Genomic DNA, 230,686 nt, shown 5'->3' with positions numbered 1-230,686 from the left:
TATGGCAAAGCACAAGATGGAGCCAATGGTTATGCCGATCAAAGAGTAAAGAGAACCTAAAACAGCACCATAAAGGTATCCACCGGCTACCTGCACCACTTCACCTGGTATTATAAATATTACAACCTGTAATACCTGTATAAGTATAAACACCAACACGCCTTTTGCACCAAAGCTTAAAATCCACTTTTCGAACTTGGCAGGGTCTTTTAAAAGGTATGTAAGGTAATCGCCATACCGAAACAATACCCAAAAAAACAAGAACACAAAAGCCCCTATTAACAAACCATTTACGAAAAGCTTATTTTTATTTCTCCTCATCTATTTTCCTCCTAAACGACTCTAAATCTGCTTTCATCGTAAGGCATCGAAGATGTCACATCATAGATCTCCATTTCGGGATACCTTAAAGCAGAAAGCCTACCTCCAAATACGCACCCTGTATCGATATTAACCGTATTATTTAAAAATCTCGGTTCTTTCACAGGCGTATGTCCGTATACGACAATCGGTTTGCCTTTATAATCTTTTGCCCAGTCAAGCCTTACTGGCGTGCCATCTGGATTTTTTTCACCTGTTATATCTCCATATAAGACAAATTGCCTTACGCATTTCCCGTAAAAGCCTATGTATTTTTCTTTAATTCCTGCATGTGCCACAACAAGCTTTCCATCATCTAAAACAAGGTACATTGGAGCCGTTTCGTAAAGTTCTTTAAAATGTGAAATGACTATTCTTTTTTGCTTCTCGCTTAAGTCATTTAACTCGGCTACTGTTGTCTCTAATCCATGTATGATTTTCACATTGTGACCTATAAGATAGCGGTAAAGCTTGTTGCAATGGTTGCCAGGCGTGTAAAGGGCTTTTTTAGCCTTAACATTTCTATACACAAGTTCAATGACACCTACAGAATTAGGCCCTCTATCCGTAATATCACCTAAAAACACAAGCTTTCTATCATCTTTATGGAAGTATACACCATCTTTTAATGTGTAGCCCAATGAATCTATTAATTCTGTAAGCTCTTTATAGCAGCCGTGAACATCTCCGATAACGTCATAAGCTGTCAATATAAAACCTCCATTTATTCATATCATACATATATTATTTCATTGAAAGTGATATTCTATTTCTTTCTACATCCACGTCAATTACTCTTACCTTCACTACATCACCTACAGATACCACATCCAAAGGATGATTTACGTACTTTTGAGACATCTCTGATATGTGCACAAGTCCATCTGTATGCACACCTATATCTACAAAGCACCCAAAATCAACGACATTTCTTACAGTCCCCATCAATTCCATTCCCACTTTAAGCTCATCTATCGTCATCACATCAGATCTCAAGATTGGCTTTGGAAGGTCTTCTCTGGGATCTCTGCCAGGTTTTTTTAATTCATTTACAATGTCATTAAGCGTAGGAACTCCTATGTCATATTCTTGCGATAACTTCAAAAGTCCATACTCCTCAAGTTTATAAGCAAAATCCCTCAAGCTTTTCGTGTCTAACTTATCCTTAACATATCCAAACTTCAAAAGAAGCTTCTCCAATACCTCATAACGCTCTGGATGCACGCCTGTAGAATCGAATATGTCGTCTCCGTTTAATATCCTTAAAAAGCCTGCACACTGAGTAAAAGTACCATCACCTAATCTTTTGACTTTTTTTAGCTCGTTTCTGTTTCTAAACTTGCCAACCGTATTTCGATACTCAACGATGTTTTTCGCTATGGTTCCATTGATACCTGCTACGTACTTTAAAAGCGATGCAGATGCAGTATTTAAGTCGACTCCTACGCTATTTACGCAGTCTTCAACAACGCCATTTAAAGCTTCCCCCAGCATCTTTTGATTTACATCGTGCTGGTACTGCCCTACTCCAATAGACTTAGGATCGATCTTTACAAGCTCAGCAAGTGGGTCTTGAAGCCTCCGCGCCATCGATATGGCACCTCTTAGACTTACATTTACGTCAGGAAATTCCTCTGTCCCTATCTCTGACGCCGAGTACACCGATGCGCCAGCCTCATTTACTATGACGTACTTCAAATCTCTGTCCATCTCTTTGATTAGATCTGCTATAAAAAGTTCGCTTTCTCTTGATGCAGTCCCATTTCCTAAAGAAATAAGCCCGACATTGTACTTCTCGATCAAGTCTTTCAAAACCGCCTTTGCTCCATCTACATCGTTTTGAGGCGGCGTAGGATAAACAGTGGCGGTATCTAAAAGTTTCCCTGTTTCATCTACAACGGCAATCTTGCACCCTGTCCTGTACGCCGGGTCAAACCCCATCACAACATATCCTTTGACAGGCGGCTCTAAAAGGAGGCTCTTTAAGTTCATCTTAAACACTTTTATAGCCTTATCTTCAGCAATTTCAGTAAGTTTATTTCTTATTTCCCTCTCTATAGATGGCCTAATTAGCCTTTTGTATGAATCAACAACGGCATTTTCATGGTATTTTCTAAAAATTGATTCAGGATTTACATTTTCTTCAATCAATCTATTTACTATCTTTTCATCGTCTACGTCTATTTTAACGGAAATATACCCTTCTCTCTCAGCTCTGTTTATTGCCAAAATCCTATGAGGAGGTATCTTTTTAATTGACTCTCTGTAGCTGTAGTACATCTCATAAGGAGATTTTTCATCTTTAAGCTTCTCTGTGACGATGCTTCCATTCTCCCAAATGGTATCTCTTATGTACTTCCTCGTATCTGCATCATCTGATATGTCCTCTGCCACTATATCCATAGCACCTTGATAAGCTTCTTCTAAAGTTGCCACCTTGTCATTTAAAAATTTAAAAGCATAATCATCCGGATTTCCTTCTTTGACATTGCCTTCTGATATCAATTTTGACAGCTCTTCAAGCCCTTTTTCTTTCGCTACAGTCGCCCTCGTCCTTCTTTTTGGTCTAAAAGGCCTGTAGATATCATCTATTTCCTGCAGTGTCTTGCTATTTTCTATTTTTTCTCTTATCTCATCCGTAAGCTTCCCCTGCTCATCAATCAAGCGAATCGTATCGGCTTTTTTTTCCTCTAAATTTCTTAGGTACAAAAGCCTGTCGTAAAAATTTCTTAAAACTTCATCTGACAAGCTTCCTGTCGCTTCTTTCCTGTACCTTGCGATAAAAGGTATGGTGTTTCCTTCATCAATGAGTTTGATTGTATTCAATACCTGAAAATCTTTAAGGCCAAACTCTTGCTTAAGCGTTAATGAAATCTTATCCATAAAACCTTCCCTTCATTTTTAAAGTTTAAAATAAGGGATATCCTGCCGATATCCCTTATGAAACCTTCTGCTTTAAATATGCGTTGATAAAGTCGTCTATTTCCCCATCCATCACAGCATTTACATTGCCAACCTCAAAATTCGTCCTGTGGTCTTTTACCAGCGTATAAGGTTGAAATACGTACGACCTTATCTGATTTCCCCAACCTGCTTCTTTATGCTCGCCTTTTAAATCTTCTATCTTTTCCTTCTGCTCTTTTATCATCATATCCATCAATTTTGCCTTAAGCATCTTCATCGCAGTCTCCCTGTTTTGCATCTGCGATCTTTCCGTCTGACACTGTACGATAATACCAGTAGGTAGATGAGTTATCCTAATGGCTGATTCTGTCTTGTTGACATGCTGGCCGCCTGCACCAGATGACCTGTAGGTGTCTATCTTCAAATCCTCAGGCCTTATATCCACCTTAATGTCATCGTCTATCTCCGGCAAAACTTCAACAAGCGCAAATGAAGTGTGTCGCCTTCCAGCCGCGTCAAACGGGGAAATCCTCACTAACCTATGAACACCTGCTTCGCTTTTAAGATATCCATACGCGAAAGGACCTTTTACCATAATCGTCACACTTTTTACACCGGCGTCATCGCCAGGCAAATAGTCTACCGTCTCAACATCGTAATTTTTCGATGACGCCCACCTCATATACATACGCAAAAGCATCTCAGTCCAATCCTGCGCTTCTGTGCCACCTGCACCTGCATGTATAGAAAGGATGGCATTGTTTTTATCGTAAGGACCGCTTAGCAGCGTCTTTATCTTCATGTCGTTTACCTTTTTGGAGAGGGCTTTGTACTCATCATGGACTTCCTGTGAAAGGGATTCATCCCCTTCCTCCAACCCTAATTCGATAAGGGTATGAAGATCTTCCCACTGCTTTTCTAACGCCTCGTATTCTGAAATAATCTCTTTTAAATCTTTCTGCTTTTTTGAAAGCTCTTGAGATTTTTCTAAATCACTCCAAAAATCAGGCTCCGACATCTTTTTATCAATCTCTGCTACTTCTCTTTTCAATCCTTCGATGTCAAAGAGAAGCCCCCATTTCTTTTATGGTATCTATCATATTTAAAACTTCTGTCTTGTAATCTGCTAACACCCAATCATCTCCTTCTAAAAATTTTTTAAAGATTTGCTCCACAACATTTTTTGTATTTCTTTCCACTGCCACATGGACATGGATCATTTCTTCCGACTTTTTTCTTCTTGACTACAGGCTTCTTTGGTTCATCTCCACCTTGATTAGTAGCAATAGGCTTTGCCACCTGCTCTCTGTGAGGCATATTGTCATTTCTTATCTCTATGTGGTACAGGAATTTCACCGTATCCTCCTGTATAGAATTCACAAGATCCTCAAACATATCATATCCTATTTTCTTGTACTCTATTACAGGATCTACCTGTCCATAAGCTCTCAATCCTATGCCTTGACGAAGCTGGTCCATCTCATCGATGTGATCCATCCACCTTGTATCTACAACCTTTAAGAGAACTATTCTCTCTATCTCTCTCATCTGTGGACCTATCTGCTGCTCTTTTTTCTCATACTGTCTTACAGCTTCTTCATATATTATGTCTGTAAGCATTTCCTTATCGAGCCTACCAAAATCCACATCTATTACTACGCTATCTTTTTCCAAAAATAGATCGTAAAGATGATTCAATAACCCCTCTATGTCCCATTCTTCAGGGTATTTGCTGCCAGCAGTGTAGATTTCCACGTTTCTTCTTATGATGTCTTTCACCATGTCAAGAATGTACTGCCTTAAGTCTTCTCCTTCTAATACCTTTCTTCTCTCTTTGTATATTATTTCCCTTTGTTTATTCATTACATCATCATACTCAAGGACATTTTTCCTGACATCGAAGTTTATGCCTTCTACTTTCTTCTGTGCCTGTTCTATCTGCTTTGTCAATATTTTATGCTCAATAGGCTGATCGTCTTCTATGCCCAAAGTATTCATCATATTTTTTATTCTCTCAGAGCCAAAAAGCCTCATAAGGTCATCTTCGAGAGAAATGTAGAATCGAGATTCACCTGGATCACCTTGACGTCCAGAACGTCCTCTCAACTGATTGTCTATTCTTCTGGACTCGTGCCTTTCTGTGCCGATTATATATAATCCACCCAGCTTAACAACTTCTTCATGCTCTTTTTCTGTTTCCTTCTTTATCTCATTTAAAAGCTCTTGGTATCTCTCTCTGGCTTTTATAAGCTCTTCGCTGTGCAATGGTCCATACCCAGATGCCTCATTTATGACATCTGGAGAATATCCTTCTTCAATCATCTTTTTCTTCGCCAAAAATTCAGGATTGCCGCCTAAAATGATATCAGTACCACGTCCAGCCATGTTTGTGGCTATTGTGACAGCTCCTTTTCGTCCTGCCTGTGCTATTATCTCTGCCTCTTTTTCATGATACTTGGCATTTAAAACTTGATGCTTTATGCCAAGTTTCTTAAGCATACTGCTTAATTTCTCTGACTTTTCAATAGTAATAGTGCCCACAAGCACAGGCTGCCCTTTTTTATGATGTTCAACTATATCCTCAACGACAGCCTTAAATTTTGCCTCCTCCGTCTTGTATATGACGTCAGGATGATCTATCCTTATCATCTCTTTATTGGTAGGTATCACCACAACGTCAAGACCATATATAGCCCTAAACTCTTGCTCTTCTGTAAGGGCAGTACCAGTCATGCCTGCCAATTTGTCGTACATTCTGAAGTAATTCTGAAAAGTGATTGTGGCAAGAGTCTTGCTTTCTCTCTCGACTTTTACGCCTTCTTTGGCTTCTATTGCCTGATGGAGACCTTCGCTGTACCTTCTGCCAAACATAAGCCTTCCAGTAAACTCATCTACTATTATGACTTCTCCGTCTTTTACGACGTAGTCTTTATCCCTCTTCATTATGGCATGTGCTTTTAGAGCCTGGTTTATATTGTGAGAAATCTCTATATTTTCAAGATCAGCCAGATTATCCAAATTAAAAAATTTCTCGGCTTTTTCCACGCCTTTTTCAGTCAAACTTACTGCTCTTGCCTTTTCATCTATGGTATAATCTTCTTCATTTTTCAATGTTCTTACAAAAGCATCGGCTCTTTTATATAGATCCGTAGATTTTTCACCAACTCCAGAAATAATAAGTGGTGTTCTGGCTTCATCTATCAATATGCTGTCGACTTCGTCCACGATTGCATAATTTAGATGCCTTTGAACCATTTCCTCTTTATATATGACCATGTTGTCTCTTAAATAGTCAAAGCCAAACTCATTGTTTGTACCGTAAGTTATATCAGCAGCGTAAGCTTTCTTTCTCTCCTCTGAATCCATATCATGAAGGATAACACCAACACTTAAACCCAGAAACTCGTATATTTTACCCATCCAGTCACGATCCCTCTTAGCAAGGTAGTCATTGACTGTAACGATGTGAACTCCCTTTCCTTCCAAAGCATTTAAATAAGCAGGCAGTGTCGCAACAAGCGTCTTTCCTTCACCAGTCTTCATCTCAGCTATTCTGCCTTGATGAAGGACAATGCCACCTATTATCTGCACTCTGAAATGCTTCATTTTAAGCGTACGCCATGCAGCCTCTCTAACGACTGCAAAAGCTTCCGGCAATATATCATCAAGGGTTTCACCATTTTTAAGCCTATCCTTAAATTCCTGAGTCTTGCCTCTTAGCTCATCATCTGAAAGCTTTGACATCTCTTCCTCGTATGACAAAACCTCATCTGCTATAGGTTCAATTCTCTTTACTTCCCTCTCACTGTAACTGCCAAATATCTTTTCTAAAACTCCTAACATTAACTCACCTTCTCAAGGTTATTATCATTCAAGTATATATTATATCATTATATCGTGACCATATCAAGGAAATGGAATCTTCATCTATTTTAAGCAGTTCTTTAATTCTTCTACATTCTTAGGAATTATATTGCAATTTACAATACTTCTTTCTCTTAAAATCTCAAATACATCCATAATCATTGGTCTTCTTAGATTTACCTTTTTAATTTTATTTTCATCGCTAAAAATATCAATGGGTTTTCCTTCATCTATCACTTTTCCGTCTTTCATTAGATATACATAGTCTGCCCATGAATAAGCAAAATCTACATCATGTGTTGATAAAACAATTGTTTTTCCCTGACTTATTAAATCATCTAATGTTTTTATTATTTTGCTAACATGCTCATAATCCAAATAAACCGTTGGTTCATCAAGTATAATAACCTCCGGTTCCATAACAATTATATCAGCAATTGATACACTCTTTTTTTGACCATAACTTAAGAAATGTGTAGGTTTGTCTTTAATGTCAGTGATGTCCATTTGCATCAACACTTTTTCTATCTTTTCCCTGACCAAATCCTCTGGCATGCCCAAATTCATCAATCCGAATGAAATCTCCTGATACACTCTATTAGCAAATATCTGTATGTCAGGATTTTGAAAAACAATACCCACATTTTTTCTGAGTTTTTCGATTTCTTTTCGGCTGTATTTAACTTCTTTATTATTGAACATTATTTTTCCGGACTTTGGTTTTAATATTCCATTAAACAGCAAAAATAATGTCGTTTTACCTGCACCGTTAGGTCCTAAAATAACAGTCTTCTGCCCTTTACATATTTTCATATTGATATTGTCTAAAGCTTTTGTTCCATCTGTATATTCAAACGAAACATCTACTGCTTCTAATATGTAATTATTTTCCATAATTCACCTTCTTAAAAATAAAGATAAATTTATTAATATCAATTCAATTAAAAAAATGATGACACAATTTCTTATATTAATTTTTTGTTTCTTGCTGATTACTTTTAAATCACCTTTATATCCTCTTGCTTCCAAAGCTAAATACAAATTTTGAGAATCTCTATAAGATTTAACAAATAGCGATGATATCAAAAATCCTAAAGACCTATATCCATTTTTAACTTTGGAGTAACCTAATCTAGAATCTTGGGATATATAAATTTCTTTAGCAGCATTTAATAAAACAAATATCAATCTGTATGTAATCTGTATTAACTCTAAAAACAACATAGGTATTTTTATTTTTTCTAAAACATCAACTATATCAGTTATAGGTGTAGTAAGTGTAAGAAAATATAGACATGATACCAAAGCTAAAGTTCTACTCGTCAGATTAAAAGCTGTGTTAATGCCATCCGATGTTATGCCTATAAATGCTCCAAATACCTTAATACTGATAATTGCCACACTTTTATCGTCTAAAACATTTATAACAATTGTTAAAACACTGATAATTAGAAAAGAAAATGGAATTAATATGAGTTTTATATAAACTTTATATGGAATTTTCGCTATATAAACTATTATTATAAACATCATAAATACCACTAAAAGATTTGTATACCTGTCAAACCAAAAGCACAAAAGCATCGTCATTATCGCAAATAATAATTTTTCAACAGGATGTATTTTGGACATCCTGTTGATGTACGAATAGCTATCTATTTCCATTTTTCTTCCCCTTAACGTATCCTAAATAAAATCCTATAAAGCCAGCGCCTATTGCAGCTTGACATGCAAACAAAAGGCTCTCAATTTCTCCGCTTGGTGGTTCCCAAATCGGTTTTATCCATGGCTTATAATTTTTATCTATCTGCGTTATGGCCTTCGTCGCATTATCATCAGAACCAACAAATTTGCCATTTTTTATTGTAACAAGCGGTAATACTATCAAAGAAATAACCATTAGCATTAATATTATATTAACAAATAAAATCTTTCTACGAGCCATACGTATACCTTCTTTCTATAGAACATCAAGCTCAATTAGTTCTTCTTTGCTGTATTCCATAAGCAAATTTATCACCAATACAGTCAAAAGACCTTCACTTATTGCTAATGGCACTTGTGTAATTGCGAATATTCCCATGAATTTTAAAAACGAAACTGCAAATCCTCCTCTTTCAGCAGGAAATGCAATAGCAAGTTGAAAAGAAGTTGTCACATAAGTTAGTAAATCTCCTAAAAAAGCAGATAAAAATACAGCCAACCAATTCGGACCTCCAACTTTTTTTATTCCTTTGAATATAGCGTATGATGCTATAGGCCCTACAATTGCCATAGAAAATGTATTAGCTCCTAAAGTTGTTATACCTCCATGAGCTAATAACAATGCCTGAAACAGTAAAATGATAAGTCCTAAAATACTCATTGTAAACGGACCAAACAATATGGCACCAAGTCCTACCCCAGTAGGATGAGAACAGCTTCCAGTAACAGACGGTATTTTAAGAGCTGAAAGCACAAATGCAAAAGCTCCAGCAAAACCCAAAAGCATTTTAAGTTTAGGATTTTCTTTTAATTTTTTACCTATGGTCATTGCTCCCACAATTATAAATGGCAATGCAGCCAAATCCCATATCACACACCACTTAAGCGGAAGAAAACCTTCCATTATATGCATAGAATATGATATCTCAGGTGTAAATAAAAACAACATAAATATGATCATCAATTCAATCTTTCTCACAAAAATCACTCCCATTTCAACAAAAATAATAAACCCTCCTAACTTACTTAAGTCATTAAGAGGGTATAAATGTACTTATATTACCACCTCCTCTATCGACCGTAGAGCAAGTTCATAACAATACAGGCAGGTCTCCTGACTTAGATTCATCATCCTTTACGCCTTCCCATCTATAATTACATAAGACAGTGGCATAATGTAAAGAACTCATCATTACAGTGGCGGGACCGTGCAGGATTTACACCTGCTTCCCTTTTAACTCAATTAATTAAATTGAGCACCTGTATTTCTCTTATTAAATTTCCAAAAAAATTGTAACATTTTAAGAATATATTGTCAATAGTCTTAATTTTTAAAAATCTGTATAAAACCATAATTTTAAGTATTATCAATTATCTCTTTCATCAGGCTGTCAAAATCATTTACTATCGTTGGATAATTGATAATTGGTCTTTTTATTAATATTGTGCAAATTCCTAATCTTGAAGCAGCTTCAAGCTTTTCTGCAACACCACCCGTTGTTCCACTTTCCTTTGTCACAATAACTTCCGCCTTTCTTTCTTTAAACATAATATAATTCAGTTCAGTGCTAAAAGGACCTTCCATAGCTATTATATCTTTTGGAGTAAGCCCTAAACCCTCGCATTTTATCAATACATCGCTTGATGGCAATACTCTTGCAGTAACTTTTTTCCCATCTTCCCAAAGAGGTCTAAATTTTTCTAAGTTCTTGCTTCCTATTGTTAAAAATATATTATCAAATTCTTTGCACTTTTCAACCGCTTCATCAAAATCTGCTGCTAATATAGCATTTCTAAAATCAGCACTTTGCCTCTCATATCTTATATATTTTATGCTCGCCCTTAAACTCGCATTTATTGCATTGATACTTACTTCCTTTGCAAAGGGATGTGTTGCATCAACTACGATATTTATTTTATTTTTGTTGATAAAATCAATCATACCAACTTCGTCAAGGACACCACTGAACACTTTAATTCCTTTGTCAAATAAACTTGCTCCATAATCAGTAACAGTACTTGCTATAACCTCAAAGCCACTAAGTTTTAATCTTTCAGCTATTTCTTTCCCATCTTTAGTACCTGATAATACCAATATCATAATATATATCCCCTCGGAGATATCATTTTGCCATCTCTAATATAAGTGCTTTCATTGCCAACAATAACAATTGTCTGCATATCAATCTCTTGATTACTCATTTCATCCAGTGTAGTAATTATTATTTTCTGGTTTTCTCGAGATGCATTTTTAATTATTCCTACAGGAACATTTCCTCTTTTATATTTCATTATGATTTTTTGTGCATTATAAAAATTTTCTGTTCTTTCTTTACTTTTAGGATTAAATATAACGATTAAAAAATCAGCCTTAGAAGCTAATTCTAACCTTTTTTCTATGACTTGCCAAGGTACCAAATGGTCAGATAAACTAATTACAGCAAAATCTTGCATCAAAGGTGCACCAAGCAATGATGAAGCGGCATTTAAAGAACTGACACCAGGTATAACCTCAATTTGTAAATCCACTTTTTCTTTCAATGCAACTTCATAAACAGGACCTGCCATACCATATATACCTGCATCGCCACTTGATATGACGCAAACATTATTCCCATCCAAAGCCAGCTGAATAGCTATCTTTGCTCTTTCAATCTCTTTCCTCATACCCATAGAAACAATTTTTTTGTCCTTAATTAATTCTTTAATAAGTCTTATATAAGTAACATATCCTACAACAACATCACAATCTCTCAATGCATTATAAGCTTTAAATGTCATATCATCAATACTACCTGGTCCTATGCCAACTATTTTTACCCATCCCATACAATCCCTTCTTTCCGGTATATAGCAAGCGTCATGCCATTCTTTTTAAGATACGCAATCTCTTTTCCTTTGTTGCTGGCCAAATACGCAGATGGTCTTGCAACGCTTCCGACTCCTACAGTATGAAATACAAAATCAGATATAGGAAATTTATCCTCAACTGTTCGCAAATCATCTTTTGTGTACAGCAAGAGAGGTACATCCAAAAACTTTGCTAATTGTTGTATCCCATCTTCATCCTTTTTTATATCGATAGTAGCCATCAAACATATACTTCTTAAACTATAAGACGTATTTTCAAAAGTCTCATTTATAAAAGCAAACAAATCATCAAAAGAAACACCTTTTTTGCAACCTATTCCTATTACAATATTTTTTGGTCTCAAAATGACATATGGCTTCTCATCAATATTTTTAACTATTCTATTAGTCACATAAACAATAGCATCAACTTTATCATCAAAATCTTTTTTTATATATTCATCAAATAATGTTGCAATGCCTAAATCATCATCTATTATAAAACGCACATTTTCTCTGTTTACTAACGCTGCACTAACTTTTTTCAAATCACCAACATTTTCGAGGTATAATCCATAATCTTTTGCAATAACATCTAAAGATATTATACCTTCCAAATCTGTAGCTGTTGTTATAATTGGCTGAGCACCTATTATGGAAGATATATTGATCGCAAGTCTATTTGCACCACCTATATGCCCAGATAAAAGACTTATAGCGTATTTTCCCTTTTCATCAACCACAACAACTGCAGGATCTGTAAATTTATCATTAATAACTCCTGCGATAGATCTAACTACAATTCCTGTAGCCATTATAAATACAATACCACTATATTTATGAAAAATATTATGTACAAAATTTATAAAATCACCTTCAATAGCATAACTGCCGTCAAATCTATATTTTTCTTTTACAAACACATCTCCTTCCAATACTTCATATAACTTTTTTGCAATAATGGCAGCATTCTTTGTGATAGCAACTATTGCTATTTTCATAAGCCATCTTTCTTCCTATAGCTATGTGAAAATTCTTTATCATAAAGCCTTGAGAAAGTTTCTATATTACTGTTTAAAAATTCTCCGACAAGTATTATAGCAGTACTATTTATGCCTTTTGATTTAACCTTATGAGAAATGTCATTAATAGTGCCAGTAACAATCATCTGATCCTCCCAAGTGGCTTTGTATACAACAGCAACAGGTGTATCTTCATTATAACCTTTCTTCAATTCTGTAATAACTTTATCAATTTCCTGAACACTTAAAAATATTGCCATGGTAGCCCCATGACATGACAAAGCCTCTATTTCCTCATCTTTTGGGACTACTGTCCTTCCACCTATACGCGTTATAATCACTGTCTGAGTTATCTCAGGAATTGTCAATTCTTTTTTTAAAACTGACGCTGCCGCCAAAAATGAACTTACTCCAGGAATTACTTCGTAGTTTATGTTTTCCCTCTCAAGCCTCATAATTTGTTCATGTATAGCTCCGTAAATTGCAGGGTCTCCTGTATGCAATCGTGCTACATCTTTTTTATCTTTATTTGCCTTAATCATTAGATCAATTATTTCATCAAGGTTTAATGTAGAGCTATCATAAACTTCCACACCTGACTTTGCGTATTTCAGCAGATCTTTGTTTACAAGTGATCCAGCATAGATCACAACATCACATTTTTGCAATACCTTAATTCCTTTCAATGTAATAAGTTCAGGATCTCCTGGTCCCGCACCAATAAAATAAACCACCATTATCTCTCCTTTTTTGCAATAATCAGAGACATATAATCTATCTTTTTCCCTATGTACTCGTCAAGATTCAAGGATATTTGTTCATCATCATGACCACATTTAATAACAAGATATCCTTTAAAATTTTTTTCTTTTAAGATTTTCACTATTTCATCAAATCGTCTTGAAATTTTCATCAATACCACATTATCAAACATATCAAGCGCTTTTGAGATTTCTAAAATATCTCCTGATGGAATAACCGCAAAAGCTTCATCACCCGTCGCAATTGGAATATTTAATCTAGAAGCAGCCGCACTAAATGAACTAATTCCAGGGATAGTTTCCGCTTCATATCCTTCAATCCCGTTTAGTATATATACGTATGTACTGTAGATCATAGGATCTCCTATGGTTATAAAAGCCACATTTTTCCCTTCATCAAGAAATCTCTTGATTTTCTTTATATTTTCATCCCATTTTGCCTTAAGGTTTTCTTTTGTATATATCATCGGAAATTCCAAAAACACCACATCACTTTTTATATAAGGTTTCGCAATTTCATAAGCAATACTTCCTTCTCCTTTACTTGTCGGCGCCACAACCACATCAACTTGTCCAAGTGTTTCCACAGCTTTTAAGGAAATCAAATTTTTATCACCTATTCCAACACCTATTCCGTATAATTTAGCCATTCTATCACTCTCTTTTCGCTGATATTATGTACACAGGATTTTGCGAAACCATCATCGTTTTTTGTCCAGCCTCTCTTGACACAGAAACATTTACGCATATTGTTTGAACATCATAATTTTTTTGTTTGAAATAATGATTGGCATAATAAGCGGTATCAAGCGTGATCCCGTTTATCACTACTATCCCTTTCTCTTTTAATTTGCTTGTAACAATGTCAAATATATGGTGCATTTTATCACCTGTACCTCCAATGAATACCCTGTCAGGTGATGGTAAATCCATAAGAACATCAGGAGCTATGCCATTCACCACAACAATGTTATTTACATTAAATTTTTTAATGTTTTCGCTTATAAGTTTTATTCCTTCTTTTTCTTTTTCAATAGAATAAACAACACCTTTTTTCGCTGCCAATGCAGCTTCAACAGACACAGAACCTGTACCAGCTCCTATATCCCATATTGTACTGTCTTCTTTTAGCCTAAGCTTTGATATTGATAAAACTCTTATTTCTTCCTTTGTCATAGGAATATTTCCTCTTACAAAATATTCATCAGGAATGCCTGATGTCATGTATTGCCACATGTTATCACCACTACATTTAAATCAAATTTTATATTACAGTTTGAAAGTTCTTCTACAGTAAAAGAATAAATTTTTTCCATATCATAAGAAAGATTTTCACCAACATATATCTTAATATCTTTAAAATCTTGCTCTTTTAATGATGATGCAATAAATTGTGGTGTATGCTTATCATCAGTAAAAACAGCAACTTTCTTCTTTGATTTTAATTCTTTTACTAAGTCATCATCACGCCCATGTAGACTAACAATCGTCAAATCATTCATGGTTATTTTGAGTTTTGCACACATATACTGTACCGAACTTATACCAGGTATAATCTCCACTTTATCTTTATCAACATATTTTAAAATCACTTCAGCAATTCCATATAATAAAGGATCACCAGATGCTAAGATGACAATATTACCTTCTTTTTTAAGAATACTGCTATAATCAGTTGAAGCATTTATAATGATCTTTTCACATTCGATATCTTCAAATTCTTCAATATGTCTTTTTCCTCCTACCAGCACATTCGCTTTTCTTATTTTTTCCAGTGCATAATTGGTAATAAACCTTTTACTCCCAGGACCCATTCCCACAATTGTTACCATTCTATCTTATCACCCGCTTTTGCAATAATACCTCTTTTTAATGAAATAAGATGAACTTCTATATCTAATTTGCCATAAACATATTGTTTACATTTAGAATATATTCTTTCTGCAATAAAGTTGCTAAAATGATGCACATTAATACCAGAATTTTCGACTATATCTAATGCTTCTTCAGTCGTGTTTGAATTTAAAACTTTATCAACAGTATTTCGATCTGCTTCAAAATGTGCAGCATACGCCGCCATTATTTCCGCTCTAGCATCTGCAACATGACTGTGGGTATTAAATATTCCTGCTGCTACTTTTATAAGCTTTCCTATATGACCAGCCAAAATTACTCCTGTAAAACCGAATTCTACAGCCTTTTCCAGCATAAAACCTAAAAAGTTCCCATATGAAACTACGATTTTCTCATCAATACCTTCCTTAACAACATATTCTTTACCATAATTCCCTGGAGAAAAAACAACTTTCTTGTGCCCTTCGGCAGAAAGAACCGACAACTCTAATTCCAAAGACGATTTATAAGCATCTTCCGACATTGGCTCCACAATCCCTGTTGTACCAAGTATCGATATACCACCTACGATTCCCAACCTCGGATTGAAGGTTTTTAATGCAACAGTTTCGCCTCCTGGTACACTTATGGTAATTTTCACACCGTTTCCTTTTGGCAGTACCTTTCTAACTTCATTCAATATCATAGACATTGGAACAGGATTAATAGCAGGTTTGCCAGGGCTTACAGGTAGACCTGGTTTTGTGACCACTCCAACTCCTTCGCCCCCATATACTTCTATGCCTTCACTTTCTTTTACCTCTGCCTTTGAATAAATTATAAGTCCATGAGTAACATCTGGATCATCTCCACCATCTTTCATTATGCCACATCTTACCCAACCATCACCAGATGTTATATCCAAAACCTCAAGTTTAAGCCTCCATCCTTTGGGAGTATCTATCTCTATAGCATCTATTTTTTCTTTTTTAAAAAGCATGTAAGTAGAAGCTTTAGATGCAGCGGCTGCACAAGAACCTGTTGTATATCCATATTTTAATTTTTTACCCCTCTTATATGTAAAATTCTCCATACACAACAACCTTATCTATCAATCATATAAAGGAGGCTATTTACAATAGCTGCTGCGACAGTTGTTCCTCCTTTTGCTCCTTCTGTAACAATATAAGGTACATTCAATTTTTTTAATTCTTCTTTTGCTTCCTTAGCTCCTACAAATCCCACTGGAACACCAATAATGACAGATGGATAAACCATCCCATCTTTCACTAACTCTATAAGTCTAAACAAAGCAGTAGGAGCATTGCCAATTGCAAAGATCTTATTTTTTTCATCTTTTATAGCTATTTCAATAGCCGCCATAGACCTCGTAATATTACATTTGCGTGAAATTTCCATGGTTTCTGGAAGATCTATATAACTTTTTACCTCTGAACCCACTTTTTTTAATGCACTTTTGTTTATTCCTGCTTCTAACATCTTTGTATCACTAACTATATGTGATCCACATTTTAAAGCATATAAAGTAGACTCTATAGCTTTATCAGAAAATTTTATTATATTTGAGTAATCATAATCTGCTGTAGCATGAATTACACGCTTAATTATTAAAAGTTCCTTTTCGTTGAATTTAGACTCATCTATATTTTTACCAATTATTTCAAAACTTTTTTCTTCGATTCGATATGGGTCCTTAATGTAGTTCATAATTTCCCTCTCCTAAGCAATTATATTATTTCTTCAATTCTGCTCAAAAGAATATCAATAATTCTATCATCATAACCAATTGGTCTTGCAAACTTAATTGAAATACCAGGGTATTTTTCTGCCTCTTTTTTTAAGATTGAAGGTATATCTACTTTTATATGCATTCCCTCAAATAAAAAAAGTGGAGCTACTATAATATCAAAAATACCTTCTTCTACAAACTGCTTAATAGAAAGAGGTATATCCGGAAAATCAAATTCCATAAATCCAGCCTTTACGCTTTTATATTTATTTAAACTCTGAATTTTATTTACAATCTCAATTACTACATTTTTTGCTTCATTTGCTCGACTTCCATGAGCTACTATTAACAAACCTCTGTCCATTATTTAACTTCCTCTCGTATAAAATTTTTAAAAATAAAATTCTATATTATTTTATCATATTGGAAAAAAATTCGCATTATTTTTAAGTAATCACTTTTAAATAAGTATAAGTTTTCAAATTTCTATTTCTCATCAGATGTCTTTAAGTTAATATAAATCACATATACACAATTATAAAAAGATCCAAGTATGCACATTATACATGGATCTTTTAGATAAATTTATTATTTACTCAATAGGATGTGCTTTTATGTATTCACCGTATTTTTTGTCCACTTTGCTTATATGGTTTATAAGCCAGTCCACTAACTTGCGGTTTAAAGTGGTTATTATTGATACGCTGACGCCATTCTTTTTAACGTCGTTTTCTATTTCTTGTATGTCACTTACAAATTTCTCATGAAGCTTTTTGTGTTGAGGCAATTCCGGGTATTTGTACTTTTCTAAAAGTTTTTCCTCATCGCCAAAATGCTTCACTGTGTATTCTCTTAAAAATTCCAGTATCTCATAGACTTTGTCTTGTCCTTGCTGTTTCATACATGCGTCAAAAACATCGTTGACCCTATTGAAAAGCTCTTTGTGTTCTTCATCTATCATGTCTATGCCGACAGACAATGACTGCTGCCACTTTATCACTCCAACTCCTCCTCTCGAAAATTCTTGTTACATAATAATTATAATATATATTTATTCGACAAAAAATCCTTTTTCTTTAAGTTTTTTCTCGATTCTATCTAAAACTTCTTTTGAATTAGCTTCTACAGTATGCAGATGCACACCTTCTGTCAATGATGATAAAAGGGTCGCTTTCGCATTTTTCACATTTTCCATAAATCTTTCAACATCATATCTGGATGAAATCATCAATAGTCCCTTTATTTCACCATAAAGAGGATGTTCAACAATAACGTCTAAGACTTTCCCACCGTTATCTACAATAGTATTTAGTTCTTCCTCAGTTCTATCAAAATAATGTTTGCTTGCAATTACTTTTGTATATTTGCCTTTATCGCTTAAGCTTAAAATATATCCTTGCGGAGTAGACAATATTTTTATGCCCTCTGCTCTTAATATGGCTATGTCTTGCACAATTACCTGCCTCGTAACACCCAAAACATCCGCCAATCTATTGCCTTTTACAGGTTCTTTCTCTGTTTTTAAAATCTCTAATATCTTATCTCTTCTTTCTGCCGAATTCATCCATCAACACCTCTTAAAGATACAAAATGCATATTTATATTTTAACTCTCTTAGAGGCGTTTATCATAGCATTTGAAACCATCAGAAAAATCCCTGTGGCTATAAATAAGTCACCTACGCTGAAAGTCTTTGGAAGAGGATACGGTTTTGGCAGGTAAAGAACATCACACAAAAATTTAAGCTTCGTAGATGATGTCATAGCCTGATGAGTTGGAATGATGTTTTTTGTAAGCTCCGGCACTAAATAGCCAATACCCGCCGCTTTAAGGGAATCTATAGATACAGGCATCCTGCCACCATTTGCGAAAATAACTATGAAATTTAAAATGATGCCTATGGCTATTATTCTCATGTATTTGTTATGTCGATTGTACCACAATCCTATAAAAAGCATCAAATAATCCAAAAAATGTATGTACGCTCTATACGTCATTATGATTGGGTATTTATCTGTTAAGTTAAGCACTCCAAACTCAAGTCCAAAGCCAAGTATAAAAAAAATAGGCATTTTTATATCTATGTCGGCAATGCCGCTTATTTTCCCTCTCCTCAATAGAAAGCCGTATATAAATGAAGCGCCAAGAGAATCAAAAATCATGTTTGAAATCCTCCTTGTTCTTTTCGTATGCCCTTTTAAAGAGCTTTATTATTCTTGGGCTAAACTGCGTGCCTTCACTATCAACTATTATCTTATACGCTTCTTCTCTCGTGTAAGCATTTCGGTAAGGCCTGTCAGAAACAAGTGCATCAAACACATCTGCAATAGCCAGTATCTCTGCTTCCAGCGGTATCTGCCTTCCGCTTATCCCATCAGGATAACCATTTCCATTGTACCATTCATGGTGATATCTAACCCAATACCTTACGTTTTTTAAAAAAGGCACATCTTTCAATATCTCATAACCGCTTACAGGGTGCTGTTTGATATGATCGTATTCTTCTTTCGATAGTTTCCCAGGTTTGTTTAAAATATTTTCAACAATGCCTATCTTGCCTACATCATGTAGAAGTGCAGCTATGCGAACCATTTCAGTGTGTGCCTCGCTGAATCCAGCTTCTCTGCAAAGATAAACGGCTAATTTTTCTACGCTTTTAGAATGTCCCAAAGTGTACCTGTCTTTTGCCTCTAAGGCCTTTGTAAGAGCATTTATGGTGTCATAGTAAGACTGTTTTAACTCCATATTTAACTTGAACATATACCTTACCATGATAAGTGGCACGAAAAAGATTAAAAGCGCTATATAGCCAAATTTAACAAACACTGATGTCATTAATATGCCTATAAAAGCAAGAAATAAGAAGTTAATCGTTCCCCATTTAAAGTCCATTATCCAAATTGACATAAATGATTTATTAGTCAACAATTTTATAAGTACGGCAACTATACCTGAATTAAATAGATAATACACACATGATGCAATTATCGCTTCGACAAGATATTTGGGATATATATACCCACTTTGCCCACCTAAATATTTATAGGTTATGCCAGCCATAAAAACACTTATTGCAATTTGCGATATATTAAATAAAGTTTTGTAATATGGAGTATTTAAAGCACATTTTATTTTCCCATTAATATCTCTAATTAAAAGCAAATTTCCAATTGAAGCAATCACAGCGCCTTCATAAGGGCCAAGTAAAAGTAATGCCATTAAATCTACTGCATAAGCAACTGAAACAGAAACATTTGTATTTATGTATATAGGCAATGATTCACAAACAGCAGCAAAAATAATTAGAATCACAATATCAGAAATATGATGTGGATTTATCTTAAATACAGAATAAGTTATTAATGATAAACCACACGCTACAACAAACGATATATATAAAATCAATTTTTTACTCACATTATCATCCTCCATAAAAATATACCCAAACCCATATTACCCCCATGTATAGTTTGCTCCTCCAGCAAGTGCTAATGCCAATAAAGCAAGAAGTACTTTTATGATTGTTGCTTTTTTCATCCTGAAACCCTCCTTTACCAAAGATGCTCTCAAGCTTCTCAAGCTTCAGGCGAAACGCTACGCTTAATAAAGGTTTGGGTAAAAATAAGCTATTTAATTATCGACTGTCGAAATGACACGCCTGTTTAAAGCGTCTAATGTCGCTTTTACAAGTGCTTCACCTTCATCTTTTTTTACAATGCTGGAGCCTACAAGAAGCTCCTCTCCTTGAGGTGTTGCATGTGTCACTGCGACTATGGCTATACGCTTTTTGGCAAAAGAATATATATCAACATCTTCTAAAATGAGATTGTGATCATCTGGAAGTATTTTGGATACACACTCAAGTGTGGCATTCACGATTATCCTGTTTTTGTTCCTCTCTGTATTTACACCTTTATATACACCTTCATACATTTCAGAGCCTTTTGTAAGGGCAACGGTTGCTTCTAAATTCACCCCATTGTTAGCAAACGTTAAATTTGTGAAGGCAATTCTCTCATCGTTATAGTATCTGCCACTTGTCTCCACCTGTGCGACGCTAATTATTTTGTAGTTTACATCTACTTTAAACTCAGCCATTAAAACCGATTGTACATCTCTTGCAATCTGCTTTGCATTTCTTGATGTATCAGCCAAAACGTGAATCTCAGCAATCTGACCATTTTCAGTTATAACCCTACTTGATATTACACTTTGTACCCTATTTATCAATTCTTCCATAGAATTGATAACTTCTTTTGTTAATTCAGCCAACGTGCTCACACTCCATTTTTTCAATCAACTTTTACACATACAGGAATAATATTCTACAAAAAATTCTATTTTCCTTCTTTGTTGCATAAAAAAATTGAGGGTTTTTTTAACCCTCAATTTTATCTTCACATTGTCGGCTCTATCAAACCATATTTACCGTCTTTTCTCTTATACACTACTGTGAAATCGTCTGTCTCGGAATTCGTAAATACGAAAAAATTATGTCCTAAAAGATTCATTTGAAGTATGGCTTCCTGCACAGACATAGGCTTCACAGCAAATCTCTTAGTCTTTACAACTTCAAACTCCGATTCATCCTGCACATCATTTTTTATGTAATCCTGTTGAACATCAAATCTTATAGAATCTGGTGTAAAATTGTTTTTCAGTTTTGTCTTGTACTTTAATATTTGCTTTTCAAGCTTATCAACAACATTATCTATTGAAGCGTACATATCGTCGCTTACCTCTTCAGCTCTAAATATCATCCCTCTAAAAGGTATCGTAACCTCTGCAATCTGGTTATTTTTCTGAACACTCATGACGACACGTGCTTCTGTGTCATCCGCAAAAAACTTCTCTATCTTGCTTAAACTTTTTATGGCTGCATTTCTAAGTCCCTCTGTTATCGCCATGCCATTTCTACCGCTTACTGTAATCCTCATACAATACAACTCCTTTCTTTATGTCTATATTATTATAATTCTACATGAAATCTAATATTCCTGCATGAATTCCCACTAATATTTTGCGAATTTTGCAAAATATAATGATAGATGAATAAAAAGGGTGCTTCTGCACCCCGTTAAACTTACAGTATTTTGCTGAAAAATTCTTTTGTCCTTGGGCTTTTAGGATTGCCAAAAAGCTCTTCAGGAGAACCTTCCTCTACAATCACTCCATCATCTACAAAAATGACTCTGTCTGCCACCTCTTTTGCAAAGCCCATCTCATGAGTCACAACTACCATCGTCATGCCTTCATTCGCCAGCTCTTTCATGACATTCAATACTTCCTTGACCATCTCCGGGTCCAGCGCAGATGTAGGCTCATCGAAAAGCATCACATCCGGCTGCATAGCCAGCGCTCTGGCAATAGCAAGCCTTTGCTTCTGACCACCAGATAGCTTTACAGGATATGCATCTTTTTTGTCTTCAAGCCCAACTTTTTTTAATAGCCTGATGGCGATATCCTCTGCAGTTTTTCTATCCATCTTCTTTACTTTAATAGGAGCCAGCGTTATATTGCCGATAGCAGTCATATTCGGAAATAAATTAAAGTGTTGAAAAACCATGCCGACTTTTTGACGTATCTTATTTATATCAGCCTTTTTGTCGTTGATTTTTTCCCCTTCAATGTATATGTCACCTTTTGTCGGCTCCTCAAGTAGGTTTATGCACCTTAATATGGTACTTTTTCCAGAACCACTTGGACCGATTATTACCAAAACTTCACCTTTTTTTACCTCTAAGCTTACACCTTTTAAAACTTCTAAACTGCCAAACTTTTTATGGAGGTTATCAACGCGTATCACCAGTCCTTAACCTCCTTTCAAACTTGCTTAAAAGCCTTGAGAATACCAGTGTCATCACAAAGTAAATTGCTGCTATTATTATAAGAGGCTCAAATGCCCTATATGTCACACTGGATACTATCTCTGCTTGCCTTGTAAGATCTGCAAAGCCTATGACCGATACTATAGACGACTCTTTCAACATTACGACAAATTCATTGCCTAAAGCCGGCAAAATATTCTTTATTGCCTGGGGAATTATGACGTACCTCATGGCCATGCTGTGGGACATGCCTAAAGAGCGAGAGGCTTCCATCTGTCCCGGATCCACCGCCTGGATGCCCGAGCGTATTATCTCCGCCACATAGCCTGCACTGTTCATAGAGAGTGCTATTATGCCTACTACAAATCCAGGAAACTTTATGCCAAATTGAGGCAAGCCGTTGTATATGATGAGTATCTGAACCAAAAGCGGTGTACCTCTTATTATCTCCACATAAGCTGAGCCAATAAAGCTCAATATTTTCACGCTGGACATTTTCATCAAGGCAACAATCAAACCCAATACAGCGCCTATTGCCACAGATATGATAGTAAGCTCTATTGTCATTATGAGTCCATTTATAAAAAGCTGTGTGTATTGTGGCATGCTTGAAAAATCAAGATTCATTAACCTTTTTTTCTCCTTTCAAGAGGCTTTATTTCCCCATCCATTTGTTTAACATTTTTTCGTATTCACCGCTGTCTTTGAGCTCTTTTATCACACTGTTTATCTGGTTTACCAGATCTTGATTTCCTTTTGCGACAGCGACTGAATATCCTGGCACTGCTTCATTTATCTCTTTAATGTGAAGCATCTTCATGTCTTTATACTCTTTTAAGTATGCATCTGCAATTGTGCTTTCCATCAATATAGCGTCTACCCTGCCATTTTCTAATGATAAAAATGCATCGCCTAATCTATTTAGCTCTTTTATGTCTATTCCTTTTATCTTCTTAGCAGCATCATCAGATGTAGTGCCAAGCTGCACAGCTACCGTCTTTCCTTTCAAGTCATTTAAGTTATTTATATTGCTGGAGCTTTTCACGACTAAAACTTGCTCAGAATTATAATACTCATCAGAAAAATCGACGTTTTTCTTTCTCTCTGGTGTAGCATTCATCCCTGCAATAGCCATGTCAATCTGCCCGCTTTGAAGAGCTGGAATAAGCCCTGTAAAATCCATATCTTTTATCTGAAGTTTTACACCTAATTTTTTAGCAATTGCATTAGCCAGATCTACATCAAAACCCATTATAGTGTCATTACCGTTGACAACTTTGTGAAATTCAAACGGTGGGAAATCGGCGCTGGTACCCATGACGATAACCCCTGATTTCTTAACTCTGCTTAACGTAGATTGTTTCGAACAACCGCTTAGTGCAACAGACATAATAGTGATAAGAATTAAAGATATTATCAACCTTTTTTTCAATTTTTTCTCCTCCCGACAATAGATAATTTACTAAATAATTATACTATCACATGCATAATATTGCAATATATTTTTTAACACATCAAAAAATTTTCTGGTGGAGAAATGATTAAAGGGCATCCCTTTCGGAATGCCCTCAATAATCCTCTTTACTTCTTACAAAAGTGAAGGGGATTACTTATTTGCTCCAGCAACTCTTCCTCTCCTGGAGTTAAACTGATTGTTTCTCTGCTTTTTAGCATCTCTGCATGATTTGCACCTTACTGGCGCATTTTGAAAGCCTTTCTGAGCATAAAATTCTTGTTCACCGGCAGTCCACACGAATTCTGCTCCACAGTCTTTGCAGACTAATGTCTTGTCTTGATACATAATAAATAATCCCCTCACTTTGACATTTATTTACTGTATAGCCAATTAGACTATACAGTAATATTATACCACCGGTTAAAAGTTTTATCAATAAATTTTAAAATTTTAAAAATTGCATAATTATTACCGCATAAACATTTAGCGCTTTTTATCCACAAAATAGCTGCCAGGTGTGTAATACTTAAGATACTCTATATATCCTTTTTTACCCTTTGATAAGTCATCTATTTTTTCTTCCAGATTTTTAAAAGCACAATTTATATCCTCTAAATTTTTGTCCTCGACTTCTTTTATTTTTTCCAATGTGCCCTTTATATCTATCAGTATTCCCTTTAATACGCTTTTTTCTGCACTATTATTAGGCGTATTAAAAATGCTGTCTATCCTATTTACCTTTTTGTACAGATTGTACATAGGCAGAAATTCACTGTCTATCTCATCAATGCTTGCTATGATGTTTTGTTTTTTCTCCAATATGGTTTTTATGTCATCAAGCTTTTGTGAATTTATAGCTATGTTTAACTGATTATTTAATTGAAGCATCTCATTTAAATAATTTAATTTTTTTTCAGCCAACTCTATCAATTTTTTAACATCGCTTACCATACTATATCAACCTTTAGAATATACTTTTGCTCGAACTTTCCCCATAGCTTCTCCCCATGTATCTCTAAGCTCTGTTATCAAAGATATTACTTCGTCTAACGGCTTTTTATCTTTTTTTAAATTAGCGTCTATCAGCCTTCTTGAAATAAAATCATAGATGCTGTAAAGATTTTTTGATATATCATACTGCATGTCAAGAGTCGCCATAAGCTCCAATACTATGTCCTGCGCTCTTGTTATGCTGTTATGAGCTTTTTCGATATTTTTATCATCTATCGCTTGTTTCGCTTCATTTGCAAAGCGAATAATTCCATTGTAGAGCATCAAGACCAATTCTTCCGGACTTGCCGTCATGACAGAATTTCGCCTGTACTCCATATAAGGATCGATCATTTATCAATTCCCCTTCCTACATAATCACCTTAACCTGACGAGCTACTTGTCTGTTGGCTTAACCATTGGCTTTGAGAATTCATTTGAGAAATATACGTCTCCATCTGTGAAAACTCATTGTAGTACTGTTGTTCTAAAGTATTCAACTGATCTTGCATATCTGATATTCTTTGATTCAAATCATTTATCTGCTGACCCAAAAAGCTATTATCATATAACTGATATTGCCCGCCACCAGCTTCTTGTATAATAGAATTTATACCATTATTTACTATATAATAGAGTCTGGCAGCAATTCCATCATTTGAGCTTGAACCTGGTGTAGCATTTACATTTGTCACAGGCTCTGTTATTTTTGTAAAAAGATCCATCACTTCTTGAGGATTATTTTGTATTGCATTTTTTAGCGTAGTATCATCAATATAGAGTTTACCACCTTCATACCACTGCCCTGTAGTTATACCTATAGAGCTTAATGTCATAGTTGTACCATCAGATGCTGTGACAATTCCAGATATTGCCTCTCTCATACTGTAATAGATAGAGGTTAGCGTATCATTACCATTCAAATCACCACTTCTGGCTTTCTGCTCCCATGCTGTTATATCATCTTGGCTCATCTGCTGTTTTTGAGAATCTGTCAGTGGTTGATAGTCATAATATCTTTCTTCTGTTAACTTCGAATTTATCTGAGTAATCACATTGTTATATGCATCAACAAAGTTTTTGATACTGTTATATATTGTATCTGTATCTGTTTGTACCGATAGAGTCGTCTGACCAATTCCTGTAAGGTTAATATTTATACCTGCAACAGATGCATTATTTGAAGAAGTAGTTATGTTCACTCCATTAAACGAAAATGAAGCATCTGTACCTGTAACTGTAGAAGTATTTAACTTTAAGGTATTTGTCAAAAAATTAAGCGCATTTGGATCTGTTGTCCCTGTAAAATCAATTGTCGCATTTGAACCCGTAGTGCTTGTTATTAAAAAGAGTCTATCAGTAGTCGTATCATAAGTCGCATTGACGCCTGCATTAGCTGAATTTATTGCAGTAACTATGTCATTTATAGTCCACGCCTTCGTTCCTGTCGGATCTCCTAATGTAATTTGTTTCCCATTAATAGTTATCGTATAAGTAGTTCCAGCAGGAATTAAAGTATTGTACGTATTGGTACTGCTATTATAAGCACCAATAGCAGCGGTGCTGGCAGAAGTTGCTCCTGTCGCCAATTGACTGACACTTAATGTATACGTCCCATTTACAGCATTCACACCTGCCGTAGCTGTGGCTATTGATGTATTTGACGAAACCGTCTTTGCTAAAAATGTCCCTTGCAGTGTCATTTGAAACAAAGTATCATCTCTAAGGGACAATAATTGTGTGTTAATGCTTTGCATATCTTCCTGTTGCCATTGAAGCCATTGCTTTTGCTGCTCCAATTGATCAAGCGGCATACTTGCAGCAGCCATTAATTGGCTCACTATTTGGTCTGTATTTATACCTGATGCGAGACCGCTTATTCTAAGCAAATTACTTGTAGTAGAGTTTTGCATTGTAATAGGATCCATCACACATTCCCCCTATACTTCCTATACTTTTTTATCAACAATTAAGCCAACCATTTTCCACAATCCCGCCACTAAATCCAATATTTTTTCTGGCGGAATCTCGTCGATGACTTCATTTGTCCTGCTATCTACAATTTTCACTACGATCGTATTTGTAGGTTTGTGAACAGAAAATTCAAAATATGTACCGTCATTTTTCTTGATTTTATTGTTGACGTCGTTTATTTCGTCCTTTACAGATTTCTCATCTACTGGATTTTTGAAAATCTCTTTTACGTCATCAATCTTGTCAGTCAATAAGCTATTTAGCTTTCCACTTCCTCCTTCTAACGATATATTTTGAATCATCTATATACCTCCCTAAAAATAACTCACATGTTAACCTATATATCGGCAAAATATTTTAAAAAATTAGTTAATTTATTTGGCGTTTTTTTCGCAAGACATGTATTCTACAATAAGCTTATCTAATTCCTGACTTATCTCCAGCGCCTTTGTCATATCTACTATGTTTTTATTGAGCTCCTTCTTCAATAGCTTTATCTTCTCCTCCACTGAATCATTTTTATAGTAATGTTCTTTTATGATCTTTGCCATTTTCTCCTCCATATAAGCTATTGTAACTTACTTCATTTTTATATATCGGCTTTAAGAAATTTTTATTAAATTTTTTTCAACATGATTTAATTGCTTTTATCTGAACGTATGTTTGTGTTATAATATCATTGAGGTGTTTTTAAAATGGATCTTCTCAAAAAGATAAGAATACTGGCTGATGCAGCAAAATACGATGTGTCATGCTCATCCAGCGGAAGCGATAGAGAAAACAAAAATAGCGGAATAGGAAATGCATCCTTCTATGGCATATGCCACAGTTGGTCTGAAGACGGCAGGTGCATATCCCTTCTAAAAATACTTTTTACAAACATCTGCATTTACAACTGCTCATATTGTGTAAATAGATGTTCAAATGACGTAGAGAGAGCATTATTCACACCTGAGGAACTTGCTGACATTACGATAAATTTTTACCGCAGAAATTACATAGAAGGATTATTCTTAAGCTCGGCTGTATACAAAAGCCCTGACTACACGATGGAGCTTCTCATTAAGACTGTCAAAAAACTGAGGGAGGAATACAATTTTAACGGATACATACATTTAAAGGCTATTCCAGGTGCAGACGTAAATCTCATTAGGCTGGCCGGCCTTTACGCAGATCGCATGAGCGTAAATATCGAGCTTCCATCAGAAAAGTCTTTAAAATTATTGGCACCTCAAAAGACAAAAGAATCAATAATAAAGCCAATGAGCTTCATACACAATCAATTGATGGAAAAGAGTGAGTCAAAAAAGCTGATGCGCCGCACAGATAAATTTGTGCCTGCAGGACAGACGACACAGCTTATTATAGGTGCGACACCAGAAAGCGATAGGACCATATTAAAGCTGTCAGAAAATCTGTACAAATATTATGACCTTAAAAGAGTGTATTACTCCGCGTACATCCCTGTTTTTAATGACAACAATATTTTGGGAATGACATCACCTCCTCTTTTAAGGGAGCACCGCTTGTATCAAGCTGATTGGCTTTTAAGGTACTACAATTTCAAGGCTGATGAATTGCTCACCGAAGAAGAACCGAATTTTGATGTATCACTTGATCCAAAAATCAATTGGGCCATGAAAAATCTCAATCTATTTCCTGTTGAAGTCAACACTGCAGACTACAATATGCTTCTTAGAGTACCAGGCATTGGCTTAAGGACAGCAAACCGGATTGTAAAAGCGCGAAAAGCTGCTTACCTTAACTATGATTCACTTAAAAAGCTGGGCGTCGTATTGAAAAGGGCAAAATACTTTATAACATGCAACGGAAAATATTACGGTGAATGCGAAATAGAAACAGATAAGATAAAAAATAAACTTTTGCCAAAAAGAAATGTCATAGAAGGACAGCTTAGCATATTTGACATCGATAATACTTTGAACAATTTGCCAATAATCGTATAGCTTAGTTAGGAGAGTAGACATATGGTAAACTACATATTCGACGGGACATTTGATGGCCTCATGACCGTTATATACGAAGCATATTACAGTCATCAACATCCTAATGACATTTTTTCTGAAATCAATCATCAAATAAACTTTCTTGGCCATGACGTGTTCGTGTCAACGGATATAGATAAATCCAACAAAGTACAACATGCCATTGAAACAAAAATATCAAATAAAGCGCTTAGAAATATCTACTACGCTTATCTGTCAGAGTTGGAGTCGTCTTATATGTTGATATATAGATACATCAGATTAGGCTTTAAAATAGGCAAAAAAATAGACTACTTCATTCAAAATGACATAGTCCATGAAGTGACAAAATTAAGTCAAAAAGTGAGGCATGAAGCGTACAAGATGATAGAATTAATTAGATTTAAAGAGGTCAAAAAAGGATTGTTTATTGCAAAGATACATCCAGACTACAACGTACTGCCTATCATAATGCCTCACTTTGCTGAAAGGTTTCAAGATCAATATTTCATCATACACGACGAAAAGAGGAACTTGTCGGCTGTATATGATAAAAAAGCATGGATAATAACTGACATCCCACTTCAAGACATATCTAATATGAAAGATACAGAAGACTATGAAATCCTATGGAAGATGTACCACAAAAGCATCTCCATAGAAGAAAGAAAAAATCTAAGGCTTCAAAGGCAGCACATGCCAAAAAAATACTGGGATATGCTTACAGAAAAACAATAATTACTTTTCAAACTGAATGGCAGAAGTAATTCTCTCTATGAATGGTATACCATTCGATGTAGGTAAAAGTGATGATGTGACCATAACTTCATTGACTGGTATGAACTCATATTCTTCTCCATTTTTCGCTCCATATCCCGCAAAATCATGTACGATGTACGGCACTTCATCATCCATTCCAACGTACATCATGGCATGGCCCGGCATGTATAAAGCTGCGCCAGGTTTTATGCCTTTAAAAGCTTCAATTCTGCCGATTAATGACATGCCATCAAAAAACCGATGCACTCTCCCGGGACATCTCTCTTGTTCATCAGCATTTCTCGGCAGCTTAAATCCAAATGTCTTGTATACGTACATGATAAAACTGGAGCAATCCCTTCCGTCAAAGCTATCACCCCATCCATATCTATCTCCTATTAGCTTAAAAGCTTGATTTAATACATTTGCCCTTGTATATGGAACATAGCCCCAATGGACATCTTCTTTTATCGATATAAGCCCGTCTTTAAAAACTAAATTGCCATTATCATCCCTTGAAGGCAGTTTGACAACATAATTGCCATAAGTAGATTGATTTGCAACAAAATTAGGTATATCTTTTTCCAGTGGTATTTTCGTCCCCATATCAAACTGAATTTCAGATACATCTCTATCATAGGGATTATACTGCGTTTTGACATGATTTCCAGTTACCACTATGAAATCATCTGTATCAACATAACCAAATACTTCCTCTTTATCTTTGGCAATCGCTATATCAGCAGCTTTGGCCCACCCCCTGTAATTGTACATCTGGATAAAATACCATCTTCCATCCTTGCTTTCATGAAGCACCAAAACAGGCTCTATCGCTTGGCACGACGTCTCTTGAAATCTGTCAAATTCAATATCGCCTTTTCTGCTGTACACCGCTATATCTGTAGGAAAACTTCTAAGATATGTTTTCCTTATAGTGATACCGTACCGTACTGGATTGACTTCTTTTATTTCAGTTATATTTAAATTGTCAGTTATATGATGATAAAAATCTCTTTTTACTTCTTCCCCATTTTTAAAATACATCTCTTTTTCTGGCAATTTATATTCTTTTATCATAGACAACAATTCATCGTAAGTAAGACTATCCCTATAGCTTCTTAAATCATAGACGCTATCGCATTTCTCTACAATTTCTCGATTAAACTTCATAATGTCATCTTGCGTCATTATAAGGCAATCAGCATCGGATATCTTTTCTATCCAGTAGTCGGCCTCAAGCATCTCTAATCTTGTATCGGGTATAATATAGAACACCCCCATTAGATATTTAATGATTATAAAAATTTCAATATATGTCTATTTCTGTATTTGAAAATTATTCATCAAAAATTCAGCAAATTTTAAATCCAGTTCTGTATCAATGTCTATAGATCTTTCATTAGGCATAATATACGCGTATGTTTTTTCGCCAAAGAAACCTTTATTTTGTATTAAATAATTCCAATCCGATATATATATTGCTCCATTTATTCTATAATATTTACTTATTTCTTGCCTATTTTTATTTAAAACATCTTTTTTTAAAAAATCTTTCATACACAAATCCTCATTTAAAACGTTCATCCATAAAGGAGAATGTTCAGCCTCACAAACCGAAACTACCGCACTTGCTTTTTTATCATATAAAATGTCAATCGCATTTTTTATGTCATACGCTTTTCTTAATGGTGATGTAGGTTGTAAAAGCATAACTAAATCATATACAGTATGATTTTTTTCCAGCCAATTCATCGCATGAAAAATAACATCTATCCCTTTTGCATCATCAGACGCTAATTCGATGGGCCTCATAAAAGGAATTTCTGCTCCAAATTCCTTTGATATACTTGCTATTTCTGGATCTTCTGTTGAAACAATTATTTTATCTAAAAAATTTGCTTGTAACGCAGCCTCAATAGTATATGCTATTAGAGGCTTGTTCAATAAAGGTCTCACATTTTTTCTTTTAACACCTTTTGAACCACCTCTTGCAGGTATTATCGCTAATATTGATTTTCCTCTATACATTTTATACACTATCCACCTTTTTAAAATATTCCAATGTATTACGATATTCTTCCCATTGTCCAACATCAAACCATCTTGAGCTTACAGGATATACACCAACTTTATATCCACACTCTTTTGACTTTAATAACAAATCCGGCATGTTAAAAGATTGTCCATCTGGAATCAGACTAATCAATTCGGGTTCTAAAACATATACACCTGAATTTATTACAAAATTATACTCTGGTTTTTCTATCATATTTATCAATTCACCATTGTTAACATTCATAACACCATACGGAATCTGCATATTTTTAACTACACCTACTATTGTAGCATCATTGCCACTTTTCTCATGGTATTTTAAAAGTTCATCGAAATCAATATCTATGATTACATCACAATTCGATACTATAAATGTATCATTTAACTTATCAACTGCAAGCCTTAATGAGCCTGCTGTTCCAAGAAATTCTTTTTCATGAACAAAATTTATATTATATCCGTCTGGATTTTCTGCAAAATATAATTTTATAATTTCGGCTTTATAATTAAGTGAAATTATGAAATCATTAAAGCCGTAATTCTTAAAATTTTTCATTATAATCTCTATTATTGGCTTATCACCTATAGGTATCAACGGTTTCGGAAGTATTTTTGTAAACGGATCTAACCTGGTACCCTTACCGCCAGCCATAATAAAAACACTGTTATTTTTCTTTGAATATTCACATTTTACTCCAATAAATTCTTCCATCAATATTAAATCGATAACTCTTTTTTCATTATCTATTACAGGAATAGTTTTTATCTTATACTTTATCATCAACTCTTTAGCAACTTCTTCTTGTCCTCTATAAACATATTTTGGTTTCTTATTCATAATGATAGAGACAGGCTGTTCTAATGATACATTATCCAATATCGCCCTTCTTATATCTCCATCTGTAACAGTTCCAACAAACCTATCATCGTCATCAACAACTAAAAGAATTTGTAATCTATTTTCATTTAACTGCTTTATGGCATTTTTAATAATACATTTATCGCTGATAATAACGGATTTAACCTTATTCTCCATTATTGATTTCTCCCCATATCATACCTATATTTTTTTACTGTCCCTGGAACACCTACAACAACCGCATTATCAGGTACATCATCTAAGACCACAGTACCAGCTCCAACTAAAGAATTTTTACCTATCTTTATTCCCTCAATAATAACAGACCCAATTCCAATATGGCTTGCTTCGCCTATTTTAACTCCTCCTGCAATTTTAACACCTGGAGCAATATGAACATGATCGCTTATTATGCAATCATGTTCAATAATTGATCCTGTATTTACTATCACGTTATTTCCAACTTGTGTATCAGGACCTATAAAAGTACCGGCCATTACAACATTTCCTCGCCCGAATTTTACATACTCTGAAATAATAGCTGATGGATGAAATGCATTAATAAAGTTAAAGCCAATCCCTTTTACTTTTTCATACAAATTTTTTCGCAAATAATTATCTCCAACACTTCCAACAACTATTAGTGCATAATTTATCTCACGTTTTAATAAATCATTTAGTTGCTCATCAGTTGCAATAACCGGCACGCCTAAAACTTTTTTGCCAATCTCATCAGCTTTGCCTATTAGTCCTTCAATATGTATTTCATTATTTTTTTTCAGTATATCTATCACCGCCTTTGCATGACCACCTGCACCAATTAAAACCAATTTATCCAAAAGAATTCCTCCTTGGAAAAAGCATATAATTATTATTCAAGCATAGAAAAGTCAATAATTGTATCTTTCAAAATATGAATTCTGGTTTTTTTACCAATTAAATAATAAAAAAACTTAGGAGGCAAACCAGTTGCCGGCCTTTTTGTAGTTAACATCTCTTCTGTTATGACACTGCCGCTGGGTATATCTTTAGCTGCAATAATTGACTTTCTTGCTACATCTCTGACATTTTTTTCATTCTCTCTACATCTTTTTATCCCATTTCCTAATGCCGCCTCTATGTTTCTAATGCTTTTAATCATAAGCTTAAGTTCACTTGGTTCAAGTGAAGCCTTGTGATCAGGGCCTATCATTCTTTTATCAAGAGTAAAATGTTTTTCAATAATCAATGCTCCCATCGAAACTGCTGCTATTGCAACTTCAATGCCAAGAGTATGATCTGAATAACCAACAGGCAACTTGAAAGCATTTTTCATAGTGATCATTGCATTTAAATTAACATCTTTGTATTCGGTTGGATAATTTGATGTACAATGCAATAAGATTATACTATTGTTACCAGTATTTTTAATCGCCTCTATCGCTTCTTCGATTTCACCTAAATTAGACATTCCTGTAGAAAGTATTATTGGTTTCTTTTTTTTTGCAATGTATTTTAAGAATGGGATATTTGTAACATCGCCAGAACCAATTTTAAATGCAGGTACATCAGCTTGTTCCAACATATCGGCACTTTCATAATCAAAAGGAGTTGCTAAATAGATTAAATTTCGCCTTTTACAATATTCCATTATTCTAATATGATCGTTATAGGATAACTCTAATTTTTTTAACATATCATACTGTGTTTCATCTGAAGATGTAGTGAATTTTTGGTATTCAGCTTTTTCAGCCTCTTTAATTACTAAATTTTCTGTTTTAAATATTTGGAATTTTATTGCATCTGCACCCGCTTCAGACGCCACATCAACTAATTTCATAGCTGTTTCTAAATCACCATTATGATTCACTCCCGCTTCAGCTATAACAAATACAGGAGAATTCTCTGATATTGTTCTATTTGCTATTTTGAACATTGTAACATCACGCTCTTTTTATTTTTTTAATATGTAAGTTTCTTTTTCAAAAGTTTATCATCTTTTAAATCTACTCTTTTTATGATTTCAACAATGTTTTTGCTTGTATTTCCATCTCCGTAAATACTTTTTGTTTCCTTTACTTTAACTTTGTAATCTTCATCTTTTAAAGCCTTGTTTATACCACATAAAATCTCATCTTTTGTATATCCAACATCAATAATATTAAAAGCTTTTAATCTTCCTTTTTGTCTATCCCCTATATTGATTACTGGAAGTTTAAAATAAGGTGCTTCTATTATTCCACTGGATGAATTTCCAACCATCGCATCTACATATTTTAACAAGCTCAAATACTTTAACTGTCCCAAATTAACAAATACTTTTGCATTAGCATAAGTTTTTGCAAATTCCTTTATTCTTTCAATAATATACCTTCCCCCACTATCTGAATTTGGATACGTAAATATAAGCTGATAACCAGTTTCCATTAGAGCATCCAAAATATTATCCATTTGCATCTTTAGCGACTGAAGCTCCAACGTTGTAGGATGATATGTAACTAATAAAGTTACTTTGTCTAAGTTTATATCTAATAATTTTTCAAGCTGATTTTTATCAAGAAGCTGTAATCGCCTTATATTCTCCAATCCTGGAGCACCAACATTGAATACTCTCCATTCTTCTTCACCCATTTTTTTTATTCTATTTGCATAATAATCGCAACTTGCAAAATGGATATGAGCAATTTTAGTAATTGCATGTCTTATCTGCTCATCTATAGCACCCTCAGTAGATTCTCCTCCAGATATATGGCCAATTGGTATATTAAGAGCCATAGCAGCGGTTGCTGCAGCAAATATTTCAAATCTATCTCCTAAAATTAAAAGCATATCTGGATTTAATCTTGAAAAAGTTTGTGCAAATCCTATAATACCAAGTCCAATAGACTTTGCAATTCCTTGTCCAGTATCAGATGAAAGTAAAATCTCTACTTTTTCATCTATTTTAAATCCGTCATTTTCTATATCTTTTACAGTTAGCCCAAATTCCGGCGATAAATGCATCCCTGTCACAATTAGTTGCAATTTTAAATCAGGATCATTCATTATTTCTTTCATTGTCCAATAAAGTAATCCATACTCTGCTCTTGTACCTGTAACAACAGCAATTTTTTTCATAATTTTACCTCTTTTTTATACTTAAAATATCCAATAAAGTCTTTGCAACATATTTTACATCTTCATATGTATTTAACGTTGAACTCGGTAAATTTAAGCCATTTTCATATATTTCATAAGAATTACTATAGCTTCCTTTCTTGTATTTTTTATAAGGAGGAAGATCTACTATAGGATTAAATATTCTTCTTGTCGGAATACCCCTTCTTTTTAATTCATCTTGAATTTGATGTATAGTCATACCTACTTTTTTGCAATCAATTTTCACTGAAGATAACCAATCAGAACTTTTTGCACCTTCATATTCTGTCTGCAAAGAAATTTCTTCAATTCCATTAAAAATTTTCTTGTAAATCTCGAAATACATTCGTTTTTTTTCTAAAAATCCTGCCAATCGTTCAAGTTGGGCAATGCCTAAAGATGCTTCTAAATTTGTCATTCTATAATTAAAACCTATTTCTGTATGAAAATAGCCTTGAGTCATATCTCTTGCCTGATTTACCAAAAATCTTATATGCGAAACCCAATCTTCATTATTCGAAGCTACCATACCCCCTCCTCCTGTGGTTATTACTTTATTACCATTAAAGCTAAAACATCCTATGTGACCAATTGTGCCAGTCATTCTACCTTTATATAAAGCTCCCAAGCTTTCAGTTGCATCTTCTATAACATAAATATTATTCTCTTTTGCTATCTCCATTATTTTGTCCATATCACATGGATTGCCATATAAATGTACAGGAATAATTGCTTTTGTTTTAGGTGTAATTGCTTTTTCTATTTCTTTTGGATCTATATTCCATGTGTCTTTATCAACATCAACAAATACAGGAGTTGCTCCACAGTAAACTATTGGATTAACAGTCGCAACAAATGTAATAGCAGGAACTATAACCTCATCACCATCTTTAATGCCTAATTCATAAAGTGCCATGTACAGTGCTGCTGTTCCACTTTGAACCGAAACACAATGATTTACATTTAAAAATTCAGCAAATCTTCTTTCGAATTCAGGAACAAAAGGACCAACAGTAGATACATAACCACTTTCAATGCATTTCACTAAATAGTCTTTTTCTTTATCACCTAAATTAGGCGAATCAAGTTGTATATTATACATTATATACCTCCGATTTATATAAGCTGATATTATCCTTAATCCATCTAACCGTCTCTTTTAGCCCATCTTCAAGTTGATATTCGGGTCTCCAATCAGTATATTTCTTTATTTTAGAGTTATCACACACTAATCTTTCAACTTCACTTTTGTCTGGTCTAAATCTTTGTTCATCTTGTACTATTTCGATATCAGCATCCATTAACTTTGAAATCAGTTCTACTAAAGAGCCTATAGAAATTTCATGTCCAGACCCAACATTTGTAATATTCCCCATTAACTCATCACATTCAGCAATTTTTATAAATCCATTAACTGTATCAAAAACAAAATTTAAATCTCTTGTAGGTTTTAAATTGCCAATTTTTATATACTTTTCTCCATTTAATATCTGAGTTATTATAGTAGGAATAACAGCTCTTGCTGATTGGCGTGGCCCATATGTATTAAAAGGTCTCACAATTGTTACAGGTAAATCAAATGAATTATAAAAACTTAAAGCCAAATTATCAGCACTTATTTTAGTCGCTGAATATGGTGACTGAGGTTGCAGTGGATGTAATTCATCAATGGGTATATATCTTGCCGTTCCATAAACTTCACTTGTTGAAGTATGTATAACTCTTTCTATGTTAAGCTCTCTTGCAGATTGCAATATATTATATGTGCCTTCTATATTAGTTTTTATATAGGCAAGAGGTGATAGGTATGAATATGGAATTCCAATTAGCGCTGCCAGATGAAATACAACATCCACTCCTTTCATAGCCTCTCTAACACTATCATAATCTCTTATATCACCCCTATAAATTTCGATCTCATCTTTATACTTAGATTTTTCTAACCAACCCCAATTATTATTAGAATTATACCTGACAAACGCTTTTACTTTTGCACCTATTTCCACTAATCTTTCTGCTAAATGGGAACCAATAAATCCTCCTGCCCCTGTAACTAAAACTTTTTTATTTTTTAAGTTCATCTCACATATCCTCCTAAAAAGTCTTCAGCTTAATCATCGTTTGATTTCGTCAACTGTCTTTAATGCTTTCTTTAAACCTTCCAATGACTTTTCTATCGCTTCATATATTCCTTGATAAAGTGTATATGACATCATTGCAATTCTTAATTTTTTTTGCTTTTCAGTCTCATCTTTTTCAGGTTTAAAACCTTTTAGAACTTTTGTAGTAACTATGTTTAATATAGAAGAGATATACAAAAAACTATCTTTTGAGTTTTTTAATCTTTTGTCTATTTTATCTAATATTGATACTATATGAGATACGTCTGCATTAACGTCCTTCTGATATTCATTATACATTTTTTTCGATAACTTTGCTCCACGAATACAGTCATTTTTTATTTTTTCTAAGTTTTTTATAGAATTTTCAAATTCATATTTTAAGCTATTAATTTTGCTTTCTTTTGGTTTAATCTTTTGATTGGTTAAAATATCATTGATAATATCAGTTAAATTTAAATCATTTTTCATATAATGTTTAATCACATCTTCAAGTTTCTCTACTTTTGTGCCTTTTATATAAGCTCCACCTTCTGTAGAGTTTATATATGTTCTGTCTAAATGGCTATAAATATAGTTTTCAAACCATGTTTTAAAAGAAAGAAATACACGATCTGTTATAATATTATCTTCGTAGTTACCCTTAACATAAATATATTCTTTTTCAATGGAATCTTTTTTTATTCTGTCATTTTCATATGTAGTCCCAGAAGCATGTGTTCTATCATTTAAATACGCCAAATCCTGACCAATAAATATTATAGGGTCACATCCCAATTTATAAGCAAAATCCAACGACACATTAGCAACAGAAGGGCCAGCCACTATATCTCCAAATTTTGTCGATAATCTTTCTTCAAGCAAATCTGAAAATCCTGATGCAATATTTCCTATTATTAAATGTCCTTTATGTTTTCTCAGTATTTCTGGATATATCGTAAGATCATACAATAAAGGTACATCGGTTACATAACCTTCAAAATGTTTAAAATTTTTTTCACTACCATCAATTGAAACAATAAAGTCTGGCACAATATTTTCCTTAATAAGTGCTTTTAAAGCTGTTCCTACACAAATAATTATACACTTGTTTTTTATTTCTTTCAAAAGTTTTATATTTTTGTCAAGCGAAGGACCAGCAGATACAATTATCGCAGGAATATTTTTAAATGTATCAAAAAAAGACTTAACAGGTACACTTTTAAAAACAAACTCCAAATTTTCCATAAAATTTGATTGCCATTGTTCAGCAAAATAAAGCGCTGTGTTTCTGTTAATCCTCATTGAATTGACTGTCTCCAGCAAGCATTCATTAAATCTGTTATAATGCTCTTTAAAAACAATCGAATATTGTTTAAATTCTTTATATACAACATTTTCAAAATTATCCCACGGTATATATGACGATAACAAAGTTTTCAAGTTTTCTTCTGTCTCATCTAATATAAAATAAACATTTTCCATATCTTTAAATTCATCATAAAACCCGTTATCAAATGCAAAATTAAATATTTCTCTTGACGGCTCAACCAAAATTAATCTATTACTAAATGATATTCTTTCTAAAAGATAATTTATATGATATCCAAGCCCTACACCATAAATAATTAAAATAGCTTCATCATCAAAGTCAATATTATTTGCCCATTCTTTCGCTTCTTTATCTGGAAAATATGAGCTATGTAAAAAAACTTTTTTGTCTCCAACTTTATAAACTAAAGTGCTAAATTCATCTTTCGCTTTCAAAATTTCAAATGAGTTCATCAATTAAGCTCTCCTTTTCTGCAATAATTAATATATCCAGAAAGGATATCTTTAATCTCATAATTTAGCGAATCGGAAATTAATTGATAATCTAAATTTTCAATTCCTGACATTAAAGTTTTTAAACTCTCATTAACCTTTTCCATATCTAATTTATAACCATGTAACGGCATAGTCAATGTAATAGCTTGAACTGACCAATTAAGACCATCAATGACACTTACAAGCAAATTATTAGCTTCTACATACATTCCGTCATCAATATAGTTTATTACCTTATCTATTCCCACAATTAGTTTAGGTATGTATTTTAAACTCTCTTCCACAGTTTCTTTCATTAAATCATCAATCATCATAGCACCTCATCACATCTAATATTCTTAAAAGTTTTATCGGCATTTTTTAATAGATTTTTAGAAGCTATTAGAATAAAATAATAACTTATAAGAGTATGAATCCAATAACATTATAAGCATGAAAAAAGGAGGCTTTATTTGCCTCCTTTTTATTCTCTCTATTATTTCAGCAATTGCAACACTGTTTGTGGCTGTTGATTTGCCTGAGCTAACATCGCTGTAGCTGATTGTGTAAGTATGTTGTCTTTTGTGAATTCCATCATTTCTTTAGCCATGTCAACATCAGTAATACGAGATTCTGCTGCAGTCAAGTTTTGTTCTGCTGTGCCAAGATTATTTATTGTATGTTCAAGCCTATTCTCAACAGCACCAAAATTAGCTCTTTGTGCAGAAACTTTATTTATCGCAGCATCTATGGAATTGATCTGTGCGCTTATAATAGAAGCATTGTTTGTCGCAACATTAATTGACGCCATTGAAATATTACCAGCAGCAGTACCTTTTAACGCCGATGCTGTCATCGTTCCAATATTAACCTTAAGAACTTGTTGGCTATTTGCGCCAATTTGGAATGTAAGAGTAGCTTTACCAGCCGCCAACGAACCATTTAAAAGATTTTTTGTATTGAACTGTGTAGTCGACGCTATCCTGTTTATTTCTTGCTTCAGCTGGTCAATCTCTTTCTGGATGTTCTGTCTATCTGTCAAAGTATTAGTACTATTTGATGCCTGTACTGTAAGTTCCCTCATTCTTTGAAGTATTGACGTTGTTTCATTCAGTGCACCTTCTGCCGTCTGTATTAGTGAAATACCGTCTTGTGCATTTCTTTGAGCCATGTCCAGTCCTGATATCTGGCCCTTCATCTTTTCAGATATTGCAAGACCTGCCGCATCATCTGCAGCACTGTTGATTCTTAAACCTGTTGAAAGCTGCTGTAATGCTTTCTGCGTATTTGTGTTATTTACTTCCAATGCTCTCCAAGCATTCAGAGCACTTAAGTTTGTGTTGATTATCATATTTTTTCCTCCTTGAATTTTTATTAGGCATCCATGCCATATCGACCATAAGATTTTTCACAGTTGGCCAACTGCTTGTCTTTTGTTTTACACTATATATTATCGATTTTATTTTTTTTTACTTTAGTCTTTTTTTATAAGTTTTTCTAATTTTTTAAGCGATGATTTATCTATATTAATTGCTTTTTTGTTTTCGTCTTTTACTTCTAAAAGCTCTTTTCTCATGACAGTTACATTCTTTGGAGCAGATATGCCTATTTTTACATTGTCGCCATCGATGCTTACAATCTTTATTTCTACATCATCCCCTATAATCAAAGACTGTCCTATTTTACGCGTCAATATCAGCATTTTTTAGCTCCTTCAGTATAGGATGCTTTATCATGTACTCATCATTGTCGAGAAGTATCTGCATCCCTTTATTGTTTTCTGCATTTATGATTATAGGGGCTTTTAGGTTGGCAGTCATTTTTTCGATTTCTTTTGGTATTACAACGATGGCAAAAACGAGAATGTGGTTTAAGTCCTTTATATCCAACAATTTTACCGTCTCTCTGTCTAATTCGACCTTATAATCTTTAACTATAGCTTTTGGATCGATTATAACAAATGCTATATCCGTATCATCGAGGGACTGAAGCCACTTAAAGGGGGTATATTCATCAACGCTTAGAAGAATGAAGCTTTTAAGTCCCTCGAAGCCTGGTATGCCTTCCTCAAAGTGAAGTACATCTTCTTCGTTATAGCTGACAACACCAAAATTTCTTGTCATTATATCCATCGCTCATGCCTCTCTTTCAAATTCAAACTATTGCATCCACATTCTGACCTATGTAGTCGATTTTTATAGATGGGTACTGCAGCATGTATATATTTACATTTGCCCTTGTTGCATCTATCTCCGGTTTTTTAGGTGTGACATCTATATATGCCTTACCATCCTGCCAATTTATATTGAGATAACCATCAAACCATATCTTAGGCCTTGACTTAGGCATAAGGTCTACATTAAAGTCTATATTCTCAACACCTGCCTGAGACGCCAACTCTGGTATGACATTCTGATGGTTCTCTATTGATGCTAACGCATCTCCATCTTCAGCAATTTTCCCTATCGCTTCAAGACCTATCTGGTAACTTCTTTCTGCCTCATCATGTATAAGATCAAATACGCTCTTAAGCCCAGACTCGTAAAAGCACTGATATTGATCTATGTGAACCTGTGGTAACTTTTTGTATATCTCTATACTAGGCAACAAATTGTTTACATTAAGATCTGCATTCTGATTGTGTATATTAATCGCGGCAGGAGTAGTGTCAATGCCTATCCTGCCGAACGTTTGTTGAATGGCGATATCCATGTTACCATCCTCTTACTTCAGAAAATCTACTAATGATGGCTGTATGATCATGGCACCTGCAGCTAATGATGCCCTGTACACATTATCATCCATCTTTAGATTAGTGATAACCTGTGCTATGTCTGCATCTTGATTTTTGGAAAGTAGCGACGTAAAGTTGTAATTATCACTGCTTAATCTATTTGCGGTGAGATCTACCCTATTTGCCTTTGCGCCTGCATCAGCCCTTATTGATAAGATATTTTGAATTTGATTGTCTATATCTCCTATTATATTGCTGACAGCTTGGTTATTTCCTGATTTCAATGCATTTGATAAGTTGTCCATCACAGTAAGAAGCTGCGATGTACCAGAGGATACATCAAACACCTTATCGCCTGTCACATTTACCTGAATTGTATTGCCACCTGCACCTATCTCAAACTTTATAGCGCCATCATCGCCAGCATATCCATTGCTTGTATCGCTAAAAGGCTTTGTATCAGTCTTGTATCCAGCAAATATGTACCTGCCATTGTACTGGGTATTGCCTACTTGTATAATCTGCTGTTTTAACTGATCTACCTGTGCTGCTAAGTTTTGCATATCGCTTTGAGTTAGAGTACCATTAGAACCCTGCACTGCTAAATCTCTGGCATTTTGCAGCATATCTCCTATTTGCCCTAATGCCGTATCGGTAAGGCTAAGCCATGACTTTGCATCGTCTGTATTCTTCGTATATGCATTATTTCTCGCAATTTCTGTCTTTATCCTTAAAATACTGGCTACCGCAACAGGATCGTCTGATGGCTTGCTTACTTTTTCGCCAGTTGACAGCATATTTTGATCTTTCTGAAGCCTTTCAAGATTTTTGTTGTAATCATTCATAAAATCCATCACAAGCATGTTATTCGTTACTCGCATTGTCTACACCTGCCTTTTACGTTACTCCCATTTTATTTATAAGCGTATCTAAAAGCTCATCCATGACGGTTATCATCCTTGCCGATGCTTCATAAGACTTTTGATATTTAAGCATATTCGTCATCTCTTCATCCAGAGATACGCCAGATACAGATTGCCTGTTGTAATCAACTTGTTTCACCATAGTACTTTGATTTGTCTGCATCTGATTTGCCTCTTGTGCATCAACACCAAGGTTGGAAATCAACGAGCTTATAAAATCATCAAATGTTCCATTATTTAAACCGCTGATCTTCGTATCTCTAAGCGCTATGAGATTTAAGACATTTGTATTGTCTCCAGGCAGCGAACTTGCTGATGCCGCTGCGGCGATCTTTTGAAGCCCATCATCTGCAAGTATGTCTGATGAAACTTGTATATTTTTAGCATATTCAACAGTCGGATTATACGTCGCATCTGTTATGTTGAAGAAATTGATGCCGGTGCTTCCATCGAGTCCATATCCTGCAGCATGCTGCGCATTAAAAACCGTAGCAAGGTTGTACGCAAACTGATTCAATTGCTGTTTATAGTAAGGTATCCCTTTTACACCATTTGTACCATCGCCATCTCTCATGTCGAGAAGTCCTTTTAATATGCCACCCGTCGGATTCACAGGCGTTCCAGCAAGATCCCATTTTATTGTCCCTGTATTGTCTACACTCATTGTGTAAGCATTGTTTCCATCTACTAATGCTTGTCCGCTTATATCTACTCTGAAATTCCCATTTGAATCTTCATAAGTATTTATATTGACTATCTCCGAAAGCTGGTCAACAAGTAAATTCCTCTGATCTCTCAAATCATTGGCTGTCTGACCTGTAAGCTCAAATCTGTAGATCTCATTATTTAGTTTTGATATTTGATCTGCATATGAATTGATTTGCTGCACTCGACTTTGAATGGTGCTATTTATCTGATTTTCTTGGTCGTCAAGGTGTTGATAAATAGTATTAATGGTATCTGCCAACGATACACCATTTTCTCTAACTTCTGCTCTCACTTCAAGGCTTTCCGGGTTTTTCGACAAATCTTGAAGCGAATTAAAAAAATTGTCTAATACGGTTGTGATTCCTGTATTAGAAGGCTCGTTTAAGATGCCCTCTATAGCAGACAATGTATCTGATTTAGTTTCCCATTCACCAAGTGTTGTATTTTCTCTCCTGTACTGCTGATCTAAAAATTGGTCCCTTATCTGACGATAGCCGTCAACATTGACACCACCTCCTATGGCTTTGCCCCATTGGTCAGCCATGCCGTAAGTCGTAGGAGGCGCTATCGCAGACAGATCTATTACTTGCCTCGTGTACCCAGGCGTATTTGCATTTGAGATGTTGTGTCCCGTCAAATTTAGCGCCTGTTGGCTTGCAAAGAGACCTGTTTTTGCTATCTCCAATCCTTGAAACGTAGACACTGTCTTTCATTCCTTTCATAGCTATAATTATTTATTACGCCTTTTTATCGATGATTCTATTTATACTTTTTGATACGCCGCTTTCACCATATATGCCATTGTCCTCTAACAAATTGTTTGATATGACGCCAATCGAATAGTTTACGAATTCGATGGACTGTTTGAGAAGCGATTTATTCAAGTCATTTCTATTGCTAAGTGCTTTTAAAAGATTATTAAATTCTTCTTGAACCATTTTTAGTTTTTCTGCATCACTTTCAGGCAGTATGCTGCAAAGCTGACTTATTGTCACTTGACTGTCAAAATTGTCGTTTAAAAATTTTTCTCTTTCATCTTCCAAGGCCATAAGCTTACCTATTATACTGCCCTCCACTTTTGTCATGCTGTCCAGTTCCTGTATTTCTCCCCGTACTATCACATCGGTCTTTTTATTAGCTATGTCGTATAAATCTTTGTACAAAAGCATTTCCCCATTCAATATAGAAATAAGCTCATCTATATTCGGATTTGGCATAATTATACCACCTTTAAACTTTTTTATCGAAAATAGCTCCTTTGATTATGGACTCAGCGATATCATCACATTTTATGTTATAATTGCCACTATCAACTTTAGCCTTTATATCCTGCACCTTTTCTTCCCTTAATTTATCATATTCTGCAAAACTTTTGCTGATCTTGGAAGCATTATCTGATATTTCCACTTTGTCGATTTTATTTGCCTTGCTTTTTAAAGCATTAGCATTTGCAGACTTATACATGTCATAAATATTGTTAACATTAATATTATTGTATATTTTCATTCTATTCCCACCTTCCCAATATTATATCGGTTAAATTCAATTTCACTTAATATTTTCTTTTAATGTCTTTTTTATCATCTCTCAAATAAAGTTTTTCAAAGTTTTCATCTCTTTTATCAATATCCAACGCACTTCTTAAAGAGCTTTCAAGTTCTCTTGAGCACGATTCGCAGTATCTGCCTGACAATATCTTTTTACCGCATCTTTCACAAGTCAATGAAATATTAGTGTTTTTAGAACCCAATATGAGTCTGCCTTCTTTTAAAAAGTCTAATATTCTTTTTACTTCAACATCTGTAGCTTTGGACACCTCTAAAACTGTTGCCTGCGGATTTCTGTCAATGTAATCTCTGATTTTTATGAAGTCTTCTTCATCCTTATTAAAACACTCTGGGCACAAGTCAAACCCAGTATAGTTATAAAGCTTTCCACACCTTTTACAATTTCTTATATTCATAGAACCTCACACATTCCTTCCTGTTGCTATTGTAGCTGCAAAAACATCTTTCGCACCGCTTTCTCTTAAAGCTTTTGCACATTCATCAAGAGTCGAACCTGTTGTTAAAACATCATCCACCAAAAGTACGGTCTTATCTTTGACAAGATCAGCATAGACTACTTTAAATGCACCTTTTAAGTTTTTCATCCGATCTTCTCTTTTAAGTCCAGTTTGAGATTTAGTGTTTTTTATACGCCTTAAAGGTTTTGACATGATTACATCGAATCTATAAGAGAGCTCCCGCGCCAAAAGCTCCGATTGATTGTAGCCTCGCTCATCCAGCTTTGTCCTGTGAAGCGGAACAGGCACTATCGTATCAAATTCTACACCATCTTCTTTAATATACTTATACATGTATTCTGCAAAAAATTCAGATAAACTTCTTTCTTTGTAGTATTTGAATCTGGCAATCAGCGATTTTATCGTATCGTCATATTCAAAAGGACTTATGCTGCGAGTAAAAACATGGTTTGTCTCCATGCAGTCAGGACATTTGTCGCCATCTATGATAGGCTTTCCACAGATAACACATTTATTGCCCACAATAAATGGCAAATTGCTTTCACAGTCAAGGCATATCTTTCCTTCTCTTATCACCTTTCCGCACAGTATGCAATTTGTCTTTGGTGGAAATAGCAGATCGAGAAATATCATAGTACATCCTTCCGTCCATCTATTTAATCTTTATATCGGCATATCTTAAAATTTATTTAACATTCGTGAAATTAATCAACTTTCTTCCACCATGAATTTAAGGACTTTCCTAAGTTTAGGCAAGAGCCCTGAATACCTCTTTGATATAAGATTATTATCTATCATGTTTTTTAAGTATTTTTCTTGGCCCACTATTACCACAAGTTTTTTAGCCCTCGTTACAGCAGTGTACAAAAGGTTTCTGGTGAGAAGCATAGGCGGTCCAAAGCTCATAGGCATTATGACAGCCGGAAATTCACTTCCTTGGCTTTTGTGAACAGTCACACAATACGAAAGGCTTAACTCATCTACATCTGCAAAATCGTAAACAACCCTTTTGTCATCATCAAATAATACGGTAAGCTCCTGTGAATCATTATCGATAGACTCTATGATACCCATATCGCCATTAAAGACGCCTTCACCTTTTTCATCACCTTTTGTCCACTTCATCTTGTAGTTGTTTTTTATTTGCATCACTTTATCTCCCACTCTGAAAGTAAAATCTTTCATCTGTCTTTCATCCAACCCATTTTTTGATGGATTTAAGCACTTTTGCAGTTCATTGTTTAAATTTATCATGCCTATCAAACCTTTTCTCATAGGGCTTAAAACCTGGATATCCGTAAAAGGGTTGAATCCATACGCTTCAGGCAACCGCCTTTTGCATAAGTCTAATATAGTATTTAAAATTTCATCTTGCGACGAAGCATTGATGAAGAAAAAATCATTTTCTTTATCATTTAAAACAGGATACTCTCCATTGTTTATCTTATGGGCATTTACCACTATTAAGCTTTCTTTTCCCTGCCTGTATATCTTATTAAGCCTTATTACTTTTACTAAGCCGCTATCTATTATATCTCTAAGCACGTTGCCAGCTCCAACGGATGGAAGTTGATCAACATCACCTACAAGTATAAGCCTTGAGCTTAATGGGATAGCTTTAAGGAGAGCATTCATAAGCAATATGTCTATCATCGAAGCCTCGTCCACTATTATGACATCTTCAGTCAATGGATTCTTGTCATCCTTGCCAAAACCTCGTCCTTCTTCTTCTGTGTATGAATACTCCAAAAGGCGGTGTATCGTCTTTGCTTCAAATCCTGTAGCTTCAGTCATCCTCTTTGCAGCTCGCCCCGTTGGTGCAGCTAATGCTACTGATTTCTTGAATTTTTTAAAAAGCCTTATTATGAAGTTTATTATCGTAGTCTTTCCTGTTCCAGGACCACCTGTTATGACGAGAATTGAGTTTTTAACAGATTCTAAAACTGCGACGCGCTGATTATCTGCAAGATGAATTCCCATATCTGACTCTATCTTCCATATTTCATTTTCAATGTCGATATCCTCAGGCTTTACATCTGTCAGCGTCATGTTTAAAATCTTATCTGCAGTGTTGTTTTCAGCCACAAAATACGGTATGTAATATACACCATGTGAGCCATCCTCAAATGTCTCAAATTTCACTTTTTCGCTTTGTACCAAAAGAACCAGCGAATCATAAACTTCTTCTTCTGATACATCAAGAAGTCTCGCGGTTTCTTTAAGCAAAAGTTCCAGCGGCACATACGTATGGCCATTTGATGCGTACTGCATCAACACGTACTTTGTGCCAGATGAAATCCTGTATCCAGAATGCGTATCAACACCCATTGCTCGAGCTATCTTATCAGCCGTTCTAAAGCCAATTCCGAAAATTTCATCCGATAGTCTGTACGGATTTTGCTTTATAAGATCTATAGAATCATCACCGTACTGCCTGTATATTTTTATCGCATTGGTAGTAGAAATGCCATAGCCTTGTAAAAAAACCATCACATCTCTCAATGTCTTCTGCTGCTCATAAGATTCTGATATCATCTTTACCCTTTCTTCGCCTATCCCAGGTATATCCAATAACTTTTCCGGATGAGATTCTATGACATTTATAGAATCCACGCCGAATTTTGAGACGATTTTTTTTGCCATGACAGGTCCTATACCTCTTATGAGCCCAGACGACAAAAATCTTTCCATGCCATACAATGTTGACGGCGCTATTGTCTCGTACTTTGAAACCTTCACCTGTTCCCCGTAGTCAGGATGCACCATCCACTCGCCTTCAACTTTAAGCGTTTCACCTATTCCAACATAAGGCATATATCCTACTACTGTAATAGTATCCTTCTTTGAATTAAGTTCTAATACAGCATACCCACTTTGTTCGTTTTTAAAAATTATTTCCTCAACAGTACCTATTATTTCAACCATTCTTATCCCTACTTTTTTATTTTCTATTTACAATTGTATATTATTTTTATGGATATTTGAAGTGCGTATCATCTTTCTGTTCGATTTTATACTTTATCTTTACGATTTCTTCATACAAAAGAGCTATATCCGCTTTCGTCGCTGGAAGGTTGTACACAGACCTGTCGCTTTCAAAATTTAATGGACTTAAATTAGCAAAAAAAGTCTTCATCATGGCAGCATCCCTCAAATGCTTTTCGATTGTAATCTTCTTTTGATAAACTTTTATCTTGCTGTCATCAATGTTTACAACGCAATACGCAGAATATTCGTCGATCTTATTTATCTTCTCATAGCACACATATCCGTAAGATACATCCTTTGCTACCTTTGGAATTCTAACTTTTAATTGAACAAGCGTAAAGTTAGAAGCTAAAGGAATTGGAAAAGTATTCTTTATGCCAAGGCTTTTTGCGTACTTTTCTTTTATGGCGCTTAAATCTACAGCATACTTTTTCAAAGTCTTTTTCAGGCAACTTTTGACACTGCATTTTATTCGCGATACATTGCCATTTAAGTCTATCAATTCCGTCCCATCTCCGTACTCATCAATATAAGAAGGCAAGATGGCAAGGTACACATCAGGTATATCAAAGTCCTTCATCTCCATTACTCCTTTACGAACTAATGTTTGTACTTATTATATAAAATAACAACTTCAAAGTCAATATATGGATATGAAGTTAATCAATTTTCCGAATTTTTTTTTTTTTTTTTTTTTTTTTTTTTTTTTTTTTTTTTGAATTTTATTACATCAGATGAAATTATTGACTGTTATAAAAATTTATAATATAATATTAATTGTCGAAAAAAGGGGAAAAATGAAGATGAATTATAACGAAGAAAAATTGATGTCGCATCTTTTGATATCGCTAAGAAACTACCATTACGAAACGTACAAGCACAGCATCAGAGTCGCAAAATTGTCATACAATGTAGCAAACATGATGCGACTCAATATGAAGGAAAAAATAACGATATATAAGGGCGCATTGCTGCACGACATAGGCAAAGTGATGATTCCAATTAATATTCTTGCAAAACCAGACAAACTTACAGAATTGGAATACGACACCATGAAATTGCATCCCAAATACGGCGCAGATATGTTAGAGGCTTTAACACCGCTTGCATATTTAACGCCTATTGTGCTATATCATCACGAAAGATTAGATGGAACTGGCTATCCTTATGGACTAAAAATCATTCCATTTGGCTCTCAGATCGTGGCAGTATGCGATTCCTTTGATGCGATGACAAACGATAGGCAATACAGAAAAGCTAAAAGCACCATTGAGGCAATACGTGATTTAAGAGAGTGTGATGCAAAGTACAACCAAATGCTTGTTTCCGCATTAGAAAATGTGGTTAAAACAAACAGCCAAATTTTTGAAAAAGAAACTAAAAACAATGGAATCGCCATTTAATTTATGCTATAATAAAAGTAGCGGAGCGTACAATTTTTATAAAAACCGCGGCTATAAATATAAATATACAAGCCGCAAAGCCCGGAGGATACTCCGGGCTTTAAAATTATTGTTTATTGAAAGCAAGTTTTTTCAGTATTTCAGCTCTATCAGTTCTCTCCCATGTAAGATCGAGGTCTGTGCGGCCAAAATGTCCATATGCTGCAACTTGTCTATAAATAGGCCTTCTTAGATCAAGATCTCTTATGATAGCAGCAGGTCTTAAATCAAATACTTTTTTAACTATTTCAGATATTTCTTCGTCAGGTATTTTTCCAGTGCCAAATGTATCTACATTGACTTCTAACGGTGTAGCTACGCCTATTGCATATGCCAATTGAACTTCACACTTTTCAGCAAGTCCAGCAGCCACGATGTTTTTAGCTACATACCTTGCAGCGTACGCAGCAGACCTGTCTACTTTAGATGGATCTTTGCCAGAAAAAGCGCCACCGCCGTGCCTTGCATATCCACCATAAGTGTCTACTATTATCTTTCTTCCCGTAAGGCCGCTATCTCCTTGTGGTCCACCGACTACAAATCGCCCTGTCGGATTTACATATATCTTCGTGTCATCATCAATAAGCTCTGGTGGAACAATGGGTTTTATTACATACTCTTTTACGTCATTTTCAATCTTATCATGATCCACATCTGGTGAATGCTGTGTCGACACAACGATTGAGTCAACTCTCTTTGGCACATCGTCAACGTACTCAATCGTCACTTGTGTCTTGCCATCAGGCCTTAGATAATCTAAAGTGCCATTTTTCCTTACTTCCGCTAATCTGCGGGCAAGCCTGTGTGCTAATGATATTGGAAGAGGCATAAGCTCAGGCGTCTCTGTGCATGCGTATCCAAACATCATCCCTTGGTCTCCAGCGCCTTGTTCTTCAAGCTCATCGTGGGAAATGCCTTTTTTTACTTCCAGTGCCTTATCAACTCCCAATGCTATATCTGGAGACTGTTCATCTATTGAAGTAAGCACAGAACATGTATCAGCATCAAAACCGTACTTTGCTCGAGTATACCCTATCTCCTCTATGACCTTTCTTGCGATTTTTGGTATGTCGACGTAGCATTTTGTAGATATTTCCCCCATCACCAATACCATACCTGTTGTAACGGCAGTCTCGCAGGCTATCCTCGCATAAGGATCATTTTTTAAGATCTCATCTACAATAGCATCAGATATCTGATCGCAAATTTTATCTGGATGTCCTTCAGTAACTGATTCTGAAGTAAAATACTTTTTCATCTGTATCCTCCTTTTTTAAATCACATAAAAGACCTAAAACAAAATAAAACCTCTCCAAAAGAAGAGGCACATCCACCCTCATCTTTCAGAAGTAAACTTCTGCGAGAATTAGCACCTTGTCGTAAGACAGGTTGCCGGGCTTCATAGGGCTCTTCCCTCCACCTCTCTTGATAAGAGTTTCGCTTATTTAACTTTAAATATAATATCACAGTGCAACTAATAAGTCAATTGAAAATTAAAAAAGTGCTTGATGGCAATCAAGCACTTTAAAGTTGATATATGATAATGAAGGGGTTTTATGCCTTTTAGAAAACAACAAACTTATCTCTTGGAGCACCACAAACCGGGCATTTTTCTGGAGCCGTATCAATTGCCGTATATCCGCAAACAGGGCAAATGTACACTTTAGAAATAGCTATGTCTTCATTTTTAAGTGCAGCAGCTTTTGCATCTGTATACATCTTTGCATGTAGTTTTTCAGCTTCAAGAGCATAATTGAAGCTTTTATCTGCAGATTTTTCTTCCTGCAAATCTGCTACGGCTTTATACGCAGGATACATTTCTTCTACTTCAAATGTCTCACCTGCTATAGCCTTGTCAAGGTTTGATACTGTGTCTTTTACCTCTCCCAGTGTCTTGTAGTGATTTGTGGCATGGACTAATTCGGCATAAGATATGGCTCTAAAAAGCTTTGCTATGTTTGGCTTACCCTCCTTTTCAGCCACATCAGCAAAAATTTGATACCTCATGTGAGCCTGGCTTTCACCTGCGTAAGCATCGCTTAGATTTTTTGTCGTCATTTCTCTCATTTCAAAATCTCCTCCTTTTTTAATCTAATACTTTGTCCCCTGGTTTCCAACCAACAGGGCAAGCATGACCTGTTTGAAGTGCATTAAGCACTCTCAATATTTCATCGACATTTCTGCCGATTACTGGCTCATGTACAACTTCATAATCAACAATTCCTTCGGGGTTAATGATAAATGCGGCTCTTAATGCTATGCCGGCATCTTCGATGAGAATGCCATACTGCTTTGTGACTTCCTTGTTGTAATCAGATAAAAGCGGAAAATCAACGCCACCAAGGCTATCTATCCACGCCTTATGTGAATAAACACTATCTGTGTTGATGCCTAATAGTTCAGCATTAAGTTTGTCAAACTCCGGCTTCATCCTATTAAACTCCGGTATCTCAGTTGAACATACTGATGAAAAATCCAGTGGATAAAAGAAAAGCACTACCCATTTTCCTTTATAATCACTTAAAGATATTTGACCTTTTGTGCTATCTAACTTAAAGTCAGGAGCTTTTTTACCTACCAACGACATATGTACCCACCTCTCATCTATTCTTAGTCAATTATCACATCGGATAAGCTATTAATATTTTATTTCTATTAATAACTATTTTCCCTTCACAAGTATTATTATACATCATTTATTTTTTAAGTCAATAGGATTTGGAAATTTTTTTATCGATGTTTTTGAAAATTATCGTGGATAGAAAATTTTGAAGAGAAAATAAAAAAAAGGCCACTTAGCCTTCTATTCATGGTGGAGGGAGATGGATTCGAACCATCGAAGGCACCAGCCAACAGATTTACAGTCTGCCCCCTTTAGCCACTTGGGTATCCCTCCATGATTATTTTATTTTAATGCGTAAAAAATATTCACAAATAGAAATGGTGGTCGCAATAGGGCTCGAACCTATGACCCCCTGCTTGTAAGGCAGGTGCTCTCCCAGCTGAGCTATACGACCAATCATGGTCGGGGTGGAGGGACTCGAACCCCCGACCCCATGCTCCCAAAGCACGTGCGCTACCAACTGCGCTACACCCCGGCGTCTCGCGACATATTTGATTATAGTTTAAATCTATTAATTTCACAAGATTTATTATTCCTCATTTTAGCCGGTTTATATCAGTTAATTTGGCATTTTTTCGATGTTTTTCGCTTATACTCCATTTATCTTTTATAATCATTATACGCAATTTAGGCAATAATAATATTAGTTTTTATTTTTATTTTATGAAATTGTAACACGACTGTAATATACAAAAGGTACAATATGGTTATATGCTGCTGATGATAAATTTTCATAAAAACATTTGAAAATACATAGGAGGGATTTTTTTGAAATACCGAAAAGTTATAAGCATGTGTCTATCTTCAATAATTATTTTTTCATCGATTTTTATGAATGGTATTGCTGCAGATGCCTACACCGTAATAACTTCAAATGAAAGCCAGCAAATATTAAGTAGAGGAGTTACAGAAAAAAACATTACATATTTCACAACAGATGGTTTCATCAATATCAATGTGTTAGATGTGGACTTAAGCGACAATAATACATCAATATCCACTATCTTTAATCCATCGGGTTTTAAAGACAGAATGGATGTGGAAGACATGGCAAATGGCAACGGTGCTATAGCCGCAGTAAACGGTGATTTTTTTGACACGAAGCAAGGGTTTATCGTAGGAGCATCAGTCAAAGATGGAAATCTTTTAACCGTTCCATACTATCAGGGAAATTATGCTACATTTGCCATAGATAAAAACAACGTGCCATCAATAGGCTATTGGAAAAGCACTTCTCTTAGCATAACACTCCCTGACGGCAGTCAAATTCCTGTAAGTGCCTTAAACAACGTAGGCTCCATAGGTAGCGGAACGTCTTGCGTCATATTTACAAAGGACTGGAATGATGAGACGCCCGGCCTAAGCGACAGCTATAAAGATCTTGTTGAAGTATTAGTTGACAAAAACAACAGCGTCTTAGAAGTAAGGCAAGGTGAGGGTCCTGTAGCAATTCCTGACGGAGGCTATTCCATAGATGCAACAGGAGATATCGCAAAGGTTTTATCAAATTTAAAGCAAGGAGATAAAGTCATCAAAAACATCTCTACAGATCCTCCATTTGACAACTTTAAGATGGCTGTTAGCGGAGGAACCATTTTGGTGCAAAACGGTTCAATACCATCGCAATTTACCGACAATGTGGATGGCATATACGCAAGGACAGCTATAGGATATACCGAAGACAAGAAGCACGTAATAATAGCAACAGTTGACAACGCCAACACGAGAGGGATGACAGAAAGTGAATTAGCGCAGCTTATGTTAAGCTTAGGAGCTTATAATGCTATGAACTTAGACGGCGGCGGCTCAACACAAATGGCTATAAGACCTTTAGGAGATAGTCAAGCAAAGCTCCAAAATGAAGTTCCTGGTTTCGAAAGAAATGTAGCCAACGGAGTTGGAGTATTTAACACAGCACCAACAGGAAATCTATACGCCATAAAAGTTGAAGCAGATAGCCCAAATATCTTTGTAGGCACCCACAGAGCGATCACTGTAAAAGGATATGATGCAAATTATCAACCAGTAAAAATCGATCAAAACTCCGTATCATTCTCTATAAGCGGCATAGCAGGAAGATTTGATGGAAATGAATTTATTCCTCAAAGTTCAGGTGACGGCGTGATAATAGCAAGAGTAGGCAATGTGACTGGTACGCTGAAAATAAAGGCTTTAGATGCTATAGCAGACATAAGATTTACACCTTATTCTGTGAACATAGATAAAGGTACAACTACATCAATATCAGTCATAGGAAAAGATATAAATGGCTATAGAGCACCTATAGAAGACAGAGACATAAGCTGGACTGTTTACAACAATGTAGGCACTATTTCAGATGGCATCTTCAAAGCAGCAAACAACGATCTATCTGGTGCTTTGTCGGCAAATATAAATGGAAAAGTAGGAAATTTAATGGTGAAAGTCGGGCAAGGATCAGATTTTGATGCGTCACAGCTTCCAAAACCATTGAACTTTGAATCTATTGACAGCAAAAACAAGGAAGTAAGCGTCAGCAACACCAACGATTCGTTTAAATTCATGGTATTTGGAGACACAGATTACAATACGCTTTTGAAGCTTCAAATTTCCTTAAAAGCCGCCAGCATAGCCAATAAAGACTATCCTTTAGTAGTTTTTACAGGAGATGTAAATGACAAAGTCTTAAAATCACTTACGATTCCGTACATAAAAGCAGGTAATTCTTATGGGGTATATGACTTTAGAAATTCAACATTTATCATGTTGGATGATACTAATGGAGGTTTGCTATCATCCAATAAAGATCAGTGGAGCTGGTTTTTAAACACATTAAACAGTGTAAAAGGAGATAACCTATTTGTAGTTTTGCCAAAGCCTGTATGGGGCTCCGATGGATTCAAAGACACTAAAGAAGCGCAACTGTTCGAGGACACGCTGCAAAAATTCAGAGAAGATACAGGTAAAAACGTCTGGATAATATATAACGGCGACACACCTTTTTATACGACATTGAATGACAACATAAGGTATATATCTAATTACGGAACAAATAATGGCGGTGGAAGTATGGACATATACAATGACGCCAGATACATTTCAATAATGGTAAATGGAAAAGACATTTACTATCAAGATAAAAATCTGTTTACAAAATAAAGATGCGCTAAAAGCACATCTTTATTTTGATGTATTTTTCTCATCAAAATACTTTTCTACAATGCTCTTTAAAAAATCTATATCCCCTTCTGACAAATGCTTTTTAAGTATATCCATCATTTCATAGCTTTCTTTTTCTGTCACACCATCTTGAGACATTTTCATGATCTCACCTATGCCTGACGGACCTAATTTCATCAATATGCCTATAGCCTTAGATTTTGTTGCAAAGTCCATCTCTCTTTGAACGCTTAATATTTTTTCAGGCGTCACAACTATTCTATTCAAGTTTAAATTTTCGCTGCTTTCTTTCGAATTGTTGTTGCCGTTTATCTTTGTAAACTCTCTATTTCTCTCTTGGATTAATTTGTCCAGTGATTTCTCATCGAATTTTCTTATGTCATTTTCCTCACTGTTCTTTTTTTCCGAATTTTCTTTATCGCTTTTCTCATTCTCTACCGCAGATTTATTTTCATTTTCCTTTAAATTTGGAGTGGTATTGAAAACAGGCACCTGCATCTCATTTTTACTGATTTTATCCGTAGATGAATAGTATGTACTTCTAATCGCTGGTTTCAAGACTTCATTTGGTGGTGGCTGTTCTTTTATAAAAACATCAAGCATAAATATAATACTGACAGCCGTAATAGCAACGACGAACCCAATGCTATAGATTGATTTCTTCACCAAAAAACACTCCCTTCGAATACTTTTATTATTTCATCCTTAACTGTATTTAATACAAATTTTGGAGGAAGATTTTATGGATGAATTGCGGGTTAGGTATGACGACAAAAGCGCCATCAAACTCATGTCAGCGTATTTAGCAGAGGAAATAAACTTTGATTCTGTTATACTTTGCATAGGTACCGATAAATGCATCGGAGATTCGTTAGGCCCTATTGTAGGAGACATGATATCAAAAATGACCAGCGGCATAAACGTATATGGGACATTAAAAAACCCGATACATGCAATGAACCTTGAGGAAAACATCGCCCACATAAAAAGAAAGCATCCCTACAGCAACATCATTGCTGTTGACGCTTGTCTTGGAGATAAAGATAACATAGGTAAAATATCCATAAAAAAATCGCCAATATATCCAGGCAAAGGAGTGGGAAAAGTATTGCCTGCTGTCGGCGACATATCTATAATAGGAGTGATTGACGCCTTTGATATAATACCTGTACATAACACAAGGCTTGGATTTGTATTTGAGATGGCAGAAGTCATCGCCATGAGCATACATAGAGCGTTTTATTTAAAAGCAGCCATAAAAAATAACTCTGACATAAGTCAGAGCTAATTTTTTACTTTAGGTACAGTGGTATTGATACAAGATCTTGCACAGAACCATCTTTTGGACTTAATGAAAATACCTGCAATGTACCATCTTGTGGTGTTGATAATGGATTATACTGTATGTCTGCTTGAAAATCTCCCCAAGATGGAGCACCTGCACTTGCCTGAACAGACGTCTGTGACAATATATTGCCATTGGAATCCAACAGCCTTATATTAACAACAGCTTCAAACACCCTGGCCTTTCCCACCACTTTTATAGGGCTTGTAACGCTGTTGTTTCTCATAGGCGACAACACTATTATATTTGCCTCCTGACTGCTGTAAGATGTGATTGTGTTTTTGTCTGAATCAATCACAGCCCGCGCTTCTTTATTTTTTGTCAAGATCATGCCAAGCTCGTCGCCTACTTTTATGTCTGTAAAATCCATGTCTGTCTCTGAATACTGGTAACCACCTTGACTGTCGTAACCGATCTTTGACTGACGGTGTATTATGGCATTCGGCAACACCTTAATATCTGGACCAGCTACATTGTTTATGTCACTGGTATCTTGGTACTCCCGCTCTATCGTGACGACTCTCGTATCGTAATTAATGGCTTTTACGATGCCGTATATGAATGTCTCTCCTTTTGTAGGATCTGCTTCAGGTATCTTCGTGAATTTCGGCTTGACATCACTTATGACCCATATATTGCCTTCTTTATCTCCTTCAGGTTGGACAAGTGTCACAAGATAAGACTTATTGTCATGGATAGCGTTTATGAGCGCAATTCCACCCTTTTTAGATTCCAATGAAAAATCGTCATCAGGCGAAAATCCAACGACACCGCCTTCCTCTTGTATCACTTTCATGGGATCCAATCTCCACGAATCTTTTCCAAATGACGTACTCTCTTGAAGCTTTTTTACCCTGTCCTTATCGATGTACACTTCTCCTGTAAGCACAATCCTGCTCAATGGGTCAAGGCCTATTTTGTACCCATAAAGGGAATCTATCTTATTGCCTTCCACTAAAATCTGGACACTGTTTACATTTGGAAGCCCAGTCAGTGTATTTACAAGTGCAGCAACCATGTACTTTGCTGTAGTCCCATCGATGCTTGTTGAAGAAGTATAATCTTTAGAAAAGTTTACATAAGCTGTAGTATCCTTCAACTGAACCGATAAAAGCTTTGTGTTGTCAGGAATTATCGGCTTTGAATATTGGTCTTTAGGACCTTTCATCAATTCATTTATCACTTGTTTCAGTAAGTCCGCATTTTCGGATACGCTTCTTACTTCCATATTCAATCCTGACATCTTGCTATTTAAAAAATACAGCGAAACTTCTTTAACAGCTTGAACGGTAGATTTCGGGCTTATAGGGGCATTTTTTTCCGTCTTAGTTTTCGTGTTTGTAAAGCAACCTGACAAAGAAATTGCAGCGATCAATATCAAGACTAAAAACGCCTTCTTCATTGTTATCCCCTCCTAAAAATATGATACAATATTTTTATTACACCTGTATTAACAGAACCTTAAAATTTAATAAATTTTTGTTTAAATGTTCTTAACCGGAATCGTTATGTAAAAAACAGTACCTTCGCCGACAGTGCTTTTAACGTCTATATGTCCTTTATGCAAATCTACGATCTCCTTTACTATGGCCAAGCCTAGTCCAAAACCTCCAGTCTTTTGAGATCTTGCCGTATCGCCTCTGGAAAACCTTTCAAACACCTTAGGCAATGTTTCCTGACTTATTCCTATGCCTGTATCAGATATTGTGATGTAGACATTCTTATCATCAGAATCAAGAGTCAGTTTGACAGAGCCACCGCTTGGAGTGTATTTTATCCCATTTTCCACGACATTGTATATCATCCTGTAAAATCTATCTGCATCAACGTCCGCAAAAATATTTTTCTCGTTCTCAAATATCAGCGAAACACCTTTTTGATCAGCTATCGCCTCAAGGTTTTCAATGACATTGTAAGCAATTTCACTAATATTTTCCGTTTTATTTTCGATTGAACGTATTTTATCAATCTTTGCTAAAACCAACAATTCATTTACAAGCCTCGTCATTCTATCAACTTCAGAATTTATATCCTTTAAAAACTCTTTATACACAGATATATCGACATTATCGCTGGATATAAGCGGTTCTACGAGGGCTTTTATTGCCGCCAATGGCGTTTTAAGCTCATGGGATGCATCGGAGACAAATCTTTTTCTCTCCTCGTCTATCTTCATAAGCTTCGTACCCATATCGTTGAATGCGTCTGCCAGCTTGCCGATTTCATCATTTCCCTTCACATCGACTTTGTAGTCGAATTTGCCTTCGGATATTATCTTTGTAGCGTCTGTAAGCCTTTTTAAAGGCTTAGTTATAAATGCGGCAACTATTAAGCTTAATATGCTTACGATAGAACCTATAGCAGTAAATGTATATATCATCTGCATTTTAATTGAGTACAAAAAATTCATCACATCGTCAATAGACGTAGATAATAGGATACTGCCTACAATCTCATTTTTTATAGTAACAGGTACAGCAGAATACATGGTCCAGCCAGAACCTGTGATGTAGTGTATGCTTGTAGAGCCTGTCCCCTTTAAAGCGGACTTAATATCGCTGTAATTATTTATATCTTTGCCTTCAATGCCGCCATTTCCTGCAGAATCAACTATGACTTTTCCACTTACATCAGTAAAAAGAATCCTCGAGTTAATCTGGTTTGCATAGTCAACAATGGTAGGCTCAATCAAATACGAGGAAACCCCTATAAACTTAGAGACCAAATTTGCAATCATATTGGCCTGCGTCAAATTGGTTATTCTTTCGTTTGCAAGGTAGCTTTCATAAATATTGTTGAAAAGATAAATGCCTGTAGAAGCCAGCGAAACTATCAGGATAATAAAATAAATCGAAAATATCTTCCACCTTAAACTCAACGTATCACCCTATTTCATGTAGTAGCCAGAGTCCCACTTTGTAAAAATATGCTTTGGATTTGCCGGATCGTCTTCAATCTTCTCTCTAAGCTTTCTTATATGGACATTCACAGTATTCGTATCTCCATAGAAATCAAATCCCCATATTAAGTCCATCAGTTTGTCCTTAGAATAAAGCTTTCCCGGATTCGAAGCCAAAAGAACTAATAATTCAAACTCTTTATTTGTAAGATCGATGTCTTTGCCATTCTTCTGGACTATCTTGTCAGGAACATTTATCGTAATATCCCCTAACTTGATTACATCGTGCTTTTTCACATAAGGCGTCGTCGTCCGTCTGAATAAAGCTCTAATTCTGGCGATCAATTCCCGCGTATTGAAAGGCTTTGCAAGGTAGTCATCTGCTCCCATCTCAATGCCTACTATCTTATCCACATCTTCACCTTTGGCTGTAAGCATTATTATAGGTATATTTGAAAATGACCTTACCTCTTTGCAAAGGGTAAGACCGTCGATCTTGGGCAGCATCAAATCTAATATTACTAAATCATAATTGCCATTTTTTATTTTTTCCAAACCTTCTTCACCATCATAAGCATAATCAACGTAATAACCTTCTTGAATGAGGGATAGCTTCAATCCCTTTACAAGCATTTCTTCATCATCGATAATTAAAATGTTTTCCATAGCCGATACCTCCATTTTTAGTATATCATATTCCATGTGAAAATTGTATATAATTGATTTTATGTTTAAATAAGTCTAAAATTTAATTGAGGTGATAATATGAAGACGCTAATCGTAAATGGTAAATTATTAGTTGGCGGGAATATAGTAGACGGCAAAGATGTATTGATTGAGGGAAATAAAATAAGCGCTATTGGAAGTGGCCTTTATGCCGACAATACAATAGATGCTGAAGGCAACTACGTGTCGCCAGGTTTCGTAGACATACATATACACGGTTCTTCTGGATTCGATACAATGGACGGAACTTTTGAAGCAATAAATGCAATATCGAAGTCTGTAGCAATGCATGGCACCACGTCATTTCTGCCTACAACCATGACAGAGGATAAAAGCAAAATCAAAAATGCTATTAAAAATGTGTTTGACAACAAAAGCCGCGTTGAAGGTGCTGAAATCTTAGGCATTCACATGGAAGGTCCTTTTATAAATCCGAAGCAAAAGGGCGCGCAAGATGACAAATTCATTTTAAAACCTACAGTAGAAAACTTCAATGAAATATGTGGCCAATATGTAGACATTGTAAAACTTGTCACAATAGCACCTGAAGTTGATGGAGCATTGGAGCTTATAAAATATTTAAGAGAGAAAAACATCACCGCATCTGTAGGACATACCGATTCTACTTATGATGATGTAGCTTTGGGATTCAAAGCAGGTATAACACATGCCACTCATGTCTTTAACGCCATGAAAGGATTTCACCACCGCGAAGTAGGAACAGTAGGAGCAGTCTTCGATCTCGACATAAGCGCAGAAGTAATCGCTGATGGAATACACTCTGTCTTTCCAGCCATAAGAACGCTTATAAGGTTAAAAGGTAAAGAAAAAATAAATCTCGTAACAGATGCAATGATGGCTGCAAACTTAAGTGACGGTCTTTACCAATTGGGTGGTCAAGACGTATACGTAAAAGACGGTGCTGCAAGGCTAAAAAGCGGAGTTTTAGCAGGAAGCACTCTTACATTAGACAAAGCTGTAAAAAATATCTTTTTCAATACAGATTTAACACTTCCTGAATCTGTCGCACTGGCGTCTTACAACAGCGCAAAAGTAATAGGTATTGATTACAAAAAAGGCCTTATAAAGGAAGGATATGATGCAGATATCATAATCTTTGATGAAAATATAGAAATAAAAAAGACGATTGTCGGTGGGAAAATCGTATATGAAAAAAAATAGCCAATAAGGCTATTTTTTTTCTTCACCATATCCTGTTGATTCTCTGACGATAAGCTGATGCGGCAAAACCACATGCATATCATCAATAGGCTCTTTAGCAAGTAATTTTGTCATAAGTCTCATACTTACAGCACCTATGTCATACGCAGGCCTCTGAATAGTAGTTATAGTAGGCCTGAACATATATGAAAGATAAGTGTTATCAAAGCCGATAACGTGAATATCTTCGGGTACGCTAAATCCAGAGTCAAATATGGCATTTATTGCAGCAGCAGCCATCTCATCTGATGCTGCAAAGACAGCGTCAACATTGTTTTCCAAAAGCTTTAGCATTGCAAGGTACGCTTGCCTTGCTTTGAAGCTGCCTTCTACCACAAGCGACGGCTTAAATCTTATTTTCGCCTCAGATAAAGCTTCTTTGTATCCATTTGTCCTCTGTACGCCTCCGATAGGATCATCAGCAGGTCCCGATATCATTCCTATCTTTTTGTGTCCTAAGGAGATCAAATACTTCACAGCATCATAAGAAGCCTTTTTGTTGTCTATATTGACATTGGGAAACTCTGATTCAGCATCCTCTGTGCCTGCTAAGACAATCGGTATGCCTATGTCTTTTAGCTGCTGCTTTACTGAATCTCTAATGATATCTCCCATGTATATGATGCCATCAACTTGCTTTTCGCTAAGTATCTCTATATAATTCATCTCTTTTTCTTCTTTTTGGTCTGTATTGCACAGAAATATATTGTAAGAATACATACTGGCAATGTCTTCTATGCCTCTTACAACTTCAGGATAAAAAGGACTTGATATATCAGGCACAATAAGCCCTATCGTGTGAGTCTTTTGTATTTTCAAGCTTCTGGCTAAAGCATTTGGCTTATAACCTGTCTTTTTTATGGCGTCTAACACCCTTTGCTTTGTCTCATCAGTGACAACAGCGCTGTTATTTAAAACTCTTGACACCGTAGCTATAGAAACTTTCGCTTCCCTAGCCACATCTTTAATAGTAGCATTCACTCTTTACCACCTCTAAGTTATCGTTTTCTCATACCTTATGGATATTTTACTTTTTTAATGAAAATTTGTCAATAGATTTTCGAAAAAATTTTACATCGTTTTTCATAAATCAACAAAAAAAGACGAAGATCATTTGTCTTCATCCTCATCAACATCTTTTTTTCTATCTTTTAAAACCAGCAAAGGTATAAAAGACATAGCCATGTACATTATTCCTACAACTAAGACTACAAGAATGCTTAGCTTCACAACCAGCTGTTCCACAAAACCACCTCCAGCATTTATAGAGCTCACTACATTATATGCAAAAGGTGGCTTTATGGTCTTTAAACAGCCATAATTTGTTGTCTTGCAAAAATCCTATTTATCGCAAATGCGATGCCATCTTCATTGTTTGACTTCGTGACAAAATCTGCTTTTATCTTTACAAGCTCTGGTGCATTTGCCATCGCAACTCCAAAGCCTGCATACTCTATCATTGATAAATCGTTGAGATTATCTCCTACAGCAGCAACAAGCTCCCTCTTAATGTTGTACATATTTGCCAAAGTCTTCAATGCATTGCCTTTGCTGACACCTTTGGCATTAAGCTCCAAATGTCCGCCGCCAGATGTGGAAACAGATACTATCTTTGAAAGCTTATCATAAACTTCCGGCTCTACAGGAGCAGGATTTTTGATATCACCTATGGCGTATATTTTAGCAGTGCCTTTCCCCGTATTTTTGATGTATTCAGCAAGATCACCAACAGCATTCACTTCAACTGTATTAAACGATAAATACCATTCAACCCTTTCATTCATTTCTTCTACAACTAACTTATCATCGATATATAGATTTACTTGATAACCACTGTTTTTTAGTATATCGATGACTGCTATGGCATCATCAGGTTGAATTGGATTATAGTAGTACACTTTTTTTGTGTAAATATCTTTTATCAGAGCTCCATTAAAGCAAATGACAGGTGCATTTACTCTAAGCTCTAAAGCGTATGGTAATATTGATGAAAACATCCTACCTGTGGCAATTGTATAAATGACTCCCTTTTCTCTCAGCTCATTTATGGCGTTAATATTTGCTTCAGATATTTTATTGTTGCTATCTAAAAGGCTTCCATCAGCATCTGTTACAAATAACTTACACATATATTTCAACCCCTATGTTTATTTTTCTATAACTATATTATAACAGTTTGTAAATTTACATACTATATCATAATTTAGCATAAAACGTTAACACTGAAAATTTTACATTTTCATTTTTTATTTAACAAACTTTTTACAACGTATATTTTGCATCAATACTCTCAAAATATATTTGTGACATATTAAATGGAAGGGTGGGCTTATGCTTATTATATTTTTTCGCACATTAATCCTTTATTTCCTGGTAGTCATCGTCATGAGAATAATGGGAAAGCAGCAGATAGGACAACTTCAGCCGTACGAATTGGTTGTAGCAATAATGATAGCTGATTTGGTAGCCGTACCTATGCAAAACAAAGGCATACCACTTTTAACAGGCATTATACCTATACTTACTTTGCTTATATCACAACTTTTTTTGTCGTATGTGTCGATGAAAAGCCTGCACGGCCGCGAAATCATCTGTGGAAAGCCTACGATTCTAATTGACAAAGGAAAAATCTTGACAAAAGAGCTTCAAAAAGAAAGGTACAATATAAATGACCTTTTAGAAGAGCTTAGAGTCATGGGTTATCCAAATATCGCAGATGTAGAGTATGCAATATTGGAGACAAATGGCTGCCTAAGCGTAATACCAAAAGTAGATAAAAGGCCTGTAACGCCTAATGACTTAAATCTGACACCTCAATACGAAGGGCTTCCTCTTCCGCTAATAATAGACGGAAAGATAATAGAGAAAAACATGAAAATGGCAAATGTTGATATGAATTGGCTTAATGAGCAATTGAAGATGTGGAATATAAGCAGCATAGATAATGTAATACTGGCATCACTTGATCCAAATAACGTATTGACAGTTTACAAGAAGGAGTGATACATCAAGTGAAATACGTAATTCCGTTGATTACAACCATCACAGTCTTAATAATACTTGTAGACATAGCTTCCTACAATTACCTATATAGTTCATCCAACAATATGGAAAAAAAACTTGAAACTATAGAACAAAACATAAAAAGTGAGAAGTGGATGAACGCCAAAGCAAATGCTGATGATTTAGAAAAGACTTGGGGAAAAATAAGCAGCAAATGGGCAATTTTGATTGAACACAGGGAAATAGACGACATTGACATGAGCTTATCAAAGCTTAAAAGTTTTATTGACACTAAAGACAAAGATTTAAGCCTATCAGAGCTTAAAACATTGAAAGAGCTTTACGGTCACATACCATCAAATGAGAAGCTGACACTTGAAAACATACTATAAAAACCCGGTTTCCCGGGTTTTATAGTATACAAATTAATTTTGTGCTGGAGCTGTCAACTCTTTAGCGTTTTTGGCATCATCAGGCAACACAACATTGACATTTCCATTGACATTTGAGTAAACCATTGAGCCGCTTACCATCTCCCATTTTATTGGCATCTCGACTCCTCCGACTTTCGCTCCTTGCTTATAAGCGATTTTTAAAATCATGTCAAGCTTGCACACCTGATTTGTATTTGCATCCATATAATAGAAATATCTCCCATACACTCCATCGACTAAATCGCTGTACTTCATACCATTCAAGATGCTTCCAAGTCCAAGAGCATTTACTAAATCGTCCATTTTTGACATATCCGTAATCTTTGTGTATGCATATACCACGTTTACTGCTTTGCCGTTTAAATAGCTTGTTCCTGCATACCTATAAAGTACATCTTTGCTGAAGAGATTATTCTGTTGCTGCAATTTTTCCAAGTTTGTGATGTTGGACATGCCGGGGACTGTCATATAGCTCCACTGACCATCAGATGATTTTACATAAATTTTATCGCCCATCATGTACTCTTCTACGTTCATTGCCCCTTCATTTGGAATAGTCATGTTTATTACTTCATGGATTCCTTGGTCTAAATTAAAATCAGCGTATACCTGTGCAGAAACCGTATCAAATGGAGATGCAACACCATTATTAAAGCCCATAGCAATTTTCATGTTGCCATTTAAACTGCCACTTTTCATTGTAGTATTCTTGCTGCTATCTATCATATCTTTAACTTTATCGTAATTGTCGAATATCTTTGACAATATCTGCTGCCCTTCATCTTCTGTTACTTTATCATTTAGAGAAACATCTTGTGGAATCAAACCATCTTCTAAAGCATAGACGTATTCAGATCCTTCTATCTGATGTGCATCTATCATCGATAGTCCATAAAATCTGCTTAATATGGTAGCCATTTGTTCGTAAGTGATTGGATCTGAAAGCATCAAATTCCCTTTGCCATCGCCTTCCAATATATGGTTACTTTTCACGTACTGAGAGATGTCCTGTCCAGATAAATCAATTCCATATCCTTTTAAAAGATCATTTACAAACTCTTGTCTCGTCATGTACGACGTAGATGGCTGAGCCGCTAAACCAAACACTGGAATAGCTGCAATCAGCATAACTGCCAAAAAGATAGAAACAAACTTTTTCACAACAACCCCTCCTTGACTTGTTTGTTAATTTTCAATCAGTTATATTTTACCACTTTACCATATTTTAATCAATAAAAATTTTCTAAATTTTTGAATCACAGATCGCCTTTTAGCCCTATCTCATCCGCTACACTTCTCATGCCTATTATGGTTTCTTCTATCACTTTATCTAAATCCATATTAAGCATTTTGGCACCTTCTTCTATGACATCCCTGTTGACACCTGCCGCAAAACTTTTTTGCTTCCACTTTTTCTTAACAGATTTCACTTCTAAATCAAGTATGCTTTTGCTGGGCCGCATAAGCGCTGTAGCTGTAATAAGTCCTGTCAGCTCATCGATTGTGTACAAAACCTTTTCCATTTTATGTACCGGTTCTACATCTGAGCACAGCTTCCACCCATGGCTTTCTATTGCATGGATGTATTCTTCAGGCCATCCACGTTCTTTTAATATTTCTCTTACTTTCTTGCAGTGCTCATTTGGATACATTTCGTAATCAAGGTCATGCAAAAGTCCTATGATGCCCCACTTTTCCTCATCTTCGCCAAAAAGCTTAGCAAAGTGCCTCATAACCGCTTCAACAGCCAACGCATGTGTAATAAGGCTTTCACTTTTGTTGTACTCCTTTAATAACCTATAAGCTTCATCCCTATTAATTAAAGCATTCTCCATAATGCAATACCCTCTTTCGTGTAATATTATTTTTAAATAGAATTATACCACATAGAGGAATGTTATCAAAACAGAATGGCTTCTCATACACCTATGTACCTGCTTATTATATCCACATATTTGGTAAAATCGTCTATTGCCATTTTGACGCTGTTGTACACAATTTTATCATCAATTTTTTCATACTGGTGCACTAGTCTATTTCTCAAACCAGAAGCTGGAGCAATCTTAACTGCAAAATCTACATCCAGAATTCCAATTTCGCTCAAATCAATAAATGAATTAAAATAATCAGAAGCAGGAGGTCTTTTTAAATACGCAAGAATCATATTATTTATATCTAAAGCTAAATCTACTATTAATTGCAATAACCTTTCAATAGCATATTTCAGTTTAATATCATGCACATATTCATCATATGTACACGAAGACAACTGCTTTAATTCATTTATATGTTCTAACATTCTAACTAATTTTTCTTGTATCACTTGAAATGTATCACCCATTTTATTCACCTCTCAGCAATTTGTCTATTTCTTTTCGCAGATACTGTCTCCTTTGCTCCCGTAAAAACTGAGTGTCAGCATACCTGAAAGATGCATAACACTTAAATTCTACAAACTCCTCTGATGAGCCGTAAAGGGGTTTCCCATATTTTGCAATTTGATACAAAAGCAATGGATCAGCCTTTTTAATATTTACAAGATCCACTTTTTCAGTTCTAAAATACAAAGATAAATTTAAAAGCAAATTCATCTCTTCATCATATGATAATACTTTATAACTTTCAAAGGCCAGGTCTATATCGCTGTTTTCATGATTTAAGCCCTTAGCATAAGAGCCAAACAAAATTAAAAGCTTTAAATTAAATTTTTTCGCTATTGCCCCAATCTCATCATTATTGTCAAAAAGTAATTTTTTATCTATTTTACTCAAACTAACACTTCCTAACGACAGAATCATTCGTAATATTCTAAATTTTAAATCCGTATTTTACAATTAAATCTTACCATTTTCCTTGGGCACAATCAATAAATTCTCTATTATATTAGATGAAATTTTGCCATGTAAGTCTTAAGTCAATCAAATTTTCTTGACTTTATTGAATCAAAGTGCTATTTTTATTATGATGGTATCCATAGTGGAACCATACATGATGTTAAAATTTCAAAAGTTTATGCCTCGCCAGGATCATATGACCGGGACGGGAGATAAAATGGTGTATTGCGCCTTCCGTACGGAAGGTTTTTTTGTTATCTCCCACATTTGAAGGGAGTGTTGTTTAAGTGAAAGTAGGTTTCATAGGTGCAGGAAAAATAGGCACAGGTTTAGGTATTTTATTGTCACATTCTACAATAAAAATCTCTGGGTATCTAAGCCGAAGTGTAAATTCATCATTGAATGCAGCATCACTTACAGATTCTACCGCTTTTTCAAAATACGAAGACATCATAATTGCGTCAGATGTGATCATAATAAGCACAAAAGACGATTGTATAAAATCCATCGTTGAAGAAATCCTAAAGCACAAATCAACTATAAACAATAAAATCTTTGTGCACTTAAGTGGCTCAATCTCTATTGATGTATTAAAACCTCTTAAAGAATATGGACACACGATGATCATGCATCCTGTTCAAACATGCCCATCAATAGAAGCTGCAGTCTCTCTGCTTCCCGAAAGCTACTTTACAATTGAAGGCGATGATATTGCCATAAACGCAGGAATAAATATCGTAAAGGCAATAGGAGCAAAGCCAATAGTGATAGATGGCATTAACAAGCCCCTTTATCACGCAGCATGCGTCATGGCATCAAATTATCTTGTTACACTTGTAAAAACTGCCAATGAACTTTTAAAAGCTTCTGGATTTTCAATAGAGAAATATCCAGATCTCATTTTGCCGCTTATAAATGGAACTTTAAAGAACATAAATGAAAAAGGATGTGACGCATCGCTGTCAGGTCCAATCGCCAGATGTGACATAGAAACAGTCAAAAAGCACGTAGAAAACATAAAAGACGGCGATATTTTAAAGCTATATAAAGCCATGGGAAATGCCACAATAAAATTTTTTAAAGACTCAAGTGATGAAAAAACAGCGGAATTGGAGGAGATATTTAATGAATGATAAAATAACAGTATCTACATTAAAAAGGCTCAAAAAAGATGGCATAAAGATAACTGCATTGACAGCTTATGACTATCCCACAGCAAGAATATTGGACGAATGCGGTGTTCACTTTATACTTGTAGGCGACTCCCTCGGCATGGCAGTATTAGGATATGAAAGCACCATACCAGTCACAATGGATGACATGGTACACCACACAAAAGCTGTCACAAAAGCAGCAAAAAACGCTTTTGTTGTGGCTGACATGCCTTTCATGTCTTACAACATATCTAAAGAAGATGCGCTTAAAAATGCCGCTCGCCTCTTAGCTGAAGGAGGCGCACAAGCCGTAAAACTGGAAGGTGGCATCGAAATAGCTGAAACAGTAAAGGCAATCGTAAACGCTGGCATTCCAGTAGTAGGCCATATAGGCCTCACACCTCAATCTGTAAATCAATTAGGCGGATATAAAGTGCAAGGCAAGGATGATAAAGCAGCATCAAAGTTAAAAAGTGATGCAAAATCATTAGAAGACGCCGGCATCTGCGCTCTTGTCTTAGAATGCGTACCGATGGATTTGGCAAAAGAAATCACTGAATCTCTGTCAATACCTACAATAGGCATCGGAGCAGGGCAATATTGTGATGGTCAGATACTTGTACTTCACGATATGCTGGGGCTTACACAGGGGCACAAACCAAAATTTGTAAAACAGTATGCAAACATCAGTCAAATAATAAAAGATGCTGTAGGAAGCTATATAGCCGATGTCCAAAGCCAATCCTTCCCAACCGAAGAATATTCATTTGCTAATAGAAAGAGTGATGGAAAATGATGGTCGTTGACAAAATAAAAGATATAAGAGAAATAATAAAGTCGCAAAAGAGTCAAAATAAAAAGATAGGACTTGTTCCAACAATGGGTTACCTTCATGAAGGGCACCTTTCCCTCATAAAGAAAGCTAAAGAAAATTCGGACTTCGTATGTGCCAGCATATTTGTAAACCCCATTCAATTTGGCCCAAACGAAGATTATGACAAATATCCAAGAGATATTGAAAGAGATCTGAAATTATTAGAAGAAAATGGTTGTGACCTTGTCTTTACACCATCAGTAGAAGAAATGTATCCAAATGAAAGGCTTACGACAATAACCGTAAGGAAAATCACAGACAAGCTTTGCGGTGCATATAGACCAGGACATTTCGACGGCGTATGCACTGTAGTGGCAAAACTTTTTAATATATTTACGCCAGATATAGCTGTATTCGGCCAAAAGGATGCTCAGCAAGTAGCTGTAATAAAGAAGATGGTGGAAGACTTAAATATTCCAGTCGAAATCATCGCATCGCCTATAGTAAGGGATAAAGATGGATTAGCTTTAAGTTCACGTAATACTTACTTGACACATGATGAAAGACGTGCAGCACTAATTTTAAACAAGTCACTAAAAGAAGCAGAAAAACTCCTCGCAGCTGGTGAACGAAGTGCAGAAAAAATATTAGATGCTGTGAGAAAGACTTTAGAAAATGAGCCGCAATGCAAAGTACAATATGTCTCATGTGTCCATCCCGATACACTGGATGACCTAAACACTATAGGCGATAAAGCATTGATTGCAATTGCGTGTTATATAGGAAATACAAGATTGATTGACAATCTATTATGGAGTGTTGATAAATAATGCAGAGATTTATGATGAAATCAAAAATTCACAGAGCAACTGTCACAGATGCAAATTTAAACTACATGGGCTCTATAACTATTGACAAGAGATTAATGGATCTTGCCGACATTCTGCCTGGGGAAAAAGTGCAAATCGTAAATAACAACAACGGAGCAAGATTCGAAACGTATGTCATAGAAGGAGAAGAAGATTCAGGCATTGTATGCTTAAACGGTGCTGCTGCAAGACTTTGCCTCCCCGGTGATATTATAATCATAATTTCATATGCGCTGATGGATGATGAAGAAGCTAAAACTTACAAACCAAAGGTCGTATTTGTTGATGAAAAAAATAGACCTCTAAAAGGCTAAAAATTTAAAAAGAGTAGTGTAATTTCAATACATTGCTCTCTTATTTTATTTAATCCCGTTTGATAGATCCTCAATCTTTTCTAATACCCTTTCTTTTTCGCTGCCTTCTAATATGACAGGTGTAAAATCATTCCGCTCTTTAACAGACGATATGGATATAGGTATTAAATTCACGTTTGATGAACCGATTAGTCTTTTTGAATCATCAAATGTGAAAGTCTGTTGAAATATAAATGCGTCTTTGTCTGAAGGATTTCTATTGCCACCAAAGATGAAATTGCCTAAAGAATAGACTATGTACTTGCCATTGTACTTTTCTATGCCTTCAATTACATGAGGATGTGTGCCCAGAACAAGATCCGCTCCTTCATCAACTGCATAATGTCCTAATGCCACCTGTGTCTTATTTGGATAGTATTTCCCCTCATCACCCCAGTGAAAACATACGATGACTAAATTGGTTTGCTTTCTTATATCCTGAATATCTTCTTTTATTTGCTTTTTCAAGTCTTCAGGAAAACTCCAACCTGTATAACCTAAAACTCCGACTTTTATTCCTTTTACATCTTTTATATACTTGTACCCATATCCAAAATAGCCTATGCCTGCTTTTTTAAGGTTATAAACTGTATCATCAAATCCTTGCCTTCCATAGTCAAAAGAGTGATTATTAGCCAAATTTACAGCATCAATGCCTCCATCTTTTAGTATATTTACATAAAGCGGATCGCCTCTAAACTTGTACTCTTTGTAGGCCTCTTTTGAGGCATTCGTCAACGTGCCCTCTAAATTGACTATTGTAAGGTCATCATTTGCAAAAACGCTTCTTACATATTGGGTAAAATATCCGTAATCGCCACTGTGATTTTGAAACTCTGCATCAAATGTGTACTCTTTACCAAAACTTTCATCAGATCCCAGCGTCGTATCGCCTGCAGCGCTTATGGTAATTTTTATAGGAGAATTATTTACATTTTTATCATCTACCGATTCTACCTGCTTTAAACTATCATTGCCAACTTTCGAGGTTTCTTGTATGATGCCGTTTTTGCCCATTGTCATCTCATACGATATAAAAAATGCAGCTATCATCACAAGTACAGAAATTATAAATTTTTTCACAATGTCCACCCCTTTTATCCCATGTATAATTATATAATATTTTACAAATAAGTAATAATTAATAAATTATAAAATTTATAAAAAAATATGGCGCACACTTATGTACGCCATACATCATGTAAGGATTATCTTGTTGTAAGACTTCTTCCCTCGTCTTAAAATCATGTACCCTTCCTTAAACATGTCTTCTGTCACTACGGCATTTACGTCTTTTACATTTTCATCATTTACGTAAAGCCCACCTTGAGTAATAAGCCTCCTTCCTTCGCTCTTTGAAGGAATTATGCCAGTCTTTACAAGCACATCCAGTAAATTTGAGCCTAACATGTCGCTTGTAATCGTCGATGTAGGCACATTGCTTAAATCCCCTCTGCCTTCAAACAAGGCTTCCGCCGCCTTTTTCGCTTTTTCGGCCTCATCAACACCGTGTACAAGTTTTGTAACTTCATACGCCAAAACTTTTTTGGCTTCATTTATTTCCTTGTCCTTTAAAGAACCAAGTCTTCTCACTTCATCCATAGGCAAAAATGTCAATAGTGAGAGACATTTTTCAACATCTGAATCATCTATATTTCGCCAATACTGATAAAAATCATACGGCGGCGTCTTATCAGCATCAAGCCAAATAGCTCCCTTTTCAGTCTTACCCATCTTCTTCCCTTCACTTGTTGTAAGCAGAGTAAATGTCATGCCGTAAGCCTGTTTTCCTTCTTTTCTTCTTATGAGATCGACACCTGCCAATATGTTTGACCACTGATCGTCTCCACCCATCTGAAGCACACAGCCGTACTCTTTATTTAACATAAGAAAATCGTACGCCTGCATAAGCATGTAATTAAACTCTAAAAAAGAAAGTCCTCTTTCAAGTCTTGTCTTGAAACATTCCGCTGTAAGCATCTTATTTACAGAAAAATGTACTCCTATGTCTCTTAAAAACTCCACATAGTTAAGGTTTAAAAGCCAGTCAGCATTATTGGCAAGTATCGCTTTCCCATCTGAAAAATCTATAAAGCGGCTCATTTGCCTTTTAAAAGCTTCGGCATTGTGGTCTATTTCATCCTTTGTAAGCATCTTTCTCATATCTGTCTTGCCAGTCGGATCGCCTATCATGGCAGTGCCACCGCCAATTAAAGCAATAGGTCTGTGGCCTGCTCTTTGCATGTGAGCCATAACCATAAGTTGCAAAAAATGTCCTACATGTAGGCTATCTGCTGTTGGGTCGAACCCTATGTAAAAAGTAACTTTCTCTTTTTCAAGCAATTCTTTGATTTCATCTTCATGCGTCATCTGTTGTATAAAATTTCTCTCTTTCAATACATCAAAAACCGACATCAAATTGACCTCCTATGTCCTTAATATTTATCAAAGCTTATAATTATCTTTCAATATATCCCTTATTTATGGCATCTTCCAATATATCGTTAATAAACTGCCATAATTCTGGCGCTATCTCGCTGACTATTTTATTCCTTTCAAGAACTTGATAGCTTTTTACCCCATGCTGTTTCCACGAATGTCCATTTGTATAGTAATTATGTATTATAGGCTGCAACCTATCAAGAGCAGATGCGAACTTTGCATCTTCAGTTTTGCGTTCTTCAAATTCTTCCCACAAGGCCTTTATCTCGTCTGCCTGATCTTCAGGCAAAATATTAAATATCCTCTCTGCCGCTTTTTTCTCTCTTTCTGCTTTGTCTTCGTAACCTTTCTCATCGTATACAAATGTGTCACCAGCATCAATCTCTACAATATCATGTACAAGCACCATTTTAATCACATGGCTTATATCTATCTTTTCAGAAGCGTATTCAGAAAGGAGTAACGCCATCATTGCAAGATGCCAAGAATGCTCAGCGTCGTTCTCATGGCGCGTGCCATCCATAAGAAGCGTCTGCCTAAATACTTGCTTTAGCTTGTCTATCTCTTTCAAAAATTCTATCTGCTTTTTAAGCCTTTCATTTTCCATCAGAAATACCCCTCTTTCGCATATATCTTTATTATATACCAAAGAGCTTACTAAAAAAAGCATGCCGCAGCATGCTTTTTCATCAAACCTTATCTTTTTTTCTCACGTAATTTATGAGTCCACCTTCTATTAGAATTTCCCGATTTCTGTCGCTGACATCCAGATCTACTTCAAATTCATAACCTTTCGTCACATTCTTAACGACGATCTTGCCTTTTGACTTGACTTGATTTACAGCACCTTCAATCTTAAGCACATCGCCTTCATCGATCTTGTCATAATCATCTTCACTTACAAATGTTAAAGGCAGAATTCCGCTATTTATGAGGTTTGCCTTGTGTATTCTTGCAAACGACTTTGCTATTACTGCTTTCACTCCAAGTTGAAGCGGCGCCAAAGCGGCGTGCTCCCTGCTGGAACCTTGGCCATAATTATTTCCGCCAACTATTATGCCTCCACCATTTTCTAAAGCTCTTTTAGAAAAATCAGGATCTATCGTCTCAAAGCAGTGCTTTGAAAGCTCTGGAATATTAGATCTAAGCGGCAAAAGCTTAGCATTAGACGGCATAATATGGTCTGTCGTGATGTCATCGCCCACCTTTATCAAAACGGTTTTTTCAATATCCGCAAGGGGCGTATTGATAGGGAAAGGCTTTATGTTCGGGCCTCTTACAACATCAAATTCATCTGCATTCACAGGCGGCTTTATTATCATATTGTCATTCACAAAAAATTCACTCGGCATCTGTATCTTGATTTCTTCTCCTAACTCCCTCGGATCTATGAGATAGCCAGCCAATGCCGATGCAGCAGCTACTTCAGGACTTACCAAATACACTTTCGCTGACTTTGTGCCACACCTTCCATAGAAATTCCTATTAAAGGTCCTAAGTGATATGGCATTTGTAGCAGGAGCCTGACCCATGCCTATACATGGACCACAGGCTGTCTCTAAAATTCTGGCGCCAGCCGAAATCATGTCTGATAATGCGCCATTTTTTGCAAGCATGTTTAAAACTTGCCTTGAACCAGGAGATATGACTAAGCTTACTCCTTCTGCGATAAGACCACCTTTTAATATGGCCGCTACTTTCATCATGTCCATGTAGGACGAGTTTGTGCAAGATCCAATTGCCACTTGATCGACTTTAAGCTTTCCTGCATCTTTCACTTTTATTACATTGTCTGGACTGTGAGGCAATGCCACCATCGGCTCTAATTCATCAAGATTGATTTCTATGACGCCATCATACTCGGCATCGTCGTCTGGCAGCAGTGCTTCAAAGTCGTCTTCTCTCTTTTGGGCTTTTAAAAATTCATAAGTGCGGAAATCAGACGGAAATATAGATGTAGTCGCTCCTAATTCGGCTCCCATATTTGTAATGGTAGCTCTTTCAGGAACGGACAGTGTTGCAACTCCATCTCCTGTGTACTCAAATACCTTTCCAACCCCGCCTTTTACAGTAAGCCTTCTTAAAAGCTCAAGTATGATGTCTTTCGATGACACCCATGGTTTTAATTTTCCAGTAAGTCTAACATTGATCACTTCTGGCATAACCAACCTGTAGGGCTCACCAGCCATAGCCAATGCCACATCAAGTCCTCCAGCACCAATGGCCAGCATACCTATGCCACCGCCTGTAGGCGTATGGCTGTCAGACCCTAAAAGCGTCTTACCCGGTTTGCCAAATCTCTCAAGATGGACTTGATGGCAAATACCATTGCCTGGCCTTGAGAAGTATATTCCATGCTTCGCAGCAACAGTCTGGATGTATTTGTGGTCATCTGCATTTTCAAAACCTTCCTGCAGCATGTTATGATCGACATAAGCGACAGAAAGCTCCGTCTTCACTTTGTCCACTCCTAAAGCCTCCAACTCCAGATAAGCCATAGTTCCTGTAGAATCCTGCGTCAGTGTCTGATCTATCTTAATAGCGATCTCCTGTCCTTTTACAAGTTCTCCTTCCACCAAATGCTTCCTCAAAATTTTTTGCGTTAAATTCACTTGTCATCCCCCTCTAATTAAATTGCCTTAATCTTAGATATGTGCTCCTCATAAAGATATATCAATTCTTTGTCAAAAAGCGGCCTTTTAAGCTGAATAGACAAACTTCTCACATAAGGCAAAAGTTCTTTTGCTTCCTCCTCAGGCAATACCCTTCCGTACTCTTTGAATTTGTTTATTAGCGCTGCTGTACCTGAATGCTTGCCTATCACAATCTGTCTTTCAAGACCTACTTCATCTGGGTCGAATATTTCATACGTGTGAGGATCTTTAAGAGCTCCATCAACGTGAATTCCCGACTCGTGTGCAAACACATTTGTGCCAACAATCGCCTTCCACGACGGCAGTTGCCTTCCAGATGCTGTAGACACATACTCTGAAATCTCTCTAAACCTTTTTGTGTCTATATTGATGTCGTACTTATATACATGCTTTAGTGCCATCACTACTTCCTCTAATGCTGCATTTCCTGCCCTTTCACCGAGGCCATTTACAGTGACGCCTATAAAGTTAGCACCAGCTTTAAAACCGGCAAGAGCGTTTGCCGTCGCCATTCCAAAATCGTTATGCGTATGCATCTCAATATCTATATCTATGGCTTCTTTAATCTTTTTTATGATGTCGTATGTCTTAAAAGGATCCAATATGCCAACAGTATCGCAGAATCTCAACCTGTCTGCACCTGCTTGTTTTGCACACCTTGCAAACTCTATGAGAAAGTCCATATCTGTCCTGGACGCATCCTCTGCATTTACAGAAACGTAGACACCGTCTTTTTTGGCGAATTCAACTGCGCTTGTCATGTGATCCAAAACCCACTGCCTTGAAGTTCTAAGCTTGTGTTCTATGTGTATATCTGAAGTCGAGATCGAAATCGCAACAGCATCAACACCGCATTCTAACGATTCTTTCACATCATTTACAACAGCTCTGTTCCATGCCATTATACTGGCATTAAGTCCAAGTTTTGCAATTTTTGCAATAGTCTCTTTCTCATCTCCGCCCATCGTTGGAATTCCGACTTCAAGTTGATGCACGCCAATTTCATCTAACATTTTCGCAATCCTGATTTTTTCACTATTAGCAAAAACAACACCGGCTGTTTGTTCTCCATCTCTCAGTGTTGTATCGACGAGGTACAATTTACCATCCTCTTTTTTGAATTTCATCGAACTTCCCCCTTCTTAAATCAAAGAAACTTATGTATATATTTTATTCATATAAAGAAATAAAGTCAATAGTTTTTGCAATTTTTTATATTTAAAATTGCAAAAGCCAGATTATACGTACTAATCTGGCTTTTGCACATCATTCATCAATCTCTGTATGTGTATGGCTAAATAACCTATTTCATCTTCAGGCACATTCATACCTAATGAATTTCCGATGAGTTTGGCAATGGTTGCAGCTATCTTATAAGCTTTCTTAAATTTTCGCTTTATCGGCAGAAGAAGTTCATTTGAAATCGGCATACCTCTTTCTATTCTGTCTACTGCAAATTTTAAGTGTGTAATAAGCCTTAAGTAATCAATAGAATCAGTCTCAATCTTTCTGCCTATCATTTCTTCAATACTTTTCACAAGCTCCGAAACAAGCCTCGTGTTTTTCATAGTGACTGACACACCAGAATTTTCAAATGCCGCATGAAGATGCAGCGCAATAAATCCCGCCTCATCCTCAGGAAGCCTTACGTTTAGCCTGTCGTTTATTAAATCTATAGCCCTAAGTGCTATTTTATAGTCATCTTTGTAAAGAGCACTTATTTCTTGATTAAAAGGGTTCTTTATGTCTATTCCACCTTTTATTCTTTCAATGGCAAATGCTATATGATCAGGCAGCGCAATGTGGATGTGTTCATTCAATTTTCGCCCTTTAACACTTTCAGCGTATGCTATGAGTTCCTCAGATATTCCAATAACTTCATCTCTTATATTATCAAGCAATTCTGAAAACTTCATAACATTGGCTTTCTCCTGCAGATAATAGACTTTTTCAATTCTTTCATTTATCACATCACCTGGCTTTTTAGAAAATCCTATACCTTTTCCTACAACTATACACTCTACATTCTTTTCATCACAAGCCATTACGACATTGTTATTTAATACCTTTAAAGCAGTGAACATTACCCTCCCCTCCTAAAATTTCTATATGTCATTTTAAGTTTATTTTCATTATTTCAGTTTTTCCTCCTTCAACTGTGACACCGCTTTCTCTTTTCTTCATCTTATCTACAAGTTCCATATTCGTAATAATTACAGGACTTATGATAGGATGATTTTCCTTTACCTTGTCAATATCAAACACTATAAGCTTATCACCTGCTTTGACTTCTTCTCCTTCTTTAACAAGGCTTTCAAATCCATCGCCTTTCATCTCTACCGTATCCATGCCAATGTGAATCAAAATTTCAAGTCCACCAGATGATCTTATGCCTATGGCGTGTTTCGTAGGAAAAAGTTGAATTACTTCCCCATCTACAGGCGAATACACTACGCCGTCTTTAGGCTCAATGGCGACACCATCTCCAACCATTTTTCCTGAAAATACTGGATCAGGAACATCTTCAATATTTATCACTTTTCCGTTAAATGGTGATACTATTGTTTCGCCTATAAATTTCTTCTTAAATATATTGAACATAAGAACCAATCCTTTCAATAATATTGTGCATAAAATAATAATATATAATTTATTGTTAATAGTAAAATATATTTTAAGCGGCCATAGAGGCCGCTAATGATCATTTTTTCTTCATACGTTTCTGCATCTCTTGTGCTATTAAATCTGCCTTTGTGCCAACGATAACTTGTAATGCTCCTTTGCCCATCCTTATAACGCCATTCGCTCCAGCTTTTTTAAGTTCATCGTCGTTTATGACAGTGTCATCTTTGACGCTTAAACGAAGCCTTGTGATGCATGACTCCAAAGATACGATGTTGCCAGCTCCTCCTAAAAGAGCTAAATAATTTTGAGCCATCTCACCTATGTCAGAACTTGACAATTGCTCGTTACTTTCATCCGTATCCTCATCAAGCCTTCCTGGTGTAGGCAAATTCAATTTGACGATGAGGAAGTAGAAAACAACGAAGTAAACAACAGCGTAAATTATTCCTATCAGCAATAAAAGCAGCGGTTTAGATGATATTCCAAAGCTTAGGATATAGTCTATAAGACCTGCAGAGAATCCAAAGCCCATCCTTATTCCAAGCAAATACGTTATTGCCAGCGACAAACCTGTTAAAATTGCGTGTACAACGTACAAAACAGGTGCTAAAAACATGAAAGCAAATTCAATTGGCTCTGTTATACCTGTGAGGAAAGCCGTAAGTGCCGCTGAAATCATGATACCAGATACTGCTTTTCTGTTCTTTGGCTTAGCAGCCATCACCATAGCAAGTGCCGCTGCAGGCAGTGCAAACATCATTATAGGATAGAAGCCTGTCATAAATCTACCGGCAGTTGGATCTCCTGCGTAAAATCTATTTAAATCACCAGTTACAACTGCGCCAGATGCAGATTTAAACGACCCAAATACAAACCAAACGAGGCTATTAATAACATGATGAAGTCCAACTGGAATAAGCAACCTATTCAATACTCCATAGATAAATACGCCAAATGCGCCTGCGCTTATTATCCACTTTCCTAACGCGTATATGACGTTTTGTATTGGCGGCCATACATAACCTGCAGCAAAAGCCAATACCAAAGCTGCCAATGACGTAATTATGGGGACAAATCTCTTGCCTCCAAAGAAACCTAAGAAATCGGGCAATTTTACGTCGTGGTACCTATTGTACAAATAACCAGCTATGATACCTATAAGGATACCGCCTAAAACGCCCATGTTTATGTCTTTATTTATAGTCGTTGCACCTTTCGTCAATACCAAATATCCGACAGTAGCTGCAAGACCAGCAACTCCATCGCCGCCAGCAAAGCCTATTGCTATGCCTATCGCAAAGATAAGCGGCAAGTTGTCAAATATAGCTCCGCCAGCATTTGTGATAAACGGAATGTTGAAAACATCCTTTGCTCCAAGCCTTAAAAGCAATGCAGCAGCAGGTAAAACTGCTATTGGAAGCATCAAGGCTTTGCCAAGCTTTTGTAAGTTACCTAATCCTTTCATTTACTATACCTCCTTAAATTTTTTTGGCATAAAAAAGAGCTGGCAAGGTATCAAAACCTAACCAGCTCATGCCTGCTTTACCAGTAACACGCTGAAATCATCATTTATTCGTTTACAATACAATTATACATCACATTGCATATCTTGTCAATACCTATTTTTTTATTGAATATGCCATCCTTCTATACGTATGCCTTACACCTCTTATGGCAACAGACAAAGCCATTATGTTTTCTGGCGTTGCTATGCCAGGTGTGAATCCAGCATCGCCTATATGCTGTATATCACTGCCAGCCATCTTGGATTGCAGCGCAATGTTCTCAATTACACTTTTTTGAGATCCTTCTTGAGATGTGCCAATAGCACTAAGTGCCAATGCACCTGCATCGTGTACGACATCAATCATCTTTTTTGCTGTAGTCAAATCAATGCCCGGAACAGTTCCAGGTGCAGGTATGAGTATGCAGTCAGCACCAGCTTTGACAAACTTTTCAAGCAATTGTGGATCGTATATGTTGCCTGACCCTGCACCGTGCATTTTGCCAGCAATTATCATCATGTCGTCGCCCAATAAGTTTCGAGCCATCTCAATGCCATTTACAATCGTTTCAGCGCTTACTCCCGTATTTGGATTTCCGGTTATCATAATGTAGTCAAAACCATAAAATTTAACCTTTTCAAGGTTTTCCTTGTTTAATTTCCTGCCTTCTACATATTGGACATCATCAGGAACAGGTTCTATGTTGACACCAATTATCCTACCCGTTATATCTTTTAATTTCTTGATGTAATTTGGATCATTTGAATTCTTTAATGCTCTTTCTGCAAGTACTCCTATCTCTCCAAATCCTTTAGAGATATTTACATCAAGATCGTCAATTCCGAATATAAACGGGTTTTTAAAATCAAAAAAGTTTAGCGTTATTAGATCTGCGCCAAATGCTGCCGCCAACTCTGGATTTGATACACCATAAATCGGCGTCGGAAAAGTCACTATCGTCTCTGCCATGACAGTCCTTCCTTCAGATAGCCGTATCGTTTCAAGCAATTCTCTGCCTGTCATGTTCATGATGTCGCTTGATGTTAGCTCAAAAATTCTCTTCATAAATTACCATCCTTTCTTCCTAAAAAATAATAGCCGGCAAGGTAATAAAACCTCACCGGCTAATGCCTCAACAAGAGTTACACGCCTTCTAATGCAATTATACCAAATATTTATGAAAATGTAAAACACTCATAACTTTTTGACTACTTTTGTTATGCTCTCCATATTGGCTTTTTGCTCCTCTGTAAACGCAACCTGATTATTTACATAGTCCAAGTTCTTTGTGTTATTTTCGTCTACTCTGTTTATAATATCCAAAAGTTGCTCAGAAGACGCCAAAAGCTCCTCTACTTGCGCTGATATGTTTTGTGATGCGCCCATGACGCTCTTTACAGCATTCAAAGTCTTGTCAGAGCTTGCAGCAGTTTCAGAAGTCACACTGGATATGTTCCCAATAACCATAGAGATCTCGTCAAATGCTTTCTTTACATCGTTAAATATGTCTAAGACTTTGTTGACTTCGGTTGCTGCTTTAGCTGAATTGTCTATGTCGCTTATTACACTGTCAATTGTCACACCTGTGTAGCTGGTTATGTTCTCTATTATTTCGCTTATTTTTACGACGCTATCTGTAGACTGTTTAGCCAATTTTCTTATCTCATCCGCCACAACTGCAAAGCCTTTTCCATATTCTCCAGCTCTTGCGGCTTCTATAGCAGCGTTTAAGGACAATAAATTCGTCTGATCGGCTATCTCTGATATGGCCGACAGTATCTCTTTTATTCCACCCATCTTCTTGTCCAACTCTTTTAGCTCATTGGAATTGGCTTTTGAATTTTTAAGGCTCTGATTCAACGTATTTATGAGATTTCTCACAACATCGCCTTGACTTTTTACATTTTCCTCTATTTCTCTTATCTTTGATATAGCGCTATTCATGTCATTTAGCAGCGTGTCAGAAGATCTTGCCAACTCTTCATTAACCTCAGATACATTTGATATAGACATAGCCACTTCATTGGCATTTTCTGCAATAGTGTTGATGCTTTCGGTAAGCTGCTCAATTCCGTCTCTTGACATTTTGATGTTTCCAGTGTTCTCCTCTGCCATCTTCTTAAGATGTATCGAAGAATCGAGAACCTTTTCAGAATGCTCCATCGATTTATTTACTTCGCTGTTTATAAGCCTCGAAAGCTTTCTCAATCTCCTTACGGTTATCAGCGAGTAAATAATTATCACAATTATTATCACTACGCTGATTGCGATGGACATCTTAAATGTCCTGTCATTTTGCGATATCATATCGTTAAACATTGGCAAAAAGCCCTGCGAATACTTATTGCTAAAGTCTGTCATGTTATTTTGTATTTGTGTCGCATAATAGCTTACCTTCAAGGTCTTATCGCTGTCTTGATCAAGTATGTACTTTTCATTTAAGCTGTCTATCGCGGAACTAATATTTTTTATGCTGTCATTGATGCCATCTACGTCTGACTTTAGCTGGTTGTATATATTAGTGCCTTTAAAATCGTCTAAAGCGTTTCCAAGACTGTTTACGTTTTGGGTTATATTGCTTAAATCTGTCCTTAAAGCGCTTTTGGTGCTTTGACCCATCGTGTAATTATTTACATCATTGAGAAGGACACTGCTGTACTGCGCCAACTGCACCTGTGAATTTGAAATGTAAAGCACTTGGTTAATGACAAACTTTTTTAAATTGTTGATGTTGTTTTTTGTGTTTATCATTCCAAGATTTACTGTAAAAGATAATACCAAAAGCAAAATACCGATTACTACAAATGCTCTTATGAGTTCGCCCCTTAATGTTTTTGTCATTTACACCCCTCCATAGATAAAACCTTTTGACTACTATATCGGCATTAATTGTAAAATATTAAATGATTGCAAAAAAAAATTCCTCATTGAGGAATTTTACATGTAAATCAATTGAGGCCTTTCCACATATTGATCAGATACTAATATATATTTTTTGATTTCATTCATCGCCCAATCCAGTTTGTTTTTATCATTAGCATATACTGTAGCGATAGGTTGGCCTTTCTTTATAAAGTCGCCTATTTTTCCGCCTAACATTATACCAACCGATAGATCTATGGTGTCTTCTTTTGTAGATCTTCCAGCACCTAATCTCATAGCTATAAGCCCTAAATCTAATGCGTACAAATCTTTTATATACAAATCTTCATCAGCAATCCACGGTTCAACGTATTTAGCCTGTGGCAGCAATGAAAGATCATCTACTATCCTTTCATCTCCACCTTGAGCTTTTATGAATTCCCTAAATTTTTGCAAAGCCTTTCCACTTGTCAAAGCTTCTTCCATCATCATCTTTGCTTCATCGGTGTCTTTTGCAACACCAGCAATTGTAAGCATATCAGCACCTAAAACCATGCACACATCGATAAGGTCCTTCGAACCATTTCCTTTTAAAACATCAATAGCTTCTACTACCTCCAATGAATTGCCAATAGCAAGTCCCAATGGCTCATCCATATTTGTAACGTGTGCCACTGTCTTTCTTCCAACGGAATTGCCTATCTCAACCATGAGATTTGCAAGCTTTTTGGCGCTTTCTATGTCCTTCATAAAGGCACCGCGGCCCACTTTTACATCCAGCACAATTCCATCAGCACCAGACGCAATCTTCTTGCTCATTATAGAGCTTGCTATAAGTGGTATCGAATCGACTGTGGCAGTTACATCTCTTAAAGCGTAAAGCTTCTTATCGGCCGGCGTCAGATTGCTGGATTGCCCTACGACAGCTATGCCGTATTTATTCACATTGTCTATAAATTCTTGTTCACTTAGTTCAACCCTCATGCCCGGTATCGATTCAAGCTTATCTATCGTACCACCAGTATGCCCCAGTCCCCTTCCAGACATTTTCGCAACAGGTGCACCGCACGCTGCTACGAGAGGTGCCAAAACTAAAGTAGTAGTATCTGCAACACCGCCAGTAGAATGTTTATCTACCTTAATCCCTTTTATTTCCGATAAATCAAGCACATCGCCAGAATGAGCCATAGCCATTGTCATGTGGGCTGTCTCTTCATTCGTCATGCCGTTAAAGTATATGGCCATTAAAAGAGCGCTCATCTGATAATCAGGTATATAGTCTTTTGTATATGAAGATATGATAAAATCTATCTCATCTTTTGTAAAAGTGCCTCCATCCCTCTTTTTCATTATAAGGTCGTACATTCTCATAAAAGATCCTCCTTATCAAAATGGCAATTCACTAAGAAATGAAGTTCCATGACCAGTACCATCAACATTAAATATTTCCGCTATTGTTGCAGCAATATCAGAAAATGTCTGTCTTATGCCTAAATCTTTACCATGTGTAAATCTGCGGTTGTACACCAAAAGCGGCACGTACTCTCTTGAATGATCTGTGCTGGCCGTTGTAGGATCATTTCCATGATCTGCTGTAATAATAAGCAAATCATCATCTTTAAGCTTTGAGACTATTTCAGGAAGATGGTCATCAAAATATTTTAGGGCATCTGCGTATCCGTAAGGATTGTTTCTATGCCCATAAAGCATATCAAAATCAACTAAATTTGTGAAAATAAGCCCTTCTTTGACTTTATCCAAAGCATTTAAAGTCGCTATTATACCATCTTTGTTATTTGTAGAATGGTCCTTCCCTGTTATACCGCATCCCGCAAAAATATCTTCAATCTTTCCTATCGCAAAAACCTCGTGCCCCGCGTCTTTTAACTTATCCAATATAGTAGGGCTAAATGGCTTTAAGGAAAAGTCCCTTCTGTTTTCCGTTCTAACAAAATTCCCAGCTTCCCCAACAAAAGGCCTTGCTATGACTCTGCCTACTGCATAGTCACCTGTCAGTATTTCTCTGGCTATCTCACACATCCTGTAAAGTTCATCTAAAGGTATAACGCCTTCATGGGCAGCAATTTGGAAAACGCTGTCCGCCGATGTATAAACTATCGGATAACCAGTTTTTACATGCTCTTCTCCCAATTCTTCTATTATCTCTGTCCCCGATGCAGGCTTATTTCCTATAACTTTTCTGCCTATTCTCTCTTCAAACTTGCTTATCACTTCATCAGGAAATCCATTTGGAAATGTAGGAAAAGCCTTATCTATCCAAAGGCCTGCTATTTCCCAATGCCCCGTCGTCGTGTCTTTTCCTGCTGAATGTTCTTGCATCTTCCCATAAGCACCTATCGCAGACTTATCAGCATCTACACTTTTAAGCGGCAGTATGTTACCAAGCCCTAATTTGCCTAAATTAGGAAGCCTAATACCTGTCACATCGCATATGTGTCCAAGAGTGTTTGAGCCTACATCACCATATTTATGCGCATCTGGCGCTTCACCAGCTCCAACGCTATCTAATACAATAAGTAAAACTCTGTTTACCATTTAATCACCTCTATCAATAATGCCCTCAACAAATAATATCAAATAAATATCACGAATATTATTTTTCATCTTTCAGAGAAAATGCATACGGCAGAAGATCTTTTGCTTTTTTTACTACAAAATCTCCCTTCATGTTTCCCAAGATAACCGTCATGTCTTCTCCACCTAACTCGTACATGACCTGTCTGCATGCGCCACAAGGTGAGACAGGTCCATCTGTATCAGCTACAACTGCAATCGCCTCTATCTCTCTATCTCCATTTGCGTAAGCACTAAAAAGTGCAGTTCTTTCGGCACAATTAGTGAGTCCATATGAAGAATTTTCGATATTGCATCCTTTGTAGATCTTCCCGTTTTTTGTTACAACGCAGGCTCCAACTTTAAATTTAGAATATGGTGCATAAGCACTTTCCCTCACCTCTTTTGCAGCCTCCAACAACTTTTCGTAATCCATCATCATACCTCCCATCAGTCCCGCTTCCTGATGACGTAAAAGTCAAACTTATCCGCATTAAAATAATTTGATGAGAAAAGAATCGGCCTATTGTTTTCATCGTAGTGTATTTGCTCTAAAAGCAAAACCGAACCATTTTTCCCTATATTAAGCTTTTTCTCCAATATCACATCATTTTTTACGACTTTAATACTTGATACAGCGTACGTTATCTTTATGCTGTGCTCTTTTTCCAAAAAAGTAAACATAGATTCCTCAAAACCGTTAAAATTATCTCCTACTATTTTATGCGGCAATCTGTCTACACAGTAGACAACAGGTATACCATCAGCAGTCCTTACCCTTTCAACTTTGTAAATTTCTTCGCCAGGATTTAGTTTTAATTTCTCTGCTTCGCTTTCTAAAGCAGGCAATTTGTAGAAAGTAAAGTCCTTCGTGCCAGGCTTCATCCCCTGCCTTTTAATAAGGGACGTGACGCTAAAAAGCTCCTCAAGCCCACTTCTAATTATCGGCTTTTTTCTGACAAATGTCCCAACGCCTTGCTGTTTCATTATAAGGCCTTCATCTTCCATTATTCTCATAGCTTCCCTGAGTGTAGCTCTGCTTATTCCAAATTCTTTCGATAGAGAAGCTTCAGAAGGAAGTTTCATGCCTTCCTTCCATACGCCAGTCTTAATAAGCTCCTCCATCTTGTTTAAGGCTAATTCATAAAGTGGCTTTTTGTCAGGCACTAACATATTGATCCTCATTTCTTAGGAGTATACGGAACGCCATCTGCCGCAGGTGGTACACTCTTGCCGCCAACACCTACAAGAGCCAAAACTGTGAGAATATATGGAAGCATCATGATTATATTTTTTGACAAGGCACTGTTTTGAAGCTGCATGCTCAAAGCAGTAGCAAAGCCAAAAAGCAAAGCTGCGCCAAAAGAACCAAAAGGCGTCCATTTACCAAATATCATAGCTGCCAAAGCGATGTAACCTCTGCCACTGGACATGTCTGTGCTGAAGCTGTTTAAAAGGCCTATTGAGAGATATGCACCGCCTATTGCCGAGAAAAGGCCACTTAAAGCAACTCCCAAATACCTTAACTTTATTACATTGATTCCTGCAGTTTCAGCCGCTTCAGGATTTTCTCCAACTGCCCTTATCCTTAAGCCGAGATTAGTGTGGAATAAGAAGTAATCTGAAGCAAATATCAATATTATCATTAAATACACTATGACGCTGTTGCCGCTTAATATCTGTCCTATAAATGGTATATTCTTAATAATCGGAATATCTATATTTGGAAGCATGGGCGTATCTGTAGGCGTACCGCTAAATCCAAAAATTGTATTCAAAAGATACGCTGTAAATCCCGATGCAAATATATTTATTGCCATACCGAGAATGACCTGATCAGCAGTAAGTGTTACTGCAGCCCAAGCAAATATCACAGCAACTATCATGCCGACTATTACCGCACCTAACAAGCCAAGCCATGCGCTTCCTGTAAGATGGGCAAATAGTACAGCAAAAAAAGCCGCAATAAGCATTATACCTTCCATAGCAATATTTACGACGCCAGATCTCTCAGAAAAAGTTCCTCCAAGGGCTGGCAGCGCCAATGGTGTTGCCATTGCAAGGGTTGCCGACCACAACTGAGGATTTAATAAAATCTCTTTCATGATGCTAACTCCTCCTTTTTCTGCTTCTTAAACATGGTTTTAAATAATTCAATGATCTTGTCTGCAGCAACAAAGAATATGATAAGACCTGTTATAACATCTGTTAACTGACCAGGCACCTGTGCATTAAGCTGCATGTATTGGGAACCTGTTCCAAGTGCAGCAAACAAAAGAGCCGAAAATACGACGCCGATAGGATTGTTTTTTGCCAACAGTGCTACAACTATTGCCGTATATCCATATCCTGATGTGAAGCTATCGTAAAGCCTATGCTGAACGCCTAAAATCTGGACTGCTCCTGCAAGACCTGCAAATATGCCGCTTAAACTCAATGACAAAACTATATTAAAAGGGACATTCATTCCAGCGTATTTTGATGCTCTCTGGTTAAACCCTACGGCTCTCATCTCATATCCCCAGACAGTCTTATACATAAGCCAGTAGACGAAAAGGGCTGCAACCAAGGCTATAACTATGCCATAAGACAATTGCGTGTTTGGCACGATGGTAGGTATCACAGCAGAATCTCTGATAAGCGGTGATTGAGGCACAGAACCTTTTTCCATCATTGGTCCAAACTCTAATAGGTAATGGCTAAAATAAATCGCTACATAGCTCATCATCATAGTCGTAATGACTTCATGTGCGCCAGTATATGCTTTAGCAAATCCAGGAATTATTCCTCCCCACAATCCTCCAGCGATCATTGCAGCAATAAGTGCAAGAGGTATATGGATGTACCATGGAAGCCCTTTAAATGAATAGCCTATCCATGTGCCTACAATAGCGCCAATCCAATACTGTCCCTCAGCACCTATATTGAAAAGTCCTGCATTAAATGCTATTGCAACGCCAAGACCTGTTATGATAAGCGGGACAGCATTTGCAAGTGTATTTGCTATATTTGGTAGTGTTCCAAATGCACCTATAAATAGTGACGCGTACGCAGCTACTGGATTAAAACCTGTAGCCAACATTATTATAGAACCAATAATGATTGCAATTACAACAGCTAATATTGGCATATAAATGCTTTTTAACACTTTACTCATGATCACACCTCGACTTCCTTTGAGTCAATTTGAGAACCTGCCATAAGCAGTCCAATTTTTTCCCTTGTAGCAGACTTGCCATCCAATATATCCATTATTACACCATTATGGATTACTCCGATTCTGTCAGACAACGACATTATCTCCTCTAATTCTAATGAAACAAGCAGTATCGCTGAACCTCCATCTCTAAGCTCTAAAAGCTTTTTGTGGATGTATTCAATAGCACCAACATCCATTCCTCTTGTAGGCTGAACAGCTATCAAAAGCTTTGGATTTGAACCGACTTCCCTTGCAAGGATTATCTTCTGCTGGTTGCCACCTGAAAGGTTGCCTGCTAAAAGAGTATAATCAGTAGGCCTTATGTCGTATTCTTCAACCTTTTTCGATGCATTTTCAAATACCTTTTTATACTGTATGACACCATTCTTCGAATAACGGCTATCTTTGTATTCTTTTAATATCAAATTGTCTGCAATGCTAAACTTCATGATAAGCCCTTCCTGCTGTCTATCTTGAGGAATATAAGATATGCCAAGCTTGTACCTTTCCCTCGTAGGCAATTTTTCAATGTCGCTATTTTGATATTTGATGACACCTGATTTAATCTGTCTAAGACCCATCAAAGCCTCAATAAGCTCTGTCTGTCCGTTTCCATCAATGCCTGCCAGTCCAAATATCTCTCCGCTTCTTATTTCAAAGCTTACGTTTTTCACTTTTTCAATGTTTTGCTCATCTAAAACAGTCAAATCCTTTACTGAAAGCACTACATCGCCCGGTTTGTATTCTGATTTGTCTACTCTTAGGACGACTTCCCTTCCTACCATCAAATTGGCCAATTCTTGCTCATTTGTATCTTTTGTATTCAGAGTGCCTACCGTCTTACCCCTTCTCATTACTGTAACTTTATCAGAAATCTCTTTAACCTCATCCAGCTTATGGCTGATGAATATGATAGAAATGCCCTGTTCTTTTAATCTCCTCATTATTCCAAACAGTTCTTCCGTTTCCTGTGGAGTAAGCATAGCAGTAGGCTCATCTAAAATCAGAAGCTTAGCATGTCTGTAGAATGCTTTTAATATCTCTACCCTCTGTTGAAGTCCAACTGATAAATCTTTCACTTTTGCATCTGGATCGATTTCAAGATGATAGTTTTTTGATATTTCTCGAATCAATTCATTGGCTTTCTTCTTGTTGTAAGGAATGCCACCAGGTTCAGCACCAAGGACTATATTTTCTGCAACAGTCAAAACCGGTATCAGCATGAAATGCTGGTGAACCATTCCAATGCCTTTCTCTATAGCTTCATGGGGACCACTTAGATTTAAAGTTTCACCACTTAGCTTCAATTCGCCAGAGTCAGGTTTATACAATCCATAAATAATATTCATCAAAGTAGATTTGCCTGCACCATTTTCACCTAAGATGGCGTGGATTTCTCCTTCTTCTACAGTTAGATTGACACCATCATTTGCCCTAACCTTAGGAAATATTTTTGTAATATTTTTAACTTCTAATAATGCACTCATTAACATACCTCCTAAAAAGGGGCTGAACTCTGTCAGCCCCTAAGTTAGCCATTATTTCTGTACTTGATCTGAAACTTTTATCGTACCGTCTTTTATCTTATTAGCATATTCATTAACTTTATCAATTATAGATTGTGGAACATCTTTTATCGGCTTAGCATAACCGACACCATCATTTGCTAAGTCAAAGTACACGAGACCACTCTTAAAGTTGTTGTTAAGAGCATTCTTTATAGTTTCAAATGTTGCAACATCAACTTTTTTAAGTGCTGATGTCATAACTGTATCAGGAGCCATGTAATTTTGGTCTGCGTCAACACCTATTGCGTATACATTCTTTTCTTTAGCAGCATTTATAACACCATCACCAGTTTGTCCTGCAACATGGAATACTATATCTGCTCCTTGGCTTATTTGTGTCAAAGCCATCTGCTTTCCTGATGCTGGGTCGTTGAAGTTTCCTGTGTAGCTTACAAGTACCTTTGTATCAGGATTTACAGCTTTTACGCCTTGTTGGAAACCTGCAATGTAGCTGTCAACAGGTGGAATCTGCATTCCTCCTACAACGCCAACGACGTTTTGATCATTAAGCTTTGAATTCTTTTCTTTTTCCATAAGACCTGCCATTACACCTACTAAGTATCCGCACTGCTCTGTCTTAAATGTAGCAGACGCAACATTAGGTCTATCAGTAATATCTGAGTCGATGATCAAGAACTTCGTATCAGGAAATTCTTTTGATACTTGTTCAACTGCATCTTTCATAAGGAATCCTACAGCTATTACTAAATTGTACTTTTGCTGAGCAAATTGTGTAAGATTTGTGACGTAGTCTGTCTGTTGTTTAGATTGAATAAAGTTAGCTGTAACACCAAGCTCACTTTTAGCTTTTTCAAGCCCTTGATATGCCAATTGGTTGAAGCTGTGGTCATTTATACCGCCAACGTCTGTTACAAGACCTACTTTAAAATCTTTGTTCTTCGCATTTTGAGTCGTATTATTTGATTGTGATGACTGTTGTTGTTTTGTAGCTGAAGAACATCCTGATAAAAGTGATAAAGTCAAAACAAATGCCAGCATTAATGAAAGAACTGCACGTAATTTTTTCATTACTTCATCCTCCTATTTTTGATATCGTTTTTCTAATATTTAGCTTTTCAATTTCCGTCTGTTGTCTGACATCTAACAACATTATAATTCTAACAATGGTTATGTACAACACTATTCCTACGCTTGTATCATGAAATTATATGGCATTTTCTCTTATTTTCTCTCTCTTTCTCACCTTTTAATACATTTACATTTAAACCTTATCTATCACAAATTTTTTATGGAAGTATTAAGTATTTCGTCTTTTACAGGTTCATACCTTTTTATCAAACTCTCACATTCTTCAACGGCGCTGTCTGCCAATGATTTATCTTTCAAAAATTTAGCATTTACTTTTACGTTTATATAGGCGCTTTGAAGCCCTGCGAATAAAAGCAGCGCACCAACTGCCGCATCTGATATTGCATTTGGATTGCCATACTGAGCAATAAGCAAAGTAGGTGCAAAGCCTTCGCTTAAAAGCCTTGCTAACTTAAGTGGCACATTTATCGCTTTCAAATAAGCTTCATCTAATTTTTGACTTCTTAAAGCCTTTTCTTCATCAGTATTTTTAGGCATTTTGATGGCTTTTATGACATCTTCGTACGCTTTTTTATCCTCATCTACTAAAGGCATTAACTCTGATATAAGCCTTTCGCATATTTTAAGTCCGCTTTCAATCTCGTCTTTTATATCGCTGTCGTACTCATCGTAGAACTTTCTGCCAATTGTAAGATTGTAGACCATTGACGACAACGCCACACCTAAGCTTGCAACAAGAGCAGATACACTTCCACCGCCAGGTGCAGGCTTTGAAGACGATACATCTTTTACATACTCTTCTAAAGTTTCGTTTACCAACATAAATATGCCTCCTTTGTCCTTTTTCTTAATTATACCTTATTTCCCTTATCTTGAATACCTACTCGTAAATTCTATTTTCTATTACTTTATCATAGCTAAAGTTTTCCATCATCAGATAGTGCTCAGCAGTGTCAAACAGCGCTTTAGCAGGTATAAGTCCGATAAGTTCGCTGCCAACGATATTTACACCATACCTTGATGCTTCATTTTTGATGACTTCAAAAACCCTATACAATGGCGTCTTCTCGTAATTTGTGAAATTCATTGAAACTTGCACAACATTTCTCTCCTTCAAATCTACTCCCATCGCCTTTAAGTATCTGAAACCTCCTGAAGAATGTCTTATTGCCTTTGCTATTTTCTTTGCAATGTCTATGTTAGTTGTACCTAAATTTACATTAAAAGCTATCAGAAAATTTCTGGCACCTACAACAGTTACACCGCTTTTTTCGTTCATCACATGCGGTCCGTAATCAGGAGCCCAATCAGGCATTTTTATTTTTTCAAAAAAGCCTTCATATCCACCTCTCCTTATATCTTCAAGATTTTTCCTTGATGGGTTTTCCTGAGCTTCTTCATAAAGATACACAGGTATTTTAAGTTCTTCTCCTATGCGCCTTCCTACATCTTTTGCTATCGCTACACATTCATCCATAGTTACATTCTTAAGAGGCACAAATGGCAAAACGTCTAAAGCCCCAACTCTTGGATGCTGTCCTTTATGATGCCTCATGTCGATCAATTCTGAAGCTTTTTTAGCCACATTAAAGGCAGCTTCTTTTATTCCATCCACATCTCCGCAAAATGTTATGACAGACCTATTGTGGTCTTTGTCCATGGTATAGTCTAACAATTTAACGCCATTTACAGATGCTACTTCCGCCACAAGGGCTGCGATCTTTTTTTGATCTCTGCCTTCACTGAAATTCGGAATACATTCTACGATTTTTTTCATATTTACCTCCGCTATCATAAATTTAATAAGTTATTTCTCGAATTGAGAATACAATAATGTCAATGTTTTTTCAATAATTGCGATAAAAAAATACGGATCAGAAGATCCGCATTTACAGAATATTGATATAATCATCAAAAGAACCGTCGTCAAGACAACATTCTATAATATCTCTGCCCAGTTTTGACAAATCCGGAGTCAAATATTTCTTAAGCTCTTGTTTAAAGAAATCAGTCAATATCTTTGCACCATTCATAAATGCTTCTTCGCCCACTTCAGGCTGCAAGTGCACCTGCAAGAAATGCTTTGGCATAAATTCACCATCTATTTTAAGCGACTCCAAAGAATAACCCAATAGAGGGCACTTTGACTCTGTCAATTGATCGGGCCTGAATTTTGCACCACCACGCCTCGACAGGTATTCTCTCGCAATCCATTGAGGCATAAATCCGACTTTATAGGCACCTATATGCTGGTTTGGTATGAGTACATATCTTGTGGCAGGCGTATTCTGTATTTGTTCCAAAATAAGATTTGCATGTCTTACCATCTTTCCTGTGGCAAACGGCCAATATGAACCAACGCCTTCACTGCTTAGCCCCTCAGTGTCTATGATGCTGGGATTTGCGTAGCCCCTTGGAGCCACTAACCTCCAAAGCCAAGCAATAGATGGTGGCAGTACATGAAGCACGCCTAATATGCCATAAGAAGGATTTTCTTTTGTGCATGGAGGAGTTCTCACTCCAAAACTTCTTATGTCGACTTCTACAGCATCATCTACTGTATTTGCAATGAATCCCCTTGGCATTATGACTCTCGGGTTAGTACAAGGCTTTCCAGGGCTATCTTCTATGTGCTCCCATATTAAGCATGTAGAATTAGGTACACCATCAATATTAAGGAAAAGGAGAGGCTCTTTCGGATGGATACACAATTTTTCAAGATCGGGACTTGAACCGTACTCTGTAACATGGTCAAGTCTTATAAACCATCCGTTTTCCGCATCTTTAACAACTAACTTTTTGCTTGCATCTTGATATGATGGATGGCATAATGCCATGTCGTCTGTAACAGGCTGCAATTCGCTGTTTTCTTTAAGTTCCATGTAGAATTTTTCTTTAGTCACGATGTTAGTGCCAAAGTGTATCCTTCCATCCAATTCCCTTGGAAGCTGCTCAGTCATCTCACTTTTTCCGCCACCGCTGGCACCTTCATGCATGATAGTCATTATGTTGTCATAAGGTGTTATGACCCTTACAGTAGATGCATGGGCTGTTATCCATCCTTCTTTTTCACCTACATCTAAAAGAACGCTATAAACTCCTTTTTTCGCACTTGGGCCAGGATATAAATTGTAGGAAAATAGTTCTTGCATGTCTTCAAGCCTGTTATGAACGACAACTTGCTTTCCATTGAAATGGGTATGCCTGAAAGGAGGTGCTACAAATATGATAGAGCATGGTTTAAAGTTCTCACTGATTTTTTCCTTCGGTATAAAACCTTGGATGTCTGCAAGAGCGAGGACAAAAAAACCAGCATTTTTTGGTGCAATCACCAACGAAGCATATCCTAATCTTTCATCACCAGCCATAAATGGCATTACAATCAAATCCTGCTTCTTTAGCCAATTAAAAGTCTCAAGCCTTAAAGGTTCAAAGTCCTCGCCAAACCTGTCTTTGTACCTAGCCTTATCAGTGTCTTTGTCATCAGCTATAACCATGCAGTTTGGTTCTCGCCGCCTCATGTAAGGCTCAGGGTAATTTACTGCAAAGCCATTTTTGCACTTTGCAACAGTGGCTTCAACGACTTTCCCTTTTCCTGGCACTTCGTATGACACTTCAAACGTGTCGTTTCCGCTGCCGCCTATCGTCAAATCTAATAGTTCTTTTCTACTTTCAGGAATAATTATCTCTCTTCCACTTCTTAAAATATCAGAAACTTCATCAGGTAGTATAAAGTAATCTAAAATGCCATTTTCCATATTTTCTATCTCATTCCTTTCACACGATATGAAAATTTTTGAAATAATAGACGTGATATTATGCAGAATTTTAATATTTGAAATATTTTATAAAAGCCACTATCTATCTATAAATTAGATAAATACTGGCTAAGCGGTAAATTTGCAAAGCAACCCTTTCATAGAAACCCCCTATTTACTTTCCTTCAATGTAGAAAAAATTCATGTAATTTATTTTATCATTTTCAAGCATTAAAGTCAATCCCTGCTTAACAAAATACACAATTAGCCGAAATATTAAATTATAGATGCTGTGGCAACTTAACAATATTATATCACATAATATGACCAGCTCATAATTTTTATGAATAAATTTTTGTCAAAAAAATATTTTTATATTTTAATTATCTGTGATATAATTATCGTGGAACTGTTATATAAAGTCTAAAGGTATATATATAAGCATTTTCAGAAAACTGTTATATAATCGCTTAACCGCTGTTGTATAACAGTACATATTTGTTTATGCTGTATTATAATAGTTTGCTTATATATCCTTAGATTTAAATATAAATTTAAAAAGAGAGGGGAAATACAATGTCGAAGGTTATGAAAACCATGGATGGCAATACAGCCGCTGCACACGTAGCATACGCCTTTACAGAAGTAGCTGCCATCTATCCTATAACTCCATCATCACCTATGGCAGAGCACGTCGATGAATGGAGTGCCCACGGCAGAAAAAATCTCTTTGGGCAAGAAGTGAAAGTCATCGAAATGCAGTCAGAAGCAGGTGCTGCTGGTGCAGTACACGGTTCTCTTGCTGCTGGTGCACTAACTACAACATTCACAGCATCACAAGGATTACTATTGATGATTCCTAATATGTACAAGATCGCTGGTGAACTTTTGCCAGGCGTATTCCACGTTAGCGCTCGTGCCCTTGCATCACATGCGCTATCAATATTTGGTGACCATCAAGACGTAATGGCATGCAGACAAACAGGATTTGCGCTTCTTGCATCAGGCAGTGTTCAGGAAGTCATGGACTTAGGCTCAGTTGCACATTTAGCAGCTATAAAGGGTAGAGTGCCATTTTTGCATTTCTTTGATGGTTTTAGGACATCTCACGAATATCAGAAGATAGAAGTAATGGACTATGAAGATTTAAGAAAGCTTTTAGATATGGATGCAGTAAGAGAATTCAAGAAGAGAGCATTAAATCCAGAGCATCCTGTCACAAGAGGCACAGCTCAAAACCCTGACATATACTTCCAAGAAAGAGAAGCATCCAACAGGTACTACAATGCTGTGCCAGAAATAGTAGAAGAATACATGAAGGAAATAAGCAAGATTACAGGCAGAGAGTACAAGCTATTTAACTACTATGGTGCTCCTGACGCTGAACGCATTGTAATCGCTATGGGTTCAGTTACAGAGACGATTGAGGAGACAATCGACTACTTGCTGAAAAAAGGCGAAAAAGTAGGTGTCGTAAAAGTACATCTCTACAGGCCTTTCTCATTTAAACACTTCATGGATGCTATACCAAAGACAGTAAAGAAGATAGCCGTATTAGACAGGACGAAAGAAGCAGGCGCATTTGGCGAACCGCTTTATGAAGATGTAAGAGCAGCTTTCTACGACAGTGAAATGAAACCTATTATCGTAGGAGGGCGTTACGGTTTAGGCTCTAAGGACACTACACCAGCTCAAATAGTGGCAGTATTTGACAACCTAAAGTCAGATACACCGAAAAACAACTTCACAATTGGCATAGTGGATGATGTGACATACACATCGCTTCCTGTTGGTGAAGAAATCGAAACAACAGCAGAAGGCACCATAAGCTGCAAATTCTGGGGATTTGGTTCAGACGGCACAGTTGGCGCAAACAAGAGTGCTATACAGATAATCGGCGACAACACTGATATGTATGCCCAAGCATACTTCTCATACGACTCTAAGAAGTCTGGCGGCGTAACAATATCCCATTTGCGCTTTGGCAAAAAGCCAATAAGGTCAACGTACCTTATCAACAATGCTGATTTTGTAGCATGCCATAAACAGGCTTATGTGTACAACTACGATGTGCTTGCAGGCCTCAAAAAAGGCGGCACATTCTTGTTAAACTGCACATGGAAACCAGAAGAACTCGATGAAAAGCTACCTGCTTCTATGAAGAGGTACATCGCTAAGAACAACATCAATTTCTACATCATAAATGCAGTTGACATAGCAAAAGAATTAGGTCTTGGCGCAAGAATAAACATGATAATGCAATCAGCATTCTTTAAGCTTGCGAACATCATTCCTATTGATGAAGCAGTTAAACACTTAAAAGATGCTATTGTGAAGTCTTACGGTCATAAAGGCGAAAAGATAGTCAACATGAACTACGCAGCCGTCGATCGTGGAATAGATGCACTTGTTAAGGTAGATGTTCCTGCATCGTGGGCAAATGCTGAAGACGAAGCTAAAGTAGAAAGAAATGTTCCTGATTTCATAAAGAATATAGCAGATGTTATGAATAGACAAGAAGGAGACAAATTGCCTGTAAGCGCCTTTGTAGGCATGGAAGACGGTACATTCCCAATGGGCACTGCAGCATACGAGAAGCGCGGTATCGCCGTAGATGTGCCTGAATGGCAGATAGATAACTGCATACAGTGCAATCAGTGTGCGTATGTATGTCCACATGCAGCAATCAGGCCATTCCTCTTAAATGAAGAAGAAGTCAAAAACGCTCCTGAAGGATTTACTTCCAAAAAAGCTATCGGTAAGGGCTTAGAAGGATTGAACTTCAGGATTCAAGTGAGCGTGCTTGATTGTACAGGCTGTGGCGTATGCGCAAACACATGTCCTTCAAAAGAAAAGTCTCTCATAATGAAGCCTTTAGAGACACAGTTAGATCAAGCAAAGAATTGGGAATACGCTATGTCATTATCATACAAGGAGAATCCATTAGGAACAGATACGGTAAAGGGCAGCCAATTTGAGAAGCCTTTGCTTGAATTCTCTGGTGCTTGCGCAGGATGCGGCGAAACACCATACGCAAGGCTTGTAACACAATTATTTGGCGATAGAATGCTTATCGCAAATGCTACAGGTTGCTCATCCATCTGGGGTGGCAGCGCACCATCTACACCGTACACAGTAAACAAAGATGGTCATGGTCCAGCTTGGGCTAACTCACTGTTTGAAGACAACGCTGAGTTTGGCTTCGGTATGGCATTAGCTGTAAAACAACAGAGAGAAAAATTGGCTGATATAGTAAAAGAAGCATTAGAATTAGATCTTACGCAAGATTTAAAGAATGCGTTAAAGTTATGGCTTGACAATTTCAATAGCTCTGAGATAACAAAGAAGACAGCCAATATCATAGTTTCATTGATACAGGACTACAAGACAGATGACTCAAAAGTCAAAGAACTTTTAAATGAAATACTTGATAGGAAAGAATATCTTGTCAAGAAGTCACAGTGGATATTTGGCGGTGACGGTTGGGCATACGATATAGGCTTTGGTGGTCTTGACCATGTGCTGGCATCCGGTGAAGACGTAAATGTTCTTGTATTTGATACAGAAGTGTATTCAAACACAGGTGGTCAATCATCAAAGGCGACACCAGTAGGCGCTATAGCACAATTTGCTGCAGCAGGTAAAGGAATCGGCAAGAAGGATTTAGGACGCATTGCAATGAGCTATGGATATGTTTATGTTGCGCAGATAGCTATGGGCGCTAACCAAGCACAGACAATAAAAGCCTTGAAAGAGGCAGAAAGCTATCCTGGCCCATCGCTTATAATAGCATATGCTCCATGTATCAACCATGGCATCAAGCTTGGAATGGGTTGCAGCCAGATAGAAGAAAAGAAAGCAGTTGAAGCTGGATACTGGCACCTATACAGGTACAATCCAATGCTTAAAGCTGAGGGCAAGAATCCATTCATCCTTGACTCAAAGGCTCCAACAGCTTCATACAAAGAATTCATCATGGGAGAAGTTCGCTATTCTTCACTGGCAAAGACATTCCCAGAAAGAGCAGAAGCTTTGTTTGAAAAAGCTGAAGAACTTGCAAAAGAAAAATACGAAACATACAAGAAGCTTGCTGAACAAAATTAGCTTCACCACAATTAATGAGCGAAATTGCTTTCGCTCATTAATTTTTTATGTGTTAGTTGCCTCCTTCTAAATTTTTCTCTTGTTTATCTATTTAATGTTTTATATAATTAATGTTATAAACTACATAAAAGGAGCGGATGATATGAGAGAAAAAATAAAGATGGCAAATCCTATCGTAGAGCTGGATGGCGATGAAATGACCAGAATCATCTGGCAGATGATAAAAGACACGCTTATACATCCTTTTGTAGAACTGAATACAGAATACTACGATCTGGGTCTTAAAAATAGAGATTTGACAGACGACCAAGTGACTGTAGATGCCGCCTATGCGATAAAAAAGCACAAAGTAGGCGTCAAATGCGCAACTATAACACCTAATGCTCAAAGAGTCGAAGAATACAACTTAAAAAAGATGTGGAAAAGCCCCAATGGCACCATAAGGGCTATATTGGACGGCACCGTTTTTAGGACTCCAATACTGGTAAACGGCATCAAACCTCTCGTAAAAAGCTGGACAAAGCCTATAACGATTGCGCGTCACGCTTATGGAGATGTGTACAAAGACGTAGAATACAGGGTGGAAAAGGCAGCTAAAGCAGAATTAGTAGTGACGTACGACGATAATTCCATCGAAAGGCAGACCATACACGAGTTTGACGGTCCAGGAATTTTGATGGGGATGCACAACATAGACAAGTCAATAAAAAGCTTCGCAAAAGCTTGTTTCAACTACGCATTAAGTCAAAAGCAGGACCTATGGTTTGCCACAAAAGACACCATTTCAAAAGTATATGACCACACTTTTAAAGACATATTCAATGATATGTACGAAAGCGAGTACAAAGATAAATTCAAAGAAGCTGGAATCGAGTATTTTTACACATTGATAGACGACGCAGTAGCAAGAGTCATAAGATCAGAAGGCGGCATGATATGGGCTTTGAAAAATTACGACGGAGATGTAATGTCAGACATGGTGGCTACAGCCTTTGGAAGTTTGGCAATGATGACATCTGTATTAGTATCTCCTGACGGTGATTTTGAATACGAAGCAGCCCATGGAACAGTGACGCGCCATTATTACAAGTATTTGCAAGGTGAAGAAACATCTACAAACCCTATAGCTACTATATTTGCATGGACTGGCGCATTGAAAAAGCGCGGTGAATTAGATGGCAACAAGCACTTAATAAAATTTGCTGAAAAGTTGGAAGAAGCATCTTTAAAAACAATAGAAGATGGCATAATGACTAAAGATTTGGCTGCAATCTCAGAACTTCCTGATAAAAAAGCCGTAAACACCAAAGAATTCTTAAACGAAATCAAAAACAATCTTGAAAAGTTGCTTTAATTAAGAAATGCTCTTTAGCCATTAAAGGGCATTTCTGCCTTTTCAAATACAACTTTCTGCGAGGGATATAAATTGGTATTATTAAATGGAATTGAAAGCATTTTGCCTATTGTCCTCATTATCGTCTTAGGTTATGTTCTTTCATATAAAAAATGGCTGGATGAATCTGCATCTGAGCTTTTTTCAAGAATCGTCGTCAAAATCTCACTTCCATGTCTCATGTTCTACACTGTCATCGAAAATCTTGAAAGAAGTCAGTTGTCTCACATGATATTTGGCTTAATCGCCGCTTTTCTGAGCATTTTGATAACATATTTAATCGCTAACATGCTTGTAATCTTGCTAAAATTCGATAGGAAAAAGGCAGGTTTGTTTTCTGCCATATTTGCCTTTTCCAACACGATATTTGTAGGCCTTCCTGTCAATCAAGCACTGTTTGGCAACAAAGCCGTCCCGTACGTGCTTTTGTATTACGTTGCAAATACAACACTGTTTTGGACGTTGGGGCTTTACAACATAAGAAAAGATGTAGAAGACCCAAATGGAAATTTTTCAATGTATCAGGCATTAAAAAAGATATTTTCTGCGCCGCTTTTAGGATACATCGTAGGCATCATCTTCATATTGCTGGGAATAAAAACACCTCAATTTTTAGTCGACACAGCAAAATACATCGGTCAGCTTACAACACCTCTATCGATGATCTTTATAGGAATATCCATCTACATGACAGACTTGAAGGATTTTAAATTGGACAAGAACGTCTTATTTTTGCTTATAGGTCGTATCATAATAGCACCCATCATAACGATACTGGTGCTTCACCTTTTCAAACTCAATATTCTTTTAGAAAAAGTATTTGTCATTCAAAGCGCTTTACCTGTCATGACGCAAATAGCGATTGTAGCCCATGCTTACAAAAGCGATCAGAAATACCCATCCATCATGATAGCCGCAACAAATCTTTTAAGTTTAATCGTGGTGCCAATATACATGTACATAATAAGCAATATATTTTAAAGGGCAGTTATCTGCCCTTTTTGACTATTTGCCTTCATTTAAGTAATTTAATATGTCCTGCTTCTGGCTTTCCGTTATCTTCTTGTCTTTTACAGCTTTTTCAAGAGCATTTTTGAATTTTTTGTACCCATCTCCCCTTTTAAATCCTTTGATTCCAGGAGGAAAACCTGTTCCATCCCATTTGTTTACCTTGTCAGTGTATTTTTTAATAAGCTCATTTGCCTTATCCTGTGAAATCTTTCCGCTTTGCACTTTCTTGTTTAAATTAGCAGTGAAATCACTAATAAGCTTCTGCCGCTTTTGAGAAAGTGTCAAACTGTTAAGCTCTTTTATATATTGCTCTTTTTCGTTTATCTTTGAAATCATGCTGTCGTACTTTTCTTTGCTTATTTTACCTTGGTTGTACTTTTCAGTAACCTTCGCCTTTATATCCTCCAATTTTTTTATTGGATCTACTTTATTTGGAGCAGCAGTTGAAATGGTGCTTTGCTGCGGCAGTACAGCTTCATCTGCCAATGCCGCCGTCGAAAAAAGCATCACACCAAGCATTGTAGCCGCCAACAATCTCTTGTATTTTATCATCGTTCATTTACCTCCTTCTACGATATTGTGTAAAATTGTTTAAATAAAATCTGCACCTCCTTTTTCATTTACTATTATGTCCCGAAGTTGTGTCAGAATTTTGTTAAATCGATTAACAAATTGTAAAAGTTGTATGTTAAATTTTAGTGAATTTCTGAATAATATCATCTTCTTGAAGAAAAATAAATAGTAAATAACGAGTTTAGGAGGAATAAGATGAAAGCATTAAGAAAAATTATATCTATAGCTATAATTGCGGTTTTGGCTTTAAGCCTTGTTTCATGCAAAACTATGACAAAGCCATCGACTCAAAAGCCAAAGCCTCAAACTACGCCTAAAGTATCTTACAAAGATGGTACATACACAGGTGCCGGTCCAAAATGGTCTGAAGGCAGTGAAGATGCTACAGTCGTAATAAAAAATGGAAAAATAACAAGCATAACATTAAGGCGCTTGGATAAGAGCGGAAAAGAAATAAATTACGACAAATGGACAGGCCAAAAAGATCCAAAGACAGGCAAAGTATATCCTAATTTGAAAAAGTTCAGAATCGATATGGCCAATGAGATGATCAAAAAGCAAACTTATAATGTTGATACAATAGCAGGTGCTACAGAGACGACTACAAACTGGAAGATAGCTGTCAAAAACGCCTTAGAAAAGGCAAAAAAATAATACTTAAAAATGTTTAAAAAGGTATTAAAATGTGATAGACAATTGCATTTTAATACCTTTTTTACATGATGCCTTGTATGTTTACGCTAAATAATATAAAATGAAATATATGGGAGGAGGAGTTGAAATGCAGGCAATCGAAAAGGCAAAAAAATTTTACTACGATGAATTAAATGCAAAGCAGTTGTACTCTTACCTTGCAAAAGTAGAATCTAAAAAGGAAGTAAAAGAGTTATTTGAAGAACTATCAAAGATTGAAGCCAATCACACGAAATATTGGTACGACTTTTTAAGCGATAGAGGTGTAAAGCTAAAACCAAAAGTGCGTGCTAAAAGTCTGTGGTTTTACAAAATTCTGCGGACACTCCTTGGCAGCCGCCTTTTTATAATACTTTTAGAGATGCAGGAATCAAACAGCACTGATGAATACTATGAATACTACAAAGATCCAATTTTAACTGAATCTGAGCGTCAAGGTCTCGCTTTAATCATAGAAGATGAACTGGAACATGAAAAAAACTTAGGCAACCAAAACAAAGAAGCGAATTTCTCCAATATACGAGACTTCATCCTGGGCATGAACGACGGATTGGTAGAAATATTAGGAACCGTCACAGGTCTTTCGGCTGTGTATCAGAGCAAACCACTTATAGTTGGTGCATCTGGACTTGTGGTAGGTATTGCAGGTGCCTTGTCTATGGCAATAGGTGCATATACATCCGTAAGATCTCAAAGGCAGGTAAATGAAGGCATCAAAAGCAAGATGGAGCTTCTTTTTAACGTATCAAAAAATAGAGCAAAAGAAGAACTTCTAAACAAGCTAAGTGAATCAGGCATACCTGACGATATAAGCCAAGAAATCGTAGAAAAATTGGGAGACAACGAAAATGCCATGGCAAATTTGCTTGTAGAAGAAGTAAAGGAAAATGAGATAAAATCAGCTTTGTACACAGGCTTAGCGTATTTAGTAGGACTTTTCTTCCCCGTCATCCCCTACTTCTTCATCACTTCATCATCAGTATTGGCCTTGATTCTCTCTGTTATTTTCGCCGCCATAGCTCTTTCTATAGTAGGTATGGTAGTTTCAATAGCGTCTGAAAGCCTATCCATAAAGAATAAAATAATAGAAATGGTATTATCAGGTTTAGGAGCGGCAGCCCTGTCTTACTTATTCGGAACTTTTGTGCAGTTTGTATTCGGCATTAATGCGTAGTCATTAATGCCTTTTTACCTTTTTTAAATAAAACGACACAAAAACAGTGTATGCGTAATCATAAATGACAAACGACACTTGCAGCAATGTGAAAACTAACACGCTTAAATAAGAGCTTATAAATATATTTACAGCAAAAACATATTTAAGCACCACATAAATGATAGACAAAGATAGATTAAATACGATAAGCTTTAAGACGTATTCTAAAAATCTATTCGATGACAGCCTTTCTATGTACGATTTTACGATGCCGTAAAATCCAAAAAAACATGCATAATAAAAAGCTATCAGCTTGTTTGGCATCAGTATAAACGCCAGCAAAGATGTGGCAACATAAAACGCTGCTCCTGCATTAACATTTGCTTCTATGACCATTATGGCTACAGAAAACGACGATAAAACCAGCAGAAAAAGTCTACTGGTAGGCATTGCTGCAGAGATGAAAAGCAAAATCACATTTACAGCAGCAAGCATACCTCCTAAAGAAAGCGACCTCTCTCTTGACATAAAATCAACTCCCTAAAAACATCTAAACATATCTCCGCCCATGCACTCGCAGCATGTATCACAAGCCCATATAGCAAAAAGAGTCTGACAGCAATCATCGTTCATCGTTCTTCGGTAAACATCGCCTTGATAAACACCTCTTTGCATCTCCATGTTGTTTAATGCTTCACGGTACTCTATATTGCCGGGATCCATGCTTACTGCTGTCCTAAAGCAGTCATACGCCTCCCCAAATCTTCCTCTCCTGTAATTTACATGGCCATATAGATAATACCACTGTGCACTTCTATCAGTCATTCGATTTAAGATAGCTTCCGCCGCATATAAGTCGTTTCTGTTAAGAGCATTTATTACTTCGTAGTACATGGAACTGCTGTCGCTGTATGAGCCATTGCCACCGCCATAAGTCCTATCATTGGCGTAATCGCCTCTAAAAGTTTCTCCTTCCATTATAGCCCTGTACGCATCATTTATCTCCCTCAGCTTTTCCTCTGCCAAATCTTTAAGTGGATTGTCAGCATACTGGTCAGGGTGATATTTTTTTACAAGCTCCCTGTACGCTTTTTTAACTTCCTCAATTGATGCTCCTTCTTTAAGACCTAAGACTTCGTACGGATTTTGCATGATTTATCTCCTTCCATAACCCTCATAAATTCCATGTAAAGTCCAATTCTAAAAATATTGTCGATTATTCCAACATTCTTTTTGAACTTCAAATGCTCATACAATTTAACTATCGTAGAAAGCGTGAAAGTCAAATTAAATTTTGTCCACTCTTTGATTTCCCCCAACATAGGCTCTAACTCATATTCCTGCATTTTGTCATAAGAAAGATTGTACTGGTATATAAAGGGATTGTAAGTGCCATTTTTTAAATCCTTCTTCAAATCATCGTAGGCATCTAAAATATAAACAAATCTTCCTAAGTGATACGCAATTTGGCCGATTTTAGCGTAATCTTCATCATCAACTTTCAGACTATCAATCAAAAAAACTTCTTTCATGATATTGGCAAATGGCTCAGAAGCCACATCAACAGATGAACACATCATTTCTTCTAATCCCTTTAAAGCTTTTAAATATCCTTTTATTTTTTCTGCCTTTTCAGAGTATGACTTATACGACTTTCTGTATTTTGTCTTAAAAAAAAGCTCCAATAAAGCTGCATTTAAAGATTTATCATCTTCCTTGTCGTCCAAAAATTTATAGTACATAAGGATCGCATTCATATCTGCCGCATAAGCAATATACGGGTTTTCTTTCATAATAGGTTTTTTCTTAAACGGATTTGCCACACAACTTTCTTTTCTTATGCATATCTCCTCGTCAGACAAAGCTGATAAAAAAATCGCAAGATACGTAAGCTCATAATTTAAAGTCAAGCGGCTTATCTGACCATATCTGCTTCCAATTTTCTTGCAAAGGCCGCAATAATACGCCTTAAAAACATCGTAATCTTTTATCTTCATCTCAGGTTTGTATGGCTTTATATATCCAAACATAGCATCTTCCTCAAAAAAAATAATCCTGATTTTATTTTATCAGGATGTAGAAGCTAATTCAAATTAAATGTGTATTAAGTCTATCCTATCATACTTTTTATCTTTTCATTTTTATCTATGTACAAAAGAAGTGGCAATCCCAGCACATAGCACGCTATCAACTCACCTAATCCAACCCATAGCATTGAAGCCACAAGAGGCAGTTTGTAAAGGAAATTTAATTCTATTCCGATAATGATTCCATTTATTACAACAGGCGGCAACGGTGCTAAATACCGCTTATATCTAAGATCGGATTTGCCAATATAGTACGTGATTATAGCACTGATTAGCGTCGCTAAAGAACCAAAAACCACATCGAATATTCCATTTCCGCCTATCATATTTGCAATTATACACCCCACAAAAAGTCCAAAAATTGAATAGGACGAAAAGAAAGGCATGATTGTAAGTGCTTCAGCAACTCTTACTTGAATTTGTCCATAGCTTATTGGCGCAAGGGCCACTGTGACGGCTGCGTACACTGCAGCGATCAATGCTCCGTAGACTATCTTCTTAGTTTTACTGTTCAATTTTATCTCCTCCGTAGTTTTGTTTATAGACAGGATTTTGCGAACTGTCTTTACTCCATTATACAGTTAAATGGCTGTATGGTCAAACAATTTAACGCCGTCTATCATTTTAAAATGTTGATCAAATGAGAATATCATCATATCATTTTTAATCGCTAAATAAGCGATAAGCACATCTGATAGTGGAATAGTTTTTCCATCTCTCCTCAATTTAAAAGAAAGCTTTCCAACCCTAATCCAATCTTTATCATCGCATGATACCGTCGGTATCGAATCAATATACCTTTCAAGCATCGCTCTCTCTTTTTCTGTCTTCACTCCTTGAAAAAGTTCAGCAATTATAAAGCCTGTTATATAGGCTCTATCGTGCAAAAGCATGTCATCGATGATCTCAACGATCTCTCGCTTGTTTCTAAAATACTCTATCCATGCAGATGTATCAATAAGTATTTTATCTTTCATCTATTTCCATGCTCCTTAATTTTTCAATGTCTGAAGAATCTATTACAAAGTCTATCTTTCCCTTAAGTTCCATCAAATGCTGCAATTTTTTCATCCTTATGGCATCCTTCAAAGCTTCTTCAACAGCTTTTGACCTATTGTTTGTCTCATACAGCATTTCAGCTTCTTTGAGAATATCCTCAGATACATTTATCGTTGTACGCATATCATCATCTCCTTTATACTCATAATACATCAATTTTTTATGATAATCAAGATGATGAATTTAATCTTAAAATTATTCATACCAGATTTAAACTTTTTAAGCTTCTACACTTTTGTAATGCTTAAAAAATACATAGAAACAGCAATTACAAGCTCTGCAAATTCATTGACTGCACCTAATGTATCTCCTGTCATACCACCTATTCTCATAGATATGTACTTAGTGATAAGATACGTGACAATTGATGAAATGACTAAAAGCTTCAGCAACACTGTAAAATGGACAAATATCATGCCAACAAACGATGTAAACAATAAGCTTAATATTAATTCCACGATAGATATTTTGCCAATGATAAGTCCTCCCAATCCTTCTCCACCTCTCGCTGATTTCGATGCGTACGCTGCTAAAATTATGGAAAAGCGTCCAATGAGAGGCATTAATATCAATGTGGAATATATGAGATTGCCATTGATGTCAGTTAAAAACAATATCTTTAAAATTATTAAAAAAACCAAAGCGAGGACTCCATTCGTCCCAAGCCTTGAATCCCTCATTATCTCAAGCATTCTGTCCCGACTTCTGTTGCTAAAAAGTCCATCGAATGTATCTGCAAACCCATCGATGTGCATAGCACCTGTCAGAATGTACGATGATGCTAAAGCTATTGTGATGGCTATTTCCCGGGGAAATATATTTTTAGAAGCATAAAACATGAGGCTTACAACAGTGCCAATAAGTCCACCTACAAAAGGGAAATATTTGACCATCCTGTGAAAGTCATTTTTGCTTACATCTATTTGGACATTAACAGGTATCCTTGTCATAAATTGAAGCGATAATATAAACGCCTTTATCTCATCCATCTTATTCACCACATAACCGTAAGCTATTACTTTTTATTTCTAAAGGTATGCCTGAAACCATAAAATAGACAAAATCGGCATTATCCGCAATTTTCTTATTCATTCTCCCTGATATGTCCCTAAATATTCTGCCTAATTTATACTCTGGCACAAGCCCCATTCCAACTTCATTTGTCACAACTATGACATCTTTATCCTTCCCTTTAGATGCTTTTATCAAGCCATCCACTTCATCACTTATTTTTTCTTCGGCTCTTGCTACATCTTCTAAATCTTTTTCTTCCCACGTCATATCTATCTCTAAAAGCAGATTGGACACCATCACTGTCAGACAATCTAAAAGCACAGCTTTCTTGTCTGTCCCTCTTATTATGTCAAAGATGCCATTGTAAGCTTCTACTGTTTCCCATTCCTTTGGCCTTCTTTCTCTGTGCCTTTTAACCCTTTCTTTCATTTCATCGTCAAACGGTATAGACGTAGCTATGTAAAGTACACTGTAACCAGCATATTTCACAGCAAGACTTTCTGCAAACTGGCTTTTGCCAGACCTTGCGCCGCCTGTAACCATAATCAAAGCCAATAGAAACACCTTCTCTCAAAATCATTTAAGAACTTCTTTTATAGCTTCTACCAGTTTTACATTATCACGATGGCTTTTTACAGCCACTCTAAAATACCTGTCATCCAAATACCTGAAATTTGATGCATCTCTTATCAGTATCCTTCTTTTTAACAATTCTTCTTTTAAATCATTAACGCTCTGATTCTTCAGTTTTAAAAGCATAAAATTTACCTGTGTATGAAACACAACCAATTCATCTATCTTTTTAAGCTCATTCGTTAAATAATCTATTTCCTCTTTTATGTATTTTCTCGTATTTCCCATAAATTTTATATCATCAAAAATCTTTCTTCCAACTGCATCAGCAAAAGCATTTACCGTCCAAGGCTCTTTATAAGCTTCCAATCTCTTTATCAAATCTTCACTTCCAAAACCGTATCCAAGGCGCAATCCTGGTAGCCCAAAAAATTTTGTGGCAGCTCTTACTACAAAAAGATTATCGTAGTAATTTATGAGATCTAAAGACTGGTATTTTTCATAATCGCATATAAATTCTATAAATGCCTCATCTATCATCACCGGCAAATCCAGCTTTTTCGCTTCCTTCACGATATATTCCACATCTTTTCGCTTTATTGCCTTTCCTGTAGGATTATTTGGATTTCCTATGATGACAGAATCTACTTCTTTTAAGCGATTTGATATTTCATCCGCATCGATCACGTATCCATTTTCTTCAGGAATCCGGTAGTACAAAGGATTTCCACCTGACAATGTGACTGCTCTTTCGTATTCTAAAAAAGCAGGAGATGGAATAATGGGTCTTTTCAGAGAAAGTGCCCTCACAAAAAGGTAGATAAGTTCAGAAGCGCCATTGCCGACTATCATATTCTCACTTTTTAGTCCTGTATATTTTGAAATAGAATTTTTCAATTGTGTGTAGTTTATGTCAGGGTACTTTGTCAAAGCCGCAATATCAATGGAATCTTTTATACATTCCGGAAATCCAAGAGGATTTATGTTTGAACTAAAATCTATCACATCCTTGTCGTAAATATATATATTTCCACCATGTTCATATTTATCCATTCAATTCACCTCAAGATAGTCTTCCTAACCGAATAAATGGCTTATCTACAAGGTTCTCCACTATCTGTCTGTCATCCTCTTTGTAAACGACAATGCAGCACGTAGAAGGGCCTCCTGACTTCTCATCATCTAAATCAGATTTATATTCTTTCAAAAATTCTAAACCAGATGACAACTTAAGAACATCAAGCTCATGCTTTATTCCCTTTGACCCTACAGGAATGGCCTCTGCTATTTCATTGCACCTAAATATTTTCACATAGTCTTTAAGTGAAAGAACATCATGACAATACAATACTTCTTGTCCAACACGTGGGTAACCTATTAAACCTACTTCCATTCCCACCTTTGCTTTTCGCACTTTCAGTTCCTCTTCCGCTGCTCTTCCAATTGCTGTCACGCCAACACCTGTCATAGTTGAAGGGAAATTTTCCTCTGTGCTGCCAGTCAATACAACATCATATATCTCATTTTCCGTCAGTTCTTTCTTTATTCCATCTATGATCTTAATACCAGTAGGATTCATTTCATTTGACAAGGCATCTGATATTGCGATTGGCCAAGCACCAACACATAGAAGTTCTGATAATGCCACTTTTATAGCTGCTCTACCTACCACCTCAGCATCTACCTTCAAAACATCATTTTCCTTTTCCCCGATGGCACCTGTGCTGTCGCATGACACGGCATACGCAACATCACCTTCGTGTATGATTAAAACATCCCTGTATTTCTCTATCATATACGTCTATCACCTTTTTATCATTTTTAAAACTGTCTTATAGATGATTGACGCCAAAAGTACATTTGCAAAAGACGCAATAGTAAGCGGCAGCACCATCTGAAAGAAAAATCCCCATCCGTACTGCGGTACAAAAATGAGTGTTGCAACAGGACCATTTAATATGGTACCCACAACGATAGCCACATAGCTATTAAACTTTTTATACGCCAGCGAATAAAAATATGCATATGCAGCCATTGATACGGCAATGATGATGTGATTTGGTATTCCAAGCGGAAAACCAGATGTAAGCGCAGTAAAGATATGGCCTAAAGAAATGACGATTGCTCCTATGTACCCTCCAAAATAAAGGGATGCAAAATATCCCGGCAGCGAATCAAACGCAACTGTATTGTAGATTTTTATCATGGCACCTACAGCACTCATGGCAATAAGCATAGCCACAAGCGTCAAAGTTTTTACATTTTTAATCGTTGTTGTCTTTGTATTCATCTATATATACCTCCTGTTAATATTGTTTTAAAAGCAAAGAATAAAATAAGTCCCAGAAAAGATGTCATATACATTATCCTTACAGTATCTTTGATGTGGTCTAATCTAAGTGTTTCTTTACCATCGCCCAGTTTTGGTTTTAATTCAGGCTTTCCAAAGTAGTAGTTGAGCCCTCCCAACTCTACATTTAATGCACCTGCAATTGCAGCTTCCCCATGTGCACTGTTGGGGCTTTCATGCTTTAATCTATCCCTTTTTAAAATGCGGAAGCTATTTTTATAGTCATATCTCAGCAAAAATGATGACGCTGCAATCAAAAGCCCTGTTATCCTGGCCGGCAAAAAGTTCAAAATATCGTCAAGCTTTGCAGAAGCATACCCTATGTCAAAATATCTTTCATTTTTATATCCGACCATTGAGTCAAGTGTACTGGAAGCCTTGTATGCCAATACCAGTGGAGCACCGCCTATAAAAGCGTAAAACAAAGGCGCTATTATCCCATCAGATATGTTTTCTGCTACAGTTTCTACTGTACCTCTTATGATATCGCCTAAAGCCAAATTTTCCGTATCGCGGCTTACAATGAAAGACAACATCTTCCGAGCTTCAAGAAGATTGTCTTCTTTAAGAGGATCGTATACTCTCATAGCTGATTTTGCTAAATCATTAGTTGCAAGACAAGTGTAGATGAGAAGAATATCTAAAATCTTTCCCAAATAAACATTTAATTCTTTCACAATGTAAATGATAAAGTACCCGCTTATATAGCTTGTAAGCACGACAATGGCACACAAGAAATAACCTGCGACTCTTTGCTGCCTTGCGGTTTTGGCTATTTTCCTAATGCTGCTCTCCAAAAAGCTGATTAATTTTCCCATGAGTCTTACTGGATGAGGGTATCCTTGCGGATCGCCTATCATTAAATCTAAAAAATATGCAGCTATCACTTCCATATTCAAATACTGCCTTTCATTATCTGGTAAATTTTATTTATGTCTAAGCTTTTTCTTACTACGTCTGCCAGCCTATCATACTCTCTTTCTTTAAATTTCCTATAGTCTTCAAGGTAATCTATCTCTTTTAACCCCTTTGTTCTTCTTAAGATATTTACAAGCCGCTTTGTGAAATCTGTGTTTTCAAATATTCCATGCATATACGTACCAAACACTTTCCCGTCACTGCTTACACATCCATCGCTGACAGATATTTTTTCATCGTTTCTTGCAATGATATTTGAAAAACTTTCTTCTCCTGTAGAACTTATACCCATGTGTATTTCGTATCCATCTACAAACAGTCCTCTAAGTGGTGATAAAAAATCAGGTAAATCATCGGAAACTTGAGCTTTGACTTGTGTCGTGATCTTTTCATGTGAAATAACTGTCTCTACATCTAACAATCCTAAACCTTCCATCTCGCTAATAGGCCCTTCTATGTGTTGTGGATCCAATATCCTTTTCCCCAGCATTTGATATCCTCCACATATGCCGATTATAAGCTTTCCCATTTTTCTCAAATTCAAAATCTCATGGTGAAGTCCAGCATCTTTAATCGCTTTAAGGTCACCTATCGTATTTTTCGTACCTGGTATTATCAATACATCGCAGTCGCCGATTTTTTCTCCTCTGCTTACGTACCTTACATTTACATCTTGAATCTTCTTCAATGGTTCAAAATCAGTAAAATTGGATATGTGGGGGAGATTTAAAATCGCAATGTGGATAGCTCCGCCGCTTTTTCTCCTGTAATATTCATCTGTCGCACTGTCCTCCTCATCAACATATACATCCATGTAAGGTACTACACCGATGACATCCTTTTTAATTATGTCCTCCAGCATTTTTATTCCAGGCTTTAATATTTCCATGTCGCCTCTAAATTTGTTTATTATGACTCCTTTTACCCTTTCTCTTTCATCATCGTTTAAAAGCAATAGTGTGCCTGCAATAGAAGCAAATACGCCGCCTTTATCTATGTCGCCTACTATCAATACTGGTGAATCCACCAACTCCGCCAAGCCCATATTCACAACGTCTTTTTCTCTAAGGTTTATCTCCGCAGGACTTCCAGCACCTTCAATCACTACTATGTCGTATGACTGGCTAAGCTTGTAAAAATCCTCTTTTATTAAGCTTAAAAGTTTCGGCTTAAATTTCTGATAGCAAGATGCATCCATACTGTCGTAAACTCTGCCTCTTAGTATAACTTGACAATTTTTATCTGAACTCGGCTTTAAAAGTATTGGATTCATAAGCACCGACGGTTTTATACCTGCAGCTTCTGCTTGTACAGCTTGTGCTCGTCCCATCTCCAGTCCTTCATCTGTAATAAAAGAATTAAGAGCCATATTTTGAGACTTAAATGGCGCAACTGAATATCCGTCCTGCTTAAATATCCTGCAGAGAGCAGCCACCAACAAGCTTTTCCCGACAGATGATGCCGTACCTTGAAGCATTATCTTAAGTGCCATGCTTATACATCTCCCGACCATAATCTTTGCAATGGTTTATAAATCTATCTACAGCATTCGGATATTTCAATAAATTGATGTGAACATAAGTCCCTAAACAGTTTTTATACACATATCCACACGACCATTTTCCTTCGGAATTAGGTTTATGTACTTCATACGCAAAGTCATCGTGTACCCCAGACATCTTTGAATTGTGAAAAACATGCCCAAAGATGACATCTCCTTTTTTAAATAGCACATTGTCCTTTACAACTTCTGCTTCAGCGTAGCCAAAATTGACTAATCTTTTCGTCATGATGGCATCCAAATCGAATATTCCTACCATATGGTGCCCATCTCCATTTAGATCAACAATTTTTCTTGCAAGGTACATAAGTCCACCGCATTCCGCATAGACTGGCATTCCTTTTTCGATGCTTTCTTTAATTGAAGATAACATGGAATGATTTCTGCTTAATCTCTCAGCAAAAACCTCCGGAAATCCTCCACCTAAGTAAATTCCAGCCACATCTTCAGGAATAGCATCGTCATGCAATGGACTAAATGGGATTAACTCTACTCCTGCGTCAATCAATGAATCTAAGCTATCTTGATAGTAAAAATTAAATGCCTCATCGTATGCAATAGCAACCTTGACATCTTCTTTTATTTTTACTGTCGATTTCCCTTCGGTTAAGCCGTCTTTTTTCAAATCCACATCGCATACATCCAGAATGCCATCTACATCTATAAACTTACCTATTTTATCGTACAAAATGTTGAAATTGTGATCTCCCTTTGTTTCATATATGGGCATAAGACCAAGATGTCTCTCAGGTAAGCTTATCATGTCATCTTGTGGAAGATATCCAAAAGCCTTTATACCCAAATCTCTTTCTATGCATTCTTTTAAAAGCTTGTAGTGTTTTTCACTGCCAACCCTGTTGAATATTACTCCTTTAATCTTTACATTTTTATCGTATTCTATATATCCTTTAACTAAAGCAGAAACACTTGCGGCCATCCCAGATGCATCAACGACAAGTACAACAGGTAAATTTAAAAGTTTTGCCACATGTGCACTGCTGCCGTAGCTTGTATTATTGATTCCATCGTACATCCCCATGACGCCTTCTACCAAAGCCACATCTCCAGACAAAGCATGCTTTAAAAAGGACTTTTTCACGTAGTCATCTCCAAGCATATAGACATCAAAATTGTAGGCGGAATTTCCAGATGCAAACCTGTGGTATGCCGCATCTATGTAATCAGGGCCTATTTTGAACGGAATGACTTTGTGCTTTTTAGAAAGATATCCTATTATGCCAATAGTAATCGTAGTCTTCCCTACACCAGAATGAGTTCCGGCTATCATAAATGCTTTACCCACTTGTTAAACCATCCCCTTGTCTTTTTGAAATAACAATAAGCGGTGTATCTGTAATGGGATTTTTTATTACATCTGCATCCACAGAAAAAACCATCTTTATATTTTCTGCAGTTATAACTTCATTTGGCGTCCCTATAGATGCGATCTCGCCATCTTTCATAAGCAAAATAAGGTCACAAAATTGAGACGATAAATTGATGTCATGAAGGACAGCAAACACGAGCATACCCTTTGCAGTCAATTGTTTAAGTATTGAAAGCACTTCTATCTGATATTTTACATCCAGATGTGAAATCGGCTCATCCAATAGCAAAATCTCAGGTTCTTGAGCCAACGCTCTTGCGATGTAGACCCTTTGCCTTTGCCCGCCGCTTAATTCATTCACATACCTATCCTTAAGATCCCATGTGTTTGTAAGAATCATCGCATCTCTTACACTTATTGCATCCTCTTTTCTCTCTCTTTGAAATCTACTTAAATAAGGAGTCCTTCCCATCATAACAACATCGTAAGATGTAAATTCAAAGTCAAAATACATATCCTGCGGAACATAGCCGATAATTCTTGCCCTGTCTTTCGAACGCATTTTGTGCACACTTTTGTCCATTATAAACACATTGCCTCTGCTGGGCTTCAAATAGCCTGAAATGTTCTTCAAAAGAGTTGTCTTGCCAGAACCATTGCTTCCCAATATGCCAACCATTTTAGAGCCGTCTATCTTAAAATTTACACCTTTCAAGGCCTGAATATCGCCATAACTATAATGGAGATCTTCAACATTTACTATTGTCATTTTACTTGACCTCTTTATTTTTATTTTTTATAAGGAGATATAAGAAAAACGGTCCACCACAAGCAGCAGTTATTATTCCAACTGGTATTTCTACCGGAGCCATCACAGTCCTTGCCAGAGTGTCGGCCAGCACCAAAAAAGATGCACCCATAATACCGCTAAAAGGTACTAACAATCTGTTGTCAGAGCCTACAATAAGCCTTGATATATGAGGCACTATAAGCCCTACAAATCCAATTATGCCACCTACCGAAACAGAAGAAGCCGTTATTAAAGAGCCCACAATCAAAACAACTTTTTTTACTTTTTCAGTATCTATCCCCAAATGCTCTGCTATCTCTTCACCTGTCATAATAACATTGAGATCTCTTGAAAACACGTATAACGTTATACACCCAATAAATATAATAGGAACTGTGTAAAAAATTTGGCTCCAGCTAATAAGGCTAAATCCACCCATTGTCCAGAAGACTATCTGAGACATCTCATCATGGTTTAAAAGCATCATAAGAGAAATAACAGATGACATAAAAGCACTGATGGCAATGCCTGCGAGAAGCATTGTCTGCATTTTAATGTAAGGCCCTTTTTTGGATATGATGTACACTACGTAAATAGTCATAAGAGCAAACGCAAATGCAAAAAATTGAAGACCAAGAAGCCCAAACCCCAAAACGATGGCAATAGATGCTCCAAATGCAGCTCCTGATGATATGCCCAAAACATAAGGATCTGCCATAGGATTTTTCAAAAGTCCTTGAAAGAATGTACCTGCCACAGAAAGTCCCATCCCTGTAAAAGCAGCTTCAATTATTCTTGGGAATCTGAGATTCAGCAATATCATCTTGTCTGTAGCATTGCCACCGCCAAAAATGACATCAATAATGCTTTTTAATGGTATTTTGACTGCACCCACTGATGCAGAAAACATCAAGGATGCAATCAAAACCATTGTAGAAAACAACAAGTAAAAATTTTTTCTCACTTCCAATTTATTTAAATGCCTCCGGATGCAAATCTTTTGCAATTTCTTCCAATCCTAAGACAATCCTATTAGATGGCTTAGTGACAATGTCATCATTTGATATTATAAATATTTTGCCATCTTTCACCGCTTTTGTATCCTTATACCCTGCCATATTTTTTATTTCATTAGCATTTGCAGCATGTGATGATGTGATTATCACATCAGGATTTTTCTGTATCAACTTTTCCATGCTGTACTGCGCCCATCCGTTTGCATCGCTGGCTACATTATTTCCACCAGCCAATGTTATAAGCTCATCAATAAATGTCCCTTTCCCGGCTGTCCAATTTCCATTTGTATCAACTACATAAAACACATTTACTTTTGGCAAATCCTTCACTTTATCATTGATTTCTTTGATTTTATCCTTCATGCTGCTTATTACTTCATTGCCTTTTTCTACATTGCCTGTTATTTCACCTAATATCTTTATTGAATCATATATCTGGTTTATGTTTTGCGCTTCTAATACAACTACCGGTATGCCTGACTTCTCGATAGTCTCCATCTGATCCTTCCCAGAAAGGTTTGATGCAAAAACTATGTCAGGCTTTTGTGCCATTATAGCTTCAACATTAGGCCCTTCGTATCCACCGACTTTTGCAACACTTTTTACCTCTGGTGGATAATCATCGTAATTGGTGACACCGACAACATCTTTGCCAGCACCAATTGCGTAAATAAGCTCTGTCGTTGATGGAGATAATGATACAATTCTCTTAGGTTCCTTTTTTATCGTAACTTGCCTACCCATAAAATCAGTAATCTTCAATGGAAATGTAGCCTTAACTTCCGTTTTCGCAGAATTAGAATTAGCTGATGTCTTTCCTTTTGTAGTTTGAGAACATGAAACAAGACTTAATGAAAGAACTGCTACTATTATGAAAATCCAAATATTTTTAACCCACTTTTTCACTTAGATCTCTCCTCCCAATTTCTTAAAGATTTGAAAAAGGCAAAGCGCATAAATATCAAACTAAAAAACTAAGGCATACCGAGAAGGTATGCCCCATATTTTTCGTAGCAAATATGTATCACATTACCAACCTCCCCTCCGAAGGTGTTTTTTACATCTTAAGGCAGGTCTCCTGGCTTGCGACTCATCTTTAGCTCAACCTTCCCGGTTTCACCAGTGGTTTTTTTGAGCCTCATCAGCGCTTACAGTAGCGGGGGCTGCAGCGGCTTCTCACCGCTTTCCCTATTAACCTTTCGGACCTTAAGACCATATTTAGTTTAACTATATTATATCTTTAATGCAAAATTGCGTCAATGAAAATAAACGGCCTTTTTTTGCAATAATTTGTCATGAATTTAGTTTCTCATCTCGTATAAATTTCTACAACTGTAATATGCAATATCACCAGCATGATGAATACCGCTAAAATAATTGAAATCAAAATAAATGCATTTAAGATAAACTCCTTGTATTTTTTCATCCCAAACTCTGCCTCCAATTTCAATAAAGCAAACTATATTTCTATTCCCCTCTCTTTATATATAGACAAATTTCTTTCTCATTTTGTTACAGTTTCTTTAAAAAATTTTTTATGTATAAAAAATAGCCCAAAGGGCCACTTATCAAATGGAGCATGTAGTATCAAAAACATAATGTTTTAATGAGGTTCAAAGCGCAAATCCGATGTAAGCTCGAAACTATGATAGTAAAAGTATAATATTCCTGATTTAGTATCCAAGAAGGACAGCTTATTAGTCGTATAGTCAGTTCTAAAAGAAGTTGAACCTTCTTGCTTAGTATTTGTATATAAATAATAGTATCCATCCTTTTTTATTTTTGGAAATGGATATTTTCCCCCAAGCATTAAATTAGGTTGTGGCAGTGATTTTGCTAATGAGTACGGGATGACAGAACCAAACTTCCATCCTTTCCCTGCAGCAGATTTTATGAAATCATCCATTTAGGTCTTATTGAACTTTAAAACGATATAATGCAATTCTTCATCCATATCACCTGTATAGTTATTCTCCAGCACATTAACTGATCTTGGAATGTAGATGCCAGTTTGAGATGCGACAAAATATTGAGGCCCAGAAAATATCTTAGAAAAAATCAGTATGCACAATCCCAAAGTAAAAAGAATACCAACTGTTATCCCCCACCATTTTATAAGATTTTTATTTCCAGATTTCCTCCATTTATAAACTGAAAAGCCAAGCCAAACAATCATCAATACGGCTACATTAATAAGAAATATTTCATATATGTAAACCATGCGATTGCCTAAATCTCCTAGGTATAATTGCGTATGTAAATTCATTACCCTCACCTCACATCATATAGCGAATGTAGCAGCTGTTTAAATATCTAAACAAGCTACTACATTCTTCAAATTTTTGATAATACTACTTAGTATCAGGGACAGTTATGGAAATATAGTATGGTACTACCGCTCCTACAGAATGCTGGTAGGAACCGCAAAAGCAAAGCTAAAACTTGAAATTGAAAGAAGCACAACAATTAGAAGCAGTGAAACCAGTTTTTTTAACATACTTTACATCTCCTTTTTTGTAGTAAATATACTTCTCGGTACCAAAAAGCATATTAACTACGTTTTATCTGCAGGAAATGGCGCCAATCTCTGTTAATGTTATTATAAACCAATTATTCTTTCTTGGGAAAGTGCTAAATTAGGTCAATTTTTCTGTCATACTTTGGCAATCTGTGTAATATATTGTCGAAACCGCGACCGTTTTTCGGTCATAAATAAATTTTACAATAAGTTCCCATAAGTATCTATTATTTTATTATTTATCGCTTTCATTACAATCCCCAAATCGTTATTTACGTTAAATAGTTCATAAAGTTTTTCTATGTGTCTACGCAATGTCCTTTCTGATATACCTATTTCTTTCAGCACAATCTTCCTTTCATATTTGCATGCCATTGCAGATAATATCAACCTGTCAAGATGATCAAGTTTTGAACTTAGATAGTCATCTTTCTCATGCATATGCCACAGACATTTTTCAATATAATCTGCAATCTTCCAAAGTATCACGCTGTCTTGTTTTAAACAATCAATGTTCATCACTGACATATCGAGATATGCAATTATTTCTTTTTCATGATAATCTACAATTGGGATTGCAGTGCAGTACCAATTTTTAAACAGATGACAATAATGTTCTGTTCCACATATCTCTACTTGCCTTTTCAACTTCATTGCAATATTTATTGCATTTGTACCGCAATCTTCAATCCTTAAGCTAACACCTTCTACAAAATGCAATCTACTAAAATATTCCTCTAGTTTTTGGTCGTATATCAACCTTATCACATATCCATCTTTATCACAAAGTACAAAAAAATATCCTTGTTTTAAGAGATTAGCAAATACACCTTTAGAATTGAAAATGATGTAAAGTATGTAAATTATGCTTTTATAATCTTCTTTTTGCCTGGCCAACTCTTTTTCATCAAGCATTTTTTTAAACCTATTTTTATTTGGGTCAACACCTGAAAGTTTTGATTCTCCGATTGACATAATCAATTCCTCATAAATATTGTTCATAACCGTACCACCCCTAAAACTTTTTTCGCTAAATTAGCTCTCCATAATATAAGACAAATTTTTAAGGAATTTGTTACAGTTTTTTTTATTTTTAGCTATAAAAAATAGCCCAATTGAGGGCCATCAATACATTTTAATATCAAAATTTTGAAGCATTAAGTCTTCTTCCCCGCCATCCCATTTTATTATCAATTTTATAGGCTTTTTGATTGAATCTAATATTTTCTGCCTTTCATCTGCATCTATTTGAGAAAGATTGGGTAGCCATGTAGATCTGCTAACATCAATACAATTATCTTTTTTCTTTGCATTTGGTACATTTAAATCTATTCTCTGTTGAATTGGTGTTCCAAAATACACAAGTCCAGATACTACATAAGGCTCAAGCCCTTTATCAAGAAATGCAACAATTTCAATGTTATTTAATTTTTCCTTACTAATGTTCTCAACTCTTATAGTATAATTCAGTGAAGTGAATTCATTTGAATCTTGTGTTTTTTGGATGTCTTCAGCAGAATCCAAACCATTCGTCTTTGTATTATTATTTTTCCCAATCTCAATCGTTGTATTGATTTTAAAATGTTTGCTTTTCGTCGTATAATTCAAATTAGGTGCACCGTTTGTTTGATATAGATAAATTTGAAAATGGCTTTTATTATAGCTGTAGTAATCATAATATATAAAAAGGCTCAATACAACTACTGCTATTAAACATAAAATTATTATGTGCTTATTTTTTATAAAATCACCTCCAGCCATATTCTTCAGTTATCCTATCACCCCTACGATAATTATACTCGGCTTGTTGTGTAATCCAATTTTCATCATAATAATGTGGTGCAGCATCAATGTGATCGATGAATATGTATTTCACAATATACGACTTATTTTGTCTTTATCATTTTCATTGACCTATATATATTTTCATAATTATCATATCAAATATTGTTATTATGGTAAATATAACTATAATTGCAAGTAAAATTATGGCCAATGCCAAAAGTACATGTAAAATGAATTTCTTATATTTTCCCACTTAACATCATCTCCTTTCACTTTATAATATCATATTTTGCAAACATGCTCATAATGCAAATATTAGTAAAATCGTAACCATCAATAAAATATTGATTGATTAGATTTTACTAATATTATAAAAATCAATATTAAAGTCTATAATTTTTTTATCCAGCCACCTGATAAATTATTTATATCGCCCCATACTCCTATTTCACCTGCACCTAATGTAATTGAGCCTTGATACAAGACACTAAATGTTATATCGGCACTCGCATAAGCTCTAGTTCCACCTACTCCCCAACTGTGCAAGCCGCTCCACGAAAGACTCCATACTGGAATAAAATTGCGAGTCGTGACCGCATCACATCCTTGAATTCCAAGAATACTATTTCCATCGTGGGAATAATCTACCCAAACAACATTTTCAAGTATAGCAATACCGAATATTTCAATATCTTTTGTAAAAGTTGCTCTTCTATATTGAATTGCTGAGCTAGATTTAATCATAGGATTAAAATTAATGCTTTGATTAGTTTCATTTAATTTTATAGATATATCTCCATTTTCCAAATACTTCGTTTCCCCGGGTTCTAATTTTTCTGTTAATGCTTTAGTCATTAGATCTGAATTATTCAGATATGAAATAAACTTTTCTTGTTTGTCTAGTGGAAGTGTTTTGATTTGCTCAACAAATTTAGATGCTTCTTCTTCATTTGTATTTTCTTTTATCCAAGTCATATAACTACTAATGTTTGTAATTTTGCCTTTAGCTATATCGTCAGCAAAAGCAAAGCTAAAACTTGAAATTGAAAGAAGCACAACAATTAGAAGCAGTGAAACCAGTTTTTTTAGCATACTTTACATCTCCTTTTTGTAGTCGATATGCTTCTCGGTACCAAAAAGCATATTGACTATGATTTTATCTGCAGGAAATGGCGCCAATTTCTGTTAATGTTATTATAAACCAATTATTCTTTCTTGGGAAGGTGCTAAATTAGGTCAATTTTTCTGTCATACTTTGTCAATATGTATAATATATTGTCGAAACTTCGACTGTTTTTCGGTCATCAATAAACCAAAAAAACAGGCATTTAGCCTGCTTATTATCTTAATTCATCAATTTTTTTATCTCATCTTTTGGCAACTCTGTGATTTCTGCTATTCTGTCAATATCCATACCTTCTTTTAACAACTTTTTTGCTATTGAAATTTTTTCTTCTTTTGCTCCTTTTTCAATACCCTTTTCTATTATCATTTTGTACGTCTCAGATTCTTCAATCCTAAACATCTTCATCACCTCCGAAAAAACTCTCTCAATAACTTCTTTTTTAAAGACTATGCCCGATAATATCTCTGCCTTAAACGCTATGTCTTTCTTTTTGTTTATGTCTAATGAAATATCTTTTATAGCCTCAACACATCTTTCCAGATATTTTTCTCCTTCTTCTTTCCTTCTATTTTTGTCCATCAGCGGAAGAAGGGAATACAAGTCATAATAGTCTGTCTTTAAAACATCAGTATATTTTATGTCACCAACATTTATTGTTCTGTATTTATAGTCTAATATGTTCTGTTCTCCAAAGTCGTAATTTAAGCTACTTTTCATGTTTGCATTATCTTTGCCTATATAAATTACTATCTGATATGGCAAGAGATCATGCTTTTCCATTATCTCCAGGGAATATCTTAGCATCCTGTAAGGCATCTTTTCATCATTTTCCGATTGAAATTCTATGTGCACAGCCACATTTCCTCTGTCAGTAGTACATTTGAATATCATATCGCTGTCTCTGCGTTCTACTCTTGCAAATTCTATATTTAGTTCATCAATCTTTGTGTATTGGAGACCGAGAAAATAGCTCATTATGTCATCAGCCATATCAGAAAAAATATTTTTCATAGTTATATCGTATTTCTGGCTCATACTTCTTCCTTCCATTTCTCTTCATCTTACCTTTATTATATCATACGAATATTAAAAATACAGATTATTTCTCTAACATTTTAATATCAAAATTTTGTAACATTAAGTCTTCTTCCCCGCCGTCCCATTTTATTATCAATTTTATAAGCTTTTTGATTGAATCTAATATTTTCTGCCTTTCATATAAATTGATTTAGTTTGTAATATCGTTATGGACTGTAATTTCTTTTTTCTTTAATTGATCGATGTAAATGTATATTGTGAAATCATTCTGTTCTTTTATCAATTTGTCTAATTCATCGTCATAAATGCCTGGCATATATATGCTAAAAGCAGAAGACATTGTCTGATTATTGTTATTGTTGGGATATACATAAGCTATGGTCGTCATATTACTCCCTATTAAATCTGCATATTTCTTAGGATATATTATTTGAAATCCAATTTTATGATTTTTTATAGCATTATTTATTCCAGGTAGTGTGTATGTCACAATAAAATTTAATCCCTGTTCTACTTTATCGGAAACCTCCATTTGACACCTTTGTATTGATAAATTGCTTACTTGCACATTGTTAAGAAAAAATTTTTCTTCATCTTGTTGTAATTGTTTCATATTTGTTGATATACTTGTATAATTAGCGGTATTTTCATTGTGGGCAAAAATAAAATACAAACCCAGTAATACAATCACGATTCCAACAATTGTGAAAATAATTGTTTTCTTTTTAATTTTTATTGGCATTAAAACATCTCCTTCTATAATCTAAAAATTATTTTGTACTTTATCTTGCAGTTATAATTATTTTAATATATTGCCATAAGAATCGACAATTCCAGCATTTACAGCAGCTAATGCCAACTTAATATCATTTTGAACATTTAACAAAGTGTAAAGTTTTTTTATGTGCCTTCTTAACGTCCTCTCTGATATGCCTACATCATTTGCTAGCACTTTTCTGCTTCCATTGCGAACCAATGATGCTAAAATTAATATATCCAAATAATCAAGTTTTGTTTCCATTAAAAACATCTTTTTCACTCCTTTTGCAATGTTTATGAATTATTATCTCTAAAATTTTTACATTCTACAGCCAGCGAATATATATACTCATCAATTTTTGTTCCATATAATATAAGACAAATTTCTAAGGAATTTGTTACAGTTTATTTAAAAAAATTTTTAGGTATAAAAAAATAGCCCAATTGAGAGCCATCAATATATTTTTATATCAAAATTTTGCAGCATTAAGTCTTCTTCCCCGCCGTCCCATTTTATTATCAATTTTATAGGCTTTTTGATTGAATCTAATATTTTCTGCCTTTCATCTGCATCTATTTGAGAAAGATTGGGTAGCCATGTAGATCTGCTAACATCAATACAATTATCTTTTTTCTTTGCATTTGGTACATTTAAATCTATTCTCTGTTGAATTGGTGTTCCAAAATACACAAGTCCAGATACTACATAAGGCTCAAGCCCTTTATCAAGAAATGCAACAATTTCAATGTTATTTAATTTTTCCTTACTAATGTTCTCAACTCTTATAGTATAATTCAGTGAAGTGAATTCATTTGAATCTTGTGTTTTTTGGATGTCTTCAGCAGAATCCAAACCATTCGTCTTTGTATTATTATTTTTCCCAATCTCAATCGTTGTATTGATTTTAAAATGTTTGCTTTTCGTCGTATAATTCAAATTAGGTGCACCGTTTGTTTGATATAGATAAATTTGAAAATGGCTTTTATTATAGCTGTAGTAATCATAATATATAAAAAGGCTCAATACAACTACTGCTATTAAACATAAAATTATTATGTGCTTATTTTTTATAAAATCACCTCCAGCCATATTCTTCAGTTATCCTATCACCCCTACGATAATTATACTCAGCTTGTTGTGTAATCCAATTTTTCATCATAATAATGTGGTACGATATTAGCATAAAAATCTGCAGGAAATGGCGCCAATTTCTGTTAATGTTATTATAAACCAATTATCCTCATCTGGGAAGGTGCTAAATTAGGTCAATTTTTCTACCATACTTTGTCAATATGTGTAATTTATTGTCGAAATTGCGACCGTTTTTCGGTCATAAATAAACCATATAAAAAAACAGGCATTTAGCCTGTTTATGATCCTAATTCATCAATTTTTTTATCTCTTCTTTTGTCAACTCTGTAATTTCTGCTATTCTGTCAATATCCATACCTTCTTTTAACAACTTTTTAGCTATTTTTATACTTTTTTCTTTTTCGCCTTTTTCAATACCTTTTTCTATTATCATTTTGTACGTCTCAGATTCTTCAATCCTAAACATCTTCATCACCTCCGAAAAAACTCTTTCAATAACTTCTTTTTTAAAGACTATACCCGATAATATCTCTGCCTTAAACGCTATGTCTTTCTTTTTGTTTATGTCTAATGGAATATCTTTTATAGCCTCAACACATCTTTCCAGATATTTTTCTCCTTCTTCTTTCCTTCTATTTTGATCCATCAATGGAAGAAGCGAATACAAGTCATAATAATCTGTCTTTAAAACATCAGTATATTTTATGTCGCCAACATTTATAGTTCTGTATTTATAGTCTAATATGTTCTGTTCTCCAAAGTCGTAATTTAAGCTACTTTTCATGTTTGCATTATCTTTGCCTATATAAATTACTATCTGATATGGCAAGAGATCATGCTTTTCCATTATCTCCAGGGAATATCTCAGCATCCTGTAAGGCATCTTTTCATCATTTTCCGATTGAAATTCTATGTGCACAGCCACATTTCCTTTGTCAGTAGTGCATTTGAATATCATATCGCTGTCTCTGCGTTCTACTCTTGTAAATTCTATATTTAGTTCATCAACCTTTGTGTATTGGAGTCCGAGAAAATATCTCATTATGTCATCAGCCATATCAGAAAAAATATTTTTCATAGTTATATCGTATTTTTGGCTCATACTTCTTCCTTCCATCTCTCTTCATCTTACCTTTATTATATCATACGAATATTAAAAATACAGATTATTACTAACATTTTTATATCAAAATTTTGTGACAATACTGTATGTAACCTTGTTTATTCTAAAATGTTTGCTTAAATTTTCTACGAATTGTATTCATAGTAAAAATAGACATTTGTATTTACGTTAATTGTAGGCATGTTTTTCTCCCTAAATTCGAGCTTACAGTTTGAATATTTATATCTTCAATAAATAATTATAAAACGAATAATTATCATAAAATAACACTTCTGTTTATCCGTATTTCAAAAACATATTTTTCTCACAAAATTTTTGTTAAATATCTCACATAAAAAGTTTTATGATATAATCTATTTGACATGCTTAAATTTTTGAGAATAAGCATGGGCAAGGGAGGTAGGAAATTGTTTATCTTATTTGATACAATTACAGATGAAAGTCAAAGAAAAAAAGTCGAAGACATGTATGTAAAATACAGCAGGGATATGTTTAAAGTGGCATACAACATTTTAAATGACTATCAATTGTCACAAGATGCTGTCCAATCCGCTTTTATAAATATTATCAATTACATCGAAAAAATTTCTGATTATGACTGTAACAAAATAAGGGCATTAGTTGTTATTATAGTTAGAAACATCTCAATAAATATGTACAACAAAATAAAGCGGCAAAAAAATTTATTTATTGAAGATGCAGACGAGTTTTTCCATGATGACTCAGAGCCGTTTGACGAGAAAATAATAAACGGTGACATTTTTAGAAGAGTATCTGAAAAAGTAAAAGAACTGAAAACAGAGTACGCAGACATTATTTCTCTAAAATACTACTACGGATACTCCAATAAAGACATCGCAAATCTTTTAAACATCACAGAAGACAATGTAAGAGTAAGACTGTATCGTGCGCGGCAAAGCCTTAAAGATGCTTTATATCAGTATAAAGGAGATGTGGAAATATGAAAGACCTTTACGATGAAAAGCTAAAATCTGAAAGTAAAATATTTGAGGCATTGCTGGAATATGCAGGGGCTTGCCATGTAAACAACATAATTAATGATCTGGAAGAAGCCAATGGTGAAGAAATACCTTATCCTAAAGAATTAGGCATTAAAATCAGAAAAATGCTAAAACATCATAAAAGAAAAGAAGCAGTCAAAAAATTCTTTATATCGGCGAAAAGGACCTTCCCAAAAGTCGCGATATTCTTCTTTGTGGTTTTTATTGGCTTCACTGTGGCGATAACGACTGTTTCTGCTTTTAGAGCTCGCGTCTTTAACCTCATAATTGAAATCAAAAAAGATTATACAGACATAAAATTAAAAGAAAGCTATGAGCCTAATGCATCTTCTTCCACATCGCTTGTCCCATCCAACTGGGAAAATGAATATTATCTTTCATACGTGCCACATGGGTTCAAGATAAGCAAGATAGAGTCACAGGAGGTAACCAAAATCATTCAATACACAAATGATAAAGGTGATTTCATAGTTTTCAGCCAAAGCTCAAATGAAAACACTGACATGATGGTTGACACAGAAAATGCCGTAACACAAAAGATTGATATAAACGGCTATGAGGGCATCTTGATTCAAAAAAACGGATTAAACACCATCGTCTGGCGTAAAGACAATAATTTATTCTCTTTGATGTCGAAAATCGATAAGAATGAGCTAATAAAAGCTGCCAATAGCATCAAACTGAAAAAATAATTTATTTTAACTGTAACAAAATTAATGCTTATTTGTCTAATATATATGGAGAAAAAACTAACATAGAGGGGATTTAATGTTGAAGAAGAGTTTTATTAAAGCATTTATTATAGTCTTTTTAATCGTAGTCGTAAACTATGCGATATTTTACGGCATATTTTCTCTATATATGTCCATTCACCCATAATAAAAAGGAGCCTTGGTCATCCAAGGCTCTATAATCAAACTTCTTTAATAAAGGGTTTCAGTTTCAACACCTTTGTAATCATTTTGTGCCAGCTTGCTGTGCCTATATCCATAAAATACATATACGACGATCCCTAATACAAACCATATTATAAATCTTAACCATGTTTCAAGCGGCAGCGACGCCATCAAAAACACAGTTGACGCAATTGATAAGATAGGCACTAAAGGCACAAATGGACATCTGAATTTTCTCGGAAGTTCAGGCTTTGTGTACCTTAAAACAATAACAGCTATCGACACAAGTACAAAAGCAAACATAGTTCCTATATTCACAAGCTTTGCAAGTTCATCGATAGAGAAAAATCCTGCAACAACTGCTGCAAATAGCGCAACTATTATCGTGCTGGCAACAGGCGTCTTATGCTTATCATGGAGCTTTGAAAGAAATGGAGGCAAAAGTCCATCTCTCGACATAGCAAAGAATATTCTGGTCTGTCCATACATCATTACCAAAAGAACCGTCGTTATTCCTGCTATAGCACCAAATGAAACTAATCCTGATGCCCAGTTTATTCCGAGGCTTGTCAATGCAAATGCCACAGGTTCAGGCGTATTAAGCTTTGTATATGATACAACACCTGTGAGTATTGCAACAACAGCTATATACAAAATTGTACTTATTCCTAATGAACCCAAAATTCCTATAGGCATATCCCTCTCTGGGTTTTTCGTCTCCTCAGCCGCTGTCGACACAGAATCAAACCCAATGTAGGCAAAAAATATTATTGCAGCGCCTGAAAATACTCCCTTCCATCCAAATGGTAAAAATGGCTTCCAGTTTGATGGATGTACATGCCATACAGCAACAGCTATGAAAAACAGTATCACCATCACTTTAAATATGACAGCAATATTATTTAGTATAGAACTTTCTTTTGTTCCAAAAAGTAAGATTATTCCCAAAAGCAAAACTATGCCTATAGCCGGTAGATTTATTATTCCACCAGGTGCAGAGCTGGCCGAATTTGCAGCCCATACAGGTATGTTAATGCCAAAGCTGTGAAGCAAACTTGTAAAGTACCCTGACCACCCTAAGGCAATAGCAGGTATAGCAAAAGCGTACTCAAGTATCAAATCCCATCCTATGATCCATGCGAATATCTCACCAAGCGCCACATAACTATAGCTATACGTAGATCCTGCTGCAGGAAACGTAGATGCAAACTCCGCATAACTTAGCGCAGCAAATGAGCATGCAATACCTGAAAGAACAAACAACAATATAAGACCTGGTCCTGCATATTTTGCAGCCGCAACGCCAGTCAATACAAAAATACCTGTTCCGATTATGGCGCCAATGCCAAAAAGAATAAGATCAAACCAACTAAGAGATTTTTTCAATGCGTGCTTTTTGTCCTGTGTGTCATCTATTATCATGTCAAGAGATTTTTTTCTTAATATATTTGAACTTCCAGCATTTCCCTTGCGAGCCATCTTATATTTATCCCCCCAGTTTTAATTAGATTTAATTATTTTAGATTGATTATTTAAAATAAGATATTTTATTTTATTATAATTAAAATTATGTTGAACCGCAAATAACTTTTTCACAACTATTAAAATTTTTTCACAAATTAAAAAGACGCTTATGCGTCAATTTTTCGGCGGCCTTGGTCCAAAATACTGATAATATGTGGTTTTTATCATGCCATTGTATAACTTCCTTCTTTTGCTTGCATCCTTTCCAAAAAGTTTCTCAAAATTTTCATGCGATGTTATTATATAGTATGACCATGTATCGAGCCTTGCAAATACTTTCCCCATCTCCCTATACAATTTCTCTACCTCTTTTAATTCTCCCATCCTTTCGCCGTAGGGTGGATTGCAGATTATTACGCCATATTCATCATCAGTTTTTAGATCTTTCAAAGATCGCTTTGAAAATTTCACATAGTCACTGACACCGGCCTTTTTGGCATTGTTTATGGACAATTTCACCGCATCTTCATCCGCATCATATCCACGTATGTTTAGTTTTACATCTTTTTTAATTAAATCAAAAGCTTCATTTCTCATGTCAGTCCACAGCTTTTTTGGTATCTGCCTCCATTTTTCTGACTCAAATTGTCGGTATAGCCCTGGAGCCATATTTGCACCTATTAAAGCAGCTTCAATAGGTATAGTACCTGAACCGCAAAACGGATCCATAAATGGTCTATCGTATCTCCAATAGCTTAGCATTATCATGGCGGAAGCCAAAGTTTCTCTTAAAGGCGCCACATTTGACACCGCTCTATATCCTCTTTTATGAAGTCCCTCTCCACTTGTATCTATCATAAGCACAGCCTTGTCCTTCATTAGAGAAAATTTTATCCTGTATATTGGGCCATCTTCCTCAAACCACTCTCTTTTGTACTTCTTCTTAAGCCTTTCAACTACCGCTTTTTTCACTATTGACTGACAATCAGGCACACTAAAAAGCTTTGACTTAAGAGAGTATCCATCGACAGGAAACTGTCCGTTTTCAGGAATCCATTCTTCCCACGGCAAAGACTTTACACCTTCAAAAAGCTCATCAAAAGTAGTAGCCGTAAATTCACCAACTTTAATGTATACCCTCTCGGCAGCCCTTAGCCACAAATTTGATTTACATATCGCAGATATATCGCCACCAAATGTCACTTTCCCATCTTCTACTTTCACATCATCATAACCTAAAGATCTTATCTCATCGGCCGTCACTGATTCGATTCCAAAAAGTGTAGGCACTATTAATTCAATCTTTGACATATCACTATCTCCCATTTACTGATTCCAGAATTATATTTTAAAGCTAATCTTATTTGTTCACACAACATCATTATTAAATGTTGCAGAAAATGAAAGCCCTGTCTAAGCTATCTACATCTTCAACAACTTCAAATTTTCTATTCATAACATTGACACTTTTAAATCCGGCAATTTTTAACTCATTCACAACTTCATCTAATGAAAAGCTGATTTCGTGAACTGTTTCTTCATATTCTTCATACAGCCTTCCTTCTTTCTTTAAAAAAGCGGTAAATGTTATAAAAGCATTATCGCCAAATGATATGCTTTTAGAAATATAGTAATCGCCGTTTGGATACTTCCTTATATGTATATTGTTCCAATTATCGCTTAAATCTTTCAATGTATTCATGTCAAACATGAAGATGCCGTTTTCGTTGAGATGTCTTTTAACGCAGTTAAACATAGATTTCCACTTTTGAAAATCTGTCATGTGATTTATAGCATCAAAAGTGCAAGTTATAAGATCGAATCTTTTGCCCAAATCAAAATCGCTCATATCGCCAAGATGAAACTTTATATCATAACCGTATTTTCTACAATTTTCAACTGCCTTTTTAAGCATTTCTTCAGATAGATCAAGGCCTTCCACATTTATGCCATCTCTTAAAGCACCTATGCAAAAAACCCCAGTCCCACACGCCAAATCTAACATAGTCTTGACATTAAAACCAGATTTGTCTAAAAATCTCTTAAAATCTGGCCACAGCTCTTTTGCGTACGAATCCCAACCTAATCTATCGTAAAATTTAGCAAATTCGTCGTACATAAAAACACCTCTTATTTATTTTTCTCGTTATTCTTCTATATTATATCATCACAATACACAAGTCAATTTTGTTATTCAACCGCTCTGTGTTATAATATTAACACGTGTAAATAACTATATTCAATAAATAATTGTTATCCAAGAGGTGAAAATAGTTGAAACCATTATCCATAGACGACAAAAATGTTTTTGATGAATACTTTCGCGCATATCCGCCAGAAATATCAGAATATACATTCACAAATCTTTTTATGTGGAATCACGTTTACGACATCAGATATGAAATAATTGATGGGTGTCTTTTGATTGCTTCAGGAAATAGCATATTTCCTCCTGTAGGTCCATCTGAAAACACATCAGATGCATTGGAAAAATTTTATGAAATGCTTAAAAAAGATTACTCCGAAATCAATTTAACTCGTTTTGACAATGAATCCGCCAGTAAGATTAAAGAAATTTTTAATATTGAAATGGAACCAGACGAAGACAATTTTGACTACGTGTACAATACACAAGACCTTATCAATCTTTCTGGTAGGAAATACCACAATAAAAAGAACCATATAAACAAATTTACGAGAACTTATGATTATGTTTTGGAGGAACTTTGCAGTGAAAATGCTTTAGAATGCTTAAATTTTACTGAAAAATGGATTTCTTTAAAAGACATAGAAGAAAATCCCGGAATCTTAAAAGAATTTGATGCAATAAAAAAAGTGCTGGAAAACTACGATTTTTTTAATGTAAAAGGAATTGTATTAAAGATAAACGGGAAAATAGAAGCGTATTCTTTTGGAGAAAAATTAAATCCGGAAACGGCAGTGACACACATAGAAAAGGCAAACCCAGAGATAAAAGATGCGTACGCATTTATAAATATGTGCTTTGCTAAGTTAATGCATGAATACAAATATATAAATAGAGAACAAGATTTAGGAATACCAGGGCTTAGGTATGCAAAAAAGTCTTACCACCCTGCAAAGATGATTTTAAAATTCAAAGGAAAGTTGTAAATTTAAAACTTTAACAGATTGAATTATCATAATTTTTATATTATAATGTGCATAACATTATTTTTAGGAGGTGTCATAAATGTCTAAAAAGATGGATATAGTCGAGCTTCTTCATGAAAACAGCCGCTTGACAGACAAGCAAATATCCGTAATCACTGGTCTCAGCGAAGATGAAGTAAAGGATATAGTAAAAAGCCTTGAAGAAGAAAAAGTCATATTAAAGTACAGCACATTGGTCAATTGGGAAAAAACCGAAAAGGAAGTAGTACGTGCGCTTATTGATGTAAGAGTCACGCCACAACAAGGACAGGGCTTTAATGCTATTGCTGAAAGAATCGGACAATACAATGAAGTAAAATCTGTCTCTTTAATCTCTGGCGGATACGATCTATCCGTAGAAGTAGAAGGCAAAACCATGAAAGAGATAGCTATTTTCGTAGCAGAAAGATTAGCTCCTATTGATGGAGTGTTAAGCACGACAACTCATTTTATATTAAAAAGGTACAAACAAGATGGGGTGTTTTTCACAGACGGTCCTGAAGACAAAAGATTGGTGGTAACACCATGAATAATAAATACATTTCAGATGTAGTAAAAAACATCCCACCATCCGGAATTAGAAAATTCTTCGACCTTGTTACAAATTCTCGCGATATTATATCTCTCGGTGTTGGCGAACCGGATTTTGTGACGCCATGGACTGTACGAAAAGAAGCTATAGATGTGCTTGATAGAGGTACTACTACGTACACGTCAAATCTTGGACTCCTCGAATTAAGAGAAGCCATATCATTCTTTCTAAAAAATCATTACGGCTTAAATTACGATCCTGAGAATGAAATAATGATAACCGTAGGCGCCAGCGAAGCCATAGACTTAGCACTTAGATGCCTTATAAATGATGGCGATGAAGTTTTAGTGCCTGTGCCAAGCTATGTTTCCTATTCACCTTGTATAGAGCTTACAAGAGGAGTACCAGTATATGTGCCTACCTATGAAGAAAACAATTTTATAATAACACCTGATGATTTGAAATCAAAAATCACCAGTAAGACAAAAGCACTTATACTGCCATATCCAAATAATCCCACAGGCGCTATCATGAAAAAAGAGGACTTAGAAGCGATAAAAGACATAATAATAGAGCATGATCTTATCGTAATATCCGATGAAATCTACAGTGAACTCACTTACGACGGAAAACACGTAAGCATAGCTTCACTGCCTGATATGAAGGAAAGAACTATAGTTTTAAACGGCTTTTCAAAAGCCTTTGCAATGACAGGCTGGAGATTGGGATACATAGCAGCAGAACACAGCTTCATAGAAGCCATGAATAAGATTCACCAGTATACGACGATATGCGCTCCCATCATGGCACAATACGCAGGCATAAAAGCTATATACGAGTGCGAAGGCGATATAGAAAAAATGCGTAAAACTTACGATCAAAGAAGGCGTCTCATAGTAAATGGCTTCAGAGAAATAGGATTTGATTGCTTTGAACCAAAGGGAGCTTTTTATATATTCCCTTCAATTAAAAAAACAGGTCTTTCATCTCAAGAATTTTGCGAAAGACTCTTAAAAGAAGAAAAAATAGCCGTTGTCCCAGGAGATGCTTTTGGACCCGGAGGAGACGGTTATATAAGGGTGTCTTATGCGTATTCTATCGATAAGATAATGAAAGCGCTTGAAAGAATAGAAAGCTTTGCTAAAAAAATATTTTAAAAAAAGTAGGTTTCCCTACTTTTTTTGCTTTACTGCAGAAAATTTAGGACAACTGGAAGAACAACTGCCGCAGTTGCACTGTCCAGAAGTGCTTTTCTTTATATTCTTATACAATATAAATACCGCTGAAACTACTATTATAGACGTAATTATTATTTCAACTACCATAAAAATCACCTCTCAAAAAATTTTTAAAATCAAATTGCCGCCATTATAGACTATAAATGAAACCAGCCAAGCTAAAACTAACTGATACGCTACAGAAAATGATGCCATCTTCCCACCGTATTCCTTTTTCATGGTGGCTATTAAAGATATGCATGGTGTATACAAAAGCACAAAGACGAGAAAGCTAATTGCTGAAATCGGTGTAAAAACCGTCGGCAAAACCTTTGTCAAATTTCCACCGTATATGACCCCCATCGTCCCTACTACCACTTCTTTAGCCATTATTCCTGTAAGAAGCGATGCTGAATTTTGCCATGAAGCAAAACCTAACGGTATAAAGATAGGGCTTATGAATCTTCCTATATATGCAATAAAACTTTTGTTTATTTCTGTCATACCTGAGAAATTAAAGTTTGATAAAATCCAGACAATAATCGAAACAGAAAAGATTATAGTACCTGCTTTTTTTAAGAATCCCTTGCCTTTTTCCCACGTATGCACTGCCAACGACTTAAGTTCAGGCAGCTTATACTCAGGAAGCTCTATTATAAAAAGTTCATCATCTTTCTTAAATATGGTATTCTTGAAAAGTATGCCTACAAAAAACGCCACAACTACACCTAATGCGTATAATGATGCCACAATCAAGGCTTCGTGACCTCTAAACAAAGCGCCAGCCATGACCAGATAAATAGGCAATCTGGCATTGCAAGACATGAACGGCAAAAGAAGAGCCGTCAACTTTCTGTCCTTCTCACTCTCTAAAGTCCTCGTAGACATCAAACCTGGGACATTGCACCCAAAGCTAATTATAAGCGGAATGAATGCCTTTCCAGATAAGCCCATCTTTCGGATTATCTTATCCATCAAAAATGCTACTCTCGCCATATACCCGCTGTCTTCTAAAAAAGATATGCACAAAAATAATGATAATATCACAGGAAGAAATACTATAACTGAGCCTACACCGCCAATGATGCCATCTACAATAAGCGACTTAAACCAGCTGCTTGTGCCAGATAACAATATATCAACATGCGGAGCAAACCAATCATTGACGAAAGTATCTAACAAATCAGCTAAAGGCTGACCAACCCAACTAAAAGTAAACTGAAAAATAAAATATGCGATAGCTACCAAAATCGGATATGCCAAAAATTTGTTTATGAGGATTTTGTCCAATCTCTCTGTGATAGTAACCGTATTTTCAGATGTATGTGCAACACATTGTGATAAAACGCCTTCTATATATTTATACGTTTCGGCTTCGCTTTTAAAATGCAATTTATTACGATATTGATTATCATTATCATATTTTGTCTTAGAAAAAATGTCGTTTAGCAAAAGTTCCTCCAGCTTGTCTACACCTTTTCCTTTCGAAGCCACAATCGGAACAACCATGACATCAAGCAATCTAGACAATTTTTCATAATCAATTTTTATGCCCTTATTTTCAGCAACATCCACCATGTTTAGTATCAGTACAATAGGTATGTTGAATTCTTTAAGTTGCATAGTTAAGTACAAATTTCTCTTAAGATTTGAAGCATCTACTATATTCAATATCAAATCCACATTGCCATTTTCCAGAAAAGACTTGGAGATTTTTTCTTCGTTGGAGTAAGTATCCATTGCATAAATGCCCGGCAAATCGACGATTTTTACATTGTCATTTATAAAACCTTCCTTTTTTTCAACAGTGACACCAGGCCAATTACCCACATGCTGGTTTAATCTCGTAAGCAAATTAAAAAGAGTTGTCTTGCCAACATTGGGATTGCCAATCAAAGCAGCAGTTATCATCCGTTTTGCATCCGAAACTACCATACGACACCTCCTTTACATCTTAAACGACATCTTTCACCACGATATTTTTTGCATCTTTTTTTCTAATCGCCAAATCAAATCCCATAAAATTTATTATTATAGGATCTCCCAAAGGCGCAACTCTCTTGACTTTTACTTCGGTCCCTTCAATAGCGCCTAAAGCCCTTAGCCTTCTCGCTAATCTTTCATCACCTAAAAGACCGCTTACTAAAGCCTTTTGGCCAGGTTTCAAATCACACACGCTCATCATTATCACCCCTTAATTGATAATCATTCTCAATTCCTGATTCTATGATACTATATATTTCCCTTCATGTCAATAAATTATTAAAATAAGATTTATCATATCTTTATAAATCTATGCCATATCTTAAGAATATGATTCTCAAGAGGGTCAAATATACCCTTTAAATATCTCACAAGCTTGCTGCTTAAGAATCCTATGACAAATCCAGCCACAACATCCACAGGATAGTGAACCCCAATATATACTCTCGCTATAAGCAGTAAAACCGTCAAAACCATCATGATAGCACCAATAAGCTTATTTCCTTTTAGCTGCGTAAATGCAATGGCTGATCCTCCCGATAGATGATCACTTGGAAAAGACGCATCACTTGGATGTTTAACAAGCAAATTTACTTTATGTGTGACAAAAGGCCTTGGTTCAAAGTAAAATCTTGAAATGATAAAATTCGCGCTCAATGCTATGACTGCAGCAAAGAACTCCTCCATTGATACCTTTTTCCCATCATCTCCTCCAATAAACCATTGAATAACCATCAGCAGCCCATATATAATAGGAGAATACAAAGCAATAAATATCATCACCTTATCTAATACAGTGTAATGACCTGCAAATCCATTGATAACTTTAAAAATAGCATAATTCATTTTAATCACCTCGTATTAAGATTTTAACCTTCAATTCTTAAAATAAAATTAGATGCAGATTAAAAAATAATTAAAATTTCTTGACAAAAGCAACAAACAATTATATAATCCTAAATAGTAAAATATTCTTATTTAGAAGGAATGAGGAACAATGACAAAGGAAGAGATTTTAAAAACTATAAAATCCAATAACTTTAAGATAACACCTCAAAGGGAACTTATCATAAACATAATGTTAAATTCTCGTGGTTACTTATCAGTAAGGGAAATCTACGAGAAAGTAAAAAGTTCATTTCCGCAAGTAAGTTTAGATACTGTCTACAGAAATTTAAGCCTTCTTAAGGATATAAATGTATTAAGCGAGACAACTATAGGCAACAATATTATGTATGAAATTCACAAAGACATGCATGAACACATAATGAAATGTCTAAAATGCGGCAAAATCTTTGAACTTAATATATGCCCCATAGATCTTTGCCGAAATAAACTGGATGGTTTTGAAGTTGTAGACCACAAAATCGAGATCACTGGATACTGCAAAAATTGCAAAAATCACGAGGAGGATGGAAAATGAAGCGACTTATTTCAATCTTTTTGATACTTTTGATAGTGTTTAGCTTGACGTCATGCAATGCGAAAATTTCAAAAAAGCCCAGCAAATTAGCTGTATATGCAACTTTTTATCCTTTGTACGATCTTACAAAAAAAATAGCTGGTGATAAAGCCACAGTCCAAAACATAATACCGCCAGGCGTTGAGCCTCACGACTGGGAACCTACGACAAAACAGATAGCAGACATAGAAGGAGCTTCTCTCGTTTTGTATTTAGGACTTGGCATGGATTCATGGATAAGCAAAGTAGAATCATCTGTATCAGGGCCCAAATTTGTAGAAGTGTCAAATGGCATTGATGCGATAAAAGTTGGAAATGCCGTAAATCCACACGTATGGTTGTCTCCAAAAGAAGCACAAATATTGGCAAAAAATATAGAAGGTGCTTTAGTAAGTGCTGACAGTAAAAACGCAAAATACTACGAAGATAACTATAAAGCTTTGTCAAACGCATTAAAGCAGTTAGACAGCGAATACACTGAAAAACTTAAAAACACTAAGACAAAAACTTTTATAGTATACCACAGCGCTTTTGATTACGTAGCAAGAGATTACGGCTTAAACCAAGTATCTATTGTCGGTATGAGTGAAGAAGCTGAAGCAAGTCCTGCTAAAGTCGCTGAAGTCATACAGCTTATAAAAAAAGAAAACATCAAGTACGTCTTTACAGAGCCATTGACATCACCCAAGCCTATTCAATCAATAGCCAGTGAAACAGGCGCAAAAGTACTTCCGCTAAATACTATTGAGGGGCTTACTAAAGATGAGATGAAGAAAGAATATGATTATATAAAATTGATGCAGCAAAATTTAGATAATCTTCAGAAAGCATTAAATTAGATTAACGAAAGGGTTTTTTTATGGGTAAAATTGTTGAACTTAAAGATGTCAGTTTTTCTTATGCTGATAAAAAGGTGCTTAACAATATCAATCTAACTATCGATGACGGCGAATTTGTTGGCCTTATCGGGCCCAATGGATCAGGGAAAAGCACTCTTGTAAAGATCATGATAGGAGATCTTACGCCATCATCTGGCGAAGTCCTCATAAATGGAATGAACGTAAAAGACATAAAAAAAAGATCCATAATCGGATATGTCCCTCAAAAATCTTATTCATTCAACGCTTCATTTCCAGCAAGCGTGAAAGAAGTCGTATCGATGGGGCTTTATGGAAAATTAGGGCTATTTAAGAAGCTTTCTAAAAATGACTGGGAAATTGTAAATAACGCTTTAAAGACTGTCGACATGATTGATTACAAAGACAGGCTTATCGGAAATCTGTCTGGAGGCCAACAGCAGAGGGTGTTTATAGCAAGAGCGCTTGTCAGCGATCCTAAGATTTTATTTTTGGATGAGCCTACAACAGGCATAGATGCAAAATCAGAAGACACGCTTTACAAAATACTGGATAGCTTAAATAAGCAAAACAAAATAACGATTATCATGGTCACTCATGATGTATGGGCCATATCCGACAAGGTATCTCGAATCGTATGCATGGGAAATGGCAGACTATATGATAGATGCGACACTTTAGACTTCTCAAAAAAAGAATTAGCAGAAATATACGGATACCCTGTCAAACTGGATATGCACCATCATCAAAGTGAAAATGTCAATAATCGACTTTAGATTGAGGTGTTATAATGCTTAATATTTTTACATACGACTTTATGATCAGGGCATTTTTGGCAGGCGGATTTATATCAATAATAGCACCATTGGTAGGAAGTTTCTTAGTATTAAGAAGGCTATCACAGATGGGTGATACATTATCTCACGTAGCGTTGGCAGGTGTAGCAGCAGGTTTTCTCATAGGCATAAATCCTACAATCGGCTCTATAATTTTTGTTGTACTGTCATCTTTTGGTATTGAGCGTTTGAGAAAATCTTACTTTAGATACTCGGAAATATCTATTGCAGTTGTCATGTCTGCAGGAATGGCAATCGCAGTAATACTTCTAAGTTTATCCAGCGGAAGCCCAGCAAACATAATGAATTATCTCTTTGGAAGCATAATATCAATTAACAACACCGACGTTTTGATTTCATTCATACTTAGCATTGCTATAATAGCAGTAATTTATATCTTCTACAAGGAGCTTTTGTACATCACATTTGACGAAGAAGCCGCTTTAATATCCGGAATTCCTGTCAATATGGTAAATATAATATTTACCATGATTGTGGCCATAACCGTAGCAGTGTCCATGAGAATAGTAGGAGCTTTGCTGGTATCAGCATTGATGGTAATACCTTCAGCGGCAAGCCTTAAAATAGCTAAAAACTTCAGACAGACAATTCTTTATGCCATACTGTTTTCCTTTATATCTGTATTTGCAGGCATAATACTGTCTTTTTATCTCAATCTCTCACCCGGCGGCAGCATTGTAATAGTTTCTCTCATAATCATGGGTTTAGCAAGTATAAAAAAAGCAGGTAACTAACCTGCTTTTTTCGTTTAAGCCTTTCTCTATTGGCTATATCTTAAAAAAATATATCCCACATACAAAAACAATAAAGTAGCAATTACATCTATTATATTAGATATATTTGCAAAAAGCTCTATGTCCATAGATACAATAGATTTAATGATGGCGATAATGCAAAATAAGTCAATGATGATAAATAATATCCCGACAATTTTTAACAATCTCTTTTTTAATTCCAACTTCTAAAACCTCCTAACTAAAAAACATTAATATCAATAATTATTCAATGTTATGCTGTGGCGATTCACAAAATAAATGACTATCTTTTTTGAATATAGGTAGCAAAATTTTGAAAGAGATATAGCCAACTAATGCTCCAAATACGTTTAATATAAAATCATTTATATCACAAATTTTATATGCAAAACCGTATATTAATGAAACAAGCAATTGTATTATTTCAATACAAAAAGATGTTATTGCACATAAAGATATATTTTTTCTAAATGAAAAATACTTATAGTTAATAAAAGGCATTAAAAATGCCAAAGGCATCAAAAGTAATATATTACCAATTATTTGTATTTTTGTATTTTAAACTTTTTGCAACGTTTAAAGCGGTTTGTTCATCAACATCGGCAGTATTAAAATATAGATCATAAGCAATCTTTTTTTCCTTGATAATAAAAAACAGATGTACCTGCTCGGTTACAGTTGTTTCACCAGATGCAGCCGGAGGTGTAATTTTAAGTTTTTCCTTCACTACTTCCGTAAAAAATCCTTCAAGTGTTTTTGATTCGATAACTTCTGAATGGTTTGGCTCAAGCTGCGAAATTGGTTGTTCTGGATAATATCCCAGAATATCTAATCCACCTATCCTTTTGTTTTCTTTCTTAAATGCAAGCATATTCCCATCTAATTTCTCTGCTGTCCATTCTTTTGGAATTGATATTTGATAAAGATCGGTTTGAATGTTTTGTTTCAATGGTGTATTTTGGGATTGTTTCAATTGCTGTTCAGGATTAGTATTAAGTTTTTTAGTTTCATTTGAGCAAGATGTAAAACTCAACAAGAATATGACTGAAAATAGGAAAATAATGAATCGATTCATTTACATGCCTCCTCCTTCTATTATCTTTCATTTTCTCACTATATCTTCGTTTTTTTCAATTTTCTCATTGCAATAATAAAATTTCATACCTAAAATAGAAGTCAGCTATGCTCCCTTTGATATTTAATATTTAATCAATTTTTTAACGAATTGATTTCTTTAAATTCATTTTATAATGATAAATTTCCAATGTTTACTATATCTTTGTATAGTTTTTTTGGTTTTTATGTAAAAACTATACAAAGATATAGTCTGGTTTAATCAATATCTATTAAATTTAACTTTGTTGCCTTTACTATTGCTTCTTGAATGCTTTTTACACATAGTTTCTCAGTTATTTCCTTCTTATGATATTTTACGGTAACTGGTTTAATCCCAAGTTCTCCTGATATTTTCAATTCTTTATAGCCTTTTGCAAGCATTATCAATATTTTTATTTGTTTGTCTGTAAAATCTATATTTTTGTTTACTAGTTCAGAATTCTTTAAACAGTTTTTATATTCATTAGCAATTTTGTCTGAAAGCAATTCGACAACCACATTCATTTCTTCTGTCATGTCTCTTTCTATTGTTGATACATAACATTTTCTCATGACACATCGTATACAAAAGATATCCTTCATCGTCAGTTAATAAAAATATGTACTTACTGGTTTTTTGAGTGCATCTAATATCTTTTTCCTTTCGTCAGTACCAACTTGGGAGATATTTGTCAATAATGCAGATCTACTAACATCGTACTCTAAAAATTTGAAGGGTAATCCTAATCCGTGTCTAAAGTTTGAATAATCTTTAAATTTGTCAAAAAATATGGTCTTAAGTCCAATCAATTCAATTTATTTGCCTTTACAACTTTTAAAACGTACCGATGTCTTCCTTTTATGTTTTTAACTGGGATAATAAAATGTACTGACTAAAAGATATATCAACACACCATTTAATATGATAAAGAACCATATACTTAGTAAAACCATTATAACTTTTTTATGATGCACATACAATTCATAAATTGCAATATTGCATACTATTAATGCTATACTTATCAAAGTTCTAAAAATGATCATGGATTACGCTCCTTAAAATTTATCTATAAAAATGGATTAATATATTTCACATTGATTTAGCAACACCGAACTGCTTTTATTATCGTATTTTATAATCACTGTATATTTTGATTTTTTATATTTTTTATAAAAATCGTCTGATTTTAATTCGATTTTGTATTGTCCAAATTTAAACTTTGGATCAGGAATGTATCTTAGCTTACCAGTAAATAAACGTTTATTGTTAATAACAATGTCAACATTGATTTCATCAGGTATCACAAAATCCTCATTAAATGGTTGAATTATTAGTTCACTATAATGAGGTACAAAAATTGTCAAAAATACTAACCAATAATGATTTGCACCTTTTAAATTTACTGAAGTATCTGGTGGATATTGCGGCGTACATGCACTTAACATAAAGATTGAAATTATTATCATAATGGCAATTAAAATTTTTAAAAATAGTTTATTCATTAAAAAAGCCTCCTTTTTATTTAAGAGTATTATCGGCAACTTCTGCTGCCTGATATAACTGAATTTCAAGAGATATATTTTTAAATTTATTCCCCAAAATTTCATTCTGAAATTATTTTTCGATTTCTAATTCACTTACATCTTTATTTACATCGTAAGAATTTTTTCTTTGTTTTTTCTTCTTTTGACATATTTGGTTGCATTCTATATCGACTTTTTTTAATCGCCACAATAATCGAAGTAGAAAATAACAAAACAGAGAGATAATCTAGTAATCGAGTATTTTACTAGATTATCCCTTAAGTATTTCAATAAAATTGATCTATGCATTTTAAAATATCAATAAGATCAGATGTAATTTTAGTATTAAAATAGAAAACTAACTGCATTGCTAAATTATAATCATTTTTTCATGTTTTAGTATATATTTAATGTAGTATTCATAAACATAGGATCTGAATTATATATATATATTCGTTACCTGTTGAATAACTAAAAGAAAAACCGGGCAATTCTACAGAAGTATTAATACTATCTTGCGATAAGACTTCAAAATAGCCATTCGCACCAAGAGTTACACTCGTAGTTGGAAATTTGCTACTTCCCATTTGAGGATCTGAATACGCTGATATTTGAATCCATCTAAAAGTATGTGTTCCACTAACTCCCTTGCTACCTATAGCTACCACATCTTCAATCTGCCTAAAACTACCTTGACTGTATAACTTGAGAGTCGCAACCAGTTCTGCTTTAAAACCTGAATTTTTAGGATATGAGAAAGTTTTAGTATAATTGTAATAATATATACTCCCCGCAGCAATAGTATTTGATTCAATTTTATATGCTTCTTGAAGTGATATATTTTTTTCTTTTGCTAACTTAGAAATATACTCCTCTTTAGATATTGGAGTTAATACTGATCCGTCTGGCAAAACTATCCTTTCTCCTAATTTTACATTACTAATGTCTATCTTCGTTTGTACTGTCAATTGCGGTTTTATAATATTATTTGAATTAACACCATTAGCATTCATTACAGAGCTATCGTTCTGAGCAGCAATACCAACAGATGCCGAAAAAGTTAAAGCCAAGCATAGTAAAAGTGAAACTAAAAACCTTTTAATCATAATTTCTCCTCCCTCTAATATTTAATACCTAATCAATTCTTTAACGAATTGATTTCTTTATTTTCATTTTACAATGATAAATTTCCAATGTCTACTATATCTTTGTATAGTTTTTACATAAAAACCAAAAAACTATACAAAGATATAGTCTGGTTTAATCAATATCTATTAAATTTAACTTTGTTGCCTTTACTATTGCTTCTTGGATGCTTTTTACACATAGTTTCTCAATTATTTTCTTCTTATGATATTTTACGGTAACTGGTTTAATCCCAAGTTCTCTTGATATGGTCAATTCTTTATAGCCTTTTGCAAGCATTATCAATATTTTTATTTGTTTGTCTGTAAAATCTATATTTTTGTTTACTAGTTCAGAATTCTTTAAACAGTTTTTATATTCATTAGCAATTTTATCTGAAAGCAATTCGACAACCACATTCATTTCTTCTGTCATGTCTTTTTCTATCGTTGAAACATCTAAATATCCTATTATTTTTTCATCTACAATTATAGGAGCAGCAATGCAATGCCATTTTTTTAGAATTTCGCAATAATGATACTGAGGTTCTAAATATACTAATCTTTTTAATTTCATCGCCATTGATATGGCATTTGTACCTATGGCTTCTTCTTTAAAAGATATGCCAATTGAACAGTCAAAATTGATGTAACATAGGATTTTCTCATGACACATCGTATCTAAAAGATATCCTTCATCGTCAGTTAATAAAAATATGTACTTACCATTTAAACTCCTTAAAATATTGCCAACAACATTTTTAAATGTCTTAATCAATGTCATATTTTTCTTTAATCTGATTTGCAAATCATTTCCTCTTGAAATTATTGCAGGATCCGTCATCGAACTGGTAAGCCCCGCTTCTACGCATCTTTTATATGAATGGAGTATTTCATCATATATTTGCATATTTCCCATATAGATCCCCCGTAAAACTTTCAAATTTACTCTCACATATAAGACAATTTTTTAAGGAATTTGTTACAATTTTTTATAAAAAAATTTTTTTAAATAAAAAAAGCCCAAAAAGGACCATTAATAATTTTTATATCCATATCTTAAAGTAATAAATCTTTTTCGCCACCATCCCACTTTATTATTAATTTGATCGGTTTTTTGAGTTAAGATCTACTAACATCATTACAGTTACCTTTTTTCTTTTTTATAATACAGTTTAATAAAATATTTTAAAATTACGAATATGGCTAAGACAGAAAATAAGAACATATCAACCCTAAAGTTTATTTTAGTTATATTATCCAAAGAAAGTAATTTTAAATTATTTTTTGGTATATTATAATCGTAGTACTCTAAAAATTTGAAGGGTAATCCTAATCCATGTTTAAAGTTTGAATAATCTTTAAATTTATCAAAAAATATTGATGATAAAGTGATAACTATACTAATAACCAATAATTTAGAATTTTTTATTATAACACCCCTTACTTTCGCTTCGCTTAGGCACAAATTCTATATAAAAATATATTCTTAAGTTCGATCAATTCAATTTACTTGCCTGTACAGCTTTTAAAGCGTGCCGATGTCTTCCTTTTATGTTTTTAACTGGGATAATAAAAGATACCAAAAGAAAACTTTGGATCAGGTTTGGCAATCATCTAACAAAAATTTATGGAAAGTACACATTTCGCTTTAAATATATTTTTTTACTATTTATTTCTACAACATTATTATCTAATTTTTTTATTGTTATATCATAAACATGATGCTTCTTATATAAATTTTTAACAAGCAAAACACCTTTTATGACTTCTTTTTCCTGTCTAACTGTTATTCCAAAATCCATAGTTGCACCGTAATTTGATCTATAAACCATAACGGAGCTTGATTCAAACCTAATATTGTGAATTGGCATAAACGCCTCATTTACATTAAGAGTAATAGTGGCAAATAAAATAATGGCTGCAATTGTTGTACTTATCACTATTAATATTATTGAAATCACACTATTCACTATCTTTGTAGAAATATGTTTAAATCTAAAGCCATTTATTAACAGCATTAATGGAATTATCTGAATACACAAAGAAAAAATATCGTTTAATTTCAAAGACGTAAATCTTACAAAAGGATAAAAGTAATCTAAATTCAATATCCATAAAATATAAATAGCCAATAGAGTTATATGAATAATGTATTTATTATTTCGAACTAAACTATTCACTAATATCACCCGTCTTCCATTTAAATCCATTATCATTCTTTCCAATCTAAAACAGATGGAAAAATGCCGGGAAAGATCTTTCTGATTTTGTTATTAGTCACATTTATAATAACGACATCTGCATGACCCGCATAGTACATTGCTCCTATCAAGTAGTTTCCATCAGATGAAGGCTTATAAGGAAGAAGACCGATAGAATTTACCCTTACAGATTTGCGATGACTTCCATTAATCTCTTCTATATACACTACATTTCTGACATTTCCTCTTTGATACGTTAAAAACTTTTTATTATATGATAGTGATGGATAAGCTGCATCTTTTTTAAAAACATAAGTTTTGTTATTGCTTATTTTATATGCCATAATATTTAAACTCCCACTACTATCTACCTCCGTAAATAAAACCGTATCTGAATCGAGCCAATCGTATCCGGGAAGCAAAAGCTTTGCAATGACAATTGATTTTTTTGCATCCAGATCATAATAAGTCAATTTATCTTTTTGCGTAAAACTAATAGCGTTTTTATCTGGAACAAATTTAGGATAACGGACATTTTCTCCTGTATATAATAGTTGTCTGTTTGCAAAATCTGTACGCTGATATTCATTTATCTTATAAATTTTATTATTAATGACAGCAATCAAGTTATTTCCATTATTTGCATCATACTGGACATCGTAAAATATATTCCTGATTTCATATTTTTTGTTATTTTTAATATCGTATATTAAAACGGGAAATGATGGAGCTTCACCTTCCATAAGCATGATTTCACCTTTTAATCCATAAAAGCTTTTATAATATTGAAATACACTGAGTAAAACTATGAAGATTATTATGCTCATGAGGATAATTACAAATATTGATATTGTCTTTTTTATTGCAATCACATCCTTTCCATGTTTGCAATACTTATAAATTTGACCAAATTTATCCTGCAAATTACTCTCTCACAATACAAGACAAATTTTTTAAGGAATTTGTTACAGTTTTTTATAAAAAATTTTTTAAAATAAAAAAGCCTATTAAGGCTATTAACATTCAATTGCATTTTAAAAAGCAGGGATTCAACCTGCTTTTTTGTTTTTATTTATTTTTTCTCTTCAGGCTCTATGTGAATTATCACATGGGAATCCGGAAATTTGTCTACTATCTGCTTTGAAACTTTGTGTGACAGTTCATGAGCTTCTACTATGCTGTAATCTTTGTCTACTCGTAAATGAACGTCTATCTCTCTTCGAGGCCCTGATTTTCTCGTTCTTAATTTATGAAAACTTATAATTTCAAAATTTGATTTTATAATATTCTCTATTTCTTTGACTTCCTTTTCTGGAAGACTGGTATCTGTTAAATCTTTTAATGCTTCTTTTGTCAGTCCAATTGACGCTTTTATAATAAGCAATGCAACAAAGATAGCTATGATTGGATCTAAAATGCCCAATTTAGTAATTTTTATAACAACAAGTCCTATTGTAACTCCTAAAGATGTAAATACGTCAGTCAAAAGATGCATTGCATCTGCCTTTAAAGCAATAGAATCTTCTTTTTTTGATACTTTGAATAAAAAATACGATACTACTGCATTTACAAAAGATGCAAAAAGCATCACAATAATTCCAGTTCCTAAATTTTCTACAAAAGTACCCATAACTATTCTTCGCACTGCCTCATATATGATAAATATAGCTGCAAAAAAAATTAAGATAGCTTCCACAAAACCAGATATATTCTCATATTTGCTGTGTCCAAAAGGATGATCTTCATCTGCCGGTTTTACTGCTACTCGTATAGACAGAAAGGCAATTAAACTGGCAATTAAATCAATAGAAGAATGTATGGCTTCAGAAATTACACTTACTGAATGCATTAGTATTCCTGCCAATAATTTTATAACTATTAATGCACTATTAGAAATCACTGAAAGCAAAGCTGAGTTTTGTTTATTCATGATATCCTCCATATTATCAATTGAAACTTTATTATTGGTATATATTATAGCTTAATGGCTAATAATATGCAATAATTTTTGATTTAAAGTATTGAATTTCAAAATCAATTGATAATAACTATTATTCCCGTTTTATTACTTTTTATAATGATGCTGGAAATTAATCAACTGTATCTCACCATTATATATCCTAAATATAGCATCAATATGGTGATAATGATATCTCCTATATCATTTATGCCAAAAGAAAATTTGCCAAATTCTATTGTAATCACAAACCCAAACACATTCCATAGTCCCACCAATATTAAAAGCGCTCCACCGATCCTGAATTTCCACTTATCGCGATCCATTAAACATCCCCCTATTACAACAATAAAATAAAATTACGATTTCCTAAATTATACATTACAAACTTATAACATTCAATTGCATTTTAAAAGGCAGGTTAAAATCCTGCCTTATGAATTAGAATACTCAAATACTTCTGTTTCTTTTGATATAAAGATGTCAATTGGCAGCACCCAAAAGCCTCCATTTCCGTCTATGTCTATTCCTGATGATTTTTTGTATGCGGCCCATGGGACTTTTGAGCAATACCAGTTTTCATCATCGTTTTTGTCAGCCCTCCAACTGTAAGGTTTTCCGACAAACTTGGATACTTCATCAACAGCTTTTACTCTTTCTTCTATTGTAGCCTTTGGGACTGTCAGCCCCCACGCCTCACTGAAATTTTCTCTATAAAATCTTATTGTCTCATAAATCACACCTTGGTCTGGTTCCGCTGTCAATAGGCATTTATCATCGATGCTTCCATAATATCTCCTGCTGTCAAATATCGCAGCATGTCTTATCGCACCTTGCACGTGAAAACCCTGGCTTGTTGCTACTATTATGTCTCCTATCGTAAACTTGTCAAATGATATGCTGTTTTTATAGACTGTCTTTTCACTGCTTCTCGAAGGAAACTTGACGCCAAATACTTCTTCTGAATTGATGTTTTTAATTAAATCGTATAAACTTACATAGAATTTATTTACTTCTCCAGCTTCAAACGGTTTTGATATCATAATGGCTCCATTTAAAGTGAGAAATCTTTTATAAAAGTCCTCTTTTTTAAAGAGGCTTTTTTTCTTCAAATTTTCCTTGAAATTAAACTCCTCAATGCTAACGCCAGATATTTCAACTTGTTTTTGCAATTCATTGTTACTTGATAGGTGTTTATTGTTAGGCAATATGAGCATTTCCAAATCCCCCTTCTTTTTAGTCTATGCTATTATAGAAGGGTTTTGTGCATGTATTTTTTACATTATTCAAATTGTCTTTTAATGCTAATCAAAAGCTCTTTGACTTCTTTATAGTAAGACATGGTAAATACCATCTGTTTTATTTTAGATGCACCGCGGATACCTTTAAGATACCATGCTATATGCTTTCTCATCTCCAATATTCCTATTTGTTCACCTTTGTATTCTATCATCATGTCAAGGTGCTTTAAAATCATGTCAATCTTTTCACTTACAGTCGGCTCTGGCAAAATTTCGCCTGTGCTTAGATAATGATGTATTCTTTTGAAAATCCACGGATTTCCTTCTGCGCCCCTGCCAACCATTACTGCGTCACAGCCTGTCTCGTCTATCATCCTTTTTGCGTCCTCCGGCGAAAAGACATCTCCATTTCCTATTACGGGTATTTTTAAATTATCCTTCACTTTCTTTATTATATCCCAATCAGCACGACCTGAGTAAAATTGCTCTCTCGTCCTACCGTGAACAGCCACAGCTTTTACACCGCAATTTTCAGCCATCTTAGCAATCTCAACAGCATTTACATGAGCATCATCCCATCCTTTTCTTATCTTTACAGTTACAGGCTTTGACAAATTTTTTACCACGGCTTTAATTACACTTTCTGCCAATTCTGGTTTAAGCATTAAAGCTGAGCCATCGCCGTTTTTTACTATTTTAGGCGTAGGACATCCCATGTTTATGTCTATTGTCTTTGCATTTGACGCATTTAATCTCTTTGCAATCTCACCCATTATATAAGGATCAGAACCAAATATCTGCAATGCCACATTTTCATCATCATCTATGTCTGTAAGGAATTCTGTATTCTCGCTTCCATAGTAAAGGCCTTTAGCACTGACCATTTCTGTGTATGCAAATCCACATCCCATCTCACTGCATATACGCCTATAAGGCTTATCTGTAACACCTGCCATAGGTGCCAAAAAAACATTGTTTTTGATCTTTACATCTCCTATGTACAACTTCCTTTTCATTCCCTTCTTATAATCGCTATAATAAATCATCTATATTCTATCATTATATTTATCTCTATCCAACTGCCTTTTATACCATTTATGTATGACAAAAGGGAAAGCTGCCATCATACAGCCTTCCCTTTCATTAACTTTATTTTTCTATTTTGTGTACTTTGCGTAAACAAATCCGTATGCGCCGTTATACTGGACTTTATACCATCCGTCGTATTCGCCGACTACTTTTAATTCATATCCATACGGTATTGCTCCTATTTTTAACGCATTTATGGAATTGTTCACTCTGACATTAAGCCCGTCTTTAGCAGTCACCTTCACCACTTTCAATACGGATACATTTGATAAATCTGGGGACGAAGCTACATACTTACTGTATACATAACCCGTCTTTCCATTGTAGTCAATCTTGTACCATCCATTATTTTCCCCTACTATATCAATGGATTGACCAGCCCTTAATATGCCTATCACTTTATAATTTGTTCCAGCGCCTAAACGCACATTTAAAGCTGACGCTGTGACAATACCTTTGCTTGCAATATTTCCTTCTGAAACTGGTGTCTTAGATATTGTCCAGTAGTTATCAACAACAGGATCTATAGTGCCTTTCATCTTTATATAACTTATCATCAAGTTTCTTACCTGTCCATCATCACCATAAGCTTTAGCCGAATCAAAGACTACAACAGGATTTGTTATGCCTGCTGCCTTCATGAAACCTCCGCCGCCATTAAATCTGTAGTTATTTATTGCAACCGTAAATACATCGTCGTCTTTTACTGGTTTGCCATTTACCGTAAGATTCTTTATCCTGTTTCCAACAGGCTGTGTAAGGTCTATCGTGTAACTTGCTCCATAAAGCTGATCAAGGTTGTAATCCGGTATATTGAGGGTCTTATCTTTTGTTATAGGATCATCTGGAGATTTAACCTGCTGATAATAACGGGCAGACCATTCCATCCAATCCTTTAACTGTTTGCCAGTCATCTTTATTCCGTACAAATAATTTTCATACACATATACGCTCATCATGTCTTGTATTGTAACATCGCCTTTTAATATCTGTGCAGTGCTGCTTAACGGCGCGGCAATTGAAAGATCTGTCTTTGCATAGTATTTTTGCACCTTGTTTATAAGATCCATCAAAGCCGTTTCCTTTGTCAATTGATCTTTTCCTAAGAAGTCACCAGAAGCTGTACCTATCTTTGTTCCTACGTATTTAAGAGTAGCTTCTTGATATGGCTCTGCAAGCTGCATTATGTTTTCATCAGGTTGTACTGAACTGTCCATCGCAACAGCTTTGCTTGTCTTGCTGTCGATTACCCATTTTCCGTTTTCATCTTTAGATAAGTTGAAATCTATCCTTGAAACGTATTGCCCCCATTTGCCAGGCTCTGTCACTATCACATCTTTGCCTTCCGGATTTTTAAATGTATCCATTTGTATTACAGCATGTGTATGGCCAGCTATTATCGCATCTATACCATTTACGCCTTGAGCTACAGCTTTTACCTGATTTTCCGGTATAGTATCTGATGGGCTTTCCTCACCAGAGTGCATAGCAACGACAACTATATCTGCTCCTGCGGCTCTCACTTTAGGCACCCATTTATTTGCTTCTTCTACAAGATCATTAAATTTAAGCCCTGCATAATGTGCCTTGTCTTCCCATGAAGGGATTTCTTTTGTAGTAAGTCCTAATATGCCTACTTTCACATCGCCCATAGGAGTAGTTATCGTCTTGATGTAGTACGGCTCTACAAAGTTGGTGCCATCATCTTTATAAGTGTTTGCAGACAAGACATGGATATTTTCTTTTTCCATATCAGCGATTACCCTGTCTAAGACATCCAAACCATAATTGAATTCGTGGTTGCCTAACGTCCACGTATCGTAGTGCATAGCACCCATGGCTTTTGCCATCGGATATTCAGACTTCGTGTCAATTTTATCATAGTAGTATGAAAGTGGCGTACCTTGAATCGTATCGCCATTGTCTACTAATACGACATTGGGATTTTCAGATCTTACTTTGTCAACATAACCTGCTACCTTCGCAAGGCCCTGATTAGCTTCTTTTGCACTGCTGTAATCCCATGGCACCAAATTCCCATGCACATCGGATGTGGCTAAAACTGTTATAGTCGTCTCATTAGAAGCTATCATTGTGGCTGGAGATATCCTATTGTCTATCTTTGCTGTTATATGACCTTGTGCTTTTACAGCATCGATAAATGCATCTCTCACCAATTTCTGCGTATCTATGTAAGATTTCTGCACATCGGGATCAGTAAATTCTGTAAAACCATCTCCGCCAGTTCCCATGAAATTATTCGTTGCTACAAGATATCTTGCATTCATGTCTATCGGTGTTCCATCAGATTTCTTCATGTCAAATACTCTATTCATAGATGGCTTATTCGGATCATACTTAAATGAAAGACCTGCGACCTGAATCCCTTTGCCACCATCCTGAACAGCTTGTTCCAACACCTTCTTAATCTCTGCACCCGTCATGCTTACTGTGACAATGGTATTGTCAAATGGCATCAACGTATACATTGTTCCAACAGTGATATCGCCTTTTAATACGTCAGTTCTAAGTCCACCATTGTTTCCAAAAGCAAAATCTGCATTTACAGCATCTTTAACGACTTCTGACGTCCAATTTCCTAAAATCGAATCTCCAAAAGGATTTGCACTTTGAGTTCTCGTCAAATCTACATCTGCAGTGCCGATTACTTGGCTAAATAGTGGTCCAGCATCTTGTATGGCTTTATCGACTATACTTTGAACATCTTCATCAACTATCGGTGTTTTCGTATTGTAATAGCTGTAATCATCATTGTAAACCATATCTCCTGTATTTACAGTGCCATCACTATTTACTGTTATCTTAAGATCGATAAAGCCCATACCTGCATTATTTGCAACACCTACAGGTATTCCATTCACTCTGGTTGTGACGATCGTATGGGTATGTCCGCCAAATATGGCGTCTACGCCTTTTACGCTCTTTGCAAAATCAATGAGATTGCCTGTTGTCTCACCTGTATTCTTATCAGTCGTAGCTCCCATGTGTGCCAAGACGACTACAATCTGTGCACCATCATTTCTCAACTGCTGTGCAAGATTATTTACAATTGGCACAGGATCTTTAAAATCTACATTGCTTATGAGAGATGGCAAAATTATAGACGGAAATTCTTTGTTATCAACAATGCCGATAATGCCGATCTTTACTCCATCTCTTTCAATTACAACGCACGGTTTCGTATAGCTTACAGGTTTGCCTGTAGTTTTGTCGTATACATTAGCTGCTAAAACAGGTATTGTAGAACCTTTTAAGACTGCGCTGCTTGTATCGATGACAGAATTAATGCCCCAGTCGTACTCGTGATTTCCTAATGCCATGGCATCAAAACCTATGCTTTTCATCATGTCGATAACAGGCTGACCTTTTAAAACGTTTGAAAGAGGCGTACCCTGGAACATATCTCCGCCCGATAGTACGACAGTATCAGGATTTGCTGCCTTTATGTCCTTTATCCTTTTTGCCAGTACCGATCCTCTCTCTTGAGTAATAGGCGTTCCATCGCTTAATTTGCCTGATGCTTGCAGATATCCATGGAAATCAGTGACTTCCACAAAGTCAAATGTTTTTGACGTAGCTGCATATGATATCTGAGGCATACTTGAAAATGCCATGCCAAATACCATCACAAATGTCAAAATGATACTTAAAACTTTGCCTCTACCTTTAAACATATAAACCCTCCTACTTATCTTATTATTTGAAATATTTTTGAGTATAAACACAATCCCCCCTTATGTCATATTCGTTTAAACACTGATGCATGGAATAAATCAGATGCGCGTTAACCTAAAGTCAATGAAATTTTAGCTGCATTGATGATTGGTGCAACTTCTCACAAGATTAATATAACAGACTATTATAAAGTGATTATTAAGTGTGTGTTAAAATCATGTAAAGCTTGAATTTGTGTTAAATATTTAATTGTAATATATCAGATGTCAGACAACTTTAATATAATTTTATATCTTTACTAAAACAATTACAAACTCCAAAATTTGCCTTTATCCAAAATTTATGTACATGTATCTTAAAAATCCTCTCAATATTAAAAAATTATTCCAATTTGCTATGAATTATAAAAGCTGAAGAAAAATTTTCTTCAGCCAAAAAACAACGCTATACATCATATTTCCACTATGCATTGATAGTAGAATTTCTTTTCGTTCTATTTTCTTTCAACGCTTTTTCTATATGACCTCCTGCCTTTTCCAAAAGTTCCTGAGCTTCAGATTTTTCAAGGCCTGTAAGTATCATTAGTATAGTTAATTTAACATCATAATCTGTCTCATCTAATATCTTCTCAATAGCAACGTCATCAGCTCCTGTTGCAAGTTTAACTATTCGCTTTGCCCTGTGAATTAATTTCTCGTTCGTCGCCTGTACATCAACCATCAAATTGCTGTACACCTTACCAATCTTTATCATGACGCCAGTAGAAATCATATTTAATACAAGCTTCTGAGCAGTTCCTGCTTTCATTCGAGTGGAACCCATAATAACTTCAGGTCCAACAACAGGTGCTATCATTACATCAACTAAATTTTTCATCTCAGAGTTTGGATTACACGATATGCCTATTGTCGCTGCTCCAATTTCTTTAGCATAATGAAGTGCTCCTAAAACATAAGGCGTTCTTCCACTCGCCGCAATTCCTACCACAACATCATTGTTGGATAAATTTCTTTCAATCAAGTCCAATCTACCAAGTTCTATATTATCTTCTGCACCTTCAACAGCTTTTCTTATAGCCGTATCTCCACCTGCGATAATTCCCTGCACCATTTCTGGAGATACGCCAAATGTAGGAGGGCATTCAGAAGCATCAAGTATTCCAAGCCTGCCACTTGTACCAGCGCCAATATATATAAGCCTGCCGCCTTTTTTTAATCTTTCCGCTGCGATATCTATAGCCTTCGCAATATTTGATATTTCTTTTTCTACAGCCGTCGGAACTTTTTTGTCTTCCTCGTTTATTTTTCTTAGCATATCCTCTGTACTTAACCTATCTATATCAACCGTATTTGGATTTCTACCTTCTGTCATTAATGCTTCTAAGTTCATAATATCAGCCCTTTCTAAATCTGAATTTCACGCCTGGTTTGACTAAATCGGCCAGAATACACTCTTCTTCAACTATATGCCCTACTACATTTACCCTTTCATCTTTAGGTAAATCAATCAAGCAGATATTTAGCTCTCCAGAATATCTTTTAAAATTTTCATTATCTATTGTTACACTGTATTTTTTTCTATCAATACAGTTATGGGCCTTTATTTCCTTGCCGATCTTTGCATATCCTCTGGATTCTTCCGATCTTACAATATATTCCGATGAGTCAATTCTATTTGTATGGATACAATTAAAAATCAAATCTTTTTCACAATCTGTAACGTCATTAACTAAATCAATTTTTAATTCAATCACATCTTTATCGACTGACGTAACATCACTTATCTCATCAAAAGATGCATATGCATCTCCAAAATATACATCATCAATTCCTGAATAGATTAAATGTCTTGCTGATATATCTGGCTTCATATTTCTATGAACTTCAAGAGTAGGCAATCCTTCATATATTGGACCTCGTTTGCCTTTCTGAGATGGAATAAATGCTGAAACTTTAAGTCCATAACTTTTTATCATCAAAGTTTTTTCTCTAAAAAATTCATAGGAAAGTCCTGTATATGGTTTAGGATAAAAGTTGTGACAAGCACTTAAATTTCTCAAATCGGCATTCCTATATATCAAATCATTTATTTGTTGTTTTGTTATCGTGCTTGCATTTAATTCGATTTTTATGCCGTATTTATTTTTAGTCATTTCCGCAATTTCATCTATTGTAAACCCATAATCAAGTCTCAAACAATCTATTCCTAATTCATAAAATGATTTAAGGTTGTTTGATGAAGAACCTAATATATTCATAGTAACAGGTGAAATATCTATTGTAAGTTTCATGTCTAATAATTTAATATACTCCACTAAATCTTTAATCTCATTTATTTTTCTTTCATATTCTATCTCCGGAATATGCATTGATGTAAATACAGAACATATACCTAAATCTTTTGCCATTTTAATATACTCTTTATTTTTTTGACTTGAAAAGTCATCCGTAGTATAAACAGATACGCCAAATGCCATACAATCAACTCCTTAAAGGGGCAAAACGCCCCTTTTTATGCATCAAAACTAAATGGTTGAGTATCTTTTATCTCTTCATCTACTGGATCTTCAAATCCCAACAAATAAGTTGCTATAAATCCTGCAATATATGATATAATTAAACCGATGATATAATAAATTATTTTATTTGGTTCTATTAAAGCAGCAAGAGGTATACCAGATATTCCTAATCCTCTTGCGCCTACAACTTTTAATGCTTCAAATGCACCTCCGAAAGCTGCCCCAATACATGCTCCTATAAATGGTCGTCCAAGAGGTAAAGTAACACCGTAAATAAGTGGTTCACCAATACCTAAAATTCCAACAAGTATTGAACCTTCTATAATCTTTTTAAGCTGTTTGCTTTTTGTTTTGACATATACTGCAATTGCTGCACCAACTTGCCCAGCACCTGCCATTGCTAAAATTGGAAGCAATATTGTAACACCTGTAGATTGAATAAGCTGCATGTGTATAGGCGTAAGCCCCTGATGTAAGCCTGTCATAACCAACGGTAAGAAAGTACCAGCAAGTATAAATCCTGTAAACACACCAGCTTTACCGGCAATCGCAACTGTCACAGCTTTGCCTATGGCATCAGCTATAAAACCACCAAGTGGCTGCAATACGTAAAGCGTTGCAAAGCCTGCTATCAAAATTGTCAATAGAGGTGTCGCAAGTAATTCTATACTGTTTGGCATTCTTTTCCTAATATTTTTTTCAAGCCAACTTGCAAATGCAGCTGCAATTAATACCGAAATAATTCCACCTCTACCGACAACAAGTGCACTACCGCCAATTTTGATATCTGCCAAAACAGGATTATAGATGATACCTGCAAGTATACCACCAAGCGTCGGTGAACCTCCAAATTCTTTAGCAGTATTCATTCCTATCATGATACCCATATAAGTAAAAATTGTGCTTCCAAACAAACTTAGCATAGCCAGCAAATTTTTATCAGCTATCCAATTAAACTTTGTAGCAACATTGGTTATGCCAAGTATTAATCCGCCACCTATTAATCCCGGAATCAAAGGAATAAATATGCTGGCGATTCTTCTTAAAAGAAGTTTAAAGGGGGTTTTGTTTTTTTCATTTATTGCGGCTTTGATTTCTTGTGCATCTCCCAATTTAATTCCTATTTTTTTAGACGCCTCGCCTGCTACTTTTGACACTAATCCTGGTCCCAAAATAATCTGTAACTCTCCTCCTTCTTCGTTGACTTTAATGACGCCATCGACTTTTTTAAGTGCTTCATAATTGATTTTGTCATAATCCTTTGCCAACACTCTTAATCTTGTCATACAATTAGTGATTGATACGACATTTTCTTTGCCACCCAATTCCCTGATGATGCTTTCAGCTATGTCTTTTTCTCTTGACATTTTTCATCCTCCTTTTCTTTTTTATCTTTGAAAGCTTGATATACTTTTCTATCCCCCTTTCATGTTGCATTATTTCATAAATAAATTATATTTATGAAAATTTAATTCACACTTAAGCAATTAAATAACTGCTTCTATGATATCTGTCTCTCCAGCAGTTACAGTACCAACAATTTTATTCATCTCTTTGATTCGTTCTATGTTTGTTATGATGATTGGCGATATGAGAGATTTTGCTTTTGATTCTAAAATCAATTTATTTATTTGCAATAATTTATCTCCGACTTTTACTTTATCGCCTTCATTTATAAATGTCGTAAACCCTTCTCCGTTTAATTTTACAGTATCCACACCAACATGTATCATTATCTCAATTCCTTCTATTGTCTTGATGCCTATTGCGTGCTTTGTCGGAAACACAGTTGTTATAATACCATCAACTGGTGATACAAAAATATCCGATTTAGGATTTACCGCAACTCCATCACCTACAAGCTTCTGAGCAAATACTTCATCAGGAACTTTCACTATATCTACTATCTCTCCATCAACTGGTGCTTTTATCAATAACCTTTTACAACTTTTTCTGAATATATTTAACATAAAATCCTCCTTCAATATTTTCTAGACGAAACAGCTTCACTTGTATTTTCCAAATACTTAATTATATCTTCATATTTTCTACAAGCAATTATAGAAAACAGTATATCTATGACATTTAATTGTGCTATACGTGATGCCATTGCACCACTTCTAAAAATCGCTTCTGTAGAATATACGAAAAGTTTGATGTCTGAAACATTAGTTATGGATGAATTACCAAATCTCGTGATGCAAATTGTCGTAGCACCTGAATTTTTCGCTATTTTCAAGGCATCTACAGTATCCATTGTCTCACCGGAATAAGATATTCCTACCGCAACATCCCCATTGCTTAGATTTGCAGCAGATGCAAGTTGCATGTGAGAATCGCTGTAAGCTGTGCATGATTTATTTATTCTCATAAATTTCTGTAACATATCTTGCGCAACAATAGCAGATGCTCCAACACCATAAATATCTATTTTATTGGCATTTAATATGGCATCAGCAGCTTTTTGCAGTTCATCTCTATCCAGCATATCCATTGTCTTTTCTATTGACTGCATGTTATTTTTTGATATTTTAACAACAATAGAATTTATATCATCGTTTATATTTGCAAAACCTTGAATGCTTTTTGTCTTATACGTATAATCTGCTGAAATCTTTATTTTAAGATCTTGATAACCTTTGTATCCAAGATTTTTGCAAAATCTTACAACACTTGCCTCGCTTGTGCCGCTATTTTTTGAAAGTTCACCTATAGATAGTTCTGAAATTTTATCAGCATTTTCTATTATATACTCTGCAATTTTCTTTTCTGAAGGCTTTAAATTATTTATAACTGCTTTAATTTTTTCTATATCTCCTGGCATGTTAATGTTTTCACCTCTTTCTATATTTAATTATATTATATATGAAATGAAATTTCAAGTATTTTTTGCTGTTTTGTAATTTTGTTTCGAAAAAATATTCCAATTAAAGCTGAAGAAAAAAGCCGGAAAATCCGGCTTAAAGCTACTTATTTTATTTGTACTGCGGCAAGTAATCTATGTTTTCTCTAATAATATCGTCCAAAATTTTTTTAGCTACTGTTGACGATGGTACAAGCGGATGTATCGTTAAAGCTTGAAGTGCTGTATAGTAATTGCCTGTAACACCAGCTTCTATTGTCAATTCCTCATAAGCTTTCACTGATTGCATCAAACCTCTTATCTTTGTCGGTACATGCCCTATATTTATTGGATGTGCACCGTTTCTGTCTATTACGGCATTTGTCTCGATAACCACATCATTTGGCAGATCTAAAATTGTCCCATTATTTTTAACATTAACCACGTGAATGTCCTTTTTGTCATTGTATATTGAATTTATCAATGAACATGCTGCGTCGGAATAATGGGCTCCCCCCCTTTTCTCCAGTTGTGGCGGTTTTACATTGAGATTTGGGTCTTTATACAATTCAAACAGCTCTTTTTCAAGCTTTTTGACTTGTTCACCCCTTGTTCCTATCGTTTCAGCATCTTTCTTTTCTTCCTCCAGCATTTTATCTGTAAGATAATAATACCTGTGATATGGGCATGGATACATTCCAAGAGATTTTATAAACTCTGCTTCCCACGGTAAGTCAGGCACGTTTTTCATTGACATAGATTTACCACCTGCGAAACTGTCTATTAGCCTTTCTGTTATGTCTTCACCATCTAAATACACGTGTGTACCCCAAACAAGATGGTTAAGCCCTGCAAAATCTATTGACACCCGCTTTACATCTACATCAAGCATTTCTGCAACACCATATACCATACCTATTGGAACATTACATAGGCCTATCACTTTCACCTTTGTATGCTTTAAAACTGTTTCTGTAATGATTCCAGAAGGATTTGTAAAGTTTATTAGCCAAGCATTTGGAGATAATTCCTCTATGTCTTTGCATATATCGAGTATCACCGGTATCGTCCTTTGAGCTTTTGCAAATCCACCAGGACCTGTCGTCTCCTGTCCTATCACATCATATCTTAAAGGTATTTTCTCATCCCTGATTCGAGCATCTAAAAGTCCAACTCTAAACTGCGTCGTCACAAAGTCTGCATCTTTTATTGCCTCACGCCTGTCTAAAGTTAGATGAATATTTATATCCACACCAGCTTTTTCAACCATTCGCTTTGCGAGATTTCCTACAATCTCTAATTTTTCTTTCCCTTCCTCGATATCCACAAGATATAAATCTTTTACAGGCAGCTCATCATACCTTTTTATAAAGCCTTCCACCAATTCAGGCGTATAGCTTGAACCTCCTCCTATGGTGGCTATTTTCAAACCTCTTTTAGACATTTAAAGAACTCTCCTTCCCGTAGTTATTTTTGATCCTACGGTTATTTTACACCTTTCCCAGAATAAATCAATTTATACAAATCGATCATTTCAGTAATCAAATCCTTTGCCAAGATTGCAGACATCATATGATCCTCTGCATGCATTAATAGAAGTGTAACTATTTGATGATCACCATTTGCTTCTTTTTGAAGCATACTTGTTTGTATATTATGAGCTTTAATAATCTCTTCTTCGGCTTTACTAATATAATTTTCTGCTGACTTAAAATCACCTTCTTTGGCACTTTTCAGCGCATCAAAACAGTTGCTTTTAGCATTACCCGCATTTAATATAATTTGAAATACAATTTCTTCTAATTCCATTGTTTTGCCTCCTAAACTATAATGACTATTTGCTTTCTATAAAACTAAATTTTGACCATGGTTTTAGATAATCTAATAAAAATATTTCTTTTTCATCTATTCTACCCACAACATTTGTTTTACCTGTATTTTTAATATCTTTTAACGCTATTTGTAATTCTCCCGCATAATTTTGATATAAATATGTGTCTATTAATATATCTCCTCTTTTAATATCTGTTACATTGTATGGTAAAAATTTATGGTCTTTATATTTAACTCTGCTTTGAGTAGATCTCAATAAGTATTCAGAAATATCTCCTCTAACAAAGTGAAATTCTTCCAATACTATTTTTCTATCTATAGGCGTAATGTTGTCAACTAAGTTTACTCTAAATTCTATTATATCTTTATTTATTTGGCTAAGCTTTTTTAGTTCACTTTCAGATGCAAATGCATTACCAATAATCACATCATCTATTAATCCAGTAGCAAATAAATGTTTTGCCTGAATATCAACAGGAAGATCTCTATGCATTTCCAAAGTGCAAAGCCCTTCTGAAATAGGCCATGGTCCAAAGTTTGCATCATTTGAACTCACAAATGCAGCAGTCCTTACCCCAAATTCTTTAAATTTACGGCTGCATTTATAAAAATGTTCATAACTTAAACCTATGTACCTATGAGGATAAAAATTATGACATCCAATAATGTTGTATATATTCGGGCTATATGATAAAATATTTTCTAAATAATCTGTTCCATTACTCATATTTAAGACAATTTTTAGTCCATGATTATTAAATGTCATTATTGACTCTTCCAATCCGCTGTATCCTAAATCGAGCCTTACTCCGTAAAGTCCAATTTCAGATAATTTTGTTAAATTTGTATAAGAAATGTTTAACTTTTTTAATATTTCAGGTTCAACATCCGCAATTACTTTCATTCCAATATCGTTAGAATATTTTACTAAGCTAATAAAATCATTGTAATATTTATCAAAATTGCTATTATTTATAGAGATCAAAGTCGTAAACACTATTTCAAACCCGTATTTTGATGCTAAATTAATATATTGCATATTATCTTGCAAACTATTGCTATTCAAATAAACTGAAATACCTAATCTTTTCAATATAATACACCTCAATTTCAATAAAATAATTATTAATAGTGGCATGATAAGCAAAATCTTTAATTAGGTCAATAAGCAGATTTATTGCTTATCACGCCATTATAAAATCGCAACTCAACCACCACCTGCTTTAGCAGGTGGGTTGGATATGCCGCTTAAGCAGCTTAAAACTCGCCTAAAGTAAAATTATCATTCTTTTGATTTTCTTCTATGTCTTGATTTTGTATATATTCAATAATCACTTCATCTGTTACATTGCCACTACTTGCTGCAAAATATCCTCGTGCCCATAAATGTTGTCCCCAAAATTGTTTGTTAAGCTCCTTATTCTCCATTAGCAACTTTCTCGAACTATATCCCTTTATATATTGCACCAGCTTACTTACTGACAAATGTGGTGGTGCCGACACTAGTATATGTATATGATCTTTTGATACATGTCCTGATAATATTTCTACTTCATTATTTTTGCATACCATTCTTATTAGTTCCCTTGTTCTTTCTGCTATTTTCCCAACTAATATCGGTTTTCTGTATTTTGTTATCCATACTATATGATATTTTAGATCATACGTTGCATGTGACGACTTTCTATAATTTTGCATATTTATCACCTCTAGTTTATTTTTTACTAGAAGTGATTATTTATTTTATTGACCTAAAGGTTTCAGCTTAAGCTGAGGGATTTAACCCCATTATACAGACATTAATATCTATCTAACTTTTTCTTCCACTAATGTTTCTTCATTTGTTTTGTTAGATTTTTCTTCAATTTTTTCTGCCGCCAATACGAAAGGTAAATATATTACAACACTTATAATTAGATTTACTAATGCAAGTATGGCACCTCTGATCGAACCTGTTACCAAAAATCCTCCTATTATCGGCGGTGTTGTCCAAGGCATCATAGCAATAGTCCTTGGTACTATCCCCAATGCTATAGCGAAATAACTAATAATTGTGAGAATAATTGGTGTTAAGATAAATGGTATGAAAAATATCGGATTTAAGACTAACGGCATACCAAAAATCATCGGTTCATTAATATTGAATATTCCAGGTGCAATAGCTAAATTGGCTATATTCTGCATCTCATTTCTCTTTTTCTTCCTTCTTGATGCAATGTAGATAGCTACAATTAATCCAATAGTTGTGCCAGCGCCACCTAAATGAACGAATGCATCAAAAAATGGCATTGTCACTATATGTGGAATAGCTTTACCTGCCTTTAAAGCAGCTATATTGTCATTTATAGCAGGCAAGTAAACTGCATTTAATATCGGTCCTAATATATTTGTACCATGTAATCCGAAGAACCATAAAAAATGTATAAGAAATGCAACTACAATTGCAGAACCTAATGTATCAGCTAAGCCAGTTAATGGAGCTTGAATTGCATTAAATATAGCCTGATGAATGTCTGTTAACCCTAAAGCTACAGTTATTGATTTAAACAAAGCCCAAATAGATAATACAATCAAGGATGGCAATAATGCAGCAAATGACTTTGCAACAGCAGGTGGCACTCCTTCAGGCATTTTAATAACTAATTTGGGGTTCCCTAATAAGCGCACAAATATTTCTGTAGATATGAGAGCGACAATTATCGATACGAATAAACCCTGAGCTCCTAAAAAAGCATACGGTATTGCCCAATCTTTGGCTGATGGTGTATACAACATCAATAAAGATGCGAATGACACTAACCCAGCACCTATTCCATTTGACTCATATGACAGAGCCAAATTATAACTTATTGATACAACAAGTATAATCGACATTACTGCAAAGGTACCATTCCACAAGTTTCCACCAAAAGTTGTCCACGATTTACCAAAAATTCCAACCATAAAATTCTGATATGCTTGTATTGGCAAATTGTTTATCAAAACTGCAAATGCACCAGCAAGTATAAGAGGCATTATCATTGCAAATCCATCACGAATGGCAACTAAATGTCTTTCTGACCCAAACTTTGCAGCAACAGGAACAAAATACTTTTCCAAAAAACTCATAATTTTTTTCACATTACACTCCTCCTGCTTATAAATATTAAATTAGTTCTTTACTTTTTTAAGATGCTTAAAGCTTTATTCAAAACTCCTTCGCCGTCAACTTTACCGTAAAGCTTCGATTCAATTACATCTACAGCAATACCTTTTGGTTCAGCGATTTGCTTGATTTTTTCAAGCAAATATCTCACTTGCGGTCCAATCAATATAACGTCTACATTTTCTAAGTTACGCTTCAAATCAGCTTCGGCATATGCTTCAATCTCAACTTCTACACCTTTTTTGACTGCTGCATCTTTCATCTTTTTTACAAGTAAACTTGTTGACATCCCTGCTGAACAAACCAAAACTATTTTCATCTAATTTTGTTTCACCTCCAATTTAATTTTCTGATTATAGATAATGCAAATACCGTGCCAAAGTAATTTCGAATAGCAAAAGCTTAAATTTCGCAGCTTCTCATGTCGTTAAAATACTTGTATTAATCTGTATTATTTGTAACCGTAATCAACACACATATGTGTATTAAAGTGAATAAATTATTTTCATTATGCTTACATATTCATCGTCTGATAAAGCCATGTTAAAGGCCTCGTTCACTGGTTTTACGGCAGTTTTTATCATTTCGTATTTTGATGTGTTTTTTTCTATGATTGATTTACAGTTTTTGATCCGTATTAATTCGCCGCCGTTCAATACACGTTCTATTGCACAAGCAAGATGAAGTATTAAACCGATTATTTTGTCGTTGTCGAGAGTCACGTTGTTTTCCGCTATATTTAGGTAAAATTCTTTAAACGCATCGATGTATTTTTCTGCATCAATATCTACATTTTCTGCGACTATCTCTTTCATGTTGTCTATTGTTTCAAGTGCATCTCTTGAGTCAATCATAGTCTTTAAAGAACTTAGTTTCCGATTGTCAAACACATCTGTAGTTGAAATGTATTTAACTGTATCATCGTCTGGGTCAAAAGCGCTTACTACGGCTAATACGTTTTTCTCCCTCTTTATATTCTGCAGTTTACGCTTAAATTCTCTTTTATCTTCTATATTTAAAGGTATAATGTCAATTCCACTTGATTTCAGATCGAGTTTTTTCTCTAAGATGGATTTTAATTTCAATGCTGTACCTTCACCTGTGATGCATGCAGTTATTATTACGTCATTTTTAAATCCGTTTTGCATTTCAAAGTTATCCTTATATATCCTTCCTATATAAGGACTTAAATTAAGCGCAGAGTCGTAAACTTCATCGAGTGATGCATTTAATAATGCTTTTCTTCCTGCTTCCAATACCATAGGTGTTGATGCCATCTCGACCGTCTTTACCGGAATGCCTGTCTTCTCGTACACCATATCACCAAAGAAAACTAATGAACCCATGTCTACAAGAAGCAATACGCCTTTTCCTTTATTCGTCTTTTTAATCAGGTCACACAGGTTATTAAGGGCGATTTCAGGCTTCTGGTCAAGAGGCATATTGTACCCTACGACAAAATTTTCTCCCAGCAATCTATTTGACACATCTGCTATTGATGTAGCCGTAGACTCGCCGTGCATCGCGACTATAACGCTAACCTTTTCTTCGTCTTTTTCTTGTTTTATGTCAAGGCACAAAAACATTGTTATAAAGCCTACTTCATCTTCTGGAACCTCTATGTCAAATTCTCTCTCTATCAATTTTTTAAGCTCTTTGGAAACCTCAAATTCATCCTTATATATCCTCTTTATATCGTCTAATTGGTGGTTTTCGATTTTCTTGCCGCTTGATATTCTTTCGATTGAGCTGGCAACATGCATAGAGAGTCCATAAAGTGTCTTTTCACTAAACTCTCTTTTTAACATTTTTCCTGCATGATTCAGAAAATTATCCACAATATCAACAATTCTCTTGTCGACAACTTTATAAAGTTCCTCTAAATTATACCTTTTGGCTTCATCAATATATCTTTTTAGATAAGTTTCTATATCCAGGTTCATTATGAGTTTTATATCATCTTCATTTATGCCCTTTTTCTCCAGAGATTTGCGCTTCTCCTCCAGCGCTTCGTAAAAGTTGAATGATTTATTATCTTCAGATGCGATGATGTCCATTTTGTCTATCGAAAACATTATTTTATCGTCTTTTACAAATTTATCGATTTTATCTTTTTCCTCTTTGTATTTGAAAAGCCCTCTCTTTATATACTGTGGAAGATCTTCTGTGTGTATTACAACTTCTTTGTCTCTATTCATCATGAATCCAAGGTATGCCTTTGCCGCACAAAGCTTTATATCGCTTTTTAGCTGCCCTATGTTGTTTGGACAATCATAAAGCAGAAATGCCTTCAATGCGTTTGATGTGATAGATATGTCATTTTTGATTATAGATGCTTCATCAATCATAAAATTTTTTATTATTTCAAATCTTTCTTCATAAGTCCTTTCTTTTAATGATGGCAAATTTATCACCATTGGAATTCGCCGCGTAAAAGTCTTAAGTAGTATTGATTCCACATTTTCTGTAGTCGCACATATTATAAGGACATCTACTTTATGCTGTGCGTCTGTTTCACCTAAGTGCCTAAACATGCCTTTATCTATAAGATAAAAAAGCATCTCTTGTCCTTCTGGTGGCAGTCTGTGGACTTCGTCGAGAAATAGTATACCTTTGTCCGCTTTCTCCACTATCCCTATCTTGTCTTTATCTGCACCTGTGTACGCACCTTTCTTCACTCCAAATAGCTGCGCCATGAGAAGCTGCGGATTGTTGGCGTAATCAGCACAATTAAAGGCTACAAATGGCGCATTCGTCTTAATCCTGCCTATTTCTTTGGCGTATTCGTACATTGTCTCCGCAAACATCGACTTACCTGTACCCGTCTCACCTAATATTAATGTATGGAGTCCGTGTGGTGGATACATGATGGCCGCTTTTGCCTGTTGGACCGCATTTTTAAGGCTTAGATTTGAACCAATTATTTTTCTAAAAGCGTCTTCTTCTACCGTATTAAGGTTTTTAGCTAATTCAGCTTGTTTTATGCTGAACAAAACTGGTTTCCCTTCGATTTTATCTATTTTGCCATCCTTGTACATTTTATTTAGATCGCTTGACACATTTGCTCTATGGATATTAAGCTCATTAGATAAATCAATTGCAGAGCATCCTGTTATCACGCCCTCATTTTTTAGCTGTCTTAGGCATATCTCTTTAAGTTTTTCGTAAACTTTATCAATTCTCTTCATAAAAAAATACCTCCTACAAGGCTATTATACCATATTGCAATACACATCAAAACACTTTTTTCGATGTCTAAATCAAATTTATAAGATTCTTTTTTTTGCAGAATATATACATAGATATATTTCTATGATAAAATTATTTTGCTAATTAAAAAATTTTAAGGAGGCAAAACTGTGGAAAAAGAAAAGATTCTTAAAGTGCGTGACATCGTTCTTATGAATGTAGTGGCAATCATAGGTTTAAGATGGCTTCCACTTGCCGCAAAATACGGAGCATCTTCTGTAATGCTGTGGATCTTAGCTTCTATTTTGTTCTTCATACCTCAAGGACTTGCAGTAGCTGAGCTCTCTACAGGATGGCCTTATGAAGGCGGCTTGTATGTATGGTCAAAGGAAGCATTTGGCGACAAATACGGCTTTTTAACGTCATGGTCATATTGGCTTACAAATGTGGTGTACTACCCGTCTATGCTTATATACATTGCCAGTACTGCTGCTTATATGGTGAACCCTAAGCTTGCTGATAATGACCGATTTGTATCGATATTCATTTTTGTACTTTTTTGGATAATAACGCTTGTAAATGTCAATGGTCTTAGCTTAAGCAAATGGCTTTCAAATGCAGGCGGTCTCTTTGGAACAATAATACCAGGAATACTGCTTATCGGTTTTTCTATATACTGGGTTACTGGGCTTCATCAGAAAATTCAAGCCACATACACAGTTTCATCGCTTTTCCCTAATCTATCAAGTTTAAGCAATATCGTGTTCTTTTCATCCATGATATTTGCCTATGCGGGGCTTGAATTAGCACCGACACTGGCAGAAAGAACGCAAAATCCTGAGAGGACTTTCCCGAAAGCAATAGTTCTATCTGCTTTCATCATACCAGCGTTGTACATCCTTGGCACTATCTCCATAACTTTCATAGTTCCTCAAAAGGAAATAGGCTTGGCAACTGGGATAATGCAAGCAATACAAATTATTTTCAATAAGATGGGTTTAAAATATTTGATAGGCGTCGCTGCATTTTTGATATTCATCGGAGGCATTGGCGGTATAAATGCATGGATAATAGGCCCAATAAACATGATCTTCACAAGCTCAAAAGGCATCATGCCTAAATTCTTTACAAAATCCCATGATAAATATGGTACGCCTGTAAATGCCATGATTACACAGGCAGTCATCGTAAGCCTTCTTATACTCATGGCTTTCTCGACTCCTACTGTAGAGTCAGCGTATTGGCTTTTGTCAGCCATGACTTCGATACTATACTTCATACCATACCTTGTGATGTTTTCTGCGCTGATCGTCCTAAGGTATAAAAAACCTGATGTCAAAAGGCTTTATAAGGTTCCATTTGGAAATCTCGGAGCTTGGCTTGTAGGTGGAATAGGCTTCTTAGTAGTGTTGTTCTCAATAATCCTTTCTATCATTCCACCAGCAGGCATGAATTTAGGAAGCCTTCTCTGGTATGAAGTCAAATTAGTCGGAGGAACACTTCTTTTTTTGATAATAGGCTTCTTAATATACAGAAATTACGAAAAAAAACTTAAGTAAAAGGCATTACACAATGTGGAATGCCTTTTAGTATAAATATTCATATTTCCTTCACAAGGATATGGCCTAATATTTCTCCAGCCAAATCCATCTTATCAGCACAGTTATTTAAGTGCCTGTATATTTCTCTCATCTTCAAGATGTACTTTATATCATCGCTTTTTATAAGCTTGGCTAAATGCTTTCTGTAATATGACTCCATCTCATTTTCAAGTTTTTTGGCTTTTAATGCACAGTCCATCGCTACTTTCTTATCCTTATCAAGGTTATAAACGCTTCTTGCTATAAGCTCTGTACCCCTCAATATGACATCCACCATTTCCCTAAGCTCCTCTGTCGGAGCAAGCTCATATATCTCCATTTCTTTTACTGTCGTCTCACAATAATCCAGTATATTGTCAATGGCACTGGATAGCTCATATATATCTTCTCTTTCAATAGGTGTAATAAATGTGCTATCAAGCTCATCAATAAGCTCTTTTCTCTTATTGTCAGCCTCTTTTTCTATACTTATCACTTTTTCACCGTCGTCATCTTTGCCGGTTGTCATGTAGAGAGCCAATGCCTGAACACCTTTTAAAGCCAAGTTAGAGTGCTCCTGCAGCAATTTGTAAAAATCCACGCCTTTTGAAAATAGCCAATTAAACAATCCCATTCGTATCACACCTTCATATAGTTTTAGAAATCAAAAACAAAATCGAAGATATAGCAAAAGATGCAGGTATTGTAATAATCCAAGATGCAAACATACCTCTCGCAAACTGCCACCTTACAGCAGTAGGCCTTTCTTTTGCACCAACTCCAAGCACAGAAGAATTGATTATCTGCGTACCACTTGTGGGAAGTCCAAATACTGCAGCAGCTATAACTATAAACAGCGACGATACCTGCGCATTAAAAGAGTGAAAAGGCTTAACTCTGTATATCCTGGTTCCAACGCTTTTAATCATTCTAAGACCGCCAAAAAGAAGCCCAAAAGATATCATAAAAGCCGACAAAATCTTAATCGTATTATGAAATTCACTGCTTTTTGATAGACTGCTTCCTATCGTCAATATATATATAAGTCCCATTCCCTTTTGAGCATCATTAGCACCTTGACCAGCATTTAAAATAAAGAGAGTCAAATATTGAAGCTTTTTTAAGACAATATTGACTTTTACTCCAGCCCTCCTTAAAATACGGCTTGTCAAATACATCACCAGATACCCTATCAAAAAGCCAAAAACCGGAGATAAAAAAAGCGGAACTATGACTTTTAGCAATATTCCATAGATGTTAATAGAACCAATTCCATATTTAATTATAAAAGGCCCTATCATACCTCCCACTAATGCATGGGAGGAGCTGGAAGGCATACCTATATACCACGTGACAAGATTCCAAACAACAGCACCAAGCAAACCTGCAAATATCATCGTTTCAAGATCATTGCCAGCAATTGTAAGGTATTTAAGCTTAAGCACGTCTTTGCTTATGGTAGATGCGACTGTAGTACTTAAAGTAGCTGTGCCGATAAATTGAGCTAAAGATGCCGTTATAAAGGCGCTTCTTATGCCAATAGATCTTGACGAAATAATCGTAGCTATGAGATTCCCCTCATCATGGAATCCCGTAATAAAGATGTACACCAATATGAAAGCTATTAAAATATAGTGTAAATCCATTTTGACACCTCAATACATTTCCTATGGTACATTATATTATGTGCAAATGAATCAAAACGTTAATGTACCATAACCATAAATATTATTCCATAGACACTCTTATGCTAAACACTGCTTTTAGCTCATCACCAGGCTTTAAAACTTCAACATCTTCCTTTGTATTCATGGAGTCAGGCTTAGCCATCCAAGGCTCGACACATATAAATTCTTTATCGTGTAGTGCCCATACAACTACGTATTTAAAAGCTTCATCCCATTCAAGAATAATTTTCATACCTCTTTTCTTATCTAATATAAAGCACTCATTTGATTTAGGCTCAAAAATATGATTTACTTCCGTCTTTTTAAAGTCAATCTCTCCATCGAAAACAATCTGCTTTTTATCTATTGCATCATAGCATACATCTGAATCAACTGATATCAAGGCATCGCACTTATTTTCAATATAAAAATATGGGTGAAATCCAGAGTAAAACATCATATTTTTCTCTGACTTATTTACATATTGTTGCTCTAATATCAGCATTCCGTTTTTGAGAATATATGTAAAAATAAGTTCAAAATCAAAAGGGTATATTTTCCTCGTCTCGCTGCTGCTTGTAAACTTCAATGTTATTGATGCAGAATCATCAGCACTTGTCTTGACTACGTCCCATTTATGAAGCCTTGCAACACCATGCTGTTTCATGTTGTACTCTCTGCCATCTATCGTATATTTCTCATCTTTTAGATACCCGCAAATAGGAAAAAGTATCGGTATTCCTCCTCTTAAATTCTTCATCGTATCGTACAGCGTTTCTTTGTCAAGGTATAAAATCTCGTTTCCATTATATACAAATTTCGTTATAGCTCCTCCCCGCTCTGGCACAACTTCAAAGAAGGAATAATTTTCTAAATCACAAAGCCTGTATGTTTCAAATTTATCCATATATTTTTCCACTTTATACATTTCCAACACCTCTTTTATTATTTTGTCTAAAACCTATTATACTATAATCACCCTAAGCTTTTCTAATTTTTTCAATACATATATTAAATATAAAAGTTAAAAATAATTTTGAAAAAATACTTTTAGGAGTGTGATAGAGATGGCTGAGGAAAAAGGGCGTTACAAAAATCCTCCAAAGCCCGATGACCGTTCTGATAACGTGGGAAAATTGCAGGATATGATTCACGATACAATAGAAAATTACAGAGAAGCTGAAGATTACTTGAAATTGCATGCTGAAGAACTTTCTCCAGAAGAAATCGCAAGAATCAAAGAAAAAAATCGCCATAGACTTGAAAGCATCCATGGTATGAGAGATGAAATCGTAGACGAAGTAGAAGCCGGAAATGGCGTAGACAAAAAAGATTAAAAATAGGCAGTGTATAACTGCCTATTTTACGACTATATTCACAAGCCTGCCTTTTACAACAACGATTTTAACTATTTCTTTACCATCAATGTATTGTTTTATGCTTTCTGCTGAAAGCGCCGTATCCTGAATTTCTTTTTCGCTTGCATCTGGAGAAATTTCAAGTCTTCCTCTTACCTTCCCATTGACCTGCACAGCTATCTCAATGGCATCTTTCACTAACGCTTTTTCATCGTATTTTGGCCATTTTTGATTAAAAACAGAATAGCCGTATCCTATTTTCTCCCACATCTCTTCTGCAAAATGTGGCGCAAAAGGTGCCAAAAGCCTTATAAGATCTGCTACAGTTTCCTCGTACAATCTTGTGTTTTTGATTTCCACGTCAGCATCGTATTTATAAAGGGCATTTACAAGCTCCATTATCCTTGCTATAGCAGTATTAAACTGGAACTTTTCGGCATCTTCTGTTACGCTCTTTATCGTATAATTTCTCACATAGTTAAGTTCCTTCTCATCTTTTGAAATCTCATCTTTACTTTCTTTGCCTTTATCCTCTATGAATTTGTCTACAAGCCTTTCAATTCTCTGTATGAAGCGTGACATAGCTTTTATACCGTCATCATTCCACGGGCCCCCTTCAGTAAAGGCAAATCCAAACATCAAGTACATTCTAAATACGTCCGATCCATATTCATTAATGTATTCATCAGGTGATATTGTATTGCCTCTTGATTTGCTCATCTTGTTTCCATCAGGCCCTAAAATTATTCCCTGATGTATGAGAGATTTAAAAGGTTCATCGAAATCAAGATATCCTAAGTCTCTCAATGCCTTAGTGACGAATCTGGCGTACAAAAGATGCATACATGCATGCTCAGCACCGCCTATATATTTGTCAACCGGAAGCATCTTATCAATGAGCTCTTTGTTGAAAGGCTCTTTCTCGTTTTTGTTGTCAGGATACCTTAAGAAGTACCACGATGAATCGACGAATGTATCAAGTGTATCAGGGTCTCTCAATGCTTTGCCACCGCATTTAGGGCATGTAGTATTCATAAACTCCTCAGATTTTTTAAGGGGTGATTCCCCATCTGGAGAAAACTCCACATTGTAAGGTAATAACACCGGCAGATCTTCTTCGGGCACTGGTACCAAACCGCATTTCTCGCAATGTATTATTGGTATAGGCGCTCCCCAATATCTTTGCCTTGATACAAGCCAATCCCTTAACCTGTAGTTTACCTTAAGAGCTCCTTTGCCTTCTTTCTCAAGCGTCTTCACTATTTCTATCCTTGCATCTTCTGATTTGCTTCCTGTAAAGTCGCCACTGTCTACAAGAATACCGTATTCAACAAATGGCAGTGAGTCATCTACCCCATCATTCCCCTTGATGACTCTCTTTATTGGCAAGTCGTATTTCTTTGCAAATGCATAATCTCTCTCATCATGGGCAGGTACAGCCATTACACAGCCTGTCCCGTATGTGGCAAGAACGTAATCGGATATCCATATAGGCACTCTTTCGCCTGTGATAGGATGGATAGCATACGCTCCTGTAAATACACCTGTCTTCTCTTTTTCCGTCGAAAGCCTCTCTATCTCGCTTTGCTTTTTGGCGTATTCTTTATAATCCTCTACATTTCTCCTGTGTTCATCTGTCGTTATGAGATCTACTATTTCATTTTCTGGAGCCAAGACCACATATGTAACACCGTATAGCGTGTCAGCTCTTGTTGTAAAAACTTTAAACGATATGTCTTTTCCGTCGACTTTAAATTCTATCTCAGCACCGTCAGATTTTCCTATCCAGTTTCTCTGCATCATTTTCGTCTTTTCAGGCCAGTCCAGCTCATCAAGCTTATCTAAAAGTTCTTCTGCATATTCAGTTATTTTCAAAAACCACTGAGTCAAATCCTTTTTAGTCACTTCAGAACCGCATCTTTCACAAGTGCCTTCTACAACTTGCTCATTTGCAAGGACTGTCTTGCAGCTTGGACACCAATTGACAGGAGCCTTTTTCCTGTAAGCCAACCCTTTTTTATACAGTTGCAAGAAAACCCACTGTGTCCATTTGTAGTAATCTGGCAAACAGGTTATAACCTCATAATCCCAATCAAATGTGGCGCCCATCTCTCTTAACTGTCTTTCCATCGTCTTTATGTTTTGAAGCGTGGAATCCTGTGGATGTATGCCTGTCTTTATGGCGTAGTTTTCTGCCGGCAATCCAAACGCGTCAAAACCCATTGGATGAAAGACTTCATATCCTTGCATCCTTTTCATCCTTGCCCATGAATCAGCAGGCCCGTAGTTATACCAATGCCCTGCGTGAAGCTTAGCGCCTGACGGATATGAAAACATCTCAAGGCAGTACAATTTTTTGTCGATGTTATCCGGATTAAATTTGTATAGTTTTGTATCTTCCCACTTTTTTTGCCATTTTTTATCAATATCCCTTGAATAAGCCATCTTCTCACTCCTATTAATATTTTTTGCATAAAAAAGGCTTCACATCATAAAGAGACGAAAGCATCGCTTCCGTGGTACCACTCTTTTTGACGCAAGCCCACTTGTTCCATATAACGGTACAACCGTGCATACTTTTAATATGCATGCTCAATGGCGAGTTCAGCTAACACAATGCCTTTTCTCACCGTCACAAGGCTCTCTGAAAAAGTCTTAGCTTACTACTCCACATCATTGCATTAACAATATATATTTACCAATATTTTATTACAAATGCTCTTAAAATGCAACAAGATAGATTACCATTTGCGTCCTGGATCGTCTGCCATTGAATTAACTGTTGCATCAGGATACAGCACATTTACATGATCAACAAGATTCGTCGTATCTGATATGACAAATTCAAGCTTGTAGTCAGAATTCATCGTATATCCTAAAACAGTTTGATTTGGAGTGCCGCTTACAGTAGCTTTATACGGAGCTTTCCCCAATACATTTTCAATATCGCTTCTTGAAATAGCTTGTAATCTTGGATCAAATGATCTGGTTTCAAAAACCTGCATTCCTTTATTAAATCCAAATACAAGATCCTTTTTGGTAAAAGTTGTATAAGTTCCTTTTGCAGACGAAATGTACTCTTGCTTGTCAGGGTTTCCATACACCTTTTCTATGTCATCTATAGTAGTTTTGCCTGTGACAAAATCGCAGTTTATTACTTTACCTTCTTTTGCAAGGCTTACTATTTGATTTATCAGATCACCGTTGCGATTTTCCGAAACAGAATTCTCATCTTGTTTGCTGCCATTATCATTATTGCTGTCGTTGCTGCTATTTTCCACATCATTTGTATTATTATCAGAAGCAGAAATATCATTTGTTGCGGTTTTTTGGCTTTGCGATTGTTGATTTTCCCTTTGCTTTGTATTGAAATTGCTATAAAGCAGGTAGCCAGTAAAAACCGATGCGATAACAACAAGTGCTATCAATAAACTGTATTTTCTCATCATCAAGCCTCCAATTTTTTTATTTACTCCCCCACACAAATGATAACCTTGCCCAGTGCCTTTCGTCAATGACTCTAAGATAGATTTAATACATAATTAATATTTTTAATACTTTATTGATAATTGCTTAACAACATTACACTATAGTGTTAAAATATAGTTAAATAGATTGATATTGGAGGTGATATCATGGTAAACAGTACATCACCCAAAAAATTTGACGCAAAATTTATAACAAGAACCGCTATTTTACTGGCATTGACTATAATCATACAATTCATCAAGATGCCGCAGCTTGTAACAGGTTCAATCGTAAATGCGATGCTTATTGTATCGGCTTATTTCGTAGGAATCTGGTCTGGCATCACAATAGGGCTTTTGACGCCAATTATCGCGTTTTTAGTAGGACTTATGGGCTTTCCAATACTTATACCGTTTATAATGATTGGAAATGCACTGTACGTAGTGCTTTTCTCGGCTATTAAAAACAACATCATAGGCATGATAGTAGGTGCAGTTGTAAAATTTTTATGGCTTGCAGCTTCCGTAAAGTACATCCTCGTAATGTTTGGCATCAAAGTCCCGCAAAAAATTGCAGCAGCCTTTACATTCCCGCAGTTAGCTACTGCTATAATCGGTGGAATACTATCCATCTTTTTAATATTCATCCTGACAGGCTATTTCAATAAATCAAAGGAGTAGGTGGTATATCCCTACTCCTACTCAATTGCTTCAACGTTTTTTAAATTGCTAATTTTATTTGACACCCTTAAGATGTACTCTATCAAAAAGCTTTCTTCATATCTTAAAAGCTTCGAATCCACGTTTTCTATAGTATCTGTAAACCAATGATAATTTTTTATAGATCCGTCTTCATCCATGGATAAAAAGGCTATAGCGTCGAATCCACTTGCTAAAACAGGCAGTGCATCTGTAGGCAAAAGCAGGTTTCTCCTTCTCTGAACCGTATTTTTTGGATACTCTTTTGCCATAAGATCTGCAACGTCTAAAAGCATTTTGCCCGCTTTCCTGTATATTAACATGCCTTCTCCTTCAAGGTATGTCAACTTTCCTGCTCCAAGATTATCCAGTATTACAAACTGCGTATCACTATTTAAAAGCCTTCTATGCTTTTTTAAGAAATATTTCATTCCCCTTTCGCCAGTCTCTTCGCTGCCTGTAAAGAGGAAAACCAGTTGCACATCATCAGGAAATTTATCTTTGTTGTTTGCATAGTGATCTGCAATTGCTAATGCCAAAGATACGCCAGAACCATTGTCATTAGCGCCATTTGTGTACTTCCCGCCTAACTGGCATATAAGCAAAAATACAATCATTGCAAAAGTTATAAGTATGCCTAATCCCAATAAAGCATTTGATACAAAAGAAATGTTCATCACTTTAAGTGCGATACCCAATGGTATAAGGGCAAATCCAACATACCCAACATTGAAAATCATTTTTAATCTACCAACAATCTTTGGGCTGAACATCAAACTACCCTTTTGCGTATCGATGTGGGCAGATATGACTATTTTCCTTTTGCCATCTTTTTCGAATCTTGTGAATACGTTTTTAGATCTGTGCTTAGGCATTATGCTTGTTTCAAAAGACCTGCCGCTTAACTCTAAAACCAGCAAAAGTACTGCAATAATGGAAATTAAAAGCTCCACAACATTTAAAAATTTATCGTATACGAGCGACGCGGCTCCCATGAGGAAAAGAAGGATACCAAATTGAAGAGGCAAAATGTAAAGATTGTCTCGGGTCGTTTTAAATTCCTGTACACCCACATCATAGCCTAAACTTTTAAGCTTTTCTGCGATGTAATCTGCTGCCTTTCTTTCATTTTTTGTGGCTGAACCACGGTGTTCAAACCTTGAAAGCTCTTTTAAGTAATCCATACTTTTCATAATATTCGCCCCCTAACTATATATTTCTACAGACATCTCAATATTCCTTCAATAATTTTTTCCTATGAGATGATACATTATTCACAATAGCAAGATTAGTTAAGCTCACAAAGGAAGCGAAGCAAAAAACCACCCGCTATGCGGATGGTTTTTGTTAGTGCCCAAGTATAGAATTTATTATATTTCCAATGCCTTTTTGATTCGTAGTAGAATTTCCTTGTCCACTGCTATTAGTATTAGTGCTATTTGTGCCGCTGCTGCTTTGCCCGCCATTGCTGGATGTGCTGCTTTGTCCGGTGCTTTCAGTGTTTGTATTTCCCGGTTCCGTTCCATTTGTAGGAGCAGTAGTATCACCACCATTTGTCGGTGAGTTTCCATTTTGTGAGCCATTGTCGTTCTGATTATTTCCCGGCAATACATCGCTTCCACTGTCTGACTGTGTAGGCAACACGTATTTGCCATCAGCAGCGTACGCATTTTGCTCCGGCGTCCTGCCTGGCGGATTGATAAACACTTCTTGTTTCACCAAGAAAGGCGGCGTCCAGGAAGATGCCAGTTTTCCTGTCAATGTGTCTATCTGGGCTGACACGTGAACAGTGCAGTACTCTGTAGGCTGTGTGCCTGCAGCAAACATCTCAGTATACGTCCTGTCCCCTCTCGGATCTTGTCTGCACAAATCGGTCGGCAATTCTCCGGAATCTTTGCAGACCGTCTCATATACTATTCCAGATGGTTTATCTGTAAAATGTGTTGGTGGAAGATTTTGATGTATTTGTGCCATGACAGTCCTCCACATCTGAGCTGGGAAAGTACCACCTACCTGCGACACACCGTAATTTTTCACAGGGTTATTTGATGATGGATAGCCCATCCACACAGTGCCAACGTAGTAAGGCGTAAAACCTGAGAACCAAATGTTGCCTGAATTCTCAGATGTTCCTGTCTTATCTGCTACATCCATATTAGAAAGCTTTGCGGCAGTACCTGTTCCATGATCTACAACGTCCATCATCATGCTTCTCAATATATAAGCATTTTGCTCACTTAGCACCACATGCTCTTCCGGTTTATTGTCTACCAACACTTTTCCTGTTGAATCTGTAATCTTTGTAAAAGTAATCGGACTTATATACATGCCTTTATTGGCTATTGCCCCGTAAGCAGCCGCTTCTTGTATAGGCGTGATACCTTGGCTTAAACCGCCTAACGCCAACGCTGGAAGGTACATATCATTTTTAGTGATGTCAAGGCCAAATTTTTTCCCGTAACTTGCAGAGACATTTATGCCTATCTTGTTGACAACCTGAACAGCAGGCACATTCAGCGAATCTGTAATTGCTTCCCTTAAAGTCACTAACCCATGGTAATAATTGCTTTCATAGTTGTGAGGTGTATAAGGCTTTGCACCGGGAAGCGTAAATGTTGTAGGAACGTCATCTACAACTGTAGCAGCGGTAAGACCGCTTTGCAATGCAGGCCCATATACAGTCAAAGGCTTTATCGACGAGCCTGGCTGCCTCTTTGAGTCGGCAAAGCTTATACCTCTTGTGACATATTTAAAGTCATTTGTATTTCTACCGCCTACAATGCCCTTGATTTCTCCGGTCTTCCAATCTATAACTACCATAGCGCCCTGTACAGCCTCTTTTGTAGTCGGATCTACAGGGAAAAGCTTCGGATTTTTAAACGCATTTTCCATTATTGTCTGTATATTTGGATCCATTGTAGAATATATCCTAAGTCCGCCATTATATATCTCGTTTAATGCTTCAGATTTAGTTATACCAAGCTTTTTGACAAGAGCATCTGTAGCATCATTTATGACTTGATCTATGAAATAACCGTGACTGTAGGTAGACAAATTAAGGTTTTTAAAGACAAAATGCAGCTTTTCATTTATGGCAGCATTGTACTGTTCTTGAGTGATGAAGCCTTGTTTCAGCATTTCACTCAAAACAAGGTGCTGTCTCTCCGTCGCTTGCTGTATATTGGAATCAGGCGAGTACATAGAAGGATTGTTGGTAATGCCAGCAATCATAGCACATTCTGCAAGATCCAACTGGCTTACATCCTTGCCAAAATACTGAAGGGCTGCTGCTTGAACACCATACGCATTTATATGTGGGCCACCTAAATAAATGGTGTTAAGATACGCTTCAAGTATCTGCTTTTTCGTGTACTTCTGTTCTAATTGCCATGCTAATACAGCCTCTTGAATCTTTCTCGTCAATGTCTTTTCATCCGTAAGCATAGTATTTTTGACAAGCTGCTGCGTTATGGTGCTGGCACCTTCCACAGGTTTGCCACCAGCCTTTATGTCAACCAAAAGTGCACCAATTATCCTCTTTGGATCAATGCCTAAATTATTCTTGTAAAACCTCTGATCTTCTATGGCCACAACGGCATTTTGCAGGTTTTCAGGAATCTTATCTATAGAAACCCAAAGTCTGTTATCAGAACCATGTAAAATTGCAGCTTGGCTCCAGCTTCCATCGCTGTTTTTAACATATACTATTGACGATTGTTTCATCTTTGTCAAGGCATCCTGCGACAGTGGAGGCGTGTTTTTTATTATAGCTAAAACTTTACCGCCAACAGCGCCAACGCCTGCCAACAGCAATATAATGACACCCCACAGCACAACATTGAAGACTTTCTTAAAGGCGCTTTGTTTGCTTTTTTTCTTTTTATTTCTATCACTACGCCTAAGTTGTGTATTATTCTCCATAACATATCCCCTCAAAAAAATTTTAATACTAATATTATACCATATCATATTATATCATATTTTATTTTCAGACAAATGTCGAAATTATTAAAAAATAATTAAAAACCCATAGCTGACATAAGGCATTATCACACATACGTCAATATTTCCTTTAAAACATCCTGCAACGGCACTTGAACATCGTATAGTTTAGCTTCAAAAACAGCCTTTGGCATTCCATAAACAACACATGTATTTTCAGATTCAATAATAACATGGCCCCCATTCTCTTTTACTGATTTGCATCCGACAACTCCATCATTGCCCATACCAGTAAGTATGGCAACTAATAAATGGTCTTTATATATCGGTGCTGCAGAATTTAACGTAACATCAATTGATGGTTTATATAAATTGTTATCATTTGAACTGTCTGTGATTTTGAAAGAAACTCTATTATCACTTCTTAAATGCAAAGTAGTTTGAAATCCCGATGGAGCTATATAAATGTTGCCACTTTGCAAAACTTCATCATCCTCTGCTTCTTTTACATGAAGTTGGCAGAATGTATCAAATCTTTCAGCTAAAGACTTAGTAAAACCTGGCGGCATATGTTGGAGGACAAGTACGGGAACGGATAAATCTGCTGGGAAATTGGGCAGTATAGATTGTAAAGCGGCTGGTCCTCCTGTAGATGTGCCTATAATAATTATATTTGTCTTTGCATTTGGTTTATCATTGTTAAGAACTCTCTTATTAACCATTTCATCCATGTTGATTTTTAAACATTGCTTTTGCACTTTCTTGCTTTCTACAATATTTATCAATTTATTTATAAAATAATCGATAACCTTATCATCAACATCTTGCTTGATTAACTCGCTTTTTAGAAAAAAATCTTCTGCGCCTGCCTCCAACGCTTCTATAGTGGGTTTAGCACCTTCCTCCGTATAATTGCTCAGCATCACAATAGGTATATCATGCAATTCTTTAATCTTTTTAAGAGCCATAATGCCGTTCATATTAGGCATTTCAATATCCATAGTTACTACATCAGGATTAAGATTTTGAACTTTTTCTATCGCTTCATATCCATCTCTGGCGATTCCTACAACATAAAGTTTAGGATTCTTTTCTATGATTTTAGTAATACACTTTCTCATAAAAGACGAATCATCCACAACTAAAACACCAAACTTTTCCATCATGTCATCCCTTTCTTCTATAATAGAAAACGGAAGGCTTGTGGATTACTTCAAATCCACTATGCACACCAGTTATTGACTCAGCATGGCCAAGCAACAAATAACCGCCTGGATTTAAAATTCTATAAAAATCATTAATTATTTTCCGAATTGCAAGTTCATCAAAATATATCAACACATTCCTACAAAATATAATATCACATTTCCCTATTTTCATTTCAAGCTCGTTATCCAAGAGATTTATTCTTTTGAATTCCACCATCTTGATAATTTCATCTCTAACCTTATAATATTCTCCATGATCTATAAAAAATTTATCGTATATATCTTTAGGAGTTCTCCTAAAAGATAATGAATTTTTCTTATAAAGACCTTTTTGGGCTTTCTCTAATACTTTTTTATTAATGTCTGTTGCTATAATTTGAACTTCGCGGCCATTAAACAAACCACTATCTTCAATTAACATGCCGATTGTATACGGCTCCTCACCCGTCGAACAAGCAGCAGACCATATACGCACATTATTACCTGCAGAATTAATATATTCAGGCAAAATTGAATTTTTAAATTCTTCTAGCAAATTTTCTTCTCTAAAAAAGTACGTTTCATTAACAGTTATTAATTCTATTAAAACATCCAATTCTTCTGGTTCCATTTTTATATATCCGAAATATTCCCAAATAGATAATCCTAATTCTTTAATCCTTGCTTCAATTTTCATCTTAAGATTGTTTAAATTATTTTTATAATCAATTCCGCAAAAATCGTATATATAATTTGCTAAATCCTCTAAATAATTCTTTCCATTTGCTATCATATTTTGCCATCCCCTAAACAAAAATTGTACTACTGAAGAATGGAACTTCTTCAGTAGTACATAGTATATTATTATATTTCAAACTCTCTTAACATATTTTTTATTTGTTCCACATTGCTAAGAAGTTCCTCAGTAGTATCAATGGATTTTTCAATATCTTTGCCATTTAAGCTTAATAAACTGCTAAATTCCTTTACAAGCATCATAACTCGTTTAAATTCCGAAATTTGTTTTTTAATTAACTCTCCAATTTGTTTTGCATGTTTATCTACAACATTTGAATTATTTATTTCTTCTCCGATATTTACATTTATTTCTTTTACGGCTGTCGTTATTCGCTTCGCTTGTTCTCTCGCATTATTTACTCCTTGTACTATCTCTTCCACTCCTTTTGCTTGCTCTTTTGTCGCTTGGCTTACCTGTGCTGCTTGATTTGTTATATTTTCTACCGCTTCTACTATGTTCTGCCCTTGATTTCTCTGCTCTTTCGCTGCTGCCGCTATTTGCCTCACTTGTTCTCTGGCGTTATTTACTCCTTGTACTATCTCTTCCACTCCTTTTGCTTGCTCTTTTGTCGCTTGACTTACCTGTGCTGCTTGATTTGTTATATTTTCTACCGCTTCTACTATGTTCTGCCCTTGATTTCTCTGCTCTTTCGCTGCCGCCGCTATTTGCCTCACTTGTTCTCTGGCGTTATTTACTCCTTGTACTATCTCTTCCACTCCTTTTGCTTGCTCTTTTGTCGCTTGACTTACCTGTGCTGCTTGGTTTGTTATATTTTCTACTGCTTCTACTATGTTCTGCCCTTGATTTCTCTGCTCTTTCGCTGCCGCCGCTATTTGCCTCACTTGTTCTCTGGCGTTATTTACTCCTTGTACTATCTCTTCCACTCCTTTTGCTTGCTCTTTTGTCGCTTGACTTACCTGTGCTGCTTGATTTGTTATATTTTCTACCGCTTCTACTATGTTTTGCCCTTGATTTCTCTGCTCCTCGGCGGCTAATGTAACTTCGTTAATCTCATTATTTATTTTTTCTATGCCCTCAACAATTCTTTCTATCGCTATTCTCATATCATTGCTTAATTCAGTCCCACGCTTAGCTTTATCTTGTCCTACCTCAATTGCTTTTACTGCTTGTTCTGTTTCTTTTTGCACACTCTTTATAAGTGCGGCTATTTCTTTTGTAGCTGTAGCTGTTCTTTCGGCAAGCTTTCTAACTTCATCTGCTACTACTGCGAATCCTTTCCCATGTTCGCCAGCTCTTGCAGCTTCTATCGCTGCATTAAGGGCTAACAAATTAGTCTGTTCTGCAATATCATCAATAACTTCCGTAATACTTCCTATCTTCTCAGAGCTTTCCCCTAAATTATTTATTACGTTTCCTGTTAGATAAATTGCATCAGTAATATCTTTAATAGAAGACAATGTTTCTTCTACTGATTTTCTGCCATTTTGTGCTTCACTTTTTAGCGAATCGCTGAATCTTTTAATATTTTCAGTGCTGTTAGCTACTTGATTTATTGAGGCTACCATTTCCTCTATCGCTGCTGATGTTTCTTCTGCCGACGCCGACAAGCTTTCTGCATTACCTGCTACTCCTTTTATCGATTTGCTTATCTGCTCTATCGACGCCGATATCTGTTCTACTGAACTTGCTGTACTTTCGCTGTTTCCCGCTACTTGATTTATTGACGCTACCATTTCCTCTATCGTCGCTGATGTTTCTTCTGCTGACGCTGACAAGCTTTCTGCATTGCCTGCTACTCCTTTTATCGATTTGCTTATCTGTTCTATCGACGCCGATATCTGTTCTACTGAGCTTGCTGTGCTTTCGCTGTTTCCTGCTACTTGATTTATTGACGCTACCATTTCCTCTATCGCTGCTGATGTTTCTTCTGCCGACGCCGACAAGCTTTCTGCATTGCCTGCTACTCCTTTTATCGATTTGCTTATCTGTTCTATCGACGCCGATATCTGTTCTACTGAGCTTGCTGTGCTTTCGCTGTTTCCTGCTACTTGATTTATTGACGCTACCATTTCCTCTATCGCTGCTGATGTTTCTTCTGCCGACGCCGACAAGCTTTCTGCATTGCCTGCTACTCCTTTTATCGATTTGCTTATCTGTTCTATCGACGCCGATATCTGTTCCACTGAGCTTGCTGTGCTTTCGCTGTTTCCTGCTACTTGATCAGTGATACCGTATAATTTTTCTAAAGAATTATTAGCTTTATCTACAAACTTCGCTAATTCATCTAAACTTTTCTCTATATCATTGATCAGTACCATTAATTCTTCAGCACTTATTTCAGTTGATTCTATTGTCGTTGACTGTTCTTTTAGTCCATTAAGTGCCCTATTGGTTATATCCAGAAATTTCCTCAGTTTATTATCAATATTATCTGCGGCATAAATCGCTCTCCTTAAATTTTCATGATATGTCGTACCTTTTATCAATTTTTTTGCAATATTCTCCTTAAAACTCATTATTATACCTCCTCAAATTTTATTTAATGTCTTATGCAAATTCCTTATCATAGCTTTTTTTGAACGCAGTTGTTTTCACAATTCCAGCAACATCTAAAATACATGCTACATTTCCATCACCTAAAATAGTTGCTCCAGAGAAAATATCGAGTTTTCCTATATACGAACCAAAATTTTTAACTACAATTTCTTGATTGCCAATAAGTTCATCAACAACCAGTCCAAATCTCTTTTCAGCAATGCCTAATATTACAATGACAATATTTTTATTTCTTATATTTCTACGTACTTTAAAATAATCATGCAGCCAAATTAGTGAAATTGTTCTTTCTCTAATAATCACAACATCTTGATTTTTAATTTTTTTTATTTCTTTCTCATTTAACCGTACAATTTCTATAACATTACTCACTGGAATAGCATATATTTCATTGTTTATTCGTATCAAAAGTCCATTTAAAATAGCCAACGTCAAAGGAAGTTTTATTATAAATTTCGTACCTTCCCATTCTTTTGTTTCAACTTCTATAACTCCATTAAGCTTATTAATATTGTTGCGAACAATATCCATCCCTACTCCACGTCCAGAAATATCACTAATACTTTGAGAAGTAGAAAATCCTGGCTTGAAAATTAGCTCTAAAACTTCTTTATCATTTAATAAGTCTGACTCCTGACGTGAAATTATTCCTTTTTTTAATGCAACTTCTTTAACTTTATTCAAATTAATTCCACGCCCATCATCTTGTACTACAAGAATAAACTGATTTTCTTGATGATACGCATTAACTCTTATAGTACCCTTAGGATTTTTACCCGCTTTTAAACGTTCATCAGGTGCTTCTATCCCGTGGTCAGCAGCATTTCTGATCAAATGAACTAATGGATCTGCTAAATCTTCAATTATGGTTTTATCTAATTCTGTATCTTCGCCTTCTATAACTAACTCAATTTCTTTATGCAGAGAATCTGCTAAATCTCTTACTAAGCGTGGTATCCTGCTAAATAATTGTTTGATCGGCAACATACGAACTTTTAATACCAATTCTTGAAGCTCATTTGTTATCCTTGATATTTGATTCGAAATTTCCTCTAAATCTTCAAAAGAATTGTCTGAACTATACCTCTCATGCAATAAACTAACAATTTGACTAATTCTTGATTTTTCAATCACAAGTTCCCCAACCATCTCCATCATTTTTTCTAATCTGCCTATATCAACTCTAACTGTTTGATTTGTCTTATTCCTTATCTCATTTGTATTTTGTTTTTCATAACCACTATCTTTTGTCACATTACACCCATTGTCTGATTGGCTCTGTATTAAACTTAAATCAAATAAATCTGCATTAAAACTTTCAATCTCCAACATTCTATCTAATACTTTAACTTTTAGCTGTTCTTTATCAAATTCAGTAATTAACAAATACGAAATGCTTTCTACATCAATATTGTCATTCATGTCTGTCATATCTGGTTCACTTTTAATAACGGTACCCAATTGATTTAAAAAATTTAAAATTAAAAAAGCACGGACAGCTTTCATAACACAATCTTTTTTTATTTTCACTTCACATACAAATACATTTAAACCAGATGCTACAGCTTGTTGTATTTGAATTTGTTGTTCTAAATCAAGTTTGAACTCTTTATTTATTTCTGCACCTACAGTTTTTTTCAACAACTGATCACCTGATATATATTTGTGCAGTTCCGATAATGTTAAAGTTATATCCGTTTTTATGTTATTACCTTTTGAAGAAAATTCCTCTTTAAGAGTTTTCAACTCATCTAAACATCTAAAAAGGACATCTATCAATGGTTTTGTCACTTTGATTTTACCAGTTCGTATCCTATCTAATACGTCTTCCATTTTATGGGTCAAGGTTTTCATTTTTTCAAATCCAACTGCCGCGGACGATCCTTTCAGTGTGTGTGCTATTCTAAATAAAGCTCTTATTATCTCATCATTTGGATCACGTTCCAAATTCAAAATATTTTTTTCGAAAAGTTCCAGTTGCTCATCAACTTCGTCAAGAAAAGCTCTGATAAATTCCGGACTATCATACAATTTACACACCCCCTTATCTGTCAATATTCTGCATTTAACAATTTATCAACTTTCATTATCGCAATAACTTCACCATCCTGTGTAATACCCAACCCTTCAAAATAATTTCCATCTATTTCATCTACTGTTTCTGGAGTCGGTTGAATATCAGAAAACTTTGCGACCTGAATTACTCTATCAACGATTGTACCAATTAATTCATCATTAAATCTTAATATTACAATACGTGTTGATTTAGTATCAGAATAATTTTCAAGTCCCAATATCCTATGTATATTAATGACTGGTACAATTTTTCCGCGCAAATTTATAATACCTTCTAAATATGATTTGCTGTTATATAGATAAGTAATTTTTTTTAATCTTATAATTTCATACACTTCATTTATTTTTATTGCATATTTTTCTCCACACAATTCATATACAACATATTGATAATCTAACAATTCATTCAAACCAAATTCCCTCCAAAAAAATATTTAAACAAAGTTTACAAAGCAAATCATACAAAACTTTTAATGTCCCTATGCATTTTGTTCACTTAGCCTTTTTTCAACATATTTTCTGTCATGCAGTCCCATTACTGAATCATAAATGCCCATTTCATACTTTCAACTCCATCTTAAACAATATTTAAAATTTCGTTAAACTTTACAATGATATTCATATAATTTTGATGCACCACCTTCTCTTTAATTACAACTGATTTACAAATAAAAAATAGGATAACCACACGGTTGCCCCATTCCAACTAGTAAGCTGGCAACCCGGCTGTCTTGGCAAAATCCGCGTCCTTATCTTTCGATAAGTTTGCTCTTTTCAATAAATCAAATGACTTAAAATTCTCCATCATTTTGTTACATTTAATAAGTTCATAATATACTTGATACATTAGCATTTAAAATGATTAATTTAATATTTTTTAGATATATCTATATCTTTTTTACATGTTTCATTTGATTTGAATTTTTCGATATAACTTAATAATTTAGGAGTTACTGGATTTATTATTTACCTCCTACGGCATTAAGTAAAATAATCATTTAAAAATCTATTAAAGAGAAAAAAACCGAAAAAGAAAAAAAAATCAAAATTAATGAATCATTAAAAAAGGAAATTGATAAATATATAAAATTAAGATGTCTAAAATATGATGATTATTTATTTCCAAGCAATAAAGGCGGACATATAGGAAGAATCCAAAGTTACAGAATCTTGAAAGAAGCCGCTGAAACTGTTGGTGTCGAGAATTTTGGTACTCATAGTTTGAGAAAAACTTGGGGATATTGGAGTTACAAGACATCACGTTATAATATAGGCTTAATAATGGATACTTTTAATCATAGTTCTCAGAAAATCACTTTAAGATATATTGGCGTAAATCAAGAGCAAAAAGATGAATTATATACTTTGGTTCAGTTTTAAGCAAAAAGTAAAAATTTTGTAATAAAATCTTTAAAATTTTTCTATATTATGCAGGATTTTAGATTTTTTTGTCGAATAAGAGAATATGTTGTAATAAGTAACAAAATGATTATATTGTTACATGACACACATACCAAATTTATATTATTTTGGATATTCATGTAATATCATAAATAGTTAATTCCCTTGTGTCTTTGCAGTTCTTTCTGTATGAAACATTCAATTTAGTATGTTAATGTATATCTCATCTTTGACAAATTATTGGATAATTTTAAATGTTTTCTTTACTATGGCAAAAATTTTAAAACCCATGGACTTATATCCATGGGTTCTTCCTAAAATTCCTTCATAAACACCTTTATCCTTTTTACTGCCTCTTTTAGATTTTCCATCGATGTAGCATAAGACATTCTTATGTATCCTTCGCCATGCTCGCCAAAAGCACTTCCTGGCACTGCAGCGACTTTCGCTTCATATAAAAGCTTCTTGGCGAATTCCAACGACGTAAGTCCAGTCTCTTTAATCGATGGAAATATGTAAAACGCACCTTTAGGCTCAAAACACTTAAATCCCATATCAATCAAGCTTGCGTACAAAAATTTCCTTCTTTCATCGTATTTTTCTCGCATGAATTTCACATCACCATCGCCGTTTCTTAAAGCCTCCAAACCTGCGTATTGCGATTGTGTTGATGCTGATGTGACATCATACTGATGTATCTTTGTCATGTGCTTTACAAAATACTCCGGCGCCGCTATGTAGCCAAGCCTCCATCCTGTCATGGCATAAGACTTGGAAAAGCCATTTATCAAAACAGTCCTTTCCCACATTCCAGGCAGCGATGCAATGCTTACATGTTTGAAACCATCATATACCAGTTCAGAGTATATCTCATCCGTCACAACCAGCAAATCATGCTTTAATACTACCTCAGCCAATTTCACCATTTCCTCATAAGGCATGACTGCACCTGTCGGATTATTGGGGTATGGCAAAATCAAAACCTTTGATCTCTCCGTCACATATTTCTCTAATACATCTGCTTTTAAGACAAAGTTATCTTTCTCATATGTAGGAACAAAAACAGATTTGCCACCAGCCAATTTTGTGCATGGATCGTAAGCCACAAATGACGGCTCAGGTATTAAAACTTCGTCTCCTTCATCTAAAAGCGTATTAAGTGCTATGTAAATAGCCTCTGTAGCACCAATTGTGACAAGTATCTCTCCATCAGGCTTATACTCTACATCGCAACTTCTTTTGAGATATTTTGATATCTCTTGCCGTAACTCTATAAGTCCGGCATTTACCGTATATCCAGTTTTTCCTTCTAATAATGAGGCATACGCCGCATCTATTATGTGCCTTGGAGTGACAAAATCCGGTTCTCCAATGGTCAGCGATATGGCGCCAGGCACTTCTTTTGCCATATTAAAAAAATACCTTATTGTAGATATCTCTATAGATTTTGCACGCCTTGAAACTCTATCTTCGAAATCCACTACACTCCCCCACTTTCAATAAAGACTCTTGATTCAATTATAACACAATTTCATCAATTTAAAGCATCACAATTTCTGCAAAATAAAAAAGCGGGATAAACCCGCCAGGCACCTTTATAGGCACCCTTATTAGCCAACAGCTTGAGAACGACGTGTAAGAATGTCAAATACGACAGCTAAAACAAGTATTATACCTTGTATTACGTATTGAATAGAACTTCCAAGTCCCATTAAGTCCATACCATTAGTTAGTGATACCATAACTAAAGCACCAATTAATGAGCCTGTAACTTTACCAACACCGCCGTTTGCAGAGCATCCGCCGATAAATGCACCGGCAATTGCCAAAAGCTCAAAACCTGTGCCTGCTGTTGGTGAAGCACTTTGCATTCTTGATGCAAAAAGTATTCCTGAAAGTGCAGTCAAAGTTTCCATAATAACAAATGTATAAATTAAAACATTTGCCACATTGATACCAGAAAGTTCAGCTGCTTCAGGGTTACCACCAACAGCATAAATATGGCGTCCAAAAGCTGTTTTATTTAATATCACCGTAAATATAGAAACAACTACAAAAACAATAACAAATGTCCAAGAAATACCATTATTCATTGCTAAAATAAGTATTAATGCTGCAATCAACGCAACAACAAATGCGATTTTAGCAATAAAGAAAGGCATAGGTAGAACTTCAAAATTGTATTTTTTCTTTGTATTCCGAGCCTTAAACTGAAAATAAATAAACAACACTATACCAATTAGACCAATCACAAGAGTTGACACTGCAAATCCGCCAATTTTCCCAAAACTTGGTATAAAACCATTGCCTATTTCATTGAAGAATTTATCAGTAATGTTGATTGTACCGCCTGCCTGAGTAGCGAATAGCAATAATCCATGGAAAGATATCATACCCGCAAGAGTTACAACAAATGCAGGTATACCAACCTTTGCAATCAGTACACCAAAGAATAAACCAATAACCGCACCTAAAGCTAGTACAATAAGTATTGCGAGAATAGCTGGAACATGATAATTCATCATCAATATTGCAGCTATAGCTCCTAAAAAGCCTGAAAGGAAACCGACTGACAAGTCAATTTGCCTAACAATAATTACAAGCGTCATGCCAGTAGCTAATACTGCTATATAACCTGTTTGATTTATCAAACTTGATATATTATATGGAGAAATAAACGTACCATTAGTTAAAATAGTAAATAAAACGAAAATCACAGCTAATGCAATAAACATACCATAATCACGTATGTTCTTTCTGAGAATTACACCTAGTTCTTTCATAATATCCCTCCTCAAAATATCAGGCCGTAGCCATTTCCATGATTTTTTCCTCTGTTGCATCCTTAGCGTCTATAACACCGGTCATAGTACCATTAGACATAACATATATCCTGTCGCTCATACCCAATATTTCAGGTAACTCAGAGGAAATCATTATGATGCTCATACCCCTCTTAACAAGTTCATTCATAATTGTATATATTTCGAACTTAGCTCCAACATCAATTCCTCGAGTTGGTTCATCCAAAATCAGCAAGTCTGGCAAAGTAAAAAGTCCTTTCGCTACAGAAACCTTTTGCTGATTTCCACCAGACAAAGTCCCAACAACTTGCTCGATAGAACGCGCTTTAATATTTAGCTCATTAAAGAACTTATTGGCAGCATTTACTTCTTCATGTTGATCAATAAAAAGCCCTTTCAGTAATTGCTTGAGATTGGAAAGAGGTATATTAAATTTTATATCTTGAATCAATACAAGTCCATTTCCTTTTCTATCCTCTGTAACATATACAATTTTCTCTTTAATAGCTTTCTCAGGAGAGCTTAAATGCTTTTTGACTCCATTAACATATAATTCGCCTTTTATAATATAATGTTTTGTATTGCCAAAAATACTTAGAGCCATTTCGGTACGCCCTGCGCCCATAAGCCCTGCAATTCCAACAATTTCACCTTTGTGGACTTTAAAATTAATATTATGGAGAATTTCACGTCCTTTGCTTGGGTCAAAAGCTGTCCAGTTTTTCAATTCAAAACATACATCTCCATATTTAACGCCTTCCCTCTTTGGATAAATATCTTCTATCTCTCTGCCAACCATATACTTAATTATTTCTTTTTCCTCAACTTTGCGCTTAGTAGCATCAATTGACGTAATTGTCTTTCCATCTCTTAAAACCGTGATTGTATCAGCAATAGAGATAACTTCTTTTAATTTATGCGAGATCATTATACAGGTTATGCCTTGTTTCTTTAATTCTCTTAAAATTTGCAGCAAATTCTCGCAATCAACTTCACTGAGTGCTGCTGTAGGTTCGTCTAAAATCAAAAGTTTAACATCTTTACTTAAGGCTTTACCTATTTCAACAAGCTGCTGGACTCCAACTCCAACATCCTTAACTTTAGTTTCAGGATTAATATTTACGCGAATTCTTTTAAGCACTTCTTTGGCTTTAATAATCGTTTCATTCCAATCTATAAACGGGCCTTTTTTGATTTCGTGTCCCAAAAATATGTTTTCATAAATTGTAAGTTCCGGTATTAAAGCAAGCTCCTGATGTATTATGGCAATTCCTGCTCTTTCACTATCCTCAATGCTTCTAAAATGTTGTTCAGTAGAATTTAAAATAATTCTTCCAGTAAATGTACCTGATGGGTAAACACCTGAGAGAATCTTCATCAACGTTGATTTCCCTGCACCATTTTCACCAACCAAACAATGAATTTCTCCTCGCTTAACCTTAAAGTTTACGCCATCAAGTGCTTTAACACCAGGAAATGTTTTCCCGATATTATCCATTTCAAGAATATATTCAGCGTCTTTCAAGAGTTTGCACCTCCTAAATTAAAGTCGAAGGGTATGATAAGCAAAAGTTTATCCTACCCTTCTAAAATTGTACAGCGTAATAATTAACAGTCGATTATTGTACTGGACTAACTTTACCGTTATCCACTTTATACAATCCTGAAGAATTAATAATGCTTTCAGCGTTATCCTTTGTAACGATAGTCAAAGGAGCTTTTGTTGCAGGAACATCTGCACTGCCATTGTTGTAAGTTGTTACGATACATGATGGCTTTGCGTTATTGTTGATAGAATCAACTATATCTTTAACGTCAGCAACAAGTTTTGCATCTGATTTCCAAATTGTCATGCTCTGTTTGCCATCCAAAATGTACTGCAACGAAGCCTGTGTAAAGTCCTGACCTGTTGAGTAAATCTGAGTAACATCTTTGTCTGCTCTGAATGTATCTGTTATAGCACGTGATGTATCATCATTTGGAGCAAGAACATAAACAACGCCCTTCTGATCTGCCTTTGCTTTTGCCAAGTTAGCTTGTGCTAATGTCTTAGCAGTTGCTGGATCCCAGTTTGTTGTAATCTGACCTATAATTTGAGCTAATTGACTGTGGGAAAGTGTTGCTGTGTTCTTTAATGAATCAGCAATACTTGAATTTTCTATTACAAATGTACCATCAGCAATCTTTGGTTGAAGAACACTCCAAGCACCTTGGAAGAACAAGAATGCATTGTTGTCTGAAGGAGCACCTGCATATAAATACAAGTGATTACCTGTACCTTTAGCATTGTCAACCAAATATTGAGCTTGAGCTGCACCAACAGCTACGCTGTCAAATGTTACATAGTAGTCAACATTTGGTGTATTCATTATAAGTCTGTCATAAGAAATAACTTTGATACCTTTACTATGAGCCTCGTTTACTTCAGCCGCTGCTGCAGTTGCATCCTGCGGAACGATAACAAGAACCTTTACACCTTTAGATATGAGACTTTCAACGTTTGTCTTTTCAGTAGCGGTATCTCCGTTACTATAAAGAATCGTCGCGCCTGGCAATGCTTGTTCAAATTGCTTCTGTGCCATTGGCCATCTTGATTCAGCTTTTGTTGGAAGCACTATGCCAACATTTGAATACTTACCTGCACTATTTGAGCTTGTATTGCTTGAACTCGTATTACTTGAGCTTGTATTGTTTGAGCTTGTGCTGCTTGAATTTGTGCTGTTGCCACAACCTGCAAATGCAAAAGTTGCGAAAATCATCAAAGCAACTACAAGCCATAACCTAAATGTTTTCATAAATACTATCTCCTTTCTGTTGTTTATATTTTCGCTTATATATATTCTACAAACATCTTTATTTCGCCTCTAAACCATTTTTTGTTTTCGTTCATTTTTTTGCTTTAAATAATTTTATTTGAAATTTTATCTGGATTATTTTATGACAAAAAAATAAAGGCTTTAAGCCTTAAAAAAATCAATTGGTATATCTGTAAACATCGTCGCGGCTATGAAAGCCATCTTTAATCACAGTATCGTCTATGTTAGTCTTGTCAACCGCTATTGGCTCCAGCTTGTAATATGGAACATTGTACTTCCCATCGTAAATCGTATTGCCTACGTTTAATTTCTCCCCTTTTGCCAATTTCACTGCCAACTTCGCCGCATCTCCAGCAAGTTTATCAATTGGCTTGTATATAGTCATAAGCTGAGTACCCTCTATTATTCTCTGACATGCAGCAAGATCAGCATCCTGCGCTACAACAGCCACCTTGCCTGCCAACCTGTGTTCTGACAATGCTTCAATTATGCCATTTGCCAATCCATCGTCACCTGCAATTATTGCATCTATCTTATAATTTTCCTGTATATATTTTTCAGTAGACTGAAATGCGTATTCTGACATCCAGTTTGGAGTCCATTCCTCTCCTAATATGCGTATGTCTCCACTTTTAACCTTTGGAAGCAATACGCTGTCATACCCTTCTTTAATCATCTTTGTGTTGTTGTCATTTGTTGCACCATTTATTATGAGATAATTGCCTTTTGGATACCTTTTAATAAGGTATTCTGCCATTAGCTTTCCGACTTTTACATTATCAAATGAAATATATAAATCTACATTTGAATTTAAGACAAGTCTGTCGTAGGAAATAACCTTGACACCTGCTTTTTTAGCCATCTCCACCGCTGCAGAAGCTTTCTTAAGATCGTTTGGAACAATGACAAGCACGTCAATCTTCTTGTCCAGCAAATATTTCACTTGCTTTAGTTGATCCTCGTCATCATTGTTTGCATTTTGCACAAAAACTTCTGCCCCCAACTCTTTCGCTTTTGCCATGAATATATCCCGATCCTTTACCCATCTTTCTTCTTTCAAAGTACCGAGGGAAAATCCTATCTTTATCACATTTTTATCACTTGTATCGTCAACATATTTGCTAGCTTCATAATATTTGTAAATCCTGTTCCCTAATAACACCAGAAGAACCAGCAATATCAACGTAAGCAGCACTAATACCACATCTCTTAGTTTAATTTTCAAACGCAACACCTCCTTTTGATACTCTATTTTTGTAATCCGTAGGAGTCATGCCTGTCTCCTTTCTAAATATCCTGCTAAAATAGTTAGGATCATTGTACCCTACCTTAAAGCAAACCTCCTTTACACTTATAGTTTCGTCCTGCAAAAACTCTTTCGCCTTTTCTATTCTTACTCGAGTGATGTAATCAACAAAATTGCACTTTGTCTCTTCTTTAAACATCTTGCTGAAATAGTGATAGCTTATGCTCAGCATCTGGGCCACATCGTAAAGTTTTACCTCCTTGTGGTAATTTTTATTTATATAATCAATAGCCTTTGCAATAAGTCCCGTGTAGTATTTCTCCCTATTTCTGTGCAATTTCGTTATAACGTTTGATATAAATTTTGAAAACATATCTTTTAGGCTATCTATTTCGTCGGTCTTCAAAATATCGATAATCAAATTTTCTTCTAATACTGACGTAACATCACAGTAGGTGTTGATTTTAGTCATAACTTCAATAAGAAGGCTAAAGACCTTCGATTTAATCAGTTCTATACTATCTTTATAGTTATGTTGCAATTTTTGAAAAATACTGTTGACATTAATTAAAGCTCCGTCAATGCTATTGGATATGATATTTTCTACAAGCTCAGCCGTATCATAATTTAAACCAAGTTCTTTTGCTTCAGATAGCTTAATGTCGTCAAAATGTGTTATAGCGTCAGAACCTGTCTTTATGGCAAATAAAGCTTCATCATATGACTTCGAAAAATAAGCTGTCTCATATGGTCTGCCTATGCCTATTCTGACTCCTATCTCGAGGTTTCTCATCTCTTTTAAAATCATTTCACAAAAGCTAATTGAATCATTTTTAATTATATATAGATCATCATAAGCTACTGTAGGTACATAGACTATTATCCTGTCAAGCAAAATAGTTGCAAGGCAATCTTTTAAACTTTTTATATATTCTTTAAGGTACATCAGATTTTCGTGCACTTTAACATTTCCCATAAAAATATCCGAATCTGTGCTGTCTTTATCAAGCAAGACGACTACGGCAAAGCCCATATCTAATTTAATATTAAATATATTTCCATAAAAATCAATATCTTCCTGCTTAAAATTAGACGATGACAAGGAATATATCATTTCATTTTCAATATAAGGCAGTATCGCTGTCATTTTTTCCTTCATTTCCAATTCTTTTTCCATATCTTGGCGCTTTTTTTCTATCAATCTTTCGACTTTTTTGACAGTATCTATGACCTTGTTTTTATTTAGCGGTTTTAAAAGGTAGTCTACTACATCTAAGTTTATTGCCTCTTTCGCATAGTTGAAGTAATCATAAGCTGTGATTATGACAAACTCTATATCATTGTGACTTTCCTTAATTCTCTTAATTGCCTCTATGCCATCTATACCAGGCATTCTTATGTCCATGAATACAACATCAGGCTTTAACATGTGAGCTTTTTCTATGGCTTCTCTTCCCGATTTTGCAAAACCTACAACTTCCACGTCTTCACAGTTATTATCAATGATAAATTTTACAGAATCCACCACTATCTGCTCATCATCTGCTATAAGTATTTTTATCATGCTGCACTACCCCTTCCATCAGGAATTTTTAAAGTCACCCTTGTTCCATATCCTATGCGGCTTTCTATCTCTATGACATCACTTATATTGGGCTTGTTGTAGTATAGCCTTAAACGGTTTATCACATTGTGCATTCCAATGCCTGTGACATGCTTATTCTCATCGTTGTCAGGATCATCCGCAGCCAGAATCTTCTCAATACTTTCCTTAGTCATTCCCATACCGTCATCTATGACATCAATATGAATACTTTCTCCTACTCTTTTAATCTCTATCTTTATATGACCATCTCTATCCATGTCTTCTATACCATGAATGAATGCATTTTCAACAACAGGCTGAACAATTGTACAAGGCACCTTTACATCTAAAAGTTTCTCATCTATGTTCGCCTGGAACTCCACTTTATCGCCAAATCTTGTCTTTAGAATGTACATGTAATTAAACACATTGTCTATTTCTTCTTTCAGCGTAACTGGTTTATCAAGTTTTCTAAGATTGTACCTGAAAAGATCCGCCACCTTTTCTATAAATTCAGATGATTTTTCTGCGCCTTCCATCATAGCGATTTGTGATGCGGCATTTAAAGTATTAAATAAAAAATGTGGATTTATCTGGGACTGGAGTGCCTTCAACTCCGATTCTCTCAAGATATTTTTCATCTTAAGGTTCTGCATCTCTTGCTCTTTAAGACGCTTTTCTACTTTAGCCTGCATTTTTATCTCATCTATATAATTTTTAATATTAGTAACCATATTGTTAAAAGCATCAGCCAAGATATTAACTTCATCGTCTGTCTTAATTTTAATTGGATCTATGTCAAAATCTCCTTTTGAAATCCTCATTGCTGTGTCAGATAACTCTGAAATTGGCTTTGTTATCCTATATGTGTATATAATCGCTAACACGATATTTAAAACCACAGATATAACTATCAGAAAAATATTTAAAAAGCTTATAAAAACCATATTCTTAGATATCTTGTTGTACTTTATTGTACCTTCTTGAAGTTTATTGTACATTAAATTATTGATGTATAATTTTATATAATCATTTATTTTATTTGCTCTTGTGAAATACTCTATATATTCGCTGCTTATTCTGCCCCTCTTGGCATTTACAGCTTTATCTGTCTCAGATAGAAGGCTTATTATCATATTGCCAATGTCCTTTTGCATGAGGCTGTCATTATCATACGTTGTTATGCTTATCATGTCTTCAGCACTATTGTTTAGCTTGTTGCTAATGGTGTAATAATTTAGAAGCGAATCGGAAGATTTTGTAGAAAGATATTTTTCAACTTCTGTCTCCAGAGAATTTATGTCGTTGTTAAGGCTATTTAAGTAGACATAATCAGTAAAAATAGACTTTAACCTGTCTATTACAATTTTCGCATTATAATAAGAGTATATGCTTGTAATCCCCATAATAAGTGTAGTTATCAAAAGATGTGCAAATATTTTTCTTCTTATTCCTTTAAACTGAAATAAACTCTTATTCACCATAACACCTACTAATCTTTTTGTTTTGTCTTATCCTCATACTCTTTTACATTGCTTTTAGTTATTATATTTACGCCTGTGTCTATAAAAGTAGAAACATCGTTATTTTTTTTGATCTCAATCAAGGCTTTAATGCTTTCATAACCCATCTTATATGGATCGCTCACCACTGTACCATAAATTATGCCTTTGTCAACGTACCTTAATATATCAGGCGTATCTCCATATCCAACTATAGATATTTCACCTACCTTGCTGAAATCCACCACCACTTGTGAGGCACCAATTGTATCCACAGAATCTGTAATGTACAAAGCATTTATACCATCGTTGCTGTTTATGATGGACTGAGTTATTTCTTCTGCACTTAAAGCACCTAACTGTGACGTATATACTTTTGAAACTTTCATACCTGGTACACTGTTTATAATGCTTAAGAATCCATTCAGTTTTAAGTTCTGGCTTGTTGTGTCATTTCCTACATCATTGCTCATGATAACAGCTATATTAGCTTTGCCTCCTGTAGACTGTCTCATAAGCTTTCCAGCTTCTTCTCCCAAAATAAAGCTGTTGGCACCTACAAAAGACTTCCTTTTGCTGTCTTTTAAATCATTTTCAATTGTAACAACAGGTATATTGTTTGCATAAGCTTCATCTATCAGCGTATTGAAGTCCCCATCATATGAAACATGTGTTATAATACCATCTACTTTTGATAAAACTGCTATATCGAGAAACTCCAATTCTTCATTAATATTATTAAACTTTGGAGCATTAAATTCGACAGCGACGTTATAGTATTTTGCAGCATCTTCCGCACCTTTTTGCACTTCCTTCCAAAACGGATCCACCGAATTTTGTGCTACTAAATAAAAGTGATATAATGGTTTACCTGCTAAAACAGGTTCCTCGATCTGCTGAAATTTATATAAAAAAATGCTTAATACTGCAATTAGCGTTATCAATATCAATATTATATTTTTCTTAAAGAAATTAAAGATGCTATGCAACGTTTTCATAATTATTTCTTGCCCCCTACCCATAAATATTACAACAGGGATTGAAATTTTTCAATAGTCACATATTAAGTCAATGTCACACAATATTTTATTCTACAAAAAACAAAAATCCTCTTTCGAGGATTAATATATGTCAAAGTGCTACTTATTTATAACAAGTGTAGACTTGGAAACTTTCTTTATGATGTAATAACCAATTACAGTGACTACAGTATTTACCACTGCTGTAGGTATGACAACTGTCAGCATCAAGAGATAAAATGGTCCCGGAAGTCCTGCTACAAGCGACACAACGCCTAAAAAAACTGAACCTGAAATGATTGTCCCTATGATGCCAACTACTCCAGCGATGATTCCTTCATTTACTCTGTTTCTCAAAACCTTAAGCATCAAAATTATGATTGTAGATGTGACAAGTTTATCGATTGGATTTGCAATCTGTCCTCCAGGCATAGATCCTGTCAATGCCGTCAATATTCCTGCGATGATTGCTGTTACATAATTGATTTTCAGATCGTCGACGATCATCAATGATATGAAAAGCATGGAAAGCATAAAATCTGGCCTCATATTTAACATGAAAGCTGGAGTGATAAAATGTAACACTACGCCAATAGCCATAAGCAATGCGCAAAGTATAAACTCTCTCAATGTCTTTCTTGTATCCACTTTCTTCACCTCCCTCCTTAAAAAATGTAAATTAAAAAGCCTTCCACCCCTAATGTAGGGGCGAAAGGCTATGCTTCCACGGTGCCACCCTTCTTAAGACAATATGTCTTATCTCTAAGCACACTAACATGTGCATCACATATAACGGTGTTTACCGGCTCGGCTACTACACTTCACCTCGCATCTCACAGGCCCATTCGCTAAAGCTATAATAATCAGGCTCACACCATCCCTGACTCGCTTGTATTAATCGCTTAAGCTACTATTCCTGATCATCGAAAAATCTTTTATTTTTTATCATTATACAGCAATAAAATGGATTTGTCAATCATTTTTAAAATTTTTGGACAATATTCGCATTTGAGATCTTATTGCAATAAAAACAATCTCCCCAGCAAAAACTGAGGAGATATTGTGCTATCTTTGCACTGTCGGCCTAAACATGTCTAAAACTCCTAACACGACGTGCGCCAATCCAAAGCCAGTAATTCCAGCACCCAACATTCCGCCTGTCATAAGTCCCGCAGCCGTCACAGCCGCTCCAACACCAGTAACAACCCAACTCGTAGTTCTTCCATTCATAATATGCGCCTCCCCAATCAATATTGTTTGTAAAAAAAGAAAAAATATGACTGGAAAGGACATTGTAAAATAAAAAATTTTATGAATTTTAATCACCTTACAAGCCAGCCGCCATCGACAGCTAATACGTGTCCGTTTACATAGTCTGAAGCTTTGCTTGCCAAAAATACTAAAGCTCCCATCACGTCAAACGGGTGACCCCATCTTCCTGCAGGTATTCTCGAAAGTATCTCGGCATTTCTGCTTTCATCAGCTCTTATTGGCGCTGTATTGTTGGTTTCAATATATCCTGGAGCTATTGCATTTACCTGTATGTTTTTGTCTGCCAATTCATTTGCAAAAGCCCTTGTAATTCCTACAACCCCGTGTTTTGATGCCGTATATGCCGGTACAAATTTTCCGCCTTGAAACGAAAGCATTGAAGCTATGTTTATGATTTTTCCTCCACCTTGTTTGACCATTACCTTCGCCACTTCATGGCTTAAATAATACACCGCATTCAGATTGATGTCTAAAACAGTCTTCCAATCTTCATCTTTGTATTCAAGCAAAGGAGACCTTTTTATTGTACCTGCATTGTTTACAAGCACATCAATCTTGCCATAAACCTCAAGACATCTGTCTACAACTGCATTTATATTTTCTCTCCTCGATAAATCTGTCTGGAAGAATTCCACCTTGCCGCCTTCTTTTTCGATAAGCTCTCTTGTTTCATCAAAGCGATTATTATGGGTAACTATAAATAAATCAGCTCCGGCTTTCGCTAAAGCCACCGCATACCCTTGTCCTAATCCTGTATTCCCACCTGTCACAATTGCCACTTTTCCGTCTAATCTGAAAAAGTCCATTGAAAAATCATTAATGCTGTGCATGATTAACCCCTCCTCATCTTAGATCTTTTGTAGGTATAGTGTCCATATCGGTAAATGTCTGATTCTCGCCTACCATTCCCCATATAAACGTGTAATTCTTTGTACCTACGCCAGAGTGAATCGACCAGCTTGGAGATATAACCGCTTGCTCATTTTTTACGACAATATGTCTGGTCTCATTTGGCTTGCCCATAAAGTGAAACACCACATTATCTTCATCCATATTGAAATAAAGATAAACTTCCATCCTCCTATCATGGGTATGGCACGGCATCGTATTCCATATGCTACCAGGTTCTAATATAGTCATGCCCATCACCAATTGGCAGCTTTGACATACTGCAGGATGGATGTACTGATTTATCGTTCTCTTATTGCACTCTTCATCAGTGCCTGCTTTTACTTTGTTTGCATCGTCTAAACCTATTTTAACTGTAGGATAGCTCTTATGGGCTGTAGCGCTATTGATGTAAAACTTTGCAGACTTTAGGGCATCTACACTTTCAAAGCTTACTTCCTTTACCCCCATGCCAACATACAAGCCATCGCTATTTTTCAGCTCATATTTTTCGCCATCCAGATTTACGATACCCGTTCCGCCTATATTAATTATGCCCATCTCTCTTCTTTCCAAAAAATAATCTGTTCCCAATTCTTTGCTTGTCTCCAGTCGAAGCACCTCATTTATCGGTACAACGCCTGCCACGATTATCCTGTCTACATGGCTGTAGACCATATTAATCTTATCTGCCTCGAATAGATTTTCGATTAAAAAATGTCTTCTCAATTCAGATGTGTCATAGTGCTTAACGTCCTCATAATGACTGGCATATCTTATCTCCACAAAAAATACCTCCTTTATATGTTACCGTTAACGTAACGTCTAAATAAAGTATACTCTTTATTTAAAAAATAGTCAATAACACTATTAGCTTTCCCTTAAAGATTTTCTAACTATCAATTGTGGCTTAAGGATGATTTTCTTCGGAATCATCTCATTACCTGTCAACAAACTTATCATCGTTTCTGCAGCCACTTTTCCCAATTGACTTCCATTTTGATCCACCGTCGTCAATGGAACAGGCAACATAGACGATTGCTGAATATTGTCGTACCCCGCTATACCTACATCATCTGGTATTTTAATATTGTTCAAATAGCAGTATTTTATGACTCCTAATGCGACAGTATCATTTATTGCAAAAATGCTGTCAACACCTTTTTCGATTAAGGTTTTTGCCAAGTTAAATCCATCATCAAATGTGGCATCGCTTTCTAAAACAATATCACTCTGATATTCTATGTTATTTTCTGCCAATATATCTTTATATGCTCTTAATCTTTCGTTTGAAGCGCTGGAACTTGATGGTCCAAGTATAGCTCCAATCTTTTTAAATCCCTGTTTTACCATGTGCCGTACGATCTCTGATGCTCCATGGTAGTTGTCGTTGCCGACAAAGTTTGCATCAAGCCCATCAACGTAATTATCCGCTACAACAAGCGGTATTTCTTTTAGAATCCCTTCATAATCTTCTTTCTTTGGTTTTACAGGCAAGATAATTATTCCGTCAACTCTGCCTTCTGCCAAAAAGTTAAGATACCTTCTTTCTTCTTCCTTTTTTCTGTCGCTATTGCAGAGCAATAGCCCATAACCATGAAGGCTTAGATATGAACTGACACCTTTGCTTACTTGTGAATAATATTGATTTGTTATATCGGGTATAATGAGTCCAATCATATTGGTTTTTTTCGTGACAAGGCTTCTGGCAGCAAAATTGGGCCTGTATCCTAATTCTTCACAAGCTTTCAATATCCTTTCTTTTGTCTCTTTTGATATTTGGCCGCTGTTATTCAATGCTCTGGATACAGTCATAGCTGAGACTCCACAATACTTCGCAACATCTCTTATATTAACCAAATCAACCCACCCTTTTTTGATTTTATTAATATCTTTAATATATTTTCAAACATTTGCATTATAGCTCATATAATAATGAAAAATAAAACATACATGACTAGATATAACTATTACTATAATAAATTATAATTGTTTTTCTACATATTGTTAATATCCTACAAGTAATTATGTAACAGCAAATATTATTATTAACAAATAAAGGAAGGTTATTATATATACCTTCCCATTTTCAAACCATCTATAGATAATTCATAGTCAAATTTCAAAATATTTGCTGCGCTATTATTTTTAAATCTTGCAAATTAACTATTCCATCATTATTAATATCAGCTAAACTAGCACTTTTCCAATTAGAATCATTTGATTCTATCTGATAGTAATATGTTGCAATAGCTAAATCTCCAATATCAACAATGCCATTATTATTTAAATCCATAGATTTATAGTTAACTGTAACAATTGCCTGAGCCTTATATACCGAATCATCGACTGTCCCATAAACATTAAATGATTGAATATGCTGATAATCTATTGGATCAACCGCATCCCAAGTTACATTCACTTGTCTGATAGAGCCGTCACTGTATACAGCTGTTACAGTAGTAGGAAGTTGAGGTGGATTATTAATTATTGTATTTACATTTATGGGTTTTATAGAAGTAATTGTGGGTGGTATATTTGATTCACTTGTCATAGTAAATGAAAAATCATCAAACGTGCCCCAATAAGACCCATTCGTTTCTACCTGAATTCCTATTGTACATGTCCCTGTAGTAACATCAATATTATTAATTGAATATTGTACCCATTTCCCCCACCCCGTATTAATTATATTAGTAGTTATTTGTGCTCCACCATAATCGCTTGCAAACAATTGTATATTTGCATTGCCTTCAGATGGGTCACCTTCTGCATAGACTGTTAAAGAATATATACCATTTGGTATATTTGAAATAGTTTGTGAGATTTTGAATGTATAACTTGAATTATAATAAATTGCAAGAGAATTATTACCCGATTTTATTTCTTCAGGCTTGCCAGAAGAATCAATAGAAGCTATATTACTTTGACTTTGTACAATAGTCCAATTATCTAAGCCAGATTCAAAACTAGAATTTTGCACAAGATTAACAGGATCAGCTTTTGCTTCATTTATTGACATGTTAACAAAAATCAAAAAAGCACCTAAAAAAACGGAAAATATTTTTAGAATCTTATTCATGAATATTCCTCCTAATCAATTCATTTTATTTAATCAGAATCTATTTTATAAATTCTTACAAATATTTCAATCATGTAGTGCATAATAATTAAAATATTATGCACTACAAATTATATTAATCACTTTTCTAAGTCTTTTATTACATTATAAATAACTGCTGCAGCTTCTGCTCTAGTTGCATAATTTCTAGGGTCAATCTTATTATTATCTTTACCATTTACTATACCTGATTTAACAAGTGTGGCAATACTTTCAACTGCATACGATGATATATCATTTATATCTGTGAATTTATTTAAATCATAACTTGTTCCCGTTGAGTTTAATATGCCAAGCAACTTAAGAGCATTAGCAGTCATTACGAACATATCTTCTCTTTTAATAGAATCATTAGGATCAAATTTGTTATCACCAACTCCTGAAACAATTCCAAGTTTTTTAGCTATTCCAACAGAATTATAATAGTAATTTGATGCCTGAATGTCACTAAAATTCTGATCAACTTTCGCAGTCAACCCAAGGGCTGTCAAAAGCATAGTTATATAATCTGCCCTAGTTATCTTAAGATTCGGACTAAACAAGTTCTTTGATGTACCGTTAGTAACACCTTTAGATGCAAGAACTTCTATTGCATTTTGAGCCCAATTGCCTCTTATATCACTAAATGTTTTATGAATAAATGCTTCTACATATTTTCCTGAATGTATTGTTCTAAATATCAATTCACCTGATTTAGTATCATACATAGAGTTTGGTATTGATGAAACTGAACCATTGTCATCAATATACAACACAACAATATGATCCAAATCTTTCAATTCCCCAGCAGTAGGTGTATAAGGAATTTTTATCACTACATGTGAATCAGGATTATTCCAAGAAATACTAGTACCATCTATCTTTATACCAAAGTCTATGCCTGTTCCAATAATATCAAACTGTTTTAATTCATTACTTAATTCTGACTTATCAATGTTTTTGAAGCTAAAAGTTATTTCTTTTGATTGTTTTATTTCATTTTCATTAAATATATTAGTCGGAATTATAACTGTAGCAATCCCCATTGTAAGTTGAACTTCCTGCTTTTCATCATTTGATGCTAAAAACGACGCTGGGAATTTAATATCGTACTGTTTCAAACCATCAACTTTAGGTATACTTATTACAACATTTTTTGTCCCATCTTCACTGGTTTTAGCACTTTTCATAGCTCTGTTTAAATCGTCAACATTTAAAGATACTGTAGAAATGCCGTTAAGATAATCAACAGATGGCTTTACTGATATTTCACCATCATAAACCAAATTATTTGTATTTCCACTATTGGTATTTGTTGTTCCTGTCCAATTTTCATCATTCCCGACATTTGCACTAATAATTTTTATGCTTGTACTTGTCAATTTAGGAAATATAATGTTGCCTTCTGGCGCTGTCCCTAATTGCGCACTTCTAATCATAATATAACCACTGGTAGATTGTGAGATTTTTTTAGCATGTATAGTAAGCTTTATTATGTCAGCATTTGCACCATTTAATCCACCAATATCAACTCCTAAAATCTTAGCAATTCCTTGTGAATTATCATAATTACTATCTATAATCATCGAATTTCCAACGTTATCTAAACTTAAAACTTCAAATACCCTAGGATCATAATTTAATATAATATCATGGCTATATACTGCTTGAGAAACATCAGATATATCTATCTCTGCAGTAAAATCTTCCCCTGCAAGCACCGAATTTGGTGACGATAATGTCATTGTCGCTATTCCTTCTACAGCAATTGTAGTACTTGACAGTGCGGCATCAATATAATTACTTCCGTCATTAGTAGTTTGCAATTTAGCTTCTGAAACTGAAATATTACTATACGTTAATTGATCAATCACTTTTGCTCTAAATGTTAGACTAATTAAATTTGTATCTGATGTTAACCCTTTGCTATTTACAACATCAATTACAATAGTTCCTGGTATTTCATTATATACCTTTGAAATTATAGTATTATCATCTGTTGCAGTAGCTTTTGCAAAATCAAAAATTTGCGGATCATAGTTTATTATGATTTCCTGTGCGTAAATTATTTGTGATACATCTTTTAATCCATAATCGATCTCAAATACATCACCACTATTTATATAAGAAGGTGTTGTCAAAACTGTTGACGCTGGTCCACCAATCGGATTACCAGAATCATCGACTTGAATAAGTTGTATATCATCAAAATTACCCCAATTGCCACTATTTCCATTGATAGTTAACCCAACTGTAACTTGACCATTAGTCACTTTAATTAATGGAATAGTAGGATGTTGCCATACAAGCCATCCTGAATTATGCACATCTGCAGCTAACTTGGAACCACCATAATCACTTGCAAATAACTGTAAACTATTTTCACCTCCACCACCATCTACGTACGCACTCAATTGATAATATCCATTTTTTAGCCCAGTTATTGTTTGCGATATTGTAACTGTAAATGCCCTATCACTCCAATAATTCAACGAATATTTACCTGAATGCGCATTAGCAGCATTTTTATCAATTTTTACTGCTGATGTATCTCCTGATACATTCCAATTTGCTAATGATCCATCTTCAAATCCTGGATTTTGCACATAATTTATTAAACTTGTTACCGCAACAGTAGCTATCGCTTTATATCTTATGCCAAAAACCGTACCTGTTATAGTAAAATTTCCCGGCTGAGCATATTTACTTGAATCAATATTTTCCCAAGTAACCGATGCCGGTTTAACAGATCCATCATCATAGACTATATTTACAGTTGTTGGCAATACAGGTGCCTGGTTAACTGTTGTTGATACGTTTACGGGTTCTATAGATAATGCTTGTGGAATTATAGTTCCTTGGGTGCCTGACACAAGGTTAAAAACATCAATTGATGGCAATGCATTACCATTAAAGTCAAACAACGCTTGATTTTCCCACCCATCACCTTCACCTGTTTTCCATCCCGCTCCAACAACTGGAATCCAATCTGGTTCCCAGTAAAAAATACCTAACCCTTTATTATTTGGAACCTGTGACACAGCTGCCATCACATCTCTAATTGCAGTAGCTTGTCCTTCAATAGATGCTTTATATCCTCCAATTGCTTCTTCCTTGCTTCCAAAGTTATTTTCAGTATTATCAGCATTACTCAATGTATAAGCATATGCAGTTTCAGCAATAACAATATCTTTATTATACCTTTGACTTATATCATTAATATTATTTTTCAATTCATCAAGTGTTCCACTCCAATATGGATAATATGAAAGCCCTATAACATCAAAATCTGTAACTCCCTGATTGTAAATTAAATTATCAAAGAACGAGCGATAAAGCGTATTATTGCCTCCATTTGACAAATGTATCATGATTTTTATTCTTTTTTCTGGATCATTATTGTTTGGATCATTATCTCTTACGGCTTTAATACCTTGCTGTAATAGAGCTGCAAGTCCGGAATATCCACCTGCTCCCTCTCCTGAAATCTCACCATCAGGCCATAAAATACCATTATCTATTTCATTTCCTATTTGAACCATATCTGGTAATACGCCATTATTTTTCATATCATTTATAACTTTAGCTGTAAAATCATATACATCTTCTTGAAGTTTCACACCATGATCATTAGCCCAAGCTGCTGGCTTGTTTTGTTTCCCAGGATCGGCCCAAAAATCGCTATAATGAAAATCTAGCAGCAGCTTTAATCCAAGTATCTTAGCTCTTTTTGCCATTTCTATTGTTCTTTTCTCATCGTTATTGCCTCCTCCCAATGGATTCCCATTAGAATCTACCGGATTATTCCAAATTCTAAGACGAATCCAGTTAACACCATGATCTTTGAGAATTTGCAAAAGATCTTTTTCCACGCCATTATCATAAAATTTGCCTCCACATTGCTCTATTTGAGATAACATAGAAACATCTGCGCCTTTTATAAAATCCGATCTAAGTCCTGGTATTGGGTTAACATAAAAATTTGTAGTGGTTTGTAATGAACCAATTTGTGATATGTTTGCATCTACAAATGTCAAATTTGAAAAAATCATAGTTAGGATAATAATAAATGCAACAATACCTTTTTTGTTATTCATTATTCTTCCTCCTCGTATTTTTGATAAATTTAAATTATCAGCTATAAATGAGAAAACTATTTAAAATGCGATAAAAATAATCATTGTTTTTTGTTAAGATAGTTATTTATAATAGAATAATAATGATTATTTTTTAATTCTAATTTAACTTAAAAGGATTTTATAATGATTATTAGCAAAATAAATTATTGAATTTAGTAGTATAGATATTATTTATATCAAAAAATTTTTATGATTTTGCTAAAAATAATCTGATTTGAATAAATTGCGATATAATGTAAGTTAAATAAAATTGTCATAATAAAAAGCGAAATTATGTTATGAATACTGCTAAATTATAACAATATTCATAACACTAATTTTTATTTATTTCACAATAAAATTTCTCATTTATAGCATTATACAAATTTTATTCTATAAAAATTTGATTATATTTCTTTGTTCTTAAATTTGCCTATATATACATATAATCTACATCTTTTGAATTTATCTCAATTTCTGCATTATCAGAGACATATAATGATTTCACTTTTAAAACAATTTTACCAACTTTTTTGTTCGCTTTGATATATACAGCTCCTCTTCCAGCTTCAAGCACTAAAGGATTTTCACCAATCAACATACCATTTTCATTTATTTCAAATTCTACAGGTATATTAGCATACGGCAAAATAGAATCATTTTTATCAACAACAGATACAACTACACGCGTGCAATCACTGCCATCGGCATAAATCTCACCATCATCAACTTTTAACAATAATTTATATGGCTTACCATAAGGTTTCAGTGTATGTTTTGCGGCTTCAATTCCATCTATAATTCCAACTGCGGTAATTTCAGCATCATCGACTCTTATATCCATATAATTTATACCAACTTCTTTTAAAGAAACTTCGAATGGAGGATGTGGCAAGCTTGGAAAATCTATTCTATTTGGTTGTACTAATTTTAAAAATTTATCATTAATGTACAATTTTATAAGATCACAATTACTAAAAATCAATAATTTATCTCCATTTTCTTCTTCAAAAGAAGGTATTAAATATGAGGCTATAAATACAAACGCTCCATAAAGCTTTGGATCAGCTTGACTCCTGTAAAAATATGCCGCAAACTTTGGAAGTCTAAAAATATCACATACACCATGATAGCAAATATTATCACCAGAACCAAAAGGCTTTGTTGTATTATAATCAAAGGCACACCATCCGGATGCTCCCGCTATATTTGGTACTCCATATTGCTTATCCTGTATGGCTGCATGTAGCCTCGCATGCGTAATAAGTCTTTGCAAATTGTCATAGGATTTAGTCGGATACATATGTCCCATATATTCTGAAATTAAATATTTTTCATGATTAGGTAGCTGTACTTTACCTTCTAAATTATATATAAAATCATTATAAGTAAAAACATCTTCTAACTTTTCACTATTTCGTAAATATCTAACGCCTCCCGTTGGCCTGCTTCTATCCAAATCATGCGCTATTTTGTTTGTTTCTTCATAAAATTCATGATCATCTTGAGATTCATTTATTCTTACCCCCCACATGAATATACATGGATGGTTTCTATCTCTTAATATCATTTCTCTAATGTTTTCTTTTGTTATCTGTTTCCAACTTTCATCACCAATGTGCTGCCATCCAGGTATCTCCTCAAAAACCAATAATCCTATTTCATCGCACCTTTCTAAAAAAGAAACAGCTTGTGGATAGTGTGATGTTCTAACGTAATTTAGGCCTAACTCATATTTTAATATATCTGCATCTTTTCTTTGTAATCTATCTGGCATTGCACCTCCAACATACGGAAATGTCTGGTGTCTATTTAATCCTCTTAATTTTAATGGTTCATCATTAATGTAAAACTTACCATCATCTCCAAAGTAAACAGTTCTTAATCCAGTCTTAAATGTATAATCATCCAAGATAGTATTATCAACAATTAGTTTTACTACTACATTATAAAGATATGGATGATCTGGATGCCATGTCTGAGGATTATCTATTTTTATTTTTTGAGTAACTTCTTTACCTACATTTATAACATCAATCATCGAAGATGTACAAATGTTCCCATCTTTGTCTATAATCTCTGTCAATAATTTAGAATCATTTACCATATCTCCATTTAATGTAGTTAAAATTGAAACTTCTGCCGAATGTCTATCTAACTTTTCAACTACAAAATATACACCTTCAATATGAAATTCATTGACAATTTTAATATAAACATTTCTATATATACCTCCAAAAAGCATATAATCGACAATAAATCCTTCTGGTGGTATCTCGGGATGTTCTGTTGAATCAACTTGAACTGCAATCAAATTATCAAAATCGCCAAATTTTATATAATCAGTAATATCAAATTCAAAAGGAGTATATCCACCTTTATGCTCGCCAACAAAAATATTATTTATATAAACTTTTGCAATTGTCATAACTCCTTCAAAATGTATATATATTTTTTTCCCTTTGTACTTTTCATCTATACGAAAATGCTTTCTATACCATGAAACAAATCTATAATCATCTTCACTAAAATAATGATGTGGTAAAATTTTATTGGAATGTGGTAAACTTATTTTGGCAAAGTTGCTTTCGTCACATGAAATTTTATCACCATCTATTATATTCTCTGGAATGTACAACCAATCAATATTGAAATTTCTTATCTCTCTTTCCATAGCTTTTACTTTTCCTCCTTCTTTAACAGTCTTAATCAATTTAAATAATTGATTCACATAAACATGCATTAATTACTCTTTAATTGCACCACCTAAAATACCAGAAATAAATTGCCTCTGGAATATCAAGAACACAATAATTATCGGAATTGCAGACATCGATGCCCCAAACATAATTTCACCATAATCAATTCTTGTTGTGCCATTTAATTGTGCTAACGCAACAGGAAATGTATACATATTATTTATCAATGGCCACATAAAACTATTCCATTGACTCATAAACATATATATTGCTAAAGCACCTAAAGATGCTTTTACATTTGGCAATACTACCTTGAAGAAAATACCAAATTCACCCAGTCCATCAATTCTCGCAGCATCAATTAAAGCATTCGGAAAAGAAAGCATATTCTGACGCATTAAAAATATTCCAAATATGTTAGCAAGGCCTGGTAAAATAATTGCCTGGTATGTACCAACCCAACCTAATTTTGTCATCAGTATAAATTGTGGTACTAATAGAACTTGATACGGAATCATCATCAATAATAATATCAATGAAAAAAATAAATTTTTACCTTTAAAGTTATATTTAGCAAATGCATAACCGGCCATAGAAGATAAAAACACTGTTAGAAATGTATATACACTTGCAATAAATATTGAATTAAAAAACACTTTCCAAAAATTTATATCTGCTTGCAACGTTTCATAATTTTTTATTAAATTACTTCCAACCGTCAACATAGGAGGAACTTTTAATATTTCACCCGACGTATGCGTAGCTGATACAAACATCATATAAAATGGAAAAATAGAAATAATAACTCCTATAATTAATACTACATAAATCAATGATTTAACTAAAATATTAGCCTCATTGGGTTTACTTTTCGACATTTTACTCACTCCCAACAACCTTAAATTGAATGTAAGATAATATAGCTATAATTATAGCTATCACATAACTTATAGCAGCAGCATAGCCAAAGTTAAAATATCTAAAACCTGTGTTGTATAAATATTGCGCAACAGTTATTGTCGCATTACTTGGCCCACCGCCCGTTAATATATAAGGTTCGTCAAATAGCTGTAATGTACCTATTGTAGATGTTATAGTACAAAATAGAATTACAGGCTTAACAAGAGGAACCGTCACAAATAAAAATTTTTGTATAGCATTAGCACCATCTATGTCACATGCTTCATATATATCATCAGGAATACCTTGTAATGCAGCCAATAAAATAACCATATTATATCCTGTCCATCTCCAAGTAATGGCAATAATCACTGATGCTTTTGAAGAGTATTGACCATTCAACCAATCAACAATTGGCAAATGAAACAATTTTAATAAATAATTAATAAACCCAAAATCAGTATTTAAAAATAATTTAAAAACTATAGAATATGCTACTAATCCTATCAAAGCAGGAAGAAAAAATGAAATTCTGAAAAATTGTTTAAACTTTATAAATTTGTTATTTAATAATGTAGCTAAAATCAACGCTAATAATATCATAATAGGTACTTGTATAATTAAATAAATAAATGTATTTTCTAACCCTTGAATAAAAACATCATCTTTAAAAAGCATTCTATAATTTTCTAAGCCAGCAAAAATATATTTACCATTATCAAATTTTTGAAAACTAAGAATTAGTGAATATATTATTGGATATACCATAAAAACCAAAAATAATATTATTATAGGCATAATGAAAAAATAAGGTGCATTATTCGAATCAATTTTGAATTTACTTTTATTAATAATAGGAATCATCATATACCTCCATTTTTACATATGTACAGCTGCAATTGCAGCTGTACATATGATTTTTATAATTATTTACCTATTTTATTTTCAACATCCTTTTGCAAATTATCTAAAGTTTGCTTAACATCTTTGTGCAGTAGCAAGATAGATCCTTGTGCATTAACTACACTTGTCTCTGTTTCTGCAAAATTTTCAGTAAAATTTGTGCTACCAGGTATTTTCTTTGCAATATCAGCAAATAATGCCCAAATTTTCTGTCCTCCCGTATATTCAACACCTTCTTCAAATACTGGATCATTGTATAGCTCTACAAGTGACGGGAATAAACCATATTTAGTAAATCCAATCTTAGCAATGTCTTTATCAGTCATAGCAAATTTCGCAAATTCAACAGCAACTTTCTTATTTTGAGAAGCATTTGGAACCATTAATGATGAACCACCATATACTGCAGCAGTATTATCTCCTTCTTTAAAAGCTGGTAATGGCATAACAGCCCATTTTCCACTTAATTCAGGCGCTTGATCCTCTAAAGTACCAATCATCCAAACCCCAGCTACAGTTGTTGCCACATATCCATTTTTAATTGCTGTAACTCCAGCATCCCATCCACTATTGTTATAAACTATTCCTGCATCTACCATCTTCTTGATTTCTGTCATTGCATTAATTGATTCTGGTGAATTTAATATAGGTTTACCATCTTTGTCAAAATACCACGAATTTTGCTCATTAAGCATAACCTTATACACACCATCATCCGATTTCTCATCAATGTTTAACATTTTTACTTTTCCATTAGTGTTTTCAACTATTTTTTTACCTGCTTCTATATAGTCATCCCACGTTTTTATATTATTAGGATCAACTCCAGCATTTTTAAAAATATCGGTTCTATAAAAAACTGCCGCAGGCCCTACATCCCATGGTATAGCAACAATTTTACCATCTACTGTATCAACAGCAATTTTTGATGATACGAACTTATCTTTTATAGGTGTCAAATCATTTGTAAAATCATAGAAACCATTTGGAAATTTCTTTGCAAATCCAGAAATATGATCATCCTGAACAGTGACAACATCTGGTAATCCAGAACCTGCCGCTAATCCAACAGTCAATTTATCATAGACATCAGACTGACCCATATCTTTAATATTAATTTTTACATTAGGATACAATTTCTCAAACTTATTTGCTGCTTCTTGTAATGTTTTAGCTGCAACATTCCAACTCCAAACTGTTATTGTTCCGCTTAAATTGCCATCATTTTTAGATGAAGTTGTATTTGATGACGATTTGTTATTAGAAGAATTACCAGCCGTACTACAACCACTCAAAAACATGGAAAGAATAAAAATTGTCGACACTACAACTAACAAAAATTTTTTCATTTAACTCACCTCGTTAAATTTTTTAATTATAAAATAAGGTTTACAAATGAATCAACAGCTAAATATAGATAAATTATTTAAACTATCACCCCTTTCAATTGGTAATAAACAATTTCAAATTTAAAAGTATAATTCAATAATGTAAGTTTTCGACTTTTTATTTATCCAGCAATATAAATATTATTATTGTAAAAAAAGAAAACCTACATAATTTGACAATTAGAAATAAAACAGAAAAAGTCCATATGTAATTTTAATAATTGTCCTAAATTTATATATTATCACGCTAAATTTGATAGTTAATTAAAATATTTTATTAACTTATTAAAATACACCTTCCCCGAGCCTTTATCACCACCCATCATTTACTATTTATCTTTTTTAAATTTCTACTTTTATAAATATCAATAAATACTTTCTCATATTCTTTATATATTTTATATTCGACATCAATTAAAAAAATCCTTCTTTTTTACTATTAATTTATTAAAATTTTTTATTAACTTTTTACTCTAATACTTTCAATATTTATTATTATAACATAATGAGCAATTAAAATCGAGTATCTATAATTATTTTGAAAATGAAATATAATAATTATTGATCTATATTTCCGTATTCCTCAAAGTCATATACATTGCCGTTCTCTATATCTTTTAATCCTCTTTCTATAGATTCCATCAATTCTTTATCATTAAGTATTTCATCGTCTTCTGCTTCATCTTTTGATTTTAAAAATTCTATAAAATCAATTACTTCTGCGATCTTATCTTCAGGCAACTCTTCCATAATGTCCAGTACCTTCTTCTTCAAAGTATTATCCATTTTTAACACCACCGTTATTATTATTATTTTCTTTTATTATAATTTATTTTTGTGCAAATAAAAAGTGCAGAAGAAATCATCCTCCGCACTAACCATCTTATTTAGCATTTAAGGTATTTTTTAAGAGTATTTCTCACTGCACCAGCACCGGAGATAAGCTCTTTAAAGTAGTTTTCTACCATCTCGCCTAATCCTGCCTCGTATAGATCAAGCCCAAATATTTGCTTATTTGACAAAATCGGCTTTAAGTTATCCTTGATTGATTCTACATCGCCAAGTTTTATATTTGACACATGTGATTTCAAATCATTTAAAAGTGGATCTGGACTTAATGCCATCTCATTGCCATTATCGTCAATACCCATCAAATACCTGCACCACCCTGCTATGACTAACGGTATATACTTTAAGCTTTTTACATCAAGATCGCTTCTTTGCATGTATGACTTTATCGTCTCTCCAAACCTTATGCCCATCTTTTGCGATGTATCTGTGGCAATTCTCTGTGGTGTATCAGGCATGTACGGATTTGGCAGCCTTACTTCGATTACTTCTTTTATGAATTCTTCTGGATCAAGCACTTTAGGATTTATGACAACAGGCATGCCTTCCACATATCCTACTTTTTCGACAAGCTTTTTTAAGCAACCATCTTTCATCTCATCAGCAATCGTCTTGTAATTCAAAAGGCATCCGTATATTGCTAAAGCCGTATGAAGCGGATTTAAGCATGTGGTGACTTTCATCCTTTCGACTTTTTCAACCGTTTCTTTGTCAGTTAAAATAACCCCAGCTTCTTCTAATTTCATGCGCCCATTTGGAAATTTGTCTTCTATGACAAGGTATTGAGCTCTTTCTGCATTTACAAATGGCGCAATTACAGTATTTTTCGAAGTCGTTATTATGTCCATATCCTCTAAACCACTGTTTTCAAGTGATTTCTTGACTATCTCATGTGGCCTTGGAACGATTTTGTCGATCATGGTAAGAGGGAAAGATACTTTCGATGGATCATCTAAATACTTTATAAAGCCTTCTTCCACATAGCCTTTTTTATTCCATTCCTCTGCTATGGTCATCACTGCATTTTTAAGTCTCTCGCCATTTCCAGAGAAGTTATCGAGGCTTACAAGTGCCAATGGATGTTCACCTGCTTTGTACCGTGAGTAAACCAAAGATGTAAGCTTTGACACTACGTTTTTCGGCCTTTCAGGACCTAACTCAATGTCTTCCGTGACTTCTTTTATAAAATTGCCTGAGAAATCTTTAAGGTTATATCCTTTCTCTGTTATTGTCATGCTTACTATTTGCAATGACGGATTTTTGAAAATGTCGTTTAATTTAGCCCATTGAGCCTCATTTGATGGATCTGCTATGACAATATCGGCAATGCTTCCTACCACTTCTCTTTCCAATGTACCATCAGCATTCATGATGACCCTCAATCCCAAATTGTCGTAAGGCTTATATATTTTCTCGTAAACTTCAAAGTCGTAAGATTCTACTGCAATTATTCCAGTGTCTGTCAAGCCTTTATTTAAAAGGGTCTGCTTAAGCATTGCTATAAATCCTCTGAATATGTTGCCTGCACCAAAGTGAATCCATGTAGGCCTTTTCGATGTAGCATCGATCATTTTTTCCACGTCAAACTCTGGAAGCTTTATGCCTGCATCTTCCCATTTTTTTGTGTCCTTTAGCTCAGCCCTTCTCAATTTCATAAATTACTCCCCCTCATATTTAATCCTGCTGCCATTCGGTGTGGAATATTCCATCCATGTCAATCCTCTTGTAAGTGTGTGCACCAAAGTAATCCCTCTGTCCTTGTATCAAATTAGCAGGAAGGTTTTCCTCCGACATGCTGTAGAAATAGTCAAGAGAAGCATTTACTGTAAGCATCGGGATGTAATTGTCCTTAGCAAGCTTTGTCACTTTCTTAACTGCATCTATTTTTTCTTCCAAGAATTTCACAGATTTCGCGTCAAGAAGCAAGTTGGCATTGTCTTCTGAGATTATCTCCATCAAAAAGTCCAGAAGCCTTGCCCTTATGATGCAGCCGCCTTTCCATATTCTCAAGACTTCTTTTAAATCTATGCCGTAGCCGTATACTTTTGATGCCTCTGATATAAGCCACATTCCTTGCGAAAATGATGAAAATACTGAGAATAGCAGCGCATTTTTCAAATCTTCTACGACATCATCTTTATTTAAGGCATTTTCAGGATAGTTTCTATTTACCATTTTAGAAAGCCTTACCCTGTCATCTTTAAAGAACGAAAGGGTCCTGCCGACAACAGCAAGATTTAGAGATGGCGTAGGAATGCCTAAATCAAGGGACGTCTCTGCAGTCCACTTGCCTGTACCCTTTTGTTCTGCTTCATCAAGTATGAGTTCTACCAAAGGTTTACCTGTCTTGTCATCTTTGTGCTTCATTATTTTATAAGATATTTCCATTAAAAATGAGTTAAGCTCTCCATTGTTCCATTTCTCAAAAATATCCCCAATTTCTTCACTTGTAAGCTTCAAGACTTTTCTCATCACGTCGTACACTTCTGATATTGACTGCATTATAGCGTATTCAATCCCATTGTGCACCATCTTTACAAAGTGCCCTGCAGAATCATTGCCAACATATGTGCAGCATTCTCCAGAGTCAGTCTTTGCTGCTATTTTAAGAAGCAGCTCTCTTACCATTTCATAAGCCTCTTTTGTTCCACCAGGCATCAGTGACGGTCCATTTAATGCGCCAAATTCTCCGCCAGATACACCCATGCCTAAGTAATGTATTCCTTTGTCCTTTAGCACTTTTATCCTTCTGTCAGTGTCTTTAAAGTATGAATTGCCTCCATCTATTATGAGGTCACCTTCATCAAGGTATGGCAAAAGCTCGTGAATCACGTCATCTACTGGCTTTCCTGCCTTCACCATGAGTATTATCTTCCTCGGTTTTTCCAAAGACTCCACAAAAGACTTTATGTCGTAGTAAGGATAGATCTTCTCATCTTTTACTTTCTCTTTAATGAATTTTTCAGTCGTCTCATGTGACCTGTTGTACCCAGAAAGGCTATATCCTTTTCTGGCTATGTTTAAAGCTAAATTCTGTCCCATCACCGCAAGACCTATCAATCCAATATTGTTCATTTCTCTTACCTCCAATTTTATAGTTTATTGTGAACCTCAAACAAATTTTTGAGATCCTTTGTCATAAGTTTAAAGAATTGAAATCCCTTTTCATACTGCCGTACCTTTTCCTCTTGAGGCATGAAAACTTTCTTAATCTTCACCATCTTATAAGTTGCCTCTAATACATCTTTATAGACTCCTAATGCGCAAAAACCCAACAAAGCTGAACCTAAAAGTTCAGGTTCTTCCACATTTGACACCTTTATAGGCAGTCCCAACACAGACGAGAAAATTTCCATCCAAAGCTCAGAGTTTGTGCCACCACCTCCAGCTCTTATCTCTTTTATATTTATATTATTGTCCTTTACTGCCTCAAAAAGCATCCTCAATGAATATGCGACGCCTTCTAAGCCTGCCTTTATCAAATGCCCTTTTGTGTGATTGTTTTTTAATCCAAAATAGACACCAGAAGCTATGTTGCCAATCTCTTTGTCCCTCTCTCCTGTAATGTAAGGCAGGAAAAACAGATTGGACGTATCAGCACTTAATGCTTCCTTCGTCAATTCGTCATAACTCATGTTAAAAATATTGTCTCTAAGCCATCTTAAAATTATGCCTGCGTTGTTTATAGCTGCTCCTACAAACCATCTTCCTGATGAAAGATAGTAAGTTTGAAGCCTCATTAAATCCTCTTTGTCCAAAACAGCATCTGGATACGCAACTCTAAACATTCCTGTTGTGCCTACGTTTATTGCACCAACTCCATCGTCAAATGCTCCAATGCCTATTCCTACAGCACCACCGTCGTACACTCCAGGCAGCAGCTTTACATCGCCATTTAGCCCTAAAAGCTTTTTTGATTTGTCAGGAAGATCGGCTAAAATCACATCTGAAGGCACAATCTCTGGAAGCCTATCCTCATCTATGCCTAAGGCGCTAAGGGAGTAGCTATCCCATTTAAGCGTATTTATATTCATTATGCCTGTAGCAGATGATATGCTGGGCTCTGTATACGGCTTATTTAAAAGCTTTGATATGATGTAGTCTTTTGAGCTTAAAAAGTATTTTGCCTTTTCAAAAATATCTTTTCTCTTTCTTTTAAGCCAATATATCTTAAAAAGTGGAGCATGGAACGTAGGAGCAAATCCCGTCCTTTTGTACATCTCATTTACGTCAATATCGTTTAGAAATTCTTCGTAGGTTTCCTTTGACCTTGTATCAAGAAGCGTCATTATGCCCATCAATGGCTCTAAATTCTCATCGACAGGTACAAGGCCAAACATATACGTAGATGGTATGACAAGCGAAATCGCATCCTCATAGCCTTTTGCCCCTTCTTTAGCTGCCTTTACAAATGTAGAAAACAATACTTCAGGATCGTGCTCCGCTTTTCCATCATCGCCTTTAAAAAGCGGTATCTCACACCTATAAAGGCTTAACACATTTCCTTCCTTGTCTACAACACCTGCTTTAAGATTTGTTGTGCCTATATCTATACAAAGAGCTAATCCCCTATCCATATTAATCCTCCACAACTATAATTTTATCACTCCGTCAGGCTCCTGACCATTCAAAACTTTCTCTATGTCTGATACAACTTTGTCACCCATGCCTTTTAAACATTCCTTCGTGTATGCAGATATATGAGGTGTTATCACCACATTTTCATATTTAAGCAATGGATGATTCTGGTCTATAGGCTCGTTTTCTACAACGTCTAATCCCACACCTGCCACCTTTCCATCGTCAAGTGCTTTCATCAAAGCCTCGTTGTCTATAAGCTCACCTCTGGCTGTATCTACAATGTAGACACCGTCTTTCATCATAGAAAATTGCTTAAATGATAACATGTGGTAATTGTCCTTATTAAGCGATGCGTTTAGGGATATCATGTCTGCCGCTTTTAAAAGTTCTTCTAATGTCTCTACAGGCTCAGCACCTCTTTCACGTATCAAACCGGCTGGCACGTATGGATCGTAAGCTATAACTTTTGCATTAAACCCATATCTGAGTATTTCGCAAACTCTGCTGCCTATATTGCCAATGCCTATTATGCCTATGACTTTATCTCTTAACTCTGCGCCCATGAAGCTGGCTCTTTCGCTCCACTTGCCATCTTTCACTTTAAGAGATGCTCCTCTTACTTTCCTGACCACATCCAATAAAAGCGTCACAGCCGACTCAGCTACAGCCTCTCTCTCAACATATCCGTCAACTTTTGTGACGTATGTGCCTTTCTCTTGCGCACTTTTTATGTCGATATTATCATACCCAATGCCATGCCTTGTAATAAGCAGCGTCTTATCCTTGTGCTCAAAAAACTCTTTATCGTAGTACGGCTTGACGCTTGCTACAATGATAGAATATCCCATAAGCTTCTCTGCCAGTTCTTTGCCGTGCATGTCGTAAGGAAATTGAAATCTGTCAACTTCCCCAAACTTTTTTAGTTTCTCCAAATGCTCGGGAAAATTTTTGCCAAAACTGCTGGAATTAACAATCGCTATCTTTACACCCATTTTTTCTCCTCCTAAGATTTATTTTTCATAGTATATTTCTTTCAAATGGTTTTCTATGTTGTTAGAAACCATTTTATAATGCTCTTCTTCATGTTCGTAAAGCATGTCCTTGATCTCTTTTCCCTTTAAGTCAAGTAAAACACCAAAGGATATGTGGAACAACTGCTTTATCTCTGGTCTGACAATAAATTCTGGATTATCAAGCTCAGGTTCATCTTTAAAGTCATCCTTTTTAATCAAAACCTTATATGATTTTTTGCTTTCTTCCAGATTTGATAAAGCTATCTTATAAAGCTCTCTGTAGAACTCTCTGTCAGATTTGTAAATCAGATTTACAGCTTGCAGCCAACTTGTGCCAGACGTCTTTATGTGAAAATTCCTCTCAGTTGTCTGGCTAAAAATTTTGTAAATGCTAAACTTGTCGCTGCCTGAATGTAAGCTAAGCTTATAACCGCCTATTAACTTCGTAAGATCGTAGTGCTTTTTAAGCGCTTTTTTAAACTCATCTACATCCCCTACATAATCTATAGCCTTTTCAAATTCCCCAGGAAATTTAGGAGCTATGCTGAAAAAGTCAATGCCATTCCGATGGAGATACTCTGCTACAAAAAGGTGATCCTCCAAAGTCGTCACTTTTCCACCTTCATCGATGGAGATTTCGAGGTCAAAATCGTTAAGTTTTTCTTTTAAGATGTCATTTACTTTCTCCACAAACTTCATTGCACCTTCGTATGCAATAGCAGACTTTAAAAGCTCGTCTTCTGAGACTAAATGGCCTTCAAGACCTACATTTAAAGATTGTCCTGAAAAATCTTCCACAATCTTTTTGCTTACATCTGACAATGCCTCTGCCTTTTCTTTAATCGCTGATGGCGTAGCACCGCTTATATCAAAAAGCTGTTCACTTAAGTCCAGCGTGTACATGGTGTAGCCAGCATCTATGCCTTCTAAAAGGTACTTTTCGTCTTTTATGTGATCTGCATCAGCTCCATAATGGCCTATATAACCCGTCTCCAAGACACCTAACACCACTTTTAAAAGCACATCTTTAAAGTCCCTGTTTGTCTTTACAAGCTCTCTTGGGGATTGCTGCGCCAAAACAGGAAACACATCGAATTTTTTTAAAGCACCAAGCTGTGCTGCTGTGGCCATCCCAAGCCTGTCACCTGTGCCAAATGAGGCATTTTCTCTGCATACTGTAGGTCCTATGTGAAACCTGCCGTTTAGCGTAACGTAGTTATCAAAAGTAAAAGGGTACACATTAAATTGAAGGTTATCGCTTATTTTCTTGTTTTCAGAAAAGTATGGTTCTTTAAGATTCAATTCATCATTGGACAGTATGCCGATCATTTTTTCCTTTTGCTTTTTTACTACAAATATATACGTGCTTTCACCAAGCTTCCTTAAAGAATCTGGATATATCTTAAACCCGTTTTCTTTAAGCACAGCCGATACATTTCCAACCATTTCTCTTCTCTCCTTTCAAATCAAAGAACATCCCGTCATAATCAAGCCAAATCTATGGCAACGTGATTTCTCAAATCATCTATCACATCAATGTTTTGCTCTCCTGACGTTATAACTCTATCTACATCTCCTATATTGCAAAATGAAACCATAGCATCTTTGCCGAATTTGCTGCTGTCCACCACCACGATTGATATTCTTGAAGATCCAATCATGGACCTTTTGACTTCTGCCTCAAAGATGTCAGACGTGGTAAATCCCTTTTCCAATGACACTCCTGCTGCCGCAAGAAAAGCAATGTCAGCATTGTACTTCTTTACATACTCTACAGCATCTGGACCTATCAAAGAATAATTGACGTTTTTAAGGTTCCCACCTGTCACGTGCAAATTTATATTCGTGTTTCTTGCAAGCTCAGCAGCTATGTTAAGTCCATTTGTTATAACTGTGATGTTTCTTAAACCTTTGTAGTTAATATACCGTGCTAACTGATAAGTAGTAGACCCTGCATCAAGAAAAATACTCATTCCTTCTTTAATCTCATCTATTGCTTTATTGGCTATCTTCTCTTTTTCTTCAATATTTTCTTCCATCCTGAATAAGAGTGGAGGTACAACGATGTTTTTCTTTAACACGCCACCACCGTAGTTTCTCTCTATAAGCCCTTCCTTTTCAAGCTCATCTAAATCCCGTCTTATGGTCTCATCTGACACTTGAAACATCTCACATAGCTCGGATACTTTTACAGACTTTTTCTTCATGAGTATTTCTTTTATCTTATTTCTTCTTGTAGAAGCCAGCATACGACACCATCCTATACAAATTATCATCTATATCAAACTCATCATTTATCATCAAGAAAGCCGAATGATTTTTTCTAATTCTATATTAACACATATTCGACGTAAAACCAATAATTCCTCCTCAAAATCCAAAAATTTTATGTGGTTTTTGTGGGTTTATTCTATTACAGCTTCGAATTTGCCCTTAAGATACGAAATGCCACTTTCTATAAATGCGCCTTTTGTGTTTTCCATCAAGATGTTTATATACGGTTTTGTGTACTTTAAATACTTGAATACCGTTTCGTAATCCAACAGTCCCTCACCTACAGGCACAAATTCAAGTTTCCCTTCATTTATCGAAAAGTCTTTCGCATGTACTGCTGCAATCCTATCTCCAAACAACCTAAAGGCTTCTTCAAAGACAATCTTTTGACTTTTGTAATTTTCCTCAGTCAAAAGGTTAGCCGGATCAAATATGACTTGCAAATTGTTGGACTTTACATCATCTATAAGCCTCCTCATGACTTTTGGAGAGTAAATAGGATGGTTGACACCTGGCTCTATGCCTACTATGACTCCAAATTTTTCAGCTTCCTCAACTAATTCAGATACGCTTTTCACCACTTCATTGTAAGCATCTTCTGTGAAATTATCAGTCGTGTATCCCATCTTCTCATGAACGTTGCCTGTCTCTGTAGCAACAATGCTGCAGCCAAAATCTCTTGCATACCTTAAATGCTCTTTAAAAAGTTCTAATAACGACCTCCTTTCGCTTAAATCTGGATGAATAATGTTTACATAACAGCCCAACACTGCGATTTGGACGTTATGATTTCTGAAATGACTGCCTATATAATTAGCCAAACCCGGTGTCAAACTTCCATTTTTGATGTGAAGCTCTGGAAATGATTTATTTAAAGCCAATTGGACTGAAGAAAGTCCCAATTTCGAAACCTCTTCAGGCAGTCTTTCCAAAGATAATCCCATTAGATCATGTGCTCTTATTCCTAAATTCATAAAATGCACCTCTACACAATTGCTTTTTGCCACTTAGTACCTCTTAACCTTATAAGGTAAAGAGTCCCTCTTACTGCCCAATCTGTAAACATGCCTATCCATACTCCTACAAGGCCAAATTTCATCACTACTCCAAGTACATATCCTAAAACTATTCTAAAAGCCCACATGCCTATTATAGATGTCATCAATGTGTACTTGGCATCTCCTGCACCTTTTAAGCCTGCAGGCAGCACAAACGACAGTGACCATAAAACCATACAAGCTAAATTAAGCCTCACGACTTTCACAGCAATATCTATGACATCCTGATTTGTAGTGTATATAGATACCAAAAACCTTGCGAAAGGGAATGATACTGCGCCAAGTATGCCCATACATATACTGGCAAGCCAAGTCATGTAGTAAAGGGATTTTTTTGCAGCTACAGGATCGCCGCTGCCCATATCCTGTCCTACGACTATAGTAGAAGCTATGCTTAAAGCGTTGCCAGGAATATTGAATATCTGCTGTACAGAAAAACCTATGGAATTTGCTGCAATCGATGCAGTGCCAAAAAGCACCACAAATACTTGTGTTATCAATTTGCCGCCGCTGAATAAAAGCGATTCAAGTCCAGCGGGAAGTCCTATGTTAAAGATAGATCTAAGCATTTTAATGTCAGGTTTGTAATGGCGCAAATCGTAAAGCTTCACAACGCTTGTGCCTTTAATCAAAATGTACAATGCTATTATAGCGCCAATAAGTCTGGACAATCCTATGCCTATTGCAGCACCTTCCACCCCTAATCCTTTGAAATTAATCATCTTTATTCCATATATGAATGCGTAACTTAATATGACGTTTAGGACATTTATAAACACATTTATATACATAGGTGTTTTTGTGTCGCCAGCACCTCTTAATACCCCAAACGCCACCAACTGAGCTGTTATAAATGGGTATGTCACAAGGCTTATGCTTAAATAAAGTATGGCATTGTCAAATACGATTTTTTCTGCTTTACCAAAAAGCAAAAGCACTATAGGATGCCTTAAAATCCATATGAGAATCGTAATAAATGTCGTAATAAGCTCACCTGAATACATTATCTGCTTGCTGGCTTCATTTGCCGCCTTTTGATTTTTCTGCCCCACATACTGGGCTACAACGACAGTTCCACCAACTGCAAGGGCTGAAAAGAACCCTATTAAAATATTGTTGATAGAATCTGCCATGCCGATGGATGAAATCGCCTCTTTTCCAAGTCTGCTGGCCAATATTGTATTTATTATACCCATAGAGCTTATAAACGTCTGCTCTGTTATTATAGGTCCTATAAGTTTGAGTATATCTTTTTTGATAATCATCTATTAACATCCTTTTAGCTAAATTCAAACTGGAAATATAACCCTCGCCATATAAATGACCAAAGTCAAAGTAATAGTGCTAAGCAATGTAGAAATCATGACCAACTGTGACGCATAGTCCCTGCAATTGTCAAATTCTACGGCAATTAAAGCAGTGTTTACTGCGGAAGGCGTAGAAGATGATATCATCAATGCCTGTGCCACAACACCAGAAAAGCCGAATATCTTTATTAAAAGAAATGCGATGACAGGGCCTCCCAATAGCCTTGTGGCTGCTGATAGATAGACTTCTTTGTTTTTAAAGCTTATATTCGTGTATGACAGTTGAGCGCCTAAAGATATAAGCGCAAAAGGCACAAAAGCGTTTTTGATGTACTCAGCAGCAGGCCATATTGGTATTTTGGTCAGATCGACAGGCAACAGTTTTAAAAGCAAAGCCAACGGTATTGCATAAATGGTAGGCATGGAAAATATCTTCTTCATGCTGTCTTTAAAGTCCATAGATGCACTGCTGGCCAGAAAAAATCCTATGCTGTTTGTAGATATGTTTTGTATCAGAAGCACCATTATCTGTGCGGTAATCGCCATGTTGGCGTAAGGAGTCTTTCCATGTATCAAATACGGTCCTGTAGTAAATACAAGCGTTATAAGCGATAGACCTATATTGCCAGAGTTGTAAAACATGATGGAATTCCTAAAGGCATTTTTGTAACCTTTGTCATAGTTTCTTAATTTAGCTATGATGCTGCCGATTGCCACATTTGCCAGAAGCATAGATATGGCAAATACCAACACTTTCATCATGTTTAATGGAATCTTAGTCGTATAAATATTTACAAATATGAATCCCGGGACAAAGACGTAAAAATTTATCTTGCTAAAAGAATTTACGTCTAACTTAAACTTGCTGCCAAGGACATATCCTATGAATATTATCAAGAATATAGGAAGAATATCGGATGTCAAAATGTAGTAAAATATTCTCACATCATTCACCTTCGCTTTTCAATTTACAATGTCACACCTGATTTAAAAATGGCGATTTCTTTAAAATTATTTTTCTCATTGTTGACTTTATGGCCGCTGGCTACTTTTAAGACGTAGTTTACTAACCTATCTAATGCCACATCTATCCCTTCATCTTCTATGAGCGTTCCTGCATTAAAGTCGATCCAATTTTTCTTCTTCCTATAAAGCTCTGAATTAGTGGAAATCTTCACAGTAGGCACAAACGTACCAAAAGGCGTTCCCCTTCCTGTTGTAAAAAGTATCAAATGACATCCTGATGCAGCCAAAGCTGTAGAAGATACAAGATCGTTGCCAGGACCGTATAAAAGGTTAAGTCCTCTCCTTTTCACTGTATCTCCATAATTTAAGACGTCTACTACGATTGATTTTCCACCCTTTTGGACACAGCCTAAAGACTTCTCTTCCAATGTGGTAATACCGCCAGCTTTATTTCCAGGCGATGGATTTTCATATATAGGTTGATGATGTTCTAAAAAATACTGTTTATAGCCATTTATCATGTCGACAGTTCTGCTGAAGACATCTTCATCTTGACATCTTTCCATTAGGATCTGCTCTGCTCCAAACATCTCCGGCACTTCCGTCAAAACCGCACTGCCTCCACGGGATATAAGAAAATCCGTAAATGCCCCCAACAATGGATTCGCAGTGATGCCTGAGAAACCGTCAGAGCCGCCACATTTAAGCCCTACAACCAACTGGCTTATGTCTACATCGATTCTTACATCGTCTTTCATCTTCTGATACAGCTCTTTTAAAAGTTTCACTCCTTCTTCGATCTCATCATCAACTTCTTGGGCAATCAAAAACTTAACTCTTTCCTCATCGTATTGACCTAAATTTTCCTTAAAAGAAGGTATGTTGTTGTTTTCACAGCCTAAACCTAATACTAAAACACCCCCGGCATTTGGATGCCTCACTATGTCTGATAAAATTTTTCTGGTGTTTATGTGGTCATCTCCCAACTGTGAGCATCCATAGCTGTGTTTAAATATCTGAATATCATCAATTCCTTCAATTTTGACTTCTCTTTTAAATCTCTCTATTATCATCTCTCCTATGCCATTTACACAGCCTACCGTAGGCACAACCCAAAGTTCGTTTCTTATGCCAACAGCGCCAGTTTTCCTTTTGTACCCTTTAAACGTAATGTCATAGTCATGCTGTGTAGCCTCAACGGCCTCTTTTTTATCATAAACGTAGTTTAAAATATCCCCTAAGTTTGTCTTAATGTTGTGAGTATGAACCCATGCACCTTCAGGTATATCTGAAAGTGCATGTCCTATAGGATAACCATACTTTACGACATCATGTCCTTCTTTAATCTCATTTAAAGCAAATTTATGGCCTTTAGGCACATCATCAGCAATAACTAATCTCTTATCGCCTAACGAAATAACATCGCCTTTTTTCAAATTTTTCAAAGCGACAGCCACATTGTCTGAAGGATTTATTTTTATGAAATCTTTCATGGTTACTTTAGCACCTCTTTTAAAGAATCCTTTATTCCATTCTTCTCAATCGAATACAGATACTCAGTGACAGCATCATTTAACCCAGCTACTTCATTTAGATCCATCTTCCACACTTTATCGTACGATAAAACATTTGTTACAATGTTTTTTATTCCTTCATAACTGCCATCGAAGTCTTTCCATAGATCTTGATACATCTTTAGTATGTCAGGATCGTCGCTTAATGGTATGACTTCATCGCCTCTTTTCCCTTTGTAAAACTCTATATATGCGGAAAGGGAAAATACCAGTTTTTTAGGCAGTACTCCGTATGCTTTTACGTACTGAAGAAGTGAAGGCAAAACCCTCGTTTCGTATTTTGACATGGAATTTAAAGCAATGCTCATAAGGTAGTGCTTAACGTAAGGATTTTTAAACCTATCAAACACTTCCCCAATAAACTCTTTAACCTCATCTTCCGGCAAATCCAATGTCTTCATGATCTCATCGTAAGCCACGTCTTTAATGAATTTTCCTACAGCATCATCTTCCATGGCTTCTCCAACAGTATCAATCCCATAAAGATACGCCACAGGTACCATAGCTGTGTGAAGCCCATTTAGGATTCTCACTTTTCTGTCGCGATACGGCGTTACATCATCTACAAATCTTACATTTAAGCCTATCTCCCTTGCAGGAAATTCTTTTTCAATCCATTTAGGTCCTTCTATAACCCACAGGTGAAATAACTCTCCTACATCTATCAAGCTATCTTCATAGCCCAATTCCTTTTCGATTTTTGCAGCATCATCTTTCGGATATCCTGTCACGATTCTATCTACAAGGGTTGTGCAAAAGACGTTGCACTTCAAAATCCAATCAACAAATCCTTTTTCAAGATTCCAATGATCTACATACTTAAGGACCATCTCTTTTAGCTTTTCACCGTTTCTGTCAATAAGCTCGCAGGGAAGAATTATAAGCCCTTTGTCACTTCTGCCATCAAAATGCTTATACCTTCT

At 35.4% G+C, this 230,686-nt stretch carries 225 protein-coding genes, 3 tRNA genes, 3 riboswitches and 2 other annotated features (2 of these 233 only partly in view); of the genes, 30 read left to right on the top strand and 198 right to left on the bottom strand.

Annotated elements, in window-relative coordinates:
• The 34 genes from GSH73_RS03045 to GSH73_RS02880 all read right to left on the bottom strand — a co-directional run.
• On the bottom strand, positions 1–321 hold the start of the coding sequence (locus GSH73_RS03045) for a TVP38/TMEM64 family protein (protein WP_014759449.1). The gene continues 357 nt to the left of window position 1, outside the view; 321 of the gene's 678 nt are visible here — the first part of the coding sequence; its start codon is at positions 319–321; its stop codon lies off the left edge, out of view.
• Between the two features lie 11 nt (positions 322–332).
• Positions 333–1,070 carry a bis(5'-nucleosyl)-tetraphosphatase PrpE gene (gene prpE, locus GSH73_RS03040; RefSeq protein ID WP_014759450.1) on the bottom strand — a complete coding sequence of 246 codons (738 nt, stop codon included), beginning with the start codon at positions 1,068–1,070 and terminating at the stop codon, positions 333–335.
• A 34-nt stretch (positions 1,071–1,104) separates the two neighbouring features.
• On the bottom strand, positions 1,105–3,243 hold the full coding sequence (locus GSH73_RS03035) for a Tex family protein (RefSeq protein WP_014759451.1): 2,139 nt from the start codon (positions 3,241–3,243) through the stop codon (positions 1,105–1,107).
• Between the two features lie 55 nt (positions 3,244–3,298).
• Positions 3,299–4,397, bottom strand: a protein-coding gene (gene prfB, locus GSH73_RS03030) for a peptide chain release factor 2 (protein ID WP_233432489.1) whose coding sequence is annotated in 2 segments (ribosomal slippage) — positions 3,299–4,327 and positions 4,329–4,397 — 1,098 coding nt in all. Because the reading frame shifts where the segments join, the coding sequence is not laid out codon by codon here.
• 25 nt (positions 4,398–4,422) lie between these two features.
• The gene (gene secA / locus GSH73_RS03025) at positions 4,423–7,107 is read right to left on the bottom strand and encodes a preprotein translocase subunit SecA (protein ID WP_014759453.1); all 2,685 of its coding nucleotides are present in this window, start codon (positions 7,105–7,107) and stop codon (positions 4,423–4,425) included.
• A gap of 84 nt (positions 7,108–7,191) precedes the next feature.
• Positions 7,192–8,022, bottom strand: coding sequence for an energy-coupling factor ABC transporter ATP-binding protein (locus tag GSH73_RS03020; RefSeq protein ID WP_014759454.1), 831 nt, complete (start codon positions 8,020–8,022; stop codon positions 7,192–7,194).
• A 3-nt stretch (positions 8,023–8,025) separates the two neighbouring features.
• On the bottom strand, positions 8,026–8,793 hold the full coding sequence (gene cbiQ / locus GSH73_RS03015) for a cobalt ECF transporter T component CbiQ (RefSeq protein WP_014759455.1): 768 nt from the start codon (positions 8,791–8,793) through the stop codon (positions 8,026–8,028).
• Complete coding sequence (locus tag GSH73_RS03010; RefSeq protein WP_014759456.1) at positions 8,780–9,073, bottom strand: energy-coupling factor ABC transporter substrate-binding protein; 294 nt, start codon at positions 9,071–9,073, stop codon at positions 8,780–8,782. The genes cbiQ and GSH73_RS03010 overlap by 14 nt, the downstream gene beginning before the upstream one ends.
• Before the next feature lie 15 nt (positions 9,074–9,088).
• Complete coding sequence (locus tag GSH73_RS03005) at positions 9,089–9,793, bottom strand: energy-coupling factor ABC transporter permease (RefSeq protein WP_233432563.1); 705 nt, start codon at positions 9,791–9,793, stop codon at positions 9,089–9,091.
• 126 nt (positions 9,794–9,919) lie between these two features.
• Positions 9,920–10,111, bottom strand: a riboswitch (cobalamin riboswitch).
• Between the two features lie 78 nt (positions 10,112–10,189).
• The gene (gene cobK / locus GSH73_RS03000) at positions 10,190–10,933 is read right to left on the bottom strand and encodes a precorrin-6A reductase (RefSeq protein WP_014759458.1); all 744 of its coding nucleotides are present in this window, start codon (positions 10,931–10,933) and stop codon (positions 10,190–10,192) included.
• Positions 10,930–11,661 carry a precorrin-3B C(17)-methyltransferase gene (cobJ, locus tag GSH73_RS02995; protein ID WP_014759459.1) on the bottom strand — a complete coding sequence of 244 codons (732 nt, stop codon included), beginning with the start codon at positions 11,659–11,661 and terminating at the stop codon, positions 10,930–10,932. The genes cobK and cobJ overlap by 4 nt, the downstream gene beginning before the upstream one ends.
• Positions 11,649–12,683 (bottom strand): cobalt-precorrin 5A hydrolase, encoded by a 1,035-nt coding sequence (gene cbiG, locus GSH73_RS02990; protein WP_014759460.1) that lies wholly within the window; start codon positions 12,681–12,683, stop codon positions 11,649–11,651. Before cbiG ends, cobJ begins: the two co-directional genes overlap by 13 nt.
• A complete protein-coding gene (gene cobM / locus GSH73_RS02985) occupies positions 12,680–13,438 on the bottom strand; it encodes a precorrin-4 C(11)-methyltransferase (RefSeq protein WP_038069849.1) in 759 nt (252 codons plus the stop codon). The genes cbiG and cobM overlap by 4 nt, the downstream gene beginning before the upstream one ends.
• Before the next feature lie 2 nt (positions 13,439–13,440).
• Positions 13,441–14,115: a precorrin-2 C(20)-methyltransferase gene (gene cobI, locus GSH73_RS02980; RefSeq protein WP_014759462.1), complete on the bottom strand. Its 675-nt coding sequence runs from the start codon at positions 14,113–14,115 to the stop codon at positions 13,441–13,443.
• A gap of 4 nt (positions 14,116–14,119) precedes the next feature.
• Positions 14,120–14,701 (bottom strand): precorrin-6Y C5,15-methyltransferase (decarboxylating) subunit CbiT, encoded by a 582-nt coding sequence (cbiT, locus tag GSH73_RS02975; protein ID WP_233432490.1) that lies wholly within the window; start codon positions 14,699–14,701, stop codon positions 14,120–14,122.
• Entirely contained in the window at positions 14,686–15,297 is a 612-nt protein-coding gene (cbiE, locus tag GSH73_RS02970; RefSeq protein ID WP_014759464.1) for a precorrin-6y C5,15-methyltransferase (decarboxylating) subunit CbiE, read from the bottom strand. Before cbiE ends, cbiT begins: the two co-directional genes overlap by 16 nt.
• Complete coding sequence (cbiD, locus tag GSH73_RS02965; RefSeq protein ID WP_014759465.1) at positions 15,291–16,391, bottom strand: cobalt-precorrin-5B (C(1))-methyltransferase CbiD; 1,101 nt, start codon at positions 16,389–16,391, stop codon at positions 15,291–15,293. The genes cbiE and cbiD overlap by 7 nt, the downstream gene beginning before the upstream one ends.
• Before the next feature lie 11 nt (positions 16,392–16,402).
• A complete protein-coding gene (locus GSH73_RS02960) occupies positions 16,403–17,026 on the bottom strand; it encodes a precorrin-8X methylmutase (RefSeq protein ID WP_014759466.1) in 624 nt (207 codons plus the stop codon).
• Between the two features lie 20 nt (positions 17,027–17,046).
• Positions 17,047–17,412 carry a sirohydrochlorin chelatase gene (locus GSH73_RS02955; RefSeq protein ID WP_014759467.1) on the bottom strand — a complete coding sequence of 122 codons (366 nt, stop codon included), beginning with the start codon at positions 17,410–17,412 and terminating at the stop codon, positions 17,047–17,049.
• 228 nt (positions 17,413–17,640) lie between these two features.
• Positions 17,641–18,048 carry a bacteriohemerythrin gene (locus GSH73_RS02950; RefSeq protein WP_014759468.1) on the bottom strand — a complete coding sequence of 136 codons (408 nt, stop codon included), beginning with the start codon at positions 18,046–18,048 and terminating at the stop codon, positions 17,641–17,643.
• A 51-nt stretch (positions 18,049–18,099) separates the two neighbouring features.
• Positions 18,100–18,612, bottom strand: a complete 513-nt coding sequence (locus GSH73_RS02945; RefSeq protein WP_014759469.1) for a transcription repressor NadR — start codon at positions 18,610–18,612, stop codon at positions 18,100–18,102.
• A 34-nt stretch (positions 18,613–18,646) separates the two neighbouring features.
• A complete protein-coding gene (locus tag GSH73_RS02940) occupies positions 18,647–19,210 on the bottom strand; it encodes a DUF5317 domain-containing protein (RefSeq protein WP_014759470.1) in 564 nt (187 codons plus the stop codon).
• Positions 19,200–20,480 carry an HD-GYP domain-containing protein gene (locus GSH73_RS02935; protein WP_038069831.1) on the bottom strand — a complete coding sequence of 427 codons (1,281 nt, stop codon included), beginning with the start codon at positions 20,478–20,480 and terminating at the stop codon, positions 19,200–19,202. Before GSH73_RS02935 ends, GSH73_RS02940 begins: the two co-directional genes overlap by 11 nt.
• 198 nt (positions 20,481–20,678) lie before the next feature.
• Positions 20,679–21,320 (bottom strand): hypothetical protein, encoded by a 642-nt coding sequence (locus GSH73_RS02930; protein WP_014759472.1) that lies wholly within the window; start codon positions 21,318–21,320, stop codon positions 20,679–20,681.
• A gap of 125 nt (positions 21,321–21,445) precedes the next feature.
• Positions 21,446–21,985 (bottom strand): ribosome hibernation-promoting factor, HPF/YfiA family, encoded by a 540-nt coding sequence (gene hpf / locus GSH73_RS02925; protein WP_014759473.1) that lies wholly within the window; start codon positions 21,983–21,985, stop codon positions 21,446–21,448.
• A gap of 146 nt (positions 21,986–22,131) precedes the next feature.
• Complete coding sequence (locus GSH73_RS02920; RefSeq protein WP_014759474.1) at positions 22,132–22,854, bottom strand: amino acid ABC transporter ATP-binding protein; 723 nt, start codon at positions 22,852–22,854, stop codon at positions 22,132–22,134.
• Positions 22,841–23,503, bottom strand: coding sequence for an amino acid ABC transporter permease (locus tag GSH73_RS02915; RefSeq protein WP_013787448.1), 663 nt, complete (start codon positions 23,501–23,503; stop codon positions 22,841–22,843). The genes GSH73_RS02920 and GSH73_RS02915 overlap by 14 nt, the downstream gene beginning before the upstream one ends.
• A gap of 28 nt (positions 23,504–23,531) precedes the next feature.
• Positions 23,532–24,308, bottom strand: coding sequence for a basic amino acid ABC transporter substrate-binding protein (locus GSH73_RS02910; protein ID WP_014759475.1), 777 nt, complete (start codon positions 24,306–24,308; stop codon positions 23,532–23,534).
• A 174-nt stretch (positions 24,309–24,482) separates the two neighbouring features.
• Positions 24,483–24,677 (bottom strand): zinc-ribbon domain-containing protein, encoded by a 195-nt coding sequence (locus GSH73_RS02905; RefSeq protein WP_014759476.1) that lies wholly within the window; start codon positions 24,675–24,677, stop codon positions 24,483–24,485.
• A 138-nt stretch (positions 24,678–24,815) separates the two neighbouring features.
• Positions 24,816–25,283 (bottom strand): flagellar export chaperone FlgN, encoded by a 468-nt coding sequence (gene flgN / locus GSH73_RS02900; RefSeq protein WP_014759477.1) that lies wholly within the window; start codon positions 25,281–25,283, stop codon positions 24,816–24,818.
• A 6-nt stretch (positions 25,284–25,289) separates the two neighbouring features.
• Positions 25,290–25,676 carry a flagellar export chaperone FliS gene (fliS, locus tag GSH73_RS02895; protein ID WP_014759478.1) on the bottom strand — a complete coding sequence of 129 codons (387 nt, stop codon included), beginning with the start codon at positions 25,674–25,676 and terminating at the stop codon, positions 25,290–25,292.
• A 29-nt stretch (positions 25,677–25,705) separates the two neighbouring features.
• Positions 25,706–27,250, bottom strand: a complete 1,545-nt coding sequence (fliD, locus tag GSH73_RS02890; protein WP_014759479.1) for a flagellar filament capping protein FliD — start codon at positions 27,248–27,250, stop codon at positions 25,706–25,708.
• A gap of 21 nt (positions 27,251–27,271) precedes the next feature.
• Positions 27,272–27,598, bottom strand: coding sequence for a flagellar protein FlaG (locus GSH73_RS02885; protein ID WP_014759480.1), 327 nt, complete (start codon positions 27,596–27,598; stop codon positions 27,272–27,274).
• 72 nt (positions 27,599–27,670) lie between these two features.
• Positions 27,671–27,847, bottom strand: coding sequence for an aspartyl-phosphate phosphatase Spo0E family protein (locus GSH73_RS02880; protein WP_014759481.1), 177 nt, complete (start codon positions 27,845–27,847; stop codon positions 27,671–27,673).
• 144 nt (positions 27,848–27,991) lie between these two features.
• Between GSH73_RS02880 and GSH73_RS02875 the strand changes: the two genes are divergently transcribed.
• On the top strand, positions 27,992–29,263 hold the full coding sequence (locus GSH73_RS02875) for a putative DNA modification/repair radical SAM protein (protein ID WP_014759482.1): 1,272 nt from the start codon (positions 27,992–27,994) through the stop codon (positions 29,261–29,263).
• 21 nt (positions 29,264–29,284) lie between these two features.
• Entirely contained in the window at positions 29,285–30,019 is a 735-nt protein-coding gene (locus tag GSH73_RS02870; protein ID WP_014759483.1) for a TIGR03915 family putative DNA repair protein, read from the top strand.
• On the opposite strand, the gene GSH73_RS02865 is transcribed toward GSH73_RS02870, so the two are convergent.
• The 22 genes from GSH73_RS02865 to GSH73_RS02760 form a co-directional block, all read right to left on the bottom strand.
• Positions 30,020–31,321 (bottom strand): SH3 domain-containing protein, encoded by a 1,302-nt coding sequence (locus tag GSH73_RS02865; protein WP_014759484.1) that lies wholly within the window; start codon positions 31,319–31,321, stop codon positions 30,020–30,022.
• Positions 31,322–31,357: 36 nt separating this feature from the next.
• Positions 31,358–32,068, bottom strand: coding sequence for an acylneuraminate cytidylyltransferase family protein (locus GSH73_RS02860; protein ID WP_014759485.1), 711 nt, complete (start codon positions 32,066–32,068; stop codon positions 31,358–31,360).
• Between the two features lies 1 nt (position 32,069).
• Positions 32,070–33,131, bottom strand: coding sequence for a nucleotidyltransferase family protein (locus GSH73_RS02855; RefSeq protein WP_014759486.1), 1,062 nt, complete (start codon positions 33,129–33,131; stop codon positions 32,070–32,072).
• On the bottom strand, positions 33,131–33,793 hold the full coding sequence (locus tag GSH73_RS02850) for an acetyltransferase (protein WP_014759487.1): 663 nt from the start codon (positions 33,791–33,793) through the stop codon (positions 33,131–33,133). Before GSH73_RS02850 ends, GSH73_RS02855 begins: the two co-directional genes overlap by 1 nt.
• 32 nt (positions 33,794–33,825) lie before the next feature.
• Complete coding sequence (gene neuB / locus GSH73_RS02845; protein WP_014759488.1) at positions 33,826–34,869, bottom strand: N-acetylneuraminate synthase; 1,044 nt, start codon at positions 34,867–34,869, stop codon at positions 33,826–33,828.
• 26 nt (positions 34,870–34,895) lie between these two features.
• On the bottom strand, positions 34,896–36,050 hold the full coding sequence (neuC, locus tag GSH73_RS02840) for a UDP-N-acetylglucosamine 2-epimerase (RefSeq protein WP_014759489.1): 1,155 nt from the start codon (positions 36,048–36,050) through the stop codon (positions 34,896–34,898).
• 4 nt (positions 36,051–36,054) lie between these two features.
• Positions 36,055–37,173, bottom strand: coding sequence for a LegC family aminotransferase (locus tag GSH73_RS02835; protein WP_014759490.1), 1,119 nt, complete (start codon positions 37,171–37,173; stop codon positions 36,055–36,057).
• Positions 37,166–38,152: an NAD-dependent 4,6-dehydratase LegB gene (locus GSH73_RS02830; RefSeq protein ID WP_014759491.1), complete on the bottom strand. Its 987-nt coding sequence runs from the start codon at positions 38,150–38,152 to the stop codon at positions 37,166–37,168. Before GSH73_RS02830 ends, GSH73_RS02835 begins: the two co-directional genes overlap by 8 nt.
• A gap of 33 nt (positions 38,153–38,185) precedes the next feature.
• Complete coding sequence (locus GSH73_RS02825) at positions 38,186–39,955, bottom strand: motility associated factor glycosyltransferase family protein (protein WP_014759492.1); 1,770 nt, start codon at positions 39,953–39,955, stop codon at positions 38,186–38,188.
• Positions 39,955–40,308: a DUF8042 domain-containing protein gene (locus GSH73_RS02820; protein ID WP_014759493.1), complete on the bottom strand. Its 354-nt coding sequence runs from the start codon at positions 40,306–40,308 to the stop codon at positions 39,955–39,957. The genes GSH73_RS02825 and GSH73_RS02820 overlap by 1 nt, the downstream gene beginning before the upstream one ends.
• Before the next feature lie 164 nt (positions 40,309–40,472).
• Positions 40,473–41,327, bottom strand: a complete 855-nt coding sequence (locus tag GSH73_RS02815) for a flagellin N-terminal helical domain-containing protein (RefSeq protein WP_014759494.1) — start codon at positions 41,325–41,327, stop codon at positions 40,473–40,475.
• Between the two features lie 123 nt (positions 41,328–41,450).
• Entirely contained in the window at positions 41,451–41,678 is a 228-nt protein-coding gene (gene csrA, locus GSH73_RS02810) for a carbon storage regulator CsrA (protein ID WP_014759495.1), read from the bottom strand.
• On the bottom strand, positions 41,659–42,108 hold the full coding sequence (fliW, locus tag GSH73_RS02805; protein ID WP_014759496.1) for a flagellar assembly protein FliW: 450 nt from the start codon (positions 42,106–42,108) through the stop codon (positions 41,659–41,661). Before fliW ends, csrA begins: the two co-directional genes overlap by 20 nt.
• Before the next feature lie 22 nt (positions 42,109–42,130).
• Positions 42,131–42,688, bottom strand: a complete 558-nt coding sequence (locus tag GSH73_RS02800) for a DUF6470 family protein (protein WP_014759497.1) — start codon at positions 42,686–42,688, stop codon at positions 42,131–42,133.
• A gap of 12 nt (positions 42,689–42,700) precedes the next feature.
• Positions 42,701–43,591, bottom strand: a complete 891-nt coding sequence (gene flgL / locus GSH73_RS02795; protein WP_014759498.1) for a flagellar hook-associated protein FlgL — start codon at positions 43,589–43,591, stop codon at positions 42,701–42,703.
• A gap of 16 nt (positions 43,592–43,607) precedes the next feature.
• Positions 43,608–45,044, bottom strand: coding sequence for a flagellar hook-associated protein FlgK (gene flgK / locus GSH73_RS02790; protein ID WP_014759499.1), 1,437 nt, complete (start codon positions 45,042–45,044; stop codon positions 43,608–43,610).
• Between the two features lie 34 nt (positions 45,045–45,078).
• Positions 45,079–45,558: a flagellar protein FlgN gene (locus GSH73_RS02785; RefSeq protein WP_014759500.1), complete on the bottom strand. Its 480-nt coding sequence runs from the start codon at positions 45,556–45,558 to the stop codon at positions 45,079–45,081.
• 13 nt (positions 45,559–45,571) lie between these two features.
• On the bottom strand, positions 45,572–45,847 hold the full coding sequence (locus tag GSH73_RS02780; protein WP_014759501.1) for a flagellar biosynthesis anti-sigma factor FlgM: 276 nt from the start codon (positions 45,845–45,847) through the stop codon (positions 45,572–45,574).
• A 46-nt stretch (positions 45,848–45,893) separates the two neighbouring features.
• Positions 45,894–46,304: a TIGR03826 family flagellar region protein gene (locus tag GSH73_RS02775; RefSeq protein ID WP_014759502.1), complete on the bottom strand. Its 411-nt coding sequence runs from the start codon at positions 46,302–46,304 to the stop codon at positions 45,894–45,896.
• Positions 46,305–46,310: 6 nt separating this feature from the next.
• Positions 46,311–47,000, bottom strand: coding sequence for a ComF family protein (locus GSH73_RS02770; RefSeq protein WP_014759503.1), 690 nt, complete (start codon positions 46,998–47,000; stop codon positions 46,311–46,313).
• Positions 47,001–47,075: 75 nt separating this feature from the next.
• A complete protein-coding gene (gene recD2 / locus GSH73_RS02765) occupies positions 47,076–49,292 on the bottom strand; it encodes an SF1B family DNA helicase RecD2 (RefSeq protein WP_014759504.1) in 2,217 nt (738 codons plus the stop codon).
• A 46-nt stretch (positions 49,293–49,338) separates the two neighbouring features.
• Positions 49,339–49,935 (bottom strand): hypothetical protein, encoded by a 597-nt coding sequence (locus tag GSH73_RS02760; RefSeq protein WP_014759505.1) that lies wholly within the window; start codon positions 49,933–49,935, stop codon positions 49,339–49,341.
• A gap of 223 nt (positions 49,936–50,158) precedes the next feature.
• On the opposite strand from GSH73_RS02760, the gene GSH73_RS02755 reads away from it, so the two are divergent.
• Complete coding sequence (locus tag GSH73_RS02755) at positions 50,159–50,758, top strand: HD-GYP domain-containing protein (protein ID WP_038069890.1); 600 nt, start codon at positions 50,159–50,161, stop codon at positions 50,756–50,758.
• A gap of 106 nt (positions 50,759–50,864) precedes the next feature.
• Here GSH73_RS02755 and metK read toward each other — a convergent pair whose 3' ends face one another.
• The 6 genes from metK to GSH73_RS02725 form a co-directional block, all read right to left on the bottom strand.
• Positions 50,865–52,055, bottom strand: a complete 1,191-nt coding sequence (gene metK, locus GSH73_RS02750) for a methionine adenosyltransferase (RefSeq protein WP_014756964.1) — start codon at positions 52,053–52,055, stop codon at positions 50,865–50,867.
• Positions 52,056–52,130: 75 nt separating this feature from the next.
• Positions 52,131–52,232, bottom strand: a riboswitch (SAM riboswitch).
• A 128-nt stretch (positions 52,233–52,360) separates the two neighbouring features.
• Positions 52,361–52,864: a rubrerythrin family protein gene (locus GSH73_RS02745; protein WP_014756965.1), complete on the bottom strand. Its 504-nt coding sequence runs from the start codon at positions 52,862–52,864 to the stop codon at positions 52,361–52,363.
• Between the two features lie 19 nt (positions 52,865–52,883).
• A complete protein-coding gene (locus tag GSH73_RS02740; protein WP_014756966.1) occupies positions 52,884–53,384 on the bottom strand; it encodes a peroxiredoxin in 501 nt (166 codons plus the stop codon).
• Between the two features lie 223 nt (positions 53,385–53,607).
• Positions 53,608–53,693, bottom strand: a tRNA-Tyr gene (locus GSH73_RS02735).
• A gap of 45 nt (positions 53,694–53,738) precedes the next feature.
• A tRNA-Val gene (locus GSH73_RS02730) sits at positions 53,739–53,814 on the bottom strand.
• A gap of 5 nt (positions 53,815–53,819) precedes the next feature.
• A tRNA-Pro gene (locus GSH73_RS02725) sits at positions 53,820–53,895 on the bottom strand.
• A 293-nt stretch (positions 53,896–54,188) separates the two neighbouring features.
• On the opposite strand from GSH73_RS02725, the gene GSH73_RS02720 reads away from it, so the two are divergent.
• Positions 54,189–56,558: a phosphodiester glycosidase family protein gene (locus GSH73_RS02720; RefSeq protein ID WP_014756967.1), complete on the top strand. Its 2,370-nt coding sequence runs from the start codon at positions 54,189–54,191 to the stop codon at positions 56,556–56,558.
• A 21-nt stretch (positions 56,559–56,579) separates the two neighbouring features.
• Here the strand turns inward: GSH73_RS02720 and GSH73_RS02715 are convergent, their stop codons facing one another.
• Positions 56,580–57,245, bottom strand: a complete 666-nt coding sequence (locus tag GSH73_RS02715; RefSeq protein WP_014756968.1) for a hypothetical protein — start codon at positions 57,243–57,245, stop codon at positions 56,580–56,582.
• 76 nt (positions 57,246–57,321) lie between these two features.
• Here GSH73_RS02715 and yyaC point away from each other — a divergent pair, with 76 nt between their 5' ends.
• A complete protein-coding gene (yyaC, locus tag GSH73_RS02710; protein ID WP_014756969.1) occupies positions 57,322–57,867 on the top strand; it encodes a spore protease YyaC in 546 nt (181 codons plus the stop codon).
• A 4-nt stretch (positions 57,868–57,871) separates the two neighbouring features.
• Here yyaC and GSH73_RS02705 read toward each other — a convergent pair whose 3' ends face one another.
• From GSH73_RS02705 to GSH73_RS02695, 3 genes are all read right to left on the bottom strand, one after another.
• Positions 57,872–59,326, bottom strand: coding sequence for a Gmad2 immunoglobulin-like domain-containing protein (locus tag GSH73_RS02705; protein WP_014756970.1), 1,455 nt, complete (start codon positions 59,324–59,326; stop codon positions 57,872–57,874).
• 81 nt (positions 59,327–59,407) lie between these two features.
• Complete coding sequence (locus GSH73_RS02700) at positions 59,408–60,802, bottom strand: sensor histidine kinase (RefSeq protein WP_014756971.1); 1,395 nt, start codon at positions 60,800–60,802, stop codon at positions 59,408–59,410.
• Between the two features lie 9 nt (positions 60,803–60,811).
• On the bottom strand, positions 60,812–61,489 hold the full coding sequence (locus tag GSH73_RS02695; RefSeq protein WP_038069869.1) for a response regulator transcription factor: 678 nt from the start codon (positions 61,487–61,489) through the stop codon (positions 60,812–60,814).
• A gap of 99 nt (positions 61,490–61,588) precedes the next feature.
• Between GSH73_RS02695 and nagA the strand changes: the two genes are divergently transcribed.
• Positions 61,589–62,731 carry an N-acetylglucosamine-6-phosphate deacetylase gene (gene nagA / locus GSH73_RS02690; protein WP_014756973.1) on the top strand — a complete coding sequence of 381 codons (1,143 nt, stop codon included), beginning with the start codon at positions 61,589–61,591 and terminating at the stop codon, positions 62,729–62,731.
• Positions 62,732–62,740: 9 nt separating this feature from the next.
• Here nagA and GSH73_RS02685 read toward each other — a convergent pair whose 3' ends face one another.
• From GSH73_RS02685 to GSH73_RS02680, 3 genes are all read right to left on the bottom strand, one after another.
• The gene (locus tag GSH73_RS02685; RefSeq protein ID WP_014756974.1) at positions 62,741–63,751 is read right to left on the bottom strand and encodes a LacI family DNA-binding transcriptional regulator; all 1,011 of its coding nucleotides are present in this window, start codon (positions 63,749–63,751) and stop codon (positions 62,741–62,743) included.
• Between the two features lie 129 nt (positions 63,752–63,880).
• Positions 63,881–64,015, bottom strand: coding sequence for a hypothetical protein (locus GSH73_RS13660; protein ID WP_014756975.1), 135 nt, complete (start codon positions 64,013–64,015; stop codon positions 63,881–63,883).
• Positions 64,016–64,077: 62 nt separating this feature from the next.
• Positions 64,078–64,899: a Cof-type HAD-IIB family hydrolase gene (locus tag GSH73_RS02680; RefSeq protein WP_014756976.1), complete on the bottom strand. Its 822-nt coding sequence runs from the start codon at positions 64,897–64,899 to the stop codon at positions 64,078–64,080.
• A gap of 202 nt (positions 64,900–65,101) precedes the next feature.
• Between GSH73_RS02680 and GSH73_RS02675 the strand changes: the two genes are divergently transcribed.
• Both GSH73_RS02675 and GSH73_RS02670 read left to right on the top strand, forming a co-directional pair.
• Positions 65,102–65,773: a YetF domain-containing protein gene (locus GSH73_RS02675; RefSeq protein ID WP_014756977.1), complete on the top strand. Its 672-nt coding sequence runs from the start codon at positions 65,102–65,104 to the stop codon at positions 65,771–65,773.
• A gap of 8 nt (positions 65,774–65,781) precedes the next feature.
• Complete coding sequence (locus tag GSH73_RS02670; protein WP_014756978.1) at positions 65,782–66,165, top strand: DUF4363 family protein; 384 nt, start codon at positions 65,782–65,784, stop codon at positions 66,163–66,165.
• A 33-nt stretch (positions 66,166–66,198) separates the two neighbouring features.
• On the opposite strand, the gene GSH73_RS02665 is transcribed toward GSH73_RS02670, so the two are convergent.
• From GSH73_RS02665 to mntA, 4 genes are all read right to left on the bottom strand, one after another.
• On the bottom strand, positions 66,199–67,368 hold the full coding sequence (locus tag GSH73_RS02665; RefSeq protein WP_014756979.1) for a hypothetical protein: 1,170 nt from the start codon (positions 67,366–67,368) through the stop codon (positions 66,199–66,201).
• Positions 67,369–67,463: 95 nt separating this feature from the next.
• On the bottom strand, positions 67,464–68,042 hold the full coding sequence (locus tag GSH73_RS02660; protein ID WP_014756980.1) for an HDIG domain-containing metalloprotein: 579 nt from the start codon (positions 68,040–68,042) through the stop codon (positions 67,464–67,466).
• Between the two features lie 83 nt (positions 68,043–68,125).
• Positions 68,126–68,548: a type VII toxin-antitoxin system HepT family RNase toxin gene (gene hepT, locus GSH73_RS02655; protein WP_014756981.1), complete on the bottom strand. Its 423-nt coding sequence runs from the start codon at positions 68,546–68,548 to the stop codon at positions 68,126–68,128.
• Between the two features lies 1 nt (position 68,549).
• Entirely contained in the window at positions 68,550–68,978 is a 429-nt protein-coding gene (gene mntA, locus GSH73_RS02650; RefSeq protein ID WP_014756982.1) for a type VII toxin-antitoxin system MntA family adenylyltransferase antitoxin, read from the bottom strand.
• Positions 68,979–69,328: 350 nt separating this feature from the next.
• On the opposite strand from mntA, the gene GSH73_RS02645 reads away from it, so the two are divergent.
• Genes GSH73_RS02645 through panD form a run of 4 tightly spaced genes read left to right on the top strand, consistent with a single transcriptional unit; the run spans position 69,329 to position 72,192 of the window.
• Entirely contained in the window at positions 69,329–70,174 is an 846-nt protein-coding gene (locus GSH73_RS02645) for a Rossmann-like and DUF2520 domain-containing protein (protein ID WP_014756983.1), read from the top strand.
• A complete protein-coding gene (panB, locus tag GSH73_RS02640) occupies positions 70,167–70,991 on the top strand; it encodes a 3-methyl-2-oxobutanoate hydroxymethyltransferase (protein WP_014756984.1) in 825 nt (274 codons plus the stop codon). The genes GSH73_RS02645 and panB overlap by 8 nt, the downstream gene beginning before the upstream one ends.
• Positions 70,988–71,839, top strand: a complete 852-nt coding sequence (gene panC / locus GSH73_RS02635; RefSeq protein ID WP_038069877.1) for a pantoate--beta-alanine ligase — start codon at positions 70,988–70,990, stop codon at positions 71,837–71,839. Before panB ends, panC begins: the two co-directional genes overlap by 4 nt.
• Positions 71,839–72,192 (top strand): aspartate 1-decarboxylase, encoded by a 354-nt coding sequence (gene panD / locus GSH73_RS02630; protein WP_014756986.1) that lies wholly within the window; start codon positions 71,839–71,841, stop codon positions 72,190–72,192. The genes panC and panD overlap by 1 nt, the downstream gene beginning before the upstream one ends.
• A 45-nt stretch (positions 72,193–72,237) precedes the next feature.
• On the opposite strand, the gene GSH73_RS02625 is transcribed toward panD, so the two are convergent.
• The 21 genes from GSH73_RS02625 to GSH73_RS02525 form a co-directional block, all read right to left on the bottom strand.
• Positions 72,238–73,314 (bottom strand): CapA family protein, encoded by a 1,077-nt coding sequence (locus tag GSH73_RS02625; protein WP_014756987.1) that lies wholly within the window; start codon positions 73,312–73,314, stop codon positions 72,238–72,240.
• 114 nt (positions 73,315–73,428) lie between these two features.
• Complete coding sequence (gene tyrS / locus GSH73_RS02620; protein WP_014756988.1) at positions 73,429–74,646, bottom strand: tyrosine--tRNA ligase; 1,218 nt, start codon at positions 74,644–74,646, stop codon at positions 73,429–73,431.
• A gap of 43 nt (positions 74,647–74,689) precedes the next feature.
• The gene (locus GSH73_RS02615; protein ID WP_014756989.1) at positions 74,690–75,280 is read right to left on the bottom strand and encodes an HD domain-containing protein; all 591 of its coding nucleotides are present in this window, start codon (positions 75,278–75,280) and stop codon (positions 74,690–74,692) included.
• 82 nt (positions 75,281–75,362) lie between these two features.
• A complete protein-coding gene (locus GSH73_RS02610) occupies positions 75,363–77,285 on the bottom strand; it encodes an aconitate hydratase (RefSeq protein WP_014756990.1) in 1,923 nt (640 codons plus the stop codon).
• 17 nt (positions 77,286–77,302) lie between these two features.
• The gene (gene nifV, locus GSH73_RS02605; protein ID WP_014756991.1) at positions 77,303–78,454 is read right to left on the bottom strand and encodes a homocitrate synthase; all 1,152 of its coding nucleotides are present in this window, start codon (positions 78,452–78,454) and stop codon (positions 77,303–77,305) included.
• A 120-nt stretch (positions 78,455–78,574) separates the two neighbouring features.
• Entirely contained in the window at positions 78,575–79,411 is an 837-nt protein-coding gene (gene glcT / locus GSH73_RS02600) for a glucose PTS transporter transcription antiterminator GlcT (RefSeq protein ID WP_014756992.1), read from the bottom strand.
• 28 nt (positions 79,412–79,439) lie between these two features.
• On the bottom strand, positions 79,440–79,928 hold the full coding sequence (locus GSH73_RS02595) for a PTS sugar transporter subunit IIA (protein ID WP_014756993.1): 489 nt from the start codon (positions 79,926–79,928) through the stop codon (positions 79,440–79,442).
• Positions 79,929–80,028: 100 nt separating this feature from the next.
• Entirely contained in the window at positions 80,029–81,417 is a 1,389-nt protein-coding gene (gene nagE, locus GSH73_RS02590) for an N-acetylglucosamine-specific PTS transporter subunit IIBC (RefSeq protein WP_014756994.1), read from the bottom strand.
• 154 nt (positions 81,418–81,571) lie between these two features.
• Entirely contained in the window at positions 81,572–82,522 is a 951-nt protein-coding gene (locus GSH73_RS02585) for a DUF7916 family protein (RefSeq protein WP_014756995.1), read from the bottom strand.
• 129 nt (positions 82,523–82,651) lie between these two features.
• Complete coding sequence (locus GSH73_RS02580) at positions 82,652–84,298, bottom strand: methyl-accepting chemotaxis protein (RefSeq protein ID WP_014756996.1); 1,647 nt, start codon at positions 84,296–84,298, stop codon at positions 82,652–82,654.
• A gap of 96 nt (positions 84,299–84,394) precedes the next feature.
• Positions 84,395–85,690 (bottom strand): pyrimidine-nucleoside phosphorylase, encoded by a 1,296-nt coding sequence (locus GSH73_RS02575; RefSeq protein ID WP_014756997.1) that lies wholly within the window; start codon positions 85,688–85,690, stop codon positions 84,395–84,397.
• A 15-nt stretch (positions 85,691–85,705) separates the two neighbouring features.
• Positions 85,706–86,875: a phosphopentomutase gene (locus GSH73_RS02570; RefSeq protein ID WP_014756998.1), complete on the bottom strand. Its 1,170-nt coding sequence runs from the start codon at positions 86,873–86,875 to the stop codon at positions 85,706–85,708.
• Positions 86,876–86,933: 58 nt separating this feature from the next.
• Positions 86,934–87,329 (bottom strand): cytidine deaminase, encoded by a 396-nt coding sequence (locus tag GSH73_RS02565; protein ID WP_014756999.1) that lies wholly within the window; start codon positions 87,327–87,329, stop codon positions 86,934–86,936.
• A gap of 14 nt (positions 87,330–87,343) precedes the next feature.
• Positions 87,344–88,066, bottom strand: a complete 723-nt coding sequence (locus GSH73_RS02560; protein ID WP_014757000.1) for a GntR family transcriptional regulator — start codon at positions 88,064–88,066, stop codon at positions 87,344–87,346.
• An 8-nt stretch (positions 88,067–88,074) separates the two neighbouring features.
• Positions 88,075–88,998, bottom strand: a complete 924-nt coding sequence (locus tag GSH73_RS02555; RefSeq protein ID WP_014757001.1) for an ABC transporter permease — start codon at positions 88,996–88,998, stop codon at positions 88,075–88,077.
• Positions 88,995–90,050, bottom strand: a complete 1,056-nt coding sequence (locus GSH73_RS02550; RefSeq protein WP_014757002.1) for an ABC transporter permease — start codon at positions 90,048–90,050, stop codon at positions 88,995–88,997. The genes GSH73_RS02555 and GSH73_RS02550 overlap by 4 nt, the downstream gene beginning before the upstream one ends.
• Positions 90,051–90,052: 2 nt before the next feature.
• Positions 90,053–91,579, bottom strand: coding sequence for an ABC transporter ATP-binding protein (locus tag GSH73_RS02545; protein WP_014757003.1), 1,527 nt, complete (start codon positions 91,577–91,579; stop codon positions 90,053–90,055).
• Between the two features lie 51 nt (positions 91,580–91,630).
• The gene (locus tag GSH73_RS02540; protein WP_014757004.1) at positions 91,631–92,689 is read right to left on the bottom strand and encodes a BMP family lipoprotein; all 1,059 of its coding nucleotides are present in this window, start codon (positions 92,687–92,689) and stop codon (positions 91,631–91,633) included.
• A 207-nt stretch (positions 92,690–92,896) separates the two neighbouring features.
• Entirely contained in the window at positions 92,897–93,532 is a 636-nt protein-coding gene (locus GSH73_RS02535; RefSeq protein ID WP_014757005.1) for a cyclodeaminase/cyclohydrolase family protein, read from the bottom strand.
• 58 nt (positions 93,533–93,590) lie between these two features.
• Positions 93,591–94,487, bottom strand: a complete 897-nt coding sequence (gene ftcD, locus GSH73_RS02530) for a glutamate formimidoyltransferase (protein ID WP_014757006.1) — start codon at positions 94,485–94,487, stop codon at positions 93,591–93,593.
• Positions 94,488–94,599: 112 nt separating this feature from the next.
• Entirely contained in the window at positions 94,600–96,468 is a 1,869-nt protein-coding gene (locus GSH73_RS02525) for a DUF4914 family protein (RefSeq protein WP_014757007.1), read from the bottom strand.
• A 576-nt stretch (positions 96,469–97,044) separates the two neighbouring features.
• Here GSH73_RS02525 and nifJ point away from each other — a divergent pair.
• From nifJ to GSH73_RS02510, 3 genes are all read left to right on the top strand, one after another.
• Positions 97,045–100,572, top strand: a complete 3,528-nt coding sequence (nifJ, locus tag GSH73_RS02520; RefSeq protein ID WP_014757008.1) for a pyruvate:ferredoxin (flavodoxin) oxidoreductase — start codon at positions 97,045–97,047, stop codon at positions 100,570–100,572.
• Positions 100,573–100,714: 142 nt separating this feature from the next.
• Entirely contained in the window at positions 100,715–101,926 is a 1,212-nt protein-coding gene (locus tag GSH73_RS02515; protein WP_014757009.1) for an NADP-dependent isocitrate dehydrogenase, read from the top strand.
• Between the two features lie 72 nt (positions 101,927–101,998).
• Positions 101,999–102,946, top strand: coding sequence for an AEC family transporter (locus GSH73_RS02510; protein WP_014757010.1), 948 nt, complete (start codon positions 101,999–102,001; stop codon positions 102,944–102,946).
• Between the two features lie 24 nt (positions 102,947–102,970).
• Here the strand turns inward: GSH73_RS02510 and GSH73_RS02505 are convergent, their stop codons facing one another.
• Positions 102,971–103,528, bottom strand: coding sequence for a hypothetical protein (locus GSH73_RS02505; protein ID WP_014757011.1), 558 nt, complete (start codon positions 103,526–103,528; stop codon positions 102,971–102,973).
• A gap of 216 nt (positions 103,529–103,744) precedes the next feature.
• Here GSH73_RS02505 and GSH73_RS02500 point away from each other — a divergent pair, with 216 nt between their 5' ends.
• Positions 103,745–104,203, top strand: a complete 459-nt coding sequence (locus GSH73_RS02500; protein ID WP_014757012.1) for an FMN-binding protein — start codon at positions 103,745–103,747, stop codon at positions 104,201–104,203.
• Between the two features lie 127 nt (positions 104,204–104,330).
• Positions 104,331–105,416, top strand: coding sequence for a VIT1/CCC1 transporter family protein (locus GSH73_RS02495; protein WP_014757013.1), 1,086 nt, complete (start codon positions 104,331–104,333; stop codon positions 105,414–105,416).
• Between the two features lie 3 nt (positions 105,417–105,419).
• Here the strand turns inward: GSH73_RS02495 and GSH73_RS02490 are convergent, their stop codons facing one another.
• The 27 genes from GSH73_RS02490 to GSH73_RS02370 form a co-directional block, all read right to left on the bottom strand.
• Positions 105,420–105,926, bottom strand: coding sequence for a YybS family protein (locus GSH73_RS02490; RefSeq protein ID WP_014757014.1), 507 nt, complete (start codon positions 105,924–105,926; stop codon positions 105,420–105,422).
• Between the two features lie 12 nt (positions 105,927–105,938).
• Entirely contained in the window at positions 105,939–106,550 is a 612-nt protein-coding gene (locus tag GSH73_RS02485; protein ID WP_014757015.1) for a J domain-containing protein, read from the bottom strand.
• On the bottom strand, positions 106,526–107,428 hold the full coding sequence (locus GSH73_RS02480) for a DUF5685 family protein (protein ID WP_014757016.1): 903 nt from the start codon (positions 107,426–107,428) through the stop codon (positions 106,526–106,528). The genes GSH73_RS02485 and GSH73_RS02480 overlap by 25 nt, the downstream gene beginning before the upstream one ends.
• An 80-nt stretch (positions 107,429–107,508) precedes the next feature.
• On the bottom strand, positions 107,509–108,000 hold the full coding sequence (locus GSH73_RS02475; protein ID WP_014757017.1) for a QueT transporter family protein: 492 nt from the start codon (positions 107,998–108,000) through the stop codon (positions 107,509–107,511).
• A gap of 66 nt (positions 108,001–108,066) precedes the next feature.
• Positions 108,067–108,462 carry a type II toxin-antitoxin system VapC family toxin gene (gene vapC / locus GSH73_RS02470; protein ID WP_014757018.1) on the bottom strand — a complete coding sequence of 132 codons (396 nt, stop codon included), beginning with the start codon at positions 108,460–108,462 and terminating at the stop codon, positions 108,067–108,069.
• Positions 108,452–108,667 (bottom strand): type II toxin-antitoxin system VapB family antitoxin, encoded by a 216-nt coding sequence (locus GSH73_RS02465; RefSeq protein ID WP_014757019.1) that lies wholly within the window; start codon positions 108,665–108,667, stop codon positions 108,452–108,454. The genes vapC and GSH73_RS02465 overlap by 11 nt, the downstream gene beginning before the upstream one ends.
• Positions 108,668–108,771: 104 nt before the next feature.
• Positions 108,772–109,533 (bottom strand): adenosylcobinamide-GDP ribazoletransferase, encoded by a 762-nt coding sequence (gene cobS / locus GSH73_RS02460; RefSeq protein ID WP_014757020.1) that lies wholly within the window; start codon positions 109,531–109,533, stop codon positions 108,772–108,774.
• A gap of 1 nt (position 109,534) precedes the next feature.
• A complete protein-coding gene (gene cobU, locus GSH73_RS02455) occupies positions 109,535–110,113 on the bottom strand; it encodes a bifunctional adenosylcobinamide kinase/adenosylcobinamide-phosphate guanylyltransferase (RefSeq protein ID WP_014757021.1) in 579 nt (192 codons plus the stop codon).
• Positions 110,114–110,134: 21 nt separating this feature from the next.
• Positions 110,135–111,184, bottom strand: coding sequence for a threonine-phosphate decarboxylase CobD (gene cobD, locus GSH73_RS02450; RefSeq protein WP_014757022.1), 1,050 nt, complete (start codon positions 111,182–111,184; stop codon positions 110,135–110,137).
• A 10-nt stretch (positions 111,185–111,194) separates the two neighbouring features.
• Positions 111,195–111,926 carry an AIR synthase related protein gene (locus GSH73_RS02445; protein WP_014757023.1) on the bottom strand — a complete coding sequence of 244 codons (732 nt, stop codon included), beginning with the start codon at positions 111,924–111,926 and terminating at the stop codon, positions 111,195–111,197.
• A gap of 9 nt (positions 111,927–111,935) precedes the next feature.
• The gene (locus tag GSH73_RS02440) at positions 111,936–112,421 is read right to left on the bottom strand and encodes an ECF transporter S component (protein WP_160175237.1); all 486 of its coding nucleotides are present in this window, start codon (positions 112,419–112,421) and stop codon (positions 111,936–111,938) included.
• The gene (gene cbiB, locus GSH73_RS02435; RefSeq protein ID WP_014757025.1) at positions 112,418–113,374 is read right to left on the bottom strand and encodes an adenosylcobinamide-phosphate synthase CbiB; all 957 of its coding nucleotides are present in this window, start codon (positions 113,372–113,374) and stop codon (positions 112,418–112,420) included. Before cbiB ends, GSH73_RS02440 begins: the two co-directional genes overlap by 4 nt.
• Positions 113,375–113,376: 2 nt before the next feature.
• Positions 113,377–114,891, bottom strand: coding sequence for a cobyric acid synthase (locus GSH73_RS02430; protein ID WP_014757026.1), 1,515 nt, complete (start codon positions 114,889–114,891; stop codon positions 113,377–113,379).
• A complete protein-coding gene (locus GSH73_RS02425) occupies positions 114,881–116,263 on the bottom strand; it encodes a cobyrinic acid a,c-diamide synthase CobB (RefSeq protein WP_014757027.1) in 1,383 nt (460 codons plus the stop codon). The genes GSH73_RS02430 and GSH73_RS02425 overlap by 11 nt, the downstream gene beginning before the upstream one ends.
• Positions 116,256–117,056 carry an ABC transporter ATP-binding protein gene (locus tag GSH73_RS02420; protein WP_014757028.1) on the bottom strand — a complete coding sequence of 267 codons (801 nt, stop codon included), beginning with the start codon at positions 117,054–117,056 and terminating at the stop codon, positions 116,256–116,258. The genes GSH73_RS02425 and GSH73_RS02420 overlap by 8 nt, the downstream gene beginning before the upstream one ends.
• 1 nt (position 117,057) lies before the next feature.
• Positions 117,058–118,008 carry an iron chelate uptake ABC transporter family permease subunit gene (locus GSH73_RS02415; protein ID WP_200866689.1) on the bottom strand — a complete coding sequence of 317 codons (951 nt, stop codon included), beginning with the start codon at positions 118,006–118,008 and terminating at the stop codon, positions 117,058–117,060.
• Between the two features lie 40 nt (positions 118,009–118,048).
• Positions 118,049–118,999, bottom strand: a complete 951-nt coding sequence (locus GSH73_RS02410) for an ABC transporter substrate-binding protein (protein ID WP_014757030.1) — start codon at positions 118,997–118,999, stop codon at positions 118,049–118,051.
• A 145-nt stretch (positions 119,000–119,144) separates the two neighbouring features.
• A riboswitch (cobalamin riboswitch) is annotated at positions 119,145–119,317 on the bottom strand.
• A gap of 379 nt (positions 119,318–119,696) precedes the next feature.
• Complete coding sequence (locus GSH73_RS13540) at positions 119,697–119,999, bottom strand: hypothetical protein (RefSeq protein WP_233432492.1); 303 nt, start codon at positions 119,997–119,999, stop codon at positions 119,697–119,699.
• Complete coding sequence (locus GSH73_RS13535; protein ID WP_233432493.1) at positions 120,000–120,359, bottom strand: hypothetical protein; 360 nt, start codon at positions 120,357–120,359, stop codon at positions 120,000–120,002.
• Between the two features lie 453 nt (positions 120,360–120,812).
• Entirely contained in the window at positions 120,813–121,613 is an 801-nt protein-coding gene (locus GSH73_RS02400) for a sigma-54-dependent transcriptional regulator family protein (RefSeq protein WP_014757031.1), read from the bottom strand.
• Between the two features lie 123 nt (positions 121,614–121,736).
• Positions 121,737–122,372: a hypothetical protein gene (locus GSH73_RS02395; RefSeq protein ID WP_014757032.1), complete on the bottom strand. Its 636-nt coding sequence runs from the start codon at positions 122,370–122,372 to the stop codon at positions 121,737–121,739.
• A gap of 414 nt (positions 122,373–122,786) precedes the next feature.
• Entirely contained in the window at positions 122,787–123,488 is a 702-nt protein-coding gene (locus GSH73_RS02390; RefSeq protein ID WP_038068484.1) for a hypothetical protein, read from the bottom strand.
• A gap of 253 nt (positions 123,489–123,741) precedes the next feature.
• Positions 123,742–124,557 (bottom strand): Rpn family recombination-promoting nuclease/putative transposase, encoded by an 816-nt coding sequence (locus GSH73_RS02385; RefSeq protein WP_160175254.1) that lies wholly within the window; start codon positions 124,555–124,557, stop codon positions 123,742–123,744.
• A 193-nt stretch (positions 124,558–124,750) separates the two neighbouring features.
• Positions 124,751–125,302, bottom strand: coding sequence for a hypothetical protein (locus GSH73_RS13390; RefSeq protein WP_038068477.1), 552 nt, complete (start codon positions 125,300–125,302; stop codon positions 124,751–124,753).
• A 57-nt stretch (positions 125,303–125,359) separates the two neighbouring features.
• Complete coding sequence (locus GSH73_RS02380; RefSeq protein WP_038068473.1) at positions 125,360–125,590, bottom strand: helix-turn-helix domain-containing protein; 231 nt, start codon at positions 125,588–125,590, stop codon at positions 125,360–125,362.
• Positions 125,591–125,773: 183 nt separating this feature from the next.
• Positions 125,774–126,409: a hypothetical protein gene (locus GSH73_RS02375; RefSeq protein ID WP_160175236.1), complete on the bottom strand. Its 636-nt coding sequence runs from the start codon at positions 126,407–126,409 to the stop codon at positions 125,774–125,776.
• Positions 126,410–126,698: 289 nt separating this feature from the next.
• On the bottom strand, positions 126,699–127,514 hold the full coding sequence (locus GSH73_RS02370; protein WP_014757033.1) for an Rpn/YhgA-type helix-turn-helix domain-containing protein: 816 nt from the start codon (positions 127,512–127,514) through the stop codon (positions 126,699–126,701).
• Between the two features lie 428 nt (positions 127,515–127,942).
• On the opposite strand from GSH73_RS02370, the gene GSH73_RS02365 reads away from it, so the two are divergent.
• Both GSH73_RS02365 and GSH73_RS02360 read left to right on the top strand, forming a co-directional pair.
• Positions 127,943–128,500, top strand: a complete 558-nt coding sequence (locus tag GSH73_RS02365) for an RNA polymerase sigma factor (protein ID WP_014757034.1) — start codon at positions 127,943–127,945, stop codon at positions 128,498–128,500.
• Positions 128,497–129,249, top strand: a complete 753-nt coding sequence (locus GSH73_RS02360; protein ID WP_014757035.1) for a DUF4367 domain-containing protein — start codon at positions 128,497–128,499, stop codon at positions 129,247–129,249. Before GSH73_RS02365 ends, GSH73_RS02360 begins: the two co-directional genes overlap by 4 nt.
• 231 nt (positions 129,250–129,480) lie before the next feature.
• On the opposite strand, the gene GSH73_RS02355 is transcribed toward GSH73_RS02360, so the two are convergent.
• From GSH73_RS02355 to GSH73_RS02345, 3 genes are all read right to left on the bottom strand, one after another.
• A complete protein-coding gene (locus tag GSH73_RS02355; RefSeq protein WP_051408266.1) occupies positions 129,481–130,932 on the bottom strand; it encodes an amino acid permease in 1,452 nt (483 codons plus the stop codon).
• 159 nt (positions 130,933–131,091) lie between these two features.
• Positions 131,092–132,228, bottom strand: a complete 1,137-nt coding sequence (locus GSH73_RS02350) for a THUMP domain-containing class I SAM-dependent RNA methyltransferase (protein ID WP_014757037.1) — start codon at positions 132,226–132,228, stop codon at positions 131,092–131,094.
• Between the two features lie 73 nt (positions 132,229–132,301).
• Positions 132,302–133,036 (bottom strand): class I SAM-dependent DNA methyltransferase, encoded by a 735-nt coding sequence (locus GSH73_RS02345; RefSeq protein ID WP_014757038.1) that lies wholly within the window; start codon positions 133,034–133,036, stop codon positions 132,302–132,304.
• Between the two features lie 155 nt (positions 133,037–133,191).
• Here GSH73_RS02345 and GSH73_RS02340 point away from each other — a divergent pair, with 155 nt between their 5' ends.
• The 3 genes from GSH73_RS02340 to GSH73_RS02330 all read left to right on the top strand — a co-directional run bounded on the left by GSH73_RS02340 (position 133,192) and on the right by GSH73_RS02330 (position 135,777).
• On the top strand, positions 133,192–134,049 hold the full coding sequence (locus GSH73_RS02340; RefSeq protein ID WP_014757039.1) for a DUF2156 domain-containing protein: 858 nt from the start codon (positions 133,192–133,194) through the stop codon (positions 134,047–134,049).
• 79 nt (positions 134,050–134,128) lie between these two features.
• Complete coding sequence (locus GSH73_RS02335; protein ID WP_014757040.1) at positions 134,129–134,617, top strand: Lrp/AsnC family transcriptional regulator; 489 nt, start codon at positions 134,129–134,131, stop codon at positions 134,615–134,617.
• Entirely contained in the window at positions 134,614–135,777 is a 1,164-nt protein-coding gene (locus GSH73_RS02330; protein ID WP_014757041.1) for a pyridoxal phosphate-dependent aminotransferase, read from the top strand. Before GSH73_RS02335 ends, GSH73_RS02330 begins: the two co-directional genes overlap by 4 nt.
• Positions 135,778–135,792: 15 nt before the next feature.
• Here the strand turns inward: GSH73_RS02330 and GSH73_RS02325 are convergent, their stop codons facing one another.
• The 4 genes from GSH73_RS02325 to GSH73_RS02310 form a co-directional block, all read right to left on the bottom strand.
• Complete coding sequence (locus tag GSH73_RS02325; protein ID WP_014757042.1) at positions 135,793–135,945, bottom strand: FeoB-associated Cys-rich membrane protein; 153 nt, start codon at positions 135,943–135,945, stop codon at positions 135,793–135,795.
• 12 nt (positions 135,946–135,957) lie between these two features.
• Complete coding sequence (gene feoB / locus GSH73_RS02320) at positions 135,958–137,772, bottom strand: ferrous iron transport protein B (protein WP_200866656.1); 1,815 nt, start codon at positions 137,770–137,772, stop codon at positions 135,958–135,960.
• Between the two features lie 19 nt (positions 137,773–137,791).
• On the bottom strand, positions 137,792–138,019 hold the full coding sequence (locus tag GSH73_RS02315) for a FeoA family protein (RefSeq protein WP_038068495.1): 228 nt from the start codon (positions 138,017–138,019) through the stop codon (positions 137,792–137,794).
• A gap of 95 nt (positions 138,020–138,114) precedes the next feature.
• Entirely contained in the window at positions 138,115–138,666 is a 552-nt protein-coding gene (locus GSH73_RS02310) for an undecaprenyl-diphosphatase (protein WP_014757045.1), read from the bottom strand.
• 151 nt (positions 138,667–138,817) lie between these two features.
• Here GSH73_RS02310 and GSH73_RS02305 point away from each other — a divergent pair, with 151 nt between their 5' ends.
• From GSH73_RS02305 to GSH73_RS02290, 4 genes are read left to right on the top strand one after another with little or no spacing between them, the layout of a single operon-like run.
• Positions 138,818–139,243, top strand: a complete 426-nt coding sequence (locus tag GSH73_RS02305) for a Fur family transcriptional regulator (protein ID WP_014757046.1) — start codon at positions 138,818–138,820, stop codon at positions 139,241–139,243.
• The gene (locus GSH73_RS02300; RefSeq protein WP_014757047.1) at positions 139,240–140,121 is read left to right on the top strand and encodes a metal ABC transporter substrate-binding protein; all 882 of its coding nucleotides are present in this window, start codon (positions 139,240–139,242) and stop codon (positions 140,119–140,121) included. The genes GSH73_RS02305 and GSH73_RS02300 overlap by 4 nt, the downstream gene beginning before the upstream one ends.
• Positions 140,122–140,141: 20 nt before the next feature.
• Complete coding sequence (locus tag GSH73_RS02295; RefSeq protein WP_014757048.1) at positions 140,142–140,915, top strand: metal ABC transporter ATP-binding protein; 774 nt, start codon at positions 140,142–140,144, stop codon at positions 140,913–140,915.
• Positions 140,916–140,929: 14 nt separating this feature from the next.
• A complete protein-coding gene (locus GSH73_RS02290; protein ID WP_014757049.1) occupies positions 140,930–141,730 on the top strand; it encodes a metal ABC transporter permease in 801 nt (266 codons plus the stop codon).
• A gap of 26 nt (positions 141,731–141,756) precedes the next feature.
• Here the strand turns inward: GSH73_RS02290 and GSH73_RS02285 are convergent, their stop codons facing one another.
• From GSH73_RS02285 to GSH73_RS02160, 26 genes are all read right to left on the bottom strand, one after another.
• Positions 141,757–141,954, bottom strand: a complete 198-nt coding sequence (locus GSH73_RS02285; protein ID WP_014757050.1) for a hypothetical protein — start codon at positions 141,952–141,954, stop codon at positions 141,757–141,759.
• Between the two features lie 40 nt (positions 141,955–141,994).
• On the bottom strand, positions 141,995–142,252 hold the full coding sequence (locus GSH73_RS13845) for a VanZ family protein (RefSeq protein WP_432416183.1): 258 nt from the start codon (positions 142,250–142,252) through the stop codon (positions 141,995–141,997).
• A gap of 31 nt (positions 142,253–142,283) precedes the next feature.
• Complete coding sequence (locus GSH73_RS02275; RefSeq protein ID WP_014757051.1) at positions 142,284–142,826, bottom strand: hypothetical protein; 543 nt, start codon at positions 142,824–142,826, stop codon at positions 142,284–142,286.
• A 257-nt stretch (positions 142,827–143,083) separates the two neighbouring features.
• Positions 143,084–143,419 (bottom strand): helix-turn-helix transcriptional regulator, encoded by a 336-nt coding sequence (locus tag GSH73_RS02270; RefSeq protein ID WP_014757052.1) that lies wholly within the window; start codon positions 143,417–143,419, stop codon positions 143,084–143,086.
• A 507-nt stretch (positions 143,420–143,926) separates the two neighbouring features.
• The gene (locus tag GSH73_RS02265; protein WP_014757054.1) at positions 143,927–144,349 is read right to left on the bottom strand and encodes a hypothetical protein; all 423 of its coding nucleotides are present in this window, start codon (positions 144,347–144,349) and stop codon (positions 143,927–143,929) included.
• 440 nt (positions 144,350–144,789) lie between these two features.
• Positions 144,790–145,476, bottom strand: coding sequence for a hypothetical protein (locus GSH73_RS02260; RefSeq protein WP_014757055.1), 687 nt, complete (start codon positions 145,474–145,476; stop codon positions 144,790–144,792).
• 154 nt (positions 145,477–145,630) lie between these two features.
• On the bottom strand, positions 145,631–146,413 hold the full coding sequence (locus GSH73_RS02255; RefSeq protein ID WP_014757056.1) for a helix-turn-helix domain-containing protein: 783 nt from the start codon (positions 146,411–146,413) through the stop codon (positions 145,631–145,633).
• Positions 146,414–147,122: 709 nt separating this feature from the next.
• Entirely contained in the window at positions 147,123–147,707 is a 585-nt protein-coding gene (locus tag GSH73_RS02250; RefSeq protein WP_233432494.1) for a hypothetical protein, read from the bottom strand.
• Positions 147,708–147,709: 2 nt separating this feature from the next.
• Positions 147,710–148,621 (bottom strand): hypothetical protein, encoded by a 912-nt coding sequence (locus GSH73_RS02245; RefSeq protein WP_014757059.1) that lies wholly within the window; start codon positions 148,619–148,621, stop codon positions 147,710–147,712.
• 149 nt (positions 148,622–148,770) lie between these two features.
• On the bottom strand, positions 148,771–149,628 hold the full coding sequence (locus GSH73_RS02240; RefSeq protein WP_014757060.1) for a cation diffusion facilitator family transporter: 858 nt from the start codon (positions 149,626–149,628) through the stop codon (positions 148,771–148,773).
• 164 nt (positions 149,629–149,792) lie between these two features.
• Positions 149,793–149,981, bottom strand: a complete 189-nt coding sequence (locus GSH73_RS02235) for a hypothetical protein (protein ID WP_014757061.1) — start codon at positions 149,979–149,981, stop codon at positions 149,793–149,795.
• Positions 149,982–150,089: 108 nt separating this feature from the next.
• Entirely contained in the window at positions 150,090–150,872 is a 783-nt protein-coding gene (locus GSH73_RS02230; protein ID WP_014757062.1) for a YiiX/YebB-like N1pC/P60 family cysteine hydrolase, read from the bottom strand.
• 65 nt (positions 150,873–150,937) lie between these two features.
• Positions 150,938–151,912 carry a tRNA dihydrouridine synthase DusB gene (gene dusB / locus GSH73_RS02225; RefSeq protein WP_233432495.1) on the bottom strand — a complete coding sequence of 325 codons (975 nt, stop codon included), beginning with the start codon at positions 151,910–151,912 and terminating at the stop codon, positions 150,938–150,940.
• A gap of 141 nt (positions 151,913–152,053) precedes the next feature.
• A complete protein-coding gene (locus GSH73_RS02220) occupies positions 152,054–155,680 on the bottom strand; it encodes a 5'-nucleotidase C-terminal domain-containing protein (protein WP_014757064.1) in 3,627 nt (1,208 codons plus the stop codon).
• A gap of 463 nt (positions 155,681–156,143) precedes the next feature.
• Positions 156,144–157,070, bottom strand: a complete 927-nt coding sequence (gene murQ, locus GSH73_RS02215) for an N-acetylmuramic acid 6-phosphate etherase (RefSeq protein ID WP_014757065.1) — start codon at positions 157,068–157,070, stop codon at positions 156,144–156,146.
• 4 nt (positions 157,071–157,074) lie between these two features.
• Complete coding sequence (locus GSH73_RS02210) at positions 157,075–158,157, bottom strand: DUF871 domain-containing protein (RefSeq protein ID WP_014757066.1); 1,083 nt, start codon at positions 158,155–158,157, stop codon at positions 157,075–157,077.
• Between the two features lie 35 nt (positions 158,158–158,192).
• Positions 158,193–159,566 (bottom strand): PTS transporter subunit EIIC, encoded by a 1,374-nt coding sequence (locus GSH73_RS02205; RefSeq protein WP_014757067.1) that lies wholly within the window; start codon positions 159,564–159,566, stop codon positions 158,193–158,195.
• Positions 159,567–159,686: 120 nt separating this feature from the next.
• Positions 159,687–160,169: a PTS sugar transporter subunit IIA gene (locus tag GSH73_RS02200; RefSeq protein WP_014757068.1), complete on the bottom strand. Its 483-nt coding sequence runs from the start codon at positions 160,167–160,169 to the stop codon at positions 159,687–159,689.
• An 11-nt stretch (positions 160,170–160,180) separates the two neighbouring features.
• Entirely contained in the window at positions 160,181–161,023 is an 843-nt protein-coding gene (locus tag GSH73_RS02195) for a MurR/RpiR family transcriptional regulator (protein ID WP_160175235.1), read from the bottom strand.
• Positions 161,024–161,174: 151 nt separating this feature from the next.
• Positions 161,175–162,485, bottom strand: a complete 1,311-nt coding sequence (locus GSH73_RS02190; RefSeq protein WP_014757070.1) for a 6-phospho-beta-glucosidase — start codon at positions 162,483–162,485, stop codon at positions 161,175–161,177.
• Positions 162,486–162,526: 41 nt separating this feature from the next.
• Positions 162,527–162,850 (bottom strand): PTS sugar transporter subunit IIA, encoded by a 324-nt coding sequence (locus GSH73_RS02185; RefSeq protein ID WP_014757071.1) that lies wholly within the window; start codon positions 162,848–162,850, stop codon positions 162,527–162,529.
• 25 nt (positions 162,851–162,875) lie between these two features.
• Positions 162,876–163,967, bottom strand: a complete 1,092-nt coding sequence (locus tag GSH73_RS02180) for a DUF871 domain-containing protein (protein WP_014757072.1) — start codon at positions 163,965–163,967, stop codon at positions 162,876–162,878.
• Between the two features lie 164 nt (positions 163,968–164,131).
• Positions 164,132–164,572 carry an IS200/IS605 family transposase gene (gene tnpA / locus GSH73_RS02175; protein WP_014757073.1) on the bottom strand — a complete coding sequence of 147 codons (441 nt, stop codon included), beginning with the start codon at positions 164,570–164,572 and terminating at the stop codon, positions 164,132–164,134.
• Positions 164,573–164,680: 108 nt separating this feature from the next.
• Positions 164,681–165,994: a PTS sugar transporter subunit IIC gene (locus tag GSH73_RS02170; protein WP_014757074.1), complete on the bottom strand. Its 1,314-nt coding sequence runs from the start codon at positions 165,992–165,994 to the stop codon at positions 164,681–164,683.
• Between the two features lie 38 nt (positions 165,995–166,032).
• The gene (locus GSH73_RS02165) at positions 166,033–166,338 is read right to left on the bottom strand and encodes a PTS sugar transporter subunit IIB (protein WP_014757075.1); all 306 of its coding nucleotides are present in this window, start codon (positions 166,336–166,338) and stop codon (positions 166,033–166,035) included.
• 166 nt (positions 166,339–166,504) lie between these two features.
• Positions 166,505–169,207 carry a sigma-54-dependent transcriptional regulator gene (locus tag GSH73_RS02160; RefSeq protein ID WP_014757076.1) on the bottom strand — a complete coding sequence of 901 codons (2,703 nt, stop codon included), beginning with the start codon at positions 169,205–169,207 and terminating at the stop codon, positions 166,505–166,507.
• A 171-nt stretch (positions 169,208–169,378) separates the two neighbouring features.
• Here GSH73_RS02160 and GSH73_RS02155 point away from each other — a divergent pair, with 171 nt between their 5' ends.
• Positions 169,379–170,767: an APC family permease gene (locus GSH73_RS02155; protein ID WP_014757077.1), complete on the top strand. Its 1,389-nt coding sequence runs from the start codon at positions 169,379–169,381 to the stop codon at positions 170,765–170,767.
• 40 nt (positions 170,768–170,807) lie between these two features.
• Here the strand turns inward: GSH73_RS02155 and GSH73_RS02150 are convergent, their stop codons facing one another.
• From GSH73_RS02150 to GSH73_RS02140, 3 genes are all read right to left on the bottom strand, one after another.
• Positions 170,808–171,422: a DUF47 domain-containing protein gene (locus tag GSH73_RS02150; RefSeq protein ID WP_014757078.1), complete on the bottom strand. Its 615-nt coding sequence runs from the start codon at positions 171,420–171,422 to the stop codon at positions 170,808–170,810.
• A gap of 13 nt (positions 171,423–171,435) precedes the next feature.
• Positions 171,436–172,434, bottom strand: a complete 999-nt coding sequence (locus tag GSH73_RS02145) for an inorganic phosphate transporter (RefSeq protein ID WP_014757079.1) — start codon at positions 172,432–172,434, stop codon at positions 171,436–171,438.
• A gap of 82 nt (positions 172,435–172,516) precedes the next feature.
• Positions 172,517–173,383 carry an aldose epimerase family protein gene (locus tag GSH73_RS02140; protein WP_014757080.1) on the bottom strand — a complete coding sequence of 289 codons (867 nt, stop codon included), beginning with the start codon at positions 173,381–173,383 and terminating at the stop codon, positions 172,517–172,519.
• A 139-nt stretch (positions 173,384–173,522) separates the two neighbouring features.
• On the opposite strand from GSH73_RS02140, the gene tlp reads away from it, so the two are divergent.
• Entirely contained in the window at positions 173,523–173,792 is a 270-nt protein-coding gene (tlp, locus tag GSH73_RS02135; protein WP_014757081.1) for a small acid-soluble spore protein Tlp, read from the top strand.
• Positions 173,793–173,813: 21 nt separating this feature from the next.
• Here tlp and leuS read toward each other — a convergent pair whose 3' ends face one another.
• Positions 173,814–176,258, bottom strand: coding sequence for a leucine--tRNA ligase (gene leuS / locus GSH73_RS02130; protein ID WP_014757082.1), 2,445 nt, complete (start codon positions 176,256–176,258; stop codon positions 173,814–173,816).
• Positions 176,259–176,305: 47 nt separating this feature from the next.
• Positions 176,306–176,499: a binding site (T-box leader), on the bottom strand.
• 55 nt (positions 176,500–176,554) lie between these two features.
• Positions 176,555–177,259, bottom strand: a complete 705-nt coding sequence (locus GSH73_RS02125) for a YjgB family protein (RefSeq protein WP_014757083.1) — start codon at positions 177,257–177,259, stop codon at positions 176,555–176,557.
• Between the two features lie 189 nt (positions 177,260–177,448).
• Here GSH73_RS02125 and GSH73_RS02120 point away from each other — a divergent pair, with 189 nt between their 5' ends.
• Positions 177,449–177,961 (top strand): ECF transporter S component, encoded by a 513-nt coding sequence (locus tag GSH73_RS02120; RefSeq protein WP_014757084.1) that lies wholly within the window; start codon positions 177,449–177,451, stop codon positions 177,959–177,961.
• Positions 177,962–177,978: 17 nt separating this feature from the next.
• Here the strand turns inward: GSH73_RS02120 and GSH73_RS02115 are convergent, their stop codons facing one another.
• The 7 genes from GSH73_RS02115 to GSH73_RS02085 all read right to left on the bottom strand — a co-directional run bounded on the left by GSH73_RS02115 (position 177,979) and on the right by GSH73_RS02085 (position 188,910).
• Positions 177,979–179,172, bottom strand: coding sequence for a M28 family peptidase (locus GSH73_RS02115; protein ID WP_014757085.1), 1,194 nt, complete (start codon positions 179,170–179,172; stop codon positions 177,979–177,981).
• A 154-nt stretch (positions 179,173–179,326) separates the two neighbouring features.
• A complete protein-coding gene (locus tag GSH73_RS02110; protein ID WP_038068366.1) occupies positions 179,327–181,900 on the bottom strand; it encodes a transglycosylase domain-containing protein in 2,574 nt (857 codons plus the stop codon).
• A gap of 128 nt (positions 181,901–182,028) precedes the next feature.
• Positions 182,029–183,084, bottom strand: a complete 1,056-nt coding sequence (locus GSH73_RS02105; RefSeq protein ID WP_014757087.1) for a protein-glutamate methylesterase/protein-glutamine glutaminase — start codon at positions 183,082–183,084, stop codon at positions 182,029–182,031.
• Positions 183,085–183,088: 4 nt separating this feature from the next.
• Entirely contained in the window at positions 183,089–183,901 is an 813-nt protein-coding gene (locus GSH73_RS02100; protein ID WP_014757088.1) for a CheR family methyltransferase, read from the bottom strand.
• Positions 183,902–183,972: 71 nt separating this feature from the next.
• Positions 183,973–186,384, bottom strand: a complete 2,412-nt coding sequence (locus tag GSH73_RS02095) for a methyl-accepting chemotaxis protein (protein WP_014757089.1) — start codon at positions 186,382–186,384, stop codon at positions 183,973–183,975.
• A gap of 31 nt (positions 186,385–186,415) precedes the next feature.
• Complete coding sequence (locus GSH73_RS02090; RefSeq protein WP_038068409.1) at positions 186,416–188,464, bottom strand: chemotaxis protein CheA; 2,049 nt, start codon at positions 188,462–188,464, stop codon at positions 186,416–186,418.
• 11 nt (positions 188,465–188,475) lie between these two features.
• The gene (locus GSH73_RS02085) at positions 188,476–188,910 is read right to left on the bottom strand and encodes a chemotaxis protein CheW (protein ID WP_014757091.1); all 435 of its coding nucleotides are present in this window, start codon (positions 188,908–188,910) and stop codon (positions 188,476–188,478) included.
• A 598-nt stretch (positions 188,911–189,508) separates the two neighbouring features.
• On the opposite strand from GSH73_RS02085, the gene GSH73_RS02080 reads away from it, so the two are divergent.
• A complete protein-coding gene (locus tag GSH73_RS02080; RefSeq protein ID WP_269089280.1) occupies positions 189,509–189,880 on the top strand; it encodes a tyrosine-type recombinase/integrase in 372 nt (123 codons plus the stop codon).
• A 335-nt stretch (positions 189,881–190,215) separates the two neighbouring features.
• On the opposite strand, the gene GSH73_RS02075 is transcribed toward GSH73_RS02080, so the two are convergent.
• The 31 genes from GSH73_RS02075 to GSH73_RS01930 form a co-directional block, all read right to left on the bottom strand.
• Positions 190,216–191,382, bottom strand: a complete 1,167-nt coding sequence (locus GSH73_RS02075) for a pyridoxal phosphate-dependent aminotransferase (RefSeq protein ID WP_014757093.1) — start codon at positions 191,380–191,382, stop codon at positions 190,216–190,218.
• Positions 191,383–191,511: 129 nt separating this feature from the next.
• The gene (locus GSH73_RS02070; RefSeq protein ID WP_014757094.1) at positions 191,512–192,684 is read right to left on the bottom strand and encodes a sugar ABC transporter permease; all 1,173 of its coding nucleotides are present in this window, start codon (positions 192,682–192,684) and stop codon (positions 191,512–191,514) included.
• Between the two features lie 19 nt (positions 192,685–192,703).
• The gene (locus GSH73_RS02065; protein ID WP_038068431.1) at positions 192,704–194,203 is read right to left on the bottom strand and encodes a sugar ABC transporter ATP-binding protein; all 1,500 of its coding nucleotides are present in this window, start codon (positions 194,201–194,203) and stop codon (positions 192,704–192,706) included.
• A 121-nt stretch (positions 194,204–194,324) separates the two neighbouring features.
• The gene (locus tag GSH73_RS02060) at positions 194,325–195,500 is read right to left on the bottom strand and encodes a sugar ABC transporter substrate-binding protein (RefSeq protein WP_014757096.1); all 1,176 of its coding nucleotides are present in this window, start codon (positions 195,498–195,500) and stop codon (positions 194,325–194,327) included.
• 178 nt (positions 195,501–195,678) lie between these two features.
• Positions 195,679–196,746, bottom strand: coding sequence for a sugar ABC transporter substrate-binding protein (locus tag GSH73_RS02055; protein ID WP_014757097.1), 1,068 nt, complete (start codon positions 196,744–196,746; stop codon positions 195,679–195,681).
• Positions 196,736–198,331 (bottom strand): response regulator, encoded by a 1,596-nt coding sequence (locus GSH73_RS02050; protein ID WP_014757098.1) that lies wholly within the window; start codon positions 198,329–198,331, stop codon positions 196,736–196,738. The genes GSH73_RS02055 and GSH73_RS02050 overlap by 11 nt, the downstream gene beginning before the upstream one ends.
• Positions 198,328–199,833, bottom strand: coding sequence for a sensor histidine kinase (locus GSH73_RS02045; RefSeq protein ID WP_014757099.1), 1,506 nt, complete (start codon positions 199,831–199,833; stop codon positions 198,328–198,330). The genes GSH73_RS02050 and GSH73_RS02045 overlap by 4 nt, the downstream gene beginning before the upstream one ends.
• Before the next feature lie 11 nt (positions 199,834–199,844).
• Complete coding sequence (locus GSH73_RS02040; protein ID WP_014757100.1) at positions 199,845–200,852, bottom strand: substrate-binding domain-containing protein; 1,008 nt, start codon at positions 200,850–200,852, stop codon at positions 199,845–199,847.
• Between the two features lie 141 nt (positions 200,853–200,993).
• Positions 200,994–201,521 (bottom strand): tryptophan transporter, encoded by a 528-nt coding sequence (locus GSH73_RS02035; protein WP_014757101.1) that lies wholly within the window; start codon positions 201,519–201,521, stop codon positions 200,994–200,996.
• Between the two features lie 53 nt (positions 201,522–201,574).
• Positions 201,575–201,806: a binding site (T-box leader), on the bottom strand.
• Between the two features lie 132 nt (positions 201,807–201,938).
• Positions 201,939–202,103 (bottom strand): hypothetical protein, encoded by a 165-nt coding sequence (locus GSH73_RS13385; RefSeq protein ID WP_013788773.1) that lies wholly within the window; start codon positions 202,101–202,103, stop codon positions 201,939–201,941.
• A 92-nt stretch (positions 202,104–202,195) separates the two neighbouring features.
• Entirely contained in the window at positions 202,196–202,975 is a 780-nt protein-coding gene (gene kduD, locus GSH73_RS02030; RefSeq protein WP_014757102.1) for a 2-dehydro-3-deoxy-D-gluconate 5-dehydrogenase KduD, read from the bottom strand.
• A gap of 13 nt (positions 202,976–202,988) precedes the next feature.
• Positions 202,989–203,819 carry a 5-dehydro-4-deoxy-D-glucuronate isomerase gene (kduI, locus tag GSH73_RS02025; protein WP_014757103.1) on the bottom strand — a complete coding sequence of 277 codons (831 nt, stop codon included), beginning with the start codon at positions 203,817–203,819 and terminating at the stop codon, positions 202,989–202,991.
• 84 nt (positions 203,820–203,903) lie between these two features.
• Entirely contained in the window at positions 203,904–204,893 is a 990-nt protein-coding gene (locus GSH73_RS02020; protein ID WP_014757104.1) for a LacI family DNA-binding transcriptional regulator, read from the bottom strand.
• 262 nt (positions 204,894–205,155) lie between these two features.
• The gene (locus GSH73_RS02015) at positions 205,156–206,115 is read right to left on the bottom strand and encodes an Ig-like domain-containing protein (RefSeq protein WP_014757105.1); all 960 of its coding nucleotides are present in this window, start codon (positions 206,113–206,115) and stop codon (positions 205,156–205,158) included.
• A 119-nt stretch (positions 206,116–206,234) separates the two neighbouring features.
• Positions 206,235–210,185 (bottom strand): glycosyl hydrolase 53 family protein, encoded by a 3,951-nt coding sequence (locus GSH73_RS02010; RefSeq protein ID WP_269089279.1) that lies wholly within the window; start codon positions 210,183–210,185, stop codon positions 206,235–206,237.
• 499 nt (positions 210,186–210,684) lie between these two features.
• The gene (locus tag GSH73_RS02005) at positions 210,685–212,925 is read right to left on the bottom strand and encodes a glycoside hydrolase family 2 protein (protein WP_038068422.1); all 2,241 of its coding nucleotides are present in this window, start codon (positions 212,923–212,925) and stop codon (positions 210,685–210,687) included.
• Between the two features lie 72 nt (positions 212,926–212,997).
• Positions 212,998–213,828, bottom strand: a complete 831-nt coding sequence (locus GSH73_RS02000; protein WP_014757108.1) for a carbohydrate ABC transporter permease — start codon at positions 213,826–213,828, stop codon at positions 212,998–213,000.
• Position 213,829: 1 nt separating this feature from the next.
• The gene (locus GSH73_RS01995) at positions 213,830–214,714 is read right to left on the bottom strand and encodes a carbohydrate ABC transporter permease (RefSeq protein WP_014757109.1); all 885 of its coding nucleotides are present in this window, start codon (positions 214,712–214,714) and stop codon (positions 213,830–213,832) included.
• Between the two features lie 62 nt (positions 214,715–214,776).
• Positions 214,777–216,102: an ABC transporter substrate-binding protein gene (locus tag GSH73_RS01990; protein WP_014757110.1), complete on the bottom strand. Its 1,326-nt coding sequence runs from the start codon at positions 216,100–216,102 to the stop codon at positions 214,777–214,779.
• Between the two features lie 597 nt (positions 216,103–216,699).
• Positions 216,700–216,927, bottom strand: coding sequence for a DUF2281 domain-containing protein (locus tag GSH73_RS01985; protein WP_014757111.1), 228 nt, complete (start codon positions 216,925–216,927; stop codon positions 216,700–216,702).
• 101 nt (positions 216,928–217,028) lie between these two features.
• Complete coding sequence (locus GSH73_RS01980) at positions 217,029–218,645, bottom strand: mannitol dehydrogenase family protein (protein ID WP_014757112.1); 1,617 nt, start codon at positions 218,643–218,645, stop codon at positions 217,029–217,031.
• A 19-nt stretch (positions 218,646–218,664) separates the two neighbouring features.
• Positions 218,665–220,065 (bottom strand): NADP-dependent phosphogluconate dehydrogenase, encoded by a 1,401-nt coding sequence (gene gndA / locus GSH73_RS01975; RefSeq protein WP_014757113.1) that lies wholly within the window; start codon positions 220,063–220,065, stop codon positions 218,665–218,667.
• A 17-nt stretch (positions 220,066–220,082) separates the two neighbouring features.
• The gene (locus tag GSH73_RS01970; protein ID WP_014757114.1) at positions 220,083–221,567 is read right to left on the bottom strand and encodes a gluconokinase; all 1,485 of its coding nucleotides are present in this window, start codon (positions 221,565–221,567) and stop codon (positions 220,083–220,085) included.
• 15 nt (positions 221,568–221,582) lie between these two features.
• Positions 221,583–222,563, bottom strand: coding sequence for a D-isomer specific 2-hydroxyacid dehydrogenase family protein (locus GSH73_RS01965; protein WP_014757115.1), 981 nt, complete (start codon positions 222,561–222,563; stop codon positions 221,583–221,585).
• An 18-nt stretch (positions 222,564–222,581) separates the two neighbouring features.
• A complete protein-coding gene (locus GSH73_RS01960; protein WP_014757116.1) occupies positions 222,582–224,030 on the bottom strand; it encodes a tagaturonate epimerase family protein in 1,449 nt (482 codons plus the stop codon).
• Positions 224,031–224,071: 41 nt separating this feature from the next.
• On the bottom strand, positions 224,072–224,833 hold the full coding sequence (locus tag GSH73_RS01955) for a DeoR/GlpR family DNA-binding transcription regulator (RefSeq protein WP_014757117.1): 762 nt from the start codon (positions 224,831–224,833) through the stop codon (positions 224,072–224,074).
• A gap of 156 nt (positions 224,834–224,989) precedes the next feature.
• The gene (locus GSH73_RS01950; protein WP_014757118.1) at positions 224,990–225,832 is read right to left on the bottom strand and encodes a sugar phosphate isomerase/epimerase family protein; all 843 of its coding nucleotides are present in this window, start codon (positions 225,830–225,832) and stop codon (positions 224,990–224,992) included.
• 11 nt (positions 225,833–225,843) lie between these two features.
• Complete coding sequence (locus GSH73_RS01945; RefSeq protein WP_014757119.1) at positions 225,844–227,181, bottom strand: MATE family efflux transporter; 1,338 nt, start codon at positions 227,179–227,181, stop codon at positions 225,844–225,846.
• A gap of 24 nt (positions 227,182–227,205) precedes the next feature.
• The gene (locus GSH73_RS01940) at positions 227,206–228,168 is read right to left on the bottom strand and encodes an AEC family transporter (RefSeq protein WP_014757120.1); all 963 of its coding nucleotides are present in this window, start codon (positions 228,166–228,168) and stop codon (positions 227,206–227,208) included.
• A gap of 23 nt (positions 228,169–228,191) precedes the next feature.
• The gene (locus tag GSH73_RS01935) at positions 228,192–229,682 is read right to left on the bottom strand and encodes a UxaA family hydrolase (protein ID WP_014757121.1); all 1,491 of its coding nucleotides are present in this window, start codon (positions 229,680–229,682) and stop codon (positions 228,192–228,194) included.
• 2 nt (positions 229,683–229,684) lie between these two features.
• Positions 229,685–230,686, bottom strand: partial view of a tagaturonate reductase gene (locus GSH73_RS01930; RefSeq protein WP_233432497.1) — the 3' portion only. 453 nt of this gene lie beyond the right edge of the window; 1,002 of the gene's 1,455 nt are visible here — the last part of the coding sequence; its start codon lies off the right edge, out of view; its stop codon occupies positions 229,685–229,687.

The sequence above is a fragment of the Thermoanaerobacterium aotearoense genome (genome assembly GCF_009905255.1).
GTDB classification, from domain to species: Bacteria; Bacillota; Thermoanaerobacteria; order Thermoanaerobacterales; family Thermoanaerobacteraceae; genus Thermoanaerobacterium; species Thermoanaerobacterium aotearoense.
The sequence above is the reverse complement of the archived record's forward strand: the minus strand, read 5'-3'. Positions and strand labels throughout refer to the sequence as shown.

Coding starts and splice junctions, on each gene's coding strand:
- GSH73_RS03035 (WP_014759451.1), bottom strand. CDS start 3,243: ATGGATAAGATTTCATTAACGCTTAAGCAAGAGTTTGGCCTTAAAGAT.
- secA (WP_014759453.1), bottom strand. CDS start 7,107: ATGTTAGGAGTTTTAGAAAAGATATTTGGCAGTTACAGTGAGAGGGAA.
- GSH73_RS03020 (WP_014759454.1), bottom strand. CDS start 8,022: ATGGAAAATAATTACATATTAGAAGCAGTAGATGTTTCGTTTGAATAT.
- cbiQ (WP_014759455.1), bottom strand. CDS start 8,793: ATGGAAATAGATAGCTATTCGTACATCAACAGGATGTCCAAAATACAT.
- GSH73_RS03010 (WP_014759456.1), bottom strand. CDS start 9,073: ATGGCTCGTAGAAAGATTTTATTTGTTAATATAATATTAATGCTAATG.
- GSH73_RS03005 (WP_233432563.1), bottom strand. CDS start 9,793: ATGATCATATTTATGTTGTTTTTATTTACACCTGAGATATCATATTCT.
- cobK (WP_014759458.1), bottom strand. CDS start 10,933: ATGATATTGGTATTATCAGGTACTAAAGATGGGAAAGAAATAGCTGAA.
- cobJ (WP_014759459.1), bottom strand. CDS start 11,661: ATGGGATGGGTAAAAATAGTTGGCATAGGACCAGGTAGTATTGATGAT.
- cbiG (WP_014759460.1), bottom strand. CDS start 12,683: ATGAAAATAGCAATAGTTGCTATCACAAAGAATGCTGCCATTATTGCA.
- cobI (WP_014759462.1), bottom strand. CDS start 14,115: ATGGCTAAATTATACGGAATAGGTGTTGGAATAGGTGATAAAAATTTG.
- cbiT (WP_233432490.1), bottom strand. CDS start 14,701: ATGTGGCAATACATGACATCAGGCATTCCTGATGAATATTTTGTAAGA.
- cbiE (WP_014759464.1), bottom strand. CDS start 15,297: ATGGTAACAATTGTGGGAATGGGTCCTGGGAGTAAAAGGTTTATTACC.
- cbiD (WP_014759465.1), bottom strand. CDS start 16,391: ATGGAGAATTTTACATATAAGAGGGGTAAAAAATTAAAATATGGATAT.
- GSH73_RS02960 (WP_014759466.1), bottom strand. CDS start 17,026: ATGAACTACATTAAGGACCCATATCGAATCGAAGAAAAAAGTTTTGAA.
- GSH73_RS02955 (WP_014759467.1), bottom strand. CDS start 17,412: ATGGACAGAGGTTTGTTAATAGTAGCTCATGGAAGTCGAGCAAATGAA.
- GSH73_RS02945 (WP_014759469.1), bottom strand. CDS start 18,612: ATGAATTCGGCAGAAAGAAGAGATAAGATATTAGAGATTTTAAAAACA.
- GSH73_RS02940 (WP_014759470.1), bottom strand. CDS start 19,210: ATGATTTTTGATTCTCTTGGCGCTTCATTTATATACGGCTTTCTATTG.
- GSH73_RS02935 (WP_038069831.1), bottom strand. CDS start 20,480: ATGGAGGATGATAATGTGAGTAAAAAATTGATTTTATATATATCGTTT.
- hpf (WP_014759473.1), bottom strand. CDS start 21,985: ATGAGGATTACAGTAAGCGGTAGAAATGGCATGGCGATAACAGAGGGA.
- GSH73_RS02915 (WP_013787448.1), bottom strand. CDS start 23,503: ATGAATCTTGATTTTTCAAGCATGCCACAATACACACAGCTTTTTATA.
- GSH73_RS02905 (WP_014759476.1), bottom strand. CDS start 24,677: ATGTATCAAGACAAGACATTAGTCTGCAAAGACTGTGGAGCAGAATTC.
- flgN (WP_014759477.1), bottom strand. CDS start 25,283: ATGGTAAGCGATGTTAAAAAATTGATAGAGTTGGCTGAAAAAAAATTA.
- fliS (WP_014759478.1), bottom strand. CDS start 25,676: ATGATCGATCCTTATATGGAGTACAGGCGAAATTCTGTCATGACGGCA.
- fliD (WP_014759479.1), bottom strand. CDS start 27,250: ATGGATCCTATTACAATGCAAAACTCTACTACAAGTAATTTGCTTAGA.
- GSH73_RS02885 (WP_014759480.1), bottom strand. CDS start 27,598: ATGATTCAAAATATATCGTTAGAAGGAGGAAGTGGAAAGCTAAATAGC.
- GSH73_RS02880 (WP_014759481.1), bottom strand. CDS start 27,847: ATGGCAAAGATCATAAAAGAACATTACTATAAAAATGATTCAGTGGAG.
- GSH73_RS02875 (WP_014759482.1), top strand. CDS start 27,992: ATGGATCTTCTCAAAAAGATAAGAATACTGGCTGATGCAGCAAAATAC.
- GSH73_RS02870 (WP_014759483.1), top strand. CDS start 29,285: ATGGTAAACTACATATTCGACGGGACATTTGATGGCCTCATGACCGTT.
- GSH73_RS02865 (WP_014759484.1), bottom strand. CDS start 31,321: ATGGGGGTGTTCTATATTATACCCGATACAAGATTAGAGATGCTTGAG.
- GSH73_RS02860 (WP_014759485.1), bottom strand. CDS start 32,068: ATGTATAGAGGAAAATCAATATTAGCGATAATACCTGCAAGAGGTGGT.
- GSH73_RS02855 (WP_014759486.1), bottom strand. CDS start 33,131: ATGGAGAATAAGGTTAAATCCGTTATTATCAGCGATAAATGTATTATT.
- neuB (WP_014759488.1), bottom strand. CDS start 34,869: ATGTTCAAAATAGCAAATAGAACAATATCAGAGAATTCTCCTGTATTT.
- neuC (WP_014759489.1), bottom strand. CDS start 36,050: ATGAAAAAAATTGCTGTTGTTACAGGTACAAGAGCAGAGTATGGATTA.
- GSH73_RS02835 (WP_014759490.1), bottom strand. CDS start 37,173: ATGTATAATATACAACTTGATTCGCCTAATTTAGGTGATAAAGAAAAA.
- GSH73_RS02830 (WP_014759491.1), bottom strand. CDS start 38,152: ATGAACTTAAAAAATAAAAAAGTTTTAGTTACAGGGGCAGGAGGATTT.
- GSH73_RS02825 (WP_014759492.1), bottom strand. CDS start 39,955: ATGAACTCATTTGAAATTTTGAAAGCGAAAGATGAATTTAGCACTTTA.
- GSH73_RS02820 (WP_014759493.1), bottom strand. CDS start 40,308: ATGATTGATGATTTAATGAAAGAAACTGTGGAAGAGAGTTTAAAATAC.
- GSH73_RS02815 (WP_014759494.1), bottom strand. CDS start 41,327: ATGATAATCAACACAAACTTAAGTGCTCTGAATGCTTGGAGAGCATTG.
- csrA (WP_014759495.1), bottom strand. CDS start 41,678: ATGCTGATATTGACGCGTAAAATAGGACAGTCTTTGATTATAGGGGAT.
- fliW (WP_014759496.1), bottom strand. CDS start 42,108: ATGGATATAATGACAAGAAATTTTGGTGTTGTCAGCTATAACGAAGAA.
- GSH73_RS02800 (WP_014759497.1), bottom strand. CDS start 42,688: ATGGATATCGCCATTCAACAAACGTTCGGCAGGATAGGCATTGACACT.
- flgL (WP_014759498.1), bottom strand. CDS start 43,591: ATGCGAGTAACGAATAACATGCTTGTGATGGATTTTATGAATGATTAC.
- GSH73_RS02785 (WP_014759500.1), bottom strand. CDS start 45,558: ATGCCAAATCCGAATATAGATGAGCTTATTTCTATATTGAATGGGGAA.
- GSH73_RS02780 (WP_014759501.1), bottom strand. CDS start 45,847: ATGAAAATATACAATAATATTAATGTTAACAATATTTATGACATGTAT.
- GSH73_RS02775 (WP_014759502.1), bottom strand. CDS start 46,304: ATGAATATAAGAAATTGTAAAAGGTGTGGAAAGCTTTATAACTATACT.
- GSH73_RS02770 (WP_014759503.1), bottom strand. CDS start 47,000: ATGATATTTCTCGATCTGCTATTTCCACCAAAGACAAATTGCATACTG.
- recD2 (WP_014759504.1), bottom strand. CDS start 49,292: ATGGTTGAAATAATAGGTACTGTTGAGGAAATAATTTTTAAAAACGAA.
- GSH73_RS02760 (WP_014759505.1), bottom strand. CDS start 49,935: ATGAAGGACTTTGATATACCTGATGTGTACCTTGCCATCTTGCCTTCT.
- GSH73_RS02755 (WP_038069890.1), top strand. CDS start 50,159: ATGAATTATAACGAAGAAAAATTGATGTCGCATCTTTTGATATCGCTA.
- metK (WP_014756964.1), bottom strand. CDS start 52,055: ATGAAAAAGTATTTTACTTCAGAATCAGTTACTGAAGGACATCCAGAT.
- GSH73_RS02745 (WP_014756965.1), bottom strand. CDS start 52,864: ATGAGAGAAATGACGACAAAAAATCTAAGCGATGCTTACGCAGGTGAA.
- GSH73_RS02740 (WP_014756966.1), bottom strand. CDS start 53,384: ATGTCGTTGGTAGGTAAAAAAGCTCCTGACTTTAAGTTAGATAGCACA.
- yyaC (WP_014756969.1), top strand. CDS start 57,322: ATGGATGAATTGCGGGTTAGGTATGACGACAAAAGCGCCATCAAACTC.
- GSH73_RS02705 (WP_014756970.1), bottom strand. CDS start 59,326: ATGAAGAAGGCGTTTTTAGTCTTGATATTGATCGCTGCAATTTCTTTG.
- GSH73_RS02695 (WP_038069869.1), bottom strand. CDS start 61,489: ATGGAAAACATTTTAATTATCGATGATGAAGAAATGCTTGTAAAGGGA.
- nagA (WP_014756973.1), top strand. CDS start 61,589: ATGAAGACGCTAATCGTAAATGGTAAATTATTAGTTGGCGGGAATATA.
- GSH73_RS02680 (WP_014756976.1), bottom strand. CDS start 64,899: ATGTGTAAGTTATTTGTAACAGATGCTGATGGAAGCCTTTTAGATAGC.
- GSH73_RS02675 (WP_014756977.1), top strand. CDS start 65,102: ATGCTTATTATATTTTTTCGCACATTAATCCTTTATTTCCTGGTAGTC.
- GSH73_RS02660 (WP_014756980.1), bottom strand. CDS start 68,042: ATGGAGAATGCTTTAATTAATAGGGATGAAGCTTATAGGTTATTAAAG.
- hepT (WP_014756981.1), bottom strand. CDS start 68,548: ATGGGTGATACATTTCAAGTGATACAAGAAAAATTAGTTAGAATGTTA.
- panB (WP_014756984.1), top strand. CDS start 70,167: ATGAATGATAAAATAACAGTATCTACATTAAAAAGGCTCAAAAAAGAT.
- panC (WP_038069877.1), top strand. CDS start 70,988: ATGATGGTCGTTGACAAAATAAAAGATATAAGAGAAATAATAAAGTCG.
- panD (WP_014756986.1), top strand. CDS start 71,839: ATGCAGAGATTTATGATGAAATCAAAAATTCACAGAGCAACTGTCACA.
- tyrS (WP_014756988.1), bottom strand. CDS start 74,646: ATGTCGGTTTTTGATGTATTGAAAGAGAGAAATTTTATACAACAGATG.
- GSH73_RS02615 (WP_014756989.1), bottom strand. CDS start 75,280: ATGGAAAATGAAAGGCTTAAAAAGCAGATAGAATTTTTGAAAGAGATA.
- nifV (WP_014756991.1), bottom strand. CDS start 78,454: ATGAAATTCAAAAAAGAGGATGGTAAATTGTACCTCGTCGATACAACA.
- glcT (WP_014756992.1), bottom strand. CDS start 79,411: ATGTTCACTGCTTTAAAGGTATTAAATAACAATGTCGTAATGGCTTGT.
- GSH73_RS02595 (WP_014756993.1), bottom strand. CDS start 79,928: ATGTTCAATATATTTAAGAAGAAATTTATAGGCGAAACAATAGTATCA.
- nagE (WP_014756994.1), bottom strand. CDS start 81,417: ATGAAAGGATTAGGTAACTTACAAAAGCTTGGCAAAGCCTTGATGCTT.
- GSH73_RS02585 (WP_014756995.1), bottom strand. CDS start 82,522: ATGAAGAGAATTTTTGAGCTAACATCAAGCGACATCATGAACATGACA.
- GSH73_RS02580 (WP_014756996.1), bottom strand. CDS start 84,298: ATGACAAAAACATTAAGGGGCGAACTCATAAGAGCATTTGTAGTAATC.
- GSH73_RS02575 (WP_014756997.1), bottom strand. CDS start 85,690: ATGAGAATGTACGACCTTATAATGAAAAAGAGGGATGGAGGCACTTTT.
- GSH73_RS02570 (WP_014756998.1), bottom strand. CDS start 86,875: ATGGTAAACAGAGTTTTACTTATTGTATTAGATAGCGTTGGAGCTGGT.
- GSH73_RS02565 (WP_014756999.1), bottom strand. CDS start 87,329: ATGGATTACGAAAAGTTGTTGGAGGCTGCAAAAGAGGTGAGGGAAAGT.
- GSH73_RS02560 (WP_014757000.1), bottom strand. CDS start 88,066: ATGTTAGTGCCTGACAAAAAGCCACTTTATGAATTAGCCTTAAACAAG.
- GSH73_RS02555 (WP_014757001.1), bottom strand. CDS start 88,998: ATGAAAGAGATTTTATTAAATCCTCAGTTGTGGTCGGCAACCCTTGCA.
- GSH73_RS02550 (WP_014757002.1), bottom strand. CDS start 90,050: ATGAGTAAAGTGTTAAAAAGCATTTATATGCCAATATTAGCTGTTGTA.
- GSH73_RS02545 (WP_014757003.1), bottom strand. CDS start 91,579: ATGAGTGCATTATTAGAAGTTAAAAATATTACAAAAATATTTCCTAAG.
- GSH73_RS02540 (WP_014757004.1), bottom strand. CDS start 92,689: ATGAAAAAATTACGTGCAGTTCTTTCATTAATGCTGGCATTTGTTTTG.
- GSH73_RS02535 (WP_014757005.1), bottom strand. CDS start 93,532: ATGTTGGTAAACGAAACTTTAGAAGAGTATGTAAAAGATGTATCGTCT.
- ftcD (WP_014757006.1), bottom strand. CDS start 94,487: ATGAAAAAAATCGTAGAATGTATTCCGAATTTCAGTGAAGGCAGAGAT.
- GSH73_RS02525 (WP_014757007.1), bottom strand. CDS start 96,468: ATGGAAAATGGCATTTTAGATTACTTTATACTACCTGATGAAGTTTCT.
- nifJ (WP_014757008.1), top strand. CDS start 97,045: ATGTCGAAGGTTATGAAAACCATGGATGGCAATACAGCCGCTGCACAC.
- GSH73_RS02515 (WP_014757009.1), top strand. CDS start 100,715: ATGAGAGAAAAAATAAAGATGGCAAATCCTATCGTAGAGCTGGATGGC.
- GSH73_RS02505 (WP_014757011.1), bottom strand. CDS start 103,528: ATGATAAAATACAAGAGATTGTTGGCGGCTACAATGCTTGGTGTGATG.
- GSH73_RS02500 (WP_014757012.1), top strand. CDS start 103,745: ATGAAAGCATTAAGAAAAATTATATCTATAGCTATAATTGCGGTTTTG.
- GSH73_RS02495 (WP_014757013.1), top strand. CDS start 104,331: ATGCAGGCAATCGAAAAGGCAAAAAAATTTTACTACGATGAATTAAAT.
- GSH73_RS02490 (WP_014757014.1), bottom strand. CDS start 105,926: ATGTCAAGAGAGAGGTCGCTTTCTTTAGGAGGTATGCTTGCTGCTGTA.
- GSH73_RS02485 (WP_014757015.1), bottom strand. CDS start 106,550: ATGCAAAATCCGTACGAAGTCTTAGGTCTTAAAGAAGGAGCATCAATT.
- GSH73_RS02480 (WP_014757016.1), bottom strand. CDS start 107,428: ATGTTTGGATATATAAAGCCATACAAACCTGAGATGAAGATAAAAGAT.
- vapC (WP_014757018.1), bottom strand. CDS start 108,462: ATGAAAGATAAAATACTTATTGATACATCTGCATGGATAGAGTATTTT.
- GSH73_RS02465 (WP_014757019.1), bottom strand. CDS start 108,667: ATGCGTACAACGATAAATGTATCTGAGGATATTCTCAAAGAAGCTGAA.
- cobS (WP_014757020.1), bottom strand. CDS start 109,533: ATGGATGAGATAAAGGCGTTTATATTATCGCTTCAATTTATGACAAGG.
- cobD (WP_014757022.1), bottom strand. CDS start 111,184: ATGGATAAATATGAACATGGTGGAAATATATATATTTACGACAAGGAT.
- GSH73_RS02445 (WP_014757023.1), bottom strand. CDS start 111,926: ATGATAGAGAAATACAGGGATGTTTTAATCATACACGAAGGTGATGTT.
- GSH73_RS02440 (WP_160175237.1), bottom strand. CDS start 112,421: ATGAATACAAAGACAACAACGATTAAAAATGTAAAAACTTTGACGCTT.
- cbiB (WP_014757025.1), bottom strand. CDS start 113,374: ATGGAAGTGATAGCTGCATATTTTTTAGATTTAATGATAGGCGATCCG.
- GSH73_RS02430 (WP_014757026.1), bottom strand. CDS start 114,891: ATGGCACTTAAGATAATGCTTCAAGGTACGGCATCATCTGTCGGGAAA.
- GSH73_RS02420 (WP_014757028.1), bottom strand. CDS start 117,056: ATGACAATAGTAAATGTTGAAGATCTCCATTATAGTTATGGCGATATT.
- GSH73_RS02415 (WP_200866689.1), bottom strand. CDS start 118,008: ATGGTTTTGATTGCATCCTTGATGTTTTCTGCATCAGTGGGTGCAGTC.
- GSH73_RS13540 (WP_233432492.1), bottom strand. CDS start 119,999: ATGGATGATTTCATAAAATCTGCTGCAGGGAAAGGATGGAAGTTTGGT.
- GSH73_RS13535 (WP_233432493.1), bottom strand. CDS start 120,359: ATGAATTTACATACGCAATTATACCTAGGAGATTTAGGCAATCGCATG.
- GSH73_RS02400 (WP_014757031.1), bottom strand. CDS start 121,613: ATGAACAATATTTATGAGGAATTGATTATGTCAATCGGAGAATCAAAA.
- GSH73_RS02395 (WP_014757032.1), bottom strand. CDS start 122,372: ATGGCTGGAGGTGATTTTATAAAAAATAAGCACATAATAATTTTATGT.
- GSH73_RS02390 (WP_038068484.1), bottom strand. CDS start 123,488: ATGCTAAAAAAACTGGTTTCACTGCTTCTAATTGTTGTGCTTCTTTCA.
- GSH73_RS02385 (WP_160175254.1), bottom strand. CDS start 124,557: ATGAGCCAGAAATACGATATAACTATGAAAAATATTTTTTCTGATATG.
- GSH73_RS13390 (WP_038068477.1), bottom strand. CDS start 125,302: ATGCCAATAAAAATTAAAAAGAAAACAATTATTTTCACAATTGTTGGA.
- GSH73_RS02380 (WP_038068473.1), bottom strand. CDS start 125,590: ATGTTTTTAATGGAAACAAAACTTGATTATTTGGATATATTAATTTTA.
- GSH73_RS02375 (WP_160175236.1), bottom strand. CDS start 126,409: ATGGCTGGAGGTGATTTTATAAAAAATAAGCACATAATAATTTTATGT.
- GSH73_RS02370 (WP_014757033.1), bottom strand. CDS start 127,514: ATGAGCCAAAAATACGATATAACTATGAAAAATATTTTTTCTGATATG.
- GSH73_RS02360 (WP_014757035.1), top strand. CDS start 128,497: ATGAAAGACCTTTACGATGAAAAGCTAAAATCTGAAAGTAAAATATTT.
- GSH73_RS02355 (WP_051408266.1), bottom strand. CDS start 130,932: ATGGCTCGCAAGGGAAATGCTGGAAGTTCAAATATATTAAGAAAAAAA.
- GSH73_RS02350 (WP_014757037.1), bottom strand. CDS start 132,228: ATGTCAAAGATTGAATTAATAGTGCCTACACTTTTTGGAATCGAATCA.
- GSH73_RS02345 (WP_014757038.1), bottom strand. CDS start 133,036: ATGTACGACGAATTTGCTAAATTTTACGATAGATTAGGTTGGGATTCG.
- GSH73_RS02335 (WP_014757040.1), top strand. CDS start 134,129: ATGTCTAAAAAGATGGATATAGTCGAGCTTCTTCATGAAAACAGCCGC.
- GSH73_RS02330 (WP_014757041.1), top strand. CDS start 134,614: ATGAATAATAAATACATTTCAGATGTAGTAAAAAACATCCCACCATCC.
- GSH73_RS02325 (WP_014757042.1), bottom strand. CDS start 135,945: ATGGTAGTTGAAATAATAATTACGTCTATAATAGTAGTTTCAGCGGTA.
- feoB (WP_200866656.1), bottom strand. CDS start 137,772: ATGGTAGTTTCGGATGCAAAACGGATGATAACTGCTGCTTTGATTGGC.
- GSH73_RS02315 (WP_038068495.1), bottom strand. CDS start 138,019: ATGAGCGTGTGTGATTTGAAACCTGGCCAAAAGGCTTTAGTAAGCGGT.
- GSH73_RS02310 (WP_014757045.1), bottom strand. CDS start 138,666: ATGAATTATGCTATTTTTAAAGTTATCAATGGATTTGCAGGTCATTAC.
- GSH73_RS02305 (WP_014757046.1), top strand. CDS start 138,818: ATGACAAAGGAAGAGATTTTAAAAACTATAAAATCCAATAACTTTAAG.
- GSH73_RS02300 (WP_014757047.1), top strand. CDS start 139,240: ATGAAGCGACTTATTTCAATCTTTTTGATACTTTTGATAGTGTTTAGC.
- GSH73_RS02295 (WP_014757048.1), top strand. CDS start 140,142: ATGGGTAAAATTGTTGAACTTAAAGATGTCAGTTTTTCTTATGCTGAT.
- GSH73_RS02290 (WP_014757049.1), top strand. CDS start 140,930: ATGCTTAATATTTTTACATACGACTTTATGATCAGGGCATTTTTGGCA.
- GSH73_RS13845 (WP_432416183.1), bottom strand. CDS start 142,252: ATGCCTTTTATTAACTATAAGTATTTTTCATTTAGAAAAAATATATCT.
- GSH73_RS02275 (WP_014757051.1), bottom strand. CDS start 142,826: ATGAATCGATTCATTATTTTCCTATTTTCAGTCATATTCTTGTTGAGT.
- GSH73_RS02270 (WP_014757052.1), bottom strand. CDS start 143,419: ATGAGAAAATGTTATGTATCAACAATAGAAAGAGACATGACAGAAGAA.
- GSH73_RS02265 (WP_014757054.1), bottom strand. CDS start 144,349: ATGAATAAACTATTTTTAAAAATTTTAATTGCCATTATGATAATAATT.
- GSH73_RS02260 (WP_014757055.1), bottom strand. CDS start 145,476: ATGATTAAAAGGTTTTTAGTTTCACTTTTACTATGCTTGGCTTTAACT.
- GSH73_RS02255 (WP_014757056.1), bottom strand. CDS start 146,413: ATGGGAAATATGCAAATATATGATGAAATACTCCATTCATATAAAAGA.
- GSH73_RS02250 (WP_233432494.1), bottom strand. CDS start 147,707: ATGGATTTAAATGGAAGACGGGTGATATTAGTGAATAGTTTAGTTCGA.
- GSH73_RS02240 (WP_014757060.1), bottom strand. CDS start 149,628: ATGAATAAACAAAACTCAGCTTTGCTTTCAGTGATTTCTAATAGTGCA.
- GSH73_RS02235 (WP_014757061.1), bottom strand. CDS start 149,981: ATGGATCGCGATAAGTGGAAATTCAGGATCGGTGGAGCGCTTTTAATA.
- GSH73_RS02230 (WP_014757062.1), bottom strand. CDS start 150,872: ATGCTCATATTGCCTAACAATAAACACCTATCAAGTAACAATGAATTG.
- dusB (WP_233432495.1), bottom strand. CDS start 151,912: ATGAAAAGGAAGTTGTACATAGGAGATGTAAAGATCAAAAACAATGTT.
- GSH73_RS02220 (WP_014757064.1), bottom strand. CDS start 155,680: ATGTTTAAAGGTAGAGGCAAAGTTTTAAGTATCATTTTGACATTTGTG.
- murQ (WP_014757065.1), bottom strand. CDS start 157,070: ATGAACTTAGAAGCATTAATGACAGAAGGTAGAAATCCAAATACGGTT.
- GSH73_RS02210 (WP_014757066.1), bottom strand. CDS start 158,157: ATGGCATTTGGCGTATCTGTTTATACTACGGATGACTTTTCAAGTCAA.
- GSH73_RS02205 (WP_014757067.1), bottom strand. CDS start 159,566: ATGTCAAGAGAAAAAGACATAGCTGAAAGCATCATCAGGGAATTGGGT.
- GSH73_RS02200 (WP_014757068.1), bottom strand. CDS start 160,169: ATGTTAAATATATTCAGAAAAAGTTGTAAAAGGTTATTGATAAAAGCA.
- GSH73_RS02195 (WP_160175235.1), bottom strand. CDS start 161,023: ATGCCAGGAGATATAGAAAAAATTAAAGCAGTTATAAATAATTTAAAG.
- GSH73_RS02190 (WP_014757070.1), bottom strand. CDS start 162,485: ATGTCTAAAAGAGGTTTGAAAATAGCCACCATAGGAGGAGGTTCAAGC.
- GSH73_RS02185 (WP_014757071.1), bottom strand. CDS start 162,850: ATGGAATTAGAAGAAATTGTATTTCAAATTATATTAAATGCGGGTAAT.
- tnpA (WP_014757073.1), bottom strand. CDS start 164,572: ATGCAAAATTATAGAAAGTCGTCACATGCAACGTATGATCTAAAATAT.
- GSH73_RS02165 (WP_014757075.1), bottom strand. CDS start 166,338: ATGAAAATAGTTTTGGTTTGTTCAGCAGGGATGTCAACAAGTTTACTT.
- GSH73_RS02160 (WP_014757076.1), bottom strand. CDS start 169,207: ATGAAGAGAATTGATAAAGTTTACGAAAAACTTAAAGAGATATGCCTA.
- GSH73_RS02150 (WP_014757078.1), bottom strand. CDS start 171,422: ATGGGATTGTTTAATTGGCTATTTTCAAAAGGCGTGGATTTTTACAAA.
- GSH73_RS02145 (WP_014757079.1), bottom strand. CDS start 172,434: ATGGATTTACACTATATTTTAATAGCTTTCATATTGGTGTACATCTTT.
- GSH73_RS02140 (WP_014757080.1), bottom strand. CDS start 173,383: ATGTATAAAGTGGAAAAATATATGGATAAATTTGAAACATACAGGCTT.
- tlp (WP_014757081.1), top strand. CDS start 173,523: ATGGCTGAGGAAAAAGGGCGTTACAAAAATCCTCCAAAGCCCGATGAC.
- leuS (WP_014757082.1), bottom strand. CDS start 176,258: ATGGCTTATTCAAGGGATATTGATAAAAAATGGCAAAAAAAGTGGGAA.
- GSH73_RS02125 (WP_014757083.1), bottom strand. CDS start 177,259: ATGAGAAAATACAGTTTATTGATAGCACTTGTTGTTATCGCATCGGTT.
- GSH73_RS02120 (WP_014757084.1), top strand. CDS start 177,449: ATGGTAAACAGTACATCACCCAAAAAATTTGACGCAAAATTTATAACA.
- GSH73_RS02115 (WP_014757085.1), bottom strand. CDS start 179,172: ATGAAAAGTATGGATTACTTAAAAGAGCTTTCAAGGTTTGAACACCGT.
- GSH73_RS02110 (WP_038068366.1), bottom strand. CDS start 181,900: ATGGAGAATAATACACAACTTAGGCGTAGTGATAGAAATAAAAAGAAA.
- GSH73_RS02105 (WP_014757087.1), bottom strand. CDS start 183,084: ATGGAAAAGTTTGGTGTTTTAGTTGTGGATGATTCGTCTTTTATGAGA.
- GSH73_RS02100 (WP_014757088.1), bottom strand. CDS start 183,901: ATGATAGCAAATGGAAAGAATTATTTAGAGGATTTAGCAAATTATATA.
- GSH73_RS02095 (WP_014757089.1), bottom strand. CDS start 186,384: ATGAGTTTTAAGGAGAATATTGCAAAAAAATTGATAAAAGGTACGACA.
- GSH73_RS02070 (WP_014757094.1), bottom strand. CDS start 192,684: ATGAAAGAACTAGGTGTAATTCTCAGAAAGAACATACGTGATTATGGT.
- GSH73_RS02065 (WP_038068431.1), bottom strand. CDS start 194,203: ATGGATAATATCGGGAAAACATTTCCTGGTGTTAAAGCACTTGATGGC.
- GSH73_RS02060 (WP_014757096.1), bottom strand. CDS start 195,500: ATGAAAACATTTAGGTTATGGCTTGTAGTTGCTTTGATGATTTTCGCA.
- GSH73_RS02050 (WP_014757098.1), bottom strand. CDS start 198,331: ATGATAAAAATACTTATAGCAGATGATGAGCAGATAGTGGTGGATTCT.
- GSH73_RS02040 (WP_014757100.1), bottom strand. CDS start 200,852: ATGAAAACGTTGCATAGCATCTTTAATTTCTTTAAGAAAAATATAATA.
- GSH73_RS13385 (WP_013788773.1), bottom strand. CDS start 202,103: ATGAATGGAAGAACTACGAGTTGGGTTGTTACTGGTGTTGGAGCGGCT.
- kduD (WP_014757102.1), bottom strand. CDS start 202,975: ATGCACAGCATTAATGATTTTTCAATGGACTTTTTCAGATTAGACGGA.
- GSH73_RS02015 (WP_014757105.1), bottom strand. CDS start 206,115: ATGAATAAGATTCTAAAAATATTTTCCGTTTTTTTAGGTGCTTTTTTG.
- GSH73_RS02010 (WP_269089279.1), bottom strand. CDS start 210,185: ATGATTTTTTCAAATTTGACATTTGTAGATGCAAACATATCACAAATT.
- GSH73_RS02005 (WP_038068422.1), bottom strand. CDS start 212,925: ATGGAAAGAGAGATAAGAAATTTCAATATTGATTGGTTGTACATTCCA.
- GSH73_RS02000 (WP_014757108.1), bottom strand. CDS start 213,828: ATGTCGAAAAGTAAACCCAATGAGGCTAATATTTTAGTTAAATCATTG.
- GSH73_RS01995 (WP_014757109.1), bottom strand. CDS start 214,714: ATGATTCCTATTATTAATAAAAGTAAATTCAAAATTGATTCGAATAAT.
- GSH73_RS01990 (WP_014757110.1), bottom strand. CDS start 216,102: ATGAAAAAATTTTTGTTAGTTGTAGTGTCGACAATTTTTATTCTTTCC.
- GSH73_RS01985 (WP_014757111.1), bottom strand. CDS start 216,927: ATGGATAATACTTTGAAGAAGAAGGTACTGGACATTATGGAAGAGTTG.
- GSH73_RS01980 (WP_014757112.1), bottom strand. CDS start 218,645: ATGAAATTGAGAAGGGCTGAGCTAAAGGACACAAAAAAATGGGAAGAT.
- gndA (WP_014757113.1), bottom strand. CDS start 220,065: ATGAACAATATTGGATTGATAGGTCTTGCGGTGATGGGACAGAATTTA.
- GSH73_RS01970 (WP_014757114.1), bottom strand. CDS start 221,567: ATGGATAGGGGATTAGCTCTTTGTATAGATATAGGCACAACAAATCTT.
- GSH73_RS01965 (WP_014757115.1), bottom strand. CDS start 222,563: ATGGGTGTAAAGATAGCGATTGTTAATTCCAGCAGTTTTGGCAAAAAT.
- GSH73_RS01960 (WP_014757116.1), bottom strand. CDS start 224,030: ATGGTTGGAAATGTATCGGCTGTGCTTAAAGAAAACGGGTTTAAGATA.
- GSH73_RS01955 (WP_014757117.1), bottom strand. CDS start 224,833: ATGCTGGCTTCTACAAGAAGAAATAAGATAAAAGAAATACTCATGAAG.
- GSH73_RS01950 (WP_014757118.1), bottom strand. CDS start 225,832: ATGAATTTAGGAATAAGAGCACATGATCTAATGGGATTATCTTTGGAA.
- GSH73_RS01945 (WP_014757119.1), bottom strand. CDS start 227,181: ATGATTATCAAAAAAGATATACTCAAACTTATAGGACCTATAATAACA.
- GSH73_RS01935 (WP_014757121.1), bottom strand. CDS start 229,682: ATGAAAGATTTCATAAAAATAAATCCTTCAGACAATGTGGCTGTCGCT.